This window comes from Microvirga terrae (assembly GCF_013307435.2).
Lineage (GTDB): Bacteria > Pseudomonadota > Alphaproteobacteria > Rhizobiales > Beijerinckiaceae > Microvirga > Microvirga terrae.
This window is the reverse complement of the sequence record NZ_CP102845.1, coordinates 3306492-3534160: the sequence shown is the minus strand read 5'-3', so window position 1 is coordinate 3534160 and position 227669 is coordinate 3306492. Positions and strand designations below refer to the sequence as shown.

Sequence of the window (227669 nt, the reverse complement as noted above, 5' to 3'; positions counted from 1 at the left end):
GATGAGCTCCGCGACGATCACGTAGGTCCAGGCCCAGCCGAGCACGAGCCGCAGGATCTCGGCGATCTCGGGCGCATTGGCCGGAATGAGCACGCGCCTCACCACACCCCGGTCCTTGGAGCCGAGCGTATAGGCCGCCTCGACGAGATCGCGACGGGTGTTGCCGACCGCGACCGCCACCATGAGGATGATCTGGAAGACCGAACCGATGAAGATCACGAGGAGCTTCTGCATCTCGCCGATGCCGGCCCACAGGATGAGCAACGGCACGAAGGCGGAGGCCGGCAGGTAGCGGGCGAAGGATACGAACGGTTCGAGGAAGGCTTCGAAGGATTTGTAGGCGCCCATCATGATGCCGAGCGGCACGGCGACGATCGCCGCAAGCACGAAACCGCCGACGACACGCCAGACCGTGACGCCGATATCGTTCAGGAAACCGAAGCGCGTGAGTAGCAGCCAGCCGTCCTGCACCATGGTGATCGGATCGGCCAGGAAGGTGCGTGAGACGAAGCCGCCCAGAGTCGCGAAGGCCCAGGCGGCGAAGAACAGGATGAAGAAGGAGATGCCGAGCGCGACGCGCGTGCCCTGGCTGACCGGTTCGAGAGGACGAGGCATGTGTGATCTGTTCTGCAATCCGGCGATTGACGCCGGACGATGCGCGGGAAGATAGAACGACGCGGCGGCCTGCACTCGAGCGGACCGCCGCATATGGAATGGGTTACTGAATGAAGCTCGTATCCGCGAGCGCTTCCATGTCCGGCTTCTGCTTGATGATACCGGTCTCGAGCAGCAGGTCGGCGGCTTCCGCCGAGAAGGTCTTGAACTCGCTCGCGAAGAACTTCTTGTTGGCTTCGCGGTCCTGCCAGCGCAGGAACTGGGCCGATTTGCCGAAGGCCTCGCCGGTCTGCTTCACGTCCGCGCCCATGATCTCGTAGGCCTTCGCCTGGTCCTTGGCGATCATGTCGAGTGCTTCGAAGTAGCTGTCGGCAAAGGCCTTCGCGGCCTTCGGATTGTCGGCGAGGAATTTCGGCGTGCAGCCGAAGGTGTCCATGACCATCGGATAGTCGAGCGTGGTGGCGATGATCTTGCCGGATTGAGGCGCCGCGCGCACGGACGAGAGATAAGGCTCGTAGGTCATGGCAGCGTCGTTCTGGCCGGCGATGAAGGCCTGGGCGGCCGGGCCCGGTTCCATGTTGACCACGGTCACGTCCTTCACCGACAGGCCGTTCTTCTTGAGCATCCAGGAGAGGGCGAAATAGGGCGACGTGCCGGGCGCGGAGGCGGCGACTTGCTTGCCCTTGATGTCCTTGATGGACGCGATGTCGTTCTTCACCACCATGCCGTCGGCCCCGTAGCTCTTGTCGAGCTGGAAGATCTGCTTGGTGGGGACGCCGTTCGCGTTCCACACGATCCAGGTCTCGACCGTCGTGGCGGCGCATTGGATGTCACCGGACTGGATGGCGAGGTGCCGACTTGCCTGCGGGACCTTCTTGATCGTGACGTCGAGGCCGTTCTTCTTGAAGATCCCGGCTTCCTTGGCGAGCGTCAGGGGCGCGAAGCCCGTCCAGCCCGAGATGCCGATGGCCACCTTCGTCTCCTGCGCCGAGGCCGAACCGACCGCCAGCGCCAACACGGCCAAACCACCCAATACCGCCTTCATTGCAGCCTCCGTTCCTTCAATTTCCTGGCTCGTTCCGCCCGCTGTTCCCATGGACGCTGTCGTCCCCGGGCAGCGTTCCTCTTAAGCGGGCGGATGGCACCATGCCGGAGCGGCAATGTCAAATGTATAGACATTTCGACTTGCCGCCGTTTTGGGCATCCCGGATCAAAAATTGCGCTCCTACGAGAGGTCGGGTGCAATCTCCACGAGAACCGCGCGTCCAGTCCCTGACAGGGCGATCAGATCCTGCGTCGCGTCCAGCATCAGGGCATCGAGCCTCCCGAGCGAATGGATCGCCGAATCGACGGTCACGTCGAATGAACCGTCGAGCGGGACGATGAAAGCGGCATCCGTGTCCTCCGACAGAAGAGCAACCCCCGATTCCACGAAACGGGTCCGATGCCGGAACTGCTCACGCCGAGTCATCACGTTGAGGTCGCGGATCGGGCCGGACAGGAGGCGCCCGGCGGTGATGTCGTCGCCTGAGAAGGAGAGCTTCGGCGTGCCCTGGTCCAATCGGTAAGACACGCCTTCCACGTCGAGTTCGATGCCGCCGCCTTCGACCACGATCAGAGTCCGGTCGATCCCCGGAAAGCGCGAGAACGGTCCGTCAGAGGCCACATCCGCCATGCTGACGCGCCAGCCGAAGGTCTCGAAGCCCGAGCCCTCGGGAAAGGCGGCGACCTCCGCGGTGGTACCGTGGCCGTTCTTCCAAGGTACGCGGACGAGATCCTGGTTGCGGATGACACGCGTCGCCATCAGCGCAGGCTCGGCAGGTTGAGGCCGTGCTCGTGGGCGCAATCGACCGCGATGTCGTAGCCCGCATCCGCATGGCGCATCACGCCGGTGGCCGGGTCGTTCCACAGCACGCGCTCGATGCGCTTGGCCGCCTCCGGCGTTCCGTCGCAGACGATCACCATGCCGGAATGCTGCGAGAACCCCATGCCGACGCCGCCGCCATGGTGCAGCGACACCCAGGTGGCCCCGGACGCGCAGTTGAGGAGCGCGTTGAGGAGCGGCCAGTCGGACACGGCGTCGGAGCCGTCCTTCATGGCCTCCGTCTCGCGGTTCGGGCTCGCGACCGAGCCGGAATCGAGGTGGTCGCGGCCGATCACGATCGGGGCTTTCAGCTCGCCCTTCGCGACCATCTCGTTGAACGCGAGGCCGAGACGATGCCGGTCGCCGAGGCCGACCCAGCAGATGCGGGCAGGCAGGCCCTGGAACTGGATGCGCTCCTTCGCCATGTCGAGCCAGTTGTGCAGGTGCTTGTTGTCGGGCAGCAGCTCCTTCACCTTGGCGTCGGTCTTGTAGATATCCTCCGGATCGCCCGAGAGCGCGCACCAGCGGAACGGTCCGATGCCGCGGCAGAAGAGCGGGCGGATATAGGCCGGCACGAAGCCCGGAAAGTCGAACGCGTCGGCGACGCCTTCCTCCTTGGCCATCTGGCGGATGTTGTTGCCGTAATCCAGGGTCGGCACGCCGGCCTTGTGGAAGTCGAGCATGGCGCGCACGTGCTCGGCCATGGATTGCTTGGCGGCGTGCTCCACCGCCTTGGGATCGGTCTCGCGCCTGGTCTCCCACTCGGCGAGGGTCCAGCCCTTCGGGAGGTAGCCGTTGATCGGATCGTGCGCGGAAGTCTGATCGGTCACCGCATCGGGACGGATGCCACGCCGGTAGATCTCGGGAAACACCTCGGCCGCATTGCCGAGGAGGCCGACCGACACGGGCTTCCGGTCGCGGCAGGATTGCTCGATGATGGCCAGAGCCTCGTCGAGCGTGTCGGCGCGCCGGTCCACATAGCCTGTGCGCAGGCGCATCTCGATGCGGCTCGGCTGGCACTCGACCGCCAGGCAGGAGGCGCCCGCCATGGTGGCGGCGAGCGGCTGCGCGCCGCCCATGCCGCCGAGGCCGCCGGTGAGGATCCAGCGACCGGAGAGATCGCCGCCGTAGTGCTGGCGGCCGACCTCCACGAAGGTCTCGTAAGTGCCCTGCACGATGCCCTGCGTGCCGATATAAATCCACGAGCCGGCCGTCATCTGGCCGTACATCATCAGGCCCTTGCGATCGAGCTCGTGGAACTTGTCCCAGGTGGCCCAGTGCGGCACGAGATTGGAATTGGCGATCAGCACGCGCGGCGCATCCGCATGGGTGCGAAACACGCCGACCGGCTTACCGGACTGCACGAGAAGCGTCTCGTCGGCCTCCAGGTTCTTCAGGGCGGCCACGATGCGGTCGAAGCTCTCCCAGTCGCGCGCCGCGCGGCCGATGCCGCCATAGACCACGAGCTCGCCGGGCTTCTCGGCGACGTTGGGATCGAGGTTGTTCATCAGCATGCGGAGCGGCGCCTCCGTCAGCCAGCTCTTGGCCGACAGGTCGGTGCCGTGGGGCGCGCGGATCACGCGGGCGTTGTCGATGCGGGTCATGGGACGGGTCCTCGGATCAGGCTTTGGACAGGGTGAAGGTGAGGCAGGCTTGAAGGATGCGGGTGAGCGCCGCCCGCATGGGCGCCGCATAGTCCTCGTCGTAAGGCGTCGGCCATTCGCCTTCCGCGACGGGGCCGAGCGGCTCCTTCATGTAGCCGCGGCAGGCGAGCTCCATCTGGACCGCGTGAACGCCTGCTTCGGGACGCCCGAGGCTGCGCGTGATGAACCCGCCCTTGAAGCGCCCGTTGATCACGTGGCCGAAGCCGCTGACGGCGCAGATCGCCTCGATGGCATCGATCAGGGCCGGCGCGCAGGTGGTGCCGCCATTGGTGCCGATGTTGAAGTGGGGCAGGGTGCCGTCGAAGAGACGGGGAATGACCGAGCGGATCGAATGGCAATCGTAGACCACGACATTGTCATGTCTGGAGCGCAGACGCTCGATCTCACCACGAAGCGTCGCGTGATACGGATCGAAGAAGTGGATGCGGCGCTCGGCGATCTCCTCGGTGGTCGGCTCGGTGCCCGGTTCGTAGAGCGGATCGCCGTCGAACGTGGTGGTCGGGCACAGCTCCGTGGTCGCCTGTCCCGGGTAGAGCGAGACGCCGGACGGATCGCGGTTCACGTCGATCACCGTGCGGGAGATCGTGGTTCGGATCACGGTGGCGCCGAGTTCGGCGGCGAATCCGTAGAGCCGCTCGATCCACCAATCCGCATCCTTGCGCGCCAGCCAGGGCGAGACGAGGCCGCGCTCGTACGCGGCGGGAATCTCCGTGCCCGTATGCGGCAGGCTCACCACCAGGGGCGCATCGCCGCGAGTGAGCGTGAGCCAGTCCGGATGCCCGCTCATGCCCGGACCCCACCCGTCACGAGCGGCAGCACGTCGGAACCCACGGCGTTCGCGAGCGCGCCGGAAACCACAAGGGTGGCGGCCTGTTCCATGTCGGGCGCCATGTGCCGGTCGTCGTCGAGATGCGGCACCGTCCCGCGCAGCAGCGCGCGGGCCCGCTCCAGACGCTCGCTCGAACGCATGGGCGCATGGAAGTCGCAGCCCTGGACGGCCGCGAGCAGCTCGATGGCGATCACGTTCGCGGCATTCGCGGCCATCGGCAGGAGCCGCCGCGCGCCGTGCGTGGCCATGGACACATGGTCCTCCTGGTTGGCGGAGGTCGGAATCGAATCCACGCTCGCCGGATAGGCGCACTGCTTGTTTTCCGAGACGAGCGCGGCCGCCGTCACCTGCGGGATCATGAAGCCGGAATTCAGGCCCGGCTTCGGGGTGAGGAAGGCCGGAAGGCCCGACAGGGCGGGATCGACCAGCATGGCGATGCGCCGCTCGGCGAGCGAGCCGATCTCGCACAGGGCCATGGCGATCATGTCGGCGGCGAAAGCCACCGGCTCCGCGTGGAAGTTGCCGCCCGAGATGACCTCCCCCGTCTCCGAGAAGACCAGCGGATTGTCGGAGACGCCGTTCGCCTCGGTGCCGAGGGTCTCGCCGGCCTGCCGCAGCAGGTCGAGCACCGCGCCCATCACCTGCGGCTGGCAGCGCAGGCAGTACGGGTCCTGCACGCGGTCATCGTTGGTGAGGTGCGAAGCGCGGATGGCGCTGCCCTGCATCAACGCACGCAGGGAGGCAGCCACCTCGATCTGGCCGCGGTGGCGACGCAGCTTCTGAATGCGTTCGTCGAACGGCCCGTCCGATCCCTTGGCGGCATCGGTGGCAAGGGCACCCGTGACGAGGGCCGCCTGGAACACGCGCTCCGCCTCGAACAGGCCAGCCAGCGCGAGCGCGGTCGAGACCTGCGTGCCGTTCAGAAGCGCCAGACCCTCCTTCGGGCCAAGCGTCAGGGGCGCAAGTCCGGCGCGTCCGAGAGCCGCTTCGGCCGGCACGCGGCTGCCGTCGACGAAGAACTCGCCGACGCCCATGAGGGCTGCCGTCATATGGGCCAAGGGGGCGAGATCACCCGACGCCCCCACGGATCCCTGACCGGGGATGACCGGAATGAGGTTTGCCTGAAGGCAGGCGGTCAGGTGCTCGATCGTCGACCAGCGCACGCCGGAGGCGCCCTGCGCCAGGCTTGCGAGCTTGAGGGCCATGACGAGCCGGACTACGGCGGGCGGCAGCGGCTCGCCGACGCCTGCCGCATGCGACAGCACGATGTTGCGCTGGAGCGTCGCCAGATCGGCGGTGCCGATGCGCACGCTCGCGAGCTTTCCGAAGCCCGTGTTGATGCCGTAGACCGGCTCGCCCTTGGCGACGATCGCCTCGATGGTCCTGGCGCCCGCCTCGATGGCGGCGCGGCAATCCGGATCGAGCGCCACGTCCGCGCCCGTATAAACATGGCGCCAGTCGGTGAGCGCGACGGAGCCGGGATGAAGCATGATGGTCTGTGTCACTGTCCCCTCCAGACACGGGCGTGAAGCGGGTTGAAGCCGATGCGGTAGACGAGCTCCGCCGGCCGTTCGATGGTCCAGATCGCGAGATCGCATGACTTGCCGGCTTCCAGCGTGCCGATCTCGTCGAGCTTTCCGAGGGCGCGGGCCGCCTCGCGGGTGACCCCCGCGATGCATTCCTCGACCGTCATGCGGAACAGGGTCGCGCCCATGTTCATGGTGAGCAGGAGCGACGTCAGCGGCGAGGTGCCCGGGTTAGAATCGGTCGCCAATGCCATGCGCGTCCCGGCCTCGCGGAAGGCGGCCACCGGCGGAACCTTCGTCTCACGCAGCATGTAGAAGGCGCCGGGCAGCAGCACGGCGACCGTGCCGGCCTTCGCCATCGCGGCGGCGCCTTCCTCGTCCGTGTATTCGAGATGATCGGCCGAGAGGGCCCCGTATTCGGCCGCGAGCCTCGCACCGTGCAGGTTCGAGAGCTGGTCGGCATGCAGCTTGACGGCGAGCCCGTGCGCCCTGGCGGCCTCGAATACGCGGGCGGTCTGTTCGGGAGAAAAGGCGATGCCCTCGCAGAAGGCGTCGACCGCGTCGGCCAGACCTTCACGGGCGAGCGCCGGCAGCATGTCGCGGCAGATCTTCTCGATGAAGGCATCCTTGTCGCCGTTCGCCTCGGGCGGCAGCGCATGGGCGCCGAGGAACGTGGTAACGACGGAAACGGGCCGTTCTCCGGCGAGCCGGCGCGCCGCACGCAGGGAGCGCGCCTCGGTTTCGAAGTCGAGCCCGTAGCCGGACTTGATCTCGACCGTGGTGCAGCCCTCCGCGATGAGATGATCGAGGCGGGGCAGGGCACTCGCCACCAATGCGTCCTCGCTTGCGGCACGCGTCGCCTTCACGGTGGACACGATGCCGCCGCCCGCGCGGGCGATCTCCTCGTAGCTTGCACCCTTCAGGCGCAGCTCGAACTCATGCGCCCGGTCGCCGCCATAGACGAGGTGAGTATGACAGTCGACGAGGCCGGGGGTGATCCAGCGGCGTTCGCAGTCGATTCGCTCGGCGGCCTCCCAGCCGGTGGGCAACTGGTTCGCCGGGCCGGCAAAGGCGATCCGGCCATCCTTCGCGGCGACGGCGCCGCTCTCGACGATCCCGAGATCGTCCCCTGTCAGCGTGGCAAGTCGGGCGTTGAACCAGACCCGGTCGAAGCGCATGGTCCTGCTCCGGTGAGGTTTCGATAATGTCTATACATAATCGCGGTTCGAGGGTATTGTCTATACTTATTCGATCGGTTCTGATGGTCCGGCCCCGGCATGGCATTTTGGCGGCGATGGTCCTGAAGCATCAACAGCGAAGGTGTCACCATGCGCAGGCTCATTCTCGATCACGCCCTGCTGCCGGAAGGCTGGGCGCAGCAGGTGGGGGTCGATATCGACGGCGGGACGATCACGGCCGTTCGGCCGCATGATACGCCCGAAGGTCGCGAGCGCGTTGCCGGAATCACGCTGCCCGGCTTGCCGAACCTGCACTCCCATACGTTCCAGCGCGGCATGGCAGGACTTGCCGAAACCCGGGGACCGGAAGGGGACAGCTTCTGGACTTGGCGGCAGGTGATGTACCGGTTCCTCGGCTCCCTGACGCCCGACGACGTCGAGGCCATCGCGGCCTTCGCCATGATGGAGATGCTGGAGGGCGGCTTCACGGCCCTCGCCGAGTTCCATTACCTGCACCATGATGTGGACGGACGCGCCTATGCCGATAGCGCGGAACTCTCCGGCCGCATTGCGGCGGCCGTTCAGGAGACCGGCATGGGTCTGACGCTGCTGCCCGTGTTCTATGCCCAGGGAGGCTTCGGCGCAGCCGCGCCCGGCGACGGCCAGCGGCGCTTCATCAACGATCCGGAGAGCTATGCCCGTCTGCTCGAGGGCGCGCGCCGAGCCGTCGCTGATCTCGACGATGCGGTGGTCGGCGTCGCGCCGCACAGCCTGCGCGCCGTCACCCCGGAGAGCCTGCGCGCAGTCGTTGCGCTATCTGGCGAGGGGCCGGTCCACATCCACATCTCCGAGCAGGTCAAGGAGGTCGAGGATTGCCTTGCCTGGTCGGGGCAGCGCCCCGTCGCATGGCTGCTCGACCATGCGCCTGTGGATCGTCGCTGGTGCCTCATCCACGCAACCCATCTTGATTCGCGGGAGGTCGAAGGGATCGCCAGGAGCAACGCGGTGGCGGGCCTGTGCCCGATCACCGAGGCCAATCTCGGCGACGGCATCTTCGAGGGTGTCGATTTCCTCATGGCCGGGGGCCGGTTCGGCGTGGGGTCCGACTCGAACGTCGAGATCTCCGCCCCCGGAGAACTCAAGCAGTTCGAGTACAGCCAGCGCCTGAAGCACCGCGCCCGCAACGTCCTGGCCGAGCACGAGGGCCAATCGACCGGCCGCAGCCTCTATGATGCGGCGCTGGCGGGTGGTGCCCAGGTTCTCGGCCGCCGCATCGGGGCGATCGCAGCTGGGCACCGCGCCGATCTCGTGGTGCTGGGTGCCGACCATCCGGATCTCGCCGCCGTCTCAGGCGATCGCTGGATCGATTCTTACGTGTTCGTGGCAGGCAAGGCGGCCGTCGATACCGTGGTGGTCGCGGGCCGGGACGTGGTCAGGAACGGCCGGCACGTGAATCGCGGGGCAATCCTCGCCCGCTATGCGCGCGCCATGGCGCGAATTCTGGCATGAGTGACGCATGAAGCATCTGCACCAGCGCATCCGTGACGACATCGAAGCCAAGATCATGTCCGGCGAATGGCCGCCGGGCCACCGCATTCCCTTCGAGCACGAGCTGATGGCCGAATATGGCTGCTCGCGCATGACCGTGAACAAGGTGCTCTCCACGCTCGCGGCCAACGGCCTCATCACGCGCCGGCGCCGCGCCGGCACGGTGGTGGCGGAGCCGAGCAGCCAGCAGGCCGTGCTACAGATCCAGGACTTCGCCCTCGAGGCGGCCAGGGCCGGAATCGACTACGAGTTCAAGATCCTGCATCGCGCCATCGAGCCCATCGATGCCGCGGCCGCGCAGCGCACGGGCCAGCCGGCGGGCACGAAGATGCTCTGCCTGTCCACGCTTCATGTCATGGACGACGTGCCGCAGGCCTTCGAGCAGCGCCTGATCCATCTCGCCACCGTGCCCGAAGCCGACGAGGAGACGTTCAAGGACGATCCGCCGGGCACCTGGCTGTTGCGGCGCGTGCCGTGGACGGATGCGGAGCATATCGTGCGCGCCGTCAGCGCCGATAGCGCGATGGCGAAGCGGCTGCAGATTCAGACGGGAACCGCCTGCCTGGTGCTGGAGCGCCGGACCTGGCAGGCCGGCGCCTTCGTGACCGAGGCGCGCATCACCTATCCGGGTGACCGGCATCAGCTCGTGGGACGGTTCTCGCCGGTTGCTTGATCGGGGCGTGTCGGCCAGGGACGCATCGGACCGCAGACCCTCGCCGTCATGGCCGGCCTTGTGCCGGCCATCCCGATACGGACATGCGTTGCGGTTCGAACAATCGCGATCACCGGGACAAGCCCGGTGATGACGTCAAGGGCAGGGGGTGGGCTTACGACAGGGCCGATCGCAGATCCTCGATCAGGTCGTCCGCATCCTCGATGCCGACCGACAGGCGCACGAGCCCGTCGTCGATGCCGAGCTCGGCGCGCACCTCCGCCGGTACCGAGGCATGGGTCATGATCGCCGGATGCTCGATCAGGCTCTCGACGCCCCCGAGGCTCTCCGCCAGCGTGAAGAGCTGGCAGCGCTCCAGGAAGCGCGTCGCGCCCTCGAGACCGCCCGCGATGCGGGCCGTGATGATGCCGCCGAAGCCGCGCATCTGGCGCTTGGCGAGCTCGTGCTGCGGGTGCGAGGCGAGGCCCGGATAGATCACCCCGTCCACGCCGTGATGGCTTTCCAGGAACTGGGCGATCCTAAGCGCCGAGGTGCAGTGCCGCTCCATGCGCAGCGACAGGGTCTTGAGGCCGCGCAGGGCCAGGAAGCTGTCGAAGGGGCCGGACACGGACCCGACGGCATTCTGCAGGAAGGCGATCTTCTCGCGGATATCCGGGTTCTGGCCGACGATCACCACGCCCCCGACCATGTCGGAATGGCCGTTGAGGTATTTCGTGGTGGAATGCACCACGATGTCGAAGCCGAATTCCAGCGGGCGCTGCACCCACGGGCTCGCGAAGGTGTTGTCGGCCACGAGCCAGGTGCCGTGGCCGCGGGCGGCGGCCGCGATCGCCTCGAGGTCGGCGAGCTTCAGGAGCGGGTTGGTGGGCGTCTCGACCCAGACGAGCTTGGTGTTGGGGCGCAGGGCCGCCTTCACGGCATCCGGGTTCCCGAGATCCACATAGGTGATGTCGAGGCCGGCCGACTTCCTGCGCACGCGCTCGAAGAGGCGGCGCGTGCCGCCGTAGAGGTCATCGGAGGCGACGATATGCGAGCCGTGCTCCAGCATGTCGAGCACGGTGGCGCTCGCCGCGAGGCCCGACGAGAAGGCGAAGGCCGCTGCGCCGCCCTCGAGATCCGCGATGCAGCGCTCGAACGCCATGCGGGTCGGGTTCTGCGAGCGGGCGTATTCGAAGCCCTTGTGAACGCCGGGACTCTCCTGCGCGAAGGTCGAGGTGGCGTAGATCGGCATCATCACCGCGCCGGTGGTGGGATCCGGCGACTGGCCGGCATGGATGCAGCGGGTTGCGAAATGGAGCTGGTTGCGCGCGGTCATGAGCGATGGATCCGGAAGTAGTTGATGAGGTCGATGCGGGTGGCGAGGCCGACGAAGGAATCGCCGTCCATGATCACCGGCACGAGGCCGGCGGCGAAGAGCGGCAGAAGCTCCCTGACCGGAGCATCGGCGGACATCGTCTGCAGGCGCGTGACCATCACGTCGCGTACCGGTTTGTCGAAGACGTTCTGTGGCGCACCCTCGTGGGCGACGAGCGCGTCCAGGATGTCGCTCTCGTCGATCAGCCCGACCACGCGGCCGTCGTCGATTACCGGGAGCTGCGAGACGTCGGAGGAGCGCATGCGGGCAAAGGCTGAGCGCAAGGTCTCGGCCGGCGAGACGAAGATGGTGGCGCCCTCGCCGAACGGGTTGATCACCACGTCGCGCGCGGTGCCGGTGGTGCGGCGGTCGAGCCAGCCCTCCTGGGCGATGAAGGCATCGTTGAACACCTTCGACAGGTATTTGGCGCCCGTGTCGCATACCAGCGTGACGACGCGCTTGGGCTCCGTCTGCTCTCGGCAATAGCGTAACGCCGCCGCGAGCAGCGTACCGGACGAGGAGCCTGCCAGAATGCCTTCCTGGCGCAGCAGCTCGCGCGCTGCCGAGAAGCTCTCCTTGTCCCCGATGGAATACGCCTTCTTGACCAAGGAGAGATCGCAGTTCGGCGGCACGAAATCCTCGCCGATGCCCTCGACAGCCCAGGAGCCGGCCTCGGTCATCCGTCCCGTCTCGACCAGCGGGGCGAGGATCGAGCCGGCGGGATCGGCCAGCACCATGGCGGTCTTGGGCGAGGCCTTCTTCAGATAGCGCCCGACGCCCGACAGGGTGCCGCCGGACCCGACGCCGACCACCACGGCGTCCACGTCGCCGCCCATCCCGTCGAGGATCTCGGGGCCGGTGCTCGCCTCGTGGGCGGCCGGGTTCGCCGGGTTCTCGAACTGGTTGATGTAGACGGCCCCCGGGGTCTTGTCGGTGATCGCCTGGGCGAGGTCCTGGTAGTAGTCCGGGTGGCCCTTGCCCACGTCCGAGCGGGTGATCACCACCTCGGCACCCAGGGCCTTGGCGTGCAGGACCTTCTCACGGCTCATCTTGTCCGGCACCACGAGGAGGGTGCGATAGCCCTTGCTCGCGCCCACCAGCGCCAGGCCGACACCGGTGTTGCCGGCCGTCGCCTCGACGATGGTGCCGCCTGGTTTCAGACGTCCGTCGGCTTCCGCAGCCTCGATCATGGCCCGGGCCGGACGGTCCTTGATGGAGCCGCTCGGGTTGGCGCTCTCGAGCTTGAGGAAGAGCTTGCAGGGACCGGTATCCAGTCTCGTGACCTCGACCAGGGGGGTCTTGCCGATCAGGTCCAGGGCTCCGTGAGCGACCATTTCGCATCTTTCTGATGTATAATAGAATATTTGTTTCTTTTTATACGTGAAACAGGTCGGTTCTTATAGATCCCCTTCCGGATTGTCACGTGCCGTTCTCCTCACCCAACGGCGGTACACCGGCTATGGTTCGGGAACGACCGCCGGCCCAGACCGCAGGATGAGCCGTCCCTGGCCCGGTCGCGTCCGGAAACGCGCCCCTGGAAACAGCCGAAGCACCGGCCCCACAGCGGGTCCGATGCTTCGGCGTTGGATGACAGGTCCCTGCCTGGCCGGCAGGGACCTCGATCTGGCCCCGTCGTCAAACGACGAAGAAGTCCTGGTAGGTCAGCTTGAGGTTCTTCGAGAGCTGCGCGATCTCCACCGCCGCCTCGGAGCCCGACCCGTCGGCATCGTAGCTGAGGATTCCCGTCTTCTTGTTGTAGATCAGGTAGTCGTCCTTCTCCTTGGCCTTGGTGCCGGCGACGAAGAACTCCTTGTTCAGCTGCGTCGGGTTCGACAACGTGCCGCTCCCGAGCTTCTTGAACACCGCGTTGTCGAGCCAGAGGCTGTCGTACTTGACGTTGAAGTCCTTGATCGTGTCGAAGTTCACCTTGCGGTTGGTGCTGGCGCTGCCGATCTTGTCCGCGAACACGAAGGCGTCGCTGCCGGCATTGCCGTAGAGGATGTCGTTGCCGCTGTCGCCGTCGATCACGTCGTCTCCGGCGCCGCCATAGACCGTGTCGTTGCCGCCGCCGCCATAGACATGGTCGTTGCCGCTGTCACCATAGACCCGGTCGTTGCCGGAGCCGCCATAGACCCGGTCGTCGCCGGCGCCGCCATAAACCCGGTCGTTGCCGCTGTCGCCGTAGACGTAATCGTCGCCGCTCTCGCCGTAGACCTTGTCGCTCCCGACACCGCCATAGAGCTTGTCGTCGCCGCCACGCCCCTTAATCACGTCGTTGCCGCCGAGGCCCTTCATGACGTTGATGTTGTCATTGCCGATGAGGGTGTTCCCCTTCGAGTTGCCGTTGCGGAACTCAGTCGGAACCTCGGAAACGATCGGACCGCTCGGAGTGCCGGGCGTTCCGGGGTTGCTTGGCGTGGCAGGGGTGCCAGGATTGGTTGGAGCTACGGGGTTGGCCTCCCACACGCCGTTGTTCAGGCGGCCATCGGAGAACTGCAGGATTTCAACTCCTTTGAGCGTGTCGACCTCTCCGTTCTTATTCGTTACGGTGAGGCCTACATTGGTTTGAGCGAACGTGTAGTCAGCCCCGACGCCTGAATAGATGGCCGTATCGGTACCAGCTCCGCCATCCAAGGTGTCGTTGCCGAGACCACCTTGCAGTGTATCGTCGCCGTCATGACCATAGAGCTTATTGGCAGCATCGTTTCCGAGTATGAAGTTGCCGAGTTCGTTGCCTACCCCTTCGATGACATCCCCCTGAAGGACCAGATTCTCGACATATTGACTCAGTGTGTAGCTGACCGTCGTATAGATCGTGTCGGTTCCTCCACCAGCGTACTCTGCGACAACAGCCTTTGAGTTATAGACGTAATAGGTGTCATTGCCGGCTCCCCCCGTCATCAGGTCCTCGCCGCCCTTGCCGTCCAGAATGTTGTTGCCGGAATTACCTGTGATGACGTTCTTCGACGAGTTTCCAGTGCCGTTGATATTGCCCGATCCCTGGAGGATCAAGTTCTCGACCTGAGCGGAGAGTGTATAGCTCACAGTGCTGTAAACCGTATCAATCCCACCTAGGGAAATGCCACCGACGTTGTTTGCTTTCTCGATAATGATGTCATCGGCAGAGTCTACGTAGTAAATGTCATTGCCGTTGCCGCCCGTGAGCTTGTCAGCGCCGGCTCCGCCGTCCAGGGTATCGTCGCCGTCCAGCCCTTCGAGCTCGTTGGAGAGATGATTGCCCGTCAACTTGTTGGCGAGTTCATTTCCGGTGCCATTCATGCCTTTTCCGGTGGTAGAAGAAACTTTGTCTCCGATGATCGTGAGGTTCTCAACGTTGGCTTTCAGAGTGAAGTTCGTCGTCGACTGCACATGATCGATTCCTCCGTCGGCCTCCTCGATTACGATATCTTTCGAGTGATTCACGATGTAAGTATCGTTCCCGCCAAGACCGCGCAGTTCCTCGCCATTCGGGCCGCCGCTGATGGTGTCATTGCCGTCTGTCCCGATCCAGACATCTTGGTAGCCGGGGGCCGAAATTCGCCCTGAGAACGCGCCTTCCACGTCGTTGCCGCTGATGAACGTTATGGTAGCCGGATTGCCATCATCGTTCTTGGGTTCTTCTCGAATGCCGTATCGAGCTCTAATAGCACCGTCTGAGTAGATGATGTTATCTAGGACCTGAGTGTCCGTTGCATAGTACGTTTTTGGCAGTGCCTGGCCACGGCCATCCTCGAAGTCCGGGCGAAAGCGGATGTTCACCTCATCGTAGGCGTCGCTGGTATCCTGTGCGTTGTTGTAGATCGTGCTGTTTTTCAGTGTCGTATAGGTTGCGCCCTCGACCTTGACACCCTGGCGCATGTTGCCGAAGATAGTCGCTCCATCGATTGTCACGTGGTCCGACAGTTTGACCAGAATGCCTTCCTTGCCGTTGGCGTAGTAAGAGCCGCCGATGATCTGGACGCCGGACACCCATGGAATCGTCGTCGATCCCTTGGGTGGGATATCGCCGCGCTGAATCGTGATCCCAGCACCTCCGGAGAACTCACCATTATACATGTAGCGGAAGCCGTTTCCGTAGGCTTCATTGTTCTTCAGGACAAGGTTCAGGGTTTCGTTCTGGATGTTGAAACCGTGCCTGTCATTTGCATAAGACTTGTTGTTCTCATAGACGCCCCCAATAACAGCGTCTGCCACGAATCCATCGAGCCCGTTGTGGTGGGCGACGGAGTTCCGGATGACCATGTTGTAGGTCTTTTCGTGCGGGTTGAAACCGTAGGCCGTGCAGTTTCGTACCTCCACGCCGTCGATGGTGATATCCTTCTGAATGCGCGCTGGACCAACATCATCTGGATCGTCCTTGGCTCCGCAGATGAAGCCTGCCTGATGGCTGCCGAGGGCCTGCTTGTCGCGATTGCCGTCGATGATAAGATTCGAGATCTTAACGTTCTCGACATCCGTCAATGCTGTCCTTACGATTCCGTTGATCCGGGAATTGAAGTTGTCTTCCAGCTGAATGATCGTACCGCGGTTGCCAGAGCCGGTCAGCTCAACACCTGAGAGAAGCTCGATTGCTCCACGTGACGCGTTGTTCTGATCGCCCGTAACAACCCACTTGCCCTCGCTGAGTTGGACCTTCACCTGAACTCCGGTCGTTTGATACTCCTTGTTTGCCGCCACGATGGCCGCTTTGATCTTGGCCACGTTTTCAGATGCGCTGGTCGAAGGCCCGTTGACGAAAATAGTCATCGAAAAATCCTTATGGGTCTGCGTTTTCCGAGTCGGACTGATCGCGTGCGTCATCGTCACCGGAACCTCTCCAGTGCGCGCATTGCGAAAGCCGATTGTTGTGGGAGATGGCAGCCGGCTAAGCGGCGGCGTTCAGGTCTGCGTGTCTGGCGATCCGACGAAACGGCTCTTCCAAAAGGGGCAGGCGACCCGTCCGGGTCTTCGAGGCGGAACTGGCTTCCGCCTCGCTGGAAGTGATGAGCATCTGGACGTGTTCCTCTACAGTATCGGCCTGATTACCCAGGATTAAATAGGCAGATCCCGCGAAGTGAAATGGCTTTATTTCATACGCGTGGAGCAATTCCGAGTTAAAGGACGAACAGATATGAAGAGGTGTAATGCCGTCGAAGTATAATCCTACCTCGAATGGGATGAAGCCTTTTTGATAGGTGCCGCTACCCCTATGGATCACATGGTGGCGGAACTTTTGATCATTTGATCAGGTCGAAAAGATCTCCCGAGCATTGCGCGACCAAAATCAGCAGCAGAATGCCGATGAACCAGAGCCAGGAGCCGCGCCGCTGAGGCTGCGCGGCGGCCGGTTGCGGCGCCTGGGGCCTGATGACGGGGCGCGGCGGGGCGGGCAGCCGCTCGAGCAGTTCGGCGGAGGCGGCGGGGATCGTCCCGGCCCTGCCAATGAACCGGAAGCCCACCGGAATGCCGCCGACGAAATCGACCTCGGCCGGCTGCACCTCGGCTTCGTGATGAACCCACCAGTATTCCTTCCGATCATCCATTCTGCACCCCTCCAAAATCGGCCCGGCAGTCTTCCATTGAGGCTTGCTTGATCTAGAATTCCAGAACTCATAAAGCCAGCAGGCGAAAAGTTGAGCAGGTTTTCAGGAGATTTCATGAACGTTCTCGTGACAGGCGGGGCAGGGTACATCGGCGGCCACATGGTTCTGGCGCTGCTCGATGCCGGGCATAACCCGATCGTCTTCGACAACCTCTCGACCGGCTTCCGCTGGTCGGTTCCGGAGGGCGTACCCCTCGTTGTCGGCGACGTGGGCGATTACGAGGTCGTTCTCCGCACGCTGCAGCAGCACCGAATTGACGCCATCGCGCATTTCGCCGCCAAGCTCATCGTGCCGGAATCCGTCTCCGACCCGCTCGGCTACTATCTGAACAACACGGTCAAGAGCCGCTCCCTCATGGCGGCCGCAGTGGCCGCAGGCGTCGAGAAATTCGTGTTCTCGTCGACGGCGGCCGTCTACGGCGACACCTCCGACAAGCCGATCGACGAGGATGCGCCCCTGGGGCCCCTGTCGCCCTATGGCAGTTCGAAGCGGCTGACGGAAATCATGCTGCACGACGTCGCGGCCGCTCACGACATGCGCTACGTGGCCCTTCGCTATTTCAACGTGGCAGGCGCCGATCCGCTGATGCGCCACGGCCAGTCGACCGCGAACGCCACCCACCTGATCAAGGTGGCGGTGCAGACGGCGCTCGGCATGCGGTCCCACATGGAGATCTTCGGCACGGATTATCCGACGCCGGACGGCACCTGCATCCGCGACTACATCCATGTGAGCGATCTGATCGCGGCCCATGTGCAGGCGCTGACCCATCTCGACCAGGGCGGCGAGAGCCTCGTCATGAATTGCGGCTACGGGCACGGCTTTTCCGTCTCGGATGTCATCGAGACGGTGCGCAAGGTCTCCGGGAAACCCGTCGAGGCCCGGATCGGGCCGCGTCGGGCGGGCGACCCGTCGACGATCGTGGCGGACTCGACCCGGATCCGGGCCAAGCTGGGATGGGAGCCCCGCCTCGACGATCTCGCCACCATCGTGGAGCATTCCCTGAAATGGGAGACCATGCTTCGCGAGCGGAACCTCAAGCTCTGACGGGCGGTGGATTGCCGGCTGGCGCTAACAGCCGATTAAGAACCTCTGCCTCAAATGCTCCTCAGGCGCCGGGCCGATTCCCGGCGCCGCCGGACCAGGCGAGGGGGAGGACGAGGGCATGGGCGAGGACAGGGGATCGGGCGTCAACGGGATTCTGCTGCTGAACCGCCTGCTGCTGGCCGGCTGCTTCCTCCCGGTCGCCATCGGCCGCCTCTCAAACATTTCCGGGCTCGCCGCCGCCCTGACCCTGAAGGGCATGCCCTACGGCGACGTGGTGGCGACCCTGATCGTGCTCGCTGAGGTCTTTGGTCCCCTGGCCCTCATCTTCGGCTTCGCGCCGCGCCTGAGCGCCTCCGTTCTGATCGCCGCCCTGGTGGTGACGACCGGCACCCAGCACCGCTTCTGGGACTATGCCGGCCTCAACCGCCAGACGGAGCAGGCGGTGTTCCTCTCCCATCTCGGGGTCCTGGCCGCTCTCCTGTTCTACGCCCTCGTGGGGCCGGGAGCCTGGAGCTGGCAGGGCTGGTGGCGGGGGCTGAACGGCAAGGCCAAGCCGGCCAAGGGCAAGAAGAGGCAGCCGTCCCGTCCACGTGCGCCCAAGCCGCGTCCCACGCCCGTCCGCCCTGCGGCCGAGGAGGAAGAACTGGCGGACGCCGCGTGAGCGAAGCGGCGCTGAGGGCCCTGGACCGACTCGCTCCCGTCTGCGAGGCTCATGCCTTCATTCAGCCTCTTATCCGGGCCATAAAGCATTGCCGCGCCGTGCTTTTGCGCACGGGCAACGGTAATTTTTCAGGTTAGCAGTCGCGTCATGCTTCATTCGTCCGTGCGTAGTCTCCTTGCTCTTGCCGTCGCACTTGCGTGCGCGTCTCCGGCCGCGGCCCAGCAATCCCCCGATCCCCTGACCCGCTTCCTCGACGGCATCTTCAAGAAGCCGCAGGCCCCCGCCGGGAGCACCCCCCAACAGGCGGCTCCGCAGGCTGCTCCCCAGCAGCCCGCCCCACGGCCCCAGGCGCAGCCGCAGGCCAGGACGCAGCCGCCGACGGCCAAGCCGAACTCGACGGCTCAGAAGCCGCAGACCCCGCCCCAGCGGACCGCGCAGCCTCAGCCGAGCTCCAAGCCCCAGCCCGCGCCGCAGACGGCCGCGAAGCCCGAGCCGCCGCGAGCACCTGTAACCGAGAAGGCCGAGACGAAGCCGGCCGCCGTGCCGGAACCGCAGAAGCCGGCGCCCGAGCCCCCGGTTCAGGCGGCCGAACCGGCCAAGCCCGCCCCGCCGCCTCCGGCCAAGGTGGCGGAGCCGCCGAAGCCCGCCCGGGCGACACCCGCCCAGACCGTATCGGCGCCGACCTCGGTGGCCGCGCCTTCCTCGGCTCCGACGCCGACATCGCCGCCCGGGCCCCGCACGCCCGAGGAGGGGCTCGACCGGGTCAATGCCTATTTCAACAGCCTCGACGTGATGTCGGCCTATTTCGTCCAGAAGAACCCCAATGGCCAGCAGGCGGAGGGCACGCTCTCCATGCGCCGCCCGGGCCAGTTCCACTTCGCCTATGCGCCGCCCAGCACCCTCGAGGTGATCTCGGACGGGCGCAACGTGGCGATCCGCGACAAGAAGCTCGGCACCAACGATGTCTATCCGGTCGGGCAGACGCCTTTGAAGTTCCTCGTCCAGGACAACATCGACCTGGCGCGGGACACCAAGGTGCGCGACGTGCAGGTCGGGCGCGACGGCGTGGTGACGGTCCGGTTCGACGACAGCGCGACCCTCGGGGGCACCTCGAAGATCACCCTGCGCTACGACAGCCGGGCCAACACGCTCAAGCAATGGACCATCATCGACGCCCAGGGCTACGAGACCTCCGTGACCCTCTCGGGCGTCAACGCCACCTACCGCCGGGACGCGAGGGCCGGCCAGTAGAGGGCACCACCCGCCACCATTCGTCATGGCCGGGCTCGCCCCGGCCATCCCGATCAGCAGAGCACCACGCCATTCGTCGTCGGGGTCACCGGAACAGGCCCGGTGATGACGTGGTGTCTCAGGTCCTCACCGGCCGCCTGCGTGGAAAGAGCATCTTTTCGCCGGTTGGCATCTAGCGTGCGGGGAATTTCGGTTTAGAACACGTCCGAACATTCCTGGCAGGTGAGCATGGTGGATAGAGCAGCCCTTGGAGCCTATGCCGGTTACGTCCTCGAGGACGCGACCATCCCGGAACTGCCGAACCATTATCGCGGCAAGGTGCGCGACAACTACGACCTGCCGGACGGGCGGCGCATCATCATCGCGTCGGACCGCATCAGCGCCTTCGACCGCAACCTCGCGTCCATTCCCCTGAAGGGGCAGGTGCTGACTCAGACGGCCCGGTTCTGGTTCGAGGCGACCGCCGACATCTGCCCCAACCATGTGATCGAATATCCCGACCCCAACGTGCTGGTCGGCCGCAGGCTCACCATCCTGCCGGTGGAAATCGTGGTGCGCGACTATCTCGCCGGCACCACGGGCACGTCGATCCTGTCCCTGTACAAAAAGGGTGAGCGCGAGATGTACGGCATCCGTCTGCCCGACGGCATGCGTGACAACGAGAAGCTGCCTGAGACCATCATCACGCCGACGAGCAAGGCCTTCCACGGCGGGCACGACGAACCGCTTACCCCGGCCGAGATCGTCGGCCAGGGGCTTCTGAGCCAGGAGCAGTGGCGGACGGTTTCCGACTACGCCCTCGCGCTCTTCGCCCGGGGCCGGGAGATGGCACGCGAGCGCGGGCTGATCCTCGTCGACACCAAGTACGAGTTCGGCGTCGACGAGACCGGCACGATCATGATCGCCGACGAGATCCACACGCCGGATTCGAGCCGTTACTGGTTCCTGGACAGCTACCGGAGTCGCTTCGAGGCCGGCGAGAGGCCCGAGAGCTTCGACAAGGACTTCATCCGCACCTGGGTGGCGGCCCGCTGCGATCCCTACAAGGACGCGATTCCGGAGATCCCGCAGGACGTGGTGCTCGAGACCGCGCGCGTCTACATCGACGCCTTCGAGCGCATCACCGGTCAGGCCTTCCCATTGCCGGACCCGGCCGTCCCGGTGCTGGAGCGGGTGAGGGGGAATCTGAAAGGCTTCTTCTGAAGCCGGTTGACGGTGAGGCCCCGCGCACGTATTTTGCGCCCCATGATCACCGGTCGCACCAGCTTCGTGAATTATTTTACGCCGTCCCCATAGGGCGGCTCCGTTCGGTTGCGACCAAACGTTCGATGCCGCCGCTCTCCGGCGGCATCTTCATGTGGTGATCAGGTCTCCGGGCAGCGGCTCCCGCCAATCCCAGGAGACGACACGATGACGACCCCCAGATCCGACTTCCTGAAGACGCTCGCCGAGCGCGGCTTCATCCACCAATGCACCGATGTCGAAGCCCTCGACGCACGGCTCGCGGCCGGGCCGGTCGCTGCATACATTGGTTTCGACGCCACGGCGGACAGCCTGCATGTGGGCAGCCTCGTGCAGATCATGGCCCTGCGCTGGCTGCAGAAATGCGGCCACAAGCCTGTCGTGCTCATCGGCGGCGGCACCACGCAGATCGGCGATCCGAGCTTCCGCGATGCCAGCAGGCCGCTGCTCGACGACCGGCAGATAGCCCGCAACGCCGCCGGCCTGAAGCAGGTCTTCTCCCGCTACCTCGCCTTCGGCGACGGGCCGACCGACGCCGTGATGGTGGACAACGCCGCCTGGCTCGATCCCCTGCGCTACCTGCCGTTCCTGCGCGATTTCGGCACCCATTTCACGATCAACCGGATGCTGAGCTTCGACAGTGTGCGCCAGCGGCTCGAGCGCGAGCAGCCGCTCACCCTGCTCGAGTTCAACTACATGGTGCTCCAGGCCTTCGACTTCCTGGAGCTGTCGCGCCATCAGGCCTGCGAACTGCAGATGGGCGGATCGGACCAGTGGGGCAACATCGTCAACGGCATCGAGCTCGCCCGCCGCATCGACCAGCGCCAGCTCTTCGGGCTGACGACGCCGCTGCTCACCACCTCGGCTGGGGCCAAGATGGGCAAGACCGCGACCGGCGCGGTGTGGCTCAACGCCGAGAAGCTCAGCCCATACGCGTTCTGGCAGTTCTGGCGCAACACGGAGGACGACGACGTCGCCCGCTTCCTGCGCCTCTTCACGGAGCTGCCCCTCGACGAGGTGCATCGTCTCGGCCAGCTGAAGGGCTCCGAGATCAACGAGGCGAAGCGGATCCTGGCCAATGAGGCGACCTGTCTCGCGCACGGGGATGCGGCCGCGCGGGACGCCGCCGAGACGGCGCGCCGCGCCTTCGAGGAGGGCGAGAACGCGTCCGGGCTGCCGAGCATCGGCCTGTCCCGGTCCGAGCTCGATGCCGGTGTGACGGTCGCACAGCTGCTCGTGATGGCCGGGTTGTCCAGCTCCAAGAGCGAGGCGCGCCGCCTGGTGCTCAACAACGGTGCGCGACTCAACGGAACGGTCGTGCAGAATGCGGACGCCACCGTCGATCCCGCGGATCTCGCCGACGGATCGCTGAAGCTGACGGCCGGCAAGAAGCGCCACGTGCTGGTGCAGGTGAGCGGGTGAGAAAGCATGGCTCGGCCAGGAACGACATCCTCTCCCGTCGTGGCCGCACCCTCCCACGTCAGGTCACGGCCTCTCACGTCATGGCCGGGCTTGTGCCGGTGATGACGTGAGTGGGGCTTCGAGGGGGCTCATCCGGCGAATGGCTGCGCCGCCAGAAACCCCTTGACCACCTTCGCCGCGGCGCGGGCGCGCTCGACGGGCAGCATATGGGTCTCGCGCTCGAAGAGGTGCAGCCGGGCGGACGGGATGTGGCGGGCGGTCTCCTGGAGCGCCGCGACGTCGAAGAACGGATCGCGGGTCGCGCCGACGACCAGGGTCGGCGCGGCGATGTACGCGAGCCAGGACGGATCGCCGCCGAAATCCTCGCCCGCGACGGCATTGAGGCCGCGGACGATCACCGCAGGATCGTTCATCGTCTCGCGCAGCCGCGTCCGCTCCCGCCTGAATCGCCAGCGGATCAGCCAGTTGAGCCAGGGGCGGCGGAAGACCAGGCCGAACTCGTCGAGGAACCCTTCGAGGTCGCCCCGCCAGGCGCAGTCGATCTGCCGGTCGATGCTGCGGCGCCCCTCGGGCGAGAAGCGGTGGGCGCTCACCATCAGGATCAGCCGCTTCACCAGATCAGGATGATCCGCCGCGAGCCGCGCGGCCACGAAGCCGCCGAACGAGATGCCCATCACGGTCGCCGGGCCGATCTCGTCGCGCAGGATCCGCGCCACGTCGGTGACGATCGTCCCGATGGAATGGTCGGCTGACGGCACCGGGTCATAGCCCAGCACGTAGACCGGCCGGCCGGCGGGCAGCAGGCGCGCGATGCGCCTGGCATCCCGCTGCGCCCGGGCAGGGGTCGGTCGCCGGACGAAAGCCTGCCCACCGTTGAGCACGACGATGGGATCGGGCCCCGATCCCGATGTCACATAGGGTATTCTGTCGAGGAACAGACCTGTTTCGAAGGGTCTCATGGACGTGTCGCCGAAGAGCAAGCCCGGGCTGCGTCTGCTGTGATCGCGCTGTGCGGGATTGGCGAAAAACATCTGTCTTCGTCGGGGCCATGCCGATGCGTGGCCGCCAGGGCGCGCCAACCATGCGGCTGAAGCGGCAGGAAAGACAGGGATGAAGCCGGCGGACACTGGAAGAGTGGCGACGGCTGGCGGCCGGGACTGCATTCCTAAACGCACCCGACCGTTACGTCAACTGCCAAGTCCGCCGCCCGGTCAGGCGACGAGCGGAACGACCGGCAGGCTTTCGACGGCAGGCCTGGCGAAGAGGAAGCCCTGGAACAGGCTGATGCCGGCACCACGCAGTGTGGCGAGCTCCGCGTTCGTCTCGATGCCCTCGGCGATCACCGTGATGTCGAGGGCGCGGGCCATCACCAGGATGCCCGCGATGATCGCGCGGCGCGCGGCCGAGTCCGTGATGCCCCGGATGATTTCCATGTCGATCTTGATGAGGTCGGTCTGGAAGTTGGCGAGGAGGTTCAGGCCCGCGTGTCCGGCGCCGAAATCGTCGATGGCCGTGATGAAGCCGAGGCGCTTGTATTCCGCGATGATCCGGGCGACGTGCTTCGTGTCCGCCATCCGCTCGTTCTCGGTGAACTCGAACATGATCCGCCTCGCGTCGAAGCCCACGCGGCGGGCTGATTCCAGGGACGTCCGGATGCAGGCCGCGGGCTCGTAGACGGCGTTCGGCATGAAGTTGATGGACAGCCGCGTCTCCTCGGTGCGCGGGAAGAGGCGGCCCGCCAGTTCGATGGCCTTCACCCGGCAGGCCTGATCGAACTTGTATTGCAGGTGCTCATCGACCTGGCTCAGGATCTGCCCGGCGGATTGACCCTGCGTCCCCCGGACCAGCGCCTCGTAGCCCCAGACGGTGCCGCGGTCGAGATCGACGATCGGGTGGAACGCCATGGTGAAGTCGAACGGAAGCGGTTCGCTGTTCCGGCAGCCCTGGCATCCCACCTTCGTATCCACTGACAGTTCCGTTCCGACCATTGGAGAATTCCACGCGGGAATATGGGAGAAAGATCTTGCCATTGCCCTAACGTGAGGAAAGGCACATCGGGATCAGGAGCATTCGGGCAATCTTTCCGCCTGCCGTGGTCCGCGATCCTGCGTCGGGCTGACGGAGGTGCGTTTTCGCAACGAATGCGGGAGCCTTTCCATGACCAGCAGCCGGTTCGCCTTTCCGCCTCCGGGCGATGCGATCTTCCTGACCGACGGCGGTCTCGAGACGACGCTCGTCTTTCACGACGGGATCGATCTGCCCTGCTTTGCGGCCTTTCCACTTCTGCGCAGCGAGGAGGGGCGAGAAAGGCTTGAGAATTACTTCACGCCCTACATCCGCACGGCCGTGGAGCGGGACGTCGGCTTCATCCTCGACACGCCGACCTGGCGGGCCAACGCGGATTGGGGCGCCAAGCTCGATGTCTCGGTCGAGGACCTGTCCGAGCTGAACCGGGAGGCGGTGCGCTGGGCCGCCGGCCTTCGCGATCGCCTCTCCGATACCAGAGAGCGCATCCTGATCAACGGTGTCGTCGGTCCGCGCGGCGACGGCTATCGCGCCGACGCGCAGATGAGCGCGGAGGAGGCGCAGGCCTATCATGCGCCTCAGGTGGAAGCCTTTCGCGAGGGCGGGGCGGATATGGTCAGCGCCGTCACCATGAACTACGCGGAGGAGGCCATCGGCATCGCGCGGGCCGCGGAGGCTCTCGGCCTGCCGGTGGTGATCTCGTTCACGGTCGAAACCGACGGCCGGCTTGCGACCGGCGAGACGCTCCGGTCCGCCATCGAGCGGACGGATCGGGATACGGGCCATATCCCGGCCTATTACATGATCAACTGCGCGCATCCCAGCCACTTCGACGACATCCTGTCGGGCAGGGACGAATGGATCCGGCGCATCCGGGGGCTTCGCGCCAACGCGTCGGCGAAGAGCCATGCGGAACTCGATGAATCCACCGAGCTCGACCCGGGCGATCCCGACGACCTTGCCCGGCACTACCGGAGGCTGCGCGAGCGCATGACGCAGCTGTCGGTGCTCGGAGGGTGCTGCGGCACCGATCATCGTCATGTGGCGGCGATCTGCGAGGCCTGCGTTCCGGCCTCAGGCGGTGCCGTCTGACGAGGGTTCGCCGCCGGCCTTGTGCCGGTCCCAGGGCCAGCGGCCCTCGATCTCGACCTCCAGCGAGAAGCTGAGGAAGGTCCGGATCAGGACGATACCGCCGAGGATGAGCAGGCTCTGAACCGATGGCTCGATCGCCACCGTGTTGATGATGTCGGCCGCGACGAGGAACTCGAGCCCGAGCAGGATCGCGCGGCCCACATTCGAGCGGTAGAGATTGAAGGCTGCCGACCCCGATCGCCCGTGCAGGACCTGCCAGAGGACCGCGAGACTCGCTCCGAGAATGCCCAGGACGATGATGGCGATCCCGCCGACCTCGATGGCGCGGGTCGTCAGTTTGAGCGCTGAGAAAAACCATTCGTCCATGAGCGATCCCTGGAGCGATCCTTGAGCTTCATGGACATAGATTCATAGGACAGTTCGGCGAAGCCTCCAGGGGGAGGGACGCCCGGGCCGATCGCACGTTCGTCAGCACCGGCCTCGTGCCGGTGATCTCGATCCGAGAGGCGTCACGCTCAAAACAATCGGGATGGCCGGCACGAGGCCGGCCATGACGGGGGAGGGTGAAGAGGCGACGATAGAGCCGGGCTCGCTACCGGATCACGTGAAGCCTGGCTTGCTCGGCAGGCCCATGCGCTTGAACATCCTCACCACCGGGCACAGGCCCGTGAAGGACGCCTGCACCAGATGGGCGCCGAGGAGCCCGGTGAGCCAGAGCCAGTGGATATTCACGTAGACGGCGAGCAGGACGCTCACGATGATGAGCCCGCCGACGGTCAGAAGGATCGCACGTTCGACTGTCATGACCACGCCTCCAGGAGAGACGCGGCGATTCTACAGCACGGCTGACGGGAGCAAAAGAAAAAGGGCCAGCCGTCGGCTGACCCTTTTGATCCCGATGCGGTCGTCTCAATAGGCCGACGAGACCCGCGCTCCGTCCTCCACGTCGAACAGGCGCTGGCCCTGCAGGACGACCACGGGCGAGCCGACGGGCACGCGGCTGTAGAGGTCGATGATGTCCTGGTTGAACAGGCGGATGCAGCCGCTCGACACGGACTGGCCGATGGACCAAGGCTCGGTGGTGCCGTGGAGCCGGTACATGGTGTCCTGGCCGTTGTTGTAGAGGTAGAGCGCGCGCGCTCCGAGCGGATTGCTCAGGCCGCCCTCCATACCGCCGGCCCAGCGGGCATTGCGCTCGGGCTCGCGGCGGATCATGGAGGCGGTCGGAGTCCAGCGCGGCCACATGGCCTTGCGGCCGATGCGGGCGCGGCCGCTCCAGGCCAGGCCTTCCTTGCCGACGCCGATGCCGTAGCGGATCGCCCGGCCGCCCTCGCGCACGAGATAGAGATGGCGCGCCTCGGTGTCGACCACGATGGTGCCGGGTTCCTCGCGGCCGTAATAGGCCACCTCGCGGCGCAGGAAGCGCGGGTCGACTTCGGAGATGTCGGTGGCGGGCAGCGGATGCGGCTCGTCCGGCCGGGGTCCGTACATGGCGGCATAGGCGGGATCGATGCGGCGCACGGCTTGCTGCGGAGGGGCTTGCGTGGTGACGCAGGCCGCCAGGGCCATCGGAAGGAGAACCGCCGCAAAGCGGATCGCGTTTTTCAACGGTGACGGGCACGAAGCCAAGGCAGCAAACATCAGTGGGGTGACCTGCAGTTTCTGTTTTTGGGGTTCATCTGCCGGTGTTCGGAAGCGGCAGCATTACTCATGAAGAGACATAGCCTAGCCGGTGACGACAAGGTGGATCTCACATGGCGCAAATGTGGCAAAGGTCCAGTGTTGTTTGCAAGACACAGTATTTTGAACGACCCGATCCATTTGGATCGCAACGAGTTAACTCTTTCGTGAGGCCCGTTAAGGTTTTTGTCCCAATTCATGCAACGAGTGAGCGTTGATCATGCACCGCCCTTCCATTCAGATGCTCACGGTGTGCGGCATCTCGGAACTTCCGGACCAGCGCGAACGGTCCGTGACGCATGTCCTGTCCATTCTCGACCCGGATCACCCCGATCCGGAGGTCTTTGAAGCCTACGATCCGCATCACCGAACGATCCTGCGCTTCCACGACATCATCCTGCCGATCCCGGGCATGATCCTGCCTGCGCGAACGGACGTGGAGGCCATTCTCCGCTTCGGGGACGAGGTGGGCGAGGGGCGGGCCGACCGGGCCGAGGGTCACCTGCTCGTCCATTGCCACATGGGCGTCTCGCGCTCGACCGCCGCGATGCTGACGCTCATGGCGCAGTCCAATCCGGGCGAAGGCGAGGACGCGTTGTTCGAGCGCCTCGTAGAAATCCGGCCCCAGGCCTGGCCGAATTCCCGCATGGTCGATTTCGCCGACGGGCTTCTGTCGCGCGACGGGCGGCTCACCGAGGCCCTGCGGCGGCACTACGGACGCCAGATCCGCCGCAGGCCGGATTATGTGCGGATCATGCACGATCTCGGCCGCGGCCGCGAGGTCGAGATGGCAGCGTGAGGGGGCGGGATGAGGCATCGACCGTCTTCGTCATCGCCGGCCTCGTGCCGGTGATCCCGATCGGAAAGACACGGCGCTTCACATGAGCGGGATGGCCGGGACAAGCCCGGCCATGACGGGCAAAGGTGTCTACCGCCCCGGCGCCTTTCCCAACGCGCCGAACTTCGCGTCCGGCTTCACCGGGAGCGGCGCGGCCTCGTCGTTCGCCAGCTCCTCGATGATCGGGCAATGCGGGCGCGCATCCCCGTGGCAGTTGTTGGCGAGATGCTTCAGGGTCGAGGCCATCTCCTGCAGTTCCCGAATCTTGCGCTCGAGCACGCCGACATGGTCGAGCGCGATGGCCTTCACGTCCTTGCTCGCCCGGTCGCGGTCCTGCCACAGGGACACGAGATCGGCGATCTGCTCGACCGAGAAGCCGAGATCGCGCGAGCGCCGGATGAAGCGCAGGGTGTGCACGTCATGATCAGAATAGACCCGGTAGCCGGATTCCGTGCGCACGGTCTTCGGGATCAGCCCGATGGATTCATAGTAGCGGATCATCTTGGCCGAAACGCCGGACGCCGCGGCGACCTGCCCGATATTCATGCGACACCTTCGACGGTTCGAGAGCGGGGGAGGGCGTGCCCCGATGCGGCCGGAGCCTTGAAGCGGCGCAGGCGCAGGGCGTTGCCGAGAACGAAGACGCTGGACAGCGCCATGGCGCCGGCCGCGATGACCGGCGACAGCAGGGTGCCGTCGACCGGATAGAGCACGCCGGCCGCCACTGGGATCAGCAGGACGTTGTAGGCGAAGGCCCAGAACAGGTTCTGCCGGATGTTGCGAATCGTCGCCTTCGACAACGCGATGGCGTTGACCACGCCGCGCACATCGCCCGACATGAGCACCACGTCGGCGCTCTCGATGGCGATGTCCGTCCCGGTCCCGATGGCGATGCCGATATCGGCCTCCGCCAGGGCCGGCGCGTCGTTGATGCCGTCGCCCACGAAGGCGATCGGGCCGTGCTGCCCGCGCAGGCGCTTCACCGCCTCGACCTTGCCGTCAGGCAGCACCTCGGCCTCGACTTCGTCGATCCCGATCCGCTTTGCGATCGCCTCGGCGGTTCTGCGGTTGTCGCCGGTGATCATGGCGACCTTCAGCCCGAGCGCGTGCAGAGCCGCGACCGCTTCCGGGCTCGACGGCTTGATCGGATCCGCGACCGCCACGATGGCCGCGAGCCTACTGTCGATGGCGGCATAGAGCGGGCTCTTGCCCTCGGCGCCCAGGCGGGCTGCGATGTCGCCGAAGCCGGTGACGCTCAGCCCGAGCTTCGTCATGAAGCGGTCCGCTCCGACGGCCACTCTCCGCCCCTCGACCGAGGCCGAGACGCCGAAGCCCGGCTCGGCCTCGAAGCCTTCCGCGGGCGGCAGGGCGAGACCCCGCCGCTCGGCGGCCGCCACGATGGCCTGCGCGACCGGGTGCTCGGAGCGGCTCTCCACGGCGGCGACCAGCCGCAGCGCTTCGGCCTCGGAGACGCCGGGCGCGGTCACGAAGTCGGTCAGCTCGGGGCGTCCTTCCGTGAGGGTGCCGGTCTTGTCGAGGGCCACGACTCTGACCTCCTTGAGGCTCTGGAGGGCCTCGCCCTGCCGGAAGAGCACTCCGAGCTCCGCCGCCCGTCCGGTTCCGACCATGATCGAAGTCGGGGTCGCCAACCCCATGGCGCAGGGGCAGGCGATGATCAGCACGGCCACCGCATTGACCAACGCGAACGTGAGGGCCGGGTCGGGGCCGACGAGGAGCCAAACGACGAAGGTGAGGGCGGCGGCCGCCATGACGGCGGGCACGAACCAGGCGGTCACCCGGTCGACGAGGGCTTGGATCGGCAGCTTCGACCCTTGAGCCTGCTCGACCATCCGGATGATCTGGGCCAGGACCGTGTCGGCTCCGATCCGGGTGGCCCGGAACGTGAAGCTGCCGGTTCGGTTGATGGTACCTCCCACCACTTCGCTACCAGGGGATTTCTGGGCCGGGACCGGCTCTCCGGTGATCATGGATTCATCGACGAAGGAAGATCCTTCCACCAATTCACCATCGACCGGGACCTTCTCGCCGGGGCGGACCTGGACGAGATCGCCGCTCAGAACCTGGTTGAGGGGAATCTCCAGCGCCTCGCCGCTCCGGACCACCCGGGCCGTCTTCGCCTGGAGACCCATGAGGCGCTTGATCGCCTCCGAGGTGCGGCCCTTGGCCTTGGCTTCGAAGAAGCGGCCCAGCAGGATCAGGGTCACGATGACGGCGGCGGCCTCGTAATAGACGTTCTCCATAGGGGCCGGCAGGACCCCAGGCAGGAAGGTCGCCACCACCGAATAGGCATAGGCCGCGCTCGTGCCGAGGGCGACCAGCGAGTTCATGTCCGGGGCCCTGCGCAGGAGGGCAGGGATGCCCTTTCGGAAGAAGCGCAGACCCGGACCGAACAGGACCAGGGTGCTCAGGGCGAATTGCAGGTACCAGCTGTTGCGGTGCCCCAGCGTTCCCATGATCCAGTCATGGACGGCCGGGATGACGTGGGAGCCCATCTCAAACCCGAAGACCGGCAGGGTGAGAGCCGCGGCGACCAGCAGGGACCGCCGAAGGCCGGCGATCTCCGCCTCCCGGGCCGCCCGCTCGCGATCGGCCCGTCCGTCTTCCGGCCGGATCACCGTGGCCTCGTAGCCAGCCTGTTCGACGGCTCCGATCAGACGCCCCACGATGTCCGGGTCGCCGAGATAGCGGATGGAAGCCCGCTCCGTCGCAAGATTGACGGAAGCATCGGCGACGCCCGGGACGCGCTTGAGCGCCTTCTCGACCCTGTTGACGCAGGACGCGCAGGTCATGCCGTCGATCTTCAGCTCGAGCGCATCTTCGGAGGGCTCGTAACCTGCGGCCCGGATGGCGTCAGCGACTCCCGTGGGCGTGATCGCGGAGGGCACGAACTCCACATGGGCCCGTTCTGTCGCAAGGTTGACGTTGGCCGCCGTGACGCCCTCCACCGAGCGGATCGCCTTCTCCACGCGACCGACGCAGGAGGCACAGGTCATGCCCTGGATGGAAATATCGATAGTGTCGATCGGAACGGTCTTGCCGGCGGCCATGGTGAGTCTCCTGGTCCTCATATGGGACGAGCGTGTAATCCTTCCAATCATGGGAAGGTCAAGGGGCGTGAAAAACCGTTCCAAGGAGACCCAGATCAGACGCCTGCCAGGGTTGCGCCGAGGGAACCAGGGTCGAGTTTGGGTCATTGATCCGACACGTTTGCCGCTTAGGCGGCAGGTGAATTCCTGCTTGTGCCGAACGACGCGGTGCATTTACCTGTCACGAATGATTGAGCCGGTGCCGACCTTTGAAGCATAGCGACAAACAGGGGCGAACCCTTCGGATCCTCACCTACAACGTCCATCGCTGGCTCGGCACGGACAGGCAGATCTCCCCACAGCGGATCGCAGAAGTCATTGCGTCCTGCGATCCGGACATCGTGGCGTTGCAAGAGGTTCGCGTCGGCCGGGTGCGGTCCGGAGAGATCGATCAGGCGGCTGCCGTGGCGTCCCGCCTCGGGATGGACCTCCATTTTCAGCCGACGATCCGGATCCTGGGCGAGCAATACGGCATCGCCGTCCTGACCCGCCATGCCTCGAAGATCGTCAAGTCCGGGCGTCTGCCCACGCAGTCGACGCGGCCCTCCTTCGAGAAGCGCAGCGCCCTCTGGGTTGCCGTCGAGGTGGACGGCCAGGCCATCCAGGTGGTCAATGCCCATCTGTCGCTGCGCTCCGGAGAACGGCGTACCCAGGCGTCCGCCCTCATCGGGTCGGATTGGATCGGCCACCCGGATTGCGGCGATCCGGCTGTGTTGCTGGGCGACTTCAACGCGCCGCCATATTCGCGGTCCTACCGGATGATCGCGAACCGGATGCAGGACGCCCAGCTTTCCAACTCTTTCGGAGAGCCGCAACCGACCTTCCACACCCGGGCGCCGGTCCTGCGCCTCGACCATGTCTTCGTGACAAAGTCTATCGAAGTGATCGATGCCGGGCCTGTCCGCAATCCTTTGACCCGGGTCGCATCGGACCATTTCCCGCTCCTGGCGGAACTGCGCGTGCGCAAACGCCAGGGAACGTCCGCCGCAAGCCAAGCCCGCGAGGGCGAGCTTCTCTGAGGGGTGTCGCCGGATCGGAAGCGCCGGACGGCCGCGCGACCCTGTGACGTTTCAAAGCCCTTGCCACGGAACTTCAGGGCGGCTAGGCACCCGGTGCCATGCTTCCCGTTTCCGTTTTCATCATTGCCAAGAACGAGGCCGACCGGATCGGAGCCACCATCCGTGCGGTCCGCGGACTGACGGACGATATCGTCGTGGTCGACTCGGGCTCGACGGATGGAACCCAGGCGGTGGCCCAGGACCTCGGTGCTCGGGTGATCTTCAATCCCTGGCCGGGCTACGGTCTCCAGAAGCGCTTCGCGGAGGACCAGTGCCGTTACGAGTGGCTGTTGAACCTGGATGCGGACGAGGAGGTCTCGCCGGAGCTGCTCGCCGAGATGCGGGCGCTGTTCGCCCATGGGGAGCCGGCCCGCCAAGCCTATGGAATCCGCATCGCCGAGACCTATCCCGGGGAGAGCGCTCCGCATCCGCTGGCGTACCGGATCGCCCCGGTCCGCCTCTATCGCCGGGATGCCGGCCGGTATTCGTCCTCGCTCGTTCATGATCGAGTCGACCTGAAGCCTGGGACCAAGGTCGGGAAGCTGAAGGGCCTGGTGCACCACCGGTCGGTGCGCTCCCTTGGGGACCAGCTGGCCAAGCTCAACAGCTACGCCGATCAGCAGGCGGTCGATCTCGAGGTCAGGGGCATCTCGATTCCGACCTGGCGGGTCTATTTCGAATTCCCGGCCGCGTTCCTGAAGGTCTATTTCGGCCGGTTGCACTTCCTGCGCGGAACCTATGGTTTCCTGATCTCCATGAACTACGCCACATGGCGCCACCTGCGGCTGGCGAAGCACTACGAGCGCAAGCGCCTGGGTGCGCTCGCAAAGTCGGGCGCGAGAGCCGAGCGGGCGTGACCGGGGCCAGAGATCAGAGGGCGACGACGACCTGGATCTCGAGCTTGTAGTCGGGGTTGGCCAGCCTCGCCTCGACACACGCGCGGGCCGGAGCCTGACCCGGAATGATCCAGGAGTCCCAGACGGCATTCATGGCGCCATAATCGGACATATCCGCCAACCAGATCATCGCGTGCAGGAGCTTGGCTTTGTCGCTGCCGATCTCGGCCAGCGACTGCTCGATCTGCTCGAGGATGTCCCGGGTCTGCTCGGAGACCGAATGCCCTAGAGTGGTCTCTGGCACGTAGCCAGAGAAACGGGCCGTTCCATCGTGGATCACGAGATCGCTGTAGCGTGCGGCGACCCCGATGCGGCGGATGTCTGTCACGATTCTGCTCTCCCATGTCCGATTGCCGATCCGGCTCCTACCACAAGCGGAGAACGGGTGACAGCTACGAACTCCAGTCGAGTCAGGGGTGACGCGCCCGATTCCACTGACCGGAGGAGTCCACAGGAGTACCGTTGCTCCGTCCCGACGATCGCTCCGAGCGTGCTGGGGCGTTTGAAACGCCTAACCGTCGTCACGTGCTCCGCCGCTCGATCAGGACATGGCCGGTATCGATAATTCGCGCACTTCCCTCCGGGCGTTCGCCCTGGATGCTGTTGAGTATCAGCCGGGCGACCTCCCTTCCGATCAGATCACCCGAGGGGCGAATCGTGGTCAGGGAAGGGATGCATGAGGCGCTGAAGTCCAGATCGCCGAAGCCGACGACCGCAATATCGTCCGGAACGGTGATTCCTCGACGCTGACACTCGAAGAGCACGCCCAGGGCGATCAGATCGTTCGAGCACGCGATGCCGTCCAGATTCGGGATCCGCTCAAGGGCACGGGTCAGAAGGAGGGAGCCGGCCTCGACGGTAGCAGCGCCGGGATGATTGATGATCTCGTACGATAGGACGTCTCCCATGCGGGCCGTCTCGGCAAAACCGCTCGCGCGCTTCTCGGCGCGATGGTCCTCCTGCATGCGCGCGCCGAGGAAGACGATGGCCCGGCGGCCCTTCGACAGGAGATGTCTCGCGGCGGACGCGCCCACATGCGGGTGCGAGAAGCCGACGGCCATGTCGATCGGCTTCCCTCCGAGCTCCCACATTTCGACCACGGGCACGCCGCTCGCCTGCAGGAGCTTTCGGGTCTCGGCGCTGTGGGACAGCCCCGTCAGGACCACGGCGGCCGGCGCCCAGGAGAGCGCCGTTCGGACCAAGGCCTCCTCCTGATCTTCGCCGTATTCGCTATGGCCGAGGAGCACCTGAAGGCCCTCCGCGGCCAGTTCCGATTGGAGCGTCGAGACTGTTTCGGCGAAGAAGGCGTTGCGGATGGAGGGAACGATGATGCTGACGACCTTCGAGGATGCTGCAGCCAACCCACCCGCCACCAGATTGGGAACGTAGCCCAGAGTCGAGATGGCGCGGGCGATCTCCTGCCCGGCCGCAGCCGAGACGGCGGCGGGTTTGCGAAGATAAAGCGAGACCGTGGAAGGGGACACCTGCGCGAGCTTGGCCACGTCCATCATCGTGACACGCTGCATCTTGCGCCGCTTACGGGTGCCGCGAGTCTGCAAGCTGCTGCTATCGGCGTCCATCGGCTTCCCTATTTTCGTAGCGCTTCGATGGAAGAAGCTCTCCTAAATATAGGACAGAAGGCTCGCATATCAAACGAAAAAGCGCCGTACCGCTCGTTTTCGATAGATTTTTCAGAACGGCCGAGCCGTCAGCAAGCATTCTTGGTCAATTGGAGAAGCCTCTTGCGTGCTGCTTATCGTAGCGCTATGATGATTTCATAGACTAAATCGACCTGGGATCAATCGCAGGGGCGCAGGCGTGCCGGCTTGGAGCGCGGCGCAAAACAACAGGGAGGGAGCATGTCGTCAGTCAGCTTCCGTAAGCTTGAGAAGAGTTATGGTGCGCTTCGGATCGTGAAGGGAATCGACCTGGAGATCGCCGACCGCGAATTCGTCGTGCTGGTCGGTCCGTCCGGCTGCGGAAAGTCGACGACCTTGCGCATGCTCGCTGGCCTCGAGAGCATCAGCGACGGCGAGATCCGAATCGGCGACAAGGTGGTGAACCGGCTGCCACCGCGCGAGCGCGATATCGCCATGGTGTTCCAGGACTACGCCCTCTACCCGCACAAGACCGTCTACGAGAACATGGCTTTCAGCCTGAAGGTCCGCGGTGTCCCGGCGGCCGACATCCAGCCCCGTATCGCACAGGCGGCCGAGATGCTGGGCATCTCCCAACTGCTCGACCGCAAGCCGAGCCAGCTCTCCGGCGGGCAGCGCCAGCGCGTGGCCATGGGGCGGGCCATCGTGCGCCGTCCCCAGGTCTTTCTGTTCGACGAGCCGCTCTCGAATCTCGATGCCAAGCTGCGTGGTCAGGTCCGAACCGAGATCAAGCGCCTCCATCAGGCCATCGGCACAACGATCATCTACGTGACGCACGACCAGGTCGAGGCGATGACTCTGGCGGACCGCATCGTAATCCTGAAGGGCGGCGAGATCGAGCAGGTCGGCACGCCCGATGAGGTCTACAACACTCCGGCGAGCGTGTTCGTGGGTGGGTTCATCGGATCCCCTGCCATGAATTTCGCCAAAGGTACGATCCACGGCGGGGCCGTGGTGTTCGATGGCGGTTCCAGCATTCCGCTTCAGAGCCGCCCGGCGGGACAGGCAGGCGCGCTCGAGGGGCGCGACGTCGTCGTCGGCATCCGTCCCGAGCATTTCCTGCCGTCGGGCGAAGGCCAGCCCCTGTCCGGAAGAGTGCAGGTCGTGGAGCCGCTGGGCTCCGATACCCTGATCCATTTCGCTCTCGGTTCGTCCACGCTGACCGCGCGCGTCGCGCCGGAGATGCGGCCGAGCCCTGGGGAGACGCTGTCCATCGGTGTCGATCCCTCCCGAATCCACCTGTTCGATGCGGCGACGGAACGGGCCCTCGTCTGAGGGGCCATGGCAATAAAAAGAGCCGGCAAGGCACCGGCTCCGACAAAACTTAAAGGAGGAAATGATGATCGTGAACAGAACCATGAAACTGCTTCTGGCCGGCGCGGCCCTCACCCTGACGGCCTCAGCCGCCGTGGCCCAGACCAATCTGCGCGTGTTCGTGTCCAGCCAGCATCGTCCGGATGTCTGGCGCAAGGCCTTCGACATGTACGAGGCCAAGAACCCGAACGTGAAGGTGACCATCGAGACCGGGGGCAACACGTCCGAGGCGCAGGCGCAGTACCTCAACACCGTCATGACTGCGAAGGATTCTTCGCTCGATGTCATGATTCTCGATGTGATCCGCCCGGCGCAGTATGCGGCAGCCGGCTGGACCGTGCCATTCAACGAGGTGCTCGGCGGTGACGCCGATGCCTACATGAAGCGTTACCTGCCGGCCTATGCCGAAGCGAACACCGTCGAGGGCAAGGTCGTGGCGCTGCCGGCCTTCGCCGATGCCATGTTCCTCTACTACCGCAAGGATCTTCTCGAGAAACACGGGATCCAGCCGCCGCAGACCTGGGACGAGCTTGCGACCGCGGCCAAGAAGGTCACCGAATCCGAGAAGGATACGAACCTCCAGGGGCTCTCCTTCCAGGGCAAGGCAATCGAGGGCGCGGTCTGCACCTTCCTGCTGCCGTACTGGAGCATGGGAAAGCAGTTGGTCTCCAACGGCAAGCTGTCCTTCGACAAGGAAGCCGCGGTGAAGTCGCTGAAGCTGTGGAAGGACTTTGTCGACCAGGGTGTCGCCAAGAAGAACATCGCGGAAGTCGCGACCGATGACACGCGCAAGGAATTCCAGGCCGGCAACGTGCTGTTCGCCGTCAACTGGTCGTACGCCTGGGGGCAGTTCCAGGGCGCCGAATCCGCCGTGAAGGACAAGGTCGGGGTCGTGAAGCTTCCCGCCGTGCAGGGCGGCCAGCCGGCCTCCTGCCTGGGCGGCTGGGAATGGGGAGTGTCCGCCTATTCCAACAACAAGACCGAAGCGCAGAAGTTCGTTCAGTATCTGTCGAGCCCCGAGACCTCGGAGTTCATGGCGATCAACGCCGCTCTGCTTCCGCAATTCCCCGATGTCTACACCGATGCGGACGTGACCAAGGCGGTTCCGTGGTTTGCCAGCGCCCGACCGGTTGTGGAGACCGCGAAGGCCCGGCCGGTGACGCCCCGCTACAACGAGGTGAGCGACATCATCCGGACCACGGTCAACGCCGTTTTGGCCGGGCAGTCCACACCTGAGGAAGGCGCCACGCAGATGGAAGGTCGTCTGCGCCGCGTTCTGCGCTAACCCGCATCCACACCCATCGGATGGATGCCCTCAGGCATCCATCCTCAACGTTGCACCCGGGCAGGATCACGACGATGGCAACGGCGAGCGAAACTACCTTGGTTACGGCGCGTAATGAGAGCGGCACGAAGTGGTGGACGCGGTTCCTGGATCCGAGCGAGCGCACCCTCGCCATGCTGCTGCTGCTGCCGGCGGCACTGCTGCTGGCGCTCATCATCGTCTATCCGGTCTGCCGCCTGGTCTGGACCAGCTTCCAGAACCTGTCGCTGACATCGGGCGCGCCGGCTGCCTTCGCAGGACTCGAGAACTACTCGCTCATGCTCGAGGATCCCGTGTTCTGGGAGACGACCTGGAACACGGTTCTCATCACGCTGATCACGGTCCCGGGCGCATTGCTCGTCGGCCTCGCTCTCGCCCTGATGGCGAACCTGCCGTTCAAGAGAAAATGGCCGGTTCGTCTCTCGCTCCTGATCCCATGGGCGCTGCCGCTCTCGTTCGCCGGCCTCATCTTCGCGTGGTTCTTCCATTCCGAATACGGCGTCGTCAATGATGTGCTGGGCCGTCTTGGCTTCGAGGGCGTGATCTGGTTCAACTCCGCCAATTGGGCCTTCGCGGCGATCTGCCTGACGATCATCTGGAAAACCTCGTCGTTCATGGCGCTCATCATCCTGGCCGGTCTCCAGACGATTCCGCGCTCCCTCTACGAGGCGGCGGACGTGGACGGGGCAGGGCGCCTGAGGCAGTTCTTCGAGATCACGCTGCCCCTGCTCAAACCCTCCATCGTCGTGGCGCTGATCTTCCGCACCATCACGGCGCTGCAGACTTTCGACATTCCCTTCACCATGACGCGCGGCGGTCCCGGGACCTCCACCGCGACCCTTGCCATGTACATCCACCAGAACACGGTCGACTTCCTCGATCTCGGCTACGGCTCCGCGCTCGCGGTGTTCATGTTCGTGCTGTCCATGGGCGTGACGGCCGTCTACCTGCGCATGATCCGGGCCAAGGGGTGATAGCCATGAGCCATGATACGCCTGCCATTCGCTCGATCTTCTCCGGCAAGCCGCTGCGCATCCTGATCGGGTTCATCCTGGTCATGAACGGGATGTTTCCGGCACTGTGGATCCTGTTCACGTCGCTCAAGACGGAGTCCGAGCTGACCCTCAAGCCGATCACGTGGCTGCCCCATGCCCCGACGATCGCCAACTATCTGCGCGCCTTTACGGATCAGCCGCTGATCCTGTTCCTATTCAACAGCTTCATGGTGGCGCTTCTCTCGACGGCCCTGACGCTCTTCGTGTCGGTGCTTGCCGCTTATGCTCTGGCTCGGCTCCACATCCGGGGCCGGGATCTGATCCTCTCCGCCATCATCGCGGTGTCGACCTTCCCGCTGGTGACGCTCCTGGTTCCGCTGTTCGAGATCATGCGGGCGCTCAACCTCCTCAACACCTGGATCGCCCTGATCCTGCCCTATACGGTGCTGAGCCTCCCGGTCTGCACGCTGATCCTGGTTTCGTTCTTCGAAGGCATCCCGCGTGATCTCGAGAACTCCGCGATGATCGACGGCTGCACACGCCTGGGCGCGCTGTTCAAGGTCGTGGTGCCGCTCGCGGCGCCGGGTGTGTTCACTGCGGGCATTCTCGCCTTCGTGAATTCCTGGGACGAGTTCCTGCTCGCGCTCTCGTTCAACTCCAACCCGATGCTCCGCACGCTTCCCGTCGGCATCACGCTCTATCAGGGCGAGTTCGCGTTCCCATGGCCGGTGATTTCGGCCGCGCTCGTGGTGGGCATCGTGCCCGTCGCGGTCCTGATCGTGATCTTCCAGGAGCGTGTCGTGTCTGGTCTGACCTCCGGCGGCATCAAGGGATAAGGGACTACTGCAATGACACGCCGACCCATCGGGGAGTTGCGGAGCCAGCGCTGGTTCGCCTCCGACGACATGCGCGGCTTCGCGCACCGCCAGCGCACCCAGCAGATGGGCCTGCGCCGGGAGGAATTCCTGGGCAAGCCTGTCGTGGCCATCATCAACACCTGGAGCGACCTGAGTCCCTGCCATTCGCATCTGCGCGACCGGGCGGAGGCCGTGAAGCGCGGTGTCTGGCAGGCCGGGGGCTATCCGGTCGAGCTGCCGGCTCTTTCCGTCGGCGAGGTCATGGTGAAGCCCACCACGATGCTCTATCGCAACTTCCTCGCTATGGAGGTGGAGGAGCTCCTGCGTTCGCATCCGATCGACGGGGCTGTGCTGCTGGGCGGTTGCGACAAGTCCACGCCCGGGCTCCTCATGGGGGCGATCAGCATGGACATTCCGGTGATCTACTGTCCGGCGGGTCCGATGTCGAGCGGGCAGTGGCGTGGGCAGAAGACGGGAGCCGGTACCCATACCAAGAAGTATTGGGACGAGCTTCGGGCCGGCAACATTACTCAAGGAGACTGGGTCGATCTGGAAAGCCGGATGACCCGTTCCATTGGTACCTGCAACACCATGGGAACCGCCTCCACCATGACGTCCATCGTGGACGCCATGGGCCTCACGCTCCCCGGCGCCTCCTCGATCCCGGCCGCCGACAGCGGCCATCCGCGTATGGCCTCCCTCTGCGGCGAGCGTATCGTCGAGATGATCTGGGAAGATTGGAAGCCATCCCGCTTCCTCGATGCAAAGAGCTTCCGCAACGGTCTCGTGACCTACATGGCGCTGGGAGGCTCCACCAATGCCGCCGTGCACCTGATCGCCATGGCGCGCCGCGCCAATGTCGATCTGACCCTCGACGACATGTCCGACATGGCCGGAAGGGTGCCGGTCTGCGCCAATCTCTTCCCGTCTGGCGAATACCTGATGGAAGACTTCTACTTCGCCGGCGGTTTGCTCGCCCTGCTGAAGAAGCTGGAGCGGCATCTCGACCGGGATGGCATGACGGTGAACGGCAAATCCCTGGGCGAGAACATCGCGGGTGCGGAGTGCTGGAATGACGAAGTCATTCGCGGGGAGGACAACCCGATCGTGCCGCTCTCGCGCGGCAAGACGCTCGCGCTGCTGCGTGGCAACCTCGCCCCCAATGGCGCCGTGATGAAGTCCTCGGCCGCGAACCCGAAGTTCCTCAAGCATGTCGGGCCGGCGCTCGTCTTCGACAATCCCGCCGAGATGAACCGGACGATCGACGACCCCGGTCTCGACGTCACTGAGGACACGGTCATCGTCCTGCGCAATGCCGGCCCGGTCGGAGCTCCGGGCATGCCCGAATGGGGCAACCTGCCGATCCCGAAGAAGCTCCTCAAGCAGGGTGTGCGCGACATGGTGCGCATCTGCGACGGGCGCATGAGCGGAACCCATTATGGCACCTGCATCCTGCATGTGGCCCCCGAGGCCGCCGTGGGCGGCCCCCTCGGGCTTCTCCGGACCGGCGATCTCGTGGAGCTCGATGTCGAGGCCGGACGCCTCGACATGAAGGTCGACGAGGCGGAGCTGCAGCGCCGCCGCGCCGAATGGAAGCCGACCGCACACGTCTACGGCCGCTCTTTCGCGGCCCTCTACCAGCGCCATGTCTCGCAGGCCGATCAGGGCTGCGACTTCGATTTCCTCAGCGCGCCCGGCCCGGTGGTCGAGCCGTCCATCTTCTAGGGGCACGTCATGATCGACATCGAGAACCGCTTCAAAGGTTGGCTGAAGGGCGAGAGGCCGCGCCCGCCGCTCGGCACCTGGCTGATGGCGGCGGCGCCCGCGACCGCCGAGGCGATGGGCTACAGCGGCTTCGACTTCCTGGTCGTCGACATGGAGCACGTGCCGATCGAAGTCTCCGACCTGGCCCACATCCTGCGCGCCATCGGCTGCACGCCGGCCGATGCGGTCGTGCGCCTCGCCTGGAACGATCAGGTGCTCGTCAAGCGCGTCCTCGATGCGGGCGCCCAGACGATCATGATCCCGTTCGTCCAGACCGCCGAGGAGGCGCGACAGGCCGTCTCTTTCGCCAAATATCCGCCCGACGGCGTTCGCGGCGTCGCCGCGGTGCATCGCGGCTCGCGGTTCGGCCGCGCGGCGGATTATCTCAAACGGGCCAACGATCAGGTGGCGGTGATCGTCCAGCTCGAGACGCCGGAGGCGATCGAGCGTCTGCCGGACATTGCGGCTGTCCCCGGCATCGACGCGTTGTTCGTTGGGCCCGGCGATCTCGCGGCCGCCATGGGGCATATCGGCAATATCGCGCATCCGGACGTTCAGGCGCTCATCGAGAAGGCGGCGAGGATGGCTCACGAGGCGGGCAAGCCGGTCGGAATTGTCGGCCCGAACCCGGACATGGTGCGCCGCTTCATCGGATACGGCTACAGCTATGTGGCAGTGGCCTCCGACATCGCCATGATGACGAGCCGCGCCTCGGAATGGCTGGGTGCCCTGCGCGATCAGCCGGTGGCGTCGAACGCTCCGACTGCGGCCTACTGAGGATGCGTGCGATGTCGCTGACCGTCGCCCTCGATATCCGCGCCGAGTTGGGCGAGTGCCCGATCTGGGACGCCGACGGGCAGGCGCTGGTCTTCGTCGACATCAAGGGGCGGGCGCTCCATCGCTTTCGCCCTGCAACGGGCGAGCACGCCGTCATGACGATGCCCGAGGAGATCGGCTGCGTCGCATTCCGGAAGGGCGGCGGCTTCATCGCGGGTTTCCGCTCGGGCCTCTGGCTGCTGGACTCCGAGGGAAACCGCGAGGCGATGCTGGCCGACAATCCGGAGGACCAGCGCACCAGCCGCTTCAACGATGGCCGCGTGGATCCAGCCGGCCGCTTTCTGGCCGGGACCATCGACGAGCCGAAGGATGGCGGCAGGGCACATCTCTACCGGTACGACCGGCGCGGGCTTGCGGAACTTGCCGGCGGTCTCCTCACGTCGAACGGCGTCGCATTTTCGCCGGACGGACGCTCGCTCTACCATTCCGATACGCCGACCTTCACGGTCTGGCGCTATGCCTATGAGCCCGAGACTGGCGAGGCCACGGACAAGACCCTGTTCGTGCGCCTCCAGCCGTCCGAGATGGACCGCGGACGGCCCGACGGCGCCGCGGTGGATGCGGAAGGCTGCTACTGGACGGCTCTGTTCGAGGGTGGACGGATCCAGCGCTATGCGCCCGACGGGCGATTGCTGGCGGAATATCCCGTCCCGGCCCGGTGTCCCACGATGGTCTGCTTCGGCGGCGCCGACTTGAAGACCCTCTACGTGACATCGGCGCGCAACGGCCGTTCCGAGGCTGAGCTCGAGGCCCTTCCGCAGTCAGGAAGCCTGTTCTCCATGCCGGTCGACGTGCCGGGACTGCCTGAAAACCGTTTCGATCCTTCCGTTTGAGGCCGCGCTGCGATGGCATTCGACTATACAACCGTCCAATATCGCTCCCTTGAAAACCGTTCGGTCGTCATCACGGGCGGCGCGTCCGGCATCGGCGAGGAAATGGTGAAGGCTTTCGCCGCCCAGGGCGCCCGGGTGGCTTTCATCGATATCGCCGAGGAGCCAGGGAGGGCTCTGGCAAACGCGACGGGTGCCAGCTTCCATTCCTGCGACGTCACCGACATTCCGGCGCTCCGCGAGGTGCTCGCTCGGATCGAAAACGAACTCGGTAGCGTCGACGTTCTCGTGAACAATGCGGGCAAGGACGACCGGCACGACATGGCCGAGGTGGAGCCGGACTACTGGCGGCGGGCGCTCGCTTTGAACCTCGACCATCAGTTCTTCGCCACGCAGGCGGTCGCGAAGGGCATGGGGGCACGCGGGGCGGGCTCCATCGTGATGCTCGGCTCGATCTCATGGATGCGCGGCCGTCCCGGCATGGTCGGCTACACGACCGCGAAGGCGGCGATCAACGGCATGACCCGCACGCTCGCCCGTGAGCTGGGGCCGTCCAATATCAGGGTCAACTGCATCGTGCCGGGCGCGATCCTCACGGAGCGCCAGAAGCAGCTCTGGCTGACGCCCGAGCTGAACCAGCAGTTCCTCGACCTCCAGGCGTTGAAGTTCCGGCTCGATGCCAGCCACGTGGCGAAGATGGCCCTCTTCCTCGGCTCCGACGAGAGCGGCGGCTGCACGGGCGCGAACTTCATCGTCGATGCCGGCCTGACCCAGAACTGAGAGCATCCCATGCAGATCCAAAAGACCGCCGACGGCTTCGATCTCATTCTCGACGGAAGGCCGATCCTGCGCCATCGCAGCGACGCCCCGTGCCTCTTCGTGGGGCAGGGCGATGCCCGGATGGACATGTATCGCGGCAATTTCGACATCGAGGATTATGTCGTCGAGCGGACGCCGCTCGCCCATGCGGTCGTGTCCGGGTCAAACATCGCGTTCTCGGCGGCTCCCGGGCAACCGGTCCGGATGATCCTCCAGCTTTCAGGAGATGACCGGAATGGCGCCATCGCGTTCCGGACGGAGGATGCTGCCCTCAACCGGATCTGGCTCCGCGTTCAGGCCGAGCCGGGCGAGCACGTCTGGGGTGGCGGGGAGCAGATGTCGTATTTCGACATGCGCGGCCGCCGCTTTCCGCTCTGGACGTCCGAGCCTGGGGTCGGACGGGACAAGACGACGGAGATCACCTTCAAGGCGGATGTCAGCGGCAAGTCGGGTGGCGACTACTGGAATACCAATTATCCGCAGCCGACCTTTCTCTCGTCCCGGCGCTATACGCTGCACGTGGAGACGACCGCCTATTCCGCTTTCGACTTCCGACGCGGCGACTTCCACGAGATCGAGATCTGGGCCGTCCCCGAACGGATCGAGCTCTCGGCGCGTCCGACGTTCATCTCCCTCGTCGAGGCCATGTCCGAGCGCTTCGGGCGTCAGCCGCCGCTGCCGGAATGGGTCTATGGCGGCGCGATCATCGGGCTGAAGGATGGGGCGAACTCGTTCGAGCGGCTGGAAACCATCCTGGCGGCCGGCACGAAGGTGTCGGGACTGTGGTGCGAGGATTGGGTGGGGCTCCGTCACACCTCGTTCGGAGCGCGGCTGTTCTGGGACTGGAAGGCCAACGACGACCGCTATCCCGGTCTTCGCCAGCGGATGGCCGAACTGGAAGATCGGGGCATCCGTTTCCTTGGATACGTGAATCCCTATCTCGCCGTCGACGGGTCGCTCTTCCCGGAAGCGGAGGCCGCCGGCTACTTCGCCAAGGATGAGAGCGGAAAGACCGCCTTGGTCGATTTCGGCGAGTTCGACTGCGGCGTCGTCGATTTCACCAACCCGGAGGCGGCCGCCTGGTTCGCCGAGCGGGTGATCGGACAGAACATGCTCGATTTCGGCCTCTCGGGCTGGATGGCCGATTTCGGGGAATATCTGCCGATCGATGTGAAGCTCGCCAACGGCGTCGATGCGAAGCTGATGCACAACGCCTGGCCGACGCTCTGGGCCGAGGTGAACGCACGCGCGGTGGCGAGCCGCGGCAAGACCGGCGAGGCCCTGTTCTTCATGCGGGCCGGCTTCACCGGGGTGCAGAAGCATTGTCCGCTGCTGTGGGGTGGCGACCAGTCGGTCGATTTCACTCGCCATGACGGGCTCGTGACGGTGATGTCGGGTGCGCTGTCGTCGGGACTTCTCGGCAACGCCTATCACCATTCCGACATCGGCGGCTATACGAGCCTCTTCGGCAATGCGCGCACGGCGGAACTTGTCATGCGCTGGGCCGAGATGGGAGCGTTCACGCCCGTGATGCGCACCCATGAGGGCAACCGCCCGCGCGACAACCTGCAGATCGATCAGGATTCGGAGGTCCTCGCCCATTTCGCCAGGATGACCAGGGTCTACGTGCACCTCGTGCCGTATCTGAAATCGCTCGTGGCGGAAGCTTCGACCCGGGGCTTGCCGGTGCAGCGCCCGCTGTTCCTCCATTTCGAGGACGATGCCCGCACCTACGCGATCCAGGATGCCTATCTCTACGGGCCCGATCTGCTCATCGCGCCGGTCTGGCAGTCCGGGAAGACGGAATGGAGCACCTACCTTCCAGAGGGCGCCGAGTGGACCCATGTCTGGTCCGGCAAGACGTTCGCGGGAGGCCAGGATGCCACGGTGGGCGCACCCTTCGGTGAGCCGCCCGTGTTCTACCGGACGGGCTCGGAGTTCGCGGAGCTGTTTGCTGGCCTGAGGAAACTCTGAGCAATGTCCGGCGCGGAGCTCATCGGCTTTCTCGTGCTGACAGGCGCCGCCGCCTACGCACAGACCCTGACGGGCTTCGCCTTCGGGCTCATCACCATGGGCGGCGTGGGGCTGACCGGGCTGCTGTCGCTGCCGGACGCCGCCATGATCGTGAGCGTGCTGACGCTCGTGAATGCCACACAGATGCTCCTGAAAGGGTGGCGGGACGTGGCATGGCGCGAATTCGGAATCGTCATGGCAGCCAGCATTCCGCTGCTCTTCGTCGGATACTGGCTGCTGGAGTGGCTCGCCGGAACGCAGGCCGATGTCCTGCGCCTGATCCTCGGTCTCGTGATCATCGTGTCCAGCCTGCAGCTCGCGCGAAAGCCCGAGCCTCTCGCAAAGCAGTCGCCCGATGGCTCGTTCGGTTTCTTCGGCGGCATCGCCGGATTGATGGGCGGGATGTTCTCAACGGCCGGCCCGCCGCTCGTCTACCATTTCTATCGCCAGCCCATGCCGCTCGCGACGGTGAGGGAAACCCTCGTCACCGTCTTCGTGCTTAATGCCGTGTTCCGGATCGGCCTCGTGGTGCTGTCCGGCAATTTGCCGTCCGGATCCACGCTCACGGGGCTTCTCGCCATTCCGGGCGTCATGGGGGCGACCTACGCGGCGCGCCGATGGCCGCCTCCCGTCTCGCCGGCCACGATGCGCCGTATCGTGTTCATTCTCCTTTTCCTCTCAGGCGTGTCGCTCGGAGCGCCTGCCGTCACTCATCTTCTGGGAGCCACGAGATGACCGTTCATGCGAACCCTGTTGCGCGTCGTGTTGTTGATCTGAAGGACCCGTCGCTTCTGGTGAGCCAGGCCTATGTGGCGGGCGAGTGGGTGGACGCGCCCGACGGCCGGACGATCCCGGTCACCGATCCCTATGACGGGGCGCTGATCCTGGCGGTGCCCGATCTCGGCCCCGAGGCCGCCCGCCGGGCCATCGATGCGGCGCACGCGGTGCAGACGGACTGGGCGAAGCGCACCGCCAAGGAGCGCAGCGCCGTCCTGCGGCGCTGGTACGACCTGATCGTGGCCAACGCCGACGACCTGGCGCTGATCCTCACCACCGAGCAGGGCAAGCCGCTGGCCGAGGCCAAGGGCGAGGTGATCTCGAACGCCGCCTACATCGAGTGGTTCGCCGAGGAAGCCAAGCGCATCGACGGCGACGTCATTCCCGGCGCCCATCCCTCCCAGCGCATCGTGGTGCTGAAACAGCCGGTGGGCGTGTGCGCGGCGATCACGCCCTGGAACTTTCCCAACGGCATGATCACCCGCAAGGTGGGCCCGGCGCTGGCGGCCGGCTGCACCATGGTGCTCAAGCCCGCCGCCCAGACGCCGCTTTCGGCCCTGGCGCTGGCGGTGCTGGCCGAGCGGGCCGGGGTGCCGAAAGGCGCGTTCTCGGTGATCACCGGCGAGGCCCGGCCGATCGGCGAGGAGTTCTGCCGCAACCCGAAGGTGGCCAAGATCACGTTCACCGGCTCGACGAATGTGGGCCGGTGGCTGATGAAGGAGGCGGCGGACGGGATCAAGCGGCTGTCGCTGGAACTGGGCGGCAACGCGCCGTTCATCGTGTTCGACGATGCGGATCTGGATGCGGCCGTGGAGGGCGCGCTGGCGTCGAAGTTCCGCAATGCCGGCCAGACCTGCGTGTGCGCCAACCGGATCTACGTGCAGGCGGGCGTCGTGGAGGCGTTTGCCGCGAAGCTGGCCGACAAGGCGAAACAGCTCAAGCTCGGGCGGGGCACGGAGGCGGGCGTGACCATGGGGCCTTTGATCGACGAGCGGGCGGTGGCCAAGATGGAGGAGCACGTGGCCGACGCGCTGGACAAGGGCGGCCGGGTTCTGGTGGGCGGCCGGCGCTCGGATCTTGGCAGCACGTTCTTCGAGCCGACGGTGATGACCGGGGTGACTCAAGGCATGAAGGTGACCAAGGAGGAGACGTTTGCGCCTCTGGCGCCGATCATCGCGTTTGCCGACGAGGCGGAGGTGATCGCGATGGCCAACGACTCGGAGTTTGGTCTGGCGTCGTACTTCTACGCGAAGGACATGGCCCGGGTGTGGCGGGTGGCGGAGGCGCTGGAGAGCGGCATGGTGGGGGTGAACACGCCGGCTCTGGCCAACGAGATGGCGCCGTTTGGGGGCGTGAAGCAGTCGGGGCTGGGGCGGGAGGGCTCCAGGTACGGCATCGAGGGCTTCCTCGAAATCAAGTACATCGCTCTCGCAGGTCTGTGAGAGCACGAACCGCAACGTGAGAGGAGGAACGCATGGCCGACTTCGTGCTGGCTCTCGACCAAGGCACCACATCATCCCGCGCCATCGTGTTTGACGGCACCTACAGGATCCGCGGGCTGGCGCAGCGCGAGTTCCCTCAGATCTATCCGAAACCCGGCTGGGTCGAGCACGATCCTCGGGATCTCTGGGACACGATCCTGGAAACCATGCGGTCCGCTCTCGCCGATGCGGGACTGGCCGCCTCCGACATCGCGGCCATCGGCATCACAAACCAGCGCGAGACCGTGGTTCTCTGGGACCGCGCAACGGGACGCGCCATTCACAATGCTATCGTCTGGCAGGATCGGCGCACGGCGGACCTCTGCGCCGCATTGAAGGCCGACGGATCCGAGGGGATGATCACGGATCGGACGGGGCTGCTGGCGGACCCGTATTTTTCCGCCACGAAGATCGCCTGGATCCTGGACAATGTCGAAGGTGCCAGGACACGGGCCGAACGCGGCGAGCTTGCCTTCGGCACCGTCGACACGTGGCTGCTCTGGCATCTCACCGGCGGTCGGCGGCACGTCACCGATGCGACCAACGCGTCGCGCACCATGCTGTGCAACATCGACACGGGCGAATGGGACGAGGATCTGCTGCGCCTGTTCCGTGTGCCGCGATCCATCCTGCCCGAAATCAGGGACAGCATCGATGATTTCGGGAGCACGGATCCGAGCCTCTTCGGCGTGGCAATCCCTGTCAGGGGCGTGGCCGGCGACCAGCAGGCGGCCACCGTCGGACAGGCCTGCTTCACGCCGGGAATGATGAAGTCCACCTATGGGACGGGCTGCTTCGCGCTCCTCAACACGGGGCACGAGCGCGTGCCCTCGAAGAACCGCCTGCTGAGCACCATCGCGTATCGCATCAACGGCCGGACGACCTATGCGCTCGAAGGCTCGATCTTCATCGCCGGAGCGGCCGTCCAATGGCTGCGGGACGGGCTCGGCATTCTCCAGCGCGCGGACCAATCAGGATCGTTCGCCGCTCAGGCCGATCCGCAGCAGGAGGTCTATCTCGTTCCCGCCTTCACGGGCCTCGGCGCGCCGTGGTGGCAGCCCGACGCTCGCGGAGCGCTCTACGGCCTCACGCGCAACACGGGTCCCAACGAGATCGCCCGGGCGGCGCTTGAATCCGTATGTTACCAGACGCGGGATCTCCTTGACGCCATGCGACAGGACTGGTCGGCCGCAGCCGACACCGTTCTTCGCGTCGACGGCGGCATGGTGGCGAGCGACTGGACGATGCAGCGCCTGGCCGACATTCTGAACGCTCCCGTCGACCGTCCGGTCATTCTCGAAACGACCGCTCTTGGTGCGGCCTGGCTGGCGGGATGCGGTGCCGGGGTCTGGCCTGGCAGCGAAGGTTTCGCCGCCAGCTGGCGGGCCGATCATCGCTTCGAGCCGGCCATGGCCGATGGAGAGCGCGAGCGTGCTCTCGCCGGCTGGCGCCGCGCAGTGCAGCGGACGATCTGGCAGGGCTAGCCACCTGGTGCCCACAGCATCGCATCCGGAGGGGAAAGCTATGTCTCATTCAGACTTCGATATCGTGGTAATCGGCGGTGGCATCAACGGCTGCGGAATTGCCCGTGACGCGGTCGGGCGCGGCTACAGCGTGCTCCTCGCCGAAATGCAGGATCTCGCCAGCGGGACATCGTCCGCCTCCACTAAGCTAATCCATGGAGGCCTGCGCTACCTCGAGCACTACGAATTTCGCCTTGTCAGGGAATCGCTGATGGAGCGCGAGGTGCTCTGGAAGATGGCACCTCACATCATCTGGCCCCTCCGCTTCGTTCTGCCCCATCATGGCGGTCTCAGGCCGGCCTGGCTCCTGCGGTTGGGCCTGTTCCTGTACGACCACATCGGCGGGCGGAAGCTGCTTCCGAAAACCAGGACGCTCGATCTCGCGCGTGATCCGGCGGGAAAGCCCCTGCGACGCGGATACACCAGGGCTTTCGAGTATTCCGATGCCTGGGTGCAGGATGCCCGGCTCGTGGCCCTCAACGCACGGGATGCGGCCGACCGGGGCGCCGAGATCCTGACGCGAACGAAGGTCACGCGACTCGAACGTCGCGACGGCGGGTTCCGGGTCGAGCTCACGGATCGGGAAACCAGCCGGATCCGTGAGGTGACGGCGAGGCTCGTGGTGAACGCCGCAGGCCCGTGGGTCGATCAGGTTCTTCGCCAATCGACCGGTTCGAACGAGCGCCATGTCCGGCTTGTCCAGGGTAGTCACATCGTGGTCAGGAAGCTGTTCGACCACGACAGGTGCTACATCTTTCAGAACAAGGACAACCGGATCATCTTCGCCATTCCCTACGAGGGCGATTACACTCTGATCGGCACGACCGACCGAGACTTCGCCGGAAGTCCGGACAAGGTGCAGATTTCGACCGAAGAAACCGCCTACCTGTGCGAGGCCGCATCGGAATATTTCGAGCGCGGTGTCACCCCCGACGACGTGGTCTGGGCCTATTCCGGCGTCCGACCCCTGTACGACGACGGAGCATCGAAGGCGCAGGAAGCGACCCGTGACTACGTGATCAAGGTCGACGGAACCGGCCAGGAAGGCGCGCTCGTCAACATCTTCGGCGGGAAGATCACCACCTACCGGCGCCTGGCCGAGTCCGTCCTGGAGCCAATCGAACAGGCACTCGGCGCCCGCGGGGCGGCCTGGACGGCGGGGGCGACGCTGCCCGGAGGCGACTTCCCCGTCGGTGGTTTCGAAGAACTCGTGTCTCGCCTCAAGGCGCAGGCGCCGGCCGTCGCAGACGCCACGATCCGCCGGCTCGCCCGCAACTATGGGACGCGTGCGCGGGACATCCTAGGATCGGCTGGAAACCTGGGCAGGATCTTCGCCGCAGATCTCGGCGAGAACGAGGTCGGCTACCTGATGGATCAGGAATGGGCGCGCGATGTGGATGACGTCCTGTGGCGTCGCTCCAAGCTCGGTCTCACGATCGGCGGAGAAGCGAGGGCCGAGATCGCCGCCTACATGAGCACCCGGATGGACGCGAGGCAGCAGGGGGACCGCCTGAAGGACGCCATGACGCGAGGATGACCGCGCGAGCCCTCACGATCCTGAATCGCTGACCTGGATGCCCGAGCCCTGCGCCGAGGGGTGACACTCCTTCCGCGACGTGACGCTCCGGGGCGAACTGATCCCCGTGGACATCAGGAAGTGAGACTGGTTCGAGCACGTGTGCGATCGCGCCACCGGCAGCCGCCGCAGCCTCATCCCCGAACGGGCCGGGATGGGCGGGCCGCTGTGATCCATCGGCAATGTCTCGGACGCTGGCGCATCCCGCACCGATCAAGGACGGCTGCCGCGTGGACTTCCGGCGGTCATCGAGGAAGACGATAGCCGCGTCGCCTGCGGCAGGGAGCCAATTCCCATGCATGCTCTGGGGTATGCCACCCTTGGACGCAACGCGGCCTGGTGCTCGCGCCGCTGCTTCGATGATTCGTGCCGCGACAGATCTGGTTCAGGGACCGGCCGATGTTTCCCGTCGGGGTTCGGCTCGGCCAAAGCTGGAAAAAGCAAGCGATCTAAGTAACTTGAACCGATGGAATGGCGGAGACGGAGTCCGCCATACTGGTGTCCAACCACATTCGGTCACATTCAGGAGTTCGTTGTGCAGCAAGGGGCATATGCTGACTAATGTCTTACGCGGTGCAGCTTCATCCGCTGCAATCCAACCTTCAAGGTGGGGAATAAGGTGGGGAAGGGTAGGGGCGATGGCACGACAGCGGCACACACTGAGCGCCAGGACAGTCGCAACACTGACAAAGCCTGGGCGGCGCTCCGATGGGGGTGGTCTGTACCTGAAACATTACAGCCAGCGGCGCCCGCTCGTGGGTGTTCATGTGGAAGACAGATGGTAAGCAGCGGGAGATAGGGCTCGGCGCCTTGAGGGACGTGCCTCTCGCGAAAGCCCGAGAGCGGGCTGCCGAGGCTCGTCAGAAGCTCGCGGATGGGCTGGACCCCATCGCAGCACGGGATAACAAGCCCCAAGTGATGACGTTTGGTGAGGCAGCTGACGCTCTGATTGAGAGCATGTCCTCCTCCTGGCGCAATGAAAAGCACCGTGCCCAGTGGAAGATGACCCTCACGGCCTACTGCGAACAGCTCCGAGCCAAGGCGGTTGTTCGTCGTTCCATACTGGGGCTTTGTGCAAAATTGCTGGGTACGTTTACGTGAGAGGACGGCGGGCGCAAAAACGCCCCAGCCAGAGGGTGTCCTATACCTCCGGCCAGGGCGTTCGTGGGTTGGTGGGAGCCTCGCCACATTTCAGAAGCTAAACTGTTCCAGCTGCTCCGCAACGGAGCAAACGGGTCGAGCAGATATTCCTAAAGGTGTAGCTCAGAAACAGTAAAGCCCGCGTGGCTTTAGGCCTCCTGTGTGTTCCTGATTATGGGTGGGCTTTCTTCAGATATCCAACGGCAATGTGAGTGTCTCAGTTTGGTTTTTCCTGCCGACACACCGGAAGTGACAGGTGGCTCGTCAGGATACCAACAATCTTCGCAGCCTCGTCCCGAGGAATAGCGAAGGCCATCGGCCCATAGGCGGGGTGACTGAATGCGAGAAGTGACCCATCAATAGGGGCCTCCTGAATGTACCACTTGGGATTTGCGATGGTTTTTACCTTTGTACCTTCAAGCGGCTCGACCCGCTGACCTTCAACCATCTGCGTTCGTGCTTGCCCGAGTGAGTTGATGACCTTTGTGAGTTGCTCAAGGTCGAGCGCAATTGCGGCTGACGGACCTTCAACAGGCCCCATCTCGATGGTCACGGATTGCCGATTATCACCCACTCGGACGGTAACGCGTGCTTCGGGCATGACACGTCTCCGTGATGGTTCAAGGAGTGTGATGGCTACGCACTTGTGCCTAGAATCCGACCTCGTTGAGCAACGGCCGTTCTTTCCCCGTAGGGTACTCATCATCTTTGGAAAAAGGATGAAGATGTTTTCAACGGGCACCCCCGGAGAGCCCTCTTGAGCAGATAGGGCCCAAAAAGGTTGAGGTAAGAAAGCTCCAAGGCACGCTCAGGGGTTAGGTCAATTTCCAGGAGCAAGAAGCTCACCTTTAGTGCGCCTTGGAAGAGGGTATGGCCACGTCAGCAGACGCAAGGCTATCAAGGGCCTCCAGTTCAGGATTGGTCCTGATGAGTCTCTCTCGGCTATTCGCGAGTGACTCCCAGGTTCGTGCCATTTCCAGGAGCTGAGTGCGTTGCTCTCCGACCGGCATCTGCTTCGCCAAAGCCCTGCATTCCAGGGCGTGGGTCTGGTATTCCGATATCTTGGTCATCTGCGGCTACCCGCCGTTTGCCTGCGGCTATGTCGACGTAAAGCTGGGCTAGTCTTGCCTGATCCAGTTCCAACCCGACCAGTTTGCCCTGATTGATCGGCACTCCAAACCTCACATCTGGCGAAGTCTACGCCCCTTAGAAGCCCCCGCAATTACTTGGATTAATAAATCCTGGATGATAGGTGCCTGGGACTGTTGAGACAGCCCTGAGGTCAGTTGCAGAGGCACGCCGCGCGATTGGTCCCTAGTTCCAGCCAAGGCTCATAGGCAGGCCAATCCGGCAAATAAGCCCCGACTGGTGGTTCTGTTAGGGATGCATTTACCATACGAGCGCAGCTTTATCTTGTGCCTCTTGGCACGGTCGTTCTCCCGAGACGGTCGCGTCAAGTGACCAGACCGTTTGGCGGAGAGACTTCAGTGAAAATCGTTTCGTTCGTCACGCAGAAGGGCGGGACAGGCAAGAGCAGCCTTGCTGTCTCACTTGCCGTGGCTGCGGCAGAAAGTGGCCTGAAGGCAGTTCTTATCGACATAGACCCGCAGAGTACCGCTGAAGAATGGTACAAGCGGCGCACCGCTGAAGCCCCGGCGGTCCATTCGATTTCTTGGGCTAATCTCTCCTCTCGTCTCTATAGGCTTCGCCAACAAGGTTACGACCTTGTCATTGTCGACACGCCTGGGGCGGAAAGCCATGCTGCATCAGAAGCAATGAAAGAAGCACACTTCTGCTTGCTGCCGGTCCGTCCCAGCGTCGCTGACATCGAGGCCAGTGCACCTACCGTTCGCCACCTTAACGAGAACGCTAAGCCATTCGCATTCGTTCTCAATCAGTGCCCAACCGGTGGACGCACCAGCAGGACTGCCAACGCCCGTATGACCCTCCAACTGCTTGGGGGCCTGTGTGACCCAACTGTGGCGCATCGCTCTGACCATGTTGATGCCCTTGCCGCGGGTCTTGGGGTGACCGAGTTCAGTCCTTATGGGAAAGCTGCCGATGAAATACGTGCGGTTTTGCAATGGCTCACAGCTAGGCTACGAAGGTTGGATGCCACTGAGATTGCCGACGACGAAGGTGGCGCAATCCCTCTGAGTGCCATGTCATGAGGGAGATCCACCATGATACCGCTGAGGGCATGCTCAATGCGCAACTTGCTATTGCGGTGGCACGGCTGATGAACCGACTCTAGAGGAAACCTGGAGAGGTCGAGATGCCCCAGATAACACCACAAGAGCGCGCTGAAAGCCTGCGTGGGACTCTTGAAATGTATATCGACTTGGTTGAAGGCGACAGGGTTGGGCCATCATGGCAACTGACAGACAAGGCCTTTACCAGGATTGCGGCCGTCATTCGTGAAGCTGAGAACGATGCCTTGGAGAGAGCTGCAGGGCTATGTGAGGCGGTGCATCTTGGGGCCCGAACCCGCTATAGCGTCCTGCTTGGCCCGGATTATCTGGTGACGAGAAGTCTGTTATCGCGTGAGCTTGCCACGGCAATAAGGGCGCTGAAGCACAAGGGTGAGAGTTGATCCCATTTGCTTGGCTGAAGCTGTTCCAGAAGATAGCACCCCATCTGATCACGAGGATCCTGAGCCAGATGACGTACCCTATGTTCCGCCACCAGGTACTCAATAGCGGGGGGAGCCGCAATGTCTGACATTCCGTACCCTGATACGCCGCAGCCGGACATTCCTGTTCTTCCGGAGCCTGACATGCCGACGCCAGCACCCGAGGTTGAGCCTGATCCCAGCGAGGGGCCTGACCTGCCATCGGACCCGTCTGAGTTGCCAGGAGATGACGTCCCGAAGGTCGGCTAATGGAGCCTTGTGAGAACCCAGCAGGAGGCTATGTGTGATGTCAGATCCGCGACAGCCAGACATTCCTTCTCCCTCTCCTCCGCAGCCTGACACGCCAGATCCCGGTCCTAATCCTGTCCTGCCACCTGCTAGCCCTCCCAGCCTCCCGGGAAATGAGGAGCCTGGAGGCATTCCACCGACTCCACCCGCTGAAGTCCCGAACCCTGGAGAGCCGTTAGGTGTGCCTCCGGCGACACCCCAGGAGGTGCCGACGAGGACGCCGTCATTTCCTGAACCGCGGCGTTGAGCGCAGTCGCATCCCCACCTACGTTGGGCAGAGTGTGGTGAAGCGATTTGTCGATGGTGCGGACGGAGGGACTCGAATTCCCAACCAGACCGTTATGAGCGGCCGGCTCTAACCATTGTGCTACAGGCCCCACGAGGTTCTCATACCCGGTCTCTACCGAGATGAAAATGGTGCGGACGGCGGGGGTCGAACCCGTACGCAGGCTCTCTGTAGGATCGGCCGTGGCATGGGTAACCTGCACAGGGAGTGGCTTCATGCAACCTGGAATGCTCGCCGTCTCTATTCGCTGTTCTCGACGGCCTCAATAGCAGCGGTTCCAACCGCTTCCAGGATTTGGTTCTGCATCTCTGGATCGATACTGGCCCACCACTCACGGAAGCCTTGCCGCGTCTCCAACACGGCAAGGACAGCGTCGGCAACCCTTCGAGTTTTATCCATCGAGTGCCTCCATGTATGCTCGTTCAGACCTAGCCGGCCTCTAAGCGAAGCCGCATACCCGCTAGCGTAGCCGCCGGCGGGGTGTGGTGAAACGGACCGAAATAGTCCGGACAGGACCTAAGGCTTAGCATCCGGAGCAGATCCCCCGTGTGATGTTTTTCGTTTTCTGATCCCAAGCACGTTGCGAGCTATGACGGAATTTAGGTGACGGGGCCGATCAGGCGGCGCTGTTTGTCGGCACCGGAATGACCTCGCTGCCGTCCTTAAACCTGACACCGGCGATCACCTTCGGCAACTGGTTTTCACCCATCAACCTCCGCCAGCTTTTCGAAGCTGCCATGATGAGCTTGAACACCATCAGTCGCGCCGTTGTCGGCGACAGCGCGCCCTTGGTGCGCACGGTCCGGTGCCGCACCGTCGCGAACACACTTTCGATGGGATTTGTCGTCCGCAAATGGATCCAGTGCTCAGCCGGCCAGTCGTAGAAGGCCAGCAGCGCCCGCTGGTCCTTGCGCACGCACTCCACGGCTTTTGGATAGCGCGCCTGATAGGCTTCGGCGAACAGGTCGATGGCGATCTCGGCTTGGGCTCGGGTCGGCGCGAGATAAATCTCCCGCAGCGCCACCTTCATGCCGGGCTGCACGGATTTCGGCACTTTGTTGAGCACGTTGGTGGTCTTGTGCAGCCAGCAGCGTTGATGGTGCGTGCCGGGAAAGAGTTCGTCGAGCGCCTTCCAGAAGCCGAGAGCCCCATCCCCGACCGCAATCCGGGGCGGAACGGACAAGCCCCGCCGCTTGATCTCGACGAGAAGCTCGCGCCAGCTTTGGGCGCTCTCGCGCACGCCAGCCCGGAAGCCGATCAACTCCTTCTTGCCCTCTGGCGTGGCACCGATCAGCACGAGGATGCACTCGGCTTGATCCTCCATCCGGGCCTGGAGATAGACGCCGTCGGCCCAGACGTAGACGTAGCGGCGCGCCGACAGGTCGCGCGCCTGCCAACGCTCGTATTCGGCCTGCCATTCGCCGGTGAGCCGGGTGATGGCGGACGGCGACAGGTTCGGGGCGTCCTTACCGAGCAAGGCTGAGAGCGCCTCCTGGAAGTCGCCGGTCGAGAGCCCGCGCAGATACAGGACCGGCAGCAGCGCATCCAAGCTCTTTGTCCGCCGGGCCCATTTCGGCAGGATTGCCGAGGTAAAGCGGATGCGGTCGGCATCGTCCGTGGCGCCGCGGTCGCGGATCTTGACCCGGCTGACCTCCACCGGACCGATGCCGGTTTGGATCATGCGCTCGGGGCCATGGCCGTGCCGGACCAGACGCTCACGCCCGTCCGGCAGCTTCAACTCGCGCATGCTGGCGAGATAGGCCTCAGCCTCGATCTCGATGGCCTGGGCCAGCAATTTACGGGCGCCGGCGCGCAGAATATCGGTCAGGGGATCGTCAATCGTATCGGGCTGACGAAGGCGCAAAACATTGGTAGTGTCGTTCATGGCGTATCGCTCTCTCGAAGAGGTTCTGGCAGGCTCGACACCCGCCTCGATACGCCGCCCTTCTCACACCGTCATCACCCAGTTTCCGCCATAGCTCGCACGTTGCCGCGCCTCGTCTCTTTCGCGGGCAGCTTTTACGAGAGCATCCGTTCCCTCGGCTGTATCGACCTTAGATGTCGATGCTGTCGGTGTCTGCCGCGGGGGCTTGCTCTCTTTGGCGTAGGTTATCTGAGGCATAGCCAACAATCCAAGGATGATGGCAATTGTCAAAGCGCGCATGAATGAACTCCTCGTGGAGCTCAGAGACTGCCCCATTCACCAGATATGGCGAGAACGATCAATAACCGCTACGGACACCATACAAGACAATATCTATGAGCTGTCCTGCGCACTGGACGCCTTAAAGGAGATTGCCGACCTCGCGGCCGAGTACCACGAGACAGGACGCTTGGATGACGCTTCAGTCGATGACATCGGCATCCTCGCTCGCCACACCATTTCGCAGGTGGGGCGCACTGATGGCTCGAGAATTCTTCACCTTCCTGCACTGTGCCCGGCAAGCTCGGATGCTAGTGAAGGCCTGCCCCAACCAAGCGGATCAATACAAAGAAAGCTGTCGTTACTGGTTGGCCATGGCTCAAAGGGCTCAAGCTCCGCTTCCGTAAGCACATCCCAGACCCACCGCCTCATACCCCTGTCTACGCCGTTGGAGACCCGGAATGGCAACGACACTGCACGCCCTCCCTGAACCGTCTCAAAACACTAACGGAAGAACTTGAGATCAGCCTGGGCCTGAGCTTGCCAGATGATTTTGTGTGGCCTCTTCCGGATGCCCTTAATCCCAACCCGGACAGGTCTTCCTGAATCCCGCACCCACATCGCACGTCTCACGCAGGAGCATTGGCGTATTTCGGTCGGTTCCAGCCTCCAAAAGAGCTGACCTATAACTCGCAACATATTCGACAGATTATTGCCACATATCAGTCAGTATAGAGGCAGTAAAAAGCACTTTTACAATAATGAACATACGACATAAACAGGACACATTCCCAGACAAGGTTCCCTCCGCGGATCAGAGACAAGCGTCAGTACCGAATTCATCAAATCAATACTGTCTCATCCGCTTCAACAATCCTGAATGACAAGGGGAACTTCAGAGATGACAATCTACTACGTATCGACGGCGGGCTCGAACAGCGGGGCCGGCACGGCCGCGCAGCCGTTCGCCTCCCTGCAACACGCCCACAGCCTGGCCAAGCCGGGCGACACCATCTACCTGCGCGGCGGCGTCTACAAGCTCACCACCGGCCTCAAGCTCACTAACGACGGCACCGCCGCCGCCCCGATCACCATCACCAGCGCACCCGGCGAGAAGGCCGTGCTCGACGGCGCGGCCATGACCAAGGGCGGCGCCGCCGGCTACGTGCTCAGCCTCGACAGCGTGTCCTTCAACCGCGTCACCAACCTGGAGATCCGCAACGGCGCCGAAGGCGGCCTGCTGATCAAGGGCGCGTCCAACAGCAACGTCTTCGACAACCTCGACGTGCACCACAACGGCCGCCTGTCGCAGTGGGAGGGCAAGGGCGTGTCCCTGTTCGGCTCCAGCGCCAACAACCTGCTGCGCAACATCGACTCCCATCACAACCAGGACCTGAACCTCGACAACGCCGACGGCTTCCAGGTTGCCACCACGGGCAGCGGCAACGTGCTCGAGGGCACCCGCGCCTGGGCCAACTCGGATGACGGCTACGACTTCTACAACATCCAGAACGGCACCAAGGCCGGCGCTCTCAAGGTGATCAACAACTGGGCCTGGGGCAATGGCTGGACCGTGGACGGCAAGCCCGGCGGCGACGGCAACGGCTTCAAGCTCGGCGGCGTGCGCGACGGCTCCGGCTCGACCGCCGGCGCCCACGTGGTCGAGGGCAACGTGGCCTTCGGCAACAAGATGAACGGCTTTGACGAGAACGGCAGCAACGGCGGCGTGTCCAAGCTGACACTGTCTGACAACACCGCCTATAACAACGGCGCTTACAACTTCTACTTCGACCACAACGCCGGGCACGTCATCCGCAACAACATCTCGTACGGGACCGGCAAGATCAAGACCACCGGCACGGCCGACCACAACTCCTGGGACGCAGGCGTGTCGCTCTCCAGCGCCGACTTCCAGTCGCTCGACAGCAAAACCGCCGTGGGAGCCCGCGCCGCCGACGGCTCCCTGCCAGACAGCAACTTCCTACTTCCTGCCAGTGGCAGCGACCTGATAGACCGCGGCGTAAGCACAGGCCTGACCCATACAGATAGCGCTCCAGACCTCGTCAGCAGTTATAAGGTCAATCCGAGCGTCGACGGCTACCTTCTCACCCTCTGAACCATCCCATAAAACGCAGTGTAAGATCCAATCCCAGGAAGCTGGGTTGCATCGCTATGGTTCGATGTAACCCAGCTTTAGACGCAGCTTGGTCTCGGGGCCTATAAATGGGCGAAGCCACAATGCTGAGAATGTGCTCTCGGCGCAGGTGCGGTCTTCATCTCAGTGAAAGAGGACGCAAATTCCGGCAGAGGCATGCGCGACCGAGAGCTTCGCATGAAAAAGGGCCGCGCCCAGTTCTATGACTGTGTTCGCGACCCTCAGAACCGTAGTGCCCCTACGAAGAGGCATCGTGTACCTGCCTTCAGATGGGCACACAATAAGGGCAAATACCTAGCCTAAGACCAGGCAGTGTCAGAATAGCGCACGCTGACCCAGCATAGGGCAGTGACACTACCTGCCTTGTATGAGCAAATCATCTTCACCGGATTTGTTCGTTTGCCCCTACGGATCCGCAAACTTAAAGCGCCCTCTTCAGAGAGGCGCTATTTCTTTGCCAGCGTGTCCTTGTATTTGCTGCGCCGGCAGGGCTTGGTCGAGCACTAAGGATCACACCGCTACAGGCGCACTCCCGCCCGGCGGCGGATTTCCCAAAGGCGAGAAGAATGCCTCCACACGAGTGCTCTTGAGTTTGGCCTAGTCAGAGCAGGAGCGTTGTGTTGGCCTGTTCTACGATTAGAGACCTTGCCCGGTTGCTCAGGCTGACCGGGGGCTCCTTAACCCTTTCCGCGGGGCCATGCTCCGGGGCGGTTCGGCTCTGGGCATACTCCTGCACTGTTCGAGGCTAAGAAGAAGAACACCAATATCATCGCCGAGTAGCCTGACTGCGTTGCGGGCGTACTCACGGAAACGCTCCTGGCAGACAATGGGCTCGTTGTCCCAGCGCCCGTTGTGCTCCGCTCGATGGAGTGCCTGCGCCACGAGTTCGATTTTGTAATCCATCTCCAGCATCTCCGTTGAGCGCTATTCAGACCCACATGCGACCGGTCGTAAGGATCTAGTTCTGGGCGAGACTGGCGATCAACAGGCTGGCTCCAACGAGAGAGCCGAAAGAAGTCACAAAGAGGATCGATGCCCGCCGAAATGATGGGCCTGTGTTGGCAACGCTCTTCGGATCCACCGTATCATCAGGATGAATTTTGGAAGATTGTACGGAGTTCATGAGCCGACCCAGCCTTTTCAATAACGTCAGATGGCCAGTAAACGGTGGTCACGCTGATCTATTCCATCACGGAATGTTCAAGACTGTTTCAGAACAATTTGCGTCGATGCATCATTGCCGCCAGCAAATACCCGAAAGCTTGGGAGTGCCCAAAGTGACGGGGGGATTGTAGCCTGCCTCGTTTGCTCGGTCCTATGCTCTGCACATCTGTCAGATCTAAACGCTATCCTGCGAAAGGCTGGTCGGATCATCACCCAACACCGACTTCTTTCGCGGGCGGAACTGGCCTGTTCGTCCCTGGTGCTTGACGAAGCCACAAGGACGGTGGCAACGGTCACCGTTCGGGAGAAACACGGCGGCAAGTGCGGCGGCTCCGCGTCGGTTCACTATGGAAATCGACCTGAAAACCGGAGCCGCTCAATGGGACAGGAACGCCGACACGGAGAAGAAGCCGATTCCACGGTGAGTCGCAGCACCAGACTATTCAGCGGCGGTCATGGTCCCGTCGTTCGCTGCGAAATCCATATGCTGTTGCGCCCACATCGCCGCCTGGGTGCGATTAGCTGCCTTGATCTTCCGCAGGATGCCCTTGAGGTGGACTTTGACCGTGGCTTCAGCCACTCCAAGTTCTCGTGCAATGTGCTTGTTTGAGGCGCCGAGGGTCAGATGGCTCAGGATCTGGGTTTCACGTCCTGAAAGTCTGCCGGCAATCCCAGTGGCCGCAGGGCCGATGACCACGGCGCCATCCGGGCGAGCCTGATGCTGGCGAATCGCGTCATCCCACAGGTTGAGTGCCAATGCCGGTGCGATGAAGGCTTCCCCCAGCATGATCAGTTCAAGCGCCTTGATCAGGGCCTCACGCTTCATCCCCGTTGAGCAAACCCCGTCCAAGCCTGCCTGAAAGGTCTGGGCCATGGCTGCGGGTTCCATGCTCTCAGTCAGCAGAACCACTCGAGCCGAAGGCCATTGCGCCTTGCAGTGCTCGATGGTCTCACTCAGGTCATCAGTCGCCGGGCTGCTGTAGATAAGGCACAGGACAGGCCCTTCTGGTGACCGGTCGGGCTTCGCGTCCGACACAATGAAGTGCGTTCCTGAGAGCATGTGGCTGACGCCACTGCGGATGAGCGCATTCTGGCAAACCAGAACAGTGGTCACAACGGCAGGTGCATTCTGAGCAATCGAGAGGATGTGCTCATTGTAGACGACGTCATGGTTCATGATTGTGTAGCCCCTAATTATGTTCAGCAATTTGCATCCGAGAGGACCCATGCTGGCCATCAGTGCTCGCTGAGAGGAGCCTTGATGGATAGGAGCATCAACCCAAGATGGGTCCACGTGAGCTGGACCTTGCAGCCCTTAACGACTGGTTAAGGTGTTGGTTCCTCCGCCAGGGCTACCACTGGAGAGGTAGTTCGCTGCGTCGCATAGGTATGGTGATAGAGCTCCGATTGAACACGGCAGGACGCGGAACGGCACGTGAAGCTCTATTGGATGAAAACCTCTGAGGCTTGGCCTGACAATAGCTGGCTGGAGACGAGCTGGACCTGCTTCGACGAAAGCAGGCCAGATCGGAACAGCGACAGCCGCTGGCACACCTACATCGGCAACATTCATCAGGAACCACATGGGCCACAAGTGGGCACGTGGACGTGGAGCCTGACCGCCACCCCACCCGGCCCGGCGCTTCCATTCTCGAGAAACGGCAGGGAAGCCAAGCGAGGGGATGCTGGGCGGCGCTTGACTGAGGCCTATGAGCGGATGCTGCGGTTCTATGGGCGCCTTGTGCCTACGCCTTCATCTTCACGGCATCAGGACCAGAGCTATGGCGGAAACTGGGTGATGACGGTGTGAGAAGGGCGGCGTATCGAGGCGGGTGTCGAGCCTGCCAGAACCTCTTCGAGAGAGCGATACGCCATGAACGACACTACCAATGTTTTGCGCCTTCGTCAGCCCGATACGATTGACGATCCCCTGACCGATATTCTGCGCGCCGGCGCCCGTAAATTGCTGGCCCAGGCCATCGAGATCGAGGCTGAGGCCTATCTCGCCAGCATGCGCGAGTTGAAGCTGCCGGACGGGCGTGAGCGTCTGGTCCGGCACGGCCATGGCCCCGAGCGCATGATCCAAACCGGCATCGGTCCGGTGGAGGTCAGCCGGGTCAAGATCCGCGACCGCGGCGCCACGGACGATGCCGACCGCATCCGCTTTACCTCGGCAATCCTGCCGAAATGGGCCCGGCGGACAAAGAGCTTGGATGCGCTGCTGCCGGTCCTGTATCTGCGCGGGCTCTCGACCGGCGACTTCCAGGAGGCGCTCTCAGCCTTGCTCGGTAAGGACGCCCCGAACCTGTCGCCGTCCGCCATCACCCGGCTCACCGGCGAATGGCAGGCCGAATACGAGCGTTGGCAGGCGCGCGACCTGTCGGCGCGCCGCTACGTCTACGTCTGGGCCGACGGCGTCTATCTCCAGGCCCGGATGGAGGATCAAGCCGAGTGCATCCTCGTGCTGATCGGTGCCACGCCAGAGGGCAAGAAGGAGTTGATCGGCTTCCGGGCTGGCGTGCGCGAGAGCGCCCAAAGCTGGCGCGAGCTTCTCGTCGAGATCAAGCGGCGGGGCTTGTCCGTTCCGCCCCGGATTGCGGTCGGGGATGGGGCTCTCGGCTTCTGGAAGGCGCTCGACGAACTCTTTCCCGGCACGCACCATCAACGCTGCTGGCTGCACAAGACCACCAACGTGCTCAACAAAGTGCCGAAATCCGTGCAGCCCGGCATGAAGGTGGCGCTGCGGGAGATTTATCTCGCGCCGACCCGAGCCCAAGCCGAGATCGCCATCGACCTGTTCGCCGAAGCCTATCAGGCGCGCTATCCAAAAGCCGTGGAGTGCGTGCGCAAGGACCAGCGGGCGCTGCTGGCCTTCTACGACTGGCCGGCTGAGCACTGGATCCATTTGCGGACGACAAATCCCATCGAAAGTGTGTTCGCGACGGTGCGGCACCGGACCGTGCGCACCAAGGGCGCGCTGTCGCCGACAACGGCGCGACTGATGGTGTTCAAGCTCATCATGGCAGCTTCGAAAAGCTGGCGGAGGTTGATGGGTGAAAACCAGTTGCCGAAGGTGATCGCCGGTGTCAGGTTTAAGGACGGCAGCGAGGTCATTCCGGTGCCGACAAACAGCGCCGCCTGATCGGCCCCGTCACCTAAATTCCGTCATAGCTCTCAGGACCAACCCCCGGGGCGCCTCGCCCGCCTGAGCTTTGACGTGCTGGATGAAACTCTCCAGCTTCATGTTGTGGGCATCTCGATAAAGCCGCCAGATTGCCTCGCCCCGCAAGCCAATGCTCTCAAGGTCCATGAGGATCATGAGCCCAACAAAGGGATCTTTCATGATCCGTCCGAGGACGGTGGCAGCGCCTACGTTACCGGCCGCAAGTGTTCCGACCGCTCCGGCCAGAGTGTCCGAGGTTTTGAGCATTTTCCGCAAACTTAATAGTGATTCTGGGGGACGACGCCTTTCATACTGAGGATTAGACCAAATTGCGGCTGAATCCTTTCTGAATTGAGGATCGATTACACTGGCATTTGCGAAAGAAAAGCTTGCAGTCCTGCAAGGACAAGCTTCGTGTAATCTTTTACACACGGCACAATGAGTGACGTTGATCGTGAAATGCGTGAGAAGCTGCAAAAGCTGGAGAGCATTGAGGCCCGGCTGTCGCAGCACGAAAAGACCACGCGCGTGGGCCTGATTTGGCTCACAATTCTGGCATTCGCCGTGCTCTTCCTCTTCGGCTACCACATCATCCGTCTGTAGAGCCATTCGAGGCGCAGCTAGCTCATTCCATACTGAGGTTATCGGAAATTCTGGACTATCTTCGCTCGCGCCCGTGAGGCTGATAAAACTAGGCAAGCTCGGGGTAAACCCATGCCAGATGAGCACGATGCCTTATTCAGCAACGAGAGAAGGACCCGCATCATCCTGCTCCTTCTCGCTCTTCTGTGTGTGGGCATCCTGACATTGGTAGTCGGATACCTCTTCTTCAATTTGTCGTTCGATCCATACAGCAATGGCCGGTTCCTCTGGTAGCCTGTTCTCCCTCGCAACTTTGAGATGCCAAGACTGGTGTTATCCGGACTTACGGCCCCTTACGTGGGGGCTTCTTTTGGCTCACGACGAACGCGAAAAGTAGGGCGAAGACCCCGATCACAATGATCGAGGTCAGGGCAATCTGGTCTCCGGACATCCGGTCTCCGTTGGGCGTGACTTCATCGGGAGGGTACCTGTATCAATCTGAGGACTATGCGGCTGAAGTTCCGACGATGGTCTCGACAAAGAGGGTGAGGCCAGCCCGCAGCACCATCTGTCCAGCCTCGTTTTTGACAGAGATGAAGTACGTTCGCTGGTCGTCGTCAGGAAGTGCATCTCTCGCGATATCCGCCAAGGCCCTTTGCGCCTCGCGTTTAGCTGCCGCGAGATCCGGCAGTTCAAGTCCATTGGAGTCCGGGACGAACTGGTCTCCATCGTAGGTGTCGAAGAAGTAGCGCGGCACGGGCCTGTCCTATGACTGGCGGATCGAGGACATGCGAGCCTTGCTCGACTCTTCCGCGGTGTCGAGTTCGGATTGGTTTCGGACCAACCTTTCCCGCTCTGCAGCCAGGGTGTCCCAGGTTCTAGCCATCTCCAGAAGCTGATTGCGCTGTTCCCCCTCAGGCATCTGCTTGGCGAGTACCCGACACTCTTCAGCGTGCTTTCTGTATTCTGCTGCGGTTTTCATGACTTGATAGACGCCCCCCAACCTGCTGCGGTCGTAGGCCCCATTGCCATACCGCCTAGGTAATCTGACCAACACAAGTTACGTTAACGGTCGAAGCCCAGCATCTATTCCCGCGATGGGGATAATCATGCAGTAGCATTGGCGGCCGGGTCGCGAGAGGATAGAAACCAGAACAAGACCGTTACAATGCCGACACGAACATGCTCAGGGGGGGCAGCATGTGGAACTGCATTGCCTCTGCGTCGATACTCGCCCTACTTGTTGGATCAGCTTCTGTTTTGATCCCCTTTAGCCTGCTTCATGTCCACTCGCGGCGACAGGGAGCTGTCATCGCTCTCGCGGGCTTCATCGGTTGCGCACTCGCAAGCGACGCGGGGCAGCCAGACCAAATACCGAATCCGGTCTCATCGGGACGCTCCTTTGGCGCCCCCTCGTTGATAGCTGCTTTCTACCAGAACCTCACCTCACAGGCCCAAGGCTGGAAGAGCGACTTGAGCGTACCGGCCGACCAATACGAATTCATGAAAATCTGTCACAAAGCACGCGTGAAATATTCACCAGGCGGGCGGGAGGATATGGTTGATGAGACCACTCAGTCTTATCGTGAGAAACTCCTTTGCAATACTTTCCCCAGCGCGAATGTGCAGAAGTGGGTCGGTCAGATTGCGGCTGTCTCAACCGATACAAATGGGCGCACTACATTAGCTGTTTCGCTTGATGCCAATACTACTATCCGGGCTGAGCATGACGAGTCCTTGAAGGTGACAAATGCTCCCATCATAGGTGCGCCTGGTGCTCTGTTTGAAAACTCTTTACTCGCTAAGGGGCAATGGATTCGCTTCTCCGGAAGTTTCATCAGAGCCGAACGGGACTGCTTCTCTGAGAAGAGCAGGACGCTCTCAGGGTCAATCCAAAAGCCGGAATTTGCCTTTCAGTTCTCTGATATCAGCTTAATCCCTTGATGGGTGAGCAGCCACGAAGTCCCCTGCCGCCCACTAAGAGCAGGCGGTACGTCAGGCGCTCTGGGCCGACTGCGGCTCCACCACCTGAGGCGTGGCCAGTTGCCGGATCACGTTGATGATGGTGTCGGGCAAATAGGGCTTGGCGAGGAAAGCAACCCTATCCGACAGGTCGTCGGGGCCGGGACGTTCTCGACCTGAGGTGATGACGATCCCGATCCCCGGCCAACGCTCCTGGATAGCCCGAGCCAAGTTGAGGCCGTTCATGGACCCTGCCGGCATCTCAATGTCGGTGACGACGACCTGAACGTCGGGACGCGCTTTGAGAACAGTCATTGCCTCATCGGCATTGACGGCCTCAAAGACCTTGAACCCGGCTTCGTCCAGGAAGTCGGTCATAAACATGCGTACCAGGGTCTCATCCTCGACCACGAGGACCACCATCCGTGTTTCTGAAGCTGACATGTGACCAGGATCTGCAAATGGGTGACGGAGTCCCAACAAAGGAGATGGGCTGCCGTTCCTAATCCTCATGATCCGGGGCCAGCACCCTGTGTGCCGCCGCACGCACAGACTCATGCTGTTCCGCAAAGGCTCTGTCTGGATCCGCAGGGTATCACTAACCCTCGAGAAGCGAGCGCCAACCGCGTATCTGCTGATCCGAGCAGAAGCGCAGCGGCTCGCCGAAAAGGCACCAACAGCCGACGCCAGCTTTGGAATGGGGAACCCAGAATCCCACCGGATCCGGGATCTTCGGAGGGGTCTCGTGCTCGATCATCCAGAGAAGTACGGGCGTGCCGTCCCGCGGCGCAAGATGGACTGGCCTCCAGCCATTTCCCGCATCGCCCTTCGTACCCGTAGCTTGACCGCTAGCCACGGCGGCACTGTCCCAAGCCTGAGATTAGCTCAGAAGGATGCCATTCGCCGATTGCGAATGGCGGAGACGGCGGCGAACAAAGCAGCGCCTACGAACATGGCTGCCGTGATGTCCCCCAGGATCTCGGCAAATGACTCGATCTCGCTCAGGTCATAAGCGAGGGCTTCGTACAACTCGTACAAGCATCCTGAAGCTGCGCCGGGGAGAGCCCCAAGATAGGCCAGCATCTCAGTATCCCACCTCTTGGTGGCAGTGATGGCCGAGTGACTGACGAGACTTAGAGACAACGCAGATCCTCCGGTGTCCTTAAGCTGACAGCCTCCAACTACCGACAGCCTAGCTTTGTTCCGCTACAGCGCCCGGACCTGCCTGATTGACCCGCATTGTCGCTTGTCCATACTGTCCACGATGAAGCGATTGCTCAGTCGAATCCGCAGATCCATTGACCGCTTTTTTAAACGACGGCGTCAAGACGGGCTCACACCGGTCGAGTACGAAGCTGTATGCCTGATCACCTATGAAGGCGCGGCGGCATACGCCCGTGCCCGGCAGCAGGCTTTTTATTGCCGCTCTCGTGGAAGCGAAAAGGGCTTCCGGTACTGGTCAGCCGTTGCAGCCGAGATTGATCGACGGGCAGGTGCCAGTTGCAAGGTTGAATAAGCGAAGCGGGAGCCCGCATCCGAGTTAGTAAGGCTCAGCGGTTCGATGGCTAAGCCAACTACAAAGGTAGGGAACAAGGTGGGGAAGCTTCGCGACTCTTCCCATATTAAGCCACAATTTCAATTACTTAGAAAGAAATGATGGCGGAGACGGAGGGATTCGAACCCTCGATACCCTTTTGGGGTATGCTCATTTAGCAAACGAGTGCCTTCAGCCGCTCGGCCACGTCTCCAGGCGAAAGGGCCGGATCTGGGATCCGCTTCGCAGGTGGCGCAATAGACGCGAACAGAGTCCCTTCGTCAAGGTCCAAAATCGTCCGGTCGCATGCATGGCGAAAGGGGAAACCGGCCTCCGGCTCCTCAGGTGGGTTCTACCAAAACAGATGGGACAGGGCGAGGCTTGCGAGCCCGATGCTTGACAGGAACACCGGAAACCACCTCGGACATGCGTCTTGTGCTTCGTCGAGTTCCACGCCGTCCCTCCTTTGATTGCTGAACACGCCCTATAAGAACGGCTGCGCGTCTGGAAGGGAAGGGGCCGGACTGGTGAAATATAGGCCTCTCCGCTCAAAGGGAGGGCATGATGCGTGCCAGGGAGCGCCGCTGTGCTTCATCTAGGATACCGGCGCGGTCTCGGTGGCGTCGTAGAGGCGCCGGATCTCCTCGAAGCTGCGGATGGCCGGGGCCGAGGGACGGACGATGACGGCGCTCAGCTGTCTGAACTTGTCGTCGGCCCAGTCCTCCACGACCACCGCGATGGCGTCCCGAAGCGGCAATGTCGCGACCTTGCACGCCATGGTCGAGCCGCTCGTCCGTTCGAACGGCCGGCTCAGGGCAAGAAGATCCACCATCTCGTCCAGATCAGGGGCTACGGTCACAATGCTCTCCACTGCGAAGGTTCCGACGACATCGGCCATTGGCAGCCAATTGTGGCAACCGAATGCCCAAGCTTGCGGCAAGCTTGCCGACAGCGACGATGTTCAGGGAAAAGGACCGCTCCGGCTCACGGCACAGGTCTTCGGGCCGGGTACCGAAAGTGCTTGAGCAGCTCGTCGCTGTGGCCGACCAGCAGGGCGGCCTCCGCGGGCAAGGCGTCCTCGGTCACGCATTCGAAACCTGAGAAGAATCCCAGGAATGTCGTGTTCGGAAGGCTCATCAGCAGGATCGACTGGCCGGATGCCGGATCGGCGGCCGCGGCGAGCATCATTTGCTTCGGGCCACCGAGCTTGACGAAAAGCTCTTCGAACTGGTCCTGCGTCGGGCCCCAGTCAGCGGGGCCGATTGCCTTCTTTGCCCAGAGCATGGCCACGTCCCGCTCCCGAAGAGCCCATCGTCAGACACATCCTAACCCAGTCGGATCCCACAGGCGAGAGACAGCGTGACGGCCGCGAAACCGAGTCGGCGGCCGACCGGGCATTGCGAGATCCGCGACGCGGAAGGGGCCTAGTTCAGGCTGTTCTTTCCGATGGGTTCGCCCCCGTCGGATGAGGGCCCGGAGAGATTGTCCGAGCCGTCAGGAATGATGAGCACGGAAACGGCGCGGCCGATGGAAGCCAGCATGTCGGCTGCGTCGAAGGCGGATCGCTCTGCATCCTGTCGGGTTGAGAATGCCGACTGTTCCCTATCGGCGTAAGTCACCAGCCACTCGTCCTGAAACCTGAAGACGACAAAGCGGTCCGTATGCATCAGCGCCTCCTACGCTCCGCTTCGCAGCGGAGCCCTCGCAGGCTAGCCGAAGACGATTTTTCGGAGGAGGACAACGATGGAGGTAGGAGGCAGGTCAAAAGGATAGAGCGCCCGGCCGCCTGAGACAGCCGTGGCGCTCTCCCCGGATGATCGCCCCGGTGACCGGGCGGTCAGGTCAGGCGCTGGGGATCCGGCCCTCGGGTGTATACTGGTCAACGGCCTGCGGAAGTTCCCTCGACAACCGAGCCAGAATTTCCTCACGGGACAGGCCGGTCTGCTGCGTCAGGGTCGCCAGGGTGTCGGGCCCGATCGCCTGCTCCAGCTGGTGGGGAGCGACCTCCTTATTGGGGCCGGTTCCAACCCAGGAATCGGCGATGTCGCCCTGACCGTTCTGCCGAAAGCTGTCGACGAGCTCGCCCAGGCCGCCACTCAGAATGCCACCCGGATTCTGACCGCTCAGGCCACCCAGGAGACCGCCCAAGCCCCCAAGGCCGCCTCCCAGGGCACCTCCTAGGGCGCCGCCCAGGCTGCCTTGCTGATGTCCGGAACCGCCCGGGGCTCCCGGCGCTCCAGCCGGATTGTTCCCCAAGCCACCGAGCATCTCGGCGATCTTGTCCCGGTTCTGAAAGCCCGCAACGGCAAGAAGCCCCAACAGGGCAGTCATGGATGGAAAGCCACGGCTCATGTGTTCCTCCTCGTTCGATGCACGAGAACCGCAGGGGCGGGGAAACGGTTCCATGGGACAGCGGCCCGCTTCGGCTTTGAGGTGCGGCCTCCCTGGCCTGATTCACCAGGAAAGGTTGATTGCTTCCAAGCAGCCCGGCGAGCGAAGCCGCCTCCTCCAGGTAGAATTGAATGCATCTTCTCAATTAAGGGGCGCCGAATGATATTGCGTGACTTGTGCGTCGACGCACGCTCCGCGCAGGAGCGCAATCTCGGCGCGTTGCCGTCCAAGATACTGAAGCGATTGGACAAATCATTTCTTCGGTCACTCCAGGTAGGCTAGCCCATCAACTTTGCAATCTTGCAGGCGCTCTTTGCACATGCGTAAACGGCCGAGCTCGGGCCTGAGCAAACAATCCTAAATTCGCATCTTCAAAGAGGATAGAGTTTTGTCTGAACAACATCAGTATCCCGTCGCTTCGATCAGTTCATCGGCCCTGGCTGCGATCGCCGCCGATGTCATTCATGGCACTGACGACAGTGAAGTGCTGAACGGGAACAACAATGCTTCCGCCGATTACGCCGACGTCATCTATGGCCATGGCGGCAACGACACGATCAACGGTGGGGACGGCAAGGATTATCTCGACGGCGGCGCCGGAAACGACGTTCTCAACGGCGGCGACAACAATGACGATACCCTCGTCGGCGGCGACGGCGCGGACGTTCTGAACGGTGGGTCCGGGGTGACCTACTGGGATTACGCATCCTATGCCGGTTCGGCGACCGGGCTGGTCATCAACCTGCGCGACACTGCGCTTAGCACCGGCGACGCGGCGGGCGACGTCTACAACTCAATCGAAGGGATCATCGGGACTGCCCATAACGATCTCATCATCGGAAACGGCGACAAGCACGTGCTGTCGGGTGGAGCCGGCAACGACACCATCATCGGCGGATCCGGGCAGGAGATCATGGACGGCGGTGACGGCATCGACACCGTGTCCTACGCCCTGTCGGGACAGGGCGTTTCCGTCAGCCTCAATGCAGGCGGAGGCGGGGTCAACGACTCGCTCAGCGACACGTGGGTGAATTTCGAGAACGTCGTCGGATCCAACTACAACGACTCGCTCACCGGCGACGGGAAGGCCAACTATATCTCGGGCGGCCTCGGCAACGACTCGCTTTATGGCTCCGGGGGCGACGACACACTCGATGCCGGTGCGGGCACGGACCATATGCAGGGCGGCGAGGGCAGCGACGTCTATTACGTCGACAACGCCAACGACGAGGCCCGCGAGCAATCCTACCATGCGGGCACGGACACGGTCATCGCGAGCGTGAGCTACGATGTCGGGATGAGCGCCGTGGAGGTTCTCCGGGCGGCGGACGGCCAGGCTCCGATCAATCTGACGGGCAATGAATACACCACCACCCTGATCGGCAACGAGGGCAGCAACGTCCTCAGCAGCAAGGGTCGCGGCAGCGTCATGCATGGCGGCGGCGGAAACGATGTCTATTACGTCGACAATGCCAACGACGTCATCGTCGATACGGGCGGCGTGGATGTGGTCTATGCCAGCACCAGCTTCACCCTGGCGGCGAATTCCGGAATCGACACTGTCTATGCGGTCGGCGACGTGCCCGTTCTGAACGGCAATGCGTTCGACAACGTGCTGCTCGGAACCTCGTCCAAGAACACGATGAACGGCGGTGCCGGGAACGACATGATCTACGGCAAATCCGGAAAGGACCTCCTGACCGGCGGCACGGGCAAGGACTGGTTCGTGTTCGACACGACGCTCGGCAAGTCCAACACCGACACGATCAAGGACTTCAAGGCGGGACAGGACAAGATCGTGCTGGACAACGCCCTGTTCAAGGCGAACAAGTCGTTCTACGCCGCGATCAAGAAGGGCACTCCCGACAAGCCCCTCAAGCTCGCCAAGGCGTTCTTCACGGTCGGAAGCCATGCCGACGACCGGAACGACTTTCTCGTCTACAACAAGAAGACGGGTGTCCTGTCCTATGACAAGGACGGTTCCGGTGGTGCGGCGGCCGTCGAGATCGCCAGGTTCAGCAACAAGACGGCGATGAGCGAGAAGGACTTCTTCATCATCTGATCACGGAAGTCGTGGGCCCCGCAGGAGGCTGCGGGGCCTTTGCACGGAGGTTCCAGGCGCGGGCTCGCGCCGCCCGTCGGATTGACGAAGTGTCCGTCCGTGCGGAATCTATGCGCCCAAGTTCGGGATGGCTTTGACGGGGTGGGTGATGACGACGTTCGATGTGGCTGTGATCGGGCTCGGCGCCATGGGAAGCTCCGCCCTTTTCGACCTTGCGCGCCGGGGGCGGCGCGTGATCGGCATCGAACAGTTCGAGCCCGGTCATGACAGGGGCTCGTCGCACGGCGAGAGCCGGATCATCCGGCTCTCCTATTTCGAGCATCCGTCCTATGTGCCGCTGGCCCGCCGGGCCATGGAGAAGTGGCGCGACCTGGAGGCGATCTGCGGCCAGACGATCCTCACCGTCACGGGCGTTCTGGAGGCCGGCTATCCTGGTTGCCCGATCGTCGAGGGATCGCTCGAAGCGTCCAGGACGCACGGCCTCGACCACGAGGTCCTGAGTGCCGCCGAGATCAACAGGCGCTTCCCCGCGTTCAAGCTGCCGTCCCATTGGTCCGGATTGTATCAGCCGGACGGCGGCTTCCTGCGGCCGGAACTCGCGATCCAGCAGTTCGTCCGCCTTGCAGAGCACCATGGGGCCGACGTCCGGACGAAGACCCGCGTCCTGGCGATCGAGCCGCTCGGCTCGGGCGTGCGCGTGAAGACCGATTCCGGCGAGATCGAAGCCGCGTCCGTGGTCATCGCGGCGGGGGCCTGGATCGGCGATTTCGCACCCGGGCTGAGGCCGAATCTCAGGCTGACCCGGCAGGTGCTCGGCTGGTTCGAGCCGCTGAAGTCGGCTTCCTACGCTCCGGACCGCTGCCCGGTCTTCATCCTCGAATCCGAGGACGATGCCTGTTACGGGTTCCCAGATTTCGCCGGCACCGGCGTCAAGACGGCCTCCCACCGCCGGGGAGACGATCTCGCTTCGGCTGACGACCTCGCGCAGAACGGCGGAGCTGACGACGAGGCCCAGATCCGCCGCATGCTCGCCCTCGCGATGCCGGACGCGAACGGACCCCTGAAGGCGATGCGGACCTGCATGTATACCCGCACCCCAGACGAGGATTTCGTAATCGATCGGTCTGCGGCCGATCCGCGAATCATTCTCGCCTCGCCCTGCTCCGGACACGGCTTCAAGTTCGCGAGCGTGATCGGAGAGGTCCTGGCCGACCTCGCTCTTGGAAAAGTGCCCGCCAACGACATCTCTCGTTTCAAGCTTGATCGCTTTCGGTCGCAATCGGCCTGAGGCGGCGAAGCAAGCAGCAGGAGGCACCGCCATGAAGAGAAGCTACGTCTGTCACCTGTCCATCCTGGCCTTGCTGGCCGGAAGCGGCTTTGCCCGCGCGCAGGACATCACCATCGCGGTGGCCGGTCCGATGACTGGTGCCGTGGCCACCATCGGCGAGCAGCTCAAGCATGGCGCCGAGCTCGCCGCGCAGGCCATCAACAAGAGCGGCGGCGTGAACGGGAAAAACGTCAAGGTCGTCATCTACGACGACGCCTGCGATCCGAAACAGGCCGTCGCCATCGCCAACCGCATCATCGCCGAGGGCATCAAATTCGTTGACGGCCACGCCTGCTCGGGCTCCTCGATCCCGGCCTCCGAGGTCTATGCCGAGGCGGACGTCCTGATGATGAGCCCGGCGTCCAGCAACCCGGCCATGACCGACAAGGCAGCCGAGCAGGGCTGGTCGACCATCATGCGGCTCTACGGCCGCGACGATGCCCAGGGCAAGTTCATCGGGCCGTGGATCAAGCAGAATTACGGAACCAAGAAGATCGGGATCCTGCACGACAAGAGCGCTTATGGCAAAGGCCTTGCGGACGTGGTCAGGGCATCCCTCAACGGCGCCGGCGTCAAGGAGGTTCTCTACGAGGGCATCAACCCGGGCGAGAAGGATTACAAGGCGGTGGTCAACCGCCTCAAGAGCCAGGGCGTCGAGTTCCTCTATTTCGGCGGCTACCACACCGAAGCGGGGCTCATGATGCGCCAGGCGGCAGACCAGAACTTCAAGTTCCAGCTCATGATGGGCGACAGCATCGCCACGCCGGAATTCGGCGCCGTGGCCGGCCCTGCGGCGGACGGAACCCTGTTCACGTTCCCGCCGGACGGTCGCGACAGCGACACGGCCAAGGGAGCCCTCGAGCAGTTCCGGGAGATCGGCTTCGTGCCCGAAGGCTTCACCCTTTTCTCCTACGCGACCGTCCAGGCGATCGCGGGCGGGATCGGCAAGGCCGGGAGCGCGGACCCGAAGGCCGTGGCCAAGACCCTGCGCAGCACGACCGTCGATACGGTCCTCGGGCCGGTCACCTTCGACGAGAAGGGCGACATCAAGGATCCGAAATACAACATCAACGTCTGGAAGGGCGGCTCGTACAGCAAGCTGACCCAGTAAGGGGCGCCGGCCTGAAGCGGCAAGGGCGGCTCCGTCGGAGCCGCCCTGGTTCTCGTCAGGAGCGGGTTCAGTCGCGGGCGGCGGCCTTGTCCTGCTCCCGGGACGGGACGAGGTGCTCGATCGACACCCATTCGGTACAGGCTCTGAGAATGGGGGCAAGATAAGCGCGGTTGCCTTCGATCTCGACCACCCGGCACGAATAGGCCCTCCGGTCGCCCGGGGGACGGTAGATGACCGTCGAGCCGGGTTTGATGTCATGAGGTCGGGCCGCGGCCCGGCAGGTCGTCGGCGGAGCGTCACCCTGCATGTTGTCCTGCGCGAGAGCGGCCTGCTGGCTGGCCCGGTAGCGCTCGAGGGCTTCGATCGCCACCCTGGCCCGGTCGCGATACCGGTCGCAGACGACCCGCATCAGGGTCCCTTTCTCCCGACCCGGATACCAGGTCACGCCCCCGATCTTGGCCAGTTCCTCCGCGACAATCTCGATTTCTTCCTCGGTCATTGGCTGCAATCCCTCATGAGCCATTGGAATGGGCTCAGGTCTTGTGAATGCACCCACCCGGCCTGACCGGCTGAGCGCCCATGCCCCAAAGAGCTGGTGTTCTTGACTTCGTCGGCTGGCGTTCGAACGACGCCGTAGGGTGAGACGTTTGACTACGCTCTTAATTCCATCATGCGCTTCTGCAGAATTGCGAGCTGCTGGATGTAGGGCTGCCGCCGCTCGTAGTGGCGGGCCTTCAGCTTCTCCAGAGCACGGATCTTGATGTTGGCATCGGGCGACGTGTTGAGCTTCTCGCGCTCCTGTTCGTAGTCGAAATCGAGATCGGCCAGGGTTGCCAGAAGAGACTGCAGCAACGGCTGGAAAGAGGGGGAATACATTCTAGGAAGGAGAGCCCCGTTATTCGCTTCTTCGTTATGAAACCTAGTATCGTTCATCTCTTCCCTCGTATTAACTTTGCGTTAATAGGGACCCACGATACTAAGGTAGGATTACCCCGTCTGTTGGGAAGCCGACAAAGCCGGAAGAAATCTTCATTCAGCGCGCGCTGTTGCGATGGCGCGCCGGAGCCGGGCGAGACCGGGGGCTCGGTTCCGTCTGCGGGCGGCCCTCCGGCATGAGCTTTTCGAAGCTCTGGCGGATCGCGTGGTAGCACTCGCATGCGGTGTCCTCGAGCCCGGCCCGGTTGGTGATCCTGATCGTGCCTCGACCCTGGCTGATGAGGCCCATCCGCTGCAGCGCGCTCGTGACGCTGCTCACGCTCGACCGCTGAACACCGAGCATCTCGGCCAGGATTTCATGGGTGAGGGGAATGTCGTCCGTGTCCGTCCTGTCGCGGGTGCCCAGGATCGCGCGGCAGCACCGGGCCTCCACGCTGTGAACGGCGTTGCAGGCAACGGTCTGGAGCGTCTGTGTCAGGAGAGCCTCAGAATAGCGGAAGAGCACGCGGCGAATGGCGGGACGCGTTTCGAGCGCCCTGCTCAACCGCTCCAGGGCGACGCGCGATGCCGTGCCGGCGATCTGGGTCACGTAGCGGCCGAAGGACTGGCGGGTGACGAGGGCGCTCACGAAGCCGAAGACGGATTCCCGGCCGAACACCGCCATTTCGACCGAGCCGCCGTTCTGCAGATCGGTCACGAGGGACACGACTGCGTCATGGGGGAAATAGGTGTGCCGGATGGCCTCGCCGCTCTGGTACACGACCTTTCCGCGTGGCAGTTCGACGATTTCGAGATGGGGCTCGAGCCACGCGTAGTCGTCGGGCTCCAGTGCCGCGAGGAGCTGGTTCCTTCGATGGAGAGCGGCCTTCGTCCCATTTTTCATGGCAGGATCATCACCGCTTTCGAGAGGCCCGGAAAAACAGGCCGGACATTCGTACAGACCAACACCGTGGCAGCGTCAGGATGCTCAATCTCGCGCCGTCCGCGTGAATGGACGGTTCGGGCTCAGGACATTTCTCCTTGCCGGGAGCCGGGCGCTGGATGCCCGCCGCTGGGAAACGACGACGCGGTGCCTTTGTGCCATGAGCTGACGGGCATGCCTCCAAAGAGTAGAGCACCTCCAATCACCCCGCGAGTCCGCTTCTGCATTGGCGTCATGGGCCCATGCGCGTCAGCAGGGACGAAACCGGTTTACCGCTCCCGCCGAAGGCTTCAGCATGGCCCGGGATCGAATCCTTCAGGAGAATTTTGCATTGAGCACGCAATCGCCCTCGCATCGCACGCACGGCAGCCCGGAGGATCTGGCCGATTCGACGGGAGCCGAGCTCCTCGACGCCTATGCCCGGAAGGCGGTGTCGCCGGTCGATGTCACGAGAGCGGTGATCGCTCGCATCGAGGCTTACGAGCCGCAGCTCCAGGCGCTCTATGCCTTCGATCCTGACGCGGCGCTTCGCGACGCGCGTGCGTCCGAGCAGCGCTGGATGAGCGGGCAGGCGAGGGCGCTCGACGGAATTCCCGCGACCATCAAGGAAAACATCGCAACAAAGGGTGTCCCGGTGCCGCTCGGCACGGCCGCGCGACCGCTCGTCCCTGCCGCCGAGGATGCGCCCGCGGCGGCGCGCCTCCGCGAGGACGGCGTGGTCATTCTCGCCAAGACCACCATGCCGGATTACGGCATGCTCTCCTCGGGCCTGTCGAGTTTCCATCCGCTCGCGCGCAATCCATGGGACCTCGCGAAGAACCCGGGCGGCAGCTCGGCCGGGGCGGGCGCTGCAGCGGCGGCCGGCTACGGACCGTTCCATATCGGCACCGATATCGGCGGCTCGATCCGCCTGCCGGCCTCGTGGTGCGGCGTGTTCGGCCTGAAGCCTAGCTTCGGCCGCATTCCCATCGACCCGACCTATTACGGTCGCGTGGCCGGGCCGATGACCCGCACCGTGCGGGACGCGGCCCTGATGATGACGAGCCTCACGAGGCCGGACGTCCGCGACCCCATGAGCCTGCCGTATCAGGATCTGCCGTGGCTCGATCTCGGCATCGATCTCAAGGGTCTCAGGATCGGCGTGATGATGGAGGCCGGCATTGGCCTCACGCTCGATCCGGAGGTCCGGGCGGCCGTGGAGAGGGCCGCAAAAGCCTTTGCGGCGGCTGGCGCCAGCGTCGAGGAGATGCCGCCCTTCATCACCCGCGAAATGCTCGACGGCCTGGACGATTTCTGGCGCCAGCGGGCGTGGACGGACATCGCTCCCTTGAGCGATGAGGATCGCGGAAAGATCCTGCCCTACATCCTGCAATGGGCCGAGGGCGGCCGGGACCTGACCGGCGCCGCGGTCTACAGCGGCATGAACCAGATGATGGTGATGCGCCACGCGGCCGTCGCCGCCACGCACCGCTTCGACTTCGTGATCTCGCCAGTGGCGCCCTGCGTCGCCTACCCGGCCGAACTGGCATCTCCCATCCACAACCCGGAGGAGCCGTTCGAGCATATCGGCTACACGGTCGCGTTCAACATGTCCGATCAGCCCGCCGCCTCCGTCAATACCGGCTTCACGACGGCGGGACTCCCCATCGGGCTCCAGATCATCGGCCGCCGCTTCGACGACGTAGGCGTGCTGCGGCTCTCGCAGGCCTGGGAGGAGATGTGCCCGGACCGGCGGCCCTGGCCGAAAGTGTAGCGTGGCAGGTCTGCGGCCGCCGGCCATGACGAGGAGCGGACGGGGTTGAAGCGACATCAGGGCCGCGATAGGTGGGTTCCCCGTCTCCGCGCCTGCTGATAAACAGCCGGCATGACATACAAGGTTGCCGCCCTCTACCAGTTCGTGCCGCTGCCGGACTACCGGGAGCTGAAGGACCCGCTATACAGGATCTGCCTGGATCTCGGGATCAGGGGCACGCTCCTGCTCGCCCAGGAGGGCATCAACGGGACGGTGGCCGGCTCCAGTGAGGCCATCGACGCGCTGATGAGCGAATTGCGCGACGGCGCAGTTTTCGAGGGACGCCTCGACAATCTCGAACTCAAGTTCTCGACCGCGGCCGAGATGCCGTTCAAGCGCATGAAGGTGCGGCTCAAGAAGGAGATCGTGACGCTGGGCGATCCACAGACCGATCCCCTGCGCCGCGTCGGCACCTATGTGTCGCCGGCCGACTGGAACCGGCTGCTGGAGGAGCCCGGCATCGTGCTCCTCGACACCCGCAACGATTTCGAGGTTGAGATGGGCACCTTCGCGGGCGCCGTCGATCCCCGGATCAAGCGCTTCAGCGAGTTCAAGGACTTCGTGAAGGCGGAACTCGACCCGACGCGGCACCGGAAGGTCGCCATGTTCTGCACGGGGGGCATCCGGTGCGAAAAGGCCAGCTCCTACATGCTGGCCCAGGGTTTCGAGGAGGTCTTCCACCTCAGGGGCGGCATCCTCAAATACCTGGAGGAGGTTCCGGAGGCGGAGAGCCGCTGGAACGGGGGGTGCTTCGTGTTCGACGAACGGGTGGCGCTCGGCCACGGGCTCGTGGAGCGCTCGGGTGAGACGGGACCGTCCGATGAATGACGTCGAAGGCCGCATCGAAGCGCTCGAAGTACGCCTCACCTACCAGGACCAGGTGGTCGAGGACCTGAACCAGACGGTCATCGCTCAGTGGAAGCTGATCGATGGCCTGAAGCGCCAGCTCAACGAGCTGCTCGACCGGGTCCAGGAGGTCGAGGACAATGCGGGCGGCCCGTCCGCCTCCGAGCCCCCGCCGCCGCACTACTAGTCGACCTGAACGGTAGCCAGAGACGCTTAGCAGACTGCGCTGGCGTCTTCTGGTTACGGCCGGGATCGCACCGGCTATCGCAATCCGGTGAGGCGCGGTGCTTCACATCATCGGGATCACCGGCACAAGGTCGGTGATGACGGGCATCAGGCATCTTGTATCGCGACCACCTTCCATCGCGAAATGAGCTCTTGGCATCCGGTTCCGGAGAGTGCCAAAAAATTTTCACGCCCCCTCTTGAACGGTCAAGATTGCCAGACCAAATCATCGACCGCGGAGGCCCGAGAGGCTCCGCTTGAGCAGTCAACATGCTGATATCATTGGAGGAAGCTTCATGAAGTTCCGTCCTTTGCACGACCGGATCGTGGTCCGGCGTATCGACGCCGAGGAGAAGACGGCGGGCGGCATCATCATCCCGGACACCGCCAAGGAGAAGCCCCAGCAGGGCGAGGTGATCGCCGTCGGGCCCGGCGCCCGCGACGAACAAGGCCAGCTGGTTCCCCTCGACGTGAGGGCCGGCGACCGCGTGCTCTTCGGCAAGTGGTCCGGCACGGAAGTGAAGATCGACGGCGAGGATCTCCTGATCATGAAGGAGAGCGACGTCATGGGCGTGCTCGAAGAAACCGCCGCCCAGAAGAAGGCCGCGTAAGGCCGATCCCACCATCAGAGTCACACATCGTTACGTCTCATCAGGAGTGACGAACAATGGCTGCTAAGGAAGTCAAATTCGCCCTGGACGCCCGCGAGAAGATGCTGCGCGGCGTCGATATTCTGGCCGATGCCGTGAAGGTCACGCTGGGCCCCAAGGGCCGCAACGTGGTGATCGAGAAGTCCTTTGGGGCTCCGCGCATCACCAAGGACGGCGTCACCGTCGCCAAGGAGATCGAGCTCTCCGACAAGTTCGAGAACATGGGCGCCCAGATGGTGCGCGAGGTCGCGTCCAAGCAGAACGATCGCGCCGGTGACGGCACCACGACGGCGACGGTTCTGGCCCAGGCCATCGTGCGCGAGGGCGCCAAGGCAGTGGCCGCCGGCATGAACCCGATGGACCTCAAGCGCGGCATCGACATGGCCGTCGAGGCCGTCGTGGCGGATCTCAAGAAGAACGCCAAGAAAGTGACGTCCAACGACGAGATCGCCCAGGTGGGCACCATTTCGGCCAACGGCGACGCCGATGTGGGCCGCATGCTGGCGGAGGCCATGCAGAAGGTTGGCAACGAGGGCGTGATCACGGTCGAGGAAGCCAAGTCCCTGGAGACCGAGCTCGAAGTCGTGGAGGGCATGCAGTTCGACCGCGGCTACCTCTCGCCGTACTTCATCACCAACGCCGAGAAGATGCGCGTGGAGCTCGAGGATCCCTACATCCTCATCCACGAGAAGAAGCTCTCCGGCCTCCAGGCCATGCTGCCCGTGCTCGAAGCGGTGGTTCAGACTGGCAAGCCGCTCCTCATCATCGCCGAGGACGTGGAAGGCGAGGCGCTCGCCACTCTCGTGGTCAACAAGCTGCGTGGCGGCCTGAAGATCGCCGCCGTGAAGGCTCCGGGCTTCGGCGACCGCCGCAAGGCCATGCTCGAGGACATCGCCGTCCTGACCAAGGGACAGGTCGTGTCCGAGGATCTCGGCATCAAGCTCGAGAACGTCACCGTGCAGATGCTTGGCCGCGCTAAGAAGGTAGTGATCGAGAAGGAGAACACCACCATCGTGGACGGGGCCGGCGACCGGCGCGACATCGAGGCCCGCGTTTCGCAGATCAAGGCGCAGATCGAGGAGACCACCTCGGACTACGACCGTGAGAAGCTGCAGGAGCGTCTGGCCAAGCTCGCCGGCGGCGTCGCGGTGATCCGCGTCGGCGGCGCGACCGAGGTCGAGGTGAAGGAGAAGAAGGACCGCGTCGACGATGCCATGCACGCCACGAAAGCGGCCGTCGAGGAGGGCATCCTGCCAGGCGGCGGCGTGGCCCTGCTGCGGGCCCTCAAGGGGCTGGACGGCGTGAAGCCGGCCAACGACGATCAGAAGACCGGTGTCGAGATCGTACGCCGCGCCCTGCAGGCGCCGGCGCGCCAGATCGCCCTGAACGCGGGCGAGGACGGCTCCGTCATCGTCGGCAAGGTGGCGGAGGCGACGGGCTACTCTGCCGGCTGGAATGCCCAGACCGGTGAATACGGCGACCTCTACAAGCTCGGCATCATCGATCCGGCGAAGGTCGTGCGCGTCGCGCTCGAGGATGCCGCGTCCGTCGCAGGTCTCCTCATCACCACCGAGGCGATGATCGCCGAGAAGCCCAAGAAGGAAGCCGCGCCCGCGATGCCGGCCGGCGGCATGGACTTCTAAGCGCTAGCGCATCGTGCGGCCCCAGAGGGCCGCGTCGGGGAAAAGTGGTCCTGCTTCTGTGTCCGATGCTTTAGGTCATCGAAAGCTCACGGACGGCGCCGCGCAAGCGGCGCCGTTTTCTTTGGTCCGTCGATCTGCGACCATCATGCCGGCACGGCGTTGGAAGGAGGCGTGATGTCCGGTCGATGGTGGCGAAGACCTCTGGTGAAACCGCAGGCTCTCAGGGCCGGCGATCGTGTGGCCGTCGTGTCCACGAGCTGGGGCGGTCCGGCGGTTTTTCCGCATCGCCATGACGCCGGCAAACGGGTTCTGTCCGAAGTCTTCGGGTTGGAGCCCGTCGACATGCCCCATGCCCGCCGCGACGCCGCATGGCTCGACCGGAATCCCGAGGCCCGCGCCGAGGACATCCATTCGGCCTTCGCGGATCCGTCGATTCGGGGCGTCATCGCGAGCATCGGCGGGGACGATGCGATCCGGCTCATCCCGCATGTCGATCTCACCGTGATCGCGGATAATCCAAAGGTCTTTCTCGGCTATTCGGACCCAACGGTGCTGCATTTCGGCTGCCTCAAGGCCGGCCTCGGCTCGTTCTATGGTCCGACGGTCATGGCAGGATTTGCGGAAAACGGCGGCATGCACGCTTTCGCGGAACAGTGCCTGCGAAGGGCCGTCTTTCAGTCGGATCCCATCGGCGAAATCCCGCCGAACCGCGACGGCTGGACCGTCGAGCATCTGCCCTGGAAGGATCCGACGAACCAGACGCGCCGCAAAACGCTCCAGCCCTCGACCGGACCCCGCATCCTGCAGGGAACCGGCTTCGCGCGCGGGCCTCTTCTGGGCGGATGCGCCGAGGTTCTCGAGATGCTGAAGGGCTCGGACTGGTGGCCGCCCGTCGATTACTGGGACGGGGCGATGCTCTTCTACGAGACATCGGAGGAGGCGCCGCCGGCCGCCGGCGTCGTGCGCTGGCTGCGCAATTTCACCGCCCAGGGGATCCTGCCGCGCCTCGCCGGGATCCTGCTCGGACGGCCGGGCGGCCAGACGGACCAGGCATACAGGGCGGCGCAGGAGGCGGCAGTCCTGCGCGCACTCGCCGAAGCGGGACTGGAGCACCTGCCGGTCCTGGCCGAGTGCGATTTCGGCCATACCGACCCGATCGCCACGCTGCCTTACGGCGCCATGGCCGAAATCGACTGCCGGCGGGCGCGGCTGACGATTCTGGAGCCCGGCGTGACGGCGAGCCTCGGCTGAGGCGGTTTCCGACGTCGAGAGCATCGGGCCCGAAGACGGGTTCGCCCTTGGGTCCGACACTTCTTCTCATGGCTGTCGCATCGCCGGGAGCGGAACACGAAGGCCTGCTCGATGCGCTAGCGGTGCCTGATCAGAGATCCGTCATCCGGGTCCGCCACGCTGGTCTGGATCGAGCCCGTCGTTTCCTCGGGCGCGGTCCTGCGCAACTGGTTTACGAAAGCCGTCAGGCTGTGCATCTTCCCCGCTTCCGGAGCCAGCACGGCGAGGGCGCTGCTGTCGAACGGCTCCTCCTCGATCGTGCCGTCGTTCATGATCGTCGTCTTGATGCCGGTCTGCATATCGAAGGAGACGGACTTCACCTTCGTCTGACGCTGCGGACTGATCGGTTCAGCAATGACCAGGGAGGCCGCGACGGCGGATGCGAGCACCGGCTTGGCCGGCGCGCGGACGACGGTGACGGGCTTCTGAGCGGGCCTTGCTTCAGGGGCGGGCCGCGCCAGCTTCTCCTGAAGCTTCTCCTGGGGCTTCCTGGCAGCCTCGGCGGTGCGGTCGGGAGCGGGCGGAGACACAGCCATGTACTCCGTCGGGCCCGACAGGATCTGCTGAAGCCGCTCCTCCGTCGCCTTGGCTTCCTTCTGCGTCGTCGAGCCGAAAGCCGCCGCGAGAGGGTTTCGGGCCTTTTCCGTCTCGGCCTTCGCCTTGGCGGCTTCCGCCGCCTTCGCGGCCGCGATCCGCTTCCGGGCCTCGGCCGTCTGGGCGATGTTGTTGGTGCTGTAGGAATACTGCTTCCCGTTGATCTCGTAGCGGACCAACCGGGCCTCAGCCCCGCTGAACATCATCCCGTTCGTGACGATGGTGGCTCCAAGCAAAATAAGCGTCTTCTTCATCGGCCTATAAGAGCACATTGGCTCTTCCCCTTGCTCAGGTAAAACTCAGTGGCCGACTGTGGCAAATCTGTGACCTGAAGCAAGTAATCCTCTGACTCGTAAGAGGTATTTTATGTAATACTGCTGCTCACAAAAGTAAATGCTACACGATTCACATACTTTACTTCCTAGCGTTATTTTCCGCCGCGATGACAATGTTCATCTACTTTATATCATTGTTGCGTCTTGCCCGGAGAGGTGGCGCAAATGGCTTGATTGCAACGATTTCACGCTCTCCGCATGCAAGCTTGGCAGGGGTGGGCTGCGCCAAAATCATGCTCCTCGGGCGGCGACAGGAGCGGTTCGGTCAGGCGCGGTTCGTCCTGCGAAGCTACACCCATGGCCAATCAATGATTTGGCGGACCGAAGGAGCTGGGAACAGTCGGGATATGAAGCCGGTTGCCGGAATGAACCGACGAGGAGCCGAGTCTTTCGTCTAATTTACTCAAGGGCAACCATCGCCTGTTACCGAGCCTTCCTCAATGCGCGACATGCCCTCGAACTGGAGTAGGCACCTATGAAACGCCGTAATTTTCTCGCTACCGCCGGTGCCGGCCTCGCCGCAGGCGCCGTCGCCAAGCCCGCCATCGCCCAGTCCAACCCGGAGATTCGCTGGCGTCTGACCTCGGGCTTCCCGAAATCCCTCGACACCATCTATGGCGGGGCGGATTTCCTGGCCAAGTACGTGTCCGAGGCGACGGAAGGCAAGTTCCAGATCCAGCCGTTCTCAGCCGGTGAAATCGTCGGGACGTTCCAGGCTGCCGATGCGGTGTCCGCCGGAACGGTCGAGATGGCCCACACGGCCGCCTATTACTATGTCGGCAAGGATCCGACCTTCGCGGCCGCCGCAGCCGTGCCGTTCACGCTCAACGCCCGCCAGCTCAATGCCTGGCAGTACCACGGCGGCGGCATCGGCCTCGTGAACGAGTTCATGGCCAAGCACAACCTCTATGCTCTTCCGGGCGGCAACACGGGCACCCAGATGGGCGGCTGGTTCCGCAAGGAGATCAAGACCGTCGCCGACCTGCAGGGCCTCAAGATGCGCATCGCCGGCATCGCCGGTCAGGTGATGTCGAAGCTCGGCGTCATTCCGCAGCAGGTGGCCGGCGGCGACATCTACCCGTCGCTGGAGCGCGGCACCATCGACGCCGCCGAGTGGATCGGCCCCTACGACGACGAGAAGCTCGGCTTCCAGAAGGTCGCCCCGTACTACTATTATCCGGGCTTCTGGGAAGGCGGCCTGACGCTCCACTTCCTGTTCAACAAGGGCAAGTGGGAATCGCTCCCGAAGAACTATCAGGCGATCCTGCAGGCGGGCTGCATGGCGGCCAACATGGACATGCTGGCCAAGTACGACGCCAAGAACCCGGCCGCCCTGCGCAGCCTCGTGGGCGCCGGCGCGCAGCTGCGTCCGTTCTCGCCCGAGATCCTCGATGCCGCCTACAAGGCGACCAACGAGGTCTATGCGGAGATCTCCGCGCAGAACGCCGATTTCAAGAAGCTGATCGATTCGCTGCGCGCCTTCCGCAACGAGGAGTATCTCTGGTTCCAGGTGGCCGAGTACGCCTTCGACACCTACATGATCCGCGCCCGCACCCGCGGCTAGAGCATCGCTCCCGTCATCGCGAAACCCGGCGTCCTAGGCGCCGGGTTTTTCGTTTGCAAGGCAGGGGTGTCCCGGGCGAGGGGCTTTGCGGGTTGCATCCGGGGCCTGGAATGATGATCTCATGGCAACCCTCGTTCGGCCTTGAACCGCACCAGAAAGCCCGCCCATGCCTCCCTTTTCCGTTCTCGATCTCGCGCCCGTCCCCGAAGGCTCGACGCCGTCCGACGCCCTGCGCAACACGCTCGACCTGGCGCAGCACGCGGAAGCGTGGGGCTACAACCGCTACTGGCTCGCCGAGCACCACAACATGGTGGGAATCGCCAGCGCGGCGACCAGCGTGGTGATCGCCCATGTGGCGGGCGGCACGAAGACCATGCGGATCGGCTCGGGAGGCATCATGCTGCCGAACCACTCACCCCTTGTGATCGCCGAGCAGTTCGGCACGCTCGACGCCCTGTTCCCGGGCCGGATCGACCTCGGGGTCGGCCGTGCGCCCGGCACCGACCAGCGCACCCTGAGGGCCCTGCGCCGCGATCCGAGCGCGGCCGACACCTTCCCGCAGGACGTGCTCGAGCTGCAGGCGCTGCTCGGCCCCGTCCAGCCCGACCAAGCCATCCAGGCGGTGCCTGGCGCGGGCTCGAACGTGCCGGTCTGGATCCTGGGCTCGAGCCTGTTCGGCGCGCAGCTCGCGGCCATGCTGGGCTTGCCCTATGCCTTCGCGTCGCATTTCGCGCCGGGCGCCCTCATGCAGGCGCTCCAGGTCTATCGCGAGCGCTTCCAGCCCTCCGCCCAGCTCGACCGGCCCTATGCCATGGTGGGCGTCAACGTGATCGCGGCCGACACGGACGAGGAGGCGCGTCACCTCTTCACCTCGGCGCAGCAATCCTTCACCAACCTGTTCCGCGGTGCCCGCGGCAAGCTCCAGCCGCCGATCGACAACATCGAGAGCTACTGGCTGCCGCACGAGAAGGCGCAGGCCATGAACATGCTGTCCTGCTCCTTCGTCGGCTCGCGTGAGACGGTGCGGGACGGGCTGGAGGGTTTCATCGCGCAGACCGGCGCCGACGAGGTTATGGTCGCGGCCGCGATCTACGACCATTCCAAGCGCCTGCGCTCCTACGAGATCCTCAGCGAGGTGCGGGAGGGGATGAGCAAGGCGGCGTAAACCATTCGCCCCTGTCATGGCCGGCCTTGTCCCGGCCATCCCTGTACGGAAAAGCGCTACGCATCAATCCATCGGGATCACCGGCACAAGGCCGGTGACGACGTCCGTGGATAGGGGAGAACCGCGCGCCTAAGCCGCCACACCTCTGCCCTTCAGGGTCGGATCGAGGGCATCGCGCAGGCCGTCGCCCAGGAGGTTCAGGCCGAGCACCGACAGCGCGATGGCGATGCCGGGCGCGATGGCGAGGTGCGGGGCCTGCGAGAGATAGGTCTGCGCATCGCTCAGCATGCGCCCCCAGCTCGGATTCGGCGGGCGCACACCGAGGCCGAGATAGCTGAGGCCCGCTTCCGTCAGGATCGCGAGGGCGAGCTGGATCGTCACCTGGACGATGAGCGCGCCCGCGATGTTGGGGATCACGTCCTCCCAGGTGATGCGCAGCGGATGTTTGCCGATGGCGCGGGCGGCCGCGATGTAGTCCAGGGTCCAGACCTGGAGCGCGACGCCGCGCGTGACGCGGGCGAAGACCGGCACGTTGAACACGGCGATCGCCAGGATGGCGGCGAGCGGGCCCGAGCCCACGAGGGCGCCGATCATGATCGCCGAGAGCACCGCCGGGAAGGCGAAGACCACGTCGGAGACCCGCATGGCGATCTCGTCGGCGATGCCCTTCCAGGCCGCCGCCGCGCAGCCGATGGCCGTGCCGATGGCGGCGCCGAGCAGCACCGCCGGCCACGCGATGGCGAGCGAGTTCCACGCGCCCACCATGAGCAGCGAGGCGACGTCGCGGCCGAAATGATCTGTGCCGAGGAGGCCGACCTCTCCGGGCGCTTTCAGGCGCATGGCGACGCGGACGCGCGTCGGCACCTCGGGTGTCCAGACGAGGGAGACCAGCGCGGTGACGATCAGCAGCGCCGTGAGGATGCCGCCGACCACGAGGGCCGGATTGAGCGGAATGCGGGCGCGCCGGCTCATGACCGACCCCTCAGGCGCGGGTCGAGGAGGGCGTAGCCGATGTCGACGATGAAGTTCACCACGATGACGAGTCCGGAAAAGATCAGCACGATGTCCTTGATCACCACGAGGTCACGCTGGTTGAGCGCCTGATAGGCGAGCCGTCCGAGGCCCGGCAGGTTGAACACGTTCTCGACCAGGATCGCACCGCCGAAGAAGAACGAGAGCTGCAGGCCGAGAATCGTCGTGACGGGAATGAGCGCGTTCGGCACCACGTGGCGGCGCAGGGTCCCGCCCTTGTCGACGCCCTTGGCGCGGGCCGTGCGCACGAAGTCGGCGCCGATCACTTCGAGCGTCGCCGAGCGCGTCACGCGCGTGAGCACCGCGGCCTGGGGCAGGGCGAGCGCCAATGCGGGCAGGAGCAGCGCCTGGAAGGCGGGCCAGATCCCCGAGCTCCAGCCGGGAAAGCCGCCGGCCGGGAACCAGCCGAGCCAGGTCGAGAAGAACAGGATGAACAGCAGGCCAATCCAGAAGTTCGGCACCGCCACGCCGAGCTGGCTGAACACCAGCACGGCGCGGTCCACCGCCCCGTCGCGGCGGGAAGCGGCCGCGACGCCGAGCGGCAGCGCGAGCGCGGTCGAGATGAGGATCGCGAGCAGGCTCAGCGGCAGCGTCACGTTCATGCGCTCGGCCACCAGGGTCGAGACCGGCATCTTGTAGGTGATCGATTGCCCCAGATCGCCGTGCATGAGGCCGCCGATCCATTCCAGGTAGCGCACGAGCGCCGGCTGATCGAGCCCGAGCTCCTGTCGCAGGGCCGCGAGGGTGTCCTCGCGCGCGGCGGTGCCGAGCATGATGGCGGCCGGATCGCCCGGCAGGACCTCCATGATGAGGAAGATCGCCAGCGACACCGCCAGCAGGGTGACGGCCAGCGAGACGAGGCGCGAGATGACGAGACGCAGCATGGGTTTACTCTACGCCGGCTCCATTTGCCTGACGAGGGAGACGGGCGTGGTCGATGGCGATGTGGATCCTCCGAACGGCATGGCTGGCCCTGAGCCGGCCATGCCGTTCGGAGAGGCGCGGTGCTTCACGTCATCGGGATCACCGGCACGGGGCCGGTGATGACAGAGCGTGAATTCACGCAAGGCGGCGCGAAACGATGCGCCGGTCTCACTCGCTCCACGAGACCTCCGTCACGTCGTTCGACGGGATCGGCGAGTTCTCCCACAGGCCCTGCACCTTGGCGTTCCAGACGCCGAGCTTCGGCAGCTGGAACAGGAACAGCGCAGGCACGTCCTCGGCCAGGATCTTCTGCGCTTCCGCGTATTTCGCGTAGCGCGCCTTCTCATCCGTGGTCTTGGCGGCTTCCGCCACGACGGCTTTGAACCTGTCGTTCTTGTAATTGAAATAGTAGTTGTCGCGGGCGAAGATATCGATGTCGAGCGGCTCCGTGTGGGCCACGATGGTGACGTCGTAATCCTTGTTCTTGAAGACCTCCTCGATCCACTTCGCCGGGAACTCGGTCGGGATGATCTTCAGGTCGACGCCCACCTCGGCCATCATGGCGGAGAGCAGCTCGGCCGAGCGGCTGGCATAGGCCATTTGGGGCGACTTGATGGTGATCGAGAGGCCGTTGCCGTATCCCGCTTCCTTCAGGAGCGCCTTGGCCTTCTCCACGTCGTAGGGGATCACGTTCGTCGTGTCCACGAAGGCCGGTTGGTTCGGAGAGAAGAAGCTGCCGATCGGCTGTCCGAACCCGGAATAGGCGCCGTCCACGAGGGCCTTGCGATCAACCGCGTGCATGAGGGCGCGCCGCACGCGTACGTCGTCGAACGGCTTCTTGGCGTTGTTCATGCCGGCCACGACCTCGCCCTCGGTGTTGCCGGCCACCGCCTTGAAGCGCGCATCCTTCTGGAACTCTGCGAAGAGCTCCGGGGCCCCGAGATTGGAAAACGCGTCCACGTCGCCGGCCTTGAGCGCCGCGACCTGGGCCTGCGCGTCGTTGATGAAGCGGAAGGTGACGCTGTCGAGCTTGATCTTGTCCTTCTGCCAGTAATCGGGGTTGCGCACGAGCTCGACGCGGTCGCCGCGCGTCCACGACTTGAACTTGAAAGGACCGGTGCCGACCGGGTTCGCTGCGTTGCCGGCGGCCGTCTCCGGCGCCACGATCACCGCATCGCCCCAGCCGAGATAATAGAGGAAGTTGCCCGAGGTCTCCTTGAGCTTGATCACCACCGTGGCGGGATCGGGCGTCTCGATGGAGGCGATCGGCGCGAAAATCTGTTTCTGCGCGTTGGTCGATTTCGGATCGCGGGCGCGGTCGAAGGCGAATTTCACGTCCGCCGAATCGAAGGCCGAACCGTCGTGGAACTTCACGCCCTCCTGCAGGCGGAAGGTGTAGGTCAGCCCGTCCGGCGAGACCTCCCAGCTCTTGGCCAGGAGCGGCTGGACCTTGCCGGTCCGGTCGATGCGCACGAGGCCCTCATACAGGTTGACCCAGGTGACCTCGCGGATGGCCACCGGGGCCGCGACCGTCGGGTCGAGGCCCGGAGGCTCGATGGGCATGCCGACCACCAGGGAGGTCTTGGCCGCAAAGGCCGGGATGACGCTGACGGAGAAAAGGAGAGCTGCGGTCAGAAGGCGCTTCGTCATCAGGGCTTGAACTCCATCGGGTCATGGGCTGCGACAGGTCGCGGTGGGACCAGCTTACGCAGGACCGCGCCGGATGGAAGACGTCCATTACCGATTCTTCACTTAACTTCGCCGTGACCGGGGCTTAACCATCGGACGACGACAGATTCACCGGATGTCGGCCTGTTTGAGGCCGCAGTCGGAATGAAAGGCTTGAACACCATGGCTCGAGAGACCGCCCGGGTGCCTACCGCGAACGGCGCCCGATACCTCCAGCAGCTCTGCAAGCACTGGAGCCACAAGCTCGACGTTCAGCTCTCCGAGAACGAGGGCACCGTCCGTTTTCCCGCCGCCGTCGCGACCATGAAGGCCGATCCCGAGGCCCTGACGGTGAGCGTGGAGGCGCAGGACGGCGAGACGCTCGAGCGGATGAAAGGCGTCGTCGCCTCCCATCTCGACCGCTTCGCCTTCAAGGAGGCGCCGCTGCCCTTCGCATGGCAGAAGGGGTGATGCAACGACTTCACGTCATGGCCGGGCTTGTCCCGGCCATCCCGACGATGTGAAGCGCTGCGTCCAAATCGATCGGGATCACCGGCACAAGGCCGGTGATGACGCCAGTGGGGCTGCTTGCCTCAGATGCAGCGCCCGCCGTCGACCTCGAGCACCACGCCGGTAATCATGCTGGCCTCGTCGGAGGCGAGGTAGAGCGCCGCGTTGGCGATGTCCTGCGGGGTCGAGAAGCGGCCGAGCGGGATCGAGTTGACGAACATCTCGCGCTTCTGGGGCGTGTCCTCGCCCATGAAGGTGGCGAGCAGCGGCGTCTCGCCGGCCACGGGAGCGAGCGCGCAGACGCGGATCTTGCTGGGGGCGAGCTCCACGGCCATGGACTTGGTCATGGTATGCACGGCGCCCTTGGTGCTGTTGTACCAGGTCAGGCCGGGCCGCGGACGCAGGCCCGCGGTCGAGCCCACGTTGATGATCACGCCGCTGTCCTGGTTCTGCATCAGCGGCACGGCCGCCTTGGCGAAGAGATAGATCGACTTCACGTTGACTGCGAAGACGCGGTCGAACTCCTCCTCCTCGACCTCCAGCATGGGCCGGTTGCGGTGGCTGATGCCCGCGTTGTTGACCACGATGTCGAGCTTGCCGAAGGCCGCCACGGTCTTCTCGACGGCGGCGTTCACGTCGGTGGCCTTCGAAACATCAGCCGCGAGACCGATGGCGCTGGCGCCGATCTTCTCCGCGGCCGCCTTGGCCGCTGCCTCGTTGATGTCGAGGATGGCCACCTTGGCGCCCTCGCGGGCGAAGGTTTCCGCGATGCCCTGACCGAAACCGGACCCGGCGCCCGTGACCAGCGCCACCTTGCCTTCGAGGCGATTCATGTTTCTTCCCTTTCGATGTGCTTTTCTGTCCCCGCGAGGGGAGAGTTGGGAGTGGTGATTAGGGCGTGCCACCCTACGACGTCATAGCCGGGCTTGTCCCGGCCATCCCGATCTCGTGAGGCGCGGCGCTCCACCGACCGAGATCACCGGCACAAGGCCGGTGATGACGGCGGAGGTGCGAAGCGTGGCCGCTCTACCCGTGCGCGATCACGAGCGTCTTCGTCGTGGTGAACTCGATCAGGCCCTCGAAGCCCTTTTCGCGGCCGTGGCCCGAGCGGCCGAAGCCGCCGAAGGGCAGTTCGATGCCGCCGCCGGCCCCGTAGCAGTTCACGAAGACCTGGCCGGCCCGCATGGTGCGGGCGACGCGGGTCGAGCGCATGGCGTCGCGGGTCCACACGCCAGCCGCGAGGCCGTAGGGCGTGCCGTTCGCCAGGCGAATCGCCTCCGCCTCGTCGTCGAAGGGCGTGGCCACGAGGACCGGGCCGAAGACCTCCTCCTGGGACAGGAGGCTCTCATGCGGCACCGGGGCCAGGAAGGCCGGGGCCACGTAATAGCCGCCGGCGGGCGCATCGGGCGCCACCGCGCCTTCGCCGATCACGTTCAGTCCCTCATTGCGGCCGCGTTCGAGATAACCGAGGACGCGGCGCTGCTGGGCCTGGTTGATCATCGGGCCCAGATCGGGCTCGCGCTCGGGATGACCGGCGCGCAGGCTCCGGAAGCGTTCCGCTACCGCGTCGACCACGTCCTGGAAGATGCCGCGTTGGATCAGCAGACGGCTCCCCGCCGAGCAGGTCTGGCCACCGTTCTGGATGATGGCGTTGACGAGGGTCGGCAGAGCGCGCTCGAGATCCGCGTCGTCGAACACCACCTGGGCCGACTTGCCGCCGAGCTCGAGGGTCACGCCCACATGGTTCTTCGCCGCCGCCGTCTGGACCGCGGTGCCGGTCTCGGGGCTGCCGGTGAAGGACAGGAAATCGATGCCGGGATGGGCCGCGAGCGCCGCGCCGGCGGTGCGGCCGAGGCCCGTCACCACGTTGAGGGCGCCGTCCGGGAAGCCGACCTCGCGGGCGAGCGCCGACACGCGCAGGATCGTCAGCGAGGCGTCCTCGGCGGGCTTCACCACGGTGGCGTTGCCGGCGGCGAGCGCCGCGCCGACCGAGCGGCCGAAGATCTGCATCGGGTAGTTCCACGGCACGATATGCCCGGTCACCCCGTGCGGCACCCGCTCGACGCCGATGTAATGGGTGTTGAGATAGGGGATCACATCCCCGTGCAGCTTGTCGGCGGCGCTGCCGTAGAATTCGAAATAGCGGGCGAGTGCGATGGCGTCGGCCCGGGACTGGCGCAGGGGCTTGCCGTTGTCGCGGCTCTCCAGGATGGCGAGCTCCTCCGCATGGGCCTCGACAGCGCTCGCAAACTTCATGAGCAGGCGCCCGCGCTCCGTCGCGGTGAGCTGGCCCCAGGAGCCCTCGAGGGCGGAACGGGCCGCCGACACGGCCTCGTCGATGTCCTGGGCGGTTCCGGCGGCGATCCGGGCGAGCAGCGACCCGTCGATCGGCGAGAGCACGTCGAGGGTGAGTCCGTCCGAGGCGGGGCGCTCGCGCCCGCCGATGAGATTCTGGAACACCATGTTGGGCGCGAGGCTCGCGCTGACCTGATCGTTCACGGGTTTCGTCTCCCTAAATCATTGTGTTCATGCCCGGCACTGCGGCCAGGAGCTGGCGCGTATACGCGTCGCGCGGATGGGCGAAGAGTTGCGCGGTTTCGGCCATCTCCACAATCCGACCTTTTTGCATGACTGCCACGCGGTCGCAGATCTGGGCGGCCACCCGCAGATCGTGGGTGATGAAGAGAATGGCAAGACCGAGCTCGTCCTGCAGCCCCCGGATCAGCTTGAGAATTTCCGCCTGGACCGACACGTCGAGGGCCGAGACGGCCTCGTCGGCCACCAGGACGTCCGGCTTCATGGCGAGCGCCCTGGCGATGCCGATCCGCTGGCGCTGGCCGCCGGAGAACTCGTGCGGATAGCGCTCGACGGCCGTCGCCGACAGGCCGACCTTGTCCAGAAGGATCCGGGCTTCGTCCAGGGCCCTGGCCGGATCCTCGCCCTGGGTGATCGGCCCCTCGGCGATGATGCGCCCGACGGTGCGGCGCGGGTTGAGGGACGCGAAGGGGTCCTGGAACACCATCTGGATCCGGCGCCGGTGCGGGCGCAGAGCGCGCTGGGACAGGGTGCCGAAGCTGAGATCCCCGATCGCGATGGCGCCGCCGTCCGGCTCGATCAGGCGCAGGACGCAGCGCCCCACCGTCGACTTGCCGGAGCCGGATTCGCCCACGAGCCCCAGGGTCTCGCCGCGGCGGATGTCGAAGCTCACCGCATCGGCGGCCTGGACCTCGCGGCTCTTCCGCAGGAAGCCGCGCCCGCCATAGGTCTTCGTCAGGGCGTCGACCTTGAGGACGATGGGCTGGCCGGCCAGCGGCTTCGGGGCAGGGGGCGTCAGCGAGGGTACTGCGGCCAGGAGACGTTTCGTGTAGGGATGCCGTGGGCGGGTCAGCACCTCCTCGGCGGTTCCCTGCTCGACGAGCTCGCCCTGCTGCAGCACGGCGACCCGGTCGGCGATCTCCGCTACTACGCCGAAATCGTGAGTGATGAACAGGACGGCCGTGCCTTTCTTGCGGCGCAGGTTGTCGATGAGCTTGAGGACCTGGGCCTGGGTGGTCACGTCGAGGGCCGTGGTCGGCTCGTCGGCGATCAGGAGCTTGGGCTCCAGGGCCAGCGCCATGGCGATCATGACCCGCTGGCGCTGGCCGCCGGAGAGTTCGTGCGGATAGGCCTTGGCGATCAGCTCCGGGTTCGGCAGGTTGACCTCGGCCAGGAGGTCGAGCACGCGCCGGTCGCGCTCGGCCGCGGTGAGGAGCCCGTGGGTGCGGAACGTCTCGGCGATCTGGTCGGCCACCCGCATCACCGGGTTGAGCGATGTCATCGGCTCCTGGAACACGGTGCCGACCTCGCGGCCGCGCACGTCGCACCACCCGGCCTCGTCGAGGGCCAGGAGATCGCGGCCCGCGAGCCGAATCGATCCCGATAGGACCTGGACGCCCGCCGGCAGGAGTCCGATGGTCGCCATGGCGGTCATCGACTTGCCGGAGCCGGATTCCCCCACGACGCAGAGGGTCTCGCCTGGGTTTATGGAGAGCGACAGGTCCCTGATCGCGTGCTGCCGGTCGGCCAGGGCGGGCAGCCCTACGGAAAGGTTCTGGATCGACAGCACGGGGGAGGGGCCGCTCAACATCATGCTCCTGCTGGATGGGTCAGGCCCATCCTTGCCATCCCGGCCGCTTCGTCAATCCGTCCCGTCCGGCCCCATGTTGAGAATGCCGCCAGCTCCGCCATATCATCACGCCTATCAAGTGGAGCTTCTCGAGACCGTGCACGATGCCGTCCCCAACCCGGTGAAAGACCGACTGCAGGCCTGCCTGGCGGCGCAGCGAGTGGCCCTGGCCGAACACGGGCCTCTCACGCCCGAGCGCCGGGCCGAAGGTCTCGACGCGCTCGCCAAGGCCCTCGTCCGCCGTGCTGAGGATTTCGCCGCAGCCGTCGCGGCAGATTTCGGGCACAGGTCGGTCCACGAAACGAAGCTCGCGGACGTCTATCCGGTCGTGGCGGCCCTGCGCCATGCGCGAAAGCACTTTCGCACCTGGATGAAGCCGCGGCGGCGGCCGATCGACTGGATGTTCCAGCCCGGCCGGGGCTCCGTCCGCCATCAGCCGCTCGGCGTGGTGGGCATCATCGGCCCCTGGAACTATCCGGTCCAGCTTACGCTCTCGCCGCTCGCCGGGGCGCTCGCGGCCGGCAATCGAGTGATGATCAAGCCGTCCGAAATCACGCCGCGGACGTCCGCTTTGCTGGAGCAGGTCGTCGGCCAGGTGTTCGAGCCCGCCGAGGTCGTGGTCGTGCAGGGCGGGCCCGACGTGGCGAAGGCCTTTGCGCGATTGAAACTCGACCACCTGCTCTTCACCGGCTCGACGGCGGTCGGCCGCGACGTCATGCGGGCGGCGGCCGAGAACCTGGTGCCGGTCACGCTCGAGCTCGGCGGCAAGTCGCCCGCCCTCGTTCTGGCTGATTACTCTATCGACAAGGCGGCCGAGCGCATCGCCGTGGGCAAGCTGTTCAACGCCGGGCAGACCTGCATCGCGCCCGACTACGTGCTCGTGCCGCGCGAGAGCCGGGAGGCCTTTGTGGCAGCCTATCGCCAGGCGGTCTCACGGCTCTACCCGTCGCTCGCGGGCAATCCCGACTACACGGCCATCGTGAGCGAGCGGCACTACACGCGCTTGAACCGTCTCGTGGCGGACGCCCGGGCCCGCGGGGCCGGCATCCAGGAGATCAATCCGGCGGGCGAAACCTTCGATCCGGTCGGGCGCAAGATCGCCCCCGTCGTGCTGACCGGCGTGCCCGACGATGCGCTCGTCATGGGCGAGGAGATCTTCGGCCCGATCCTGCCGGTGATCGCTTACGATGACGTCGACGCCGCCTGCCGCTTCATGGTGGCCCGGCCGCATCCGCTCGCCCTCTATCTGTTCGGCCGCGACCGGACGCTTGTGAATCGCGTGCTGGCCCGGACCGTCTCCGGTGGCGTCGCGATCAACGATACGCTGCTCCACTGCGTGCAGGAGGAGCTTCCCTTCGGCGGCGTGGGCGCGAGCGGCATGGGGGCCTATCACGGCGAGGCGGGGTTCAGGACCTTCAGCCACGCGCGGTCCGTCTTCCACCAGGCCCGCTTCAACGGCGCCGGCATGACGCGGCCGCCCTACGGCGGGCGCATGAACCGTCTGTTGTCGATGCTGCTGCGCTAGAGTATCCGTATTGATCAAGCGGGTTTTGGGGACCAGTTTCGCTGATCTCGCAAGAGCGCATTGGCCAGGATGATGAGCTTGCGCATGATGGCCGTCAGGGCGACCTTGGCCGGCTTGCCCGCCGCGAGCAGGGCCTGGTACTTGGCCTTCAGATCCGGATTGAAGCGGGCCGCCACCAGCGCTGGCATGTACAGCGCCTGACGCAGATGGGCGCGGCCGCCCCGGATCGTGCGGCGACCGCGCGAGGTTCCGCTGTCGCGCGCCACCGGAGCCAAGCCGGCGAGGCTGGCCACCTGGCTCTGATCGAGGCTGCCGAGTTCAGGCATCTCGACGAGCAGGCTCACGGCCGTGGCTTGAGCAATGCCGGGAATGCTCATGAGGATGGCCAGACGCGGGGCGAGATCCGCATCCGCCTGACACAGGCTGAGAAGTTGGGCGTCGACCGCAGCCAAGTGGCGGACTATCTGGCGCAGCCGCTGGTCGAGCTGACGTCGCAACAAGGGAGAGCGGACCACCTTCTGCCGGTTGAGAGCGGCCGTGCGGTCCTTGATCAGCGCCTGCCGCGCCACCACCAGCTCCTTCATGGCATCCAGAGTGGGACTGAGCACGGGCCGGGTGGGAGGCTCGAGCAGGGCTCCAAAACGCGCCAGCAGGGCCGCATCGAGCCGATCGGTTTTGGCGAGCTGTCCCAGGGCTTCCGCGAAGCGGCGGGCGTGGCGGGGATTGATCTTCGCCAGCGGCAGGCCGGCACTGGCAAGACTGCGCTCCAGCCCGCGGTGATAGGCGCCGGTCGGCTCGAAGACCACGCGCTGAATGGCGTACGCGGCCAGCCAAGCGATGAGGGCGCGATGGCCTTTGGCGTCGTTGGGGAAGTGGCGCGTGGCCCCGTCGGGGCAGAGACAGACATCGAGCTGATCTTTGGCAATGTCGATGCCGGCGGTCTGTGGTATAGGATGATCCATCTTTTCCGCGTCCTTGGCTTGTCATGCGGGCCATCACGCCCGGGTATCCGTTCAGGCCACGAGGAAAAGAGAGGGGCGGTCTGACTCTAGCTCGACCCGCTCCGGTCTGCGTCGGAACGACCCGTCCCCTCCCACCGCCAGCGAGCTCGCGACCCGCTGGCGGTGTCCTCATCTTGCTCGATCAGGACGCGAAAATCATAAGACAAGCATCGGACCCAATCGTGGACCCACTTTTGGGATCGGATCCGATGCTCCCTCCCTTGCCTGGCGCGCATTTACGACGGCAGCACCGGATTGATCACGAGCGTCGAATCCACCTTCGCGTCCGATGATTTCGAGCTGTGCGCGAGCGGCACCGAGATGTCGTAGGCAACGCCGCCTTCCGCAAAATTGAGCACCATGTAGCCACCGAGCTCGCCCTCGATGCTGCGGCGGATCAGGCGCGAGCCGAAGCCCTGGCGCTTCGGCGGCGCGACCGGCGGCCCGCCGCTCTCCGTCCAGTGAATGCGCAGCTGGTCCGGGCGGTCGTCGTTCTCGACGATCGACCAGCTCATGTCGAGACGACCCGCATTGGTCGAGAGCGCCCCGTATTTGGCGGCATTCGTCACCAGCTCGTGCAGCACGAGGCCCAGATTGATGGCGTAGCGCGCCGGCAGGCGGACGTTCGGGCCGTTCAGGACGACCCGTTCGTCGCCCTGCTTGCGGTAGGGGGCGAGCTCCTGCTCGGCCACGTCGCGCAGCTCCGCCTCGCGCCAGGACTTGCGCGTCAGCAAGTTGTGCGTCTTCGACAGGGCCAGAAGCCTTCCCTCGAAGGCTTCCTTGAACTGTGCGGGCGTCTCCGTCGTGCGCAAGGTCTGCGACGCGATCGACTGCACGGTGGTCAGCGTATTCTTCACCCGGTGGTTCAACTCGTCGAGGAAGAACCGCTGCTGCTCCTCCGCGTGCTTCTGCTCGGTGATGTCCTGGAAGATTCCGACGAAGTAGAACGGCTTCTTCTGAATGTCGAAGAACACCCGGCCCTTGGAGTTGATCCAGCGGATGGAGCCGTCCGGGCGGCGGATGCGATACTCGTCCTGGTAGTCGCCCTGGCGCTGAACGGCCTCGCGCCATCTCTGGACGACCCGGTCCAGATCCTCGGGATGGAGGATGTCCAGCCAGTACTGGTGGTCCATGGTCTCGTTGGCATGCGGATAGCCGAGCATGGCGGTCGCCTGGGTCGACCAGCCGCCGACGCCCTTGTTGGGATCGTACCACCAGGTGCCCATATGGCCCGCCTCAAGGGCCAGGCGCGCGCGCTCCTCGCTGGCCTGCAGGGCGTGCTGCCGTTCGGCCACGTCGTCCATCAGGTCGTTGAACGCCCGCGCCAGGATGCCGAACTCTCCCGACTTGCCCGGCAGATCGATGCGAGACTGGTAGTCGCCCTGCCGCCAGGCCCGGATGCCGTCGGTCACGAGTTCGAATGGCCGGGTGATGAAGGCGCGGCTCAGCAGGGCCGACAGGGAGAGGGCCAGGATGAGCGCGGCCGCGATCAGCATGAAGCCGCGCTTCGCCGCCTGGTTGATCGACGCGAAGGCCGCCTTCGTCGACAGGCCCACATTGATGGAGACGTCGTGCGGGGGAGTGGTGAGCGGGAGATAGCCGACGATCCGGCGGATGCCGTCGAGGCTGGTGGTCTCCGCGGTCCCGGCCTCCTTCGCCTTGGCCTGGAGCAAGTATTCCTGGGGCAGAAGCTTCCCGAGCATGCGCTCCGGCTGGGGATCCTGCACGATGACGATGCCGCGCCGGTCGGCGACGGTGAGCGAGCCTCCCTCCGGGACCGTGCGCTCCTTCAGCTTCTGGCGCAGCCATCCGAGGTCGAGAGCGGCCGCGAGGACCCCGACCACGTCGCCGCGGTCGTTCCAGATCGGCAGGGCGAGCGGCAGGACGGGTTGGGCAGGAAGCGCGCCTTCTTCGAAGACCGGGGTGTACTCGCCCACCACCATGCCCTTTTCCGACAGGGCGTGGTGGAAATAGGGGCGGTCGGCGAAGTAATGCTGCGTATCGACCGTCCCGGTCGGGCGGCAGCGGATGTGCCCGCTGATGTCCATCGCCACGAAGGACAGCACATAGGGCACCTTTTCCTGAATGGCCTTCAGATAGGGGCTGCAGGTCGGCGTATCGAAGGCACGGATGGACGGAATTTCGTCGATGGCGAGCAGAAGGCTGTGGATGCCGTCGAAGATCCGCTCGAGCTCGGCGCCCACCAGCTGCGCCTGCCTGATGGCAAGATCGTTCACCTCCGCTTCTCGGGCGCGGCGCAGAGAGACTTCCGTGTAAGTCCAGATGACGATCGCCGGCAGAACCGAGATCACGGCAAGAAGAAGCAGACGCCTCGTCAGTGTCATGCAAACGCTCAGCTTAATGTCGGAAGGGGAGCACAAACTTCGACGACCGTCCACCCTTGTAAGAGTTCTTAGCAGACTTGCATCTGCGACCAAGAGGTGTCAGGTGACCGGAAATGGCGCTTCCTCCTCTTCTTCTCCTTCAGGACATTGCTCTCACCTTCGGCGGCACGCCGCTGATCGAGGGCGCCGAGCTGTCCGTCTCGCCGGGCGAGCGGGCCTGCCTCGTCGGCCGCAACGGCTCGGGCAAGTCCACCCTGCTTAAAATCGCCGCAGGCCTCGTCGAGGCGGACCGCGGCAAGCGGTTCGTGCAGCCGGGGGCCACGGTGCGCTATCTGGCTCAGGAGCCGGACCTCTCCGCCTTTCCGACGACCCTGGCCTACGTGGAAACCGGCCTGGGGCCGGGAGACGATCCCTACCGGGCCCGCTACCTGCTGGAGCAGCTCGGGCTGACCGGCGAGGAAACGCCCGCCGATCTTTCCGGCGGCGAGGCCCGCCGGGCGGCGCTGGCCCACGTGCTCGCGCCCGAACCCGACATCCTGCTCCTCGACGAGCCCACGAACCATCTCGACCTGCCGGTGATCGAATGGCTCGAAGGCGAATTGAAGAGCCTGCGCTCCGCCCTCGTGCTCATCAGCCACGACCGCCGCTTCCTGGAGAGCCTGTCCCAGGCGACGGTCTGGCTCGACCGGGGCCGCACCCGCCGCATGGACCGGGGCTTCGCCCATTTCGAGGAATGGCGCGACCAAGTCCTGGAGCAGGAGGAGGCCGAGCATCACAAGCTCGGACGCAAGCTCGTGGCAGAGGCGGACTGGCTGCGCTACGGGGTGACGGCGCGGCGCAAGCGCAACGTGCGGCGCCTCGGCAATCTCCATGCCATGCGCCAGCAGTACCGCGACCGCAGCCGGGCCGTCGGCACGGTCACCATGAGCCTCGCCGAGGCCGAGCAGTCCGGCACCCTGGTGGTCGAGGCGGAGGGCATCGCGAAATCCTACGGCGACCGTCCCATCGTGTCGAACCTGTCCCTGCGCGTGCTGCGCGGCGATCGCCTCGGCATCATCGGGCCGAACGGCGCCGGCAAGACGACGCTCATCAACCTGCTCACCGGCGCCCTGGAGCCCGACGAGGGCCGGGTGCGCCTGGGCTCCAACCTGCAGATGGTCACCCTCGACCAGCGCCGCGCGAGCCTCGATCCCGACGCCACCGTGGCCGAGACCCTGACCGGCGGGCGCGGCGACACGGTCACCATCGGGACGCAGACCAAGCACGTCGTCGGCTACATGAAGGACTTCCTGTTCTCGCCCGAGCAGGCCCGCACCCCCGTGGGCGTGCTCTCGGGCGGGGAGCGCAACCGCCTCATGCTGGCCCGCGCCTTGGCGCAGCCCTCCAATCTCCTGGTGCTCGACGAGCCGACCAACGATCTCGACCTGGAAACCCTCGATCTCCTGGAGGAGATGATCCAGGACTATTCCGGCACCGTCATCCTGGTCAGCCACGACCGCGACTTCCTCGACCGCACGGTCAGCTCCGTCCTGGTGTCGGAAGGCGCTGGCCGCTGGCTCGAATATGCGGGCGGCTACACCGACATGGTGGCGCAGCGCGGCCAGGGCGTTCAGGCCCGCGCGGTCGAGAAGCAGGCCAAGGCGAGGAGCGCGGAACGGCCGGCGGCCGCGGCGCAGTCCCAGGCCAAGCGCAGGCTCTCCTTCAACGAGCAGCACGACCTCAGGACCCTGCCGCAGCGCATGGGCGAGCTCGAAGCCAAGATCGTCCGGGTCAACGAGATCCTGGCCGATCCGGACCTCTATTCCCGCGATCCCGCCCGGTTCCAGAAGGCCATGGACGCGCTCACGCAGCTCCAGGCCGACCTGCACGCGGCCGAGGAGCGCTGGCTCGAGCTCGAGATGCTCCGCGAGGAGCTGGAAGGGTAGGGGCATGGCCCGTCCCTCTCACGTCATGGCCGGGCCTGTCCCGGCCATCGCGATATGGAGAGGCTCTGCGCCATTCGTGAGCGGGATCACCGGGACGAGCCCGGTGATGACGTGGAGGGTGGCATGAACCGGTGGTGAGGCGGGCGTGACGGTTTCCGCGAAGGCTACTTCACCTCGGTCTCGTAGATGTAGAGCGTGGACTTGTCGTCCTCCGGCATGAAGTAGCCGCGGATCCCGGAATCGCTCGCCTCCATCCAGACCGGGTTGTGGGTCATATCCATGCCGCCGGCGGTCCAGAGCAGCACCGGGGTCTGGGCGATCGGGCGACCGTCGGAGAGACTGACGAGATCGAGCCCGCCGAGCCGGAACAGCGGAGCGTCGGGCGTCACGCGCATCTCGGTCACGCCGGAGCACAGCATGCGGCTTTTTCCGGCATATTTGCAGTCCTGGTAATCGAGATAATGCGAGGTGTTGAGCGTCCTCAGCTTCTCGGGCGCCTCGCTCGCATTGGTTGGCTTGCCGCTCTCGTCGAGGGACCAGCGGTAGAAGCGGCGCGAGCCCCAGCTCACCCCGTGCAGGGTCTTGTCGTCGGTGTTGTGCACCACGCCGCCGACATGGTCGGAGAAGCGGAACATCTCCTCGGCCTTCATGGTCTCCGGATCGACCCGATACACGATGGAGCGGCTGTTCGGCCGGTACTCGGCCACGGGGACCCAGATGTACTTCCCGTCGTAGTCGATCCCGCCCGGATGGTAGATCGTGCCTTCGCCGAGGGTGAGGTCGGCGATGAGGTTGCCCTTCATGTCGAGCTTGAAAAGGTGCCCGACGCCCGCGCCCGTATCACGATCGTAGCCGTCCACGGGCTGCGGGAAGCGCTTGGTCGGCTCCTTGATCTCCACCGAGGATACGAACAGCGTGTCGCCGATCTTCACCATGCCCTGCGGGTGGTGGGTCAGGAAGTTGATCGGCACGGCGGAGACCGGCTTCCACTGGGTGCCGCGTGAGAGCTTCGTCACGCGCTCGGCCAGGACATTCCGGTCGGGCTCCGCAGCCATTAGGGCGGCCGGCATGGCGCCGAGGCAGAGCATCGTCAGCATCGTGGCCAGGCCACGTCTCGAAAAGCACTCCATCGCGTTCCTCCAAATGTGACGATCCCGCTTCTAGCGAGCGGGCGATGTCAGTTTAGTGAAGTCCAGAATTCTGTCAGCTTCTCCTGCGGCCGTGTGCCGGTGATCCCGATCCTTTGCGGTGCGGCGCTTCAAGCAGCCGAGATGGCCGGCACAAGGCCGGCCGTGCCGGGGTGGGCGTCATTCGAACAGCAATGGGGCTCAACGACGAAGGCGCCCGCTTACTCGCCCGCCTCAAGGGTGAATCCGGCCTTGATCACCACCTGATAATGGCGCACCTCGCCGTCCTCGATATGGCCGCGGGTCTGGATGACCTCGAACCAGCGCAGGTTCCTCAAGGTCTGGTTCGCCCGTCGCACCGCCGTCTGGATGGCATCCTCGATGCTGGTCTCGGACGAGCCGACGAGTTCGACGATCTTGTACACGTGGTCATCCATGGGGCGCTCCATGCTTTGCCGAGAGCATGAACCTAGAGCGTCGCGGCCAAAAGGGGACCCGGGGCCAGGACCGTTCACGGGGCCGCGCCTCCCGCCCGGGGTCGTTCCCCGAGGGCGGAAGGGCGTGCGGCCGGGACGGGCGACCGGGGAGGGTCAAAATTTCTCCGGCGCGGCAGGAACTTAGGAGGATGTTCCATAGTTGGCGTGCGGCTGGCTCGGCCGTACGGGACCGGGCCGAGGAAGGATTTCCCGCAATGAATCTCAAGGTACTCTTCGTTTCGAGCGCGCTGGCGCTCGGCCTCGCCGGATGCATGACCCCGACCGCCATGGCTCCTGCTCCCGCTCCGATCGCCGTGACCAGCGCGGCGGAGTTCATCCCGACGGCAGCGTCGTCGAGCCTGTTCGAGATCGAGTCGAGCCGCCTGGCCCTCCAGCGCTCGCGCAGCCCCGAGGTGCGCCGCTTCGCCCAGCAGATGATCCGCGACCACAACGCCGCGACGCGCCGCATGACGACGGTCGTGCGCCGCGCCGGCCTGCCGATGCCGCCGCCCGCCCTGAACGCCAAGCATCAGGCGATGCTGGCAACGGTCCAGGCGGCTCCGGACCTCGATGCCGCCTATGTGAGCGCCCAGGTCATGGCGCATCAGGAAGCCGTGGCCCTGTTCACGTCCTACTCGCAGAACGGCGACGTGCCGCAGCTCGCGCAGTTCGCCGGCACGACCCTGCCGACCCTGGAGAGGCATCTCGAGCACGCCCAGAGCCTGAGCGGCGGCGCAGCCCGCGCCATGTGAGTTGTCTGCAGGTCGCAAACGCAAAAGGCCGCCGGAGCCGTCCGGCGGCCTTTCGTTTCGAGCGGGTCGCCGTGCCGTCAGCCTTCGACCCGATGGGATCGCACTTCCTGCTCGATGGCGCCGAAGACCGAGTGGCCCTGCCGGTCCTTCATTTCGATGCGGATCGTGTCGCCGAACCGCATGAAGGGCGTCCTCGCCTCGCCCTGGAGGATGGTCTCCACGGTGCGCAGCTCCGCCAGGCAGGAATAGCCGAGACCGCCCTGGTCGATGGGCTTGCCGGGCCCGCCGGCCTCGTCCCTGTTGGACACGGTGCCGGACCCGATGATCGTGCCGGCGCCCAGCGGGCGGGTCCTGGCCGCGTGGGCAATCAGGGTCGGGAAGTCGAAGGTCATGTCCACGCCCGCATCGGGCTTGCCGAAGGGCCGGCCGTTGAGGCTCGAGAGCAGGGGCAGGTGCAGCCGGTCGCCGTCCCAGGCCTCGCCCAGCTCGTCCGGCGTGACGGCCACGGGCGACAGCGCCGAGGAGGGCTTGGCGTGGAAGAAGCCGAAGCCCTTCGCGAGCTCGGCGGGAATCAGGTTCCTGAGCGAGACGTCGTTGACCAGGACCACGAGGCGGATGGCTCGCCCGGCCTCCTCCCGGGTCGCGCCCATCGGCACGTCGCCGGTGATCACGGCGACCTCGGCCTCGAAGTCGATCCCGTGGGCCTCGTCCACCGCGAGAATCGGCTCGCGCGGACCGAGGAAGGAATCGGAGCCGCCCTGATACATGAGCGGATCGGTCCAGAAGGAGGCCGGCATCTCGGCGCCGCGCGCCCTCCTGACCAGCTCCACATGGTTCACGTAGGCCGAGCCGTCCGCCCATTGATAGGCCCGGGGCAGGGGTGACGCGCAATCGTGCTCGTGGAAGCGGAAGGCCGGCACCGAACCGTGCTCGAGCTGCTCCGCGAGATCCCGCAGCTGAGGCTCGACTTTTTCCCAATTGTCCAAGGCTTGCTGAAGCGTCGGAACAATGAAAAAAGCATCTGTCGCGCGGGTCAGGTCTTTCGACACGATGACGAGGCGGCCGTCACGGCCTTGGTTGAGGGAGGAGAGCTTCATTGCCACCGACCGGGTTGTTATGGTCCTTTCAACTTGCAACAGAATGCTTTCCGGGGAAACGCCAATGACGACGATGAAGAGAAGAAACTTCCTGAAAGGGGCAGGGCTGGCGGCCGCGGCCGGAACGGTGGCCGCGCCGGCCATCGCTCAGAGCATGCCCGAGATTCGGTGGCGTCTGACCTCGAGCTTCCCGAAATCCCTGGACACCATCTTCGGCACCGCTCAGACATTCGCCAAGTACATGGCGGAGGCGACCGACAACAAGTTCCAGATCCAGGTCTTCGCCCCGGGCGAGATCGTCGGCGGTCTGCAGGCCATGGACGCGGTGCAGAACGGCTCGGTCGAATGCGCCCACACCCCGCTCTATTACTATATCGGCAAGGAGCCGGCGCTCGGCATGGGCACGGGCCTGCCCTTCAGCCTCAACGCCCGCCAGCTCCATTCCTGGTGGCACTTCGCCGGCGGCCGGGAGATCATCAACGATGTGCTGGCCCGGTATAACTGCACGTCGCTGGTCTGCGGCAATTCCGGCGCCCAGATGGGCGGATTCTTCCGCAAGGAAATCAATACGGTCGACGATCTGAAGGGCCTCAAGTTCCGCATCGGCGGTCTCGGCGGGCAGGTTCTCGCCAAGCTCGGCGTCGTGCCGCAGCAGCTCGCTCCCGGCGACGTCTATCCGGCGCTGGAGCGCGGTACCCTCGACGCGGCCGAGTTCGTCGGCCCCTACGACGACGAGAAGCTCGGCTTCCTGAAGGTCGCGAAATACTACTACGCTCCTGGTTGGTGGGAGGGCGGCGCCATGCTGCACCTCGTGGTCAATCAGCAGAAGTGGAACGAACTGCCCAAGCAATACCAGGCCATCATGAGCCAGGCGACGGAAGCGGCCAACAACTGGATGCTGGCCAAATACGATGCCGTGAACGGCCAAGCCCTGCGCCGCATGGTCGGCGCCGGGGCGGAACTGCGCACTTTCTCCCCAGCCATCCTGGAAGCCTCGCTCAAGGCCGCGAACGAGCTCTATGCCGAGCTCTCGGCCAAGAACGCCGACTTCAAGAAGGCCTACGATTCCATGGTGGCCTATCGCAGCGACGTGCTGCCCTGGTTCCAGCTCAACGAATACGCCTTCGACACCTTCATGATCCGCACCCGCGGACGGGCATAAAACATACTATTGCGAAGGGGTTAGGTTCGTTCGCTCTGGCGGCGCCGCGACTCCCTGGACGTTGCCATGACGGCGCGGTCGGTTCACCGACCGCGCCGTTCTTTTTCGATCTCATGCCGTAAGGGTAGAGAATCCGGTTGCCCGTGCAACGAATTCTGCTATTAGTTGCCTATGCAACGATTGGCGTGACGATGGCAACCGGATCCGCAGCGAAGAAGCGCCCGCCCGACCCGCTGGTGCTCCTGGAGGAGTTTCTCCCGTACCGGCTCAATGTTCTGGCCGGGCTGACATCGAGCGCGCTCGCGCAGATCTATGCCGAACGGTACGGGCTTTCGATCCCGGCCTGGCGGATCATCGTGACCCTCGGGCAGTACGAGCTCCGCACGGCGCGGGACATGGCGCCCGACGGGGTCATGCACAAGTCGACCGTCTCGCGCGCCGTCTCGGCGCTGGAGAAGCGGGGCCTCGTCGTCCGGCGTCCCAATCTCGACGACCGCCGGGAGGAGTGGCTGGCGCTGACGCCTCGGGGACGGGAGATCTACGAGGCCGTTGCTCCGGAGGCTCTGGCCGTCGAGGAGCGCCTCCTGTCCGTCCTCACGTCCGACGAGCGGAGGATGCTTTCATCCTTGATCGAGAAGCTGACGCAACAGGCTCGGCGCCTCGCGCCGGGAGACCTCGAGGAGGGTGACGCGTGAAGCTCTATACTTATTTCCGCTCCTCGGCGGCCTACCGGGTCAGGATCGCCCTCAACCTGAAGGGCGTGACCTACGAGTCCGTCTCGGTCAACCTGCTGAAGGGGGAGCAGCGCGAGGAGACTTACAAGGCGGTCAATCCGCAGGGGCGCGTGCCGTCCCTCGAGATCGGCGCCACCACGCTGATCCAGTCTCCGGCAATCCTCGAGTACCTCGACGAGGTCTACCCCGAGCCGCCCCTGCTGCCGGTTGGTGCGGTGACCCGGGCCAAGGTGAGGGCGATCGCCAGCCTGATCGCGTGCGATATCCACCCGCTCAACAATTCCGGGACCCTGGCCTACCTCAAGAACCGCCTCGGACACGATCAGGCAGCCGCCGACGACTGGTATGCCCATTGGGTCCGCGAGGGCTTCGACGCCATCGAGGCGCTGCTCGGCCCCGGGCCTTATGCGTTCGGGTCCAAGATCTCCCTGGCGGATGTCTATCTCGTGCCGCAGGTCTTCAATGCACGACGGTTCAACGTCCCCCTCGATGCGTATCCGAAGATCGCGGCCGTGGATGCGGCCTGCTCCGCGCACAAGGCCTTTCAGGACGCGGCTCCGGCCAATCAGCCCGACGCGATCTGACCAAGAATCGCATCCGCTTCAGGGCGAATGCGTTGTTTTCACAAGCCGAGACCTGTCGGTCGACAGCAGCACACCAGGAGGAAAATCATGGGACCTTTCCCGCACGATGCGCCCCCCGCGGCCATTTCCGACGACAATCCCATGGGCACGGACGGCTTCGAATTCGTCGAGTTCTGCCATCCCGACCCGCAGGCCTTGGATCGCCTTTTCAAGACGATGGGCTTTAGCGCGGTCGCCAGGCACCGGTCCAAGAACGTGACCCTCTATCGCCAGGGCGACATCAACTTCATCGTCAACGCCCAGCCGGGCTCCTTCGCCGAGCGTTTCGCCGCGCAGCATGGTCCTTCGGCTCCCGCCATGGCCTTCCGGGTGGCCGATGCGAAATATGCCTTCGACCGCGCCCTTTCCATGGGCGCCAAGCCGATCGAGACTCAGGTCGGACCCAACGAGCTCCAGATTCCGGGCATCGAAGGCATCGGTGGACTTCAGATCTACTTCGTCGACCGCTACGGCGCCAAAGGCTCCATCTACGATGTCGATTTCGAGTGGCTCGGCGAGCCCGATCCGAAGCCAAAGGGCGTCGGACTCTATTACATCGATCACCTGACCCACAACGTGTATCGCGGACGTCTGAACGAATGGGCGGGATTCTACGAGCGCCTCTTCAACTTCCGGCAGATCCGCTACTTCGACATCGAGGGAAAGCTGACCGGACTGCACTCCCGCGCCATGACGAGCCCGGACGGCAAGATCCGGATCCCGATCAACGAGGATGCCGGGGAGACCGGCCAGATCGAGGAATATCTGCAGGAATACAAGGGCGAGGGCATCCAGCACGTGGCGTTGGGCTCGCACGACCTCTACGAGTCCATCGAAGCGCTCATCGAGGGCGGCCTCGAGTTCATGCCAGCCCCGAACGACATCTACTACGGCCGCGTCGACAAGCGCTTGCCGAGCCACGAGGAGTCTCTCGAGCGGCTCCGGAAGAACGGAATCCTGATCGACGGCGAGGGCGTGGTCGAAGGCGGTTTCACGAAGGTGCTGCTCCAGCGCTTCGGAAAGACCGCCATCGGGCCGATCTTCTTCGAATACATCCAGCGCAAGGGGGATGACGGCTTCGGCGAGGGCAACTTCAAGGCGCTCTTCGAATCGATCGAGGAAGACCAGATTCGCCGCGGGGTGATCGGTCCGAAGGTGGCCTAGGTCCAGTCCGCTCCGCGATTCGACGAGAGGCCGGGTTCGCCCGGCCTTTTTCTTTCGCCTCAGAGGCCCGCCTAGCGAAGTTGTGACGGTCGTTATTCACAGGCGTGGTCTATGGTTGGGGCTGATGGAGGCATCGATCCGCGTCATCAGCCCCCCGGCAAGCAGCCACCAAAGCCTTTTTGCTTAAGGATTTCTGAACTCGGGGCTCGAAGTCTTAACCAATGGTTAAGAAGCCAGCTTTGAACGTTGCGTTTGTGCAACATGCCCCTGAAAAGCCCCGTCTCCTGCCCGTTTTGCGCCTTCATTCGGTTGCCTGCGGTCCAGTCATGGATAATGTGGCTCCAGCGACGGGGGCACCCCAGTCGTGATCCTGGTGTCTCCGACCGAAAAGGCGGGCCACCGGGTACTAGGGGAAAAGGGACGTGTTTAGGGCTTCGTCGAAGCACTCGAAGCACAAAAACCCGGCCCCCCAGGGTCTCGAAACTTTGGAGGTTTAACCATGAAGCTCGCTAAGAGCCTCTTCCTCGGATCGGTCGCGGGTCTCGCGGCTGTCGCCGGGGCTCAAGCCGCCGACCTTCCCGCGAAGAAGGCCGCTGCTGTCGAATACGTTCGTGTCTGCTCCACCTACGGCGCAGGCTTCTTCTACATCCCCGGCACCGAAACCTGCCTCCGCGTCGGCGGCCGTGTTCGCGCCGAGTACCAGTACCTCGAGGCGAACGATCGCGAAGACGATTCGATCGGCTTCCGTGCTCGTGGCCGCATCCAGCTCGATGCCCGCACCGCCACCGCCTACGGTCTGCTCCGCACCTTCGTGCGCTTCGACGTCACGCACAACACCGGCGTGTACGGCGGTGACACTGCGATCGTCGACCAGGCCTTCGTGCAGTTCGGCGGCCTGACCGCCGGTCGTACCGTGTCGTTCTTCGACAACAGCGACCTGCCCACCGGCCACTTCGGCACCCTGCGCTTCTCGGACGCTCCGACCGTGAACGCCCTGGCCTACACCTTCTCGTTCGGCAACGGCTTCTCGGCCACGCTGGCTCTTGAAGAAGGCCGCTTCGCTCCGGCTGCTGACGGCGTCATCATCAACGGCCCTCTCGTGGCTGGTGTTGACATCTCGGCCGGCCAGCGCGCTCCCGACCTCGTCGCCAACCTGAAGTACGCTGGCACCTGGGGTTCGTTCCAGGTCTCCGGTGCGGCTCACCAGATCCGCAGCAACGTCCTGACGGCCGCCTACGGCCCGATCCTCGAGGGCACGATCCCGGACACCGAGTACGGCTATGCCGTGACGGCTCAGGGCTCGATCAACCTGCCGATGCTGGCTGCTGGCGACGCCCTCTGGCTCGCTGCCACCTATGCTAACGGCGCTCTCGCCTACCTCGGCGCTGGCAGCAACATCACGGTCAGCAACGTGACGGGCCGCGTGGTTGATGCCTACATCGGCCTCGATGGCGACATCGAGACGGGTGAAGGCTGGTCGATCGCCGGTGGTCTGCGTCACTACTGGACCCCGACCATCCGTCAGAACGTCTTCGGTTCGTATGCTCGCATCGAGTACGGCAACCAGGTTCAGGCTCTGACCGGCTTCGACTTCGACTTCAACGAGTGGCGCCTCGGCACCAACGTGATCTGGTCGCCGGTGGCTGGCCTCGACATCGGTGTTGAGGTTCTCTACGCCAACGTCGATACCAACAACCCGCAGTTCGTCGATGGTCGCCTGCGCGACAGCGGCGACTCCTGGGAAGGCCGCCTGCGCGTTCAGCGCGACTTCTAATCGGCTCGGCCTGATTGGATAGGAGAACCCCGGTGGCGACACCGGGGTTTTTCTTTTGCCGCGCCGCGAGACGAGATCCCGCGCAAAGCTTCAGGCGATGACGGCGAGGAGCTCCTTGGCGAACTCTCCGATCAGGAAAACCCAGCCGGATGACGCGGCTGAACCGGGAGCCGACCAGATCGATCAGGGGAGACGATGCCGGCCCTCAGTCCCTGATCGCCGTCCCGGCGATGAAATCCCTGACGATCTGCAGGAGGTCGCCATCGAGCGAAGGTGCATGGCCCTGGTCGGGCACGGTGACGGCGATGAGGCGAGGATGCTGCTCCTGCATCGCCTGCAGGGTCGCGGCCGTCAGCAGATCGGAGTTGGCGCCCCGGATCGCCAGAATGGAGAATGGCTTCAGGGCTTCGAACAGGGGCCACAGATCCGCCAGGGGCGCGTCGAGATCGAGGCCTTCGAGCGTCTTCATGAGATTGGGGTCATAGGCGAGACGGAGGCCGTCCTCGCTCTCACGCCAGGTTCCCTGCGCCAGCTTTCTCCATTGCTCCTCCGTGTAGCGGGGAAACTGGCTCGCAGACCTCTGCCGTAGCATGTCGGCAGCCTCCTGCATGGTTCGCGGGGTAGGGAGCCGACCGACATAGCTGCGGATCCGCTTCAACCCGTCGGGTTCAAGAACCGGACCGATGTCGTTCAGGACCACTCCGGCGATCAGTTCCGGTCGGACGGCGCTCAGGGCCATGGTGATCAGGCCGCCACGGGAGGTCCCGACGACGAATGCCTTGTCGATTCCGGCGGCAGCCAGAACCTGCAGGGTGTCGCTGAGTTCGATCTTGATGTCGTAGTTGCGCCAGTCGTCGTCCCAATCGGAGCGCCCGCGGCCCCGGTAATCCAGGGACAGGACGCGGCGCGGACGGGAGCCGTCGATGCTGAGGGCGCAGGCGAGGTCGTGGAAATCCTCGGACGTTCTGGCGAGTCCGGGCAGGCAGACGACCGGGACTTCATCGCCTGCCTGCGGACCATAGTCACGGGCGTAAAGCCGCTTTCCGTCGGCGGCCGTTACGAAAAGGTCGCGATAGGAGCAGTTCATGGTGGTCCGATCATGCCCCGCAGCGCGGAACGGCATCCTGGCTCTTCAATTGGTGCTTGTCGCATCCGCCGTTGCCGGGATCGCCGGGATCGGCTTGTCGTTCAGCCGTTGCCGGTAGACGCGCAGGTTCTCCAGCACCCGTTGCACGTAGTTGCGGGTCTCGTAGAACGGAATGCGCTCGACCCAGTCGACCTCGTCCACGTCCGGCTTGCGCGGGTCACCGTAGGTCCTGACCCATTTGATCACGTTGCCGCCGCCCGCATTGTAGGAAGCGAACGCAAGGATGTAGGAGCCCTTCCAGTCCTCCATCAACTCGCCGAGATGGGCCGATCCGATCTTGGCATTGTAGGACGGGTCCTCGATCAACCGCTTCAGATCGAATCCGACGCCGAACCGCTGGGCCGTGCGCTTCGCGGTCGCGGGCATGAGCTGCATCAGGCCACGCGCACCGGCGCTCGAAACAGCGCGCGGGTTGAAGGCGCTCTCCTGACGGGCGATGGCGTACACCATGGCCGGCTCGACTTCGTCGCCGACAGGCTGAAAATCGGGAATGGCGGCGAGCGGATAGGCATGCTGATCGAGGGGAAAACCCCGTTGCAGGGCCGTCTTGCCAATGGCGAGCACCGCGCGCGGATTCTGCTGGGCGGTGGCGAGACCCGCCAGGGCATCGAGCTGCCCCGGATCGGTCAGAGTCTGGGCCAAGTCGGTGTAGAGGCTCAGGGCAAGATCCTGCTCGCCGATCTGCTGCAGCAGCTTTACCGCCTGGACCGGGACGAGCGCGTCGAACGCCGCACGTTCCTCCTCGGACAGAGGATCGACTTTGCGCAGCGTGATGGCCTGCCCGAGCTTCATCTGGGCGAGTTGCCCGTAATAGGTCGTCGGCTGGTCGGCCGCCCGCTCGTAGTAGATCTTGGCGTCCTGCCCCTGGCCGGCAGCCTCCGCTGCGCGCCCCTGCCAATAGGCGATGCGCGAGATGGAAATCGGTGTCGAGGCGGTTTTGGCCACGGCGGCGAAGTGCCTGGAAGCCGTTGCCGGGTCGTTCAGGAAACGCAGCGCAATCCATCCCGCATGGAATTCGGCCTCGATCTGCTGCGCGGGCGATTCAGCGGCATGATGGCTCGCCACCTCATAGGCGGTCTTCGGGTCGCCCTTGTCGAGCAGGGCGCGGGTGATCAGGCGCTGCTCGGCCCACCATTCATCGCCGTCGACACGCAGCTCCGGATCTTGCGGCGCCTGCATGATGATCGCAGCGGCCTCGGTCAGATTGTTGCTTCGACGCTGGAGCAGGGCCTTGGAGAACAGGTAGGAGGGATCGCCGCGCAGGGAGGACGGGACGGCCGCGAAGGCTTTCTCCGCCTTCTTCTTGCCCTGGAACACCGCCATGCGGGCCTTGACGAGCAACTCGTAGTCCTTGCCTGCGAGCGCTGCCGCGCGCTGGGCGCCGCCCCAGTTCTCCTTGAGAAGGAGCCGCTCCATGCGGAAGCGATGATCGGCTTTCACGAGGACGTCGGGGAACCGGTCGAGGATGCGCCGCTCCGTGTCCGACCCGAAGGTATCCTCCCGCCAGGCGTGGCGAATCTTCTCGTTCGCCTCCTGGACGAGGCCGTCCGCCTGGAATGCGAAGGCGAGCGCGACCCGGCCGGCCGGCGTGCCCGGCGGCTGCTTGGCGAAGAAGGCCCGAACCTGGAACGGGGGCCTGCGCTCGGCCAGCAGGGCATCCTCGCTTCTTCTCCGGAGCTGGCTGGTGATCGGCCACTGCGGATGGTCCTTTTGGAAGGTGAGCATGCGGTCGAGACCCATGCTGAAACCGCTTCGGATCGCGAACCATTCAACCACGGCCTGGGAGGCCGGCTGGGACAACTTGGTCTTAAGGATCTGAGCCTCGGTCAGATCGTTGTTCCGGTAAGCCTTGAAGATCTCCGGCAGGTGATCCAGGTCACCCGGCACCGGCGCGCTCGGCACGAAGTTTTCCAGAGTGGCGGGCTGTGCCGGAACCGGCGTGCCGGGAATGGGTTCGGCGTGAACGGAGAGGACGACGAATGGGACAAGCGCGACGGATGTCACCAGACCGAGGAGAGGACGCATGTTGAGGCTCACCCGCTAACCCCTTGCTGCCGCCTTTTATCATATTGTGACGACGTTTCTCTTGAGGAAACACTAAGAGCCGAGCTAGGACAACTCCCTGAACGAACGTTTGCGCGCATGCGCCGCACCCCCTATGTGTAAAACCCAACTTTCCATGTGTACCTTGGCCCAAGAGAAGGCCCGGCGCGATCATCGAGGATGACCCCATGACCCACTTCAAAGGCTCCATCACGGCTCTGGTGACACCCTTCAAGGACGGGGCCGTGGATGAGGGGGCATTCCGGTCCTTCATCAACTGGCAGATCCAGGAAGGCACGAGCGGCCTCGTGCCTGTGGGCACGACGGGCGAGAGCCCCACGCTCAGCCACAAGGAGCACGAGCGGGTGGTCGAAATCTGCGTCGAGGAGGCGAAGAGCAGGGTGCCTGTGATCGCCGGGGCCGGCTCCAACAGCACCGCGGAGGCCGTGGCCTTCGCCAAGCATGCGGAGAAGGTCGGCGCCGACGCCGTCCTGGTCGTGACGCCCTATTACAACAAGCCCACGCAGGAGGGCCTCTACCAGCACTTCAAAGCCGTCAACGACGCCATCGGCATCCCGATCATCATCTACAACATCCCGGGACGGTCGATCATCGACATGGCGGTCGACACGATGGCGAGGCTCTACGAGCTCAAGAACATCGCCGGCGTGAAGGACGCGACCGCCAACATGGCGCGGGCGAGCCTGCAGCGGCAGGTCCTGGGGCCGGACTTCATCCAGCTCTCCGGCGAGGATGCGACCGCACTCGGCTTCATGGCTCATGGTGGCCACGGCTGCATCTCGGTTACGTCCAACGCGGCGCCCCGGCTCTGCGCCGAGATGCAGAGCGCCTGCCTGAAGGGCGACTACGCGTCGGCCCTGAAGGTCCAGGACCGGCTCATGCCCCTACATACCAGCCTGTTCGTCGAGACGAACCCGACGCCCGTGAAATATGCCGCGTCCCTGCTCGGACTCATGGAGGATACAGTGCGGCTGCCGCTGGTGCCCGCGTCCGAGGGGGCGAAGCAGGCCGTTCGCTCGGCCATGGTCCATGCGGGCCTGATCAACGCTTAAAGCGAGCTCATGTCCAAAGATCCAAAGACTGCCAACCGCGTCGTCGCCGACAACAGGAAGGCGCGGTTCAATTACGAGATCCTCGATACCTACGAGGCCGGAATCGCGCTGACCGGCACGGAGGTGAAATCCCTGCGTCAGGGCAAGGCTACCATCGGGGAGGCCTATGCCGGACCGTCGGGCGAAGAGTTCTTCCTCTTCAACGCCTACATCCCGGAATACCTCCAGGCGAACCGCTTCAATCACGAGACCAAGCGTCCCCGCCGGCTGCTCCTGCACAAGCGCCAGATCGACAAGCTGATCGGCGCCACCCAGCGCGAGGGGTTCACGGTGATCCCGCTCAAGATCTATTTCAACGATCGCGGACGGGCGAAGGTGGAGCTCGGCCTCGGGCGGGGCAAGAAGCTGCACGACAAGCGCGAGACGGAGAAGGAACGGTCCTGGAACCGCGAGAAGGCCCGTCTCATGCGCGAGAAGGGCTGACGGATCTTCCTTGCGCGTAGCGCATCGTGCGGTGACGTGGACCCGGTCGTTCGCGATCAACGATGCGCCGCTCAAGGATTGAGCATCGGACCCGATGCTCTAACTGTCCCATCGAGTGCCTGGGAGGAAAGACATGGCGTCCGTAGCTCTGGTGTCGGTTCTCGGCCCCGATCGGGTTGGCCTCGTTGCGGCCATCGCCGAGCATCTGTTCGATGTTGGCGTAAACCTGAGAGACACGACCTTCGCGGCGCTGGGTTCAGGGGCCGAATTCGTCGCGATCTGCGAGCTTCCGGGGGCGCTGACCGCGGGCGAAATCGAGGCCGGCCTGAAGCGGCTTGCCGAACTCGAGGGAGCGGAGATCCGGGCGGTCCCCTATGCATTCGACCCAAGTCCCGGTCCCGCCGGCAACATCACCCACCGCATCGCCATCAGTGGCGGCGACCAGCTCGGCCTCGTGGCGCGCCTGTCGGAGGTCTTCACGCAATACGAGGCCAATATCGTGCGCCTCGAAGCGCGCAAGCTGCCGGAGAGCGAGGGCGGCCTCTACGTCACCCGCTTCGCCGTCTCGATCCCGGCGGAACGGACCGATCCGTGCCTGGCGACGGTCGGCAATACGGCCGGAGCGCTCGGCTTGAGCTGCAGGGTCGAAGAGAGTTCACTCTGAAACGGCAAATGGCCGGGACGGCCCGGCCATGCTGCATCGCCCGTGAAAGCGGCCGTCAGACGTCGAGATCGTCGTCCTGCGGCTGGCGAATGCCGTAGCGGCTCTCGAGGGCGCCGTTGCGCGGCTGCGGGCGCACGCGTTCGCCGTTCTCGTTCCCCGAACGTTGGGGACGGTCGGAGGGATCGCGTCCGATGCGGGAGGCGAGCTGCGACAGGTCGAGGAACTCGTCGGCCTGGCGACGCAGCTCGTCCGCGACCATCGGAGGCTGGGTCGTCACCGTGGAGACCACGGAGACGCGCACGCCGCGGCGCTGCATGGCCTCGACCAGCGACCGGAAATCCCCGTCGCCGGAGAACAGGACCATGTGGTCGATGTAAGGGGAGAGCTCGAGCGCGTCGATGGCAAGCTCGATGTCCATATTGCCTTTCACCTTGCGGCGGCCGGCGGAATCCACGAACTCCTTGGTGGGCTTCGTCACCACCCGGTAGCCATTGTAATCGAGCCAGTCGATCAAGGGGCGGATGGAAGAATATTCCTGATCTTCTACAAGCGCCGTATAGTAGAATGCTCTGACCAGCATGCCCCGGCTCTGAAATTCCTTCAGCAGGCGCTTGTAATCGATATCGAAGCCAAGGGTTTTGGTGGTAGCGTATAGGTTGGCGCCATCAATGAAGAGAGCGATCCGCTGCTGGCCTGACATAAGTATTCTCTATTCGTGTCTGCCGGAGCGGCATAACAACCTGTATTGTTCAAGCGGCATCTATTATTTACGCTGGCAATGGAATTGCGCGAAAAAATCCCGACGCGCCTTGAAACCGGCTGCTATTAACCCTTCGGACGAGTAAAAACGACAAAGCAAAATACTTAATGGCGTGTAAATTCCAAGAGTCAAGTTGGCGGAACCAAGGCAGTCAAGTCTTTGTGTGACAAATAAACAGCTATCTATGATTTCAGGCTGCGGCTGCCCGGTTTGACAGCCGGAAGAGCTGCCAGTTCGGCCGGGAGCTGGTCCGGCGGATAGGCCGGAATATCGAGCTGGACCAGGGACACCAGAGGCACGCCGAGGTCGGCCTTGCCGCCGGAACGGTCGATCAGGCAGGCCGCGCCGAGAATCGTCCCAGGATGCTCCCGCAGGGCCGCCAGGCATTCCCTAGAGGAAAGTCCAGTCGTGACGATGTCTTCGACCATGACGACCCGTGCGCCTTCCGGAATCGTGAAGCCGCGCCGCAGGACGAAGTCCCCGTTCTCCCGCTCGACGAAGATCGCCTTGGCGCCCAGGTGCCGGGCCGTCTCATAGCCCGGAACGATGCCGCCCACGGCCGGCGAGACGACGTAATCGACCGACCCGAAGGTGTCCTTGATCTTCTCGGCCAGCGCGCGGCAGACCCGCTCTGTCCTGGCCGGATCCTGGAACACGAACATCTTCTGCAGGAAGACCGGGCTGTGCAGCCCCGACGAGAGAATGAAGTGCCCTTCCAACAGCGCACCGGCGGAGCGGAATTCGTCGAGAACGTCGTTCTGGGTCATGGCTTCGGTCTCCTCGACGGCTGTTTGGCAGGCAGGCCGGCGCGAGGCAAGGGGAAACAGGCAGCCCTATCGCGAAGAGCGGGCGATCCCGGCGAGCCACCCGGGCAGGTCCGCGAGCGACGGCAACTCGGCGAACCGGGGATGAGCCGTCGGGAGCGGAGCGTCCTCGTGGGCCCAGACGAGGTGATAGGGGATGAGGGCCGCATAGCTGCCGGCCTCAAGCGCGGGCAGAACATCCGATCGCACGGAGTTGCCCGCCATGGCCGCATGGTCCGGACCGGCGCCATGGCGGGAGAAGATACGCGCGTAGGTCTCGGCCTTCTTCTCGCTGACGATCTCGACGCCCGAGAAGAAGCTGCCGAGCCCCGATGCGGCGAGCTTCGATTCCTGGTGGAAGAGGTCCCCCTTGGTGATCAGGATCAGCTTGTATTGCGCGGAGAGTTCCTCCAGGGCCTCGCGGACGCCCGGGAAGGGATCGACGGGATGCCTCAGCATCTCCCGTCCGGCCGACAGGATCTCGGTGAGGACGCGACTGGACACCTGGCCGTCGCTGACCGAAAGCGCTGTCTCGAGCATCGAGAGCGTGAAGCCCTTTGCGCCATAGCCGTAGAGACCGAGATTGCGCCTCTCCGTCGCCTCGACCTCGGCTTCGAGCGTCTCCGCATCGACGAAATCGGCAAGGAGTTCGTTGAAGCGCTGGCGCGTCATCCGATAGAAGGTTTCGTTGTGCCAGAGGGTGTCGTCGGCATCGAGGCCTAGGAGCGAGATGGGCATGGGGAAGCTCGTTCGCGCGTATGACGGGGTGTTCCAGCGCCGCTATCGGGTGGCGTGCACGAAAGCTTCGAAGAGCCTGTTGCCCGGATGGTCCTGCGCGGCGAACAGCTCCTGATGCCATTGGACCCCGATGGCGAAGCGACGATCGGGGATCTCGATGGCTTCGATGATCTCATCCTCCGCGCGGGCGCTGGCGACGGTCCGGTCGGACAGGGTCACCACGGCTTCGCGGTGAAAGGTGTTCACCGTGAGTTCGGTCTGCCCGACGATGCGCGAGAGCAGGGTGCCTTGCTCGATCGCCACCTTGTGGACGGTTCCGCGTCGGTCGTGATCCATGATGTCGGGTCCGAGCGTCCGCAGGTCCGGCGACAGGCGGCATCCGTGCAGGGCCGCGAGAACCTGCATGCCGTTGCAGATGCCCAGAACCGGCTTGTCGCGCTCCAGGAAGCCGCGCATCAGGGCGATCTCGATGTCCAGCCGCTCCGACCGGGGAGCCTTGGAGACCTGCCCGTCGACGAACCATGAATCGGGGAAGGCGAAGCGGCCGCCCACGCTGAGGAAGCCGTCGAACCCGTCGATCACCGGCTCGATCATCTCCGGAACATACGGGATGCCGAAGGGAAGCCCGCCGGCCCGCTGGATCGCCACGAAATACGCTTTCGTCATGTCGTAGCGCGTGCCGTCGACGCTGGTGTTCTCGTCCATGATGACGGCAATGCGGGGCAGGTGCGGCATGGCGGTCAGCCCGTGATGCGGTCGACGCGGCTCACCACGCGCTTGGCGCGCAGCTCCGCGATGATGGCGTTGAGGTGCTTCAGGTCCCAGACCGTCAGGTCGATGGTCATGTCGGTGAAGTCCTGGGTGCGCCGCTTCATGGAGACGTTGTCGATGTTGCCGTCATGATCGGCGATCACCTGGGTGATCTGCGCGAGCGATCCGGGCTCGTTAATCGACTGCAGCTTGATGCGCGCCGGGAAGCGCTGCGTCGAACCCGATTCCAGGTCCCAGCGCACGTCGATCCAGCGGTCGGGCTCGTTGTCGAAGGCCGCCAGCGACGGGGACTGGATCGGGTAGATCGTCACCCCCTGGCCGGCGGTCAGGATGCCGACGATGCGGTCCCCCGGAACGGCGCCGCCTTCCTGGGCGAAGCGGATCGGCATGTCCTTGTTGAGGCCGCGGATCGGAATGCCGCCGGGATGCTCGCTTCCGGCCTTCTTGCCCGCACCGTCGGGCTGGCTGCGGCCGTCCGCTCCGGCGCGGCGCTCGTCCAGGTAGTCGGGATAGACGGCCCGCACCACGTCGCCGGAGAACATCTCGCCGCGGCCCACGGCCGCCAGCACGTCCTCGACGGAGACCCGCGCCAACCGGGGCAGGGCGCCCTTCAGCTTCTCGTCGGAGAAGGGCCGGCCGGCCCGCTCGAAGGCGCGTTCCAGGATCTGGTGGCCAAGGCCGGTATATTGCCGGCGCACGGCCGCACGGGTGGCCCGGCGGATCGACGCGCGCGCCTTGCCGGTGACCACGAGCGATTCCCAGGCCGCCGGGGGCGTCTGGCCCTCGGCGCGGACGATCTCCACCTCGTCGCCGTTCTGCAGCTCCGTCAGGAGCGGCGACATGCGGCCGTTGATCTTGCAGCCCACCGCCGTGTTGCCGACATCGGTATGCACCGCATAGGCGAAGTCGATGGGGGTCGCGCCGCGCGGCAGCGCGATCAGGCGCCCCTTGGGCGTGAAGCAGAAGACCTGGTCGTGGAACAGCTCGAGCTTGGTGTGCTCGAGGAACTCCTCCGGATTGTCGCCCTCGGCCAGGAGGTCGATGGTCCGGCGCAGCCATTGATAGGCCCGGCTCTCGGTGGCGAGGCGCGAATCGCCGTTGACGCCTTCCTTGTAGAGGGCGTGGGCGGCGATGCCGTATTCCGCGACCTCGTCCATGTCCTCGGTGCGGATCTGCAGCTCGACGCGCTGGCTGCCGGGCCCGATCACCGTGGTGTGGATCGACCGGTAGTCGTTCTGCTTCGGAGTCGAGATGTAGTCCTTGTACCGCCCCGGCACCATCGGCCAGCTCGTATGGACGACTCCGAGCGCCCGGTAGCATTCGTCGATGGTGTTCACGATGATCCGGAAGGCGAAGATATCGGACAATTGCTCGAAGGAGACGGATTTGCGCTCCATCTTGCGCCAGATGGAATAGGGCCGCTTCTGCCGGCCCGATACCGACGCCTCGATGCCCTGCGCGCGCAGCTTCGTCGTCAGGGTCCGTTCGATCTCGTCGACGAGCTTCTCGTTCTTGGCCGACAGCTCGTGGAGGTGGCGCTTAATGGCCTCGTAGGCTTCCGGATCGAGGTTCTGGAAGGACAGCTCCTCGAGCTCCTCGCGCATCTCCTGGATACCCATGCGACCGGCCAGGGGCGCATAGATGTCGAGGGTCTCCTCGGCGATGCGCTTGCGCTTGTCCGGCGGCATGAACTGCAGGGTGCGCATGTTGTGGAGGCGGTCGGCGAGCTTGACCAGCAGGACCCGCACGTCGTCGGCGATGGCCAGAAGAAGCTTGCGGAAGTTCTCGCCCTGGGCCGCCCGCTTCGACACGAGATCGAGCCGTTTGATCTTGGTCAGGCCGTCGACGAGCGCGCCGATCTGGGGGCCGAAGGTCTTGTTGATTTCCTCCAGGGTCGCCTGCGTGTCCTCGACGGTGTCGTGGAGAACCGCCGCCGCGATGGTCGCGTCGTCAAGCTTGAGGTCCGTGAGGATGGCTGCGACTTCGAGGGGATGGCCGAAGAACAGGTCGCCGGAAGCACGCTTCTGGTTGCCATGAGCCATCATGGCATAGATGTAAGCGCGGTTGAGAAGCGCCTCATTGGCCGAGGGGTTGTAGCGCTTGACCCGCTCGACGAGTTCATACTGGCGCATCATGCGGCCGCAATCTCCTTATGGCCCGTTATCTGGCTGAAATGACGAAGCTATCGAAGATATTGTACAACGTCTTCCAACCGCAAGCTGAATAGCTTGCCGCAGGCTGCCGATACGGAGCCCGGAACGGCCTGCCCACAAAAAAAGCCCGGCATCGAGCCGGGCTTTCGAGATTGGCTAAACCGATTATTCGCGGTCGTCGTCGTCCGCGCTGCTGCTCGGAGGCACGAGGCCTTCAAGGCCGCGGAGCAGGTCCTCTTCGCTCATGCGGTCGAACTGGATGTCCGCGTCGTTGTCGCTGCCGGTGGAGGGGGCGGCTGCCGTATTGCTGAGCATCGGGACGGCTTCGGCCTCCGGCTCGTCCACCTCGACGTATTTCTGCATCGAGTGAATGAGCTGCTCCTTCAGGTCGTCGGGAGCAATCGTCTCATCGGCGATCTCACGCAGGGCCACGACCGGGTTCTTGTCGCGGTCGCGGTCGATGGTGAGCGGGGAACCCGAGGAAATGAGGCGAGCCCGGTGGCTGGCCAGCAGAACGAGCTCAAACCGGTTGTCGACCTTGTCGATGCAGTCTTCGACGGTCACGCGAGCCATGCGGGGCTCCTTCTTCAGTCTTGAGAAATTCGGAAGGGGGACCGGATACACCGTTCGGCGCGAGAAAACAAGAGGAACCGTTCTCCGGCAGGGACTTAACCGGTCGTGCATCTGCGCACGCCGGGTTCGCCATGGCATTGATACATTGTTTCAGGACGTGACGGGAAGCCAAAGGTGATCCTTGAAGGGATTGCGCAGGGTTATGAACCGGCTCGGGCGGCGTGTGAATCGGCTCCTGGCCAGGATGGGTGTCCAGAGGATGGGTTTCGACCGAAGCCTCCTGGTCGGGTGGCGGCGCCGTATCCGGTGAACAGGCCAAGCGCGTCCCGACGGGCCCTACGCCTTGACTCCTCGGCGTCCGGGTGCGAGTCCCGCGCGGATTCGATCAATTGAGGGTTTCGCTCCCGATGAAGCGCGCATTCATATTCCCCGGCCAGGGAAGCCAGGCCGTCGGCATGGGCAAGGCCCTGGCCGATGCCTTCCCTCAGGCCAAGGCGGTGTTCGACGAGGTCGACGAGGCTCTCTCCCAGAAGCTCTCCGCCATCATGTGGGAAGGCCCGGCCGAGGAGCTGACCCTCACTGCCAACACCCAGCCGGCCCTGATGGCCGTGAGCCTCGCCGCCATCCGGGTCCTGGAGGCCGAAGCCGGTCTCGACCTCAAGAGGCATGCCGCCTTCGTGGCCGGTCATTCGCTCGGCGAATACTCGGCTTTGGCCGCCGCCGGCAGCCTTTCCATCGCCGATACGGCCCGGCTGCTGCGGATCCGCGGCAATGCCATGCAGAGCGCCGTTCCGGTCGGGCAGGGCGCCATGGCGGCGCTTCTCGGGCTCGAATACGACGCGGCTCTCGAGGTGGCCCGAGAGGCTGCGCAGGGCGAGGTCTGCGATGCGGCCAACGACAATGGCGGCGCCCAGGTCGTCGTGTCGGGCCATAAGGCCGCCGTGGAACGGGCCGTGGCGATCGCCCAGACCAGGGGCGCCAAGCGCGCCGTGATGCTGACCGTGTCCGCCCCCTTCCATTGCGCCCTCATGCAGCCGGCGGCGGACGCCATGCGCGAGGCCCTGGGCGGCGTGACCGTCAATACCCCGGTCGTTCCGGTCGTGGCCAATGTGGAAGCTGCCGCCATCACCGATCCGGCCGCCATCCGCGACGCCCTGGTGCGCCAGGTCACAGGCACCGTCCGGTGGCGCGAGAGCGTGGCCTTCATGGCCGCTCAGGGTGTTGAATCATTTCATGAGGTCGGCTCCGGCAAGGTTCTGACCGGACTCGTGAAACGCATCGCGGCCGGCACCTCGGCCGCGGCCATCGGCACCCCTGAGGATGTCGCCGCCTTCAAAGCCTCCCTGAACGGATAAGAGGAGCCCTGCATGTTCGATCTCACCGGCCGCAAGGCTCTCGTCACCGGCGCCACGGGCGGCATCGGCGGCGCCATCGCCCGCGCCCTCCATGCCCAGGGCGCCACCGTGACCCTGTCCGGAACCCGACGGGCGGCCCTCGACGAACTGGCTTCGTCCCTGGGCGAGCGCGTCCATGTGGTCGAGGCGAACCTGTCGGACAAGGACTCGGTCGAGGCGCTCGTTCCGGCCGCCGAGACCGCCATGGAAGGGCTCGACATCCTGGTCAACAATGCGGGTGTGACCAAGGACAACCTGTTCATGCGCATGAAGGACGAGGAATGGGACACGGTGATCGCCGTGAACCTGACCGCATCCTTCCGCCTGTCGCGGGCGGCCGTGAAGGGCATGATGCGCCGCCGCTACGGACGTATCGTCAATATCGGCTCGGTCGTGGGCTCGACCGGCAATCCGGGGCAGGGCAACTATGCCGCCTCCAAGGCCGGCCTGATCGGCATGACCAAAGCCCTCGCGGCCGAGGTCGCCAGCCGCAACATCACCGTGAACCTCGTCGCCCCGGGCTTCATCGAGTCGCCCATGACGGACGTGCTCAACGAGAAGCAGCGCGAGGGAATTCTCGGAACCATTCCCATGGGGCGGCTCGGCCAGGGCGATGAAATCGCCTCGTCGGTCGTCTATCTCGCCTCCACCGAGGCCGCCTACGTGACGGGTCAGACCCTGCACGTGAATGGCGGAATGGCCATGTTCTAAAGGAACTTATCCTGCTTTCCGGAATCTGTTTGCAGGAGCCGTTCACCCCTCGCCAGACAGGATAAGCTTGTGTTAAGCATGATCCCGATCAGGTCAAAGGGGTTGACCGGCGCTTAAAAATGCGGCTTTGCACGGCGCAGGATGGCCGTTTCAGCGTTGTCAGCTGAACAGCTGATCTAAATTGATTTCTTAATCCGCCCAATTCCTGAGGCGGCAGCCACTGAGGAAAAAACGATGAGTGACGTCGCTGATCGCGTGAAGAAGATTGTTGTCGAGCACCTCGGCGTCGAAGCCGACAAGGTGACCGACAACGCCAACTTCATCGACGACCTGGGCGCCGACAGCCTGGACACGGTCGAACTGGTGATGGCTTTCGAGGAAGAGTTCAACGTCGAGATCCCGGACGACGCGGCTGAGACCATCGTGACGGTCGGCGACGCCATCCGGTTCCTCGAGAAGAACGCAGCCTAAGGGGCTGAAACAGGGCGTCGGATGACTCATTCGACGCCCGAATTTTATGAATCGATAGGGCAGGAATTCATGCGCCGGGTAGTCGTTACAGGTCTTGGCATGGTCACGCCGCTCGGCAGCGGGGTCGACGCCACATGGTCCCGCCTCGTCGAGGGTCAGAGCGGCGCCAATAAAATCACCGATTTCAAGGTCGACGATCTCGCCTGTCAGATCGCCTGCCAGATCCCCCGGGGCGACGGCTCCGCCGGCACGTTCAATGCCGACGAGTGGATGGAGCCCAAGGAGCAGCGGAAGGTCGATCCGTTCATCGTCTATGCGATGGCGGCCTCCACCATGGCCCTGCGGGATTCCGGCTGGGAGCCGAAGTCGTACGAGGACCAGTGCGCGACCGGCGTGCTGATCGGCTCCGGCATTGGCGGCATCGGCGGCATCTACGAAGCCTCGGCGACCCTGATCGAGCGCGGCCCCCGCCGCATCTCGCCCTTCTTCATCCCCGGGCGCCTGATCAACCTGGCCGGCGGCTACGTGTCCATCGAGCACGGCCTAAAGGGGCCGAACCACGCCGTGGTGACGGCCTGCTCCACCGGCTCCCATGCCATCGGCGACGCGGCCCGCCTCATCGCCCTGGGCGACGCGGACGTGATGGTGGCCGGCGGCACGGAATCGCCCATCAACCGGCTCTCCATCGCGGGCTTCGCCGCCTGCCGGGCCCTGTCCACCAATTTCAACGACGATCCGACCCGCGCCTCGCGTCCCTACGACAAGGACCGCGACGGCTTCGTCATGGGCGAGGGCGCCGGGGTCGTGGTGCTGGAGGAATACGAGCACGCCAAGGCCCGCGGCGCCAAGATCTACGCCGAGGTCATTGGCTATGGCCTGTCGGGCGACGCCTACCACATCACCTCGCCGTCCGAGGACGGGGACGGAGCCTATCGCTGCATGGCCGCGGCCCTCAAGCGGGCCGGCATCGACGTCTCCGAGATCGACTACGTCAACGCGCACGGAACGTCGACGCCGCTCGGCGACGAGCTGGAGCTGAAGGCCGTCGAGCGCATCGTGGGCAATGCGGCCGGCAAGCTCTCCATGTCGTCCACCAAGTCGGCGATCGGACACCTTCTGGGGGCGGCCGGCGCCGTCGAGGCGATCTTCTCGATCCTGGCCATGCGCGACGGCATCATTCCACCGACCATCAACCTCGATAACCCGTCGGTGGAAACGGCGATCGACCTCGTGCCCAAGCAGGCCAAGCGCAAGGAGGTCAATGTCGCCCTGTCGAACTCCTTCGGGTTCGGCGGGACTAACGCTTCGCTCATTCTTCGTCGCGTATCCTGAACCTGGCGACCGCCCGTTACGGCTTTTCGCCATAATCCCCGTTAGGGTGTCGGCGGACCGGCAGGACCGCCGGCCGATACCAGAAAAGCGGCGTAATGTTCGGACGAAAGAAAAAGCTCCTTCTCCCTCCCGTGGACGATTCCGACCACGGTGCGCAGCCTCGTCTGGCACCCCGCTCTCCGAACGAGGCCATCAAACCCTCCATGGCGCCGCCGCCGCCGCCGAGGCTCCGCCGCCGCCGCAGGGGGATGCTGTCGCTTCTGAGCGGCCTGCTGACCCTTCTCGTCGCCGTGGCAATCGCCGGCATCTTCGGCTTCTCCATGCTCCAGCACGAGGTGGCGGCTCCCGGGCCGCTGCAGAGCGACAAGGTCGTGGTCATTCCCCGCAACACCGGCACGGGCGAGATCGCCAGCATCCTCAAGGAGGAGGGCGTCATCGATCAGCCGCTCCTGTTCCAGGCCTATGCCCACATGAACCGGCAGCGCGGCCAGCTGAAGGCGGGCGAGTTCCAGTTCAAGGCCGGCACCAGCATCGAGGACGCCATTGACACCCTCATCCAGGGCAAGGCAATCCTGCATACGGTCACGGTTCCCGAAGGCCTGACGAGCGAGCAGATCGTCGCCCGCCTGTACGAGCACGAGATCCTCGCGGGCGATGTGACCGAGACCCCGCGCGAGGGCTCGCTCCTGCCCGATACCTACAAGTTCGAACGCGGCACGACCCGTCAGCAGATCATCAACACGATGCAGGCGGCCCAGCGCCAGGCCATCGAGCAGATCTGGCAGCGCCGCTCCAGCGAATTGCCGATCAAGTCGCCCCAGGAGCTCGTGATCCTCGCCTCCATCGTGGAGAAGGAAACGGGCCGGGCGGACGAGCGCACCCGCGTGGCGGGCGTCTTCATCAACCGCCTCATGAAGCGGATGAAGCTTCAGTCCGATCCGACCATCGTGTACGGGCTGGTCGGCGGGAAGGGCACCCTCGGCCGCGGCATCCTGCGCAGCGAGATCGAGGCCGCCACACCCTACAACACCTATGTGGTCGAGGGCCTGCCGCCTGGTCCCATCGCCAATCCCGGCCGTGCCGCCCTCGAGGCCGTGGCCAACCCGTCGCGGACCAAGGATCTCTACTTCGTGGCCGACGGTTCGGGAGGCCATGCCTTCGCCGAAACATACGAGCAGCATCAGCGCAATGTGACGCGCTGGCGGCAGATCGAGAAGAGCCGTCCGGCTCCCGATGCGAACGATGTGGACCGGGTGGCGCCCGATGCCGGCGACCAGACGAGCCTTCCTGCAGGCGTGACGCCTGCCTTGCGCGGCACCGCGAATGCGCTGCCGACTTCTGGGGGGCGGCCAGGGCGCGGTTTCGACGCGAGCGAGGGGACCGACAAGGACCCGCTCAAGAACAAGACCTTCGATCTGAACAATCCGAAGAACGTTCCGCCTCTGCGTCAGCCGTGATGCTCTGCGGGCGGCATCCTATCGATAGTGTCCGGGACTTTCCTGCTGCAGCTTCAGCTTGAGGGTCCGGCCGGACCTTTATCAGCTTTGTCATCACCGGCCTTGTGCCAGTGATCCCGGTTGGAAGAGCGCCGCGCCTCACCGCATCGGGATGGCCGGGACGGGAAGGCTTCACGCTGTCATTGTGAAAGGCTCTCGCGAACGCCTCACGAAGAAATCGACTCTTGGATCGGCGCGCATTATGGTCGCGCCGATTTTTCATTCCGTTCGAGGTTTGCGCATGTCCATTGCGAGCATGACCGGTTTTGCCCGCGAAGCCGGTGTCACGGGTTCCTACCAATGGGCCTGGGAACTCAAGAGCGTGAACGGTCGCGGGCTCGAGGTCCGGGTTCGCACACCCTCCGGCCTCGATGCGGTGGGTGAGGACGCGCGGGGGCAGATCCTCAAGGCGCTGACCCGCGGCCAGGGTCAGCTGAACCTGTCGCTCAGCAGGGCATCGTCGGCCCCCAGGCTGCGCGTGAACCAGGATGTGCTGCAATCGCTGCTCTCGGCGATCGGCGGCCTGACGCTTCCGGACAATGTGCAGCCCGCCTCGCTCGACGGTCTGCTGTCCGTGCGCGGCGTGGTCGAGCTGGACGACGATGCCGCCGATCCCTCACAGGACGAGGGGCTGGTTGCGGCTCTGAAGGCGGCGGTCGGCGCGCTGATCGGGTCTCTCAAGGCCGCGCGGCTGAAGGAAGGGCAGGCGCTCGCGGTGGTTCTCGGGCAGCAGCTCGATCGCATCTCCAGCCTGGTCGACGAGGCCGAGGCGGCACCGGCCCGCCGGCCCGAGGCCATTCGCGCCCGGCTGGAGACCCAGATCGCCGAGCTGCTCGACGGCAGGGCCGGTCTCGATCCCGACCGCCTGCACCAGGAAGCGGTGCTCATTGCGGCCCGGGCCGATATCCGCGAGGAACTCGACCGGCTGCGGGCCCATGTGGACGCGGCCCGCGGCCTCCTGCAGGAAGGCGGGCCGGTCGGACGGAGGCTCGACTTCCTGGCTCAGGAATTCGGGCGCGAGGCCAATACTCTGTGTGCGAAGGCCAATGATGTGTCCCTGTCGCGGATCGGGCTTGAATTGAAGGCCGTGATCGAGCAATTCCGTGAGCAGGTTCAGAATGTGGAGTGATGCGGTGAGCCAGGATTCGAAACCTCCGGTCGGACGTCGCGGCCTCATCCTCATCCTGTCGTCCCCGTCCGGCGCCGGAAAAACCACACTCACCCGCAGCCTCGTGGAGGAGCGGGCCGGCGTCCTCTCGGTGTCCGTCACCACCCGTCCCAAGCGTCCCTCCGAAATCGAGGGCAAGCATTACCACTTCATCGACGTGGACGAGTTCAAGGCGATGCGCGAGCGCGATGAACTCCTGGAATGGGCCGAGGTGCACGGCAACTTCTACGGTACGCCGCGCAAGCCCGTGGAGAAGACGCTGGCCGCCGGCCAGGACATGGTGTTCGACATCGACTACCAGGGCACCCGCCAAGTCCGTCAGAAGCTCCCGGACGACGTGGTGACCGTGTTCGTCCTTCCGCCGAGCTTCCGGGAGCTGAAGGCGCGGCTCGAGCGCCGGGCCGAGGATGCCCCCGAGGTCATCGCCAAGCGCCTCGCCAATGCCAGGATCGAGATGGAGCGTTGGGTCGAGTACGATTACGTCATCGTCAACGAGGATCTCGGCAGGTCCTTCGAGAGCCTGAAGGCGATCCAGACGGCCGAACGGCTGAAGCGCGAGCGCCTCGTCGGCCTGTCCGACTTCGTCGAAGGGCTCTTGGCCGAGAAGATCGACTGACGCGGCCGACCGCCTACACCAGCGCGAGCGCGTTCCGGCGCTCGTGGCGGGCGATGGCGTGGGCGATCAGCACCTCCATGAGCTCGCCCTGAGGCAGGCCCCCGGCCTCCCAGAGCTTGGGATACATGCTGATGGCCGTGAACCCGGGCAGGGTGTTCACCTCGTTGACGAAGAGGCCGTCGTCGTTCTTCGGATCCAGGAAGAAGTCGACGCGGGCCAGGGCCTCGCAGGCGAGAGTTCTGAACGTCAGGACCGCGAGCTCCTGGATGCGGCGTGCCTGGGCCGGCGGGAGATCCGCCGGGATGCGCAGGAGAGCGCCGTCCGCATCGATGTACTTGGCATCATAGCTGTAGAAGCCGTGGCTGTCGGACGGCACGATCTCCCCAAGCGGCGACGCCCGGACCTCGCCGGCGGCGTCCTCCAGCACCGAGCACTCGATCTCGCGCGCCCCCGTGACGCTGCGCTCGACGAGCACCTTTCTGTCGTAGCGGAAGGCGCGCTCGCAGGCCCTGTCGAACTCCTCGGGCGAGGGAGCCCGGGACACACCGACGGACGAGCCCATATTGGCGGGTTTCACGAAGAGGTCGGAGGTGCCCAGGGCCTCCGCGGCGGCCCGGTAGTCGACGCGGGTTCCGGGCGTGAGCGTCAGGAAGGGAACGACCGGCAGACCGCTGTCGCGCAGGAGGCGCTTGGCGATGTCCTTGTCCATCCCGGCGGCGGAGCCCATCACGCCGGATCCCACATACGGAACATTGGCCAGTTCGAGACAGCCCTGGACGGTGCCGTCCTCGCCGTTGGGCCCATGGAGCACGGGAACGACCGCATCGAGGCGCAGGGATCGCGACGGCCCATTGCGGTCGAGCACGATCGTCTCGCCGGCCCCGCCCGGAAGAAGGGCCACCTGCGGGGCTCCTTCCGGGATCTCCAGGGACTGAGCGCCCCGTCCGGCGCCATTGCCGTTGTCACAGAGGAGCCAGCGGCCGTCCCGGGCGATCCCGATGGGCACGATGTCGTAGCGGTCGGGATCGAGGGCGCGCAGGACGTTGGCCGCCGACAGCTTCGAGACCTCATGCTCGGCCGAGCGTCCTCCGAACAGAAGCCCGATCGTCTTTCGCGACTGCGACATGCCCGCTTCCCTTCCCGTGCGGCCGTCGGGGCCGCTCCTGTCGATGCGATCTTGGGAGAGGCGCGGTTAAGGTCCTGTGAAAACGGCTGTCCGCGCCGGTTCAGCGGCGTCCTATAGGCTTGGATTGTGGTGGGACGAGTATCGAGGGTGGCGTTGTCCAGCGGGACGGGGTGAACAGAACGCATGGGCGCGTCGGCCTCGCATGGACGCACTCCGCTGTCATGGCCGGGCTTGTCCCGGCCATCCCGACCCGGAAACGCTCAGCGCTCGAAGCGATCGGGATCACCGGCACAAGGCCGGTGATGACGAAGGAGGTGCCGGTGGGACCCTGTCGAGCCAGCCTCTCAGGGCTTGCACGTCGAATCCCAGGCATTGGCCAGCGCCACATAACCTTCCACGGAGACGTTTTCCGCCCGGGCCGTCTCCTCGAGCCCTGCCGCCTCGATGATCGCGGCCGGCTCGGGGGCAATAGACTTCAGGCTCTGGCGCAGCATCTTCCGGCGCTGTCCGAAGGCCGCGCGGGTCACGGCTTCCAGGGCCCCGATGCGGCAGGGCAGCGGATCGGCCCTCGGGGTCAAATGGACCACGCTCGACGTGATCTTCGGCGGCGGCACGAAGGCCGAGGGGGGCACGTCGAACAAGATCCTGGCCTGCGTGCGCCAGCCGCAGAGAACCCCGAGCCGCCCGTAGTTCTTCGGATCGCTCTCGTCCGCGACGATCCGCTCGGCCACCTCGCGCTGGAACATGAGCGTGAGCGAGGCCCACCACGGCGGCCAAGCCTCACCGGTGAGCCAGCCGGTCAGCAGCGCCGTGCCCACGTTGTAGGGCAGGTTGGCGATGATCCGGACGAGCCCGTTGCCGGCCAGGGGACGCGGGTCGAATTGCAGGGCATCGGCCTCGACGACATTGAGCCGGCCGGGGTAGCGCTCGGCGATCTCGGCGAGCGCCGGCAGGCAGCGGGTGTCACGCTCGATGGCGATCACCTTCCCGGCGCCGGCCGCCAGGATGGCGCGGGTCAGGCCGCCGGGACCCGGGCCGACCTCGATGACGGTCGCGTCTTCCAGAGATCCCGCGGAGCGGGCGATCCGGCTCGTGAGGTTGAGGTCGAACAGGAAGTTCTGGCCGAGGGATTTCTTGGCCATCAGCCCGTGGGTGCGGACCACCTCGCGCAAGGGGGGAAGGTCGTCGATCTGGCTCATGCGCGCCCCAGCCGGGCGGCGAGCCTCAGGGCCGCCATGAGACTGTCGGGGCGGGCAATGCCCTTGCCGGCGATGTCGAACGCGGTGCCGTGATCGGGCGACGTCCGCACGAAGGGAAGCCCGAGCGTCACGTTGACCGCCTCGTCAAACGCGATGGTCTTGATCGGGATCAGGGCCTGATCATGATACATGGCCAACGCCGCGTCGTATCGGCCGCGTGCCCGGGCGTGGAACATGGTGTCGGCCGGCAGAGGGCCTGCCGCATCGATCCCCTCGGCGCGCAGGATGTCGACGGCCGGAACGATGATCCTGGCGTCCTCGGTTCCCATGGCGCCGTTCTCGCCGGCGTGAGGATTGAGCCCCGCGAGGGCGAGCCGTGGACGGTCGATTCCGAACCGGTCCCTCAGTTCGCGGGCCACGATCCGTCCGGTCAGGACGATCAGATCCGTGGTCAGGGCGGAGGGCACTTCCGAAAGGGAAATGTGAACCGTCACGGGGACGACCGCGAGCTGCTCGCTCCACAGCATCATCACCGGATGGCAGGTCTCGGCCCCGCCTTCCGCAGCGAGGGCCGCGAGATATTCCGTATGCCCCGGGTGCTTGAAGCCGGCATCGTAGAGAACGTGCTTGGCGATCGGGTTCGTCACGACGGCCGCCGCCGAACCGGCTCGAACGAGCCTCACGGCCCTGTCGATGGATTCGAGGACGGACGGAGCATGGGCCGGATCGGGACGTCCTGGCTCTGCCGACACCGCGACGCTCAGCGGCACGACGGGCAGTGCGTCGGAAAATGCGGATCGGATCTGTTCCGGCGCCACGGGCGCGATGGGAACGCTCCATCCGAACATGGCCGCGACCCGGGCGAGATGATCGGGATCGCCGAGAACGGCGAAGGGCGGCAGAGCGGCCCGATCCCTCTCGAGCCAAGCCCTCAGGCTGAGCTCCGGCCCGATTCCGGCCGGATCACCTTGGGTCAACAGAAGAGGGCGCTGGTTCACACCTGACACCGGGCCGCCGCCCCATCATTCATCGCTCGTGCCGCTCAGATTCTGAGTATAGCCCACCTCGCCGAGAGACCGGAACTCGAGGCTGAACGCGATCGTGTGGTTCTGGTTCTTCTCGCCCGAGTTGCGCACCACCTCACGCGGGGTCACGCTGTAGCTGACCGAGAAGGTCGTGCATTCGTCCATGTAGCCGAGGCCGAGAGACATGCCGCTGACATAGGCCGTATTGTCGCTCTCGTAGACGGCGTTCGGATTGGTCGTGAGCTGGGCGAGGTAGGTTTCACGCGCCAGCAGATAGCGGTCCAGATCCAGGAGAACCGAGCCCGTCACGTACCAGTTCGGCGAGATGTCCCACCGGGCCGAGCCGAGCAGACCCTCGCGGCGCAGCGGGAAGCCGATGGCGGGCTGCGCCGCATAATTGGCATAGGTCAGCGAGGTCGAGAGTGGCAGGTATGGATTGAAGTTCGCCCGGAAACCGGCCTCGATCCGGTTCACGTCGAAATCTTCCTGGTCGAAGCGCGCGCGGGTCACGAGCGCGAAATTCGCGTTCGGGGAGATCTGGAAGCGGCCCACGTAATCGGAGGCGCGCGAGTCGAGGCCGGAATCCAACCCGACATTGGCGAGGTCGGGCTGCCGGAACGAGTTGCGCCCTGCGATCTGGTAGGACTGGCCGAACAGCACGTTGGCGTAGAAATCGTCGGCGCCGGTCACGGTGTACTGGATGCCGACATTGGCCCGGACGCCACCCTCGACCCGGTCGTAGCCGGAGAACTTGTCCCAGTCGAACAGGGAGGTGTCATCGAAGACGAGGCTCTGAGCATCCTCGTTCGGGAGGCTGCCGATCCGGGTCTCGTTCGGCCGGGCGATCACCTGGGCGATCGGCTCGAGGATCTGCTTGCCGGAGGTTCCGAGGCTCGCGACGAACGGGTAGCGGTACTCGACGCCGACCGCCGGCATGCCCCGGAAGACGAAATCGTCGTCCGAGTCGAGGAAATTGCCGAGCTGAGCGTTCTGGTAACCCTTGAAATCGGGGTCGATCCAGATGTTGTCGGCCCTGACATAGGCGAACGGCGTCCAGACCTGGCCGATCGGGTCGACGAATTCACGGCGCCACGACGCCATGACCGATGCGCGCGAGGTCGTGCCGCTGATGCCGCGCACGAGGCAGGAGGCCGGATCGAAGACGATGCACGTCTGGGCCACGCCGAAATAGGTCGTATTGGCGATCGACAGCGGGTCGAACTGGGCGGCCTCGCGGGAGATGTGCGTCACGTTCACGTCGATGGCGGCCTCTCCGCCGATGGACGACGGGGTGAAGCGCTTGTTGTAGTCCAGGACCGGAGCCACGATGGGCTGCTGCTTCTGCCACTCGCTGCTCGACAGGGTCTGGAAGTAGTAGCCGCGCACGTCGAAGAAGGACCGGTCCCCCTGTCCCTGGAGGTACAGGGTCGAGATCGATTCCTTGATGTAGTACGAGCTGAGGCTCTCGCTGCGGATCTTGTAGTTCGTCAGGAACCACTTGTCCGAGAGCAGCGCGATGTCCCAGCCCCAGCGCCAGTTCTGGTTGATGTAGAACAGGCCGTTCGTCTCGAGGGAGCCGCGAAAGTCGCGGTTGCCCGCCCCGTAGGGAGGCGGGAGGAACGCGTCCGGCTCCTGCTGGAAGATGCCGGCAGCCCGGATGTTGTAGGTGCCGTTCTCGAGGCGGTGGCGCCACTCGGCCTGGCCCAGCACGCCCTGGCGGCTCAGGAAGGTCGGGCTGATCGTCAGGTCGTAATTCGGCGCGATGGCCCAGAAGAACGGGACGGAGCCGCCATAGCCGAGCGCGGTCGAATAGACGTAGCGCGGCGACAGGAAGCCGGTCTTGCGCTTCACCGTCGGGTCGGGGGTCCAGAAATAGGGCAGGTAGGCGACCGGGATGCCGAGGAGCTCAAGGGTCGCGTCCTCGTAATAGATCGTCCGCTCGCTGTTGTTGTGGATGATCTTCGCGGCCTTGACCTGCCAGAGCGGGGGGCGCTCCGGGTTGTCCTTGCAGGGCTCGCAGGCCGTATAGGTGCCGCGCTCGAACGTCGTGGTCTCGCCCTCGGCGCGCTCGGCACGCGGGGCCGAGAAGCGGGTCGTGAGGGGGCGACCCTGCTCGACGGTCGTCTGAACCACCCTCAGGGAATCGATGAAGCCGTTCTTGAAATCGTCCGTCAGCTCGAAGCGGTCGCCCGTCGCGACCGTACCGCTGGCGTCCGTGAGCCGGGCATTGCCTTCCGCAAAGACACGGCCGGTGTTCCGGTCGTAGGTGACCCGGTCGGCCTGGAGGGTCCGGCCCTGATAGTTCATCTGGACGTCGCCGGAGGCGGCGATCGTGTTTTTGTCGTTGTCGTAGACGATTTCCTTGGCGTCGACGAGAAGCCGGTCCTGGCCGGATCCGGACTGGGCGCGCCCGGCGATGGCCTCGTTCAGGGTCGCCTGGGCAAGCGCAGGCACAGACACAGCAGCCAGCAGAGCCGCTGCGATCGCAGACGTTGCGATCGTTGTCCTAAGCCGCCGCATCCCCACTCCTTCGCAAACCTTCTTGTCGAGGCCGGTTAGCCGTCCTCTTGGTGCAATAACGCCAAGGTCCCTAACAGACTGCCTACTACAGCCGGGAACCAGGCTGCAACAAGGGAGCTGATGATTCCCGAGGCGCCAAGCTCCGCCATTAGCTCCGTCGCGACATAAAGCACGAAGCCCGCAGCGACGCCACCCAGAACCATCATCGCTACACCGCCGAATCGAAAGAATCTTAACGATACGGATGCGGCGACGAAAACCATCGCGATGAACAGCAGCGGGCGGGCCAGAAGCAGGTCGTAATGGAGCCGGTAGGGCGTGACGTTGATGTCCGCCTGCTCCATGCGGTTGATCGTCTCCTTGAGGTCCCAGAACGGAACCGCGTCCGGATCGGTGAAGCTCTGTCGAACCTGCGAGGGCTGCAGGTTCGAGGCGATCAGGTAGCGGTCGTGCGCCTGGGGCTCCTCGGTGGCCGACAGGATGCGGGCATCCTTGAGCTCCCAGAAGCCCTCGTGCAGGGTCGCCTCCTTGGCTTCGACCCGGTGGGTGAAGACACCCGCGGGATCGAAGGCATAGACCGTGACGCCGAAGAGGGTCGCCGTATCCGCGTTGGAGCCGTCACCCCGGAGGATGGCCTGTCCGTCCTGGCTCCTCTGGCGGATCCAAATCGGCTTCTCGCGGGTTTGAACGGCCCGGGAGAAGATCTGCGTTTCCAAGGCAGTGCCGCGCTGCTTGAGGATCGCCGAGACCGGGTTGTAGACGGTCACGGACACGATGCCGATCAGCAGGGCGATCAGGAGGCCGGGCTGCAGGAACTGCCAGGCCGAGATACCGGCGGCCCGGGCCACGACCAACTCGAGCTTGCGGCTGAGCTGGAGGAGGGCCGCCATGCTGCCGAACAGCACCGCGAAAGGCATGACCTGCTCGGCGATGGCCGGCGTGCGGAACAGGGCCAATTGGGCGATCACCCCGGTCGTGGCGGCCGGGGCGTCGCCCGCCCGGCGCATCAGCTCCACGAAGTCGAGGGTGTAGACGAGACCGAAGACAGTCGCGAACACTAAGAAAATAGTCTTAATGAACTGTCGCGAGAAATAGAACCCGAGGGTGCGGCCGATCAGCATGGTCAGGCCTTCTGAGGTGCGGGGGAGCGTGACGGCAGCAGGTTGCGGATTGCGGCATGCAGCCTCGCCTGTGCGGACCGTATGGCCGGGCCCTTGAAGATGAGCAGCAGGCTCACCACGATGCCGGCGAGCGGGATGCCATACATGGCCACCACGGCAAACGGGGTTCGCGCCACCGCGCTCGATGCGGCAAAGCCCAGGATCCGCAAGAAAACAATGGCGACGACAGCCCCGGCCATGGCAATGCCCCGCCCCTGGCGGGTGGTTCGGGCCTCCCCGAGGGCCGCGAAGGCGATGATCATCATGGCGAGCGGGTAGAGCCAGGACGACAGCCGCTCGTGCAGCTCGGCCCGGAAGCGCCCCCGCTGCTCCTGGTAGATCAGTTCGTTCTTGTCGGGGAACAGGAGCTGGGTCGTGCTCCGCTCGCGCGGCTTGTAGATGACCTCGCCGCCCTCCTTGTTGAAGGCGGACAGGTCGACCGCATAGCGTTCGAAGGCCACGATCGATGAATCGCGGCTGTTCGGCTCCTTGCGCTGAACGCTGCCCTTCTGAAGCAAGAGATAGGCGTTTCCGCCCTGCTCGACGGTCTGGCCGCGCTCGGCCAGATACACGATGGCTTTGTCCTTCTCCCGGAGATCTTCCATGAAGATTCCCAGGAGGGCATCCCCCGAGCGTTCCCGGTAATGGAACGTGATGCCGCTATCGAGGGTGATGAACTGTCCCTCCTTGGCCATGGTGCCGACGAAATCGGCCCTGATCTTGGTGAACAGCTGGCGCATTTCCTGGAAACTGGCGGGCATCAGATAGAGCGAGATGATCGCCACCACGACGCACACGAAGGCAGCCAGGGCCAGGAAGGGGCGCAGAAGGCGCTGCGGCGGCATCCCGCCGGCGCTCATGACGATCAGCTCGGAATCGCCGTTGAGCTTGTTCAAGGTGTAGAGCGTCGCCAGGAACAGGGCGACCGGGGCGATGACGTTGATCAGCGCCGGCAGGGACAGGCCGGTTACGGTCAGGAAGATGAAGAAGGTCTGGCCCTTGCCGGTCAGCAGGTCGAGTTCGCGCAGGGCCTGCGTGATCCAGATCACGCCCGTCAGGGCGACGAGACACGCGGCGAAGGCATTGAATGTGTTCTTGAGGATGTAGCGTTCGAGAAGTGTCATGAAGCCCTTCGCCCCCCGGGCGGTGGAGCCCTGGGTATCCTGTCACATGATCTCAGGCAAGACGGCTGTTTTCAACAGATCGGGATTGCGCCGTTTTCACGACCGCTTCCCCGTGCCTTAACCCGCCATATGATATATGTCCCCAGGCGTCAGCGTCGCAGCCGGCCTGAAGACCGGCGATGTGCATCACAACAAAGAGGATTTCATGGCCGACAGCTTCAAGATCGACTTCCAGCCCCACGGCAAGGTCGAAACCGGCGACCTCATCGTCTTCGTCGGGGAGGATCTCAAGCCCTCCGACGCGGTTGCGCGGCAGATAGGCTCGGAGGCCGTCGATCTCATCGCGAAGGCTGCGGCTGCCGAAAAGTTCAAGGGCAAGGCGAAATCCGCGATGTCCATCGTCGTCCCCACGGGCCTGTCCGTCGACAGGCTGATCGTGATCGGCCTCGGCGGCGAGAAGGACCGGGCCAACCTCGACTTCGTTCAGCTGGGCGGCCTGGTTGCCGGAAAGGCGAACGGCAAGGTCGCGACGGTGGTGCTGGATCTGCCCGAGACCGAGATCACGCCGGACGCGGTCGCCGATGTCGCGCTCGGCGCGCAGCTGCGCCGATACAGCTTCGATCGCTACAAGACCAAGAAGGACGACAACGGGGCCGATGCCGGCCGCCTCGTCCTGAGCGTGGCCGACCCCGCCGCCGTCAAGAAGATCTACAAGGCCCGTGAGGGTCTCCAGCAGGGCGTGGTCATCGCCCGCGACCTCGTCAACGAGCCGCCGAACGTGCTTGGCCCCGAGGAATTCGCCGCCCGGGCTCAGGCTCTCACCAAGCTCGGCGTGGAGGTGGAGATCCTCGACGACAAGGCCATGCGGAAGCTCGGCATGCAGGCGCTCCTCGGCGTCGCGCAGGGCTCGGTGCGCGGCGGCCGGGTCGCCATCATGCGATGGAACGGCGGCAAGACCGGCGACAGCCCCATCGCGTTCATCGGCAAGGGCGTGGTGTTCGACTCGGGCGGCATCTCGATCAAGCCCGGCGCCGGCATGGAGGACATGAAGGGCGACATGGCCGGGGCGGCCTGCGTGGTCGGCCTCATGCATGCGCTCGCCAGCCGCAAGGCCAAGGCGAACGTGGTCGGGGCTATCGGCCTCGTGGAGAACATGCCCGACGGGAATGCGCAAAGGCCCGGCGACATCGTCACCACCATGTCCGGCCAGACCATCGAGATCATCAACACGGACGCCGAGGGGCGTCTCGTGCTGGCCGACGTGCTCTGGTACGTGCAGGACCGCTTCAAGCCGAAATTCATGATCGATCTCGCGACACTGACGGGCGCGATCCTCGTGGCCCTGGCCCAGGAATATGCCGGTCTCTTCTCCAACGACGACGAGCTGGCCGAGCGCCTGACGGCCGCCGGCAAGGCGACCGGCGAGCGCGTGTGGCGCATGCCGCTCGGGCCGGAATTCGACAAGATGATCGATTCCAAGTTCGCCGACATGAAGAACTCGGCGGGCCGCTTCGGCGGTTCGAGCACGGCGGCGGCTCTGCTCCAGCGCTTCGTCAACGACGTGCCCTGGGCCCATCTCGACATCGCCGGCACGGCCATGGGCTCGCCGGCCACCGAGATCAACAAGGGCTGGAGCTCCGGCTGGGGCGTGCGCCTGCTCGACCGCCTCGTGCGCGACCATTACGAGGCCTGAGAATGCGGCCGACAAGGACCTCGCACGCCTTGCAACCCCGAGCACCCGCAAGGGATCGTGATCATCGATGACCGAGGTCCTTTTCTACCACCTTCAGCATCAGCCCCTCGAGGCCGTGCTGCCCACGCTCCTGCAGAAGACCCTGGAGCGGGGCTGGCGCGGGGTCGTGCAGGTGACGACGGAGGAGCGCATGACCGCGCTCGACGATCACCTGTGGACCTTTGCCGACGAGAGCTTCCTGCCGCATGGGACGGACCGCGAGGCCCATGCGGCGGACCAGCCCATTCTCATTACCCTGTCCGGGGACAATCCCAACGGCGCCTCGATCCGGTTCCTCGTGGAGGGCGCCGATCTGCCGGAGAACGCCTCCTCCTACGAACGGCTCGCGATCCTCTTCGACGGCAACGACATCCAGGCCCTGGCCTTCGCCCGCGACCAGTGGCGCGCCGTGAAGGAGGGCGGCCACGACGCGACCTACTGGCAGCAGGACGAGCGCGGACGCTGGCAGCGGAAGGCGTGAGGATCGTCCTCGGACGCCATCATCCTGCGGGATTTGCCAAGGGGCCCGTCATTGCAAGGGGCCCTCAGGGCCGTCGCGATCATGTGAAGCGCGGCGCTCTTCCTCGCCGCCCTCCGTCTATCCTGACACTCACCCCGTCATGGCCGGGCTTGTCCCGGCCATCTCAGAGTCTTTCCATCACCCTCGGGGTCATGGCCGGGCTTGTCCCGGCCATCCCGATTGGAAGAGCAGAGCGCCTTACGGGTCGGGATCACCGGCACAAGGCCGGTGATGACGTGGCAGGGTCTGCGCAACGATGTGTTCTCACTTTGTTCTTGACAAAAGTGCCAAGCTAAGCTATATCGTTGGATAGATCGGTTCCTTCGAGGGGCGCGCTCGCGAGGCGTCGCAAGTGTGGGAGCCGGCACGGTCCTGCGACAGGCTTCGCACCCCTGGGCGCGCAGGAGGCCGACCTTGGGCTCTGCCCAGCTGGTCCGCCTGAAAAGAACCGTGCGCGACGAGCAGCTTGGCTCTCGCTTATCACCTCAGACATCGAGCCGGGCTGCCACTCGCGCCACCCTCGATCATCCTGAAGGCTCGCAGCGCAAGCTGCGGGCCCACAGGTGCTGGCTCTTTGACATCAGCATCGCCGCAGCCGTCCTGAGATCCTCTCACGTCATGGCCGGCCCTGTGCCGGCCATCCCGATCCGGAAGAGCGCCGCACCTCAGACAATCGAGATCACCGGGACAAGCCCGGTGATGACGGGAGAGGATCAGGACGGGCCATCCCGATCCGAACAGGCGCGGCGCTTCAGACAAGCGGGAACATCGGCGGAAGGCCGGTGATGACGGAGAAGGGCGGGAGGGCGGTCCGCCTGACCCGCGGTATGAGGTCGGATTGAGGCGCGGCACAGTACACGAAGACTTCATCGCCGCGGAACTTGCCGTGGCCGGGGGGCTCTCCAGTTTCAGGGAGGCCGAAAGGAACTCCCGATGACCCGAGCGACGCGTCTTCCTCTCTATGCTGCCCTTGTCCTGACCCTGGCGATGCCCCTCGGCGCCGGTGCGCAGGAGCAGGCAGGCAACCGGGAGCAGTCCCAGGGCCAGCAGGAGGCGCGTCGGTCGCGGCCGGAGGCCAGGGAGACGCAGGCCCTGCCGCCGGAATCGGTGACGCGGCACAGCCTTCAGCTGCCGGGTCGGACCCTGTCCTTCACCGCCACCGCCGGGCATCTGACGCTGACGGATCCGCAGGGCACGCCGCAGGCCGAGATCGGGTTCGTCGCCTATACCCGGGACGATGCGGATCCGGCGACCAGGCCCGTGACGTTCGCGGTGAACGGCGGGCCCGGCGCGTCCTCGGCCTATCTGCATCTTCTCGCGGTCGGTCCCTGGCTCCTGCCGATGGACGGGCCGACGATCAGCCCCTCGGCGTCTCCGGCTCTCGTGCCGAATGCCGAGACCTGGCTCGACTTCACGGATCTCGTGTTCATCGACCCGCCTGGCACCGGCTACAGCCGCGTGGTCGGGGGCGACCCGGTGCGTGAGCGCTTCTATTCCGTTGCGGGAGACATCGACGGGATCGCCGCATTCGTCACGCGCTGGCTGAAAGAGAAGAACCGGCTCGTCTCGCCGAAGTTCTTCGTCGGCGAGAGCTACGGCGGCTTCCGCGGACCGCTGCTGGCTCAGAAGCTGCAGAACGACCAGGGCGTCGGCTTCAGCGGCCTCGTGCTCGTCTCGCCGGTCTTCGACTTCGACTGGCTCGAGCAGGGGACCGCCGGGGCGCCGTGGACCTATTCGGCCCTGCTGCCGTCCCTGGCCGCCGCGAAACTGTCCCGCACCGGGCCGGTGTCCCGGGAGGCGCTCGGGAGCGCGGAGGCTTACGCGTCCGGCGAATACCTCGTGGACCTCATGCGGGGCCTGCGGGACAAGGAGGCCGTCGACCGGATCAGCCGGCGCGTGGCGGAGTTGAGCGGGCTTGATCCCGAACTGACCCGTCGCCTGGCCGGACGCATCGACATGCGCACGGTCCAGCGCGAGCTCCGGCGCGGATCGTCCGAAATCGTCAGCGCCTACGACACCAACGTGGCCATCGCGGACCCCAACCCGTCATCGCAGTCTTCCCGCTTCGACGATCCCGTGCTCGATGCCATGACGGCGCCCCTGTCGAGCGCCATCATCCAACACCTGGCCCAGACCCTGAACTACAAGGCGGACGGGCGCTACAACCTGCTGAACGGATCGGTCAACGGCGCATGGCGCTGGGGCGGCGGCCGCAACGGTCCCGAAAACCTCGACGAGCTGCGCCAGGCCCTCTCTCTCGACGGCAGGATGCGCGTGCTCGTCACGCACGGCTTCACCGACCTGGTGACGCCCTATTATGCCTCCCAGCTGCTCCTGAACCAGCTGCCCGAGCTCGGTCCCCAGCCGCGTGTGACGCTGAGTGTTTACGAAGGCGGCCACATGTTCTATTCGCGGCAGGCGTCGCGGCAGGCCTTCAAGGCCGATGTGCAGCGCCTCTTCGACGAGGCCCTGCAGGCGAGGGCCGTGGACAACAGGGATTGATGGGAATGCATGTGAAGGTTCTCTCGAGCGTCGCTTTCGTCGCGCTGGTTCTGGCGGCCTGCACCAGCACGGGCAGCGCGCCACCGGCTCCTGCTGTGGCGATCGCTCCGGCGCCGGCCGTCACCCCGGGGCCCGTCATCGATGGGCCTACCCTGGGACCGGACGGTCGCTGCACCGTCACGGGATTCGGCCGGGCGACCACCATCGAGCCCGGGATCACCGAGTGCGACCTCGTGCGCCTGAAAGGCAAGCCGGCGACGGATGTGCTGGTCGGCGAGAGCGGCAAGGGCCAGCGCGAGGTCCAGGTGCTCTATTCCGAGCCCGGCGGCCGTGAGCTGTACTTCTTCGTGAACAACCGGCTCGACCGGATCGTGAAGCCCTGATCCTACCTTGACGCAACGGCCGTGGCCGCTTCACCGGCCGCCCGGCGGAGCCGGCCCGACGGCAATGTCGAAATGCAGCACCTCCTCGCGGGTGCCGAGCTTTTCGTAAAGGGCAATGGCGGGCTCATCGCCGTAATCGGCCTGCACGTAGACGACCCAGCCCCCGCGCTGGGCGGCGATCCCGCGCAGGTGCTCGATGAGCGCGGTGGCGACATGCCGACGGCGATGCGCCACATGGACCGCGAGGTCGTAGATGTAGAACTCCCGTCGCGCCTTCTCGAACTTCTCGAGCTCGTAGGAGACGAGCCCGCCCAGCACGTCGCCGCCCGACAGCGCCACGAGAACGACGACGTTTTCCTTGGCGAGAAGTCCTTCCAGATAGGCGTCGCTCGGCGGCTCGGACGCATAGGAGGCGGGATCGTCGAATGCAACGGCGAACAACGCGTTCAGCTTGCGCAGAAGCGGGACGTCACCGGGTCCGAGACGGCGGATGGGGAGCGGGATCGACGACATGGCTTCACCATAGGGCAGCGGGGGCGTCCAGGGCATTCCCTCCGGAGCCGGCGATGCCTCGGGTTTCTGACGCGAGATCGAACGTCAGACGGGGCGCCTGACGCGATTTTCCGTGCGGGAGGTCGCGCGATCGTAGAGATGTCGGATGTCGTCGAGGCTGCGGATCGCCGGGCCGGAGCGCCTTTGAATGACCGCGCTCAATTGCCGGAACTTGTCGTCGGACCAGTCCTCGATCACGAGGGCAACGGCCTTTTTGAGAGGAAGCGTCGCGACCTTCACGGGCAAAAGGTCGGCATTCCGGGACGGTCTGCCGATGGCAAACAGATCGACGATCTCTTCGAGATCATGAGCAGCGGTCACAATCCTCTCCATGGGGGCCCGGGCTGGCGCGATCACGGGCAGAGGAATGTCGCAGTTCGCGACGTGAACCTTCAAATGACCATAGGAGGTAAGCAACAGCCATCATGGGCATCGGCCTTTCCGGCGCTCGAAAGCGGGTGACCTCGTCAGCGCCAGACGCACGGGAAGGGAGCCAGCGGATCGTTGTCGTTGCCCGGCTCGACCTCCCGGGCTCTGAAGGGAGCAAGCGGCACGAAGGCCCGTGAGAAGAGCCTTGCCGTGCAGTAGGACATCACCTGATTCATCCAAGCCTCCATCAAAGGCAGCAGAAGGCTACCGTAGGGAAAGCTGGACAGATGTGCTGTCCCGCACGCGATATTACCTTACGGCATCATTACCTAACCGCATGCTGCGCCAGGAACGCCGCGCGCTTCCAATGCAACCGGGCTTTCGATTTGATCGGCGGGCGGGTCGCATTGTCGTTGACGGCGGAAGCCGAACTCTCGGTCAGATGGGCCAGCGGCAAAAGACCCACCTCGAAGACTTTGTCGGTGCAGGCGGAAATTTGGATCCTCATCGGTCAGCCTCCCCCATAAGGCTCTTTCGAGAATACGTTCCTGCTCCGATTCTGCGCGGGCCCCGAGTAGGTAACTCTGGAGCCCTGCGGGGGTAGGTAGGAGGAGGTACGGGTCGGATTGCCGTGCCCGCACCCGGATCCTCGACCGAGAGGACCGGCTGAGCCGCGTCTTTTCTCAGTAGACGTCGTAGCGCCGGACGGGCCGGTCATAACCGCCATCGTCCCTGAAATCACGGTCGTACCCGCGGTCGTAGCCCCGCCGCGGCGGAGGCCCCCGATAACCGTCGTCGCGCCAGCGGTCGCCGCGGTCGTATCCACGTGCGACGAACGCGCAGCGCTTCGGGACACCCGGTGCGGGATCGCCGAAGACCCGGTTCGAGCATGGGATGCCACGTTCGCGAACGAACATTTCCGCGCTCCGTCCGGGAACGCCGTAAATGACGCGGGTGGGGTAGGGAACGCGGCAGAATTCGTGTTCCCGCGCGCAGGGCACCAGGCTCTGAGCCTGTGCCGCCGGCACCGTCCCGAAGAGTGCACCGGTGGCCAGCACCGCCGTTGCCAATACTGCGCGAAGCATGTCTCGTTCTCCATCGTGAGGTCGTCAATATACGGGGCGGAGGATGAACGATGTTATAACGCCTTGTTCAGGGGCGATTGTCCGGCTCGCGGGCAACGCCTCGAGCCGCGACGATCACCATGGAAAGCGTCCACCGCGGGATGGGATCCGGTCCGCGGTCGAAAAATGCGGGACGGGGAAGCCCGCTACGCTCCGGCCTCTTCGATCTCGCTGCTGAGCGTCAGCCATTCTTCTTCGACGGAGGCCAGGGTCGCGGCGGCTTCGGCGCGCATTCTGGACAACTCGGTGGCCTTCGCCGGATCCTTCTGGAAGGCGGTGCCGTCGGCGAGCGCGGCGTCGATCTTGCCGATCACGTCCGTGAGCTTCGCCATTCGACCCTCGACCCCTTCCAGCTTCTTGCGCAGCGGTGCCAGGGCCACCCGTCGCTCGGCGGCGGCACGACGCTCCTCCACCTTGGAGGCGCCGGGTGCCAGTGGCTTGTCGGAACGTCTCTGCGGATCGAGATCGCCGGACAGCACGAGCTGACGGTAATCGTCCATGTCGCCGTCGAAGGGCTTCACGCCGCCGCTGCCGACGATCCAGAGTCGGTCCGCACAGGCTTCGATCAGAAAGCGGTCGTGGCTCACGAGGATGACCGCGCCCGTGTAGTCGTTGATCGCTTCCATCAGAGCCGTGCGGCTGTCGATGTCGAGATGGTTCGTCGGCTCGTCGAGGATCAGCAGGTGAGGGCCGTCGAAAGCCGCCAGTCCCATGAGCAGGCGCGCCTTCTCGCCACCCGACAGGGCGGACACCGGGGTGTCCGCCTTTGCACTCGGAAAGCCGATCTGTGCAGTCCGGGCCCGAATTTTGGCGACCGGCGTGTCGGGCATCCGCTCGGCGACGTGGTCGTAGGCCGTCGCCTTGGGGTTCAGCTCGTCGAGCTGGTGCTGGGCGAAATAGGCCACGTCCATGCGGCTGGGCGTGCGCATCTCGCCCTTCATGGGCGCCAGCCTGCCGCCGATGAGCTTGCAGAAGGTGGATTTGCCATTGCCGTTCGAGCCAAGAAGCGCGATCCGGTCGTCCGGCGCGATCGTCAGGTTGAGGCGATCGAGCACGATCCGCTCGCCGTAGCCGACGGCGCCGCCTTCGACCGTGATCAGCGGCGGCGCCGCGGGGCGTTCCGGGCCGGGCAGGTTGAAGGGCAGCACGTCGTCTTCCACGATGGTCGCGATGGGCTCCAGCTTGGCGAGGCGCTTGACGCGGGATTGCGCCTGACGGGCCTTGGATGCCTTGGCCTTGAAGCGGTCGACGAAGGCCTGGAGATGCTTGCGCTCGGCCTCCTGCTTGGCGGCCATCTTGGCCGTCAGCTCGCGCTTTTCCGCGAACTGCTTGGCAAACGACGTGTAGCCGCCGCGATAGATCGCGAGCTTGCCCCGGTCGAGATGGAGGATGTGGTTGACGCAGGCGTCGAGGAGCTCTCGGTCGTGGCTGATGACCAGCACCGTGTGCGGGTAGCGTCCGAGATAATCGTAAAGCCAGAGGGTGCCCTCGAGGTCGAGGTAGTTGGTCGGCTCGTCGAGGAGCAGCAGGTCCGGTTCGGTGAAGAGCACGGCGGCGAGCGCCACGCGCATGCGCCAGCCGCCGGAGAAATCCGAGCAGGGCCGGTTCTGAGCCTCGGCATCGAAGCCGAGCCCGTGCAGGATCGCGGCGGCGCGGGCGGGTGCCGAATGAGCCCCGATATCGGTGAGCCTGGTCTCGATCTCCGCCCGGCGGAGGCCGTCCGCCGTCTCGGCCTCGACTAACAGGGCGCTGCGCTCCCTGTCGGCCGCGAGCACGACGTCGATCAGGGATTCGGGCCCGCCGGGAGCTTCCTGGGCGACCGCGCCGATCTTCATGCCGCGGGGAAGGGTGACGCTGCCGCTCTCGGTGGCGAGCTCGCCTTGGATGATCTTGAACAGGGTGGTCTTGCCCGCGCCATTGCGCCCGACCAGCCCCACCTTCGCGCCGGTGGGCAGGTTGAAGGAGGCGTGGTCGAGGATCAGCCGGTCGCCGATGCGGTAGGTTAGGTCGTTGACGTGAAGCATGCCGCCTTTTGGCGCGGGACGGCGGCTCTGGCAAGGTCCCGGTCCTGGGCCGCGACCGGACGCCACCTAGCCTGAATCGCTAGTGACAAGACCCGCAATGCCTGGGAAAGGGGTGGATCAAATGACATACTGGCTATGGAAAATATGTGCTATAGCCAAGGATAGCATTCAGGGGGAGAGGACCGATGGCGCGGCTCGCCGGGATTAAGCTTTTCAAAGGGCTGGACATCGACCTGGAGCGGTTCGAGGCGCGGGCCAACTGGCGCCGCTTCGATCCCGAGGAGGTTCTGGTCGACTTCGACGAGCCGTCCACGGACGTTTACTTCCTCCTCTCGGGCGAGGTCCGGGTCCTCATGCGCACGGCCTCCGGCAAGGAGGTCATCCTCTATGAGATGAGGCCCGGCGACCTGTTCGGGGAGCTGGCGGCGCTCGACGGGGTGCCGCGTTCGGCCAATGTGACGGCGCTGACCCGCGGGGAGGCCTGCGTGATGCCCGCCACCGTCTTCAAGGAGCTCCTTTTCTCCCATCAGCCTATCGCCGAGCGGTTGTTCTGCCTCATGGCGTCCCGCATCCGCGAGCTGAACGCCCGGTTCATGGAACAGACTGTGCTCGATCTCCGGCACAGGCTCTATTCGGAGCTCCTGCGGCTGTCGACGCCCCGTCAGGACCGGTCGGGGGAGCGGGTCATCACCCCGCCGCCCTTCCACCACATCGTGGCGGCCCGGATCGGCTGCCGGCGCGAGCAGATCACGCGCGAATTCACGATGCTGACCCAGGAAGGCTTGATCGAGCGCACGCGCGGCGCCCTGATCCTGCGGCAGCCGGACGTGCTCAAAGCGCGCGTAGCCGAGGCGATGCAGACGGATCACTAACCGGCTCCTTTGGTCCATAGGCCGCGAAGAAGACCCGAAGCGCGTGCTCAACGTTCTTCTGGATCTCGGCTTCCGTCGGCGGTTCTCCGACCGAGAAGAGCAGGCGGCGCAGCATGCCCGACACGCAGAGATCGAGAAAATGCTGGGCGGCCACGTGGGTATCCTCGATGGACAACCGGCCCGCTTCGACCTGCCGGTCGAAATAGGCGCCGAGGCGGGCGAGCCCCTGGCACGGGCCGGCCTCATAGAAGGCCTGTCCCAGATGAGGGAACTTCTCGGCCGCGCCCATGACCATGCGGATCGAGGAGATGTGTTCAGGCTTGCCCATGCGGCGCAGATAGCCCAGGCCAAGCGCCTTCAGAACGCTGCGGACGTCAGGATCATTCGCATCGAGCTTGAACAGAACCTCGGCCAGCCCCTGCTTCTCCTCCGTGGTCAAAGCGGCGAAGAGGCGTTCCTTGCTGTCGAAATAGACGTAGAGGGTGCCCTTCGACACCCCGGCGACCTTGGCGATTTCGCCCATGCTGGCGCCGTCGAAGCCCTCAGCCAGGAAGACCTTGCGGGCGCCCTCCAGGATCTGGCGGCGCTTCGAGTTCTCCGGGCTCTCGTCGGTCGGAGAGGAAAGTGCCTGATCTCGGGTGCTGTCATGCACGGCGCTCATAGCTTCTCTTGTATCCTTTTTCGTTAGCGCTATTGACCGAACGGTTCGGTCAACTCATATATGGCAGGTGACTGGCAGATATCAAGTCTGCAACGATAAGCCCGAACCATCTCGAACAACGGGCTTTAAGTTGGCTTGCAGAGGTTCACATGGCTTATCGGGACGAGTTTGAGCAGGGCGCCAAGGAGCGCCTCGAGACGGCTAAGGGCGGGCAGCCCGTTCAGGCGCCCGAGCCTGTTCAGGCCCAGCCTAAGGCCGCCGAGCCCAAGGCACGGAAGAAGGGTTTCGGCAAGAAGCCCGTGATCCTCGCCATCCTGGCGGCCGCTCTGGGATTCGGCGGCTATGAGGGCTACCATTGGTGGACGGACGGGCGCTTCATGGTCTCGACCGACGACGCCTATGTACAGGCGGACATCACGATCCTGTCGGCCAAGATCTCCGGCTACGTCGCCTCCGTGGCCGTCACGAACAACCAGAGCGTCAAGGCGGGCGACCTGATCGCCAAGATCGACGATGGCGATTATGGTCTTGCCCTCCAGTCGGCCAAGGACAAGCTTGCGACCCAGCGGAGCGCCATCGTGCGCCTCGGGCGCCAGATCGAAGCGGGCCGCGCCTCGGCGCTGCAGGCGGAGTCGCAGGTGGTCAGCGCGCAGGCCGAGGCCGAGCGCGCCGAGGGTGACTATGCCCGTCAGCAGCAGCTCGCCCGGTCCGACTACACCAGCCGCGCCGCGCTCGAGAACGCCAAGGCTGCCCGTGACCGAGCCAATGCCGACGTCAAGAGCGCCCAGGCGGCGGTGGCGGCGGCTCAGGCCAATGTCGAGGTTCTCGCTGCTCAGAAGAACGAGGGCGAGCGGCTTGCGGCCGAGTATCAGACCGCCGTCGACAAGGCCGAGCGGGATCTCTCCTTCACGGAGATCCGCGCGCCCCTCGACGGCATCATCGGCAACAAGGCCGTGGAGGTCGGCACCTATGTCCAGCCCGGCGCGCGCCTGGCGGCTCTCGTTCCGCTGACGAGCGTCCATGTGGATGCCAACTTCAAAGAAACGCAGCTCGCGTCCCTGAAGCCCGGCCAGAAAGTGCATGTGAAGGTCGATGCCTTCCCGGATTCCGACATCGTCGGTACCGTGGAGAGCGTGTCGCCCGCCGCCGGCGCGGTGTTCAGCCTGCTGCCGCCGGAGAATGCCACCGGCAACTTCACCAAGATCGTCCAGCGCGTGCCCGTCCGGGTCACCGTCAATCCCGAGGTGGCCCAGCAGGGTCTGCTGCGCCCGGGCCTGTCGGTGGTGGTCGACGTGGATACCCGCACCGGCGCTGACGCCGCCAAGACGGCTAGCATCAAAGAGTAGGAACTATGGCCGCATCGGCTGCTGTTCAAGCAAAGCCTCAAGGCATGCCGGCCGCGAAGCCGGCGCCGCTCGACCGGCGCCGGACATTCGCGTTCTTCTGCATGGTCTTCGGCATGTTCATGGCGATCCTGGACATCCAGATCGTCTCGGCTTCGCTCGCCGAGATCCAGGCGGGCCTCTCGGCCTCGTCCGAGGAAATCTCCTGGGTGCAGACGAGCTACCTGATCGCCGAAGTGATCATGATCCCGCTTTCGGGCACGCTCTCGCGCGTGCTCTCGACCCGCTGGATGTTCGTGATCGCGTCCGGCGGCTTCACTGCCATGAGTTTCATGTGCGCGACCGCGACGAACATCGAGCAGATGATCGTCTACCGCGCCCTGCAGGGCTTCATCGGCGGCGGAATGATCCCGACCGTCTTCGCCTCCGCCTTCACGATCTTCCCGCCCGAGAAGCGGCCCGTGATCTCGCCGATCATTGGCCTCGTGGCGACGCTCGCGCCGACGATCGGCCCGACCCTCGGCGGCTATCTGACGGATCTCTTCTCCTGGCATTGGCTGTTCCTGGTCAACATCGTGCCGGGCATCTTCGTGACCGTTTCGACCTATCTGCTTGTCGATTTCGACGAGCCCGACCTCAGCCTGTTCAAGAGCTTCGACTGGGTGGGCCTCGGCTGCATGGCGGCCTTTCTCGGTAGTCTGGAATACGTGCTGGAAGAGGGGCCCAACAACGAATGGTTCCAGGACGAGGCGGTGCTCATCCTCGCCATCGTGTGCGCTGTCGGGGCGATCGGCTTCTTCTACCGCGCCTTCACGGCCAAGCAGCCGATCGTGGACCTGCGCGCCTTCACTGACCGCAACTTCCTGGCAGGCTCATCCTTCAGCTTCGTCATGGGCATTGGCCTCTATGGCCTAACCTATCTCTACCCGGTTTATCTGGCGCGGGTGAGGGGCTATTCGTCCCTGCAGATCGGCGAGACCATGTTCGTGACCGGGGCCACCATGTTCCTCATGGCCCCGGTGGCGGGGATGCTGTCCCGCAAAATGGACCCGAGGCTCATGATGGCCATCGGTTTCGGCGCCTTCGCGTTCGGCACCTGGCAGATCACGGGCCTGACCAAGGACTGGGACTTCTGGGAGCTGTTCGTGCCGCAGATCTTCCGCGGCGTCGGCCTCATGATCTGCATGGTGCCGATCAACAACATCGCTCTCGGCACCCTGCCACCGGACCGGATCAAGAATGCGTCCGGCCTCTACAACCTGACCCGTAATCTCGGCGGCGCCGTCGGCCTCGCGGTGATCAACACCCTGCTGAACAACCGCCTCGACCTGCATCTCCAGCGCCTGCGCGAGAGCGTCAGCTGGGACAGCTCCCGGGCGTTGGAGACCCTCAATGCCCTAACCATGAGGTTCCAGGGGCTCGGCACGGATGCCAATGCGGCGGCGATCAAGACCATGTCGAACATGGTCAGGAAGGAAGCGCTCGTCATGTCCTTCGCCGACGTGTTCCTGCTCCTGACCGTGCTGTTCCTGGGCCTGATCTGCGCCTTGCCCTTCATCGAAAAGCCTCGTGCCGCGCCAGCAGGCGGCGGCGGGGGGCATTAGCTAAACCTCCAAAACTTAAGCCCGGCTCTCGAACCGGGCTTTTTTTATCGTCCGGATGCCTTCAGCCTGAGCCTGCGCAGCAGGACATAGACCTTCTCCACCGCTCCGGGTCCGCACGATGCGCTATCGTCGATCCTGCTCCGACGTCACGGTCGAACCCTGAGCCTGCGGGGTTGTTCCCGTTGCCGGGACATCCGCAGGACGGGCCTGCGTATCAACGCTCACCACCACCGACATGCCCGGCACCAGTCGGTCCGTGAGCGCCTGGCCGGGATCGATGGCGATCCGCACCGGCACCCGTTGTGCCACCTTGGTGAAGTTGCCGGTGGCGTTGTCGGTCCTGATCACGCTGAATTCGGAACCGGCGGCGGGCGAGAAGCGCTCAATCCGCCCGGCGAGCTGCGCATGCTCCAGAGCGTCGACCGTGAAGGTGACAGGCTGGCCGACCCGCATGCCCGGAAGCTGGGTTTCCTTGAAGTTGGCGACGACCCAGATCCGCTCGGGCACGAGGGCGAGCAGCTGCGTGCCGGCCGATACGTATTGACCGACGCGCGCGCCGACCTCGCCGAGGCGCCCGTCCTCAGGAGCCACGATGCGCGTGTTCTGCAGGTCGATCTCGGCCAGCCGGACGGCGGCCTCGGCGCCCTGAACGACCGCCTCGAGGGATTGGCGGTTGACGAGGGTGGATGCAAGATCCTGGCGCGAGACGGTCAGCGCCGCCTCGGCCTGGTGCAGGGCGGCAGTCGACTGGTCGAAGCCGGCCCGGGCCTGATCGGCCTGGCTCTGCGTCGCGACCCCCCGTTCCAGGAGCGGCGAAATCCTGTTCCAGTTCGCTTCCGCGGCATTCAGAGCCGCCCGACTGCTGTCGACCTGGGCTTGGCTCGATTCGATCCGTGCCCGGTCCGAGCGCTCCTTCTGCTCGGAATTGGACAGGGCCGCCCGCTGGCTGGCCAGGGTGGCTTTCGCCTGCTCGAGCTTCTGCGCGAAGATCCGGTCGTCGATCTTCACCAGGAGCTGCCCCGCCTTTACACGCTGGAAGTCCTGCACGGCCACTTCGGCCACGTAGCCGGCAAGCTGAGGCGCAATCACCGTGATCTGTCCCCTGACATAGGCATTGTCGGTGGTCGCGACCGAGCTCGTGAAGGGCGGGAGACGCCAGGCATAGAGCACGAGGGCGACACCGGCGATACCGATGATCACGGCAATGAGGGAGGCGGTGGATCGAAAGAACTTGGTCATGATGATTTTAACTGACGGCCGGTTGCGGTTCGGGTGAGAGGCTCTTGCGGATCGCACGGATCCCGAGATGGAGGATCATCGCCGCGAGCGTGAAGGCGGCCGCGAGAGCAATGGCCAGGAAAGCGTCATTGTAGGCGAGCACGGTCGCCTCCCGGGTGACCTGCTGGCCCAGGAGCGCCACGCCCTCCGCGTTGAGCAGGGATCGATCCGTGATGACGCGGCCGTAGGTCCCGGCCAGTTGCGCAATACGTTGAGAGACGAGTGGGTTCGTCGAAGCAAGGTGGTCGACCAGGTCCTGGAGATGAAATCGAGTCCGCCAGGTGATGAAGGTGCCGACGAGGGCTGATCCGATCACGCCACCGAGGCTCTGCGTCGTCAGGAAGACGACGATGAAATTCAGGATGAAGGTCGGCCCCCGCTGCAGGGCCAGCGCCAGCCCTGTCGCCATGGCGGGAGGCAGGAACAGGACCCCAGCTGCCGCGATCAGCGCCTGGCTCACGTACATCTGCTCAGGCCTTGTGAGGCTCGTTGCGTTGCTGTCCATGAGTGCGCCGATCAGCAGCAGGACCAAGGCGACCATCTGAGCGGCTGTCTCGCGGCCGGGCTTGACGAGAAGGATATAGCCCAGGCCGGCCGTGATGGAGGCCCCGATCACCACCAGGGACAGGACTGTCATCTGCTCGTTTTGCAGTCCTAGGGACTGGAAGAACGTGAAGGCGCCGGCCGTCTGTTCCGACATGAGAAGCCGGAAGATCATGAGGGTGCCGGCGAGATGCAGGATCTCTTTCTGGGCAAGCCATCGGATATCCAGAAAGGGCGTCTCGCGGTTGAGCTCGATCGCGACCGCGCAGGTGAGCGAAGCGAGGCCGAGGGCGAGCATGACCCCGAGCCAGGGCGCTTCGAACCACCAGTAGACCCTTCCCAGCACGAACACCATGGCGATGAGACCGAAGCCGACGGCAATGAAAAGATAGCTGACGACGTCGAGCCAGTGGATCACCTTGGCACGCGGCGGAGGCGTCAGGGGCAGGAGGTACACGGCCGCGAAGGCCATCATGGCGAGGGCGATCTCGAACAGATACAAACCATGCCAATCGCCGAGCATCAGGAGGTCCGGCGAGATCAGGCGGGCCAACGGGGCGCCCAATGCGATGTTCGTGAGGACGAGGGGCTGGCCGACGCTCAGCTTCTTGGCCGGGGGCAGCGGCTCCAGCATGTACAGGAAGGCGAGCGTCGAGATGGGCGAGGCTGCGATGCCGCTGAAGAAGCGCACGATGAGGGCCGATTGCAGGTCCCGCACGAAGATGTGCAGCAGCATCACGAGGACGAACACGAGAATGCTCAGCTCCGCGAAGTTGCGAAGCCCGAACTGTGCCCTGACCTTCACAAGGATCAGCGACAGGCTCACATTGGGCGCCATATAGGCGGCGATCAGCCAGGTGACTTCATTCGTTGTGGCGCCGAGCGGCCCCTGAAGCTGAGGGAGGTTCGCCGCAGCAAGGTTCATCCCCAGTCCTTGAGTGAGTGACAGGAGAAGGGACGTCAGCATGTAGAGCGCCGCCCGGGACCAAGGCATGGGAGTTGGCGCGGGCGGGGCGGGTGCCGCCTGCGGCTCGACCGGCTTCGAAGCGGTTACGGCGTCGGAGCCATGGGGAGAACTGTCGTCGGAGGTCGCTGTCACCGAATGCACACTATCTTCAGCCGGCGGATTCGATATTCCGCACCATGGCGTGGAAAACGCGGAGGGCTGCCTTGAGATCGTCCTCGCTGGTCTCTTTCAGGACATCGCTACGGAACTCCTGAACGAGAATGTTCACGTAGGCGGCCTGTTCCTGTCCCGCTTCCGTGAGGGCGATCTGCTTGGCGCGCCTGTCGCCGTCCACCGGTCGGCGCTCGATCAGAGCCTGCTTCTCAAGGCTGTCGAGAAGGGGGACCAGGGTCGGGCCCTCGATCTCCAGCAGGTCTGCAAGTTCCGTCTGTGTCATGCAGCCGTTCCTTCCCAGGAGCATCAGGGCTCGTGCGCGCGCCAGGGTCAGACCTTTGGCTCGGACCCGAGCGTCGAAGAGGGTGCGCATCTTCCGGCTGACCTTCCAGATCTCCTCGGAAAAAGCCGCCTTGGCAGGAGTCGTCATGAGCAACTTAGACCACATATTATTAGGGCACTAATTATATGGGAGCTCAATAGCTCAGCCCCGGACCGCCTACAAGCCTCATCGTCAACTGCATCGGGCAGGGGAGGGTTGCAGTGAACGCGGTTCCCGATCCGACGGGCAAAGACTTTTAATGTGTTGTTCTCGGGGGCCGAACATCATAGCTTGCCCGCAGGTTTCCTCGTTCAAGGCCGAAGTCAAAGCATCTTGCCTCCTCCCTCCCGCCAATCCGCCTCCGTTGGCGCCGTGCGCCGTGCCTTTGCGCCCTGGTCCAATCCCGATGCCAAGCCGCTCATCCGCTTTTCCAACGTCACGAAGCGGTTCGGGGACGGTGTGGCGGTGGACTACCTTTCCCTGGACATCTTCGAAGGCGAGTTCTTCTGCCTGCTCGGCCCGTCCGGCTGCGGGAAGACGACCCTCATGCGCATGCTCGCGGGGTTCGAGACACCCAGCGAGGGCAGCATCACCCTGGGCGATCAGAATCTGGCCGGGGTACCGCCCTATCGCCGGCCGGTGAACATGATGTTCCAGTCCTATGCTCTCTTCCCCCACATGAGCGTGGAGAAGAACATTGCCTTCGGCCTGAAGCAGGACGGCCTGCCAAAGGACCAGATCGCCGAGCGTGTCGGCGAGATGCTGCGTCTCGTTCAGCTCGAAAAGCTCGCGAGGCGCTATCCGAGCCAGCTCTCCGGCGGCCAGCGCCAGCGGGTGGCGCTGGCCAGGGCTCTGGCCAAGAAGCCCAAGGTGCTGCTGCTCGACGAGCCCCTGGGCGCCCTTGACAAGAAGCTGCGCGAGGAGACGCAGTTCGAGCTGATGGACATCCAGCACGAGCTGCACATGACGTTCGTGGTGGTCACGCACGACCAGGAGGAGGCCATGACCATGGCCGACCGGATCGCGGTGATGGATCACGGCCGCATCGTGCAGGTGGCCACCCCGGGAGAGATCTACGAGCAGCCCAAGACCCGTTTTATCGCGGAGTTCGTGGGCGACGTGAATATCCTGGAGGGGCACGTGCAGGGTCGGGAGAACGGCCTCTGGCGTGTGAAGGCCTCATCGGCCGAGCGATCGCTCACCATCGACGATCCGGACGAAGTGCTGCATTCCGGGCAGGCGGTGGCCATCGCGGTGCGGCCCGAGAAGATGGTGATCCATCGAGACCCGCCGGGACCCGGCGCCGTCAATGTGCTCAGTGGCGAGGTGTGGGACATCGGCTATCTCGGCGACTGGACGGTCTACCGGGTGAAGCTCGCCACCGGCGAGATCCTGCGCGTCACTCGCGCCAACGCTTCGCGGTTCGTCGATAATCCCATCGACTGGGACGAGCAGGTCCATGTCACGTTTGCGCCCGATGCGGCGGTGATCCTGGCGGAATAGCCATGGTCGAACGTTCCCTCCCGCGACGCCTGACCGCCGGCCTCGTGCCGGCCATTCCCTATCTGTGGCTTGGCGGGCTCTTCCTCGTGCCGTTCCTGATCGTCCTCAAGATCAGCCTCTCGGACGCGGCGGTGGCCCAGCCGCCCTACAAGCCTGTCTTCGAATGGGGCGACATCACCGGGTTCTTCGGCGCTCTTGATTTCGAGAATTTCGAGCTCCTGACCCAGGACGATCTCTATTTCCGAGCCACGCTGTCCTCCGTGCGGATCGCCGCGGTCTCGACCCTGCTGCTCCTGCTGGTAGGGTTTCCGATCGCCTACGGCATGGCCCGTGCGCCGGAGCGGTACCGTTCGCTGCTGGTGGCGCTCGTCATCCTGCCATTCTGGACGAGCTTTCTCATCCGCATCTATGCCTGGGTGGCGATTCTGAAGCCGGAGGGCCTGCTCACTCAGGCGCTGACGGGCATGGGCCTGATCTCCCAACCGTTGGACATCCTCAACACCGAAACGGCCGTCTTTATCGGCATCGTCTATGCCTATCTGCCCTTCATGGTGCTGCCGCTCTATGCGACGCTCGAGAAGATGGACGATACGCTGCTCGAAGCGGCCCTCGACCTCGGCTCGCCGCCCTGGCGATCGTTCTGGACGATCACCGTGCCGCTCGCCATGCCGGGCATCGTCGCCGGCTCGCTCCTGTGCTTCATTCCGGCGGTGGGCGAGTTCGTCATTCCGGATCTTCTCGGTGGCTCGGAAACGCTGATGATCGGCCGGCAGCTCTGGAGCGAGTTCTTCTCCAACCGCGACTGGCCGCTGGCGTCAGCCGTCGCGATCCTTCTGCTCATCATCCTGGTGGTGCCGATCGTGATCTATCGCGACGTCGAGGCGCGGCGCGTGGAGGCGCGGCCATGAACCGGCGTCTGAGCCTCTTCAACGTCACATCGCTCGTGATCGGGTTCGCGTTCCTGTATCTGCCGATCCTGCTGCTGATGATCTATTCCTTCAACGCCTCCCGGCTCGTCACGGTCTGGGGCGGCTTCTCGACCCAATGGTACGGTGCGCTGTTCCGGAACGAGGCGCTCATGGAAGCGGCCTGGGTGACTGTGCGCATCGCGCTTCTCTCCGCGACTCTCGCGACCATCCTCGGGACGTTGGCGGCCCTCGCGCTCACTCGCTACGGGCGCTTCCCGGGACGGACGCTCTTCACCGGAATGGTCTATGCGCCCATGGTCATGCCTGAGGTGATCACCGGCCTGTCGCTGCTCCTGTTCTTCGTCGCCATCGACCTGGACCGCGGCTTCTGGACCATCACGCTGGCGCATACCACGCTCACCATGTGCTTCGTGACCGTGGTGGTTCAATCGCGCCTCATGACGTTCGACCGTTCGCTGGAAGAGGCGGCCATGGATCTCGGGGCGCCGCCCCTGCGCACGTTCTTCTCCGTCACGCTGCCACTGATCGCTCCCTCCATCGTGGCGGGCTTTCTGCTCGCCTTCACCCTGTCCATGGACGACCTGGTGATCGCGAGCTTCAATGCCGGGCCTGGAGCGACGACCCTGCCGATCAAGATCTACAGCCAGGTGCGGCTGGGGCTCTCACCGGAGGTGAATGCCGCCTCAACCATCCTGATCGGCATCGTGACGCTCGGCGTGATCGGCGCGACCCTGCTCAGCAAGTGCTCCGTCCTGCGCTCGCGCCGGAACGCTCACTGAGCCGTAGCCTGCGGGCGCGGTTCGTTGGCCGGAATGCGTTCGGACGGAAAAAGCGGCTTGGCGGCGCCCGAGCGTTCGATGAGGGAACGGATCTCCGGCGAGACCGCGACATTGTCCCAGTCGCCGACGACGTTGAAGACGAGCGCGGGGGACTGGCCCACCGGGGCTCCGGCCGGCGAGACGTTCGCCGTCACGCGGAGCTGGCGGTCGACCAGAAGAACCTGGCCCGTAAGGTCAGCCTGCACGGCAGGCCCCCGAAGATGGGCCTCGGCAATTTCCCCGACACCATCCTTCACCAGAATCTGCGCCTGGACCTTATCGAAAGGCGTGCGGCCGCCCTTCCAGTTGAGCGACGCGAGAAGCGGCCGCTTCTCCACTCGGCGTAGGGCGTCATCAAGGGCAATTCCGACGATCTCCCCGTCGCTGACCTCAATGGAAGAGCGGCCCTGCGCCTCCCGGATCACGTCTGCGGGGTTCTTCCCCAATCCCTCGAAGCTGAATTGCCCGGTCGCGTGGCCGGTGATCCAGCGAGGCTCTCCCATGGCGGCCAGGAAGGGCGCGATCTTCACCCCCGCGAAGGTGCCCTGGCTCTTGAACTCGACCTGGCCATTCTGCTTCACCAGGGACAGGCGGCCCTTGAGGCTGCCGTCGTTGAAGCCGGCCCGGCCGATCGAGGCTTCGATTCGGCCGGATTGCACGAGCACACTGGCCGCCATGTCCTCCAGGCTGAGCCGGCCGAGGCTCGCGGTCGCCGCCGAGAGACGCAGATCGAGGTCGGCGCCGGTGGCCCTGGTCAGATCGATGGTCTCCTCGCTCCATGAGCCGGAGGAGGTTCGGGCCTGCGAGAACGGCGCAAAGAGGTCCGACAGGTTGAGCGTATCGGCCGCAAGGGTTCCCGTGATCACCGGACGATCCGTATCGAAACGGACGCCGAGCGTCCCCTCCAGCTTGTCCTCGCCCATCGTCACGGAAACGGCCGGCCAGGATAGGCGCCGACGGTCCATGGAAAAGTCTCCCGCGACGGACACGGCGCGCACCAGCGAACCGAAAGGCAGGTCAACGCCGCTCCACCGGGTGAAGTCACGCACCGATTTGGCCTGAATGGTGCTCTCGCCGGTGATCCGAGGCGTGTCTCCAAGCTGCGCCTCTCCCTCGGCCGCAATCCGGACGGACTGTGAGGCCAGCGTCAGGGCAAAAGGGCTGATCCGGTCGGACGCCAGAAGTTCGGGGAAGACAGATGACTCCTCAAGGGAGATTTCCTCGTCGCGCCAGAGCGCCGAGCCGACCATGGTCATGGGCTCGGCCGCATCGGCCCAGCGTATGACGAGGTTGAGCTGGTCCAGGTTGGCATCCTTCAGATCGGTCCAGCGCAGGGTCGATTTGTTGATAATGAGGCGGCGGGCATAAGTCCCGCTCGCGCGATCCTTGAGAGCCTCCGTCCACTTGATGGATCGCAGGGCCCGAGCCGATCCCGTGATGCGTGTTTCCGTAAGGTCGAAATCCGAGAGCTCGATCCGGCCCAGGAGCAGTGGCAGCAGGCGCAACTCGCCTCTCAGCGTCCCGCCGTCGGCCCTGATGGCCTGGTTCGGGAACTCGAGCGTGACATTCTCGAATTTCACCCGTGGAATGGGCAGAACGGCAAAGGTGCTGCGACCTCTCACCGTCAGATCGAGGCCGTACCTGTCCTTCACATGCTGCGTCAGCTCCGCCGACAGTCCGCCGCCCGGCAGCGTCCAGGGAGAGGCTGCCGTTCCGAGAACGGCGAGCGAAATCAACGCAATGAGGAGGACAACGCGGCGGGACATGGGACGAATGTTGTAAACCTTAAGGCCTGCCTCGCAAGCGGAGATGAGGGGATGTCCTCAGGCAAGACCGAAACCGTGAATCGTTTCCATATATCCATATGAAGGGATTGTCTAAATTGAGGCCAGGTTGCAGGGTGGCCGCCATTCGGAGCGGAGCGGCCAAAACGTCGCAACCCGTTTTCGATCGTTTCTTCTGGCGTGTCGCGGGGCAAAAGTGGACCCGGTTTCGCTGACGCGGCCTCCGGGTCCGTCCCGAACGACGCGCCGGCAAAGGCTTCGAGCATCGGGTGGATCCCAAAGGTGCCTTCCACTTTTGGGGCCGATGCTCTAGCGAGCGTGGATCGCCCATGGGGAGAGGTTTTGATGGATAAGGTGTACAGCGATGCGCAGGCGGCGCTGGCCGGAGTGGTCAAGGACGGCATGACCATCATGGCCGGTGGCTTCGGCCTGTGCGGGATACCGGAGGCCCTGATCGAGGCGATCCGTGACTCGGGGGCGAAGGATCTGACCTTCATCTCCAACAATGCGGGCGTGGACGGCATCGGCCTCGGCCGCCTGCTGGAGACCCGCCAGATCCGCAAGATGATCTCCTCCTATGTGGGCGAGAACAAGCTGTTCGCGCAGCAATTCCTCTCAGGCGAGCTGGAGCTTGAATTCAACCCGCAGGGCACGCTGGCCGAGCGCATCCGCGCCGGCGGCGCGGGCATCCCGGCTTTCTACACCAAGACCGGCGTCGGCACGCTGATCGCCGAGGGCAAGGAAGTGCGTGAGTTCAATGGCGAGAAGTATGTCATGGAGACGGGCCTGTTCGCTGACATCTCCATCGTGCACGCCTATAAGGGCGATACGGAAGGCAACCTCGTCTACCGGAAGACGGCCCGCAACTTCAACCCGATGATGGCCACCGCATCCCGGCTGACCATTGCCGAGGTCGAGAATTTGGTGCCTGCCGGCGAGATCGATCCCGATTGCATCCATACGCCGGGCATCTTCGTGAAGCGCATGGTTCATTTGCCGAACCCGGCCAAGCACATCGAGCAACGCACGACCCGCAAGCGCGCCGAGGCTGCGCCGGCCGGGGCAGGGGAGGAAGTCTGATGGCCTGGACCCGTGAACAGATGGCCGAGCGCGCGGCCAAGGAGTTGCGCGACGGCTTTTACGTGAATCTCGGCATCGGCATCCCGACGCTGGTCTCGAACTTCATCCCCAAGGGCATGCGCGTCCAGCTCCAGTCGGAGAACGGCATGCTCGGCATGGGGCCGTTCCCGTTCGAGGGCGAGGAGGATGCGGACCTGATCAATGCCGGCAAGCAGACGATCACCGAACTGCCGACCACCAGCTATTTCTCGTCTGCCGACTCCTTCGGAATGATCCGCGGCGGCCATATCGACCTGTCGATCTTGGGCGCCATGCAGGTGGCGGAGAACGGCGATCTCGCCAACTGGATGATCCCGGGCAAGATGGTGAAGGGCATGGGCGGCGCCATGGACCTGGTCGCCGGCGTCAAGCGCGTCGTGGTGGTGATGGAACACGTGGCCAAGGCCAAGGACGGCTCCGAGGATCCCAAGCTCCTGAAGGCGTGCAATCTGCCGCTGACGGGGACCGGCGTCGTCGACCTGGTGATCACAGATCTCGGCGTCTTCTCCATCGACAAGAAGGGCGGCACCGGCATGACCCTTATCGAACTCGCGGACGGCGTGACCGTGGAGGAGATCAGGGCCAAGACCCAGGCCGAGTTCAAAGTGGCTCTCGGCAGCGGCCAAGCCAGCGCAGCCTGATCATACCGGCGCCTGCAAAGGACGAGCGGTGGAGTCTAGGCAGGCCCCGGGACTGACCGGGGCCTGATGTCGTTCAGATGGAACCGAGGCTGATCGCGGCCCGTTGCCGCGTATCGTCGCCATTTCACCGAAACGACATGACACTCCTCGGCCCAGGCACCCTTCATCTCTGCATCGACATGCAGCGCCTCTTTTCGGCCGAGGGGCCGTGGCCGACGCCATGGATGGAGCGCGTCCTGCCGACCGTCGTCCGGATTGCCGAGCGGGCTCCGGACCGTACGGTCTTTACCCGATTCATTCCCCCGTTCCGGCCTGAGGATATGCCGGGCACATGGCGTCGCTATTACGAGGAGTGGCGCCAAGTCACCCGTGAGCATCTCGACCCCAGGCTGCTGGAACTGATGCCGCCGCTGCAGCGGCTCGTTCCGCCGGCCATCATGCTGGACAAGCCGGTCTACTCAGCCTTTGCAGGTCACAAGTTGCGTGATCTCGTCAGCGAGCGCGGCGTCGATACCCTCATGATCACAGGCTCCGAGACCGATATGTGCGTTCTAGCCACCGTGCTCGGCGCAGTCGATCTCGGCCTGCGCGTTCTGATCGTCGCGGACGGCGTCTGCAGTTCATCGGATGAGGGGCACGATTCCCTCCTGACCCTGTATTCCAAACGTTACAGTTATCAAGTCGAGACCGTAAGCAGCGAGGTCGTGCTGAGCCAATGGCCTTCGTGAGGGCGCCCGGCTTCAGCGTCTGTATTCGAGCTGCATCGCGACGAGATCGGCCGTGGATGGTCCATAGCGCGCTGCGATTGCCTGCAGGGCGCGATCGAGAGCTTCCGCAGGTCGCTGGCTGCCGATTGCCGGCAGAAGGTGATCCGCCGACCAGTTCGTCGCGACCTTATCGGGGATGATGCGGATGTGGCTGCGGGTCTCAAGGGGATCCTCGCTCCGCGCGAATGCCACGGCCCTCGACCGATAGGTTCTCGACCAGGCATCCGCCACCAGGGCGAGCGAAACTTCGTCTGCTCCGGGCCGGAGATCGATGCCGAGCTGCTCTCGGTTCCAGAAGGCCAGGCTGTTGCCCACGACCGTCAGGGCGAACGGGCGCGTGACAGCGAACGCTTCGCTTTCGTGGCGTGCGTCCCAGTGGGGAAGGCCGAGATCCTGGGCAACAGCCTCGGCCCTGGGCCGGCCCGCAATGGCCTCGATCAGGGTGAGCGCCATCGGCATCGAGGCGGTAATCCCGGTGGTGGTCATGACCCCTCGGTCGACCACGATCCTCCGGTCCGCGACATAGCGCATGGCGGGATTCTTCTTGCGCAACTCCTCAATGAAATACCAGTGGGTCGTCGCCTGTCTTCCGTCGAGCAATCCGGCAGCACCGACGATCTTGGCGCCGGCGCAGACGCCTACGATAATGGCGCCCTTGGCGGCCTGACCCCTGATCCATTCCAGCACGACCGGATCGTCGTCACGGCTCATGGCGGGAACGATGACGAAATCGGCGCCGTCCATGTGTCGCTTGTCGAACTCCGCGACAGTCATGTCCGGCATGATCTTGAACGCCGGGTAGAGCGTCACGGGGCCCGGCTTCGTCGCCAGCGCGACCACATCTGCCACATCGGCTCGCCGCAGGATTCCGTAAGGCATGAGATAATCAGTCGTCTCGGTCGCATCGTTGATGCCGATGATCGCGATGAGTGGGCGCTGGCGCTTGGGAGGCTTCAAGGCCGCCAGGGTGGCATCGGCTTCCTCCTTCGGAACGGATGGCATGCCGTCGACCTGAAGGGCAGGGGGCAGAGAGAGCATCCAAACCGTGCCGATTGTCGCGAGGAGCGCGGCGACGCCCAGACAACTCCACAAGACAAGCCGCTTCTTCATGCCACTCATGCTCCGATGAGCCTGCCGTGACGTATCCTAGGTCGTGTCGCGGATGGGGTCTACTTCATCCCTTTGGGCCATGCCGCCTCTTCACAGATCTCTTGGACGAGAATGGATTCGGCGTGGGGCCGTCCCTTCAGGGTCGGTCGTCCAAGCCCGAAAAACTGGTTGCCGAACTGTCTAGGCCCTCCTCCGTTCTCGGCCGGGACTCGGCGCTGCGCACGAGCTGGATGACCGGAACTAGACCAACGAGGACAATGACGAGCGCGGCGAGCGATCCGTCTTCGAAGCGGCCCCGCGAGGCATAGGTGTAGACGAGCGTCGACAGGGTCTCCGTGTTGAGAGGCCGCAACAGGAGGGTCGCAGGCAGCTCCTTGATGCAGTCGACGAAGATCAGCAGGGCGGCGCTGGCCAGGGCCGGGCGCATGAGCGGAAGCTGGATCCTCCGGACCATTTCCCTTCGCGATGCGCCGAGGGTACGCGCGGCATCCTCAAGACTTGGCGAAACCCGGTCAAGGCCGGCCGAGAGCGAGCCGGTCGCGATCGACAGAAAGCGGATCACATAGGCGATGACGATGCCGCCGGCGGCACCCATGAGCAGGAGGCCGAGGCGCTCCCCAGTGAGACTGCGCCAAAGGGTCCCGATGAGATTGTCGATCCCGACGAGGGGCGTCATCAGTCCCAGGGCCAGAACCGTTCCGGGCACCGCATAGCCTAGCCCGCCGATGAAGAGGGCACCCGCGGTGAGCGGGCCTTTGGACAGGCGAGCGGATGAGACCAGCACGACGGCAAGGAGCAGCACGACACAGGTCGCAAAGACCGAGAGCCCGATCGTCGTCAAGAAATGGGCGAGGAATTCGGCATCGAACTGGCCGAAGAGGCTGCCGCGGAAGGTCTCACGTAGCAGGAACGCCGTCGGCAGGATGAAGCCGAGCACGACCGGCACCGTGCAGAGCACCGTCGCCGCCCAGCGGCGTGCTCCGCGCAGCGGAACCGGATGCACATTGCGGTGCCGCTTGGGCGAAGCCGCATAGCGTCGATCCCTCCGGCCGTAGCGTTCGATCAGGATCAGTCCCATCACGAAAGCGAGCATGACGCACGCGATCTGCGCCGCGCCCGGCAGGCTGCCGCGGTTGAGCCACGTGGTGTAGACGGACACGGTGAGTGTGCGCACCCCCAGATACTCGCTGGCCCCGATGTCGTTCAAGGCTTCGAGGAGAGCGAGCGACACCCCGACCGCAAGGGCAGGGCGGGCCAGCGGAAGCGCGATGATCCGGAAGAGCTTGATGCGGCTGGCGCCGAGGGTCCGGGCCACTTCCAGCATGCTTGCGCTCTGCGTCAGGAACATCGCCCGGGCCGCGATGTAGATGTAGGGATAGAGCACCGCAGACATCACGAGGATACAGCCCGGGAGAGATCGGACCTCGGGAAACCAGTAATCGGTTCGCGACCTCCAGCCCATGAGGTCTCGCAGGGCCATCTGCACGAGACCGGCGGAGTCGAAGACCTCAACGTAGATGTACGCCGTGATGTAGGTCGGCACCGCGAGCGGCAGCGGTAGCAGCCACACCAGGATGCCCCGGCCGGGAAACCGGTGTGCGGTGACGAGCCAGGCCGCGGTGATTCCCATCGAACCGGCGACGATGCCGATTCCCGTCAGCAGAGCCAGGGTGTCTATGATGCTTGCCGGAAGAACGTTGGCGATGAGATGCGGCCAGATCTCCGCGTCGCCCTCGGCGGCAATGCCGATCAAGGCTGCGACCGGCAGGAGTATGAGCAATCCGATTGCGGCGACGGCGGCCGAGAGCCACCAGGGAAGGCTCTTCGCCTTTCGCCCAAGCGAGCGGCCGAATGCGGTCTGGGTTTTCGCAATCACGGTCAAACGGAAACGGCGCCCCCACAATCGGAGGCGCCCCTTGAAATGGCACGGGAGCGGCTTGATCCGCCGCTCCTCGTCTTATTGGTCGAAGCCAACCTTGTCGACCAGCTCGCTGGCCTTCTTGCGCAGCTTCGCAATCTCGGCGATCGGGGTGGTGTCGGCCTTGAGTTCCCCGAAAGACGCGATCGTTGGATGGATCTTGATGCCGGCTTTGATCGGATATTCCGAGTTCGCTTCGGCGTGAATCTGCTGGGATGCATCCGAGACCATGTATTCCATGAACTTAACAGCGTTGGCCTTGTTGGGCGCGTACTTCGTCAAGGCGAGGCCCGAGACGTTCACATGGGTTCCACCACCCTCGAACGTCGGGAGGATCACGTTGATGGCCTCACCCCACTTCTTTTGCTCGGCATCGCTGCCGTTGAGCATGAGGGAGACATAGTAGGTGTTGCCGACAGCGATATCACAGACGCCCGCCAGGATGTCCTTGGCCTGTTCGCGGTCGCCGCCCGAGGGCTTCTTGGCAAGGTTGGCCTTCACGCCCTTCAGCCATTCCTCCGCTTTTGCCTCGCCCTTGTGTGCGATCATCGCGGCGATCAGGCTGATGTTGTAGAGGTGCTGGCCCGAACGGATGCAGACCTTGCCCTTCCACTTGGGGTCGGCAAGCTCCTCGTAGGTGATCTTGTCCTGCTTCACCCGCTCCTTGGAGGCATAGACGACACGGCCGCGCAGAGCGATGCCGAACCAATGGCCCTCAGGATCGCGGTAGGCGGCCGGGATGACCTTCTCGAGCGCCTCGGACTTCACCGGCTGCGTCACGCCGTAATCCTTTGCGGCAGCCAGGCGCCCGATATCGACCGTGATGATCAGATCGGCCGGGCTGTTCTGACCCTCGGTGCGGATGCGCTCCTCGAGACCGTTGGCGATGAAGATCGTGTTGACCTTGATCCCGGTCTCCTTGGTGAACTCGTCGAGGACAGGCTTGATCAGGCCGGGTTCGCGGGTGGTGTAGATGTTCAGCACTTCTTGGGCGAAGGCCGAAACACTCGTTCCTACCAGGGCCCCGATGGCCGCTGCACCCAAGAGCAGTCCGCGTCCAAACGAAAGGTTCACCATTCCCGAAGTCCTCCAGCAAGCGTCGCGGGCGAGCCGTCTCGCCCAGTCCTGTTGACGCTGGAGGAACCATGATCGCGCTATCGCGTCAATTGAAAATCGAGCAATTTCAATACCTTATAAGATTTCTAAACTGCTTGCATTTTATAGTTCTTCTAAGCTGATGCGGCCTTCTGCACGGGCTCGATATCCGGCAGCGCCGCGCGAAGACGGACAATTTCCTCTTCCATCTTCTCCATGTTCGCGAAGAGGCGCTCGCTCGTGAGGCGCAGGAAGTAGAAGCCGAATTCAGGATTTTGGAAATAGAGCTGGCGGACCTCGTCATAGGAGATGCTCAGCACCTCTCCGGCTTCAAGGCACTCGAGGGTTTGCGTGCGGGTGTTGCTCGGAGACATGAAACCCATTTCGCCGACCACCTGACCCTGGAGAAGCTCGATATCGATCTCCTTGAGGCGATAGCGACCCGAGATCGTGAAGAACATGCAATTGGCGACGTCGCCCTTGGCGAACAGCACCTCTCCGGTCTCTGTCCTGCGGCGGGTCATGAAGGGCTTGAGCCAATCCATGGACAGATCGCTCTTCGAGGCGTGCTTCACGCGCTTGATCAGGCCCAGCATCTGGTAAAGCCGAGTGCCGTTGAGCGGCAGCAGGATCAGATTGACCACGAGGCTGGGATAATTGCCCGTGAACGAGGAGAAGATCAGGGAGCAGATATTCGCTCCAATCCCTATGCAGCGCAGAGGGATGATCGTCTTCATTGCGCTGCCCGTGACGGCCAGGACGGCCCCGAACCACCCGATGGCCTCGTACCACGTCATAACGTTCATCCCCGCATTTTGATCTATCGTTACGGCATATAGCACCAAGCTAGGAATCGGCGCCAGCTACGCATTGGCGCAGGGCGCCAGACTCTTTGGGAGAGGGTTCCGGACCGGAACCGATGGTCGCCGCGCAGGCGACTGTACCAGCGTCCCTGAAAGTTCGCCGTTACGGCCTGGCTTGCCCGGGAACGCTCAGGGTCCGCCGTTGCGAGGTCGTGCCAGATTGTGGGGCGGCGGAGCGCCGTGGGGCATCCGCCGAGAGAGAAGGCGGGGGCGGAACGGGATCGCGTGGCAGTACCCCGACGGGAGCCGTAGAGGCGACGCAGCCGCTCAAGGCAAGTCCGGCAAGCACAGCAGCAGGAAACATTAGGGAAAGACGCATGGTTTACTCCACAGGAATCGATCCAGAAGCTAGACCATAAGGTGTGGAAGTCGAGTCTTCCTTCAATAGCAGGATGTTCGACAGGACCATCGCTTGGTGCATGAAACGGCGACATTTTTCTGCGACTTACGTTAGGAAAGTTCTAGGCCGGGGCCTCCTCAGGGAGGTTGGCATGCCTAATTATCAAAGAGCAGCACGAGAGGACTTTATGGAGGGCCGTTTCAGCGTGAAGACTGCAGGAGCCTTGATCGTCGCCATGGTCTGCGCAGGGCCTGCCTGGGCCAAGTGTCAGGATGGTCCGAGCCCCGGGGTCGATTGGTCCGGATGCTCCAAGGCACGCCTCATGCTTACGAACGAGGACCTCACCGGCACCATCTTCCGGCGCTCCCTCCTGACGTTGAGCGATTTCGCATCCTCTAAGATGGCCGGCGCGAACCTGAGCGAAACGGAGGTTAGTCGGACCCGCTTCGAGGGCACCGATCTGTCCAAGGCGGATTTCACGAAGGCACTCGGCTGGCGGGCGAATTTCGGCCAGGCCAACCTCACCGGTGCCGTCTTCAGTTCGGCCGATATGAATCGGTCGAATTTCGCCCAAGTGAAAGGGACTGGCGCGAACTTCAGCAAAGCTGAACTGAACCGGTCCGACTTCAGTGGTGCCGACCTTGCGGGCGCGAACATGTCCAAGGCGGAGCTCGCGCGGGTGCTCTTTCAGAGCGCGCGAGTGACTGGTATTGACTTCAGCTATTCCAATCTGTCGCGTGCCCGGCTCGACGGCCTGGATCTGCAAGGCGTGAACCTCACGGGCTCATACCTGTATCTGACCCAGTTCGGCGGCGCGAACCTGAGCGGAGTGACCGGCCTGACTCAGGCGCAGGTCGACATCGCCTGCGGAACCGCACAGACCAAGCTTCCAGCCGGTCTCACGGCGCCGAAAACCTGGCCCTGCAAGGACGAGGAGGAGTGAGGCTCAGCGCGCCTGTGCAACCAAGCTGCAGCGTGGCCGTTGAAAAGATGGACAGACGTTATCTCAAGAGGTTTCCCAGTTCCCTTTCTTCGAAGGAGTGCGTCCGATTTGACCACGCTCAAGGAATTCGAGGATGCCCTGCGCGAGCAGGGGATGCACATGGCTCTCGCAATCCTGGAGAGGCTACGGGAGCGGGATCGGACCAAACGTTCGGTGACTCCTGCCCGCCGGATTGCTGGACGGAAGATGACGCCGGAACTCGCCCGTCGGATTCTGGAGCTCCATGGAACGACCGAGATGACCCAGCAGGAAATTGCCTTTCAGCTCGGCGTCAATCAGGGACGGGTGAACGAGGTCATCAAGAGAGGCAAGTGGCTTCATGACGACCCGGCTTCGCCTGAGGCCATCGCCCGGGACAAGGCCAAGGCCCGTATGGCCGTTGACGCCGCCGGCAAGCGCCCGGCGCGCCGGGTGATCAAGGCCGTCTCTGCCGATCAGAAAAAGGCCTCGAAGCCGAAGCTGAGCAATCAGGCGCAGTTGTTGTTGGGTGATCTATAGGGCGACATGTGAAAAGCTGGCCCTCATGGGGCTTACTTGAAAGTCTGGCCTGGCCCTGATCAGGCTTGTCATTGCCCCCAGGCGTGCCCGCGATGGGGCAGCCGGACTAGCGCAGAAAAAACCCCGCCCAGGGGGCAGGGTTGAGTGATCTCCTCGCCTTCGGTTGTCAAGCCGAAAACGCGATTATTAGGGCATGCCTTAAAAGTAATGTCAAATGACTTTAAAGGTATTGTTAAGAGACTTAGTTTCCACACTATTGGACAAAATTCCTTATATCGAAAGTAGTACTACTTTTGTGACCATTGAATATTGATCGAACATGTAGGTGTTGCTCCTTTGCAATAGCTTTCCCAAGCGGAACAGGCGTAAGTTTTCACCGTGAGTCCTCACACCAAGGGGTTACGGTTATGAGAAAGTGCGTACTTAGCCTCCTAGCAGGGGTTGCAGGCGTGACGCTTGCTGCAGCCGCTGCCTCTGCCGCCGACCTACCCAGTCAGGCACCACCTCCGGCTCCGATCGTGACGGCGCCGATCTTCACCTGGACCGGTTTCTACGCCGGTGTGAACGCCGGCTGGGGCTGGCGCGACAGCAATCGGGAATCCGTCATTCTTGGCGGCGCCGTTCCTGGTACGCTGTTCTTCCCTAACAACGACGACGGTGGATTCACCGGCGGTGGCCAGATCGGCTACAACTACCAGATCGGTTCTTTCGTGATTGGTGTCGAGACCGACATCCAGTGGGCAGATACCGATCAGAGTGAAACAGTTGCGTTTATTCCGGCGGGCCTGCCGGGCACCTTCGTACCCGGCACCTTCGACAACAACCTGTCGGATTGGTTCGGCACCGTGCGCGCCCGCGCGGGTGTCGCGTTCGACCGCGTGCTGATCTACGCCACCGGCGGTCTCGCCTATTCAGACGACAACACCGGATGGGTGGCCGGCGGCGGCGTCGAGTGGGCTCTGCCGGTGAACTGGTTCGGCTCCTCGGCTGTGACCTTCGGTGTCGAAGGCCTCTGGATCGGTTTCGACGACGATGATGACAACCTGGGTCGCTTTGCCGGCACCTTCACGCCGACGGGCGGGACCCCGGTCGATCTCTTCGTGCCGAACAACAACAACGACGACAACGACTTCTTCGTGGCTCGCGCCAAGCTGAACTTCAAGTTCGGCACCTACTGAGCCTTCGCTATCGGCGGAGAAAGGCCCGGGACCTCCCGGGCCTTTTTTGTGCCGTCGGCGCGAGGTCGGATCGGGCTTGCCGATGTCCGAGAAAGAAGTAGGCCGCGACCCTGTCCTTGGCGGATCTGTGGTCGCGGCCCCGGCCCGTGTTTGCCCCCACGGGAAGCTCCGCCCTAAATCCCTTAATCGTGACCTCAATGAGGCCGGGAACGAGCTGTCGATTCTTGAAGAAAATTTGGAACCAACGTCAGCGGTGGGCGTTTATTGGCATCTCCGGTCATTTTTGCCCCTACGGCCGGACACCTTGAGAGCACCCCAGCGGGTGCTCTTTCTTTTTGTTATTCCTCGCCTTTTCAGATCGAATCAGATGTAAGCTAGAGCTTATGGAGTGGGACTCACGCGTTCAAGACGTCTTGGCCCTCCACATCTTGCATCCTCGCAAAACGCGATTGCTAATCCGAAAAGTGCCCCTCACTCGTAACGGCGCTCGTCCGCGATGATCTTGCCGTCGTTCGGAAGGTGGCCGGGCGAGGCGAAGCTTACCGATCCTTTCAGCTTCGCGACAGTCTGAAGCGTTGCGCCGACCGCGGCCGAGAGAGCCTCGCTCGGCGCGGCGGTTTCGGCCATGAGCGTCATCACGTCCGTCTCGCCGTCGCGGGTCACGACGAGGCGCAGACGTCCCAGTTCGGGATGACGCCGGCCGATCTCTGCGACCTGCTCGGGTCGGATGAACATCCCTTTGACTTTCGTGGCCTGGTCGGCCCGTCCCATCCAGCCCCTGATGCGCATATTCGTGCGCCCGCAGGAGCTGAAACCGGTCATGGCCGCTGTCAGGTCACCGAGAGCCAGGCGGATGATCGGCCGGTGGGCGTCGAGGGTCGTGACGACGATCTCACCCACATCACCCGGAGGCACGGGGTCTCCGGTCCCGGGCCGCACGATCTCAACGATGATGTCTTCGTTGACCACCAGACCTTCCCGGGCTGAGGTTTCATAGGCGATGAAGCCGAGATCCGCCGTGGCATAAGCCTGATAGGCCTCGATGCCCTTCGACGAGAATTCGTCCTGCAGGGACTTCGGAAAGGCAGCCCCCGAGACGAGCGCGCGTCTGATCGATGAAACGTCCCGATTCGAGGCTGCCGCGCCGTCGAGCAGCACCTTCAGGAAGTCAGGGGTGCCGCAATAGGCGACAGGACGATAAGCCTCGATCAACTCGAATTGCTGCTCGGTGTTGCCCGGACCCGCTGGAACGACGGCGCAGCCGAGCGCGCGCGCACCCGAATCCATGATGAAGCCGCCGGGCGTGAGATGATAGCTGAAGGTATTGAGCACCACGTCGCCGCGCCGGAAGCCGGCGGCGAAAAGACCGCGAGCCGAGCGCCAGGGGTCTTCGATATGGGGTTCGGGTTCGAAGATCGGACCGGGCGATGTAAACAGCCGACCGAACGAGCCGCATGGCCCGGCCACGAAGCCTCCAAAGGGCAGGGCGGCTTTCTGCTGTGCCGGCAGCTCGGATTTGCGCAGCACAGGAATTTTGGCAAGCGCCTCGCGGCTTCGGATGCTGCCCAGGTCGATCCCGGCGAGACGCGCCGCGTAGGCGGGGGCCTCGGCGGACCTGTTCAAGATTTCCGGCAGCCGCCCGAAGAGCGCGGCTTCGCGCTCGGCGGGATCACGGGTCTCATTGACGTCGAAGAAGTCGGACAAAGCGATTTTCCTGACTTTCTGATCCATCATGCAAGCCAGCGCTTGCGGCGCTTGTAGCTCTTCACGGCCCGGAAGGACTTTCGGTCACCTTCCGAGACCCCAAGATAGAACTCCTTCACGTCCTCGTTCTCGCGCAGCATCTGCGCGGGCCCGTCCATCACGACGCGTCCCGTTTCGAGAATGTAGCCGTAGGTGGCGTATTTCAACGCCATGTTGGTGTTCTGCTCGGCGAGGAGGAAGGAGACGCCTTCCGTGGCATTGAGTTTGCGCACGATCTCGAAAATCTCTTCCACGATCTGGGGCGCCAGCCCCATGGAGGGTTCGTCGAGCAGGATCATGGACGGGCGGGACATCATCGCCCGGCCGATGGCGCACATCTGCTGTTCGCCGCCGGAAGTATAGCCCGCCATGGAGGTCCGCCGTTGCTTCAGGCGCGGAAAATAGCCATAGATCACCTCGAGATCGCGCCGGATCGCCGCGTTGCCGTCCTTGCGGGTGAAAGCACCGGTGAGCAGGTTCTCCTCGATGGTGAGATGGCCGAAGCAGTGGCGTCCTTCGAGAACCTGGATGCAGCCGCGTCGCACCAACTCGTTGGGAGACAGGCGGTCGACGCGCTCGCCGTTGAACTCGATCGACCCCTTCGTCACTTCGCCGCGCTCGGCGCGGAGCAGGTTGGAGACGGCTTTCAGCGTCGTCGTCTTGCCGGCGCCGTTCGCCCCGAGCAGGGCCACGATGCCGCCCTTCGGCACGTTGAGGGACACGCCCTTGAGCACGAGGATCACGTGGTCGTAGATGACCTCGATGTTATTGACGTTGAGGACGGTCTCCGCCGGGTGCGGCTTGTTCGGCTCATGGATCTGGATGGCGCTTGTCATGGGCGAGTCTTTCGGAAATCCCTCTCCCTTGAGGGCGAGGGCAGCGTTGAGGGCGAGACCGCTTTCGGACGTCCTAGCCGGGTCTGTCCCGGCTGTCCCGGTTGCCGGAAGCACTGCGCTTCTCGGGATCGAGATCACCGGCACAGGGCCGGTGATGACGTGAGCGGCTGTGTCAGCCTATGCGGCTGGATCAGCCAGATCAGCTCGCCTTATCACAGGTCTCCGTGCGCTTGGGCCAGCCGGCGTTTTTCTCGGCATAGTCCTTCGCGGCGCCATCGAGCTGGCTTTTGACCCGATCCGTCATCGGCTCGATCGGGTTGGAGATCTTCACCCACTTCGACCCGTCCCATTCCTGCATGAAGGCAGCGCGATGGCCGTTGTGGTCATTGCAGGACAGGACGAGTTGGTCGGTGAACCCTTCGAGGCCGAGTTCCTTGAGCCTGGCCGCATCGAGCTTGATGTTCTCCATGCCGCGGCGCACGTCCTCACCGGTCACCGCCTTCTTGCCCGTGAGCTTCTGGGCCTGGGCGATGCCCTCGGCGATCAGCAGGGAGTTGTAGACCCCGCGGTTGTAGAGCACCTCGCCCACCTTGTCCTTGGCGGCTTTCGACAGACCCTTGTCGATCACGTGCTTCTGGATGTCCTGGAGAGCCGGGAAGTTCGCCCCGACCGCGTGCCAGTTCAGTTCCTTGAAGCCCTTCGCGCCTGCGCCGCCGCTGCGGGCGTCGTCCTCGCTCGGCCACCATACGGAGTAGAACTTGTCCATCGGGTAGCCGGAACGGACGGCTTCCTTCACGGCTGCGCCGTTCATGGAGCCCCAGCCCCACATGATCATGTAGTCCGGCCGATCCCGGCGGGCACTGAGCCATTGCGAGGACTGGTTCTGCATGTCCTGGGCGGCGACCGGATAGAGCGCCACCTCGAACCCGATGTCCTTCGCGAGGTCCTGAAGGAGCGGAATCGGCTCCTTGCCGAAGGCTGCGTCGAGATGGATGAAGCCGATCTTCTTGCCTTTCAGCTTGTCGAGACCGCCTTCCTTCTCGCCGATGAACTTGATGATCATCGACAACCCGTCCCAATAGGTGGCCGGGGGATTGAACACCCAGGGGAAGATGTCGCCGCGGGCCGATGCCGACAGCCCGTAAGCCATGGACAGGATCGGGATCTTGTCCACCGAGGCGCGCGGGATCAGCGGCAGCGTGATGCCGGTCGACCACGGGTTGACGATCACCGGGTTCTTGCCCTTCACCGCCTCATAGCATTCGACGCCCTTCTTGGTGTCGTAGCCGGTCTCGCATTCCTCCAGCACGAGCTTCACGCCCCCGATGCCGCCGTCGCGCTGGTTCAGCATCTCCAGGTAGTCGTGCATGCCGTCGGCGATGAAGGTGCCGGACCCCGCGAAGGGCCCCGTCCGGTAGGTGAAGAGAGGGACATAGATCGAATCCTGCGCAAAGGCAGGAAGGGCAGTGCCGGCGAGCATCGTAGCGGCGGCTAATCCTAGGCTCATTGTTCGAAACGACATGGTGGCGTTTCCTCCCGTTATATCGGCCGAAAAGCCGAATTCTTGTTTCGCTTCGTCGTCTCCCTTTGGGCAGTCCGTCAGTAGGGGAAGGGCCACACCAGGAGCTTCTGCTTGCCGATCTGCCAGAGCCGCGCGAGACCGTGCGGTTCGACGATCAGGAAAAAGATGATGAGCGCGCCTACGATCATGAAGCGCAAATGCTCGATGACATCGGCTCCTACCGAGAGGCCGAAGGGCGACAGGGCGGCCGGCAGCACGATTCCGAGGACGATCGGCAGGATGAAGATCAACGCCGCGCCGAAGAAGGATCCGATGAGGCTGCCCAAGCCGCCGATGATTACCATGAACAGGATGAAGAACGACTGGTTGATGTTGAACACGTCGTATTCCGCTCCACCGTACCAGAGGAACACGAGGAGGGCGCCGGCGACGCCGCAGTAGTAGGAAGAGACCGCGAACGCCAGGAGTTTGGTCTGAAGGGGCCTGATCCCCATGAGCTCGGCCGCCAAATCCATGTCGCGGATGGCGATCCACATGCGCCCGATGCGACCGTGAACGAGGTTCGACGCGAGCCAGGTGAGCAGAATCACGATGGTGAGCACCAAAAGGTAGCGCGTCTGGGGCGTTGCGTTCGGCCCCATGATCGGAATACCGAACAGGGTGCGCAGCGGAGCGTCGAGCGCACCGGACACGTTGTAGTTCACGAGCCACGGGATGCGGATGAAGCACCACTGCAGGAAGAATTGGGCGGCGAGCGTGGCGACGGCGAGATAGAAGCCTTTGATGCGCAGGGAGGGCAGGCCGAACAATGCGCCGACCGCGGCTGAGAAAAATCCCGAGACGAAGATCCAGACGATCACGTTCACGCCGGGAAAAGCCGTCATCAGCTTGTAGCAGGCATAGGCGCCGACACCCATGAAGGCGCCGGTGCCGAGCGACAGAAGACCCGTATAGCCGGTGAGGATATTGAGCCCGATGGCTGCAAGGGAGAACACCAGGAAGGGGATCATCACCGCTTGCAGCACGAAGCTGTTCCCGAGGAAAGCCAGGGCATAGGCGGCCAGGATGATGACGGCGAGCCCAATCCGGTCTTCCCGCAAGGGGAAGATCGCGCTGTCCGCCACGTAGTTGGTCTTGAACTGGCCGGCCTCGCGATAGAGCACGGAAGCGCCTCCCTAAATCCGTTCGATGATCTTCTCGCCGAACAGACCTTGCGGTCTGTAGAGCAGGAAGAGGAGGGCGATGACGTAGGCGAGCCACGTCTCCACGCCGCCGCCGACGAGCGGCCCCCAGTAGAACTCGCCGAGCTTCTCGCCGACCCCGATGATGAGCCCGCCGATGATGGCGCCCGGGATCGACGTGAACCCGCCTAGGATGAGGACCGGAAGAGCCTTCAGCGCGATGATCTGGAGCGAGAACGACACGCCCGAGCGGGCGCCCCACATGATGCCTGCGACAAGAGCCACCATGCCGGCCGCAAACCAGACGATCACCCAGATCTGGTTGAGCGAGATGCCCACCGAGAGCGCCGCCTTGTGGCTGTCGGCCACCGCCCGTAGCGCACGGCCGATGCGGGTCTTGGAGAAGAACACGGCGAGAAGGCCGATCATGATCGAGGCGATCACGGCAGCCGCGACGTCGAGATGCTGGAGCCGGATCGAGCCGCCGAGAGCATCGATCTCCGTCGTGCCCTGCGGCAGAAAGAGCTGTTCCGTGATCATCTCCCGCGGGTTGCCGCCGAAGATGAGTTCGCCGAACCCGATCAGGAAATAGGTGAGCCCGAAGGTCGCCATGAACAGGATGATGTCGGGCTGGTTGACGAGCGGGCGCAGCACGACGCGCTCCACCACCATGGCGAGGACCAGCATGGCGACTGCTGCGAGGATGAGAGCCAGAAAGGCCGGAACACCCTTCTCGTAGAGGCCGACTAGGATCAGCGCCGCGAACACGACCATGATCCCCTGCGCAAAATTGAACACACCGGATGCCTTGAAGATGAGCACGAAGCCAAGCGCGATCAAGGCGTAAAGGACTCCCGAGACCAGCCCCTCCCAGAGGGTCTGGATCAGGAGATCCGGAGCCTCGCCCATGAAGACGAAGGGTTCGATGAAGACCTTGTACAGCATGTCCATCGCCAAAGCCCTTCAGTGCGCCACGCCGAGATAGGCGTCGATCACGCGCCGGTCGCTCTTGACCTCGGCTGGCGTTCCGTCGGCGATCTTGCGCCCGTATTCCAGCACCACGACCCGGTCGGAGAGATCCATCACCACGCCCATGTCGTGCTCGATCAACGCGATCGTGGTGCCGTATTGCTGATTCACCTCCAGGATGAAGCGGGACATGTCTTCCTTTTCCTCGAGGTTCATGCCCGCCATGGGCTCGTCGAGCAGCAGCAGTTCCGGCTCCATGGCCAGGGCCCGCCCGAGCTCGACCCGCTTCTGGAGACCGTAAGGCAGCCGCCCCACCGGAACCTTCCGGATATGCTGGATCTCGAGGAAGTCGATGATCTCCTCGACAAAGCGGCGATGCGCGACCTCCTCCTTCATGGCCGGGCCATGGCGGAAGAGCTGCCAGAAGAAGCTCGAATGCATCTTGATCGAGCGCCCCGCCATGATGTTGTCGAGGGTCGACATGCTCTTGAAGAGTGCGACGTTCTGGAACGTGCGGGCGATGCCGCCACGCGCCGCCACATAGGGACGCATTTTCGGGCGTTTCACCCCCTTGAACGTGATGCGGCCCTCGGTCGGATAATAGAAGCCATTGATGCAGTTTAGCATCGAGGTCTTGCCCGCGCCGTTCGGTCCGATGATGGCGCGGATCTCGCTCTTGCGGATGTCGAAGGACACGTCCGTCAGGGCTTTGACGCCGCCGAAACCCAGCGACACGTTCTCGACCGCGAGCAGTACGTCGCCCTTCGCCTGCACGGGATGATCCGGCGCTCTCATTCTGCGGCCTCCAGCACGGATCCCGGCTCGGCCGCCGGGTAGAGCGTCAGGTCCCTGATCTTGACACGAGCGGCAATCACCCCCTTACGGCCGTCCTCGAACGTGACCTCGGTCGAGATGTCCGCCTCGGAGGAGCCGTCGTAGAGCGCGTCGATCAGCGGAGCGTAGCGCTCGGCGATGAAGCCGCGGCGCACCTTCTGGGTCCGGGTCAACTCACCGTCATCCGCATCGAGTTCCTTGTGGAGGATGAGAAAGCGCTTGATCTGAGCACCGCCCATACGTGGTTCGGCGGATAGCGAGCGATTGACCTCGTCCACGTGCTTTTCGATCATGTCATAGACGAGTGGATGTCCGGCGAGCTCCTGATAGGAGGCGTAAGTCACGCCGTTCCGCTCGGCCCAATTGCTCACGGCCACGAGGTCGATGTTGATGAAGGCCGCGACATGGTCGCGCCCATCGCCGAAGCAGACCGCTTCCTTGATGTTCGGATAGAACTTCAGCTTGTTCTCGACGTATTTCGGCGGGAAGAGCGCGCCGTCGCGCATCTTGCCCACGTCCTTGGCCCGGTCGATGATCTTGAGATGACCGTTCTGGTCGAAGAAACCCGCATCGCCCGAATGCACGAAACCGTCAGGTGTCTTGGTCTCGGCCGTCTTCTCGTCATCCTTGAAATAGCCCACGAACACGCCGGGCGAGCGGTAGAGGACCTCGCCGCTGTCGGCGATGCGGATCTCCACCTGCGGGGCCGGTCGCCCGACCGTGTCGGCGCGGATCTCGCCGTTGGGCTGCATGGTGATGTAGACGGAGGCCTCGGTCTGTCCGTAGAGCTGCTTCAGGTTCACGCCGATGGAGCGATAGAAGCGGAAGATCTCCGGACCGATGGCCTCGCCCGCCGTGTAGCCGACCTTCACCCGCGTCATGCCGAAGCGGTTGCGAAGCGGTGCATAGACGAGCACGTTGCCGATGTTCCAGAGTAGTCGGTCCCAGACGCCGACGCCAGGCTCCCTGTTCAGGATCTTCTCGCCGACCTTGCCGGCGTGGTTGATGAAGAAGTGGAACATGCGCCGCTTGAGGGCACCGGCATCCTCGATGCGCACCATGGTCAGCGTCAGCATGCTCTCGAAGACGCGCGGCGGTGCGAAAACGTAGGTGGCGCCGATTTCCCGCCTGTCCTCCGCGACGGTCTCGGGGCTTTCCGGGCAGTTGACGCAGAGGCCCGACAGGATGGCCTGGGCGTAGGAGAAGATGTGGTCGCCGACCCAGGCGATCGGCAGATAGGCGATGATCTCGTCCGTCTCGTCCAGCTTGTCGAAATCGCAGCCGATCTCGGCGGCGGCGATCACCGCGTCCGATGTGAGCATCACCCCCTTCGGCCGCCCGGTTGTCCCGGAGGTATAGAGAATGATGGCGAGGTCGGACCCGCGCCCTTCCTGAAGGGCGAGGTCGATGGCGGCAGCCTCTTGGGCATCCTTCAGCCGCGCGCGACCTTCCTCCACCACTGACTCTATGGAATGGAGACGGCTGTGGTCGTAATCCCGCAGGCCCTTCTGCTCGTCGTAAAGGACATGCTGGAGTTGCGGGATCTGATCGGACACGGAGAGAATCTTGTCGACCTGCTCCTGGTCCTGCACGGCCGCATGGGTCACTTCCGCATGGCTGAGCACATAAGCCATCTCGTCGGCCACGGAATCCGCATAGACCGGGATCGGGATCGCGCCGAGCCATTGAGCGGCGCAGATGCTCCAGTAGAGATACGGGCGGTTATAGCCGATGATGGCGATCTTGCCGCCGCGCTTCAGGCCGAGCGATTGCAGGCCACAGGCATAGGCTCGGACGATGTCGTGAACCTCGCCCCAGGTCCATGATTGCCAGATCCCGAGATCCTTATGCCTAAACGCCGTGCGCGTTGGGCGCAGGCGCGCGTTACGCGCCAACAATTTCGGGAATGTGTCCGCGCGCGCATCCGCAGCCGTCGTCAACGACGTCAACCTCCCTGGCAGCCGCGCGCTTCGACAACGCGTGGTATGGCTTCGCTTCCTCTGGCGCATGAAGATCGGTTTTCATGCGTCCGCCGATCTGTGCCGGCTTGCCCGTTCGGGCGTTGTTGGAGGGTATTCTGTCGTGCCGGTCAGGGGACGGCAAGGTGCCTAGCACCGCTACCATGGGCTAATACAGCTCGGTCGCCTTTGGGCGGTGTCGGGGCTGGTTGGGCCGCTGCGGGATGTCTACGGCACGGCCGTGAGAGCAGCAGGCTCGATGTCTTCGGCCTTCACGACGTGCTCTATGCCGACCGTGTTCTTGACGCGATAAAGCGGAGCATGGTCGTCCGGTACTAGGCAGACGATGCAATAGATGCGGCGATCCGCATAGCCCGAGGACGCACTCGTGATCCGGACGAGCTGCCCGATATGGAATGCCTCTTTCATCAGCGCCTCCATCAGCCTGGGATGCGATGAACGGAGCTTGCCGGATAGCCGCGTTGCAAGGAACTATTCCTGTCCGACCGTCAAGCTTGGGTGTTCTCCCCGACCCCTTTCAGGTTGACCGGGATCAAGACGGATGCCTGAGGCAAAACGATGGCGTTTTCGGATTTTTTGTCCCGTTTCCGCTGCGTCATCCCGTCCTCTAATCCCTGTCAGCCGAGAAGAGACCGAACTGAGAATAGGCGCATTAAGATGGGATAAATGGCTGAAGCTCGAGGCCCCCTGGTCGCCGCGAGCTCCTCGAGTTTGACGGTCACTGTGCTGGGGGCGGCGGGTTGCTGCGGGGATTGGCAGGCGCCGAATTGTTGCCGGGCTGATTGGCGTTGTCCGTGCTTCCGGTCTGGTCCGGTCCGTCTTCACCGCAAGCGGCCAGGGCGAGTAGGGCGGCCAGTGGCAGGATCATTCGAAGGCGCATCGGGATCTCCTCAACATGGTGCTCTTCAACGCCTCGCCGGCTGGACGGTTCACCGCCGAGCTTACAGGCAATGGCACGAGGCCCCGTCATCCAAGCGCGATGGCGTGAAAGAAGCTGCCCGTGACCAGCCCACGACGATGCCCAGCGGTTCCGAGATCATTGCCTTCCGCGTCCGTGATCGTCGCGAAGGCCGCGTCCTGGGAGGCGTCGCTCCGGATCACGGACGCATAGTGGAACTCGTGGCCGACAAGACGCTGGCTGGCTGCTCCCATGATCCCGTCCCGGGCGAGACAGGCAACCCGATACCCGAGATGCATTCGGCGTTTGGCAAAGCTCGTCTCGACCGGTAGGAGACCGGCCATGGGGTGCGTGCGGCCGTCTCCGTCCTCAATGGATTGGCCGAGCACCATATAGCCGCCGCACTCGCCATGGACCGGCCGGGTCTCGGCGAAACCGCTCAGTCCCTCACGGAAGCGCCTTGCTTCCGCAATGCGGCCTGCGTGAAGCTCGGGATATCCACCCGGCAGCCAGCAGACGTCGCACCCGTCCGGCGGAGGTTGGTCGGCAAGCGGCGAGAAAGTGATGATTTCCGCTCCCGCCTGACGCCACCCCGAGAGCACATGCGGGTAAACGAACGAAAAGGCCTGGTCCGAGGCCAGAGCGATGCGCTGGCCTGGGGGCGGCAGGCTCGTCGCATGGTTCGGAGGTCCAAGGCGGGTCGGGCGGGCGAGGGCGACGATCCGGTCGATGTCGAGCGCGGCTTCAACGGCATCTGCGAGGCGTTCGAGGCGTGCGTCGAGTTCGTCCGTCTCGCCGGCCTGCACGAGACCGAGGTGGCGCTCCGGAAGGGTCAGATCGCCGTTGCGCATGACCGCACCGAGAACCGGCAAGCCGATCCGTGCCATGCCGTCCTCGACCAGCCGCCGGTGGCGGTCGCTCGCGACCTTGTTCAGCACCACCCCGGCCACGTCGATCCTTGGATCGAACCGGGCGCAGCCGAGCGCGACGGCGGCTGCCGATTGCGCATGGCCGGACACGTCGAGGACGAGGATGACCGGCCAGCCGAACAGGGCCGCGATGTCGGCGCTGGCGCCGGTGCGGCCGGTCTCGTGGCGGATCCCGTCGAAGAGGCCCATGGAGCCTTCCGCGATGATGAGATCGGCCTCCTGGCCAGCCTCGGACGCGAGGGTTTCCAGCAACGGTGTGCTCATCGCGAAGCTGTCGAGATTGAAGCTCGGTGCGCCGGTGGCGGCAGCGTGGAACGCGGGATCGATGTAATCTGGCCCGCATTTCATGCCGCGCACCACCACGCCCTGGCGGGCCAAGGCACGCTGGAGCCCGAGCACGACCGTCGTCTTGCCCGAACCGGAGCGTGGTGCCGCGATGAGAAGTCCGGGACCGACGTTCACTGCGCGGCCTCGCTGCCGAACTCCAGGAGGTGATTGACGATAGCCGAGCGGAAGGCCGCGATCGCCCCGATGGCGACGATGGCGGGTGATCGGATGAGCCCTTCTTCCGCGAGCCTCGGCAGGACCTCAAGGGTCCCTTCCACGATACTTTCCTTTCCGGTCGTTGCACCGTGCACCGCGATGGCCGGCGTATCCCCTGCAAGTCCCCCTGCCAGGAGCCCTTCCACAATGGACGGTAAGCTCGAGACAGCCATGTAGAGCACGATGGGAGCACCCGTGCGGGCGAGCGACGTCCACTCGATCTGAGCGTCGGGCGCCGCGTGACCGGTGGCGAGGATGACCGCATGGTTCGTCCTGCGCATCGTTGCCGGGACACCGTGAATCGCGAGGGCCGCAAGGCCGCTGGACACGCCCGGGATGATGCGGAACGCAACGCCGGCGTCGGAGAGAGCCAGCGCTTCCTCGCCGCCGCGACCAAAGATGAAGGGGTCGCCGCCCTTGAGCCGCAGAACCCGCTTCCCATCGCAGGCCAGCTCGATCAGCCGTTCGCAGATGTCCCTCTGAACGGCAGAGGGCTTGCCCCCGCGCTTGCCGGCGAATTCGAGCACGGCTCCTTCGCGGGCGAACGACAGGACGGCCGGGTCGACGAGGGCGTCGTAAACGATGACGTCCGCGGCTGCGAGCGCGTTCATGGCATGTATCGTAAGAAGGCCAGGATCGCCCGGGCCGGCCCCGACGAGCCAGACCGTTCCGGGAGCGAACGGGGGCGAGAGGCGGGACAGGGAGGTCATGCGAGCCTCCGGCCCTGGACGGCATTCACGGGATGGCTGTTGGAATTCATGGGGACGATGTAAGAGGGCGTATGGACGAGAGTAAACCCGCCGGATCGCTGCGCCGTGGCTGGACCACGGGCGCCTGCGCCACGGCAGCGGCCAAGGCGGCTTATCTGGGCTGGCGGACGGGCGATTGTCCCGATCCCGTCGAGATCGCGCTCCCGGGCGGAGCACGGCCGGCCTTCTCCATCGCCTTGAGCGAGGTCGCGGAGGAGGGCGCGCGGGTCGGTGTCGTGAAGGATGCGGGCGATGACCCTGATGTGACGCACGGGGCCTTGGTGATTGTGGCCGTCCGTATGGGGGCGCCGGGCTCGGGTGTGACGTTCCGGGCGGGCGAGGGCGTCGGCACGGTCACCCGGGCCGGCTTGCCCCTGCCGCCGGGCGAGCCCGCCATCAATCCGGTCCCGCGGCAGATGATCCGTGACAACCTGGAGGAAGCCGCGCGCAGCGCCGGTGGTCCTATGGATATCGAGGTCGAGATTTCGGTTCCAGGCGGTGAGGATCTTGCGAAGAAGACCCTCAACCCGCGCCTCGGCATCCTGGGCGGGCTCTCGATTCTCGGTACCACGGGCGTGGTGGTTCCCTATTCCTGCTCGGCGTGGATTCACAGCATCTATCGGGGCATCGACGTGGCCCGCGCCGGGGGGCTCGACCATGTGGCGGGCGCGACCGGCTCCACGTCCGAGAAGGCCGTGCAGGTCCTGCACGACCTGCCCGATCATGCCCTGATCGACATGGGCGATTTCGCCGGCGGCATGCTGAAATACCTGCGCCGCAATCCGGTCCCGCGGGTCACGATCGCGGGCGGCATCGCCAAGATGACGAAGCTCGGCCAAGGCCTGCTTGATCTCCATTCCCGCTCCGGCGCGGTCGATCTTGCCTGGCTGGCCGAACGCCTCGTCGAAGCGGGAGCGGACCTGTCCCTCGTGGGACAGGCTCTCGGGGCGAATACAGCTCTGGAAGTGCTGGAAACCGCGAAACGCCTTGGCCTTCCGCTCGGCGACGTGGTCGCGCAGCATGCCTGGCGCACGGCCGCCAAGGCCCTGGGCGGTGCCACAATCGCCCTCGAGATCGCGGTTTTCGACCGCGACGGCCAACTCGTCGGTCGCATGCCGTTCCATCCGGTCGCCTGACGCCCAGCGTTTCATAGACTGTCCTTGCGGGCGCCAGGACGGAAACGCCGGTCGTAATCGGCCGAATAGAGCGCGCTGTCGCGAAAATCCCCTGCGTCCAATGTCCGTCCCACCAGGATCAGCGCCGTCCGCTCGAGCCTTTCGGCGCGCGCCATGGCGGCGATCGTCTCGAGGGTCCCCTTGATCACACGCTCGTCGGGCCAGGAGGCGCGCCAGACCACGGCGGCCGGGCAGTCGCCGCCGTATGCGGGCAATAGGTCCTCCACCACCTGTTCGATGACGTGGATGGACAGATGAATGGCGAGCGTTGCCTTCGTCTGCGCGAAAGTGGCAAGCCGCTCCGCCTCCGGCATGGCCGAGGCGCGGCCCGAGGTTCGTGTGAGCACCAACGATTGGCCTAATTCCGGCACAGTCAGTTCGCGGCCTAAGGCTGCGGCTGCGGCTGCGAAGGATGGGACGCCCGGGGTGATCGTGTAGGAAATGCCGAGCGCCTTGAGGCGCCGCAGTTGCTCGCCCATGGCGCTCCAAATCGAAAGATCGCCGGAATGGAGCCGCGCCACATCCTCGTCGGCCTCATACGCCCGGACGAACTCGGCCGTGATCGCGTCAAGATTGAGGGGCGCGGTGTCGACGAGCCGAACGCCGGGCGGGCACCAGGACAGGATCTCCGGCGGAACGATGGAACCGGCATAGAGGCAGACGGGGCAGCGCTCGATGAGGGAGCGGCCGCGCACGGTGATGAGATCGGCGGCGCCGGGACCCGCTCCGATGAAATGGACGGTCATGAGCCAGTCTCCAGGCGTGCGAGGGCACAGGTGGCGGATTGCGATGCAATACGGTCGAGGACGAGTTCGGCGCGAGGTCCTGCAGCTGCGAGGGCCGCCGCTTCCGCAACGGATCCGACGCCATGGGCAGCGATCGAGCGAGCCGAGTGCGTGTGGATGCGAGGAGCCGCTGCGGACAACTCGGTCTTCTCGACTGATATCGCAGCGACCGCAAGCGACTGAGCAGCCTCCTCGAACGCCGGCAGGTCAGCAAGAAAATCGAGAGTCGCCAGCTTGGTCAAAGCCTCGCGTGCGAGTGCAGCCTGCTCGAGCGCCTGCTCCACGAGAGCCACGATTTCTGCGGCGGCGACGCTGCGTCGGAAGCCAATCCCTGCCACGATCATGGCTTTGTCACCGTCCATTGCGTGACAGGCATCGCGGCCCGCCAGCCGTGCATGCCTCCGACCGGTCCGAGGCGCGAGACGGCAAGGCGGCGCATGGTGCCGCCATGCTGCGCATAGAGAGTGCCGAGAAGCGTTTCGGTTTCCAAAGTCACTCCATTGATAACGAGCCGCCCGCCGGGTTTCAACGCCGCCCATGCGGCCTCGGAGACGCCCGATTCCGAGGCGCCGCCACCGATGAAGATCGCATCGGGCGCCGGCAGATTGGTCAGGGCTTCCGGTGCGCGCCCGATGCGAATGTCCAGATCCGTCGCGCCGAGATCGAGGGCATTGCGGCGTGCGCGCTCGGCACGCTCTGGCCGTTCCTCAATCCCTATGCAGCGGTTGCGCGGATGGCGCAGGCACCATTCGATCCCGACGGAGCCGGCACCCAGCCCAATATCCCACAAAAGCTCGCCCGCTCTCGGAGCGAGGGCCGCAAGAGTGAGGGCACGAATCTCCGCCTTCGTGAGCTGACCGTCATTCTCGAAAAAGTCATCGGGCAGGCCTGGTGCGAGCGCCACGACGCGCGCATCCTTTGCGGGAACGACCTTGATCGCAATCGTGTTGAGTGGGTCGATTTCACTGATGCCGAAGTCGGCAGCCGTGACCCGTCGGTTGCGCTCGCGCGGGCCGCCCAGGGCTTCGCACACGGTGATCGTCGACTCTCCGAAGCCGCGTCGTGTCAGGAGATCGGCGACCTTGCCCGGTGTCGAGCCGTCCCATGACAGAGCCAGGATACGGGCGCCCGGCTGCAGATGGGGAATGATCCGCTCGAGCGTGCGGCCATGCAGGCTCACGCAGTCGCAGTCGGGCAGAGACCAGCCAAGGCGTGCGGCTGCCAGACTGAAGGCGGAGGGATGCGGGAAGCAGGTGATCTCCCCCGCCGGGATCAGGCGTGCGAGCTCGGCACCGACGCCGTAATGGAACGGGTCTCCCGTCGCGAGAACGCAGGTGGGCCGGCCGCGCCGGGCGAGGATCATCGCGTAGCCGTCCGCGAAGGGGCTCGGCCAAGTGATCGTTTCTGCGGTCACGGGAGCGGCTAGGGCAAGATGGCGCGCGCCGCCGATCACGACCTCCGCCTGATCGAGAGCCGCCAGCGCCGCACGGGAGAGCCCAGCGCGCCCATCTTCGCCGATGCCGACGATCGTGAGCCAGGGGCTGCCCGGCGCCATGCTCGACTCCGGCTCAGAATTCAGGGAAAAGGAGCTCATGCGCATCCTCATTCTGGGCGGCACCACCGAGGCCTCCGCGCTCGCAGCGCGGCTTGCCGGCCGGTCCAAGTTCAGTCCGCTCCTGTCCATGGCCGGTCGCACCAGCGATCCCCGTCCCATGCCGGTTCCCACCCGAATCGGCGGCTTCGGCGGCGCAGCGGGTCTCGCTAGGTTTCTGCAAGATGAGGGGATCGAGGCTGTCGTCGATGCGACGCATCCCTTCGCCGCCGTGATCTCTCGAAACGCGGCCGAGGCCTGCCGACAGACCCACGTGCCGCTCCTCGCGCTGCGCCGCCCGGCCTGGACCCGGCAGGAGGGTGACCACTGGATCGAGGTCTCGTCCATGGAGGCGGCCGTCAACGCGCTGGGTCAAGCCCCTCGTCGTGTCTTCCTGACCGTTGGCCGTCTCGAACTCGCTCCCTTCGCGGTCGCGCCGCAGCACACTTATCTCGTGCGCACCATCGAGCCTATCGGCAATGCTCTGATGGCACCGAACGTCGCTGCCATTCAGGATCGTGCACCCTTCGACGAAGCGGCCGAGCGCCTCCTCATGGAGCGCGAGCGGGTCGACGTGGTGGTGACGAAGAATTCCGGCGGCGCGGCGACGTATCCGAAGATCCTGGCGGCGCAATCTCTCCGCTTGCCGGTGATCGTCGTGACGCGTCCGCAGAAGCCGCTCGATACCGAGGAGGTCGCGACCGCCGATGCGGCGCTCGATTGGCTGGAGCGTGTTCACGGCCGAATTCCATAGAACCGTGGCGTGTAGACCCATGGTTCCTGGTTCGCGATCCGCTCGATCAGGCGCGTGGTGGACGCGCCGATGATGATCATGGTCGACATGTCGGCCATGGACGCCTCCGCCTCCGCGAGCGGGAGGATCCTGACCCGCTCGTCGCGTCGGCCCACCGCGCGGGCAAGGATGATGGGCGTGCCAGGGCTACGAATCTCCGAGGCGATCGTGAACGCCGCCCCGAGTTGCCAGGGGCGGGCGGAGGAGATCGGGTTGTAGAGAGCCACGACGAAATCGGCCGCGAGGGCGGCCCTCAGGCGGGCCTCGACAACCTCCCAGGGCTTCAGGTTGTCCGAGAGCGACATGGCGCAGAAATCGCCGCCGATCGGCGCGCCGACTCGGGCCGCCGCGGCGAGCATCGCCGTGATGCCGGGCTCCACGCAGATGTCGAGGCCGCGCCAAGCCGGATCGCCGTTCTCGACGGCCTCGAACACGGCCGCCGCCATGGCGAACACCCCTGGATCCCCACCGGACACCACGGCCACGCGGGCGCCGTTCGCCGCGAGATCGAGGGCGAAGCGGGCACGGTCAAGTTCGACGCGGTTATCGGAGGCGTGCCGGCGCAGGCCGGGCCGATCCTGCACGCGGTCCACATAGGGACCGTAGCCGACGATGTCGGTCGCGGAGGCGAGGGCCTCGGAGGCGGCCGGCGTCAGGTAACGCGGGTCGCCCGGGCCGAGACCTACGATGGTGAGAAGGCCCGTCATACGCGCCTCCCTCGGCCCGGCACGATGATCAGGGAAAAGTACGGGGCCTCGAAATTGTCAGGCAGGTCGGGCAGAGGAACGATCCTCTCTTGGGCCATGGTGGCGCGCTCCACATAGATGGCGCGCTCGAACAGGCCGGTGGATCTGAGGACCGCCCGGACCTTCGGCAGATGGCTTCCGAGCTTCATCACCACGGCGGCGTCGGTGCCGGAGAGGCGGCGCGCCAGCTCCGGCTCGGGGAGGGTGCCCGGTACGACGGTCAGCACGTCGTCACCCCAGGTGATCGGCGCGCCAGCGCGGGTCCAGGCACCTGACATGGCGGTGACAGCTGGTACCACTTCAATCGACAGGCGGTCTTTCAGACGCCACCAGAGATGCATGAAGGAGCCATAGAAGAAGGGATCGCCTTCGCAGAGCACCGCGACGGTGCGGCCCGCCTCGACCTCGGCGAGCAGCATTGCGGCCGCTTGCTCATAGAACGGATTGAGGGCCGCCGCATAATCGGGATGATCGGCCGGGATCTCGGTGGTGACCGGATAGGCGAGGGCGATCTCGCGCTCCGGGCTCGGGCCCACGATGGTGTCTGCGATGGTCCGCGCGTTGCCGCGCCGTCCCCGCTTGCAGAAATGGACGAGCCGGTCGGCGCTCTCCAGCACCCGGCGGGCGCGCACGGTCATGTAGTCGGGGTTGCCGGGGCCGAGGCCGAGGCCGAAGAGGCGGACGGGATCCTGCATGGTCATCGGCTTACTCGACCGGGTTCGCCAGGGCATTGACCGCGGCGGCCGCCATGGCGCTGCCTCCGCGCCGGCCGTGAACGACGAGATATGGAACGCGGCGGTCCTGGGCGAGCGCCTCCTTGGATTCCGCCGCCCCGATGAAGCCGACCGGGATGCCGATCACCGCGGCGGGCTTGGGCGCGCCGGCATCGAGCATGTCCAGCAGATGGAACAGGGCGGTCGGTGCGTTGCCGACGACCACGAGGGCCCCGTCGAGCCGTTCGCGCCACAGCTCCAGGGCTGCGGCCGATCGGGTGTTGCCGTGCTGGCGGGCGAGGTCGGGAACCCGCTGGTCGTCGAGGGTGCAGATCACGTCGTTCTCCGCCGGGAGGCGGGTACGGGTGATGCCGTTCGCCACCATCTTGGCGTCGCACAGGATCGGCGCGCCACGCTTGAGGGCGGCTTCCGCTGCGTCAGCAAAGTCGGGCGAGAGTTCAACGTCCTTCGGCAGGTCCGTCATTCCGCAGGCATGAATCATGCGCACGACGACGCGCTCCGCCGTACCGGAAAAGCCGGACAGATCCGCCTCCGCCCGAATGATGGAAAAGGAACGGCGATAGATCTCGGCCCCGTCCCGGATATAGGCGCGGCTCGTCATCGAGCGCACTCCGGAAACGCGCCGCTGAGGTCGGCAGAGGTCTTGGCAGGCATCAGGCGGGTCATGATCTCGTCGAGTGAGAGGTGAAGCAGGGAACCGTCACGGGGCGAGCCGTCGGGTACGATGTCATAGCGGCCATCTGGGCGCCCGACCAGCGTCAGATCGGCGCTGCCCGGATGGGCGCAGCCTTTCGGGCATCCCGACACGTGAAGGGTGACGCCCTTTGCCAGGAGGTCGGGGCAGGCGGCGGCGAGCCGGAGGGCATCGGCGGGCGCGGGAGTCGCAGCGCCGGCGCAGTCCGGCCGGCCCGGGCAGGCGATCAGGGAGAGGCGGGGATCGCCGGCATCGGTGATGAAACCCGCCGCCCGGGCTTCCTCGAGGAGCGCCGGCACAACTGCGTCCGACAGTCCCGGCACCAGGATGCCCCGTGTGAAGGACAGGCGGATCTCGCCCGTCCCGAAGCGCTCGCTCCACGCGGCCGCCTGTGTCAGCGGCCCGGTGCCGCAGCGGCCGAAAGGCAGGGCCAGAAGCACGGCTTTGCCGCCCGAGGCGGCGAGGATTCCGGCGCGCGGGGCCGCTTCGCGCCTGGGCGTCGGGGATCCCGCAGCCAGACCCGCGGATGCCGCCAAGCCTTCCAGGACATCCAAGCCGAGATCCCGCAGACGCCGCGCCTCGGTCTCGCCGTTGCGCCGCATGGCGGCGAAGCCCGCGAGGATCGTGCGGACCGCTCCCGGCGCGTCGGCGAGGCCGGCCGTGCCGATCCCGCGCAGGCCCCCGGACGAGGGCACATCGAATGCAACGGTGCCGGTCTCGCCCGCCGCCAGGTGAAGGTCCGCCCCGATGTCGCCGAGAGCCATGGCGCCACCGCCATCGACCGAGATGAAGAATTTGGCCGGCAATCCGCCCCCGACCCCGTCCAGGCTCTCGATCGCCTGGGCCAGGGTGGCGGCGTCGAAGCGCTCCAGCGGGTCGAGACCGGCCAGCGGCGAGAGAACCGTCAGGCGGTTCGGGCCGTCGCCTTCGGGCTCGACCAGACCTTCCCGGTCGAGGAGGGCGAGCAGGCTGGGGTAGGTCTCGTCGCTCACGCCGCGGATCTGCAGGTTGCCGCGGGCCGTGATGTCGAGATGGCCGTTGCCATGGGCGCGGGCGGCTTCGGCGACCAGGCGGGCCTGATCGGCCGTGAGCCTTCCGGCGAAGGGATGCAGGCGCACGAGCAGGCCGTCGCCGGTCGCCATCGGGCGGCGCACGCCCGGGCACCAGCCGCGGCGCCTGTCGCTGACGGGCTGCGGGCTCATTCGGCCGCCTCCTTCCGTTCATCCTCGAAGAAGGCTGCCACCGAATTGAGGCGGCTCTGCCACAGGCCGCGGCGACGGGCGTCGGCGAGTCGCGCCTCGATGGCCTGCGCGGCCGCCGGGTTGAAGGTTTCGATCGGCTCCCAGACGGTCTGGTCTGCGATCAGGGCCGTGAAAACGAGATCGAAGGACGACGGCGGGACCGCATCCGTGGTCGCCGCGAAGGCGAAGAGCGCATCGACCGCCTGGGCGATCTCGGCGGCGCCGCGCCAGCCGTGCCGCAGTTGGCCGGCGATCCAGCGGGGATTCGTCAGGCGTCCGCGGACGAGGCGGTCGACGTCCTCCGCCAGGGTGCGGGCCTTGGGCTCCTGAGGCCGGCTCGTGTCGAGACTGTAGACGGCCGGGGCGGCGCCGAGCGACCGGGCGGCCGCCGCGAAGCCCCCGACGGAATCGGCGGCGGAATCCCCATCGAGAAGATCGCGCTCGGCCACGTCGCTCACATGAATGAAGGCCTCGGCCTGCGCAACCCGCCGGGGGAAGCTGTGGTCCTCCCGCACCCCGCCGTCCGCCGTGAGCGCATGGGAGGTGCCGTCGAGATAGGTGCGGCCGAGATCGTCTCTCGTGGCCCATTCGCCGTCGAGCGTCTGTGCCGACACGCCGGCCCCGTAGGTGCCGGGGGCGGAGCCGAAGACGCGGGACGCCGCCTCGCCGCGCCGGCGCGCGGCGGCGAGCGCATTCCACTCGTCGTCCTCGTCGAGGGCCGCGACCGCGCGGGCGGCGCCGTCGAGCAGCGCGATCTGGTCCGGGAAGGTGTCGCGGAAGGCCCCGGAGACCCGCAGGGTCACGTCCGCGCGCGGCTGGTCGAGGAGCGGCTGCGGGACGATCTCGAACCCCGTCACCCGCGTCGAGGCATGGTCCCAGGTCGGCCGCACGCCCATGAGCGCCAGCGCATGGGCGATGTCCTCGCCGCCCGAGCGGAGGGTGGGGGACGCCCACAGATCCATGACGATCCGGCGCGGCCAGTCGCCTTCCTCCTGCAGGTGCCGGCGCACCACTTCCGCCGCGGCCCGCTGACCGAGTTCGGTGGCGGCTCGGGTCGGGATGGCCCTTGGGTCGAGGGTCGCGAGGTTGCGCCCGGTGGGCAGTACGTTGGTCTGCCCCCGCGACGGCGAGCCCGACGGGCCTGGCACGACGAAGCGGCCGTCGAGAGCCTTCAGCAGGCCCTCGCGCTCGCCAGTCGCGCAGGCCTCGAGCCCGGCGGGAGCGCGGCCGAACACGTGCAGCCCGTCGCGGATCGTCACCTCGCCCAGGTCGCAGAGATGGGCGTCGAGGCGCGTCAGGGCCTCATCCATGGGCATGCCGTCCGCGACACCGCACGCTTCGGCAAGCCCGCTCGCCCTGGCGCGCTCCAGGATCTCGCCCGCCACGAGCGCGGCCCGGCCCGGGTGGAGCACCTGGGCGGAGGAGAACTCCTCGACCAGCTCGCGCAGGGCCGCCGCCTCGCCGTGCTGTCCCGCCTCGGCGGTCTGCGGCGTGAGATGGCCCACGGTGACGGCCGCGATGCGGCGCTTGGCCGGTGCGGCTTCGCCCGGATCGTCGACGATGAACGGATAGATCACCGGCATGGCCCCGATGGCGAGACCCGGCCAGCAGGCGCAGGACAGCGCCACCGCCTTGCCGGGCAGCCATTCGGTGGTGCCGTGGGTGCCGAGATGGACGAGGGCGTGGATGCGCTCGAGCGTCCGCAGGCCGAAATAGAAGGCGAGATAGCCGTGGCCCGGCGGGCATTCGGGGTCGTGGTAGACGCCCTTTCGGTCGCGGCGATGGCCGCGGTCAGGCTGCAGGGCCACGAGCACGTTTCCGGCGCGGATCGCGCGGAAGCGGAAGGCGCCGTCCGCGAAGGCAGGGTCGTCCGTGGGAACACCCCAGCGCCCGTCGATGGCGGCGCGCTCGCCCGGCGCAAGCGTGTCGAGCCACGACAGGTAGGCGGCGAGTGGAACGGAAAATGACGGCTCGCCTTCGGTGAGACGCGGCATCAGGTCGGCGGCCGTGACGTTCCGCTCGGCCCCGTAGCCGGAATCCTTGAGGAGATCGAGAATAGCGCAGGCGCTCGCCGGCGTGTCGAGCCCGACTGCGAAGCCGGCGCGTCCGCCGCGCGCGGGATAATCGGACAGGACCAGGGCGAGCCGCCGCTCGTGGCGCGGCGTGCGGGCGAGGCGCACCCAGGCGGCCGCCCTGTCGGCGACGGCATCGATGCCGGCCGGATCGGGCGCTTGGGCGCGGCGCGAGAAGGCGAGCGCCGGCTCGGCGGGCTCCTCGGTCTTGAACGAGATCAGTCCAGCCGCGATGCGCCCGTCGAATTCGGGCAGGGCGATCTGCATGGCGAGATCGGCCGCGGAAAGGCCGCGCGGCGACGCTTCCCAGGCGTCCTTGGCGCTGCCGACCGGGAGCGCCTGCAGGATCGGGCAATCGGCCTCGTCGAGCACGAAATCCTGCCCGTCGCGCGACGAAAAGGCGGTTGTGGTCACGATGATGTCGGGACAGCGTGCCCGGATCGTGCGCCGGACGACCGCGACGGCTTCCGGATCCTTCAGGCTGGAGACGGCAAGGACGAGCGGCCCGATGCCTCGCCGGGCGAGCGCGTCCGACAGGGCCTCGACGGCCCGCGTGTCGCCGGAGAGAATGGAAGAGCGGTAGACCACGAGATAGGCGAGAGGACGATCCCCGGGGAGGCTGGCGAGGATGGATTCCGGGACCGCGATGCTGTGCGCTTCGACCTCGCAACCCTCATTCCCGGTGACCGCCGCATCATAGACTCCCACCTCCGTCCTGGCCGGGCTCGTCCCGGCCATCTCAATCGGAAGAACGCCGGGCTTCGAAGGATCGGGATCATCGGGACAAGCCCGGCCATGCCGTGAGGTGGCTGTTGGTCCTCGGGGACCCAGTCTCTCGCGATCAGGTCCGTAAGCGGAACTTCCTTCGACGGGCGGTCTCGGAAGCACCCAAGCGAACGCACGCGGCGCCGCGCGAGGCGGCTCCGCCGTATCGGACAGGCCGATCTCGGCCCCGATGCGGGCCAGCAGCCGTCGCATGTTGTCGATGCCGCCAGCCCGGAAATAGGCGTCGAGCTCATCGCAGAGCGCCGCGGGAACGGTGGCGTAGGCCGAAAGCCGCGGGTCGGGCCGGTCGTCGCCCGGCAGCACCGCGAGCTTCACGCCGTGGGACCGGCAGGCCCGGGCGAGGTGCTCGATGCCGTAGCGCCAATAGTCGAGGCCGCCGAGGCAGCGCACGAGCACGAAGCGCGCCTTCGCGGCGGTTCTCTCGACGTAGAGGTCGACTGAGAGCGGATGGCGCAGGCGGCGCAGTGAGGCGAGGCGGAGCGAGGCTGTGCCCGCCGTCAGGCGGTGGGCTTCCGCCAGGGCGCCGAGGTCGCTGTCCGCGAAGGACAGGACCACGACATCCCCCGGCGGCTGCTGGAGGTCGGTGGCCTCCTGGCCTTCGTCGAGGGAGATCGCCGTGACCGGGAGGAGGTGCATGTCACCCGCGCAGAGCGGCCTCGACGGCCGACAGGTCGAAGCCTTTCAGGCCGATCACCACCATGCGCCCGTCGCGCGCCTCGCCGGCCTTCCAGGGCCGGTCGAAGTGATGCGCGACGCGCGTGCCGACGCCCTGCACCACGAGGCGCATGGGCTTGCCGTCGACGGGCGCGAAGCCCTTGATCCGCAGCACGCCGGCGGCTTCCGCGGCGCGCTCGACGCGGGCGACGAGCGCCTCGGGCGAGTCCACGGGCGCAACCGGAATCGCGATGCTGTCGAAATCATCATGGTCGTGGTCGTCGGCGGTCTCGTGGTGCGAGGGGCGGGATTCGAGGTCCGCCTCCGCGGCCGCTCCGAGGCCGAGCAGGATCGTCGGATCGACCTTGCCGTGCGCGGTCTCGATCACCTTCACGGCGCGGGGCAGATGCTCCTCGATCTCGGCCAGGACCTTGCCCTTGTCCCCGGCGGCCATCTGGTCGGTCTTGTTGAGGATGATAAGGTCGGCGCAGAGAAGCTGATCCTCGAACACCTCCTCCAACGGGTTCTCGTGATCGACGGAGGAATCTGCCTGGCGCTGCGCCTCCAGCGCCTCCGGATCCTCCGCGAAGGCTCCCGAGGCCACGGCCGGCCCGTCGACCACGGCGATCACGCCGTCGACCGTCACGCGGGAGCGGATGTCCGGCCAATTGAAGGCGCGCACCAGCGGCTTTGGCAGGGCAAGGCCCGAGGTCTCGATCAGGATGTGCTCCGGCGGGTTTGGCCGGTTGAGCAGGGTGTTCAGGGCCGGGACGAAATCGTCCGCCACCGTGCAGCACAGGCAGCCGTTGGGCAGCTCGACGATGTCGTCCTGCGTGCAGCCTTCGATGCCGCAGCCTTCAATGAAGGAGCCGTCGAAGCCGAGATCGCCGAACTCGTTGACGAGAACCGCGAGGCGGCGCCCGCCCGCATTCTCAAGGAGGTGGCGCACCAGGGTGGTCTTCCCGGCCCCGAGGAACCCGGTGACGATGGTGCAGGGGATCTTGGTGAGATCGCTCATGAGTGAGCCTTTCGGCGGCCTCGGTCAGGCCGCGCTGTTGGTCTTGAACGGGGGAATGCGGGCGACGACGCCCTTGCGGAAGGCCTCGGGCCGCTCGCGCCAGGGCACGAGGCCTTCGGACGTGTCTGCATAGCGCCGCAGCCCGTCCAGGATCGTCTCGACCGAGGTCTCGGCGTTCAGGTCGCCGTAGATGTAGGTCCAGCGTCCGGGGGCGGAGACGGCGATCGTGCACGGTCGCTTGCACACGGACAGGCACTCGACCGCCTCCACGCGCACCTTGGGTGCGTCGGGCCGGGCGAGCGCCTCCGTGAGGGCCCGGTGCAGGACGGCACCGGGCCGGAGCGCCTTGTCGTCCGGGCCACCCGCCTCGCGGCAGGTGACGCAGACATGCAGGCAGATCTCCTCATGGGATGAGGTCATGACGTCAGGCGACGGTCGACAGGGCCAGGGCAAAGGTCGCGGCCCCGGCGAGGGCGACCGCCAGGCCGGCGAGGCGCAGCCGCAGGGAGGGAGCCTGGAGCGGAGCCTTGGCGAAGCGCCGGGCCGCGAAGGCGATCCCGGTCGTGAGCGCGGTCTGGACCACGACGAGGCCGGCCAGATAGGCGGCGAGCGGGGTGGATTCCGCCCCGACGATCGACTCGCCCAGGGCATAGCCATGCACGGCGCCGCCGATGGCGAAGAGGGCGGCGATCGCCGCATAGGGGAGCGTGGTGCGAACGGTGGCCGCGACCCCGATGACGACGACGCTCAGCGCCACGAGCAGCTCGGCATAAGGCAGGTTGGCGCTCGCCAGGTGCAGGCCGATCCCGGCCGCCATGGCGACGATCCAGAAGGCCGGCAGGGTGAGGCCGCGGGCGAAGCGGGACGAGACTAGGCCGACGCCCAGGAGGGCGGCGAGGTGATCGAGACCGATGACCGGATGGGCGAGGCCCGAGAGCAGGCCCTGGACGAAGGTGGACGGCATCTGGCCGTCCATGGCGTGGTGGGCCAGGGCAGGGGTCGCGGCCACGAGGCCGGCGAGCGTCAGGGTGGCGAATCGGGTCTGGGGCAGAAGGCGTGCAGTCATCGTTCTCTCCGTCGGGAGACTCAATTCAGGTCGAGTCTGTTGCGCTTCCACGGACGGAACCGAACGACGAGAGGTCATTCGACTACGGTCACCGTCGGCACACCCCGTCCGACAGACCCGATAGAAGCAAAGGCTGACGGCAGGTCTCCTGGCTCGCGGGTCGATGCTTTTCGCCGCCTTCCCGGGACGATGAGGCCCAGTGGCATGTGGAGCGAAGGCTCGCCGCTTACAGTTGCGGGGGCAGCCGCGGTGTCTCACCGCATTCCCTTTTCACCCCGTTGCCGGGGCACCGTCCGTAACACGCTTACCGTGGCGAGGGGCATCTTTCAAGCCTGAGCGTTGCAGATACCCGGCCTTGAATTCCCGGGCGGGTCTGTTCATGGTGCGGTCCATTCGGGCGAAGGCAGGATCGGGATGACCCAGGACGATGAGGCGCGCCACCGCGCCAAGATGATCAAGCGCAAGGAGGTCCAGGACCGGGAGGTCGCCTCGAAGACGGTCGAGAAGGGGCTCCTTATCGTCCATACGGGCCCTGGCAAAGGCAAGTCGACGGCGGCCTTCGGGCTCATGCTGCGGGCACTCGGGCGCGGCTTCCGGGTCGGCGTGGTGCAGTTCATCAAGGGCGCCTGGGAGACCGGCGAGCGCCTCGCCCTGGACCGGTTCTCCGACCAGGTCGAATGGCACACCATGGGCGAGGGCTTTACCTGGGAGACGCAGGACCGCTCCCGCGACGTGGCGGCGGCGGAGCGGGCCTGGCGGAAGGCGAAGGACCTGATGGCCCGCCCGGACGTCCGCCTCCTGGTGCTGGACGAGCTCAACATCGCACTGCGCTACGAGTACCTGGACCTGGCCGAGGTGGTCGAGACCCTGAAGCGACGCCGGCCCGACCTCCACGTGGTCGTCACCGGCCGCAACGCGAAGCCCGAACTCATCGAAGCGGCCGATCTCGTCACCGAGATGACCCTGGTGAAGCACCACTTCGCCGCCGGCGTGAAGGCACAGGAAGGCGTCGAGTTCTAGATGCGCGCTCTCATGGTGCAGGGCACCGGCTCCAACGTGGGCAAGTCGCTCCTGGTGGCGGGCCTGTGCCGGGTCTTCGCGCGCCGGGGCCTGACGGTCCGGCCGTTCAAGCCGCAGAACATGTCGAACAACGCCGCCGTCACGGCCGACGGGGGCGAGATCGGCCGCGCCCAGGCGCTGCAGGCGCGGGCCGCCGGCGTGGCGCCGAGCGTCCACATGAACCCCGTGCTGCTCAAACCCCAGAGCGAGACCGGTTCGCAGGTGGTGGTGCAGGGCCGGGTGGTCGGCACCGCCAGGGCGCGCGAATACCAGTCCTGGAAGCCTCGCCTCATGGAGGCGGTGCTCGACAGCTTCGGGCGCCTGTCGGGCGAGGCCGATCTCGTCCTGGTCGAGGGCGCGGGCTCGGCATCGGAGGTGAACCTGAGGGCGGGCGACATCGCCAATATGGGCTTCGCCCGCGCGGCCGGCGTGCCCGTGGTGCTCGTGGGCGACATCGACCGGGGCGGCGTGATCGCGAGCCTCGTGGGCACGAAGGCGGTGCTCGACGAGGCCGATGCCGCGATGATCCGGGGCTTCGTCGTCAACCGCTTCCGGGGCGATCCAGCCCTGTTCGAGAGCGGGATGCGCTTCGTGGCGGAGCGCACCGCCTGGCCGGCGCTCGGCCTCGTGCCGCATTTTCCCGATGCCGCGCGCCTTCCGGCCGAGGACGGCCTCGGTCTGCGGCGCGAGGGGCGCAAGGGCGCGGTGGTGATCGCCGTTCCGGTGACGCCGTGGATCTCCAACTTCGACGATCTCGATCCCCTGCGCGAGGAGCCTGGGGTCGAGGTGGTGCTGGTCGAGCCCGGCCGGCCGCTTCCGGCCGAGGCCGCGCTCGTCCTTTTGCCCGGCTCGAAGACCACCATCGACGATCTGCTCTTCATCCGTGCGCAGGGCTGGGACATCGACCTGAAGGCCCATCTGCGCCGGGGCGGGCGGGTGCTGGGCCTGTGCGGCGGCTACCAGATGCTAGGCCGGCGCATCGAGGATCCCTTCGGCATCGAAGGCGAGGCGGGCCGCGCCGTCGAGGGCCTGGGCCTGCTCGACGTGGCGACCACGCTCACGGCGACGAAGCGGCTGGAGGAGGTCGCCGGGACCACGCTGGCCGACGACACGCCGCTCTCCGGCTACGAAATGCATATCGGCGAGACGTCCGGGCCGGATGCGGAGTCGCGCGCCTTCGCCCGGCTGGCGGACGGGCAGACGGACGGGGCCGTCTCGGCCGATGGCCGCGTGACCGGCACCTATGTCCACGGCCTCTTCGCGGACGGCCGCCAGCGGGCGCGGTGGCTGCGGCTGATCGGCGCGCAGACGAGCGATCTCGCCTACGAGGCCCTCGTCGACGACATCCTCGACCGCTTCGCCGACCACCTCGAGGGGCATCTCGACTGCGACCGGCTCCTCGCCCTCAGCGCGCGATGAGCCAGGCCACGAGGGCCGATCCCGTGGCGAGACCGAACAGGAGAGCGCAAGCGGTCCGGTAGAGGGCAAGCGCCCGCTCGATGTCGTGTGCGCGCGCTTCGGCGCGGCCGTCGCCCATCCAGCGATCCTCGACCAGCACGTTGCCATAGACCCGGGGGCCAGCAAGGCGCAGGCCCAGGGCCCCGGCCATGGCGGCCTCGGGCCAGCCGGCATTGGGTGAGCGGTGCTGCCTGGCGTCGCGCCGGACGGCCCGCCAGGCATTCCGGGCCGATGCGCCACGATGGAGAGCGGCCGCCACGATGACGAGCAGGGCGGTCAGGCGCGAGGCGGGCAGGTTCACGAGATCGTCGAACCGGGCGGCCGCCCAGCCGAAAGCCTCGTGCCGGGGCGTGCGGTGGCCGATCATGCTGTCGGCGGTGTTCGTGGCCTTGTAGAGGGCAGCCCCGGGGAGGCCGCCGAGGCCAAGCCAGAAGGCCGGCGCCACGATCCCGTCGGAGAAATTCTCGGCCAGGCTTTCGATGGCCGCGCGGGCGACCCCCGCCTCGTCCAGGCTCTGCGGATTGCGTCCGACGATCATCGAGACCGCCCGGCGGCCGCCGTCGAGGCCGCTCTCCCGAAGACCCTGAGACACCGCCGCCACATGCTCGTGCAGGCTGCGCTGGGCGATCAGCGTGCCGGCAAGAACGGCCAGGATCGCGAGGCCCGCGGGGCCGACCGGCAGGAGCGCCCCTTGGAGCATCCACGCGACCGATCCCGTGATGCCTAGAAGCAGCAGCAGGGCGAGAACGCCCGCGGCGCGGCGCCGGCCGAAAGACCAGCGCTCCCGGTTCAGCCCCCGGTCGAGCTCCTTGATCAGCCGTCCGATCCAGGTGACGGGATGCCCGATCCACGTGTAAAGGCGGGAGGGATAGCCGAACGCCGCCTCGGCCGCGAGGGCGAGGCTCAGGGTGATCAGGCTGCAGGAGAGGATCATGGGTCGATCGGTGGGTGAAGCGGATGAGTGACGCGGGGATCTGGCACGGCGGCGATCTGGACGTGGCCCGGCGGCTCTTTCCGGATGCGCCCGATCCATGGATCGACCTGTCGACGGGGATCAACCCCATAGCCTATCCGATGCCGCCCTTGCCAGCCTGTCTGTTCGAGCGGCTGCCTGCGCCAGCCGACCACGAGGATCTCGAGGCCGCCGCCGCCGAAGCCTATGGCGCGGCCGATGCCGCCGTGGTGGTGGCCGCGCCTGGAACGCAGGTTCTCATCAGCCTGCTGCCGGCCCTGCGCCCCCGGTCGCGGGTCGTAATCCTCGGGCCAACCTATGCCGAGCATGCCCGAGCCTGGCGCGGGACGGGACACGACGTCGTGGAGGTCGGCTCGCTCGACGCTGCGGGAGAGGCGGATGTTCTCGTCGTGGTGAACCCCAACAACCCCGACGGCCGCATCGTCGGGCGCCAAGTCTTGCTCGACCAAGCGGAGCGCCTGTGGGCACGCGGCGGCTGGCTCGTGGTCGACGAGGCCTTCGCGGATTTCGCCGCCGGCGAGACGCTCGTTCCGGTGCTCCCGGAGAACGCCGTCGTTCTGCGCTCCTTCGGCAAGACCTACGGGCTCGCCGGCGTGAGGCTCGGCTTCGCGGTCGCGGCCCGTGATGCGGCCGGGATGTTGCGACGGGTGCTGGGGCCCTGGGCCGTCTCGGGTCCGGCTCTGGAGGTCGGACGCCGGGCGCTGCGGGATCGTCCATGGCGGCTGGCGGCCCAGGAGGCACGGGGCCAGGATGCCCGCCGCCTCGATGATTTGCTTGAACCCTGCTCCGACCAGCCGACCGCCGGAACGATCCTCTACCGCCTCATGGGCAGCAGCCGTGCCCCGGACCTGTTCGCCCATCTCGGGCGGCACGGCATCTGGGTGCGACGCTTCCAGTTCGACCCGCGTCTTCTCCGCTTTGGCCTGCCAGGCTCCGACGAGGCTTGGCGGCGTCTCGAAGTCGCTTTGACCAGCTTCAGATGAGGATCCCAGTTGATCCCGTGACAAAGAAAAAGCCGCGTCCGATCTTTCGATCGAAACCGCGGCTCGAGCCCGTGCTTAGCCCCCCAGGCACGGTAGTGTTGAAATATATCTTTGGTGACTGTTGTTGTGAATTGCCCCGCATCAATGGGTTCATTCTATAGCCTGCAGTGAGGCCAAAAAGAAATAGTGGAAAATACGTAATGCCAATGGTCAAGCTTACTTGCATGACCGATATTGCCAAGTTTTCGGATGCAAGTTCTGCCCCCCTGTCGAGTTGACTCAAGGAATGTTATTGTTCCTGCAGGCTTGGCTTTGGCTCTGACCGTGATGCCCAGGTTTCGGCCGGTGTCCCCGGTCGGGGTGGTCGAGACTGCATAAGTCTGATCACGATCGGCAGGAGCTGCGGTTCGATGTCGTGCGGTCATTTCGAAAAGAAGATGCTGAGGGCTTGGAACACGCCTGGACTGGCCTCGGTCGGGGCGTTTCTCGGGATCGGCCTCGCGACGGTGCATCACCTCCATCACGTGATCCTCGACAACCTTCCGGAGCAGAGCGCCGTCGTTCACATCTTCGGGGAGCTCTTCGCGGCAATGATCGTCGGCGCCATGGTGCTGGCTGCAATATCCGAGGTCCGAAACCGCCTCGTGAGGCCGGAGGGCTGACAGGCGAGGTTAAGGGTCGATGTCGAGGCGCAGCCGGATTTTCTCGACCGGCAGTTCCAGAATTTCGGCCAGCTGTTGACGAGCGTCGTCGAGAACACGCTCGGTCAACGCGATCAGGCCTTTCGGGACGCCCGCCAGGGCGGGTTGAAGCTCAGGTGTCTGGATATCGTCCGGCACGTCGTCCGAGTTGGCCGGCAGCCCCTGAAGCTCCTCCTGGAACATGACCCCGTGGGTCTTGCCGTTTGACCACATGAGCTGAACCGGCATGGTCTGTTCGAGGGCAGGAACCCGGAGTTCGAACTGCTGCGGCAGTTCGATCGCAGCCGGAAGCCAGATCCGGGCTCCGGTCGAGGAGATGTCCCGCAACGTGCATTGAAGGTGAGGCGCATCCCGGCCAAGGACGATCCGGCCCTCCAGGATCGAGGGGAGACGCTCGCTCTGGCGACGATCTCGCATGAATGAACCTTTCGACGCGCTTCTGCCGAAAACTACCACCGATCATCTGGCGCAGAACAGAAATCCCGCGGATAGGCTTAAGATCGTGCAAGCAAGGGTGAGCAGGTCAGTGACTTGCGGCAACGAGCCGCAAGAGCGCGCCAGGATCTACCGCTTCAGGCGCTTCACGTTGGCCCGGACCTTCCGGCGGTACCCCTTCACGACCTTGTGGGGCGAGCCCCCCGCCGCGAGCGTCGCCGCCGCTTCCGCGAACGCAGTGACTTTTTCGGTCACCATCAGGAGGTTTTCCGCGTGGGAGCCTTGGCCCATGGCGGCACGGGACACACGGGTCCAGATCACCATCTGAGCCTCGAAGGCCAGCATCGTGGTGTCCGTGGCAAGTTTCATCCAGGGTAAGAGCATCGGAGGTCCTGAAGGGTGGCAGACTATTGGCAACTGTGCGGCTCGCCTTCGGTTCGCCTGCCGTGACAAAGAAAGACTATGCCATCGAAGTGGTGCCGGGTGGCTTCATAAATGATTAGGCCTGTCCGGAATAGTGAGCGGGGATTCAGGGGGAATTTCAACGCTGGAAATTGTCAATTAACATAGGTGAATGTCATGGTGGATCAGCCCCGTGGCCTTCAGCGTTTTCGAGGGGATGCGTAATGCCCCGCTATTACATTGATGTCAGGAGCCATTTCGGCATCGATGAGGATCCGAGTGGCGTCGAGTTGCCGGACATTGCGGCCGCCAGGAACGAGGCCGCAAGAGTGGCCGAAAGGCTTCTGAAGAGCTGGGCCGGCATGTCGCCGAATTACAGCAGCGAGATCATGATCGAGATCGTCGGGGAGGATCTCCGCCCCGTTCTGATCATCCCCTGCATCGACGCGACGTCGACGTCCGACGAGTGAACCTCGGCTCTCATCGCGAATCCGGCCTGAGCTGACGCAGGGCCTCGTCGTGCGTGTCGAAGATCCTGAACACCCGGTCCATGGCGGTCAGCCGGAACAGTTTCTGAACCTGGCTGCTCGGTGCCACGATGCCAATGTCGCCGTCGGCCTTCCGGGCCGCCTTCAGGGCGGCGACCAGGGCGCCCAGACCGGTACTGTCCATGAACGAGACATGGGCGAGATGGAGGGCGAGCCTGACGTTGCCGCCTGCGATCGCCGACGAGATCTGCTGCTTGAAGTTTGGCGCCGCGGCGGCGTCCAGGCGGCCTTCGATGTTGACCAAGGCTGTTCCCGAGTCCTGAGCAGCCAGCTCGATGTTCATGCAGTTCCCCTTTAGGATTAATCCAAGCGGCGTAGGCTAACGCACGAGCTCAGAATTCGATCCTAACGGGAATTAACGGTCGGGCGGTCGTGCAGGCTCAGGGGCTGCTGGCCCAGCTCGCCAGCGCGCTCGCCGGGTTCTGACCCAGGGGCGTCGCAACGTTGACCGGAGCGGGAGGCGTCGCCCGGGTCATGCAGAGCTGCATGTGAGCCTTGCGGGCATCTTTGATCTCGGCCCTGTAATCGGGCAGCGACAGGTTCCGCGTCCGGAAGATCAGCCGCGTTTCCTTGTAGCAGGCGGCCCACCTGGCTTTTCCCTCAGGGGACGGCGCCCAGCGCCGTTCCTGCGCGGAGACGCTGCCCGAGGCAAGGATGGTGCAGGCCAGTATGGCAAAAGCGAAATAGCGCATCGGCGAGGCTCACGGGGTGAGGATCGGCTCATACGAAGAGTATAGCCGACTGCGCTCGCATGTGTCTCACGAGACGGACGGGGCAAAGGTGGTCACACCTTTGCTCCATGGCTTTCGGGAGGAAGGCACTACGGGGCGTCCAGCTGCCACTCGCATTGAAAGAGAGATCTCTCTCGGCAGAGAGACCATGGGCCTTGCGGCCATTGCCCGGGCCTGGGACGAGCGTCCTTGAGGCCCGCGCGGCGGATGAACCCGGCCCGGGACCACAACCCGCTAGGGAAGCTGAGAACAGAGGAGGAGGGCCGTCACGGCTGCCGTCACGGCCGCAGCGATCAGGCCCTTGTCGATCAGATGGGCCGGCAGGGCAGTGCGGGGGAGCGTTCGCTTAACCACATCAAGGCTCGGTTGCTGGGACGTCACAGGCTGTCTTACCTGTGGCGGGCGCCCGGCATGTCAACACCATTGGCTTCCTCCGATTCCCACACGGGCAGGAGTTGAGAAAACTTGCTCCGGATGATCTCGTAGCACTCGCAGGCCGTCTCTTCGAGGCCGCGGCGATCCACGATGGTGATGATGCCTCTACTCTGGTTGATGAGCCCGGCCTCGTGAAGGGTCCGCGTGACGGCGCTCACCGTCGAGCGCTGGACTCCCAGCATCTCCGCGAGAAATTCATGCGTCAGGGGCAGTTCGTCCGAGCCCCAGCGGTCGCGCGTGCTGAGGATCCAGCGGCAGCATCGCGCCTCGACGCCGTGGGTGGCGTTGCAGGCGACGCTCTGGAGCGTCTGCGCCAGCAGGGCTTCGGTGAAACGCAGGATGAGCTGCTGAACATTGGGACGAGTTTTGAAGGCGTCGTGCATCAGGTCCAATGCGATGCGCGATGCGATTCCGGGGATCTGGACGATATAGCGTCCGAACGAGTTGCGCGACACGAAGGCGCTGACGAAACCGAACAGGGATTCACATCCGAACGTGGCCATCTCGGCCGATTTGCCGTCGATCATGACGGTCACGAGAGAGACGACCGCACTATGGGGGAAGTAGGTATGCTGGATCGTCTGCCCGGCCTCGTAGACCACATGACCCCGTTCGAACTCGACCAGTTCGAAATGCGGCTCAAGGAACGCGAAGTCCTCTTCATCCAGAGCGGCCAGGAGCCGATTGGATCGATGGGGGCTGTTCATCCGAACCTGCGCCACGGCGAACGGTCCTGTTCTGAACAGGGATCATTCTATCACAACGGGTCGCCTGAGGATGTGCAAAATGCTGCATCGGACACGGATCGGAGGCCGGCGAACGGCACTCGCCGCCCGGATGGCTCCGTCATCGGCCGCGATGCACGAACGGCGCGGGCGATGCCGCCCGCACGGGGGCGACCCGGGTCATTCGATCACCACGTCGGCGCTGCTGAGCAGCGAGGGCGGCACGGTGATGCCGAGAGCGGCGGCCGCCTTCAGGTTCACGAACAGTTCCACTTTCGTGACGAGCTGAACAGGAAGATCGGCAGGCTTCTCCCCGTTGAGGATTCTCCCCGCATAGACGCCGGTGCGTCGGTGCGATTGCGTGAAATCTCCGCCATAGCTCATGAGCCCGCCCGCGTTCGGGAAGTCGCGTGACTGCGTGATGGCCGGCACGCGGTAGCGGGTCGCCAGCGCTGAGAGGCGCTGGCTGCGGAACGCGAAATAGGGATCGGACGTGAACACCAGGCCGCCGACCTTGAGCCCGGCAACCGATGAGAACAGGTTTTCGAATTCCCGTTCGTCACTGGTGCTCAGAACGAGAAGCCGCACGCTGAGAGCATCGGCCGCCGCATGGAGGTTCTTAAGCTGTGAATCGGCCGTCGGGCTGGTGGGATTGACCGCAACGGCGAACTCGGTCGCGTCGGGCAGCAGCTCATGCATAAATTCGAGCCGCTTGCGCGAGACTTCCACGCTCAGGCTCGACACCCCGGTGAGATTGCCTCCGGGTCGGGACAGGCTGTCCACGACTCCCAGCGCGACGGGGTCTCCACCCATCTCGAACACGATCGTGATCGTGCTTGTGGCCGCTTTCGCCGCCAGGGCCGCGGGAGCGCCGCCGGCCGCCACGATGACGGCGGGTTTGCGCGCCGCCAGCTCGGCGGCGAGAGCCGGCAGGAGTTTGTACTGCCCTTGCGCCCAACGATACTCGATGGCGACGTTGCGACTCTCGGAAAACCCGCTCTCGCCGAGGCCGTCGCGGAAGGCTTTGAGCCGGCTGGCGAAGGGTTCGGGCGATTCGGGGCCGAGATATCCGATCAGAGGAACCGTGAGAGGCTGAGCGCGCGCCGGAAGTGCCAGCGTTGCCGCACCGAGCGCGGAGATGAAGTCGCGGCGCCTCATCGGGTCTGCGTCCGCGCGGGCGCAACGTTTCGGACGTTCATGGGGGCACTGCGTTCAACACTCATCGCCTGCTGCCTCGACGTGTCTACGGGGCCCCACAACCCAGCGGCATGATAGACGCATTGTTTGCGTCCCGAAACCAGAGGGAATTTCGGCCTATCGTGTCGCGCGGTCAGAGCTGCGTGGCGGCATCCGGGCTGCCTGCAACCGCTTCGGGACACGCGGGCGGCTCTGCGAAAGGCACCCCGTAGACGGGCATCCTCTCGTCGTAACCCTTGATCGAGCGCAGCCCTAGCGACGCGATGGCGCGCTTGTGCATCACGGCCTCGGCAACAGTGACATCCGCGAGGATCTCCCCGTCAGCCGCCGATGCGCACAGGCGCGCGGCGAGGTTCACGACACTGCCGATGGCCGTGTAGTCGAACCGGCTTTCGTACCCGATCCGCCCGACGGTCGCGGGCCCCATGGCCAACCCGATTCCGAACCCGATCCGGTGTCCGCGCCGGCTCCAGCCGACGATGAGGTCCTGGACGCTTCGCTGCATGTCCGCCGCCATGTCCACGGCCCTGAGGGCAGGGTCGTCGATCGCGACGGGAGCGTTCAGAAGCAGCATCAGGCCGTCCCCCGAAAAGCTCGTGAGCGTCGCGGCGTTCCTCGTGATGATGTGACCGAGAGCATCGTAATATTCGGACAGCACGTTCATCACCTCGTCGGGCGTCGCCTTCGCTGAGAACGCCGTGAACCCGCGCAGATCGCAGAACACCACCACCACCTCGGTGCGCCGCCCCTCGAGCACGCTGTCGTCGCCCTTGCGGTCGACGAGCTCGGCGACCTGAGGCGCCAGGAACCGCTTCAGTTTGGCGATCCGCTCCTGCCGCTCCTGGGAGACGGCGAGCTCCGCCGCCATAACGTTGAAGCTGTCCGCCAGGCGCTGGAGCTCGTCGCCCGTCCCGATATGGATGCGATGCTCGAAATGTCCGGCGCCGATCCGTTCGGTGCCCTCCTCGAGCCGCCGGATCGGATCGGTCATCCGGCTGGCCAGAACATAGGCCAGCAGGCCCGCGAAGGCGGCGCCTGCCAGCAGGAGGCCGCCGGTCCGCCACAGGGCGGCATAGATGGGTCCGAACGCCTCGGACAGCGGCTGCTCGACGACGATCGTCCAGTCGGGCCCGGGCACGGGAGCGGCTGCGGCGGCGATCGCCTTTCCCTGATCGTCCGTGCCTGTGACGACGTCCGTGCCGGCCTGCCTGATCAACTCCCTGAGCGCCCGGAACGGCGCCAGGGTGGTCTCGTCCGCTCCGCGCAGCACCAGACTGATGTCCGGATGGGCGATGAGCCGGCCGGGCCCATCGAGCAGGAACGCGGAGCCCGTCTCGCCGATCTTGATGGCCGAGATCACATCCCAGATCAGCTTCAGGTTCACCTCGGCGACGACCACTCCCACGGAGGGGCGGTTGCCGGACAGCGCGATCGTCAGGTACGGCTCGGAGTCGCGGTAGTAGCGGACCTCTCCGTACCACAGGGGGGCGGAACGGGCTCCGGCGACGGCCTCGTTCTCCGAGCGGTTCGCGCGGCTCTCTGTCCGGTTCAATCCGATGCGCGAAACATACAGCCGCTCGCGCCCGGCGCCGTCGACCAGGGTGAGGCTGACGATGGCCGGCACCTGCCGCATCAGGCGCAGAGCATCGATCCGCCGGCGCTCGTCGGGCTCCTCCGTCCAGGAAAGCTGGACGAGGCCGCCGAGCTGATTGGTGATGCCCTCGAGGAAACCTTGGATCTTGACGGCTGCCGATCGCGCCTCGACCTCCAGCAACTGGTCGAGCGTCGTCCGTTGGTCGCGATAGCTGAACCAGGCTTCGCTGACGCCATTGGTCGCCAGGGGGATGACCACGGCGAGATACAGCACGAGGAAGTATTTCTGGAACAGCCCGCTGAACCTGAGGCGATGCCTGGTCATGACCGGCTGCGCCTCAGCCGGTCCCACAGGAGACGGGCAGGCAAGGCGAGGGCAGGGTGCGTGCGGTGCGTCGACACGGAAGGCAAGGCGGTCATCGAGAGCCCTCGACCCGTCATGGTCGCATGCCCTGGATTATGAAGCCGGGTCGGCCATCCCGCCAGTGCTTTGTTCTCCCGGTCCGGATGGGGCCGTCGCGACGGCGGATCGCCACTGTTGCAGGAGCGCTACACAAAAAAGAGAAAGGCAGCGTAGCTGCCCATTTGTGCTTGCTGCTTTTTGATGCACAAAGTACTTTATTGCAATGCAGCACGGTGATTGGCGTTACCGTCCTGCGCGCCCTTCTTGGGCGTTTCCTCCCTAAACTTCGGGCCGCATTCTTGCGGCCCTTTTTCTTGATGGGGGAGGTTATTCACGCTCCCCGCTTCCGGCAAGCCGAATTCTGCGGCTTCTACGTACGTCAAAAGTATAGGCTCGCGCGGAACGTCCGGAAACGGCTCCCGCCGCGCGGTCGCGATCCATCCCGGAGAGCATCGTGGTCGAGTTTTCTCCTGACGTTGCGAGAGTTTTCGACGGGGGCATTGGACAGCTCCAAAAGTGCATTCCACTTTCGGGGCCGATGCTCTAGGGATGGCCTGTAACTGGGGTTGGGGGGTTATGATGGACGGGAGCGATCAACTCGGCTCTGCCGTGACGCTCGGCATCGTTTTGGCTGTCGGCGTAGTGCTGGTCCTGCTGCTCATATGGCTTGTTCGAGCCGTCTGGCGCTGGATGATGGGAGACACGCGGTCAGCCAAAAAGGCTCAGAAGCAGGAGCCCGTAGCCGATCCGGTCAAACCGATCGGCTCGGCCGGAGTCACCGCGTCGGACCTGTTCGTCGTCCGGTCGAACCTCAATGCCATCGCCAGGCAGGTCGAGGATCTGGAGCGCAGGCTTCGTCTCGAAGGGGGGGCGCGCACGAAGGAGATGGCCGCCACTCGCGATTGATCCGGCGGACCTGTCCGATGATGGCAGCCTCGCCGGCTTCAGACAACGAACAGATCCTGATGGGTTAGAACCGTTCCCGGCTTCAGCCGTGCGAATTCGACCGGCGCCTTGGACCCGAATGCGTCGGCATCGTACGACAGGACGCCTGAGGTCCTGTCGTACAGAACGTAGTCGTTCCTGTCTTTCGCCTGGGAGCCGAGGGTGAAAAAGGCTTCCTTCAGTGGAACGGGCTGCGAGAGCGTGCCGTTGCCGAGCTTGCTGAAGATTTTGTTGTCGAGCCAGATCCTGTCCTGACCGGGCTTGAAGTCCGTGATCGTGTCGACATTGACCCCGCGACCCGTTGCGGCTGTCCCGGGTTTCGAGTCGAACACGAACACGTCCTTTCCGGCGCCGCCGGAGAGAACGTCGTTGCCCAATCCGCCGGACAGGGTGTCGTGGCCGGCTTTTCCGTGCAGCGTGTCGTTCCCCGAACCGCCCTTGATCGTCACCGCGGCGGTTTTCTGCAGGTTCGCCTTCGCGGAGACCTTGTGCGAGACCGACAGGGCGTAGAACGAGGTCTGTCCGTATCCGGTCCCTTGCGTTTCGTTCACGCCCAGATAGGCGCCGGCCTTGAAGTAGAACGTGTCCGACTGCCACACGCTGTTGATCTTGCTGACCGACTTGTAGGTCTGGCCGTCGGCCTTGACGGTCACGACGAGCTGATCGGCCTTCGCGCTGATCGTATAGGAAAAGCGTTCGTTCAGCGACACCTGCGGCTGCTTGCCCGCGGCATTGTAGAAGTAGAATTTGGTTTCGCTGTTGTTAGGGCCTGCCTGATCATTGACGAAATAGAGCCGGCCGTTCTCCCAGTTGAGACGCACCAGTTCTTCGTCCTGGCCGTGGATCTGTCCCACGACGATCCGTCCGGGCGTCCCGTTGAACTTGATCGGGGCGTGATCGATCTTCAGCGTTGCGGTCATGACGCCGCCTTTCGAAAGGCTCCATGCGGCGCGCTCCGACCCGTTCATCTCGCGCAGTTCGGATCGGGCGAACTTGGAGCCTTTCGTGGTGGCGCCCTCGACGGGCGCCATGAACGTCATCGCTCCGTCGGCAGCGGTGTGGAAATAGGTCGGATGCTCGTAAGCCGAGAGGGCCTTCACCTCCCGCGATGTGCCCTTGAAACTGCCGGCGCTGTCGACAGGCAGGCCGATCTTCCAGTCGGACAGGTCGAAATTGCTGCCTGGCGCAGCTGATGGGTTGAGAGCCATGGAGAGGATACCGATACCGAAAGCCCGCAGCTTACGGCATCAGGATGTCTCCAGCCTGTCCTTCCGTCCGAGATGGTTACCGGGACGCGGGAACGACCCTGATACTCATCCGGTCCCGTTGATGGGCCGAGGGGTGGATCGCCGCGACCCGACAGTCCGGGCGGCGCGATGCCTCGGCCCGTCGATGGCTATGGGTTGCGCGCCCAACTGGACAGAGCCGTCTCCGGGTTCCGATCGGTCGGTACGGCCAGCTGCACGGGAGCCGGGGGAGTCGCCCGGGTCATGCACTCCCTCATGTGGGACCGGCGCGCCGCCTTGATCGACTGCCGATAATCGGCGAGCGAGAAATTGTAGGTCTTGTAGTTGAGCCTCGTTTCCCGATAGCAAGCATCCCATCGCGCCTTGCCTTGTGGGCTGGAGGCCCAGTTTCCCGGCTCGGATGAGGCATCGAGAGACACGAGGGCGGTGACTGTGAACACTGCAAGCGACAACAAACGCATTCCGAACTCACGCAGTTGAACAACGATGACTTGGTGAGCAAACGGCCCACAGCCCCGTGCGTTCAGGCGACGCAAGAGAAAAAAGGGATAGGTACTACCCCGTCGGAGGCACTGCCTCGACGCCGCCCCGCAGGTGCCGCCTCTTGCAAGAGCGCCCAACAGCGGATCCGTCGGGCCGGTCGCTAACTCACCGCCCGGTCGCGTCCCGTCTGCTTGGCCCGGTAAAGCGCTGCATCGGCCCGCGTCACGAGGGTTTCGGCGCTGTCGGGACTGTCCGATCCTGCCGACGCGACTCCGATGCTGGCGGTCACGAGACCGTTGATCCCGCCCGGGTGCGGGAGTGCGGCCGAGGCGAGCGTTTCCCGGACCAGCCGCGCCACCTGCAGGGCCCCGGCCTCGTCCGTGTCGGGCAGGATCAGCGCGAATTCCTCACCGCCGTAACGGGCCGCCAGGTCGTCCGGCCGCCGGGCCGCCTCCGCCAGGAGGCTGGCGAAGCGCCGGAGCGTCTCGTCTCCAGCCTGATGTCCCCGGCGGTCATTCAGCAGCTTGAAATGGTCGAGATCGAGCATCAGCAGCGACACCGGGCGTCCGGTCCGCTGACGCCGCCGCCAGGCGCGATCGAGGGCAGCATCGAAGGCGCGGCGGTTGGCCAGCCCCGTCAGGCCATCCGTTTCCGCCAGCCGCTCCAGCTCCTGGTTGCGCCGCCAAAGCTCGAGCTCGTCCATGGCGATGGAGCCGAGATCTCCCAGGGGCGCCAGGTCGAAGGCCTCCGCCGCCTCGGGTTCGCGCTTGAGGATGCAGAGCGATGCGACGGCGGCGCCCTCCTCGGTCGTGAGAGGAACCCCGGCGTAGAACCGGAAGGGGAGCTGCGGAACGACCGGATGGCCGGCAACGCGCGGATCCGTCGCAAGGTCGCCGATCACCAAGGGTTCGCCGGAGGCGATCACGAGCTGGCAGATGGATCGGTCTCGCTCGATCCAGGGCGCGACGCCATCCCCGCGGATGGATTTCATCCACTGGTACCGGTCGTCCATGAATCCGAGGAATGCAACATCGGCTCCATAGAACTGGGCCGCCAGCCGCGTGATCCGGTCGAACCGATCCTCGCGCGGCGTGTCGAGGATTCCGCAGGAATAGAGAAAGTCGAGCCGCTCTGCTTCATTGGAGGGCCGGGGAGGCACGGCAAACACGTTGGAGTTCCAGTCCGGCAACGAGGGGAGAAACCGAGAGAGGCTTTCATATCGCAGCTACCGCAAAGGTTCCACCTCTCACGCGCGCCGTTCTTCCTGAGGCCGATGGGACGAAGATCCTGCGCAGATCCTGTCGGCGTTTGGGTGAATGGGCGATCGACGACGAGGAAAAGTAGCCGCGCCTGGTCCCTTTGCGTAGATTCAGGCGCGGCCCCGGCCCGTATTTGCCCCTACGGGAGCCTGTTAACTAAAAATTAACCTTGACCGGAATGCGGCTTCGCTTCGGACTTTGTGGGACGATTCTGTGAAGCCCTCCCTGTAACGAGCGGGGCCCGACAAGCCGCGCCGCGACGCAGGAGACAGGCGAACTTCCGGATTTTTGGGCAATCGGTCCCGAAAGGGTTGACGCAATTCGAGAAGAGGCCGGGCTGCCGCTCCGGCGTGCGATGTCGCAGGTGCCTGCGTTTCGGCGCCCCGGCGTCGGGCCAGACGGCAGAATTCTGCCGTGACGCCGTTCCTGAGGCAGGAGCGCCTATCGAGGAGGCGCTCCTGATGAGAGGGATCGTTTCAGCCGCCGGCCGGACATCGCCCCGACCGGAGGTGACCGCTGAGCGACAGCGTTCGCCCGTTCAGAGCAGGAACCATTTCGCAGTCGCACCCAACTGCTCGATGTGGATCACAGCTTCCGCATCCGCGTCCGCATCGGTATTCAGCGCGATGTACGTGTCGCCGCCACTGACGCTGAATCGAAGTTGCCCCGCCTCCGTGAAAGCGTCCGTGCCGATGAAGGTGAAAGCTTGGTTCCCGGATTGTCCCTCATCGGCATCGATGCTTCGCAGGTCGAGGCGATCGCCTCCGCCGTACGAAAAGTCTCCGATGTAGTCGGCATCGGCCCCAGTGGTGCCCGTGTCGGTCAGGTTGCGGAGAACGAACCTGTCAGCTCCAAGGCCACCCCAGAGGGCGTCGGTGCCGGATCCACCATTGAGCACATCATCGCCGCGATCGCCGAAGAGCACATCGGATCCGGCGTTGCCCGAGAGGGCGTCGTTGCCACGATCGCCGTCGACGAGATCCTCGCCGTCGCCTCCGCTGACGGTATCGTTGTCGTCACCCCCGGCGACGAAGTCATCGCCGGCTTGTCCGTAGACCAGGTCCCGTCCACTCTCGCCGACCAAGAAGTCGTTGCCGTCTTCGCCGAAGAGTTGGTCATTGCCCGGATTGCCGGCCGCATAATCGTCTCCCAAGCCGCCGAAGATCGTGTCGTTGCCGAACTCACCAATCAATTGATCGGCGCCGTCATCGCCGAAGATCCGGTCTCTGCCGTCGCCGCCTGCGATGAAATCGATCCCGCTTCCGCCGCTGAGAAAGTCATTTCCGTCCTGTCCATCGATGCGGTCGAAGCCATCGCCTCCGAAGATGTTGTCCCGACCCAGCAGGCCAAGGAGAATGTCATCGCCTGCCAATCCATTGATTGTGTCAGAGTTGCTGGTGCCGCCAATTCTGTCGTTTCCTGCCGTTCCGTCGAAAATGGGCATCGGTCATGGTCCTGCTGTGAAGGTTATATGGAAACGCATAACGAACAAGAAAACGATGGATAAGGGCAAGCCTGTCCAAGGCCAAGGTTATGTCATCCCGTGGTTGGCTATTCTAAGAACAGGCTCATTCTTATCGCTTCCATCAGCTATGAATTATTCGCGTAATCCTTTGTTCCTAGACAAAAAGTATTATCGCAGTGCAAAAATCATCAAACTGTTGCTTAGCAGTAGCGTCTGCATTGCTCATCAGGGCAACTAGGCCGTACGCATATTGTCAGCCGCCCGCGACTTGGCTGCGCACGGGCTTTTCATTCTGGGGCGAACGAGATCGGCTGCATCAGCGCCCGTACGGAACAGGTCGGTGTGTATTCCGCCTGGGTGACGAGGTTGCAGGCGCCGTGACCTCTTTCGCCGTCGTGGCGGTCATGGTGACCGGCAACCCCGGCGCGCAGTCGCGCGCGGGCCATTCGTCGTGATGGAGATGCTTGGGGGGGCCGGCAGGGAAGCCTGCAAAGGGCCGGTAAAAGGAGAGCGCCCGTCTTCCAGGGCGCTCCAAGTTCCGACCCGTAGGGGCAAATCAAGGCCGGTTGCCTTGCTTTAGCCGCCTCTTGCTCCCGTGTCTGTCGGGTACGCGACAGTTCCGAACAAAAGCTGTCCGTTCACGGAATTTTTCATGTGTGGAGCGGGCCGAGACGGCAAAGGCGTCAGGGACGTGATTTCGATTTCGCCACGACGATCAAGGGTTCCGGCGTGAGCACGTACGTCACGAAGCCGAACGTGATCCCGATCAACGTTCCAAGGACGATGATGAGCCTGATCTCGCGCCAGCTGGTTCCGGCATTCTCGCTGTGCTTCGTGGACATGGACGCATCCCGCAAACCGACTCCGCGTCAGTACCACGCCGCAACGGTATTGCCTATCTCCCGAAAGGGGTAGCGATCGAGGACGCTCTCCTAAGGCGTCCCAGGAGGGCGCTCTCTCTTGTGCGGGGCCGGGGCGGCCGTGGAGGGCGGCTGGGCCGAAAGGAACTTCGCGAACTCACCGAACGCGAGCCCGATCACCAGCCCAAGGATGATGACGATGGGCAGATCGTACCAAGGGCGTCCAGTGATCAACGGAATCTCCATCGACTGGCGGATCGCACGGGCGACCAGCACGGACGTAGCGCCGGGCCGCGACTCTGGAACTCTGCCCGCGGCAAGTCAATGGAACGCCGCCGCAGAAGGCGGCGCGATCCTCCCGTGCAATGCCGCGGCCGCCTTTGCGACGGGTGCGAGCCCGTTCCTTCTACTGGTTCGCCGTCATGGTCGGTGAGGTCCGGCCACCGAGAGACGCCCAGGCCAAGCCCTCGTCGCCTTCGCGCTTGATGTAGGTGTAGCCGGTCTTGTGCCACGGCAGGACGGCATTGCGCTTGTTGTCGAGGATGAAGTCGCCGCGATTGGTGCGCACCATCATGACCGCGTGGCCGGCACCGTCTTCGTCGATCACGACTGTCATCCGCACGGCCCGGTGCGGGAAGCCGGCCTCGACGAGGCGTTTGCGCTTGAGGAGCTGGTAGTCCTCGCAATCGCCGTAGCCGTCCTCGGCGAAGTCCCAGATGTCCTCAATGCCCCAATGGTCGAAATCGGACTTGGCCTTGATGGCGGCGTTGACCTGCTGGTTGACCCGGTTGAGAACCTGCCAATTCTTCGCGGTCAGCTCGATGATGGCTGGCTCGGAGAGATCGACCGTGCATTCGGACGGATTCTGCTCGCAGAAGCGGACCCAGCCCATGATCGGCTTGGCGGCTCCTACTTTGGCGACAGGTTGTGTGATGGTCGGCAGGATGCTTCCGGTCTGCGTCTGCGCCTGGGCTGCTGCGGCCGGGACGGTCAGAGCGGCGCAGACAGCGGCGAACCGGATCGTGAGCCTGGAAAATGGCCGAATGCCCAGAAGCTCGAAGAGAGATCGCCGCATTGCCCCCACCGAAATGCCGTTAAGGATTTGTTCATCAAACCTGACACGGCGCGCCGGCAGCGCTCAAGGCTAAAGTTAAGCAAAGGTTAACGGGCCGCAACGGCGCCGCTGCGCGAGCGGCCGGTCGGAACGTTACCGCACATCCGCCGTTGTCGAGGCTCGACAGCGAATCAGGAGCGGACGGCGCCATGCCTCGCGAAGTCACCGATCCCGATGGCATCATGTGGACCTGCATCCAGGCCTTCTCAGGTCTCGGCAAGGATCCGGAGAAGCAGGAGGCTGCTCGGGTCGACGGGAAAGCCGACGCCTTTCAGGTGGTCTGCACCCCTTCGGGCGGCGCACAATCCGTCAGGCTCGAACTGTCCGGCGACTGGGAGCGGAGAGCCTCCGACGACGAGCTGCTGGACCTGATCCGGACCCGGTTGGATCAAGCCCGCTGACAGCGCGACGTCCTTGTCCTTCGACGGCGCCGACCCGGGGATCACGGGTGTGACCGGGCGTGCAGGTCTAGGAGAAGCGCCCCTGAACCAAAGCGTCAGGAAGGCCTGACCGGGGGGCAGCCACGGACCGGGGGGGCCTGGCGCGGACGTCGCTTGCTCTGGAGACCGAACGCTCGGCCGCGTCGCGGCTGAGGTTCTGGGCTGCAATCACCGCCTCGACGCGGTTTCGGACGTTGAGCTTGTGCATCAGCACGGTCATGTAATGCTTGACGGTTCGCTCGGTGATGCCCAGGCCGGAGGCGATCTCCCTGTTGGTTTTGCCGTCGAGAAGAAGCCGGACGATCTGGTGTTCGCGGGCATTCAGCGTGGGGGCTGGCACGGCAGTCCTGGCCACGGAGGCGCTCCGGAGCGCGGAGTTGACCGATGCCGCGAGTGTCGGGGACACATAGGCCTCGCCGTTGGCCACGATCCTGACCGCACGGGAAAGCTCCTCTAAAGAGCAGGATTTCGAGGCGTAACCTGTTGCCCCGGCGGCGAAAGCGTCGATGGCCCGTTGCACACTGAGTTCTGCCGTGAAGACGAGAGTCTTGATGCTCGGATGCTTCAATCTGATCTCGGCGATCGTGGCGGCAGTGCTTCCTTGCTTCGACAGATCCAGGATCATCACGGCGGGCCGATGGATTTGCGCGATGCTGAGCGCGTCGCGGGACGTGCAGCCGGTAGCCACGACGTCGAAAAGACCCTGTGATCCGAGCACATGCGTAAGACCTTCGATGATGATCGGATGATCATCGACCAAGGCGAGCGAAACGAATGACATCGAAAACCCCCCGCGCAGCTTGGACTATCGGATGGGACGGACCGTCCTGGATGCGCACCCTTGAAAAGTAGCGACCGGCGAAAGGCGAGTCCCAGGGCCGAACGGGCTAGGGAGGGTTCAGAAAGACGTAATCCCATAGAGGTAACCGGGGCAGGAGCGCTCGATAGTGGACGCGGCCGCCTAGGAACGCTTGTGTTATGAAGTAACTGTATGAGAGAGCGGTCTCTTCGATGCATATAGACGGCCGCGATATTAATCTTATTGGAGTTTTATCTGCCGGAGATCTCGAAATGAGGCGGACAGGTCTGGACTAAAGTATTGATTATTGCTGGTATGAGGTCGATTGTAAGTATTGCCGTCCCTGGTAATCTCTTACTGCTTGAGTTTGGGGCGATCGTGTCCGAGTTGGCACCGACAGCGTGGATCAGGCGGGGGAGCGTGACCCCGTCGACGTTGAGCTTGACGCGCCAGTTCGTGGTGACGGGCGGGGTCATCATGTTCGTGGCCATGATTGCGGCCGGCTTGTTCGTGTCGGAGCATGCCACGAGAACGACGATCGAGAATACCGCTTCGGCCACTGCTCTCCTGATGGACAGCTTCATCTCGCCGCTCGCCCAGCCGCTGGCGGCCGAGGAGGTTCTGCCAGATTCCACGAGAAGCGAACTGGATCGCCTGCTCGGAGGAGATCTCTTCAGGCAGCGGTTCCCGCATCTCGAGATCTGGAAGAATGGCGGTGTCGTGGCCTATTCGACCACACCGGATCTGATCGGGCGACAATTCGCACCCCCCGACGGGCTGACGACCGCATTGAAGGGTGAAATCTCCGCCCAGTACGCGAACCTGGATGCCAGCGAGCACACGGTTCGGGGATGGAACACCAAATATCTAGAAATCTACGTTCCGATCCGCGAGCACCATTCCGGCCGCGTCATTGCCGTCGCGGAGATCCATGAAAACCCCGTCGGTCTCGACCATGAGCTGCGGTGGCTGCGGCTCAAGAGCTGGGTTGCGGTTGCCTGCGCTACCGCGCTCATCATGCTTGGTCTGTTCGGGATCGTGTATCGAGGCAACAGGCTCATCCTCTCGCAGCAACGTCAACTGGGCGCGCGCCTGATCGAAATCGAGCAATCCTCGCGGCATAACCAGATCCTCAAGGAGCGTGCCGAGCGCGCCTCGGGCCGGGTTGCGGAGCTGACGGAGAACTACCTGCGCAGGATCGGCGCCGAACTGCACGACGGCCCCGCTCAGCTGATCGGTCTGGCGGCGCTCGCGGTCGAGCATGTTCGGAGAGCCAAGACGCCGGAGAGGCGCGAGGAGGAGCTTCAAGCTCTGGAATCGGTGCTCTCGGATGCTCTTCGGGAGGTCCGAACGACGTCCAAGGGTCTGATGCTGCCTGAGATCGAACGCCTCCCGCTTCCGGAGATCGTGAAGCGGGTGGTGTCGCATCACGAGCTGCGCACCGGCACCAACGTGACGGTCGACTGCGATGACGTTTCGCGTCCGCTCACGCACGCGCTCAAGATCTGCGCCTATCGTTTCCTGCAGGAGGGCCTCAACAATGCATTCCGGCATGCTGGCGGCAATGGTCAGGCCGTCTCCTGCCGGCTGGATGGAGCTGAATTGATCCTGGCCGTGCAGGACGATGGGCGCGACCTCGGAAGCAGCCTAGCGATTCCTGAGCCCGGCCTGGGACTGGTCGGCCTGCGCGACCGGGTCGAGAGCCTCGGCGGCGTCTTCCAAATCACACGCCGCACGGTTGGCGGAACCCGAATTGAAATGAACGTCACGATTGCGGGCGAGGAGCACGATGATTGAGCGATTGCGGGTCGCGGTAGTGGACGACCATTCGATGTTGCGGGCAGGGGTGATCCGGGCGCTCATGCTTGACGACATGATCGAGGTCGTGGGAGAGGGCGCTTCCGCGGCGGACGCGATCGAGCTGGCACGAGTGCACAGGCCTGATTTGATCCTGCTCGACATCTCGATGCCCGGAGATGGTATCGAAGCTGCCCGAACCATCAGCGACCTTCCCGCTTCACCCCAGATCGTCATGCTGACGGCATCAGAGAATGACGATGCCGTCACCCGTGCCCTCGAGGCGGGCGCCGTCGGTTATCTTCTCAAGGGGATCAACGCACCGGATCTGATCAACGCCGTGAAAACCGTGAAGACGGACGGGTCCTTCATCTCTCCGAATCTCGCCCTCCGGCTGCTGTCGAACAGGATCCGGGCCGAAGCAAGGCCGTTTTCGACCCTCTCCGAGAGCGAAGAGCGCACGCTGCGCCTCATCGCTGCAGGCCTCACGAACCGCGAAATCAGCGACAGGCTGGCCGTGACGGAAAAGACGGTCAAGTTCCACGTGGGCAACATCCTGAAGAAACTCAACGTCAGAAATCGTGTCGAGGCGGCGCTTCTCGCAAAGCAGGAATGGGGCGAGGCCTGAAGCGCCTGGCAGGCGCCACGAGGCGTGCACGATCGATTCAGGCCTTGCGTTCGAGTGCAGACCCATGAACCATCAGCTCGGTCGAGATCAGGTCAAGCCGGCGTCGTAGATCGTATTGCCGATGCTCAAACTCGTCCCGCAGATCTCCCAGTTCTCGTCGGAGCCGATCGAGCTCCGCTCGCAGGGGCCGACCAGGACCGGTCCGTGCGCTGCCCGGCGATGTATGGATCTCGACGGTCAGGGCCCGAATCTTCCGAAGCGTCTTCGGCCCGAAGCCGGGAAGCGTCAGCAGGAAGAGATCAGGCAGCTGCGCGAGCTCGGACATCGACGGGCAGCGGCCATCGAACGCCTCCAAGATGCTCTCCTGGACGCGCTGGCTGAAATGTTTGATCGGAAAGAAGCCGTTCTCATGCATGTTGTCGACGCGTCCCGTGAGTGAGCGCGCAACTCTAATCAGAGTTTTTTCCTCTCGGGTGGGGTCCCATCCCAACGATCCCTCATCCTACCCATGAGGATAACGCAGCACCGATCCCTTCGAGGGTGGGTCAGACCTTAGACCAGTGCGGTCCCTGGCCATTGGACCATGCCGACTGGACCCAAGTCGGTCATGACCTCGGACCAATGACTCAAGATTCGTTGCCCCTTCATCCGATGCGGCGTTCCCGGCCTTGCTCGACACTCTCAGTCAAGTTGCGGACCTGTGGCCAAGGGCCCGGGTCGCGGCAATGCACAGAGGAACAGCAATGTGGGCAGGGCCCACGCAAGGGGAAGCGTCATGGTCAATCTCGTCAAGCACGACCTCGAATTCATCCTGAAGCAGATCAAGATCGCCGAGCGCCATGCCGCCGGCGAGGACCTGCGCGATCTCGTGGCCGAGGCCGGAGGCCTCGATCCGAACGCGGCCACCACGCCGACCCAGGCCTTCCTGCTTCCGTACGGGCTGCGCACGGTCGACGGCAGCTACAACAACCTCGTCGAGGGACGCGAGACCTGGGGCGCCGCCGATCAGCCGTTTCCGGTGATGACTCCGCCCCAGTACGTGAACGAGGGCGACGACCGCATGATGTTCGGCACCCCGGCCAATCCGGTGTGGCTGACGAACAACAACTATGCGCCCGGATCGTCGACGGGATCGCCGATGCTGCCGCCGGGCACCGTCGTCGACGCCGACCCGCGTCTGATCTCGAACCTCATCGCCGACCAGACGCTGAACAATCCCGCCGCCATCAGCGCGGCGTTGACCTATGCCGGGATCACGGGCGCCGCCCAGCTCACTGCCATCCAGCAGATCCAGGCGGCCCGCGCGGCGATCACACAGGCGCAGGCGGAAGCCGGAAGCGCACCGGGCGCCATCCCCGGCCTTCAGGCGGCCGTCGATGCGGCCGAGGCCGCCCTTGCCCAGGCCCAGGCTACCCTCGGCCAGGCGCAGGCGCAGGCTACGACGCATCAGGCCGCGCATGCCTCGGCTGTGGCGAACCTCGCCGCCGCCCAGGCCTCGTTCAACGACGCGAAGGCTGTCTACGAGGCCATGGGCGATACGCTCGGAATCGCCAGCCTCAACCTCATCGCCGCCCAGCAGGTCATGAACCAGGGGCAGGCTGCCGCTGATGCGGCCCAAGCCCAGGTGGTGCTCTCGACTGCCGCGCTCGCCGCCGCTGAAAGCGCCGTGACCCTCGCCACGACGGCGAAGGCTGCCGCTGAGGCTACGCTCGCCGATGCTCAAGCCGACCTGATTGCGGACAACGCGGCCTACGCAACCGCCGTGAACGTGCGCGATGCCGCCCAGCAGGCACTGGATGCCGCGCAGGAGGTTCTTGACGGTCTGATCGCGAGCGGCGCCGACAATCTCGACGCGGCCATCGCCGAGGCCGAGGCCGATGTCGCGGTTGCCGCGCAGATCCTGGTGGACAGCCAGACGGCCGTGGACGCAGCGCTCGCAAAGATCGAGGTCGCCAATGCGGCGATCGAGGCGGCGGAGACCGCCGTGGCGAACGCGACGACCGCGCTCGCGGATGCGGAGGCCGCGCTTGCGCCGCTTCAGGCCAAGGCCGATGCCGATCAGGCGCTGCACGAGACGGCTCTGGCCGATCTCGAATCTGCCCAGGAGGCGCACGACGCGGCCCTGGCTCACTACAGCGCGATCATTCAGGGGGGTGTGCTTCCGACGGAAATGCAGGCCTTCAACGACGCGAATGTCGCCTACCTCGCCGCACAGGAAGACTTGCAGCTGAAACAGGATGCGGAAGTTGCCGCTCGCACGACGGCTGATGCCTCCGCTGATGCTGCCGATGCAGCCCAGGCGATCGTCGACGCCGCAAACACCACCCTGACCGGCGCCAACACGGCCCTGACCTCAGCCCAGGCGCAGCTGGCGGCCGACGAATCCGCCTATCAGCTGGCCGTGAACGCACGCGATCTCGCCCAGACAGCGCTGCAGGAGGCACAGGCCGTGCTGGATGGCCTCAACGAGCAGAGCGACGCCTACGCTCAAGCACTCGCCGACGTTGCTGCCGCCCAGCAGATTCTCGACGACAGCCAGGCTGCGGTCGATGCAGCCTTCGCGCAGGTCGGCCTCTCCACCGCGACGGTCGAGACTGCCGAGGGCGACGTGGCAGCGGCAACCGCCACCCTGGCGAACGCCGAGGCTGCCGTCACAGCGGCGCAGCAGCAGCTGACCGCCCACCAGCAGGCGCACCAAGCCGCGGTTGCGGCGCTCGCCAACGCGGAGGACGCTCTGAATGACGCGCAGGCGGTGTACGACTTCATGAGCGCGCAGCTCGTGGAAGCGAATGCCGACTACGCGGCCGCCCAGCAGGCCCTGACGGCGAGCCAGGCCGCCGAGGCCGAGGCCCGCGCGACTGCGGACGAATCGGCTGCCGCCGTCAGCACCGCGCAGACCGGTGTGGCGACCGCCACGACGGCACTGACCACGGCCGAGGCCGCCCTTGCCGACGCGCAGGGAGCCGCTCAGGGCGTCACGGTGGCGCAGACGGCGCTGTCCAATCTCCTGTCCCAGCTGGGCATTCAGATGGACGGCACTACCGTTCTGATCCCGAACGTCTCGCCCGACATCGGCGACTCGGCCCCCTACAACTCGCTGTTCACCCTGTTCGGCCAGTTCTTCGATCACGGCCTCGACCTGATCGCCAAGGGCGGCAGCGGAACGGTCTATATCCCCTTGTCTCCGGATGATCCGCTCTACAACCCGGCGACGCCTCACACGAACTTCATGGTGCTGACCCGCGCGGCCACGCCGGACGGCGAGAACACGAACCTGACCACCCCGTGGGTCGACCAGAACCAGACCTACACGTCGCATGCCTCGCATCAGGTCTTCCTGCGCGAGTACACCACGGGTCCCGACGGCAAGACGGTCGCCACCGGCAAGCTGCTCGACGGCGACCGGGGCCTCGCCACCTGGGCGGACGTCAAGGAGCAGGCCCGAATCATGCTCGGCATCGACCTGACCGACGCCAATGTCACCAACGTCCCGCTGCTGCGCACGGACCCCTACGGCAACTTCATCCCGCATCCGCAGACCGGCTTCGCGCAGGTGATCGTCGGGATCGGTGCAGACGGAGTCCCGAACACCTCCGACGACATCGTGGTCTCGGGCACGCCGGGTTCTCCGGTGAGCCTCGCGAACGCGGTTCTCACCGGCCATGCCTTCCTCGACGACATCGCCCACGCGGCGGTGCCTGTCCTTGTCGGCGGGGCCCTTCAGAAGGACGGTGACGCCGGCGTCGGCTACGCCAATGCCGATGGCTCCACGACCAACCTCGTCAACTCGCGCGGTTCGAACACCGCCTACGACAACGAGTTGCTCGACGCCCACTACATCACGGGTGACGGCCGCGGCAACGAGAACGTCGGCCTGACCACGATTCACCACGTCTTCCACTCGGAGCACAACCACCTCGTCGACCAGGTCAAATCCCTGGCGCTCTCGAGCGGCGATCTCACCTTCCTGAACGAGTGGCTGCTCGTTCCGGTCACGACGGTCCCGACCACCGAGGCTGGCAAGGCTGCGCTGAAATGGGACGGCGAGCGCCTGTTCCAGGCCGCCCGCTTCACCAACGAGATGGAGTACCAGCACCTCGTCTTCGAGGAATTCGCCCGCAAGATGCAGCCCGACGTGGACGCCTTCGTGTTCGAGCCGTCGGTCGACATCAACCCGGCAATCTTCGCGGAGTTCGCCCAGGCCGTGTACCGCTTCGGTCACTCGATGCTCAATGAGACCATCGACACGATCTCGGTCAACGGCCAGCAGGTGTCGATGAAGCTGTTCGACGGCTTCCTCAACCCGCTCGCCTTCGGGGCGACCGACTCGAGCGGCAACGTGGTGGTGGACCATGAGCAGGCCGCCGGCGCGATCATCCGCGGCATGTCCCGCCAGCATGGCAATGAGATCGACGAGTTCATCACCCACGTGCTGCGCAACCAGCTCGTCGGCATCCCGCTCGATCTCGCGGCGCTCAACATCGCCCGTGGCCGTGACCTCGGCCTGCCGACCCTCAACGAGGCGCGCGCGCAGTTCTACCAGATGGCCGGCCAGGACTCCCAGCTCAAGCCTTACGTGAGCTGGACCGACTTCGCCCTCAACCTCCAGAACTCCCTGTCGATCGTCAACTTCATCGCGGCCTACGGCAAGCACCCGCTGATCGAGGCGGCGACCACCATGGAGGCGAAGCGGGCCGCCGCGACCCTGCTGGTGTTCGGCGGAACCGGCGAACCGGCCGACCGGCTCGCGTTCCTCAACGGCACGGGGGTATGGAACGCCGAGAACTCGGGCCTCAACGACATCGATCTCTGGATGGGCGGTCTCGCCGAGAAGAAGATGGACTTCGGCGGCATGCTGGGCTCCACCTTCGCGTTCGTCTTCGAGGCGCAGCTGGAGGCTCTCCAGGATGCCGACCGGTTCTACTACCTGTCGCGTGTTCAGGGCCTCAACCTCCTGAACGAGCTCGAGAACAACTCGATGACCGACATCATCATGCGCAACACCGACCTCGGCGACGAGGGCCGGACCGCGCTCCCGGGCAACATCTTCTCCACGCCCGACCACACGCTCGAGATCATCAAGTCGAAGCAGATCGGAGCGGACCCAATCTGGGACGACCCGGTTCTCCAGGCACTCTCGCCGCTGGTGGTGCGCAAGGATCTCGACGGTGACGGCGACGACGACGTTCTGATCTACCACGGCGGCGACCACGTGGTCATGGGCGGCTCGTCCGAAGCCGATCTGATCGTGGCCGGCGAAGGTGACGACACGGTCTGGGGCTATGAAGGCAACGACACCATCGAGGCCGGCTACGGGGTCGACATCATCCATGGCGGCGACGGCGACGACATCATCACCAACGCCGGCACCGACATCGGCGCGACCGACTTCCTGCATGGCGAGGGCGGCAACGACGTTATCCAGGGCGGCAGCGGGCTCGCGCTGATCTTCGGCAACCAGGGCCAGGACTTCATCATTACCGGGCCTGACGGAAAGGAGGCCTTCGGAGGCACAGGCAACGACTTCATCCTCGGCGGCGACGGCGGCGATGCCCTGCTCGGCAACGAGGGTGACGACTGGCTCGAGGGCGGACCGCGCTTCGACAGCCTGTCGGGTGAGAACTCGGAGCTGTTCTTCAACTCCACCATTATCGGACACGATGTTCTCAACGGCGGCGCCAGCGATACCGACTACGATGGCGAGTCCGGCGATGACATCATGTTCCAGGCAGAGGGTATCCAGCGCAACAATGGCATGGCCGGCTTCGACTGGGCCATTCACAAGGGCGATAACGTCGCGGCGAATTCCGACCTCGGCATCCCGCTCTTCGACAACCAGGAGGCATTCATCCTCCGCGACCGTTTCGACCTCGTCGAGGGTCTGTCCGGATGGAAGCACAATGACATCCTGACCGGTCGCGTTGCGGCGGTGAATACCAGGGCGGAGGCCACGGGTACGGCCGCCATCCCGGGTCCGAACTCTCCGCTCGAATCGTTCTCGAACGACCTGCTGCAGAAGAACGTCTCGCTCATCAATGGTCTTGCCGAACTGGTGGCGCACCGCACCCGCATCCCGGTGGTGGACGCCCAGGGCAACCCGGTCCTCGATAAGGATGGAAACCCCGAGCTGATCGTGCTCGACACCTCGCAGGCCGCGGACATCATCCTCGGCGGCGGCGGCAGCGACACCATCAAGGGCTTCGCCGGGGACGACATCATCGACGGTGACAAGTGGCTCAACGTACGGATCCGGATCGTCAAGGACGGCGTGGCCTACACGGCGGACGGCATGACCGGCAAGGTCTACCTGGAATCCCAGTACGCCTACGGCGCTCCTGTGGCCAATGCCGCGGCCCAGTTCGGCGGCAAGACCCTGGACGCCCTGATGCTCAGCGCGACCCTGAACCCGGGTCAGCTCAGCATCGTCCGCGAGATCGTCGACGGCGATCTGAACAACACGGCGACCGACGTGGCGGTGTACGGCGACCTGCGGGCCAACTACACCATCACGAGCAATGCCGATGGCAGCATCACCGTTCAGCACGTGACCGTGACGGTCGAGACCGATCCGACCACGGGCAACAACCGGGCCTCGGACGGGACGGACCGCCTGTTCAACATCGAGAAGCTGCGCTTCGCCGACGGCGAGGTGAGCGTGACCCCGCCGAAGCTGACTCTCCACGCCTTCGATCCCGGCGGCAACTTCGCCGATACCTTCAATTCCGGATCCTATGCCCGGAACGATGGTAGCCGCGCTTGGACAGGCAACTGGGTCGAGACCAGTGATGACGGCAGCGCGACCTCGACCAACGGGCAAATCCAGATCAACAACGGCGCCCTGCGGTTCGACCAGGGTGACGGTGCCAGCATCCAGCGCGGTCTCAACCTTGCGGGTGTCGCCTCGGCCCGGCTGACCTACTCGGTCGCCGAGCAGGGTCTGGACAACGGCGAGCAGGTCGAGGTCTATTTCTCGAAGGACGGCTCGACCTGGATGTTGGTCGAAACCATCACCGGGAACACCAACGGCGGGAATCGGGGCTTCGACATCACCGGTCCATTCACGGCCGGCGCGGCCATCCGGTTCGTGGCGTCGGACATCAACGCGAACAACGAGTTCGTCAACATCGACAACCTGTCGGTCAGCGTCATGCTCCCGGCGGCCACTCCGACCGTCAATCATGCGGCGTCCTTCACCGAAGGCGGCGCGGCCGTGGCGATCGCGAACAATCCGGGCATCGTCGACGACGCTGCCCAGATGGTGTCGGCCCGGATCGTGCTCACCAATGCCCAGGCCGGGGACGACCTCGACGTCGGCACGCTGCCTGCGGGGATTTCGGCGAACGTGGACACATCGGTGGCCGGCAGGATCACCGTGAACCTGACGGGCACAGCCTCGCTGGCTGCCTACCAGCGGGCCATCCAGGCGGTGACATTCGACAACAACTCGAACAATCCCGTGGCGGGCAGCCGCGTGATCCAGGTGACGGTGAACGACGGTCTCTTAGACAGCAACGTCGCCACGACCACGGTCAACGTGGTAGCGGTCAACGATCCGGTCAACGCGAACAACGACACCATTATTACGAACATCGTGAACGGTCCGATCGTGGTTCCGGAATGGGTCCTCCTGTCGAACGACACCGATCCGGACGGTCCGGCTCTGGATATCACGGGTCTGAGCAATGCGAACGGCCTCGGCAGCCTGTCGCTGACGACCAATCCCGGTTCCGTGACCTTCACGGACACCGGTAACGCGGGTGGATCATTCACCTACACGGTCAGCGACGGCGGCAGCCCGGTCCGCACCGATACGGCCAACGTCACGGTCACCCGCGACGCGAGCCCGATCGAGGGCACGGCAGGAAACAACATCCTGATCGGGGACGGCACCGCCAGCATCTTCGACGGCGGTACGGGCAACGACACGATCCTGGCGGGTGGCGGCAACGACACCATCGTGTGGAACGCGACGTCCACCACGATCTTCGGCGTCACATTCGAGACGTCGCAGGACGGGCGCGACTTCGTCGACGGCGGTGATGGTGTCGACACCTTCGACGTGAACGGGAACGCCCTGTCCGAGACGTTCCGGGTCTATTCCCGCGATGCTGCGGTCGCGGCGAACATCCTCGACCTCAAGGCGACGACGGAGATCGTGATCACCCGCACGGTGAACGGCAACACCTCGGTCATGGCGGAACTCGACAATATCGAGGAGATCATCATCGGGACCCGCGAGGTTACGGTGCCGGGCGGTCCGGTCGGCGGCAATGCCGGCGGGAACGACACGGTCCAGATCATCGGCAACTTCACGGGAACCAGCCTGGCGCTCAACACCATTACGGTGAACGGAACGGGCGATGACGACACCATCGACATCTCGCAGCTCACCTCGGCGCACCGGATCGTGTTCCGCTCCCACGGCGGCAACGACACCATCGTGGGCACGCTGCGGGAGCAGGATGTGATCGAGCTCGAACCCGGCCGCAAGGCGGACGAGTACGAGTGGGAGGAGCACGAGGACGGGACGACCACGATCACGTCGGGCGTCCACCGGGTGACTTTCCGGTGCGAGGCGGGACGTAAGCCCACCCTGGCCGAGACCTCGGTGACGGCGGACCCGGGAACTCCGGTGCAGCCCGAGACGCCGGCCAACCCGGAAAACCCGACGCAGCCCGAGGCTCCGACCCAGCCTCAGCCGCCGGTGGATCCGGTCATCCCGAGCGACCCGATCCCGGCCTCTCCTGCTCAACCCGAGGCGCCTGCCAACCTCGTCCTCAAGGGCGGCTCGCGCAGCGAGACACTCCGGGGCGGCGAAGGCGACGACCGGGTGGAGGGTGGTCGCGGCCACGACAGGCTCTACGGCGGTGACGGTCGCGACAAGCTCCACGGCGGCGACGGCAATGACCGTCTCGACGGCGGCGCCGGCATCGACCGGATGGAAGGCGGCAGAGGCAATGACGTCTACGTCGTCGACCATGGCGGCGACCGGGTGATCGAGCGCAGCGGTCAGGGTGTCGATACCGTCAGGAGCAGCGTGTCCTACTCGCTCAACGGCACCCACGTGGAGAAGCTGGTCCTGGCCGGAACGGCCGACGTCAACGGCACGGGCAATCGTCTCGACAACACCCTGACGGGCAATGCCGGCGACAACGTCCTGAAGGGCGGAGCAGGCCACGACGTGCTCAGGGGCATGACGGGCGACGACATGCTCCTCGGCGGCTCGGGCCGCGACAAGCTCTCCGGAGGCGCCGGAAACGACGTGCTCCGGGGCGGGTCGGGCGACGACAGGCTGACCGGCGGCTCGGGCCAGGACACCTTCGTGTTCGAGCGGGGCGGCGGCCGCGACGTGGTCACCGACTTCCGCGCTGACCACGACAGGATCGACGCGAGCCGGCTCTCCGGGGTGGACAAACTGTCGGACCTGCACCTGACCCAGGTCGGCCATGACACCGTGATCGACCACGGCTCCGACATCCTGGTCCTGAAAGGCGTCACCGCATCCGATCTCGACAACAGCGACTTCATCTTCTGATGAGGTTGACCTGAGATCGCGATGG

At 64.8% G+C, this 227669-nt stretch carries 206 protein-coding genes, 1 tRNA gene, 1 pseudogene and 1 riboswitch (1 of these 209 only partly in view); of the genes and pseudogenes, 92 read left to right on the top strand and 116 right to left on the bottom strand.

What is annotated here, in order from left to right; translation table 11 throughout:
- From HPT29_RS16610 to hutI, 7 genes are all read right to left on the bottom strand, one after another.
- Positions 1 to 615: the 5' portion of an ABC transporter permease gene (locus tag HPT29_RS16610; RefSeq protein ID WP_173949271.1), read on the bottom strand. It extends 162 nt beyond the left edge of the window; the window shows 615 of its 777 coding nt (coding positions 1-615); the start codon lies at positions 613 to 615; its stop codon lies off the left edge, out of view.
- A 103-nt stretch (positions 616 to 718) separates the two neighbouring features.
- Positions 719 to 1660 carry an ABC transporter substrate-binding protein gene (locus HPT29_RS16605; RefSeq protein WP_173949272.1) on the bottom strand — a complete coding sequence of 314 codons (942 nt, stop codon included), beginning with the start codon at positions 1658 to 1660 and terminating at the stop codon, positions 719 to 721.
- 180 nt (positions 1661 to 1840) lie between these two features.
- Positions 1841 to 2419, bottom strand: coding sequence for a HutD/Ves family protein (locus HPT29_RS16600; protein ID WP_173949273.1), 579 nt, complete (start codon positions 2417 to 2419; stop codon positions 1841 to 1843).
- Positions 2419 to 4083: a urocanate hydratase gene (hutU, locus tag HPT29_RS16595; RefSeq protein WP_173949274.1), complete on the bottom strand. Its 1665-nt coding sequence runs from the start codon at positions 4081 to 4083 to the stop codon at positions 2419 to 2421. Before hutU ends, HPT29_RS16600 begins: the two co-directional genes overlap by 1 nt.
- Before the next feature lie 16 nt (positions 4084 to 4099).
- Positions 4100 to 4930 (bottom strand): N-formylglutamate deformylase, encoded by an 831-nt coding sequence (hutG, locus tag HPT29_RS16590; protein ID WP_173949275.1) that lies wholly within the window; start codon positions 4928 to 4930, stop codon positions 4100 to 4102.
- Complete coding sequence (gene hutH / locus HPT29_RS16585; RefSeq protein ID WP_173949312.1) at positions 4927 to 6462, bottom strand: histidine ammonia-lyase; 1536 nt, start codon at positions 6460 to 6462, stop codon at positions 4927 to 4929. The genes hutG and hutH overlap by 4 nt, the downstream gene beginning before the upstream one ends.
- A gap of 11 nt (positions 6463 to 6473) precedes the next feature.
- Positions 6474 to 7676, bottom strand: a complete 1203-nt coding sequence (hutI, locus tag HPT29_RS16580; RefSeq protein WP_173949276.1) for an imidazolonepropionase — start codon at positions 7674 to 7676, stop codon at positions 6474 to 6476.
- 150 nt (positions 7677 to 7826) lie between these two features.
- Between hutI and HPT29_RS16575 the strand changes: the two genes are divergently transcribed.
- On the top strand, positions 7827 to 9185 hold the full coding sequence (locus HPT29_RS16575; RefSeq protein ID WP_173949277.1) for a formimidoylglutamate deiminase: 1359 nt from the start codon (positions 7827 to 7829) through the stop codon (positions 9183 to 9185).
- A gap of 7 nt (positions 9186 to 9192) precedes the next feature.
- Positions 9193 to 9897 (top strand): histidine utilization transcriptional repressor HutC, encoded by a 705-nt coding sequence (gene hutC / locus HPT29_RS16570; protein ID WP_173949278.1) that lies wholly within the window; start codon positions 9193 to 9195, stop codon positions 9895 to 9897.
- A gap of 154 nt (positions 9898 to 10051) precedes the next feature.
- Here hutC and HPT29_RS16565 read toward each other — a convergent pair whose 3' ends face one another.
- From HPT29_RS16565 to HPT29_RS16555, 3 genes are all read right to left on the bottom strand, one after another.
- On the bottom strand, positions 10052 to 11212 hold the full coding sequence (locus HPT29_RS16565; RefSeq protein ID WP_173949279.1) for a cystathionine gamma-synthase: 1161 nt from the start codon (positions 11210 to 11212) through the stop codon (positions 10052 to 10054).
- Positions 11209 to 12585 (bottom strand): pyridoxal-phosphate dependent enzyme, encoded by a 1377-nt coding sequence (locus HPT29_RS16560; protein WP_173949280.1) that lies wholly within the window; start codon positions 12583 to 12585, stop codon positions 11209 to 11211. Before HPT29_RS16560 ends, HPT29_RS16565 begins: the two co-directional genes overlap by 4 nt.
- Before the next feature lie 301 nt (positions 12586 to 12886).
- Entirely contained in the window at positions 12887 to 15952 is a 3066-nt protein-coding gene (locus tag HPT29_RS16555; protein ID WP_173949281.1) for a calcium-binding protein, read from the bottom strand.
- Here HPT29_RS16555 and HPT29_RS16550 point away from each other — a divergent pair.
- On the top strand, positions 15945 to 16286 hold the full coding sequence (locus HPT29_RS16550; RefSeq protein ID WP_173949282.1) for a hypothetical protein: 342 nt from the start codon (positions 15945 to 15947) through the stop codon (positions 16284 to 16286). The two genes, HPT29_RS16555 and HPT29_RS16550, sit on opposite strands and share 8 nt — an antisense overlap.
- Positions 16287 to 16467: 181 nt before the next feature.
- Here HPT29_RS16550 and HPT29_RS16545 read toward each other — a convergent pair whose 3' ends face one another.
- Entirely contained in the window at positions 16468 to 16773 is a 306-nt protein-coding gene (locus HPT29_RS16545) for a hypothetical protein (RefSeq protein ID WP_173949283.1), read from the bottom strand.
- Positions 16774 to 16887: 114 nt separating this feature from the next.
- Between HPT29_RS16545 and galE the strand changes: the two genes are divergently transcribed.
- The 5 genes from galE to tyrS all read left to right on the top strand — a co-directional run bounded on the left by galE (position 16888) and on the right by tyrS (position 22456).
- The gene (gene galE / locus HPT29_RS16540) at positions 16888 to 17880 is read left to right on the top strand and encodes a UDP-glucose 4-epimerase GalE (RefSeq protein ID WP_173949284.1); all 993 of its coding nucleotides are present in this window, start codon (positions 16888 to 16890) and stop codon (positions 17878 to 17880) included.
- Between the two features lie 118 nt (positions 17881 to 17998).
- Entirely contained in the window at positions 17999 to 18541 is a 543-nt protein-coding gene (locus HPT29_RS16535; RefSeq protein WP_173949285.1) for a DoxX family protein, read from the top strand.
- Positions 18542 to 18688: 147 nt separating this feature from the next.
- Complete coding sequence (locus HPT29_RS16530; protein WP_173949286.1) at positions 18689 to 19792, top strand: LolA family protein; 1104 nt, start codon at positions 18689 to 18691, stop codon at positions 19790 to 19792.
- Positions 19793 to 20020: 228 nt separating this feature from the next.
- Positions 20021 to 20995 (top strand): phosphoribosylaminoimidazolesuccinocarboxamide synthase, encoded by a 975-nt coding sequence (locus tag HPT29_RS16525; protein WP_173949287.1) that lies wholly within the window; start codon positions 20021 to 20023, stop codon positions 20993 to 20995.
- 207 nt (positions 20996 to 21202) lie between these two features.
- Positions 21203 to 22456, top strand: a complete 1254-nt coding sequence (gene tyrS, locus HPT29_RS16520; protein ID WP_173949288.1) for a tyrosine--tRNA ligase — start codon at positions 21203 to 21205, stop codon at positions 22454 to 22456.
- Between the two features lie 128 nt (positions 22457 to 22584).
- Here the strand turns inward: tyrS and HPT29_RS16515 are convergent, their stop codons facing one another.
- Both HPT29_RS16515 and HPT29_RS16510 read right to left on the bottom strand, forming a co-directional pair.
- The gene (locus HPT29_RS16515) at positions 22585 to 23415 is read right to left on the bottom strand and encodes an alpha/beta fold hydrolase (protein ID WP_173949289.1); all 831 of its coding nucleotides are present in this window, start codon (positions 23413 to 23415) and stop codon (positions 22585 to 22587) included.
- Positions 23416 to 23667: 252 nt separating this feature from the next.
- On the bottom strand, positions 23668 to 24360 hold the full coding sequence (locus HPT29_RS16510; RefSeq protein ID WP_247654711.1) for an EAL domain-containing protein: 693 nt from the start codon (positions 24358 to 24360) through the stop codon (positions 23668 to 23670).
- 253 nt (positions 24361 to 24613) lie between these two features.
- Between HPT29_RS16510 and HPT29_RS16505 the strand changes: the two genes are divergently transcribed.
- Positions 24614 to 25573, top strand: a complete 960-nt coding sequence (locus HPT29_RS16505) for a homocysteine S-methyltransferase family protein (RefSeq protein ID WP_173949291.1) — start codon at positions 24614 to 24616, stop codon at positions 25571 to 25573.
- Here HPT29_RS16505 and HPT29_RS16500 read toward each other — a convergent pair.
- The 3 genes from HPT29_RS16500 to HPT29_RS16490 all read right to left on the bottom strand — a co-directional run bounded on the left by HPT29_RS16500 (position 25556) and on the right by HPT29_RS16490 (position 27214).
- A complete protein-coding gene (locus HPT29_RS16500) occupies positions 25556 to 25939 on the bottom strand; it encodes a DUF1622 domain-containing protein (protein ID WP_173949292.1) in 384 nt (127 codons plus the stop codon). The two genes, HPT29_RS16505 and HPT29_RS16500, sit on opposite strands and share 18 nt — an antisense overlap.
- Before the next feature lie 234 nt (positions 25940 to 26173).
- Positions 26174 to 26377, bottom strand: a complete 204-nt coding sequence (locus tag HPT29_RS16495; protein ID WP_173949293.1) for a YgaP family membrane protein — start codon at positions 26375 to 26377, stop codon at positions 26174 to 26176.
- Positions 26378 to 26482: 105 nt separating this feature from the next.
- Positions 26483 to 27214, bottom strand: a complete 732-nt coding sequence (locus HPT29_RS16490) for a L,D-transpeptidase (RefSeq protein ID WP_173949294.1) — start codon at positions 27212 to 27214, stop codon at positions 26483 to 26485.
- A 259-nt stretch (positions 27215 to 27473) separates the two neighbouring features.
- Between HPT29_RS16490 and HPT29_RS16485 the strand changes: the two genes are divergently transcribed.
- The gene (locus HPT29_RS16485) at positions 27474 to 28052 is read left to right on the top strand and encodes a tyrosine phosphatase family protein (protein ID WP_173949295.1); all 579 of its coding nucleotides are present in this window, start codon (positions 27474 to 27476) and stop codon (positions 28050 to 28052) included.
- Positions 28053 to 28181: 129 nt separating this feature from the next.
- Here the strand turns inward: HPT29_RS16485 and cueR are convergent, their stop codons facing one another.
- Together cueR and HPT29_RS16475 are read right to left on the bottom strand one after the other, a co-directional pair.
- Positions 28182 to 28637 (bottom strand): Cu(I)-responsive transcriptional regulator, encoded by a 456-nt coding sequence (gene cueR, locus HPT29_RS16480; protein ID WP_173949296.1) that lies wholly within the window; start codon positions 28635 to 28637, stop codon positions 28182 to 28184.
- Positions 28634 to 31159, bottom strand: a complete 2526-nt coding sequence (locus HPT29_RS16475) for a heavy metal translocating P-type ATPase (protein ID WP_173949297.1) — start codon at positions 31157 to 31159, stop codon at positions 28634 to 28636. Before HPT29_RS16475 ends, cueR begins: the two co-directional genes overlap by 4 nt.
- A 248-nt stretch (positions 31160 to 31407) precedes the next feature.
- Between HPT29_RS16475 and HPT29_RS16470 the strand changes: the two genes are divergently transcribed.
- Both HPT29_RS16470 and HPT29_RS16465 read left to right on the top strand, forming a co-directional pair.
- Positions 31408 to 32217: an endonuclease/exonuclease/phosphatase family protein gene (locus HPT29_RS16470; RefSeq protein WP_173949298.1), complete on the top strand. Its 810-nt coding sequence runs from the start codon at positions 31408 to 31410 to the stop codon at positions 32215 to 32217.
- Positions 32218 to 32315: 98 nt separating this feature from the next.
- On the top strand, positions 32316 to 33113 hold the full coding sequence (locus HPT29_RS16465; RefSeq protein WP_173949299.1) for a glycosyltransferase family 2 protein: 798 nt from the start codon (positions 32316 to 32318) through the stop codon (positions 33111 to 33113).
- A gap of 13 nt (positions 33114 to 33126) precedes the next feature.
- Here HPT29_RS16465 and HPT29_RS16460 read toward each other — a convergent pair whose 3' ends face one another.
- Together HPT29_RS16460 and HPT29_RS16455 are read right to left on the bottom strand one after the other, a co-directional pair.
- Positions 33127 to 33480: a RidA family protein gene (locus HPT29_RS16460; protein ID WP_173949300.1), complete on the bottom strand. Its 354-nt coding sequence runs from the start codon at positions 33478 to 33480 to the stop codon at positions 33127 to 33129.
- A gap of 193 nt (positions 33481 to 33673) precedes the next feature.
- Positions 33674 to 34678: a LacI family DNA-binding transcriptional regulator gene (locus tag HPT29_RS16455; RefSeq protein ID WP_259060102.1), complete on the bottom strand. Its 1005-nt coding sequence runs from the start codon at positions 34676 to 34678 to the stop codon at positions 33674 to 33676.
- A gap of 333 nt (positions 34679 to 35011) precedes the next feature.
- Here HPT29_RS16455 and HPT29_RS16450 point away from each other — a divergent pair, with 333 nt between their 5' ends.
- The 14 genes from HPT29_RS16450 (at position 35012) to HPT29_RS16385 (ending at position 52021) form a co-directional block, all read left to right on the top strand.
- Complete coding sequence (locus HPT29_RS16450; protein WP_173949301.1) at positions 35012 to 36085, top strand: ABC transporter ATP-binding protein; 1074 nt, start codon at positions 35012 to 35014, stop codon at positions 36083 to 36085.
- A 64-nt stretch (positions 36086 to 36149) separates the two neighbouring features.
- The gene (locus HPT29_RS16445; RefSeq protein WP_371823225.1) at positions 36150 to 37409 is read left to right on the top strand and encodes an ABC transporter substrate-binding protein; all 1260 of its coding nucleotides are present in this window, start codon (positions 36150 to 36152) and stop codon (positions 37407 to 37409) included.
- A 74-nt stretch (positions 37410 to 37483) separates the two neighbouring features.
- Positions 37484 to 38422 carry a carbohydrate ABC transporter permease gene (locus tag HPT29_RS16440; RefSeq protein ID WP_173949302.1) on the top strand — a complete coding sequence of 313 codons (939 nt, stop codon included), beginning with the start codon at positions 37484 to 37486 and terminating at the stop codon, positions 38420 to 38422.
- A 5-nt stretch (positions 38423 to 38427) separates the two neighbouring features.
- Positions 38428 to 39279 carry a carbohydrate ABC transporter permease gene (locus tag HPT29_RS16435; RefSeq protein WP_173949303.1) on the top strand — a complete coding sequence of 284 codons (852 nt, stop codon included), beginning with the start codon at positions 38428 to 38430 and terminating at the stop codon, positions 39277 to 39279.
- A gap of 12 nt (positions 39280 to 39291) precedes the next feature.
- Positions 39292 to 41025: an L-arabinonate dehydratase gene (gene araD, locus HPT29_RS16430; RefSeq protein WP_173949304.1), complete on the top strand. Its 1734-nt coding sequence runs from the start codon at positions 39292 to 39294 to the stop codon at positions 41023 to 41025.
- 9 nt (positions 41026 to 41034) lie between these two features.
- Positions 41035 to 41841, top strand: a complete 807-nt coding sequence (locus HPT29_RS16425; RefSeq protein ID WP_173949305.1) for an HpcH/HpaI aldolase family protein — start codon at positions 41035 to 41037, stop codon at positions 41839 to 41841.
- An 11-nt stretch (positions 41842 to 41852) separates the two neighbouring features.
- A complete protein-coding gene (locus tag HPT29_RS16420; protein ID WP_210272268.1) occupies positions 41853 to 42734 on the top strand; it encodes an SMP-30/gluconolactonase/LRE family protein in 882 nt (293 codons plus the stop codon).
- A 12-nt stretch (positions 42735 to 42746) separates the two neighbouring features.
- Positions 42747 to 43511, top strand: coding sequence for an SDR family NAD(P)-dependent oxidoreductase (locus HPT29_RS16415; protein ID WP_173949307.1), 765 nt, complete (start codon positions 42747 to 42749; stop codon positions 43509 to 43511).
- A gap of 9 nt (positions 43512 to 43520) precedes the next feature.
- Entirely contained in the window at positions 43521 to 45524 is a 2004-nt protein-coding gene (locus HPT29_RS16410) for an alpha-glucosidase (protein ID WP_173949308.1), read from the top strand.
- A 3-nt stretch (positions 45525 to 45527) separates the two neighbouring features.
- On the top strand, positions 45528 to 46298 hold the full coding sequence (locus HPT29_RS16405) for a sulfite exporter TauE/SafE family protein (protein WP_173949309.1): 771 nt from the start codon (positions 45528 to 45530) through the stop codon (positions 46296 to 46298).
- Positions 46295 to 47782 carry an NAD-dependent succinate-semialdehyde dehydrogenase gene (locus HPT29_RS16400; protein ID WP_210804873.1) on the top strand — a complete coding sequence of 496 codons (1488 nt, stop codon included), beginning with the start codon at positions 46295 to 46297 and terminating at the stop codon, positions 47780 to 47782. Before HPT29_RS16405 ends, HPT29_RS16400 begins: the two co-directional genes overlap by 4 nt.
- 32 nt (positions 47783 to 47814) lie before the next feature.
- Positions 47815 to 49305 carry a glycerol kinase GlpK gene (gene glpK, locus HPT29_RS16395; protein ID WP_173945097.1) on the top strand — a complete coding sequence of 497 codons (1491 nt, stop codon included), beginning with the start codon at positions 47815 to 47817 and terminating at the stop codon, positions 49303 to 49305.
- Positions 49306 to 49345: 40 nt separating this feature from the next.
- A complete protein-coding gene (glpD, locus tag HPT29_RS16390) occupies positions 49346 to 50881 on the top strand; it encodes a glycerol-3-phosphate dehydrogenase (RefSeq protein ID WP_173945096.1) in 1536 nt (511 codons plus the stop codon).
- Between the two features lie 804 nt (positions 50882 to 51685).
- On the top strand, positions 51686 to 52021 hold the full coding sequence (locus HPT29_RS16385; protein WP_259060099.1) for an integrase arm-type DNA-binding domain-containing protein: 336 nt from the start codon (positions 51686 to 51688) through the stop codon (positions 52019 to 52021).
- Between the two features lie 256 nt (positions 52022 to 52277).
- Here the strand turns inward: HPT29_RS16385 and HPT29_RS16380 are convergent, their stop codons facing one another.
- On the bottom strand, positions 52278 to 52661 hold the full coding sequence (locus tag HPT29_RS16380; RefSeq protein ID WP_173945095.1) for a hypothetical protein: 384 nt from the start codon (positions 52659 to 52661) through the stop codon (positions 52278 to 52280).
- 886 nt (positions 52662 to 53547) lie between these two features.
- Between HPT29_RS16380 and HPT29_RS16375 the strand changes: the two genes are divergently transcribed.
- Both HPT29_RS16375 and HPT29_RS16370 read left to right on the top strand, forming a co-directional pair.
- Complete coding sequence (locus HPT29_RS16375; protein WP_173945094.1) at positions 53548 to 54231, top strand: AAA family ATPase; 684 nt, start codon at positions 53548 to 53550, stop codon at positions 54229 to 54231.
- Between the two features lie 104 nt (positions 54232 to 54335).
- Positions 54336 to 54653 carry a hypothetical protein gene (locus tag HPT29_RS16370; RefSeq protein ID WP_173945093.1) on the top strand — a complete coding sequence of 106 codons (318 nt, stop codon included), beginning with the start codon at positions 54336 to 54338 and terminating at the stop codon, positions 54651 to 54653.
- An 853-nt stretch (positions 54654 to 55506) separates the two neighbouring features.
- Here HPT29_RS16370 and HPT29_RS16365 read toward each other — a convergent pair.
- The 3 genes from HPT29_RS16365 to HPT29_RS16355 form a co-directional block, all read right to left on the bottom strand.
- A complete protein-coding gene (locus HPT29_RS16365; protein ID WP_173945092.1) occupies positions 55507 to 55665 on the bottom strand; it encodes a hypothetical protein in 159 nt (52 codons plus the stop codon).
- A 217-nt stretch (positions 55666 to 55882) separates the two neighbouring features.
- Entirely contained in the window at positions 55883 to 57151 is a 1269-nt protein-coding gene (locus HPT29_RS16360) for an IS256 family transposase (RefSeq protein ID WP_259060097.1), read from the bottom strand.
- 63 nt (positions 57152 to 57214) lie between these two features.
- Positions 57215 to 57430: a hypothetical protein gene (locus tag HPT29_RS16355; RefSeq protein ID WP_173944969.1), complete on the bottom strand. Its 216-nt coding sequence runs from the start codon at positions 57428 to 57430 to the stop codon at positions 57215 to 57217.
- 880 nt (positions 57431 to 58310) lie between these two features.
- On the opposite strand from HPT29_RS16355, the gene HPT29_RS16350 reads away from it, so the two are divergent.
- A complete protein-coding gene (locus tag HPT29_RS16350; protein ID WP_259060098.1) occupies positions 58311 to 59525 on the top strand; it encodes a right-handed parallel beta-helix repeat-containing protein in 1215 nt (404 codons plus the stop codon).
- A 1642-nt stretch (positions 59526 to 61167) separates the two neighbouring features.
- Here the strand turns inward: HPT29_RS16350 and HPT29_RS16345 are convergent.
- Positions 61168 to 61905: a LuxR C-terminal-related transcriptional regulator gene (locus tag HPT29_RS16345; protein WP_173944996.1), complete on the bottom strand. Its 738-nt coding sequence runs from the start codon at positions 61903 to 61905 to the stop codon at positions 61168 to 61170.
- A 258-nt stretch (positions 61906 to 62163) separates the two neighbouring features.
- Here HPT29_RS16345 and HPT29_RS16340 point away from each other — a divergent pair, with 258 nt between their 5' ends.
- The 3 genes from HPT29_RS16340 (at position 62164) to HPT29_RS16330 (ending at position 64494) form a co-directional block, all read left to right on the top strand.
- Positions 62164 to 62538 carry a hypothetical protein gene (locus HPT29_RS16340; RefSeq protein WP_173944997.1) on the top strand — a complete coding sequence of 125 codons (375 nt, stop codon included), beginning with the start codon at positions 62164 to 62166 and terminating at the stop codon, positions 62536 to 62538.
- A 63-nt stretch (positions 62539 to 62601) separates the two neighbouring features.
- A complete protein-coding gene (locus HPT29_RS16335; protein ID WP_259060097.1) occupies positions 62602 to 63870 on the top strand; it encodes an IS256 family transposase in 1269 nt (422 codons plus the stop codon).
- A gap of 480 nt (positions 63871 to 64350) precedes the next feature.
- The gene (locus HPT29_RS16330; RefSeq protein ID WP_173945334.1) at positions 64351 to 64494 is read left to right on the top strand and encodes a hypothetical protein; all 144 of its coding nucleotides are present in this window, start codon (positions 64351 to 64353) and stop codon (positions 64492 to 64494) included.
- Between the two features lie 484 nt (positions 64495 to 64978).
- Here HPT29_RS16330 and HPT29_RS16325 read toward each other — a convergent pair whose 3' ends face one another.
- Positions 64979 to 65230, bottom strand: coding sequence for a DUF6894 family protein (locus HPT29_RS16325; protein WP_173945333.1), 252 nt, complete (start codon positions 65228 to 65230; stop codon positions 64979 to 64981).
- 443 nt (positions 65231 to 65673) lie between these two features.
- Between HPT29_RS16325 and HPT29_RS16320 the strand changes: the two genes are divergently transcribed.
- Positions 65674 to 66417 (top strand): hypothetical protein, encoded by a 744-nt coding sequence (locus tag HPT29_RS16320; RefSeq protein ID WP_173945332.1) that lies wholly within the window; start codon positions 65674 to 65676, stop codon positions 66415 to 66417.
- Positions 66418 to 66468: 51 nt separating this feature from the next.
- On the opposite strand, the gene HPT29_RS16315 is transcribed toward HPT29_RS16320, so the two are convergent.
- From HPT29_RS16315 to HPT29_RS16285, 7 genes are all read right to left on the bottom strand, one after another.
- Complete coding sequence (locus HPT29_RS16315; protein ID WP_315974886.1) at positions 66469 to 66846, bottom strand: response regulator; 378 nt, start codon at positions 66844 to 66846, stop codon at positions 66469 to 66471.
- A 474-nt stretch (positions 66847 to 67320) separates the two neighbouring features.
- A complete protein-coding gene (locus HPT29_RS16310; protein ID WP_173945330.1) occupies positions 67321 to 67518 on the bottom strand; it encodes a hypothetical protein in 198 nt (65 codons plus the stop codon).
- 574 nt (positions 67519 to 68092) lie between these two features.
- Positions 68093 to 68183, bottom strand: a tRNA-Ser gene (locus HPT29_RS16305).
- Between the two features lie 381 nt (positions 68184 to 68564).
- A complete protein-coding gene (locus HPT29_RS16300; RefSeq protein ID WP_259060095.1) occupies positions 68565 to 68828 on the bottom strand; it encodes a hypothetical protein in 264 nt (87 codons plus the stop codon).
- A 125-nt stretch (positions 68829 to 68953) separates the two neighbouring features.
- Positions 68954 to 69259 (bottom strand): hypothetical protein, encoded by a 306-nt coding sequence (locus HPT29_RS16295; protein ID WP_173945328.1) that lies wholly within the window; start codon positions 69257 to 69259, stop codon positions 68954 to 68956.
- Positions 69260 to 69393: 134 nt separating this feature from the next.
- Positions 69394 to 69636: a hypothetical protein gene (locus HPT29_RS16290; protein WP_173945327.1), complete on the bottom strand. Its 243-nt coding sequence runs from the start codon at positions 69634 to 69636 to the stop codon at positions 69394 to 69396.
- Positions 69637 to 69811: 175 nt separating this feature from the next.
- Positions 69812 to 70321 (bottom strand): YidB family protein, encoded by a 510-nt coding sequence (locus HPT29_RS16285; protein WP_173945326.1) that lies wholly within the window; start codon positions 70319 to 70321, stop codon positions 69812 to 69814.
- 427 nt (positions 70322 to 70748) lie between these two features.
- Between HPT29_RS16285 and HPT29_RS16280 the strand changes: the two genes are divergently transcribed.
- The 3 genes from HPT29_RS16280 (at position 70749) to HPT29_RS16270 (ending at position 74860) form a co-directional block, all read left to right on the top strand.
- On the top strand, positions 70749 to 72422 hold the full coding sequence (locus HPT29_RS16280; RefSeq protein WP_173945325.1) for a calcium-binding protein: 1674 nt from the start codon (positions 70749 to 70751) through the stop codon (positions 72420 to 72422).
- Positions 72423 to 72570: 148 nt separating this feature from the next.
- Positions 72571 to 73710, top strand: a complete 1140-nt coding sequence (gene solA / locus HPT29_RS16275) for an N-methyl-L-tryptophan oxidase (RefSeq protein ID WP_173945324.1) — start codon at positions 72571 to 72573, stop codon at positions 73708 to 73710.
- A gap of 31 nt (positions 73711 to 73741) precedes the next feature.
- Positions 73742 to 74860 (top strand): branched-chain amino acid ABC transporter substrate-binding protein, encoded by a 1119-nt coding sequence (locus HPT29_RS16270; RefSeq protein WP_173945323.1) that lies wholly within the window; start codon positions 73742 to 73744, stop codon positions 74858 to 74860.
- Positions 74861 to 74927: 67 nt separating this feature from the next.
- Here the strand turns inward: HPT29_RS16270 and HPT29_RS16265 are convergent, their stop codons facing one another.
- The 3 genes from HPT29_RS16265 to HPT29_RS16255 all read right to left on the bottom strand — a co-directional run bounded on the left by HPT29_RS16265 (position 74928) and on the right by HPT29_RS16255 (position 76679).
- Positions 74928 to 75359, bottom strand: a complete 432-nt coding sequence (locus HPT29_RS16265; protein WP_173945322.1) for a hypothetical protein — start codon at positions 75357 to 75359, stop codon at positions 74928 to 74930.
- Between the two features lie 152 nt (positions 75360 to 75511).
- Positions 75512 to 75736, bottom strand: coding sequence for a hypothetical protein (locus HPT29_RS16260; RefSeq protein WP_173945321.1), 225 nt, complete (start codon positions 75734 to 75736; stop codon positions 75512 to 75514).
- A 157-nt stretch (positions 75737 to 75893) separates the two neighbouring features.
- Complete coding sequence (locus HPT29_RS16255; protein ID WP_173945320.1) at positions 75894 to 76679, bottom strand: Crp/Fnr family transcriptional regulator; 786 nt, start codon at positions 76677 to 76679, stop codon at positions 75894 to 75896.
- 334 nt (positions 76680 to 77013) lie between these two features.
- On the opposite strand from HPT29_RS16255, the gene HPT29_RS16250 reads away from it, so the two are divergent.
- The 6 genes from HPT29_RS16250 to HPT29_RS16225 all read left to right on the top strand — a co-directional run bounded on the left by HPT29_RS16250 (position 77014) and on the right by HPT29_RS16225 (position 83125).
- Positions 77014 to 78471 (top strand): amidase, encoded by a 1458-nt coding sequence (locus tag HPT29_RS16250; protein WP_173945319.1) that lies wholly within the window; start codon positions 77014 to 77016, stop codon positions 78469 to 78471.
- Positions 78472 to 78582: 111 nt separating this feature from the next.
- Positions 78583 to 79338 carry an oxygen-dependent tRNA uridine(34) hydroxylase TrhO gene (trhO, locus tag HPT29_RS16245; protein WP_173945318.1) on the top strand — a complete coding sequence of 252 codons (756 nt, stop codon included), beginning with the start codon at positions 78583 to 78585 and terminating at the stop codon, positions 79336 to 79338.
- Positions 79331 to 79543 carry a SlyX family protein gene (locus tag HPT29_RS16240; protein WP_173945317.1) on the top strand — a complete coding sequence of 71 codons (213 nt, stop codon included), beginning with the start codon at positions 79331 to 79333 and terminating at the stop codon, positions 79541 to 79543. Before trhO ends, HPT29_RS16240 begins: the two co-directional genes overlap by 8 nt.
- A 334-nt stretch (positions 79544 to 79877) precedes the next feature.
- Positions 79878 to 80192, top strand: coding sequence for a co-chaperone GroES (gene groES, locus HPT29_RS16235; protein ID WP_173945316.1), 315 nt, complete (start codon positions 79878 to 79880; stop codon positions 80190 to 80192).
- A gap of 56 nt (positions 80193 to 80248) precedes the next feature.
- Positions 80249 to 81874 carry a chaperonin GroEL gene (groL, locus tag HPT29_RS16230; protein ID WP_259060087.1) on the top strand — a complete coding sequence of 542 codons (1626 nt, stop codon included), beginning with the start codon at positions 80249 to 80251 and terminating at the stop codon, positions 81872 to 81874.
- Between the two features lie 204 nt (positions 81875 to 82078).
- Positions 82079 to 83125: a S66 family peptidase gene (locus HPT29_RS16225; protein ID WP_259060086.1), complete on the top strand. Its 1047-nt coding sequence runs from the start codon at positions 82079 to 82081 to the stop codon at positions 83123 to 83125.
- Between the two features lie 116 nt (positions 83126 to 83241).
- Here the strand turns inward: HPT29_RS16225 and HPT29_RS16220 are convergent, their stop codons facing one another.
- Positions 83242 to 84012: a hypothetical protein gene (locus tag HPT29_RS16220; protein WP_173945238.1), complete on the bottom strand. Its 771-nt coding sequence runs from the start codon at positions 84010 to 84012 to the stop codon at positions 83242 to 83244.
- A 556-nt stretch (positions 84013 to 84568) separates the two neighbouring features.
- Between HPT29_RS16220 and HPT29_RS16215 the strand changes: the two genes are divergently transcribed.
- Together HPT29_RS16215 and HPT29_RS16210 are read left to right on the top strand one after the other, a co-directional pair.
- Positions 84569 to 85657 carry a TRAP transporter substrate-binding protein gene (locus HPT29_RS16215; RefSeq protein ID WP_173945239.1) on the top strand — a complete coding sequence of 363 codons (1089 nt, stop codon included), beginning with the start codon at positions 84569 to 84571 and terminating at the stop codon, positions 85655 to 85657.
- Between the two features lie 166 nt (positions 85658 to 85823).
- Entirely contained in the window at positions 85824 to 86822 is a 999-nt protein-coding gene (locus HPT29_RS16210; protein WP_173945240.1) for an LLM class flavin-dependent oxidoreductase, read from the top strand.
- A gap of 129 nt (positions 86823 to 86951) precedes the next feature.
- Here HPT29_RS16210 and HPT29_RS16205 read toward each other — a convergent pair whose 3' ends face one another.
- The 3 genes from HPT29_RS16205 to HPT29_RS16195 form a co-directional block, all read right to left on the bottom strand.
- Positions 86952 to 87794: an ABC transporter permease gene (locus HPT29_RS16205; protein WP_173945241.1), complete on the bottom strand. Its 843-nt coding sequence runs from the start codon at positions 87792 to 87794 to the stop codon at positions 86952 to 86954.
- Positions 87791 to 88738, bottom strand: coding sequence for an ABC transporter permease (locus tag HPT29_RS16200; RefSeq protein ID WP_173945242.1), 948 nt, complete (start codon positions 88736 to 88738; stop codon positions 87791 to 87793). Before HPT29_RS16200 ends, HPT29_RS16205 begins: the two co-directional genes overlap by 4 nt.
- Before the next feature lie 208 nt (positions 88739 to 88946).
- Complete coding sequence (locus tag HPT29_RS16195) at positions 88947 to 90428, bottom strand: ABC transporter substrate-binding protein (RefSeq protein WP_173945243.1); 1482 nt, start codon at positions 90426 to 90428, stop codon at positions 88947 to 88949.
- Between the two features lie 183 nt (positions 90429 to 90611).
- Between HPT29_RS16195 and HPT29_RS16190 the strand changes: the two genes are divergently transcribed.
- Positions 90612 to 90917, top strand: coding sequence for a DUF2218 domain-containing protein (locus HPT29_RS16190; RefSeq protein WP_259060085.1), 306 nt, complete (start codon positions 90612 to 90614; stop codon positions 90915 to 90917).
- Between the two features lie 122 nt (positions 90918 to 91039).
- On the opposite strand, the gene HPT29_RS16185 is transcribed toward HPT29_RS16190, so the two are convergent.
- From HPT29_RS16185 to HPT29_RS16175, 3 genes are all read right to left on the bottom strand, one after another.
- A complete protein-coding gene (locus tag HPT29_RS16185) occupies positions 91040 to 91789 on the bottom strand; it encodes an SDR family oxidoreductase (protein WP_173945245.1) in 750 nt (249 codons plus the stop codon).
- Between the two features lie 193 nt (positions 91790 to 91982).
- Complete coding sequence (locus HPT29_RS16180) at positions 91983 to 93419, bottom strand: aldehyde dehydrogenase family protein (RefSeq protein WP_173945247.1); 1437 nt, start codon at positions 93417 to 93419, stop codon at positions 91983 to 91985.
- Positions 93420 to 93468: 49 nt separating this feature from the next.
- Positions 93469 to 95082: an ABC transporter ATP-binding protein gene (locus HPT29_RS16175; protein WP_173945248.1), complete on the bottom strand. Its 1614-nt coding sequence runs from the start codon at positions 95080 to 95082 to the stop codon at positions 93469 to 93471.
- A gap of 136 nt (positions 95083 to 95218) precedes the next feature.
- On the opposite strand from HPT29_RS16175, the gene HPT29_RS16170 reads away from it, so the two are divergent.
- A complete protein-coding gene (locus HPT29_RS16170) occupies positions 95219 to 96646 on the top strand; it encodes a coniferyl aldehyde dehydrogenase (RefSeq protein ID WP_210807064.1) in 1428 nt (475 codons plus the stop codon).
- Between the two features lie 14 nt (positions 96647 to 96660).
- Here HPT29_RS16170 and HPT29_RS16165 read toward each other — a convergent pair whose 3' ends face one another.
- Entirely contained in the window at positions 96661 to 97608 is a 948-nt protein-coding gene (locus HPT29_RS16165; protein ID WP_173944981.1) for an IS110 family RNA-guided transposase, read from the bottom strand.
- 275 nt (positions 97609 to 97883) lie between these two features.
- Positions 97884 to 99992: a sensor histidine kinase gene (locus HPT29_RS16160; RefSeq protein WP_173946405.1), complete on the bottom strand. Its 2109-nt coding sequence runs from the start codon at positions 99990 to 99992 to the stop codon at positions 97884 to 97886.
- Between the two features lie 113 nt (positions 99993 to 100105).
- Between HPT29_RS16160 and HPT29_RS16155 the strand changes: the two genes are divergently transcribed.
- Positions 100106 to 101917: an ABC-F family ATP-binding cassette domain-containing protein gene (locus tag HPT29_RS16155; protein ID WP_173946406.1), complete on the top strand. Its 1812-nt coding sequence runs from the start codon at positions 100106 to 100108 to the stop codon at positions 101915 to 101917.
- A 164-nt stretch (positions 101918 to 102081) separates the two neighbouring features.
- On the opposite strand, the gene HPT29_RS16150 is transcribed toward HPT29_RS16155, so the two are convergent.
- Together HPT29_RS16150 and HPT29_RS16145 are read right to left on the bottom strand one after the other, a co-directional pair.
- A complete protein-coding gene (locus HPT29_RS16150; protein ID WP_173946407.1) occupies positions 102082 to 103047 on the bottom strand; it encodes a DUF6454 family protein in 966 nt (321 codons plus the stop codon).
- 218 nt (positions 103048 to 103265) lie between these two features.
- Positions 103266 to 103481, bottom strand: coding sequence for a dodecin (locus HPT29_RS16145; RefSeq protein WP_173946408.1), 216 nt, complete (start codon positions 103479 to 103481; stop codon positions 103266 to 103268).
- A 254-nt stretch (positions 103482 to 103735) separates the two neighbouring features.
- On the opposite strand from HPT29_RS16145, the gene HPT29_RS16140 reads away from it, so the two are divergent.
- Positions 103736 to 104272, top strand: a complete 537-nt coding sequence (locus tag HPT29_RS16140; RefSeq protein WP_173946409.1) for a DUF4142 domain-containing protein — start codon at positions 103736 to 103738, stop codon at positions 104270 to 104272.
- Between the two features lie 77 nt (positions 104273 to 104349).
- Here the strand turns inward: HPT29_RS16140 and HPT29_RS16135 are convergent, their stop codons facing one another.
- Complete coding sequence (locus HPT29_RS16135; RefSeq protein ID WP_173946410.1) at positions 104350 to 105369, bottom strand: fumarylacetoacetate hydrolase family protein; 1020 nt, start codon at positions 105367 to 105369, stop codon at positions 104350 to 104352.
- 73 nt (positions 105370 to 105442) lie between these two features.
- On the opposite strand from HPT29_RS16135, the gene HPT29_RS16130 reads away from it, so the two are divergent.
- The 5 genes from HPT29_RS16130 (at position 105443) to HPT29_RS16110 (ending at position 110826) form a co-directional block, all read left to right on the top strand.
- A complete protein-coding gene (locus HPT29_RS16130) occupies positions 105443 to 106531 on the top strand; it encodes a TRAP transporter substrate-binding protein (protein ID WP_173946438.1) in 1089 nt (362 codons plus the stop codon).
- Between the two features lie 191 nt (positions 106532 to 106722).
- Positions 106723 to 107226: a MarR family winged helix-turn-helix transcriptional regulator gene (locus HPT29_RS16125; protein ID WP_173946411.1), complete on the top strand. Its 504-nt coding sequence runs from the start codon at positions 106723 to 106725 to the stop codon at positions 107224 to 107226.
- Positions 107223 to 107849: a maleylacetoacetate isomerase gene (gene maiA, locus HPT29_RS16120; RefSeq protein WP_173946412.1), complete on the top strand. Its 627-nt coding sequence runs from the start codon at positions 107223 to 107225 to the stop codon at positions 107847 to 107849. Before HPT29_RS16125 ends, maiA begins: the two co-directional genes overlap by 4 nt.
- A gap of 87 nt (positions 107850 to 107936) precedes the next feature.
- Entirely contained in the window at positions 107937 to 109052 is a 1116-nt protein-coding gene (hppD, locus tag HPT29_RS16115; RefSeq protein WP_173946413.1) for a 4-hydroxyphenylpyruvate dioxygenase, read from the top strand.
- Between the two features lie 499 nt (positions 109053 to 109551).
- Positions 109552 to 110826: a porin gene (locus HPT29_RS16110; protein WP_173946414.1), complete on the top strand. Its 1275-nt coding sequence runs from the start codon at positions 109552 to 109554 to the stop codon at positions 110824 to 110826.
- A 205-nt stretch (positions 110827 to 111031) separates the two neighbouring features.
- On the opposite strand, the gene HPT29_RS16105 is transcribed toward HPT29_RS16110, so the two are convergent.
- Positions 111032 to 111949 carry an alpha/beta fold hydrolase gene (locus tag HPT29_RS16105; protein WP_247654320.1) on the bottom strand — a complete coding sequence of 306 codons (918 nt, stop codon included), beginning with the start codon at positions 111947 to 111949 and terminating at the stop codon, positions 111032 to 111034.
- Between the two features lie 9 nt (positions 111950 to 111958).
- The gene (locus HPT29_RS16100) at positions 111959 to 113998 is read right to left on the bottom strand and encodes a lytic transglycosylase domain-containing protein (protein WP_173946415.1); all 2040 of its coding nucleotides are present in this window, start codon (positions 113996 to 113998) and stop codon (positions 111959 to 111961) included.
- Positions 113999 to 114204: 206 nt separating this feature from the next.
- On the opposite strand from HPT29_RS16100, the gene dapA reads away from it, so the two are divergent.
- The 3 genes from dapA to HPT29_RS16085 all read left to right on the top strand — a co-directional run bounded on the left by dapA (position 114205) and on the right by HPT29_RS16085 (position 116236).
- Complete coding sequence (gene dapA, locus HPT29_RS16095; protein WP_173946416.1) at positions 114205 to 115089, top strand: 4-hydroxy-tetrahydrodipicolinate synthase; 885 nt, start codon at positions 114205 to 114207, stop codon at positions 115087 to 115089.
- 9 nt (positions 115090 to 115098) lie between these two features.
- Positions 115099 to 115572, top strand: coding sequence for an SsrA-binding protein SmpB (gene smpB / locus HPT29_RS16090; RefSeq protein WP_173946417.1), 474 nt, complete (start codon positions 115099 to 115101; stop codon positions 115570 to 115572).
- 133 nt (positions 115573 to 115705) lie between these two features.
- Positions 115706 to 116236 carry a glycine cleavage system transcriptional repressor gene (locus HPT29_RS16085; protein ID WP_173946418.1) on the top strand — a complete coding sequence of 177 codons (531 nt, stop codon included), beginning with the start codon at positions 115706 to 115708 and terminating at the stop codon, positions 116234 to 116236.
- 55 nt (positions 116237 to 116291) lie between these two features.
- On the opposite strand, the gene HPT29_RS16080 is transcribed toward HPT29_RS16085, so the two are convergent.
- From HPT29_RS16080 to rpoZ, 6 genes are all read right to left on the bottom strand, one after another.
- Entirely contained in the window at positions 116292 to 116936 is a 645-nt protein-coding gene (locus tag HPT29_RS16080; protein ID WP_173946419.1) for a LabA-like NYN domain-containing protein, read from the bottom strand.
- A gap of 242 nt (positions 116937 to 117178) precedes the next feature.
- The gene (pyrE, locus tag HPT29_RS16075) at positions 117179 to 117763 is read right to left on the bottom strand and encodes an orotate phosphoribosyltransferase (RefSeq protein WP_173946420.1); all 585 of its coding nucleotides are present in this window, start codon (positions 117761 to 117763) and stop codon (positions 117179 to 117181) included.
- 66 nt (positions 117764 to 117829) lie between these two features.
- Positions 117830 to 118537 (bottom strand): HAD family hydrolase, encoded by a 708-nt coding sequence (locus HPT29_RS16070; RefSeq protein WP_173946421.1) that lies wholly within the window; start codon positions 118535 to 118537, stop codon positions 117830 to 117832.
- Positions 118538 to 118579: 42 nt separating this feature from the next.
- Entirely contained in the window at positions 118580 to 119272 is a 693-nt protein-coding gene (locus HPT29_RS16065; protein ID WP_173946422.1) for a gamma-glutamyl-gamma-aminobutyrate hydrolase family protein, read from the bottom strand.
- A gap of 5 nt (positions 119273 to 119277) precedes the next feature.
- Positions 119278 to 121443, bottom strand: a complete 2166-nt coding sequence (locus HPT29_RS16060) for a RelA/SpoT family protein (RefSeq protein ID WP_173946423.1) — start codon at positions 121441 to 121443, stop codon at positions 119278 to 119280.
- Positions 121444 to 121626: 183 nt separating this feature from the next.
- Positions 121627 to 122034 (bottom strand): DNA-directed RNA polymerase subunit omega, encoded by a 408-nt coding sequence (gene rpoZ / locus HPT29_RS16055; protein WP_173946424.1) that lies wholly within the window; start codon positions 122032 to 122034, stop codon positions 121627 to 121629.
- 407 nt (positions 122035 to 122441) lie between these two features.
- Here rpoZ and fabD point away from each other — a divergent pair, with 407 nt between their 5' ends.
- From fabD to gmk, 7 genes are all read left to right on the top strand, one after another.
- Positions 122442 to 123389: an ACP S-malonyltransferase gene (gene fabD / locus HPT29_RS16050; protein WP_173946425.1), complete on the top strand. Its 948-nt coding sequence runs from the start codon at positions 122442 to 122444 to the stop codon at positions 123387 to 123389.
- Between the two features lie 12 nt (positions 123390 to 123401).
- Positions 123402 to 124139, top strand: a complete 738-nt coding sequence (fabG, locus tag HPT29_RS16045) for a 3-oxoacyl-[acyl-carrier-protein] reductase (RefSeq protein WP_173946426.1) — start codon at positions 123402 to 123404, stop codon at positions 124137 to 124139.
- Positions 124140 to 124373: 234 nt separating this feature from the next.
- Complete coding sequence (locus HPT29_RS16040; protein WP_009764365.1) at positions 124374 to 124610, top strand: acyl carrier protein; 237 nt, start codon at positions 124374 to 124376, stop codon at positions 124608 to 124610.
- A 69-nt stretch (positions 124611 to 124679) separates the two neighbouring features.
- Complete coding sequence (gene fabF, locus HPT29_RS16035) at positions 124680 to 125942, top strand: beta-ketoacyl-ACP synthase II (protein ID WP_173946427.1); 1263 nt, start codon at positions 124680 to 124682, stop codon at positions 125940 to 125942.
- 95 nt (positions 125943 to 126037) lie between these two features.
- Entirely contained in the window at positions 126038 to 127399 is a 1362-nt protein-coding gene (mltG, locus tag HPT29_RS16030) for an endolytic transglycosylase MltG (protein WP_173946428.1), read from the top strand.
- Positions 127400 to 127679: 280 nt separating this feature from the next.
- Positions 127680 to 128567 (top strand): YicC/YloC family endoribonuclease, encoded by an 888-nt coding sequence (locus HPT29_RS16025; protein WP_173946429.1) that lies wholly within the window; start codon positions 127680 to 127682, stop codon positions 128565 to 128567.
- The gene (gene gmk / locus HPT29_RS16020; protein ID WP_173946440.1) at positions 128557 to 129222 is read left to right on the top strand and encodes a guanylate kinase; all 666 of its coding nucleotides are present in this window, start codon (positions 128557 to 128559) and stop codon (positions 129220 to 129222) included. The genes HPT29_RS16025 and gmk overlap by 11 nt, the downstream gene beginning before the upstream one ends.
- Before the next feature lie 13 nt (positions 129223 to 129235).
- Here gmk and HPT29_RS16015 read toward each other — a convergent pair whose 3' ends face one another.
- The 6 genes from HPT29_RS16015 to lptF form a co-directional block, all read right to left on the bottom strand.
- Positions 129236 to 130348 (bottom strand): D-alanine--D-alanine ligase family protein, encoded by a 1113-nt coding sequence (locus HPT29_RS16015; protein ID WP_173946430.1) that lies wholly within the window; start codon positions 130346 to 130348, stop codon positions 129236 to 129238.
- A gap of 344 nt (positions 130349 to 130692) precedes the next feature.
- Entirely contained in the window at positions 130693 to 131547 is an 855-nt protein-coding gene (rsmA, locus tag HPT29_RS16010; RefSeq protein WP_173946431.1) for a 16S rRNA (adenine(1518)-N(6)/adenine(1519)-N(6))-dimethyltransferase RsmA, read from the bottom strand.
- On the bottom strand, positions 131544 to 132545 hold the full coding sequence (gene pdxA / locus HPT29_RS16005) for a 4-hydroxythreonine-4-phosphate dehydrogenase PdxA (protein ID WP_259060077.1): 1002 nt from the start codon (positions 132543 to 132545) through the stop codon (positions 131544 to 131546). The genes rsmA and pdxA overlap by 4 nt, the downstream gene beginning before the upstream one ends.
- A 24-nt stretch (positions 132546 to 132569) precedes the next feature.
- Positions 132570 to 135092, bottom strand: coding sequence for an LPS-assembly protein LptD (locus HPT29_RS16000; RefSeq protein ID WP_173946433.1), 2523 nt, complete (start codon positions 135090 to 135092; stop codon positions 132570 to 132572).
- A gap of 35 nt (positions 135093 to 135127) precedes the next feature.
- Positions 135128 to 136213 (bottom strand): LPS export ABC transporter permease LptG, encoded by a 1086-nt coding sequence (gene lptG / locus HPT29_RS15995; RefSeq protein ID WP_173946434.1) that lies wholly within the window; start codon positions 136211 to 136213, stop codon positions 135128 to 135130.
- Positions 136214 to 136215: 2 nt separating this feature from the next.
- Positions 136216 to 137376, bottom strand: coding sequence for an LPS export ABC transporter permease LptF (gene lptF, locus HPT29_RS15990; RefSeq protein WP_173946435.1), 1161 nt, complete (start codon positions 137374 to 137376; stop codon positions 136216 to 136218).
- A 205-nt stretch (positions 137377 to 137581) separates the two neighbouring features.
- Between lptF and HPT29_RS15985 the strand changes: the two genes are divergently transcribed.
- The 4 genes from HPT29_RS15985 (at position 137582) to HPT29_RS15970 (ending at position 142513) form a co-directional block, all read left to right on the top strand.
- Positions 137582 to 139069, top strand: coding sequence for a leucyl aminopeptidase (locus tag HPT29_RS15985; protein ID WP_173946436.1), 1488 nt, complete (start codon positions 137582 to 137584; stop codon positions 139067 to 139069).
- Positions 139070 to 139136: 67 nt separating this feature from the next.
- Entirely contained in the window at positions 139137 to 139589 is a 453-nt protein-coding gene (locus HPT29_RS15980; protein WP_173946437.1) for a DNA polymerase III subunit chi, read from the top strand.
- Positions 139590 to 140561: 972 nt separating this feature from the next.
- Entirely contained in the window at positions 140562 to 142130 is a 1569-nt protein-coding gene (locus HPT29_RS15975) for a S10 family peptidase (protein ID WP_173949112.1), read from the top strand.
- Positions 142130 to 142513: a hypothetical protein gene (locus HPT29_RS15970; RefSeq protein ID WP_173949113.1), complete on the top strand. Its 384-nt coding sequence runs from the start codon at positions 142130 to 142132 to the stop codon at positions 142511 to 142513. The genes HPT29_RS15975 and HPT29_RS15970 overlap by 1 nt, the downstream gene beginning before the upstream one ends.
- A 30-nt stretch (positions 142514 to 142543) precedes the next feature.
- Here HPT29_RS15970 and HPT29_RS15965 read toward each other — a convergent pair whose 3' ends face one another.
- The 6 genes from HPT29_RS15965 to HPT29_RS15940 form a co-directional block, all read right to left on the bottom strand.
- Entirely contained in the window at positions 142544 to 143026 is a 483-nt protein-coding gene (locus tag HPT29_RS15965; protein ID WP_173949202.1) for an AAC(3)-I family aminoglycoside N-acetyltransferase, read from the bottom strand.
- An 84-nt stretch (positions 143027 to 143110) separates the two neighbouring features.
- Positions 143111 to 143386: a hypothetical protein gene (locus HPT29_RS15960; RefSeq protein ID WP_259060074.1), complete on the bottom strand. Its 276-nt coding sequence runs from the start codon at positions 143384 to 143386 to the stop codon at positions 143111 to 143113.
- Positions 143387 to 143532: 146 nt separating this feature from the next.
- Positions 143533 to 143670, bottom strand: a complete 138-nt coding sequence (locus HPT29_RS15955) for a hypothetical protein (protein ID WP_173949114.1) — start codon at positions 143668 to 143670, stop codon at positions 143533 to 143535.
- A gap of 89 nt (positions 143671 to 143759) precedes the next feature.
- Positions 143760 to 143942, bottom strand: coding sequence for a hypothetical protein (locus tag HPT29_RS15950; RefSeq protein WP_173949115.1), 183 nt, complete (start codon positions 143940 to 143942; stop codon positions 143760 to 143762).
- 175 nt (positions 143943 to 144117) lie between these two features.
- Positions 144118 to 144519: a hypothetical protein gene (locus tag HPT29_RS15945; protein WP_173949116.1), complete on the bottom strand. Its 402-nt coding sequence runs from the start codon at positions 144517 to 144519 to the stop codon at positions 144118 to 144120.
- 185 nt (positions 144520 to 144704) lie between these two features.
- A complete protein-coding gene (locus HPT29_RS15940) occupies positions 144705 to 146582 on the bottom strand; it encodes an ABC-F family ATP-binding cassette domain-containing protein (RefSeq protein ID WP_173949117.1) in 1878 nt (625 codons plus the stop codon).
- Between the two features lie 185 nt (positions 146583 to 146767).
- Here HPT29_RS15940 and HPT29_RS15935 point away from each other — a divergent pair, with 185 nt between their 5' ends.
- Positions 146768 to 147454: a Crp/Fnr family transcriptional regulator gene (locus HPT29_RS15935; protein WP_173949118.1), complete on the top strand. Its 687-nt coding sequence runs from the start codon at positions 146768 to 146770 to the stop codon at positions 147452 to 147454.
- Here the strand turns inward: HPT29_RS15935 and HPT29_RS15930 are convergent.
- Positions 147414 to 148115 (bottom strand): TetR/AcrR family transcriptional regulator, encoded by a 702-nt coding sequence (locus HPT29_RS15930; protein ID WP_173949119.1) that lies wholly within the window; start codon positions 148113 to 148115, stop codon positions 147414 to 147416. The two genes, HPT29_RS15935 and HPT29_RS15930, sit on opposite strands and share 41 nt — an antisense overlap.
- Before the next feature lie 149 nt (positions 148116 to 148264).
- On the opposite strand from HPT29_RS15930, the gene HPT29_RS15925 reads away from it, so the two are divergent.
- Together HPT29_RS15925 and HPT29_RS15920 are read left to right on the top strand one after the other, a co-directional pair.
- Positions 148265 to 149461 (top strand): HlyD family secretion protein, encoded by a 1197-nt coding sequence (locus HPT29_RS15925; RefSeq protein ID WP_173949120.1) that lies wholly within the window; start codon positions 148265 to 148267, stop codon positions 149459 to 149461.
- A 5-nt stretch (positions 149462 to 149466) separates the two neighbouring features.
- Entirely contained in the window at positions 149467 to 151062 is a 1596-nt protein-coding gene (locus HPT29_RS15920; RefSeq protein WP_173949121.1) for a DHA2 family efflux MFS transporter permease subunit, read from the top strand.
- Between the two features lie 123 nt (positions 151063 to 151185).
- On the opposite strand, the gene HPT29_RS15915 is transcribed toward HPT29_RS15920, so the two are convergent.
- The 3 genes from HPT29_RS15915 to HPT29_RS15905 all read right to left on the bottom strand — a co-directional run bounded on the left by HPT29_RS15915 (position 151186) and on the right by HPT29_RS15905 (position 154433).
- Positions 151186 to 152301, bottom strand: coding sequence for an HlyD family secretion protein (locus tag HPT29_RS15915; RefSeq protein WP_173949122.1), 1116 nt, complete (start codon positions 152299 to 152301; stop codon positions 151186 to 151188).
- A gap of 7 nt (positions 152302 to 152308) precedes the next feature.
- The gene (locus HPT29_RS15910) at positions 152309 to 153877 is read right to left on the bottom strand and encodes an MFS transporter (protein ID WP_173949204.1); all 1569 of its coding nucleotides are present in this window, start codon (positions 153875 to 153877) and stop codon (positions 152309 to 152311) included.
- Between the two features lie 121 nt (positions 153878 to 153998).
- Entirely contained in the window at positions 153999 to 154433 is a 435-nt protein-coding gene (locus tag HPT29_RS15905; RefSeq protein WP_173949123.1) for a MarR family winged helix-turn-helix transcriptional regulator, read from the bottom strand.
- A gap of 225 nt (positions 154434 to 154658) precedes the next feature.
- Between HPT29_RS15905 and HPT29_RS15900 the strand changes: the two genes are divergently transcribed.
- The 3 genes from HPT29_RS15900 to HPT29_RS15890 are packed head-to-tail and all read left to right on the top strand — an operon-like array spanning position 154659 to position 157536.
- Positions 154659 to 155828: an ABC transporter ATP-binding protein gene (locus HPT29_RS15900; protein ID WP_173949124.1), complete on the top strand. Its 1170-nt coding sequence runs from the start codon at positions 154659 to 154661 to the stop codon at positions 155826 to 155828.
- A gap of 2 nt (positions 155829 to 155830) precedes the next feature.
- A complete protein-coding gene (locus HPT29_RS15895; protein ID WP_173949125.1) occupies positions 155831 to 156736 on the top strand; it encodes an ABC transporter permease subunit in 906 nt (301 codons plus the stop codon).
- Positions 156733 to 157536, top strand: a complete 804-nt coding sequence (locus HPT29_RS15890; RefSeq protein WP_173949126.1) for an ABC transporter permease — start codon at positions 156733 to 156735, stop codon at positions 157534 to 157536. Before HPT29_RS15895 ends, HPT29_RS15890 begins: the two co-directional genes overlap by 4 nt.
- On the opposite strand, the gene HPT29_RS15885 is transcribed toward HPT29_RS15890, so the two are convergent.
- The gene (locus tag HPT29_RS15885) at positions 157530 to 159341 is read right to left on the bottom strand and encodes an AsmA family protein (protein ID WP_173949127.1); all 1812 of its coding nucleotides are present in this window, start codon (positions 159339 to 159341) and stop codon (positions 157530 to 157532) included. The genes HPT29_RS15890 and HPT29_RS15885 overlap by 7 nt on opposite strands.
- Positions 159342 to 159704: 363 nt before the next feature.
- Between HPT29_RS15885 and HPT29_RS15880 the strand changes: the two genes are divergently transcribed.
- From HPT29_RS15880 to HPT29_RS15870, 3 genes are all read left to right on the top strand, one after another.
- Positions 159705 to 160439, top strand: coding sequence for a CoA transferase subunit A (locus HPT29_RS15880; RefSeq protein WP_173949128.1), 735 nt, complete (start codon positions 159705 to 159707; stop codon positions 160437 to 160439).
- The gene (locus HPT29_RS15875) at positions 160439 to 161119 is read left to right on the top strand and encodes a 3-oxoacid CoA-transferase subunit B (protein ID WP_173949129.1); all 681 of its coding nucleotides are present in this window, start codon (positions 160439 to 160441) and stop codon (positions 161117 to 161119) included. Before HPT29_RS15880 ends, HPT29_RS15875 begins: the two co-directional genes overlap by 1 nt.
- Positions 161120 to 161256: 137 nt before the next feature.
- Positions 161257 to 161847, top strand: coding sequence for a cysteine hydrolase family protein (locus tag HPT29_RS15870; RefSeq protein ID WP_173949130.1), 591 nt, complete (start codon positions 161257 to 161259; stop codon positions 161845 to 161847).
- A 12-nt stretch (positions 161848 to 161859) separates the two neighbouring features.
- Here HPT29_RS15870 and HPT29_RS15865 read toward each other — a convergent pair whose 3' ends face one another.
- The 4 genes from HPT29_RS15865 to HPT29_RS15850 all read right to left on the bottom strand — a co-directional run bounded on the left by HPT29_RS15865 (position 161860) and on the right by HPT29_RS15850 (position 166806).
- Complete coding sequence (locus HPT29_RS15865; RefSeq protein ID WP_173949131.1) at positions 161860 to 162996, bottom strand: DJ-1/PfpI family protein; 1137 nt, start codon at positions 162994 to 162996, stop codon at positions 161860 to 161862.
- 136 nt (positions 162997 to 163132) lie between these two features.
- Entirely contained in the window at positions 163133 to 164872 is a 1740-nt protein-coding gene (locus HPT29_RS15860) for an ABC transporter permease (protein WP_259060726.1), read from the bottom strand.
- Between the two features lie 81 nt (positions 164873 to 164953).
- Positions 164954 to 165991, bottom strand: coding sequence for a Fe(3+) ABC transporter substrate-binding protein (locus HPT29_RS15855; RefSeq protein WP_173949132.1), 1038 nt, complete (start codon positions 165989 to 165991; stop codon positions 164954 to 164956).
- Between the two features lie 152 nt (positions 165992 to 166143).
- The gene (locus HPT29_RS15850; protein WP_173949206.1) at positions 166144 to 166806 is read right to left on the bottom strand and encodes a Crp/Fnr family transcriptional regulator; all 663 of its coding nucleotides are present in this window, start codon (positions 166804 to 166806) and stop codon (positions 166144 to 166146) included.
- 458 nt (positions 166807 to 167264) lie between these two features.
- Between HPT29_RS15850 and HPT29_RS28840 the strand changes: the two are divergent.
- The 4 genes and pseudogenes from HPT29_RS28840 to HPT29_RS15835 all read left to right on the top strand — a co-directional run.
- A pseudogene (locus HPT29_RS28840) lies at positions 167265 to 167597 on the top strand (hypothetical protein); the annotation flags it as partial.
- Between the two features lie 15 nt (positions 167598 to 167612).
- Complete coding sequence (locus HPT29_RS15845) at positions 167613 to 168155, top strand: pentapeptide repeat-containing protein (protein ID WP_173949133.1); 543 nt, start codon at positions 167613 to 167615, stop codon at positions 168153 to 168155.
- Between the two features lie 108 nt (positions 168156 to 168263).
- Positions 168264 to 168713 carry a sigma factor-like helix-turn-helix DNA-binding protein gene (locus tag HPT29_RS15840; protein ID WP_173949134.1) on the top strand — a complete coding sequence of 150 codons (450 nt, stop codon included), beginning with the start codon at positions 168264 to 168266 and terminating at the stop codon, positions 168711 to 168713.
- 518 nt (positions 168714 to 169231) lie between these two features.
- Positions 169232 to 169891 carry an outer membrane protein gene (locus HPT29_RS15835; protein WP_315974853.1) on the top strand — a complete coding sequence of 220 codons (660 nt, stop codon included), beginning with the start codon at positions 169232 to 169234 and terminating at the stop codon, positions 169889 to 169891.
- A gap of 471 nt (positions 169892 to 170362) precedes the next feature.
- Here the strand turns inward: HPT29_RS15835 and HPT29_RS15830 are convergent, their stop codons facing one another.
- The 11 genes from HPT29_RS15830 to cobA all read right to left on the bottom strand — a co-directional run bounded on the left by HPT29_RS15830 (position 170363) and on the right by cobA (position 182035).
- The gene (locus HPT29_RS15830; protein ID WP_371823218.1) at positions 170363 to 171622 is read right to left on the bottom strand and encodes a phenylacetate--CoA ligase family protein; all 1260 of its coding nucleotides are present in this window, start codon (positions 171620 to 171622) and stop codon (positions 170363 to 170365) included.
- A complete protein-coding gene (locus HPT29_RS15825) occupies positions 171622 to 172470 on the bottom strand; it encodes an ABC transporter ATP-binding protein (protein WP_173949137.1) in 849 nt (282 codons plus the stop codon). Before HPT29_RS15825 ends, HPT29_RS15830 begins: the two co-directional genes overlap by 1 nt.
- Positions 172471 to 172669: 199 nt before the next feature.
- Positions 172670 to 173992, bottom strand: coding sequence for an ABC transporter substrate-binding protein (locus tag HPT29_RS15820; RefSeq protein WP_173949138.1), 1323 nt, complete (start codon positions 173990 to 173992; stop codon positions 172670 to 172672).
- 77 nt (positions 173993 to 174069) lie between these two features.
- Positions 174070 to 175155 (bottom strand): branched-chain amino acid ABC transporter permease, encoded by a 1086-nt coding sequence (locus tag HPT29_RS15815; RefSeq protein ID WP_173949139.1) that lies wholly within the window; start codon positions 175153 to 175155, stop codon positions 174070 to 174072.
- A gap of 12 nt (positions 175156 to 175167) precedes the next feature.
- Positions 175168 to 176118, bottom strand: coding sequence for a branched-chain amino acid ABC transporter permease (locus HPT29_RS15810; protein ID WP_432807253.1), 951 nt, complete (start codon positions 176116 to 176118; stop codon positions 175168 to 175170).
- Positions 176119 to 176136: 18 nt separating this feature from the next.
- Complete coding sequence (locus HPT29_RS15805) at positions 176137 to 176937, bottom strand: ABC transporter ATP-binding protein (protein ID WP_173949141.1); 801 nt, start codon at positions 176935 to 176937, stop codon at positions 176137 to 176139.
- Entirely contained in the window at positions 176934 to 178985 is a 2052-nt protein-coding gene (locus HPT29_RS15800; RefSeq protein ID WP_210272258.1) for an AMP-dependent synthetase/ligase, read from the bottom strand. The genes HPT29_RS15805 and HPT29_RS15800 overlap by 4 nt, the downstream gene beginning before the upstream one ends.
- Positions 178986 to 179162: 177 nt before the next feature.
- Positions 179163 to 179363 (bottom strand): hypothetical protein, encoded by a 201-nt coding sequence (locus HPT29_RS15795; protein WP_173949143.1) that lies wholly within the window; start codon positions 179361 to 179363, stop codon positions 179163 to 179165.
- A gap of 310 nt (positions 179364 to 179673) precedes the next feature.
- Positions 179674 to 179835 carry a hypothetical protein gene (locus HPT29_RS15790; protein WP_173949144.1) on the bottom strand — a complete coding sequence of 54 codons (162 nt, stop codon included), beginning with the start codon at positions 179833 to 179835 and terminating at the stop codon, positions 179674 to 179676.
- An 86-nt stretch (positions 179836 to 179921) separates the two neighbouring features.
- Positions 179922 to 181244: a cobyrinic acid a,c-diamide synthase CobB gene (locus tag HPT29_RS15785; protein ID WP_173949145.1), complete on the bottom strand. Its 1323-nt coding sequence runs from the start codon at positions 181242 to 181244 to the stop codon at positions 179922 to 179924.
- Positions 181241 to 182035, bottom strand: coding sequence for a uroporphyrinogen-III C-methyltransferase (gene cobA, locus HPT29_RS15780; protein WP_173949146.1), 795 nt, complete (start codon positions 182033 to 182035; stop codon positions 181241 to 181243). The genes HPT29_RS15785 and cobA overlap by 4 nt, the downstream gene beginning before the upstream one ends.
- A 71-nt stretch (positions 182036 to 182106) precedes the next feature.
- Here cobA and HPT29_RS15775 point away from each other — a divergent pair, with 71 nt between their 5' ends.
- On the top strand, positions 182107 to 183210 hold the full coding sequence (locus tag HPT29_RS15775; RefSeq protein ID WP_173949147.1) for a cobalt-precorrin-5B (C(1))-methyltransferase: 1104 nt from the start codon (positions 182107 to 182109) through the stop codon (positions 183208 to 183210).
- Between the two features lie 11 nt (positions 183211 to 183221).
- Here HPT29_RS15775 and cobM read toward each other — a convergent pair whose 3' ends face one another.
- Genes cobM through cbiE form a run of 3 tightly spaced genes read right to left on the bottom strand, consistent with a single transcriptional unit; the run spans position 183222 to position 185628 of the window.
- Positions 183222 to 183995: a precorrin-4 C(11)-methyltransferase gene (cobM, locus tag HPT29_RS15770; protein WP_173949148.1), complete on the bottom strand. Its 774-nt coding sequence runs from the start codon at positions 183993 to 183995 to the stop codon at positions 183222 to 183224.
- Positions 183992 to 184396 carry a cobalamin biosynthesis protein gene (locus HPT29_RS15765; RefSeq protein ID WP_173949149.1) on the bottom strand — a complete coding sequence of 135 codons (405 nt, stop codon included), beginning with the start codon at positions 184394 to 184396 and terminating at the stop codon, positions 183992 to 183994. The genes cobM and HPT29_RS15765 overlap by 4 nt, the downstream gene beginning before the upstream one ends.
- Positions 184375 to 185628 (bottom strand): precorrin-6y C5,15-methyltransferase (decarboxylating) subunit CbiE, encoded by a 1254-nt coding sequence (gene cbiE / locus HPT29_RS15760; RefSeq protein WP_247654675.1) that lies wholly within the window; start codon positions 185626 to 185628, stop codon positions 184375 to 184377. Before cbiE ends, HPT29_RS15765 begins: the two co-directional genes overlap by 22 nt.
- On the opposite strand from cbiE, the gene HPT29_RS15755 reads away from it, so the two are divergent.
- Positions 185627 to 186379: a cobalt-precorrin-6A reductase gene (locus HPT29_RS15755; RefSeq protein WP_173949150.1), complete on the top strand. Its 753-nt coding sequence runs from the start codon at positions 185627 to 185629 to the stop codon at positions 186377 to 186379. The two genes, cbiE and HPT29_RS15755, sit on opposite strands and share 2 nt — an antisense overlap.
- Here HPT29_RS15755 and cobJ read toward each other — a convergent pair.
- The 8 genes from cobJ to HPT29_RS15715 are packed head-to-tail and all read right to left on the bottom strand — an operon-like array spanning position 186361 to position 195429.
- Positions 186361 to 187125, bottom strand: coding sequence for a precorrin-3B C(17)-methyltransferase (gene cobJ / locus HPT29_RS15750; protein ID WP_173949151.1), 765 nt, complete (start codon positions 187123 to 187125; stop codon positions 186361 to 186363). The genes HPT29_RS15755 and cobJ overlap by 19 nt on opposite strands.
- The gene (locus HPT29_RS15745; protein ID WP_173949152.1) at positions 187122 to 187865 is read right to left on the bottom strand and encodes a precorrin-2 C(20)-methyltransferase; all 744 of its coding nucleotides are present in this window, start codon (positions 187863 to 187865) and stop codon (positions 187122 to 187124) included. Before HPT29_RS15745 ends, cobJ begins: the two co-directional genes overlap by 4 nt.
- 4 nt (positions 187866 to 187869) lie before the next feature.
- On the bottom strand, positions 187870 to 188499 hold the full coding sequence (locus HPT29_RS15740) for a precorrin-8X methylmutase (RefSeq protein ID WP_173949153.1): 630 nt from the start codon (positions 188497 to 188499) through the stop codon (positions 187870 to 187872).
- Entirely contained in the window at positions 188496 to 189794 is a 1299-nt protein-coding gene (gene cobG, locus HPT29_RS15735; RefSeq protein ID WP_173949154.1) for a precorrin-3B synthase, read from the bottom strand. The genes HPT29_RS15740 and cobG overlap by 4 nt, the downstream gene beginning before the upstream one ends.
- The gene (cobN, locus tag HPT29_RS15730) at positions 189791 to 193327 is read right to left on the bottom strand and encodes a cobaltochelatase subunit CobN (RefSeq protein ID WP_173949155.1); all 3537 of its coding nucleotides are present in this window, start codon (positions 193325 to 193327) and stop codon (positions 189791 to 189793) included. The genes cobG and cobN overlap by 4 nt, the downstream gene beginning before the upstream one ends.
- 1 nt (position 193328) lies before the next feature.
- Positions 193329 to 194363: a cobalamin biosynthesis protein CobW gene (cobW, locus tag HPT29_RS15725; RefSeq protein ID WP_173949156.1), complete on the bottom strand. Its 1035-nt coding sequence runs from the start codon at positions 194361 to 194363 to the stop codon at positions 193329 to 193331.
- 24 nt (positions 194364 to 194387) lie between these two features.
- Positions 194388 to 194783: a DUF1636 family protein gene (locus HPT29_RS15720; protein ID WP_173949157.1), complete on the bottom strand. Its 396-nt coding sequence runs from the start codon at positions 194781 to 194783 to the stop codon at positions 194388 to 194390.
- A 4-nt stretch (positions 194784 to 194787) separates the two neighbouring features.
- Entirely contained in the window at positions 194788 to 195429 is a 642-nt protein-coding gene (locus tag HPT29_RS15715) for a HupE/UreJ family protein (protein WP_173949158.1), read from the bottom strand.
- Between the two features lie 121 nt (positions 195430 to 195550).
- A riboswitch (cobalamin riboswitch) is annotated at positions 195551 to 195738 on the bottom strand.
- Positions 195739 to 195843: 105 nt separating this feature from the next.
- On the opposite strand from HPT29_RS15715, the gene cobO reads away from it, so the two are divergent.
- Positions 195844 to 196449: a cob(I)yrinic acid a,c-diamide adenosyltransferase gene (cobO, locus tag HPT29_RS15710; RefSeq protein ID WP_173949159.1), complete on the top strand. Its 606-nt coding sequence runs from the start codon at positions 195844 to 195846 to the stop codon at positions 196447 to 196449.
- Between the two features lie 12 nt (positions 196450 to 196461).
- On the top strand, positions 196462 to 197907 hold the full coding sequence (locus HPT29_RS15705) for a cobyric acid synthase (RefSeq protein ID WP_173949208.1): 1446 nt from the start codon (positions 196462 to 196464) through the stop codon (positions 197905 to 197907).
- Here HPT29_RS15705 and cbiB read toward each other — a convergent pair.
- Complete coding sequence (gene cbiB / locus HPT29_RS15700; RefSeq protein WP_173949160.1) at positions 197894 to 198880, bottom strand: adenosylcobinamide-phosphate synthase CbiB; 987 nt, start codon at positions 198878 to 198880, stop codon at positions 197894 to 197896. The genes HPT29_RS15705 and cbiB overlap by 14 nt on opposite strands.
- Positions 198881 to 198903: 23 nt before the next feature.
- Between cbiB and cobD the strand changes: the two genes are divergently transcribed.
- Together cobD and HPT29_RS15690 are read left to right on the top strand one after the other, a co-directional pair.
- The gene (gene cobD / locus HPT29_RS15695; protein WP_173949161.1) at positions 198904 to 199902 is read left to right on the top strand and encodes a threonine-phosphate decarboxylase CobD; all 999 of its coding nucleotides are present in this window, start codon (positions 198904 to 198906) and stop codon (positions 199900 to 199902) included.
- A 437-nt stretch (positions 199903 to 200339) separates the two neighbouring features.
- Entirely contained in the window at positions 200340 to 200564 is a 225-nt protein-coding gene (locus HPT29_RS15690; RefSeq protein WP_259060071.1) for a hypothetical protein, read from the top strand.
- Between the two features lie 9 nt (positions 200565 to 200573).
- Here HPT29_RS15690 and HPT29_RS15685 read toward each other — a convergent pair whose 3' ends face one another.
- Entirely contained in the window at positions 200574 to 201020 is a 447-nt protein-coding gene (locus tag HPT29_RS15685) for a PilZ domain-containing protein (RefSeq protein WP_173949163.1), read from the bottom strand.
- 147 nt (positions 201021 to 201167) lie between these two features.
- Positions 201168 to 201422, bottom strand: coding sequence for a hypothetical protein (locus HPT29_RS15680; protein WP_173949164.1), 255 nt, complete (start codon positions 201420 to 201422; stop codon positions 201168 to 201170).
- A 242-nt stretch (positions 201423 to 201664) separates the two neighbouring features.
- Between HPT29_RS15680 and HPT29_RS15675 the strand changes: the two genes are divergently transcribed.
- Complete coding sequence (locus HPT29_RS15675; RefSeq protein WP_173949165.1) at positions 201665 to 201910, top strand: DUF6894 family protein; 246 nt, start codon at positions 201665 to 201667, stop codon at positions 201908 to 201910.
- 10 nt (positions 201911 to 201920) lie between these two features.
- Here the strand turns inward: HPT29_RS15675 and HPT29_RS15670 are convergent, their stop codons facing one another.
- From HPT29_RS15670 to HPT29_RS15650, 5 genes are all read right to left on the bottom strand, one after another.
- Positions 201921 to 202271, bottom strand: a complete 351-nt coding sequence (locus HPT29_RS15670; RefSeq protein ID WP_173949166.1) for an STAS domain-containing protein — start codon at positions 202269 to 202271, stop codon at positions 201921 to 201923.
- 97 nt (positions 202272 to 202368) lie between these two features.
- Positions 202369 to 202680 carry a hypothetical protein gene (locus HPT29_RS15665; protein WP_173949167.1) on the bottom strand — a complete coding sequence of 104 codons (312 nt, stop codon included), beginning with the start codon at positions 202678 to 202680 and terminating at the stop codon, positions 202369 to 202371.
- Positions 202681 to 203108: 428 nt separating this feature from the next.
- A complete protein-coding gene (locus HPT29_RS15660; protein ID WP_173949168.1) occupies positions 203109 to 203861 on the bottom strand; it encodes a Crp/Fnr family transcriptional regulator in 753 nt (250 codons plus the stop codon).
- A gap of 198 nt (positions 203862 to 204059) precedes the next feature.
- Positions 204060 to 205037: an ABC transporter substrate-binding protein gene (locus HPT29_RS15655; RefSeq protein ID WP_173949169.1), complete on the bottom strand. Its 978-nt coding sequence runs from the start codon at positions 205035 to 205037 to the stop codon at positions 204060 to 204062.
- A gap of 172 nt (positions 205038 to 205209) precedes the next feature.
- Positions 205210 to 206994, bottom strand: coding sequence for a cache domain-containing protein (locus tag HPT29_RS15650; RefSeq protein ID WP_173949170.1), 1785 nt, complete (start codon positions 206992 to 206994; stop codon positions 205210 to 205212).
- A gap of 657 nt (positions 206995 to 207651) precedes the next feature.
- On the opposite strand from HPT29_RS15650, the gene HPT29_RS15645 reads away from it, so the two are divergent.
- Positions 207652 to 207978 carry a hypothetical protein gene (locus tag HPT29_RS15645; RefSeq protein WP_173949171.1) on the top strand — a complete coding sequence of 109 codons (327 nt, stop codon included), beginning with the start codon at positions 207652 to 207654 and terminating at the stop codon, positions 207976 to 207978.
- Positions 207979 to 208016: 38 nt separating this feature from the next.
- Here HPT29_RS15645 and HPT29_RS15640 read toward each other — a convergent pair whose 3' ends face one another.
- The 7 genes from HPT29_RS15640 to HPT29_RS15610 form a co-directional block, all read right to left on the bottom strand.
- Positions 208017 to 209225: a polysaccharide lyase family 7 protein gene (locus HPT29_RS15640; protein ID WP_173949172.1), complete on the bottom strand. Its 1209-nt coding sequence runs from the start codon at positions 209223 to 209225 to the stop codon at positions 208017 to 208019.
- Between the two features lie 188 nt (positions 209226 to 209413).
- On the bottom strand, positions 209414 to 209725 hold the full coding sequence (locus tag HPT29_RS15635; RefSeq protein ID WP_173949173.1) for a hypothetical protein: 312 nt from the start codon (positions 209723 to 209725) through the stop codon (positions 209414 to 209416).
- A gap of 182 nt (positions 209726 to 209907) precedes the next feature.
- Positions 209908 to 210915 carry a sensor domain-containing diguanylate cyclase gene (locus HPT29_RS15630; protein ID WP_173949174.1) on the bottom strand — a complete coding sequence of 336 codons (1008 nt, stop codon included), beginning with the start codon at positions 210913 to 210915 and terminating at the stop codon, positions 209908 to 209910.
- Positions 210916 to 211544: 629 nt separating this feature from the next.
- Positions 211545 to 212450 (bottom strand): calcium-binding protein, encoded by a 906-nt coding sequence (locus tag HPT29_RS15625; protein WP_173949175.1) that lies wholly within the window; start codon positions 212448 to 212450, stop codon positions 211545 to 211547.
- Positions 212451 to 213154: 704 nt separating this feature from the next.
- Positions 213155 to 213313 (bottom strand): hypothetical protein, encoded by a 159-nt coding sequence (locus tag HPT29_RS15620; RefSeq protein WP_173949176.1) that lies wholly within the window; start codon positions 213311 to 213313, stop codon positions 213155 to 213157.
- A gap of 90 nt (positions 213314 to 213403) precedes the next feature.
- The gene (locus HPT29_RS15615; RefSeq protein WP_173949177.1) at positions 213404 to 213565 is read right to left on the bottom strand and encodes a hypothetical protein; all 162 of its coding nucleotides are present in this window, start codon (positions 213563 to 213565) and stop codon (positions 213404 to 213406) included.
- 172 nt (positions 213566 to 213737) lie between these two features.
- On the bottom strand, positions 213738 to 214406 hold the full coding sequence (locus HPT29_RS15610) for a transglutaminase-like cysteine peptidase (RefSeq protein WP_173949178.1): 669 nt from the start codon (positions 214404 to 214406) through the stop codon (positions 213738 to 213740).
- Between the two features lie 188 nt (positions 214407 to 214594).
- Between HPT29_RS15610 and HPT29_RS15605 the strand changes: the two genes are divergently transcribed.
- On the top strand, positions 214595 to 214846 hold the full coding sequence (locus tag HPT29_RS15605; RefSeq protein ID WP_173949179.1) for a hypothetical protein: 252 nt from the start codon (positions 214595 to 214597) through the stop codon (positions 214844 to 214846).
- A 67-nt stretch (positions 214847 to 214913) separates the two neighbouring features.
- Here the strand turns inward: HPT29_RS15605 and HPT29_RS15600 are convergent, their stop codons facing one another.
- Positions 214914 to 215666, bottom strand: coding sequence for a LuxR C-terminal-related transcriptional regulator (locus HPT29_RS15600; RefSeq protein ID WP_173949180.1), 753 nt, complete (start codon positions 215664 to 215666; stop codon positions 214914 to 214916).
- 438 nt (positions 215667 to 216104) lie between these two features.
- On the opposite strand from HPT29_RS15600, the gene HPT29_RS15595 reads away from it, so the two are divergent.
- Together HPT29_RS15595 and HPT29_RS15590 are read left to right on the top strand one after the other, a co-directional pair.
- On the top strand, positions 216105 to 217481 hold the full coding sequence (locus tag HPT29_RS15595; RefSeq protein ID WP_173949181.1) for a sensor histidine kinase: 1377 nt from the start codon (positions 216105 to 216107) through the stop codon (positions 217479 to 217481).
- On the top strand, positions 217474 to 218109 hold the full coding sequence (locus HPT29_RS15590) for a response regulator (RefSeq protein WP_173949182.1): 636 nt from the start codon (positions 217474 to 217476) through the stop codon (positions 218107 to 218109). Before HPT29_RS15595 ends, HPT29_RS15590 begins: the two co-directional genes overlap by 8 nt.
- Positions 218110 to 218146: 37 nt before the next feature.
- On the opposite strand, the gene HPT29_RS15585 is transcribed toward HPT29_RS15590, so the two are convergent.
- The gene (locus HPT29_RS15585) at positions 218147 to 218464 is read right to left on the bottom strand and encodes a hypothetical protein (RefSeq protein WP_259060067.1); all 318 of its coding nucleotides are present in this window, start codon (positions 218462 to 218464) and stop codon (positions 218147 to 218149) included.
- A gap of 420 nt (positions 218465 to 218884) precedes the next feature.
- On the opposite strand from HPT29_RS15585, the gene HPT29_RS15580 reads away from it, so the two are divergent.
- Positions 218885 to 227644 carry a peroxidase family protein gene (locus tag HPT29_RS15580; RefSeq protein ID WP_173949184.1) on the top strand — a complete coding sequence of 2920 codons (8760 nt, stop codon included), beginning with the start codon at positions 218885 to 218887 and terminating at the stop codon, positions 227642 to 227644.
- The last annotated feature ends 25 nt before the right edge of the window (positions 227645 to 227669 follow it).

Excerpts from the sequence above, each read along its gene's own strand:
- HPT29_RS16605 (WP_173949272.1), bottom strand. The coding sequence starts at position 1,660 with ATGAAGGCGGTATTGGGTGGTTTGGCCGTGTTGGCGCTGGCGGTCGGT.
- HPT29_RS16600 (WP_173949273.1), bottom strand. The coding sequence starts at position 2,419 with ATGGCGACGCGTGTCATCCGCAACCAGGATCTCGTCCGCGTACCTTGG.
- hutU (WP_173949274.1), bottom strand. The coding sequence starts at position 4,083 with ATGACCCGCATCGACAACGCCCGCGTGATCCGCGCGCCCCACGGCACC.
- hutG (WP_173949275.1), bottom strand. The coding sequence starts at position 4,930 with ATGAGCGGGCATCCGGACTGGCTCACGCTCACTCGCGGCGATGCGCCC.
- hutH (WP_173949312.1), bottom strand. The coding sequence starts at position 6,462 with ATGCTTCATCCCGGCTCCGTCGCGCTCACCGACTGGCGCCATGTTTAT.
- hutI (WP_173949276.1), bottom strand. The coding sequence starts at position 7,676 with ATGCGCTTCGACCGGGTCTGGTTCAACGCCCGACTTGCCACGCTGACA.
- HPT29_RS16575 (WP_173949277.1), top strand. The coding sequence starts at position 7,827 with ATGCGCAGGCTCATTCTCGATCACGCCCTGCTGCCGGAAGGCTGGGCG.
- hutC (WP_173949278.1), top strand. The coding sequence starts at position 9,193 with ATGAAGCATCTGCACCAGCGCATCCGTGACGACATCGAAGCCAAGATC.
- HPT29_RS16565 (WP_173949279.1), bottom strand. The coding sequence starts at position 11,212 with ATGACCGCGCGCAACCAGCTCCATTTCGCAACCCGCTGCATCCATGCC.
- HPT29_RS16560 (WP_173949280.1), bottom strand. The coding sequence starts at position 12,585 with ATGGTCGCTCACGGAGCCCTGGACCTGATCGGCAAGACCCCCCTGGTC.
- HPT29_RS16545 (WP_173949283.1), bottom strand. The coding sequence starts at position 16,773 with ATGGATGATCGGAAGGAATACTGGTGGGTTCATCACGAAGCCGAGGTG.
- galE (WP_173949284.1), top strand. The coding sequence starts at position 16,888 with ATGAACGTTCTCGTGACAGGCGGGGCAGGGTACATCGGCGGCCACATG.
- HPT29_RS16535 (WP_173949285.1), top strand. The coding sequence starts at position 17,999 with ATGGGCGAGGACAGGGGATCGGGCGTCAACGGGATTCTGCTGCTGAAC.
- HPT29_RS16530 (WP_173949286.1), top strand. The coding sequence starts at position 18,689 with ATGCTTCATTCGTCCGTGCGTAGTCTCCTTGCTCTTGCCGTCGCACTT.
- HPT29_RS16525 (WP_173949287.1), top strand. The coding sequence starts at position 20,021 with ATGGTGGATAGAGCAGCCCTTGGAGCCTATGCCGGTTACGTCCTCGAG.
- tyrS (WP_173949288.1), top strand. The coding sequence starts at position 21,203 with ATGACGACCCCCAGATCCGACTTCCTGAAGACGCTCGCCGAGCGCGGC.
- HPT29_RS16515 (WP_173949289.1), bottom strand. The coding sequence starts at position 23,415 with ATGAGACCCTTCGAAACAGGTCTGTTCCTCGACAGAATACCCTATGTG.
- HPT29_RS16510 (WP_247654711.1), bottom strand. The coding sequence starts at position 24,360 with ATGGCGTTCCACCCGATCGTCGATCTCGACCGCGGCACCGTCTGGGGC.
- HPT29_RS16505 (WP_173949291.1), top strand. The coding sequence starts at position 24,614 with ATGACCAGCAGCCGGTTCGCCTTTCCGCCTCCGGGCGATGCGATCTTC.
- HPT29_RS16500 (WP_173949292.1), bottom strand. The coding sequence starts at position 25,939 with ATGGACGAATGGTTTTTCTCAGCGCTCAAACTGACGACCCGCGCCATC.
- HPT29_RS16495 (WP_173949293.1), bottom strand. The coding sequence starts at position 26,377 with ATGACAGTCGAACGTGCGATCCTTCTGACCGTCGGCGGGCTCATCATC.
- HPT29_RS16490 (WP_173949294.1), bottom strand. The coding sequence starts at position 27,214 with ATGTTTGCTGCCTTGGCTTCGTGCCCGTCACCGTTGAAAAACGCGATC.
- HPT29_RS16485 (WP_173949295.1), top strand. The coding sequence starts at position 27,474 with ATGCACCGCCCTTCCATTCAGATGCTCACGGTGTGCGGCATCTCGGAA.
- cueR (WP_173949296.1), bottom strand. The coding sequence starts at position 28,637 with ATGAATATCGGGCAGGTCGCCGCGGCGTCCGGCGTTTCGGCCAAGATG.
- HPT29_RS16475 (WP_173949297.1), bottom strand. The coding sequence starts at position 31,159 with ATGGCCGCCGGCAAGACCGTTCCGATCGACACTATCGATATTTCCATC.
- HPT29_RS16465 (WP_173949299.1), top strand. The coding sequence starts at position 32,316 with ATGCTTCCCGTTTCCGTTTTCATCATTGCCAAGAACGAGGCCGACCGG.
- HPT29_RS16455 (WP_259060102.1), bottom strand. The coding sequence starts at position 34,678 with ATGCAGCGTGTCACGATGATGGACGTGGCCAAGCTCGCGCAGGTGTCC.
- HPT29_RS16450 (WP_173949301.1), top strand. The coding sequence starts at position 35,012 with ATGTCGTCAGTCAGCTTCCGTAAGCTTGAGAAGAGTTATGGTGCGCTT.
- HPT29_RS16445 (WP_371823225.1), top strand. The coding sequence starts at position 36,150 with ATGATCGTGAACAGAACCATGAAACTGCTTCTGGCCGGCGCGGCCCTC.
- HPT29_RS16440 (WP_173949302.1), top strand. The coding sequence starts at position 37,484 with ATGGCAACGGCGAGCGAAACTACCTTGGTTACGGCGCGTAATGAGAGC.
- HPT29_RS16435 (WP_173949303.1), top strand. The coding sequence starts at position 38,428 with ATGAGCCATGATACGCCTGCCATTCGCTCGATCTTCTCCGGCAAGCCG.
- araD (WP_173949304.1), top strand. The coding sequence starts at position 39,292 with ATGACACGCCGACCCATCGGGGAGTTGCGGAGCCAGCGCTGGTTCGCC.
- HPT29_RS16425 (WP_173949305.1), top strand. The coding sequence starts at position 41,035 with ATGATCGACATCGAGAACCGCTTCAAAGGTTGGCTGAAGGGCGAGAGG.
- HPT29_RS16420 (WP_210272268.1), top strand. The coding sequence starts at position 41,853 with ATGTCGCTGACCGTCGCCCTCGATATCCGCGCCGAGTTGGGCGAGTGC.
- HPT29_RS16415 (WP_173949307.1), top strand. The coding sequence starts at position 42,747 with ATGGCATTCGACTATACAACCGTCCAATATCGCTCCCTTGAAAACCGT.
- HPT29_RS16410 (WP_173949308.1), top strand. The coding sequence starts at position 43,521 with ATGCAGATCCAAAAGACCGCCGACGGCTTCGATCTCATTCTCGACGGA.
- HPT29_RS16405 (WP_173949309.1), top strand. The coding sequence starts at position 45,528 with ATGTCCGGCGCGGAGCTCATCGGCTTTCTCGTGCTGACAGGCGCCGCC.
- HPT29_RS16400 (WP_210804873.1), top strand. The coding sequence starts at position 46,295 with ATGACCGTTCATGCGAACCCTGTTGCGCGTCGTGTTGTTGATCTGAAG.
- glpK (WP_173945097.1), top strand. The coding sequence starts at position 47,815 with ATGGCCGACTTCGTGCTGGCTCTCGACCAAGGCACCACATCATCCCGC.
- glpD (WP_173945096.1), top strand. The coding sequence starts at position 49,346 with ATGTCTCATTCAGACTTCGATATCGTGGTAATCGGCGGTGGCATCAAC.
- HPT29_RS16385 (WP_259060099.1), top strand. The coding sequence starts at position 51,686 with ATGTGGAAGACAGATGGTAAGCAGCGGGAGATAGGGCTCGGCGCCTTG.
- HPT29_RS16380 (WP_173945095.1), bottom strand. The coding sequence starts at position 52,661 with ATGCCCGAAGCACGCGTTACCGTCCGAGTGGGTGATAATCGGCAATCC.
- HPT29_RS16370 (WP_173945093.1), top strand. The coding sequence starts at position 54,336 with ATGCCCCAGATAACACCACAAGAGCGCGCTGAAAGCCTGCGTGGGACT.
- HPT29_RS16365 (WP_173945092.1), bottom strand. The coding sequence starts at position 55,665 with ATGGATAAAACTCGAAGGGTTGCCGACGCTGTCCTTGCCGTGTTGGAG.
- HPT29_RS16360 (WP_259060097.1), bottom strand. The coding sequence starts at position 57,151 with ATGAACGACACTACCAATGTTTTGCGCCTTCGTCAGCCCGATACGATT.
- HPT29_RS16355 (WP_173944969.1), bottom strand. The coding sequence starts at position 57,430 with ATGCGCGCTTTGACAATTGCCATCATCCTTGGATTGTTGGCTATGCCT.
- HPT29_RS16350 (WP_259060098.1), top strand. The coding sequence starts at position 58,311 with ATGACAATCTACTACGTATCGACGGCGGGCTCGAACAGCGGGGCCGGC.
- HPT29_RS16345 (WP_173944996.1), bottom strand. The coding sequence starts at position 61,905 with ATGAACCATGACGTCGTCTACAATGAGCACATCCTCTCGATTGCTCAG.
- HPT29_RS16335 (WP_259060097.1), top strand. The coding sequence starts at position 62,602 with ATGAACGACACTACCAATGTTTTGCGCCTTCGTCAGCCCGATACGATT.
- HPT29_RS16330 (WP_173945334.1), top strand. The coding sequence starts at position 64,351 with ATGCGTGAGAAGCTGCAAAAGCTGGAGAGCATTGAGGCCCGGCTGTCG.
- HPT29_RS16320 (WP_173945332.1), top strand. The coding sequence starts at position 65,674 with ATGTGGAACTGCATTGCCTCTGCGTCGATACTCGCCCTACTTGTTGGA.
- HPT29_RS16310 (WP_173945330.1), bottom strand. The coding sequence starts at position 67,518 with ATGCTGGCCTATCTTGGGGCTCTCCCCGGCGCAGCTTCAGGATGCTTG.
- HPT29_RS16290 (WP_173945327.1), bottom strand. The coding sequence starts at position 69,636 with ATGCATACGGACCGCTTTGTCGTCTTCAGGTTTCAGGACGAGTGGCTG.
- HPT29_RS16285 (WP_173945326.1), bottom strand. The coding sequence starts at position 70,321 with ATGAGCCGTGGCTTTCCATCCATGACTGCCCTGTTGGGGCTTCTTGCC.
- solA (WP_173945324.1), top strand. The coding sequence starts at position 72,571 with ATGACGACGTTCGATGTGGCTGTGATCGGGCTCGGCGCCATGGGAAGC.
- HPT29_RS16270 (WP_173945323.1), top strand. The coding sequence starts at position 73,742 with ATGAAGAGAAGCTACGTCTGTCACCTGTCCATCCTGGCCTTGCTGGCC.
- HPT29_RS16265 (WP_173945322.1), bottom strand. The coding sequence starts at position 75,359 with ATGACCGAGGAAGAAATCGAGATTGTCGCGGAGGAACTGGCCAAGATC.
- HPT29_RS16260 (WP_173945321.1), bottom strand. The coding sequence starts at position 75,736 with ATGTATTCCCCCTCTTTCCAGCCGTTGCTGCAGTCTCTTCTGGCAACC.
- HPT29_RS16255 (WP_173945320.1), bottom strand. The coding sequence starts at position 76,679 with ATGAAAAATGGGACGAAGGCCGCTCTCCATCGAAGGAACCAGCTCCTC.
- HPT29_RS16250 (WP_173945319.1), top strand. The coding sequence starts at position 77,014 with ATGGCCCGGGATCGAATCCTTCAGGAGAATTTTGCATTGAGCACGCAA.
- trhO (WP_173945318.1), top strand. The coding sequence starts at position 78,583 with ATGACATACAAGGTTGCCGCCCTCTACCAGTTCGTGCCGCTGCCGGAC.
- HPT29_RS16240 (WP_173945317.1), top strand. The coding sequence starts at position 79,331 with ATGAATGACGTCGAAGGCCGCATCGAAGCGCTCGAAGTACGCCTCACC.
- groES (WP_173945316.1), top strand. The coding sequence starts at position 79,878 with ATGAAGTTCCGTCCTTTGCACGACCGGATCGTGGTCCGGCGTATCGAC.
- groL (WP_259060087.1), top strand. The coding sequence starts at position 80,249 with ATGGCTGCTAAGGAAGTCAAATTCGCCCTGGACGCCCGCGAGAAGATG.
- HPT29_RS16220 (WP_173945238.1), bottom strand. The coding sequence starts at position 84,012 with ATGAAGAAGACGCTTATTTTGCTTGGAGCCACCATCGTCACGAACGGG.
- HPT29_RS16215 (WP_173945239.1), top strand. The coding sequence starts at position 84,569 with ATGAAACGCCGTAATTTTCTCGCTACCGCCGGTGCCGGCCTCGCCGCA.
- HPT29_RS16210 (WP_173945240.1), top strand. The coding sequence starts at position 85,824 with ATGCCTCCCTTTTCCGTTCTCGATCTCGCGCCCGTCCCCGAAGGCTCG.
- HPT29_RS16205 (WP_173945241.1), bottom strand. The coding sequence starts at position 87,794 with ATGAGCCGGCGCGCCCGCATTCCGCTCAATCCGGCCCTCGTGGTCGGC.
- HPT29_RS16200 (WP_173945242.1), bottom strand. The coding sequence starts at position 88,738 with ATGCTGCGTCTCGTCATCTCGCGCCTCGTCTCGCTGGCCGTCACCCTG.
- HPT29_RS16195 (WP_173945243.1), bottom strand. The coding sequence starts at position 90,428 with ATGACGAAGCGCCTTCTGACCGCAGCTCTCCTTTTCTCCGTCAGCGTC.
- HPT29_RS16190 (WP_259060085.1), top strand. The coding sequence starts at position 90,612 with ATGAAAGGCTTGAACACCATGGCTCGAGAGACCGCCCGGGTGCCTACC.
- HPT29_RS16185 (WP_173945245.1), bottom strand. The coding sequence starts at position 91,789 with ATGAATCGCCTCGAAGGCAAGGTGGCGCTGGTCACGGGCGCCGGGTCC.
- HPT29_RS16180 (WP_173945247.1), bottom strand. The coding sequence starts at position 93,419 with ATGGTGTTCCAGAATCTCATCGGCGGGCGCGAGCGCCCCGCCTCGGAC.
- HPT29_RS16175 (WP_173945248.1), bottom strand. The coding sequence starts at position 95,082 with ATGTTGAGCGGCCCCTCCCCCGTGCTGTCGATCCAGAACCTTTCCGTA.
- HPT29_RS16165 (WP_173944981.1), bottom strand. The coding sequence starts at position 97,608 with ATGGATCATCCTATACCACAGACCGCCGGCATCGACATTGCCAAAGAT.
- HPT29_RS16160 (WP_173946405.1), bottom strand. The coding sequence starts at position 99,992 with ATGACACTGACGAGGCGTCTGCTTCTTCTTGCCGTGATCTCGGTTCTG.
- HPT29_RS16155 (WP_173946406.1), top strand. The coding sequence starts at position 100,106 with ATGGCGCTTCCTCCTCTTCTTCTCCTTCAGGACATTGCTCTCACCTTC.
- HPT29_RS16150 (WP_173946407.1), bottom strand. The coding sequence starts at position 103,047 with ATGGAGTGCTTTTCGAGACGTGGCCTGGCCACGATGCTGACGATGCTC.
- HPT29_RS16145 (WP_173946408.1), bottom strand. The coding sequence starts at position 103,481 with ATGGATGACCACGTGTACAAGATCGTCGAACTCGTCGGCTCGTCCGAG.
- HPT29_RS16140 (WP_173946409.1), top strand. The coding sequence starts at position 103,736 with ATGAATCTCAAGGTACTCTTCGTTTCGAGCGCGCTGGCGCTCGGCCTC.
- HPT29_RS16135 (WP_173946410.1), bottom strand. The coding sequence starts at position 105,369 with ATGAAGCTCTCCTCCCTCAACCAAGGCCGTGACGGCCGCCTCGTCATC.
- HPT29_RS16130 (WP_173946438.1), top strand. The coding sequence starts at position 105,443 with ATGAAGAGAAGAAACTTCCTGAAAGGGGCAGGGCTGGCGGCCGCGGCC.
- HPT29_RS16125 (WP_173946411.1), top strand. The coding sequence starts at position 106,723 with ATGGCAACCGGATCCGCAGCGAAGAAGCGCCCGCCCGACCCGCTGGTG.
- hppD (WP_173946413.1), top strand. The coding sequence starts at position 107,937 with ATGGGACCTTTCCCGCACGATGCGCCCCCCGCGGCCATTTCCGACGAC.
- HPT29_RS16110 (WP_173946414.1), top strand. The coding sequence starts at position 109,552 with ATGAAGCTCGCTAAGAGCCTCTTCCTCGGATCGGTCGCGGGTCTCGCG.
- HPT29_RS16105 (WP_247654320.1), bottom strand. The coding sequence starts at position 111,949 with ATGCCGTTCCGCGCTGCGGGGCATGATCGGACCACCATGAACTGCTCC.
- HPT29_RS16100 (WP_173946415.1), bottom strand. The coding sequence starts at position 113,998 with ATGCGTCCTCTCCTCGGTCTGGTGACATCCGTCGCGCTTGTCCCATTC.
- dapA (WP_173946416.1), top strand. The coding sequence starts at position 114,205 with ATGACCCACTTCAAAGGCTCCATCACGGCTCTGGTGACACCCTTCAAG.
- smpB (WP_173946417.1), top strand. The coding sequence starts at position 115,099 with ATGTCCAAAGATCCAAAGACTGCCAACCGCGTCGTCGCCGACAACAGG.
- HPT29_RS16085 (WP_173946418.1), top strand. The coding sequence starts at position 115,706 with ATGGCGTCCGTAGCTCTGGTGTCGGTTCTCGGCCCCGATCGGGTTGGC.
- HPT29_RS16080 (WP_173946419.1), bottom strand. The coding sequence starts at position 116,936 with ATGTCAGGCCAGCAGCGGATCGCTCTCTTCATTGATGGCGCCAACCTA.
- pyrE (WP_173946420.1), bottom strand. The coding sequence starts at position 117,763 with ATGACCCAGAACGACGTTCTCGACGAATTCCGCTCCGCCGGTGCGCTG.
- HPT29_RS16070 (WP_173946421.1), bottom strand. The coding sequence starts at position 118,537 with ATGCCCATCTCGCTCCTAGGCCTCGATGCCGACGACACCCTCTGGCAC.
- HPT29_RS16065 (WP_173946422.1), bottom strand. The coding sequence starts at position 119,272 with ATGCCGCACCTGCCCCGCATTGCCGTCATCATGGACGAGAACACCAGC.
- HPT29_RS16060 (WP_173946423.1), bottom strand. The coding sequence starts at position 121,443 with ATGATGCGCCAGTATGAACTCGTCGAGCGGGTCAAGCGCTACAACCCC.
- rpoZ (WP_173946424.1), bottom strand. The coding sequence starts at position 122,034 with ATGGCTCGCGTGACCGTCGAAGACTGCATCGACAAGGTCGACAACCGG.
- fabD (WP_173946425.1), top strand. The coding sequence starts at position 122,442 with ATGAAGCGCGCATTCATATTCCCCGGCCAGGGAAGCCAGGCCGTCGGC.
- fabG (WP_173946426.1), top strand. The coding sequence starts at position 123,402 with ATGTTCGATCTCACCGGCCGCAAGGCTCTCGTCACCGGCGCCACGGGC.
- HPT29_RS16040 (WP_009764365.1), top strand. The coding sequence starts at position 124,374 with ATGAGTGACGTCGCTGATCGCGTGAAGAAGATTGTTGTCGAGCACCTC.
- fabF (WP_173946427.1), top strand. The coding sequence starts at position 124,680 with ATGCGCCGGGTAGTCGTTACAGGTCTTGGCATGGTCACGCCGCTCGGC.
- mltG (WP_173946428.1), top strand. The coding sequence starts at position 126,038 with ATGTTCGGACGAAAGAAAAAGCTCCTTCTCCCTCCCGTGGACGATTCC.
- HPT29_RS16025 (WP_173946429.1), top strand. The coding sequence starts at position 127,680 with ATGTCCATTGCGAGCATGACCGGTTTTGCCCGCGAAGCCGGTGTCACG.
- gmk (WP_173946440.1), top strand. The coding sequence starts at position 128,557 with ATGTGGAGTGATGCGGTGAGCCAGGATTCGAAACCTCCGGTCGGACGT.
- HPT29_RS16015 (WP_173946430.1), bottom strand. The coding sequence starts at position 130,348 with ATGTCGCAGTCGCGAAAGACGATCGGGCTTCTGTTCGGAGGACGCTCG.
- rsmA (WP_173946431.1), bottom strand. The coding sequence starts at position 131,547 with ATGAGCCAGATCGACGACCTTCCCCCCTTGCGCGAGGTGGTCCGCACC.
- HPT29_RS16000 (WP_173946433.1), bottom strand. The coding sequence starts at position 135,092 with ATGCGGCGGCTTAGGACAACGATCGCAACGTCTGCGATCGCAGCGGCT.
- lptG (WP_173946434.1), bottom strand. The coding sequence starts at position 136,213 with ATGCTGATCGGCCGCACCCTCGGGTTCTATTTCTCGCGACAGTTCATT.
- lptF (WP_173946435.1), bottom strand. The coding sequence starts at position 137,376 with ATGACACTTCTCGAACGCTACATCCTCAAGAACACATTCAATGCCTTC.
- HPT29_RS15985 (WP_173946436.1), top strand. The coding sequence starts at position 137,582 with ATGGCCGACAGCTTCAAGATCGACTTCCAGCCCCACGGCAAGGTCGAA.
- HPT29_RS15980 (WP_173946437.1), top strand. The coding sequence starts at position 139,137 with ATGACCGAGGTCCTTTTCTACCACCTTCAGCATCAGCCCCTCGAGGCC.
- HPT29_RS15975 (WP_173949112.1), top strand. The coding sequence starts at position 140,562 with ATGACCCGAGCGACGCGTCTTCCTCTCTATGCTGCCCTTGTCCTGACC.
- HPT29_RS15970 (WP_173949113.1), top strand. The coding sequence starts at position 142,130 with ATGGGAATGCATGTGAAGGTTCTCTCGAGCGTCGCTTTCGTCGCGCTG.
- HPT29_RS15965 (WP_173949202.1), bottom strand. The coding sequence starts at position 143,026 with ATGTCGTCGATCCCGCTCCCCATCCGCCGTCTCGGACCCGGTGACGTC.
- HPT29_RS15955 (WP_173949114.1), bottom strand. The coding sequence starts at position 143,670 with ATGAATCAGGTGATGTCCTACTGCACGGCAAGGCTCTTCTCACGGGCC.
- HPT29_RS15950 (WP_173949115.1), bottom strand. The coding sequence starts at position 143,942 with ATGAGGATCCAAATTTCCGCCTGCACCGACAAAGTCTTCGAGGTGGGT.
- HPT29_RS15945 (WP_173949116.1), bottom strand. The coding sequence starts at position 144,519 with ATGCTTCGCGCAGTATTGGCAACGGCGGTGCTGGCCACCGGTGCACTC.
- HPT29_RS15940 (WP_173949117.1), bottom strand. The coding sequence starts at position 146,582 with ATGCTTCACGTCAACGACCTAACCTACCGCATCGGCGACCGGCTGATC.
- HPT29_RS15935 (WP_173949118.1), top strand. The coding sequence starts at position 146,768 with ATGGCGCGGCTCGCCGGGATTAAGCTTTTCAAAGGGCTGGACATCGAC.
- HPT29_RS15930 (WP_173949119.1), bottom strand. The coding sequence starts at position 148,115 with ATGAGCGCCGTGCATGACAGCACCCGAGATCAGGCACTTTCCTCTCCG.
- HPT29_RS15925 (WP_173949120.1), top strand. The coding sequence starts at position 148,265 with ATGGCTTATCGGGACGAGTTTGAGCAGGGCGCCAAGGAGCGCCTCGAG.
- HPT29_RS15920 (WP_173949121.1), top strand. The coding sequence starts at position 149,467 with ATGGCCGCATCGGCTGCTGTTCAAGCAAAGCCTCAAGGCATGCCGGCC.
- HPT29_RS15915 (WP_173949122.1), bottom strand. The coding sequence starts at position 152,301 with ATGACCAAGTTCTTTCGATCCACCGCCTCCCTCATTGCCGTGATCATC.
- HPT29_RS15910 (WP_173949204.1), bottom strand. The coding sequence starts at position 153,877 with ATGCCTTGGTCCCGGGCGGCGCTCTACATGCTGACGTCCCTTCTCCTG.
- HPT29_RS15905 (WP_173949123.1), bottom strand. The coding sequence starts at position 154,433 with ATGACGACTCCTGCCAAGGCGGCTTTTTCCGAGGAGATCTGGAAGGTC.
- HPT29_RS15895 (WP_173949125.1), top strand. The coding sequence starts at position 155,831 with ATGGTCGAACGTTCCCTCCCGCGACGCCTGACCGCCGGCCTCGTGCCG.
- HPT29_RS15890 (WP_173949126.1), top strand. The coding sequence starts at position 156,733 with ATGAACCGGCGTCTGAGCCTCTTCAACGTCACATCGCTCGTGATCGGG.
- HPT29_RS15885 (WP_173949127.1), bottom strand. The coding sequence starts at position 159,341 with ATGTCCCGCCGCGTTGTCCTCCTCATTGCGTTGATTTCGCTCGCCGTT.
- HPT29_RS15880 (WP_173949128.1), top strand. The coding sequence starts at position 159,705 with ATGGATAAGGTGTACAGCGATGCGCAGGCGGCGCTGGCCGGAGTGGTC.
- HPT29_RS15875 (WP_173949129.1), top strand. The coding sequence starts at position 160,439 with ATGGCCTGGACCCGTGAACAGATGGCCGAGCGCGCGGCCAAGGAGTTG.
- HPT29_RS15870 (WP_173949130.1), top strand. The coding sequence starts at position 161,257 with ATGACACTCCTCGGCCCAGGCACCCTTCATCTCTGCATCGACATGCAG.
- HPT29_RS15865 (WP_173949131.1), bottom strand. The coding sequence starts at position 162,996 with ATGAAGAAGCGGCTTGTCTTGTGGAGTTGTCTGGGCGTCGCCGCGCTC.
- HPT29_RS15855 (WP_173949132.1), bottom strand. The coding sequence starts at position 165,991 with ATGGTGAACCTTTCGTTTGGACGCGGACTGCTCTTGGGTGCAGCGGCC.
- HPT29_RS15850 (WP_173949206.1), bottom strand. The coding sequence starts at position 166,806 with ATGACGTGGTACGAGGCCATCGGGTGGTTCGGGGCCGTCCTGGCCGTC.
- HPT29_RS15845 (WP_173949133.1), top strand. The coding sequence starts at position 167,613 with ATGGCCGGCGCGAACCTGAGCGAAACGGAGGTTAGTCGGACCCGCTTC.
- HPT29_RS15830 (WP_371823218.1), bottom strand. The coding sequence starts at position 171,622 with ATGGATCAGAAAGTCAGGAAAATCGCTTTGTCCGACTTCTTCGACGTC.
- HPT29_RS15825 (WP_173949137.1), bottom strand. The coding sequence starts at position 172,470 with ATGACAAGCGCCATCCAGATCCATGAGCCGAACAAGCCGCACCCGGCG.
- HPT29_RS15820 (WP_173949138.1), bottom strand. The coding sequence starts at position 173,992 with ATGTCGTTTCGAACAATGAGCCTAGGATTAGCCGCCGCTACGATGCTC.
- HPT29_RS15810 (WP_432807253.1), bottom strand. The coding sequence starts at position 176,118 with ATGCTGTACAAGGTCTTCATCGAACCCTTCGTCTTCATGGGCGAGGCT.
- HPT29_RS15805 (WP_173949141.1), bottom strand. The coding sequence starts at position 176,937 with ATGAGAGCGCCGGATCATCCCGTGCAGGCGAAGGGCGACGTACTGCTC.
- HPT29_RS15800 (WP_210272258.1), bottom strand. The coding sequence starts at position 178,985 with ATGCGCCAGAGGAAGCGAAGCCATACCACGCGTTGTCGAAGCGCGCGG.
- HPT29_RS15795 (WP_173949143.1), bottom strand. The coding sequence starts at position 179,363 with ATGAAAGAGGCATTCCATATCGGGCAGCTCGTCCGGATCACGAGTGCG.
- HPT29_RS15790 (WP_173949144.1), bottom strand. The coding sequence starts at position 179,835 with ATGCGCCTTCGAATGATCCTGCCACTGGCCGCCCTACTCGCCCTGGCC.
- cobA (WP_173949146.1), bottom strand. The coding sequence starts at position 182,035 with ATGACCTCCCTGTCCCGCCTCTCGCCCCCGTTCGCTCCCGGAACGGTC.
- HPT29_RS15775 (WP_173949147.1), top strand. The coding sequence starts at position 182,107 with ATGGACGAGAGTAAACCCGCCGGATCGCTGCGCCGTGGCTGGACCACG.
- cobM (WP_173949148.1), bottom strand. The coding sequence starts at position 183,995 with ATGACCGTCCATTTCATCGGAGCGGGTCCCGGCGCCGCCGATCTCATC.
- HPT29_RS15765 (WP_173949149.1), bottom strand. The coding sequence starts at position 184,396 with ATGGACGGTGACAAAGCCATGATCGTGGCAGGGATTGGCTTCCGACGC.
- HPT29_RS15755 (WP_173949150.1), top strand. The coding sequence starts at position 185,627 with ATGCGCATCCTCATTCTGGGCGGCACCACCGAGGCCTCCGCGCTCGCA.
- cbiE (WP_247654675.1), bottom strand. The coding sequence starts at position 185,628 with ATGAGCTCCTTTTCCCTGAATTCTGAGCCGGAGTCGAGCATGGCGCCG.
- cobJ (WP_173949151.1), bottom strand. The coding sequence starts at position 187,125 with ATGACGGGCCTTCTCACCATCGTAGGTCTCGGCCCGGGCGACCCGCGT.
- HPT29_RS15745 (WP_173949152.1), bottom strand. The coding sequence starts at position 187,865 with ATGACCATGCAGGATCCCGTCCGCCTCTTCGGCCTCGGCCTCGGCCCC.
- HPT29_RS15740 (WP_173949153.1), bottom strand. The coding sequence starts at position 188,499 with ATGACGAGCCGCGCCTATATCCGGGACGGGGCCGAGATCTATCGCCGT.
- cobG (WP_173949154.1), bottom strand. The coding sequence starts at position 189,794 with ATGAGCCCGCAGCCCGTCAGCGACAGGCGCCGCGGCTGGTGCCCGGGC.
- cobN (WP_173949155.1), bottom strand. The coding sequence starts at position 193,327 with ATGCACCTCCTCCCGGTCACGGCGATCTCCCTCGACGAAGGCCAGGAG.
- cobW (WP_173949156.1), bottom strand. The coding sequence starts at position 194,363 with ATGAGCGATCTCACCAAGATCCCCTGCACCATCGTCACCGGGTTCCTC.
- HPT29_RS15720 (WP_173949157.1), bottom strand. The coding sequence starts at position 194,783 with ATGACCTCATCCCATGAGGAGATCTGCCTGCATGTCTGCGTCACCTGC.
- HPT29_RS15715 (WP_173949158.1), bottom strand. The coding sequence starts at position 195,429 with ATGACTGCACGCCTTCTGCCCCAGACCCGATTCGCCACCCTGACGCTC.
- cobO (WP_173949159.1), top strand. The coding sequence starts at position 195,844 with ATGACCCAGGACGATGAGGCGCGCCACCGCGCCAAGATGATCAAGCGC.
- HPT29_RS15705 (WP_173949208.1), top strand. The coding sequence starts at position 196,462 with ATGGTGCAGGGCACCGGCTCCAACGTGGGCAAGTCGCTCCTGGTGGCG.
- cbiB (WP_173949160.1), bottom strand. The coding sequence starts at position 198,880 with ATGATCCTCTCCTGCAGCCTGATCACCCTGAGCCTCGCCCTCGCGGCC.
- cobD (WP_173949161.1), top strand. The coding sequence starts at position 198,904 with ATGAGTGACGCGGGGATCTGGCACGGCGGCGATCTGGACGTGGCCCGG.
- HPT29_RS15690 (WP_259060071.1), top strand. The coding sequence starts at position 200,340 with ATGCTGAGGGCTTGGAACACGCCTGGACTGGCCTCGGTCGGGGCGTTT.
- HPT29_RS15685 (WP_173949163.1), bottom strand. The coding sequence starts at position 201,020 with ATGCGAGATCGTCGCCAGAGCGAGCGTCTCCCCTCGATCCTGGAGGGC.
- HPT29_RS15680 (WP_173949164.1), bottom strand. The coding sequence starts at position 201,422 with ATGCTCTTACCCTGGATGAAACTTGCCACGGACACCACGATGCTGGCC.
- HPT29_RS15675 (WP_173949165.1), top strand. The coding sequence starts at position 201,665 with ATGCCCCGCTATTACATTGATGTCAGGAGCCATTTCGGCATCGATGAG.
- HPT29_RS15670 (WP_173949166.1), bottom strand. The coding sequence starts at position 202,271 with ATGAACATCGAGCTGGCTGCTCAGGACTCGGGAACAGCCTTGGTCAAC.
- HPT29_RS15665 (WP_173949167.1), bottom strand. The coding sequence starts at position 202,680 with ATGCGCTATTTCGCTTTTGCCATACTGGCCTGCACCATCCTTGCCTCG.
- HPT29_RS15660 (WP_173949168.1), bottom strand. The coding sequence starts at position 203,861 with ATGAACAGCCCCCATCGATCCAATCGGCTCCTGGCCGCTCTGGATGAA.
- HPT29_RS15655 (WP_173949169.1), bottom strand. The coding sequence starts at position 205,037 with ATGAGGCGCCGCGACTTCATCTCCGCGCTCGGTGCGGCAACGCTGGCA.
- HPT29_RS15650 (WP_173949170.1), bottom strand. The coding sequence starts at position 206,994 with ATGACCAGGCATCGCCTCAGGTTCAGCGGGCTGTTCCAGAAATACTTC.
- HPT29_RS15645 (WP_173949171.1), top strand. The coding sequence starts at position 207,652 with ATGGACGGGAGCGATCAACTCGGCTCTGCCGTGACGCTCGGCATCGTT.
- HPT29_RS15640 (WP_173949172.1), bottom strand. The coding sequence starts at position 209,225 with ATGGCTCTCAACCCATCAGCTGCGCCAGGCAGCAATTTCGACCTGTCC.
- HPT29_RS15635 (WP_173949173.1), bottom strand. The coding sequence starts at position 209,725 with ATGCGTTTGTTGTCGCTTGCAGTGTTCACAGTCACCGCCCTCGTGTCT.
- HPT29_RS15625 (WP_173949175.1), bottom strand. The coding sequence starts at position 212,450 with ATGCCCATTTTCGACGGAACGGCAGGAAACGACAGAATTGGCGGCACC.
- HPT29_RS15620 (WP_173949176.1), bottom strand. The coding sequence starts at position 213,313 with ATGTCCACGAAGCACAGCGAGAATGCCGGAACCAGCTGGCGCGAGATC.
- HPT29_RS15610 (WP_173949178.1), bottom strand. The coding sequence starts at position 214,406 with ATGCGGCGATCTCTCTTCGAGCTTCTGGGCATTCGGCCATTTTCCAGG.
- HPT29_RS15605 (WP_173949179.1), top strand. The coding sequence starts at position 214,595 with ATGCCTCGCGAAGTCACCGATCCCGATGGCATCATGTGGACCTGCATC.
- HPT29_RS15600 (WP_173949180.1), bottom strand. The coding sequence starts at position 215,666 with ATGTCATTCGTTTCGCTCGCCTTGGTCGATGATCATCCGATCATCATC.
- HPT29_RS15590 (WP_173949182.1), top strand. The coding sequence starts at position 217,474 with ATGATTGAGCGATTGCGGGTCGCGGTAGTGGACGACCATTCGATGTTG.
- HPT29_RS15580 (WP_173949184.1), top strand. The coding sequence starts at position 218,885 with ATGGTCAATCTCGTCAAGCACGACCTCGAATTCATCCTGAAGCAGATC.